Below are 227846 nucleotides of genomic sequence, written 5' to 3' on the forward strand. Positions count from 1 at the left end.
ATCCGGAGGTGCATGGCAGACCACCGCCGACCACCACGATGGCCTTGTCGGCCCGGCTTCCGTTGTTGGTGACGCTGAACCGCACGCGTACCTTCTCGCCGGGTTTCACGTTCTCCGCCGACACGCTCAGGATGCGGACGGTCTCCGGGGCGGCCGTCGCGGGTACCGCCGACACCGCGAGCGTCCCCCCGGCCAGCGTGATCAATGCGGCCGCCACCGTCCAGCGGACACCTGAGCGCGTCACTTTCCACCACCCTCTCCAGGAGCGAGCAACATCGGTCGATGGCGCCGCCGGCCACTATGCCCTGTCCGGTACGGACGGCGCGACCCGCCTGCGCGCCCGGTGAGACACGGGCCAGGGCCCGCCCGGCGGATCGTGCCGGACAGGCCCCGGGTTGTCGACGACGGATCAGTGTTTGAGCGTGAAGGTGAAGTCGCCGGAGAGCGTGCCCCCCAGCAGCCGGGCCATCGACACGATCCTCCCTTCCGTGATCAGCCGCTCGACCTCCCCGCGCGACAGGCCGCACCCGTCGGCGATCAGTCGTACGGGGCGGACCGGGATCCGGGCGGCGAAGCGGACCTCGACGTCGATCCTGTCGTGGTCCAGGTGATCCGGTCCGTCCGTGTCGAGCCGCCAGGCATCGGTCCAGTCCAGCTCGAACCGGTTGTGGCGCCGCACGTCCGGATCCTGGAGCAGTTCGGCGGTCAGACCGGGATCGTTGTCGTGCAGCCGGTCCAGCAGCTCCGGTCGGATGGAACGCACCGTGTCCCGTTCCAGGACCGTGAGCTTCGCCGTCTCCCCGCAGACGGTGCAGAGCGCGAGGATCCAGACGTCGATGAGCTTGCGGTTGGCGTTGACGCGGAATTTGCCGCTTGGCCGAAGGAGCTCGGACGCACACGCGCGGCAACGGCGGCGTACGAGCGGCAGGCAGGTGGGCACGACGGCCCAGGTTGTGAGCACAGAGGTACACCGGTTTCAGTGAGAAGTCCGCAGCAAGAAGGAGCGCGGCGCAGATGCGCGACGCGCGACAGATCAGCGCTCGGGAGGTCTCACAGGGTGTACAACGGCCGGCCCTTTACCTGGACGACGTGGTTGCGCCGCACGGTAGTGGCGCAGAGCGGCGCCACTCCACCGGTTTTTCGGGCAGGCGCCGCTCAGGCGGTCGGGACCGGCAGCACCGCGCCCTCGGCCGCCGACAGGTGGGCCAGTTCGATCAGCTCGACCGTGGCGACCGAGTCGCGTGGGTCAACAGGCATCGGCGTGCCGTCGCGCAGTGCCGCCGCCACCTGCGCGTAGAAGCTCTGGTACGCGCCCGGCTCGGTCGGCACCGGCCGCAGGTCACCGTCCACACCGAACATGCCGTACCGCTCCGGCGGGACCTCGCCCCAGCCCGGCTGGTCCGGTCGGCCGCCGTCGTGCAGCGCCGCCTCCTGCACGTCCAGCCCGTACGTCGTGTAGCCGGCCCGGTCGCCAAGCACCCGCAGCCGGGGGCCGAGCTGCGCGGTCACCGCACCCATCCACAGGTGCGAGTGCACCCCGCCGGCGTGGGTCAACGCCACGAAGGCGTCGTCGTCCACGGCGGCACCCGCGCGCCGCCGGTCCACCTCCGCGTACACGCGGTCCACCCGGCCGAACAACTGCACCGCCTGGTCGACGAGGTGCGCGCCGAGGTCGAACAGGGCGCCGCCGGCCTCCTCGGGACCGGCGAGTTCCCGCCAGCCCGGCTTGATCGTGGGCCGGAAACGCTCGAACCGGGACTCGAAGCGCAGCACCCGCCCCAACTCGCCCTGCTCGACCAGGCGGCGGGCGGTCAGGAAGTCGCCGTCCCAGCGCCGGTTCTGGAACACCGTCAGCGGCACCCCACGCTCGGATGCCTCGTCGACGAGCGCACGGCCCTCGGCAGCCGTGGGGGACAGGGGCTTGTCGACGACGACCGGCAGGCCCGCCGCGAGCGCCGCCCGCGCCATCGGCACGTGCTGCCGGTTCGGCGTCGCGACGACGACCAGGTCCAACGCGTCCGGCGTACGCCACAACTCGTCGGCGTCGTCGACCAGGCGGGCGTCCGGGAAGTGCTGCCGGGCCTGCTCGCGCCGCTGCGGATCGCGGGTCACGATGGCGTCGAGGCGCAGGCCCGGTGTCGCGGCGATCAGCGGCGCGTGGAACACCCGGCCCGCCAGCCCGTACCCCAGCAGGCCAACCCGCAGCGCCTCCGCCATGCCGCACCCCCGTCTCGCCGGTCCGCGGCCCCTGAGCGGCGGCGGTACCGCTGATCGAATCTACGCCCCGCTCCCGGCCCGGCGCTGGTCAGGCCGTCGGGTCGCTGCGCAGGTAGGTGAGCACCGCGAGCACCCGCCGGTTGGTGTCGTCGCTGGGTGGCAGGTCGAGCTTGAGCAGGATGTTGCCAACGTGCTTGCCGACCGCCGCCTCGGTGACGTGCAGCCGGGCCGCGATCGACGCGTTCGACCGGCCCTCGGCCAGCAGCGCCAGCACCTCGCGTTCCCGCGCGGACAGCGCGGCGAGCGGATCACGCGGGCGGTGCAGGAGTTGCCGGACCACGTCCGGGTCGATGGCGGTGCCGCCCGCGGTGACCCGGCGCAGCGTGTCGACGAACTCGGCGACCTCGGCCACGCGGTCCTTGAGCAGGTAGCCCACCCGCTGGCCGTCGCCACTGTCCAGCAGCGCCGCCGCGTACCCGGTCTGCACGTACTGGCTGAGCACCACCACCGGGAGCCCGGGCCGTTCGGCGCGCAGTGCCACGGCCGCGCGCAGCCCGTCGTCCCGTCGACCGGGCGGCATCCGGATGTCGGTAAGCACCAGGTCCGGCTGGTGCTCCCGGGCAGCGTCCAGCAGCTCCGGCGCGGAACCGACGGCGGCGCACACCGCGAAGTCGAAGCGGGTCAACAGCGCGACGAGCCCTTCGCGCAACAGCACCTCGTCCTCGGCGAGCACCACCCGGGTCACCGGCGACATGGCAGCTCCACCCGGACCACTGTAGGCCCGCCCAGCGGGCTGGACAGCAGCAGCCGCCCGTCGACGGCGGCGACCCGGTCGGCGAGACCTGTCAGGCCGGTGCCCCGGGCCGGGGCGGCGCCGCCGCGACCATCGTCGGACACCTCGACCACGAGGTCGCCGCCGGCCCGGGTGAGACGCACGTCGGCGCGTGTCGCCCCGGCATGCCGGGCCACGTTTCCCAGCGCCTCGGACACCACGAAGTACGCGGTGGTCTCGACGATCTCCGGCAGCTCGCCGTCGATGTCGGCATGCACGGTGACCGCGACGGTGGCCGCGTCCGCCAGCTCGCGGACAGCGCCGGCCAGGCCGAGATCGGTGAGGCTCTGCGGCCGGATGCCGTGCACCAACTGCCGCAGCATCACCATCAGGCCGCGCGCCTGGTCGTGCGCCACGGCGAGCGGCCGGGCGGCGGGGGAGTCCTCCGGTACGTCCAGCCGGGCCAGACCCAGCTGGAGGGTGAGGCTGGTCAGCCGGGGCTGCGCACCGTCGTGCAGATCCCGCTCGATGCGGCGCCGTTCGGCCTCGTACGCGCCGACCAGGCGGGTGCGGGACCGGGAGACCTCGCGCAGCGCCGCCGCGTCGACCGGCCAGGCGAGCGCCCACCGGGCCACGGCGGCCTGGACTGCGGCGAGCAGACCGGCCGCGTACCCCAGGACCGGTAGCAGCAGCACACCGACGACCGCGTACGGAACGGCCTCCCCGGTGGTCTCGATCGGCTGCCACACCACCACCGGGTCGGCGTCGCTGACCAGCCAGGGGCTGGTGACCATCCCGAGGTCGAGAAGCACCAGCAGAAGGAACACCCAGTACGCGACAGGAGCTATCCCGCCCAGCCAGAACAGGTACGCCACCTCCCGCCAGCCGGCTGCGGTGCGGTACCGGGCGGCCAGGCCCGGCCACGGGGACGCCGGCAGGGCGCGGCCGTCCACGAGCCCGAGCCGCCACCGCTCCACGGCGCCGACGGGGAAGCTCACGATCGGCGCGAGCGCCAGAAGGGTGAGGCTGCCGACCGCCAGGAACAGCATCAGCGGTATCTCCGGCGGTCGTCCGTGCAGCCGCAGCGCGTTGACCGCGGCGAGCAGGGGCGCGCCGACGACGAGCAACCCGACGGCGAGCACACCCGCGATCGGCACGGTGCTGACCAGGTAGGCCAGCGCCCGCCAGGGCCAGACGGAGACCAGCCAGTCGCGGCGACGCAGCGCTTCGGCCAGGTGGGAGGGACGGGGCGAGGTCATGCCGGAGACGCTAATCGCGGGCGGACGGCCGCCCCAGCCGTCCAGATCCACTTCCCCGGTATGCCCAGCACTACCGGCCGGGCGGGTGTGCGGGGTCCGGAAACGGGAACGATGCGCCATCACGCGACAGGCGTGGGCTGTGCTCGCGACGGTGGGAGGGACATGGGGGCCAGAACCTTCGTGGTGGTCGGCGGTACCAGCGGACTCGGCCTCGCGGTGGCCCGGCTGCTTCTCGACGAGCACCGGGTGGTGGTGTTCGGCGACGTGCCGGCCGAGGTCGCCTCGACGGCCGACGAACTGGGCTGCGACGGGGCGGTCTGTGACGTCTCCTCCCACCAGCAGGTCCGCGACGGGCTCGCCGAGGTGGTAGGACGCTACGGCACGATCGACGGGGTGGCTGCCTGCGCGTCGATGTGGGCCGGCGGCGACCTGATGGACCTTCCGGTGGAGCACATCCGGCGGGCCGTGGAGATCAACGTCCTGGGCGTCACGTACCTGCTGCGGGAGGCGCTGGAGCACCTGCACCGGCAGGGCCACGGGAACGTCGTCTACGTCGGCGCGATGGCGGTGGCCGCCCCCCGCCCGGGCATCCCGGTGTACCGGGCCACCAAGAGCTACGGCAGCAGCCTCGTCGACTCGCTCGCCGAGGCGCAGCACAGCAACCGGGTCAAGGTGATGCAGCTGCATCCCGGGCCGATGCCGACCCGGCTCCAGGAACGGGTGGGTGCCGAGTTCCTCGACGAGGTGTACGCCCTACCGGAGCAGGTCGCCACCGAGGTCGTCCGCCTGCTGCTGCTCGAACCCGACGACCTGTACGTGTCAGGCGAGCGCGTGCTGCGCGCGGACGGGCGGTGGTGACGGCCGGAGCCGGGCCCTCCGACCGTCCGGCCTCGGCGTGGGCGCCGCTGCGGACAGCTGTCTACCGCAACCTGTGGCTGGCCCTGCTCGTCGCCAACATCGGCACCTGGATGCAGACGGTCGGCGCGCAGTGGCTGCTGATCCACCACTCCAACGCCTCCACCCTCGTCGCCCTGGTCCAGACCGCCAGCCTGCTGCCGGTCCTGCTGCTGGCACTGCCCGCCGGAGTGCTCGCGGACAGCTTCGACCGCCGGCACCTGCTGCTCGCCGTGCAGCTGTTCCTGGTCGCGGTGGCGATCGCCCTGACGCTGCTCACCCTTACCGATCGGATGCCGCCGGCCCTGCTGCTGACGCTCACCTTCGCGTTCGGGGTCGGGCAGGCGCTCACCCTGCCGGCCTGGGCGGCGGTGATCCCGGAGCTGGTGCCGCAGGAACAGCTGCGGTCGGCGTCCGCGCTCGGTTCGATAAGCGTGAACGTGGCGCGGGCGGTCGGGCCGGCGCTGGCCGGTGTGCTGATCGCCCGTACCGGTGTCGCCCCGGTCTTCGGGCTCAACGCGGTCGCCTTCGCGATCTTCACGTACGCGCTGTGGCGCTGGCGGCCCGGCAACGCCCGCGCGGTCGAGGTCCCCGAGCGCTTCACCGCCGCCCTGCGCGCCGGCAGCCGGTACGTCCGCCACTCGCCCACCGTCCGTCGGTTGCTGCGTCGGGCGCTGGTCTTCGTGATCCCGGCCAGCGCGCTGTGGGCGTTGTTGCCGTTGGTGGCGAGCCGTCGGCTGGGGCTGGGCTCCGGCGGGTACGGGCTGCTGCTGGCCGCCCTCGGGGTGGGCGCTGTCGTCGGTGGGGTGCTGCTGGCCGTGATCCGTACCCGCCTGTCGGCCAACCAGCTCCTGTTCGGCGCCGGAGCGGTGTTCACCGTGGCGCTGGCGGTGGTCGCCACGGTACGTGTGGTGCCGCTCGTGCTTCTCGCCCTGCTGCCCGCCGGGATGGCCTGGGTGACGGTGCTGGCCAACGTCAACGCCGAGATGCAGCTCTTCCTGCCGGCCTGGGTACGCGCCCGTGGCCTGGCCGTCTACCAGGTGTGCTTCGCGGGCGGGCAGGCGGTGGGCGCCCTGCTGTGGGGGCTGGTGGCCGACATGGGTGGCCTGGTCCTCGCCTATCTCGCGGCGGCGGCGTTGATGCTCGTCGGCACCGTGACGAGCCGGATCTGGCCGCTTCCCGACCTGCGGGCGGTGAACCGGGAACCGGCGGCCTACTGGCCGCAGCTGCACCTGGCGTACGAGCCGGACCCGAGGGTGGGGCCGGTGCTGGTGGAGGTGCGGTACAGCGTCCGGCCGGAGCGGACCCGGCCGTTCCTGGCGGCCATGGACCTGGTGCGCGCCGCACGGCAGCGGACAGGTGCGATGCGCTGGGGGCTGTTCCGTCCGGCCGAGACCACCGACCAGTTCGTCGAGGTGTATCTGGTGCCGTCCTGGGACGAGCACCTGCGTCAGCACGGTGGCCGGCTGACCGGTGAGGACCGCGAGGCCGAGGAGCGGGCCCGGGAGTGCGCCGACGGGGCTCCGGAGGTGCGGCACCTGGTGCCGGCCGCCGCCGGCCGCACCCTGACCGACGACAGCGAGGCCACCTGACCCGCCCGGCCGCGCGGCGTACGTCGTACGCCCGCGTTGTTAGGATGATCGCACCATGGCGAGTAAGCGCAAGGCGACCGCGGACCCGGCCCGCAGCCTGGCCATCCTCTGGCGTACCCGGGAGCCGACCAGCCGCAGCGCCGGGCAGGGGCTCAGCGTCGACCGGATCGTCCGTGCGGCCATCGACATCGCCGACGCCGAGGGCCTCGACGCGCTGACCATGCGCCGCGTCGGCGAGGCGCTGGGGGTGGGCACGATGTCGGTGTACACCTACGTGCCGGGCAAGGCCGAACTCGTCGACGTCATGATCGACACGGCGTACGGCGAGATGCCGCGCCCCGCGGTCGAGGGGGACTGGCGGGTCCGGCTGGAGCGGATCGCCCGGGACAATCTCGCGCTCTACCAGCGGCATCCGTGGATGCTGCGGGCCGAGACGACCCGACCGGTGCTCGGGCCGCACCTGGTGGCCAAGTACGACCACGAACTAGGCACGGTCGCCGACATCGGGCTCACCGACGTCGAGATGGACGCGGTGCTCACCCTCGTGCTCGGGCACGTGAAGAGTTCCGCGCGCTCGGCCTCCGAGGTCGTCGACCTGGAACGGGACACGGGCCTGACCGACGGCCAGTGGTGGCAGTCGCACGCGCCCTGGCTGGAGACGTTCCTGACGCCCGACCGCTATCCGACCGCCTCCCGGGTCGGTACGGCTGCCGGCCAGCAGCACGGCGCCGCGTACGGCCCGGAGTACGCCTTCGAGTTCGGTCTGCAACGGGTCCTCGACGGGATCTCGGTGGTGGTCGCCGAGCGGGCGGCCGACCGGTAGCCCCTTCCCGCTCAGGGGTACGGCCGCACCGGCGTCCCAGGCTCGACGGAACCCGCCCGCGCCCGGTCGCCCGGGTGGTACGACTGGGACGGCGGGCGACGTCCGGGAAGGGGGGCGATGAAGAACGGCCTCCCCGAGCGGCTGCTTCAGCGGCGCGAGAACCCTCGCCGGACGTCGTTCCTGGAGCTCTTCTTCGACCTGGCCTTCATCTTCGCGCTGACCCGGCTGTCCCAGGCGCTGCTGGCCGACCACAGCCTCAACGGCGGGTTCCAGGCACTGGTGATGCTGGCGGCGCTCTGGTGGGTGTGGTTCGTGACCGCCTGGTCGGCGGACTGGTTCGACCCGAGCGCGCCGCTGATCGTCGTACTGCTGCTCTGGGTGATGTTCGGCGGTCTGCTGATGGCCTCCGCCGTGCCCACCGCGTTCGACTCGCACGCCGTGCTGTTCGCCGTCGCCTACGTCGCCATCCATGTGGGCCGTGGGGCGCTGCTGATCCCGGCACTGCGGGGGCACCCACTGCAGCTGCGCAGCCTGCGGGTGGCGATCTGGTTCGCGATCTCCGGTGTGCTCTGGGTGCTCGGTGCGGTCGTCGCACCGGCACGCGAGGCGCTGTGGGCGCTCGCCCTGCTGCTGGAGTACTCCCTGGCCCGGCTGCGCTGGCCGTTCCCGCGGCTCGGGCGCAGTTCCTGGCCGGACCTCCAGGTGAACGGGGAACACCTCTCCGAGCGCTACCAGCAGATCTTCATCATCGCGCTGGGTGAGCTGATCCTGATCGCCGGTTTCACCTACAGCCAGTCGGACCTGGACCACGAGCGCACGGTGGCGTTCGCCCTGGCGTTCGTGACCGCGGTCGCCCTGGCCCGGCTCTACCTGGTGCCCGCCGGCACGCGGCTGGGCGCCGCCATCACGGCGGAGGGCCCGCCCGGCAGCAAGCTGGCGCTCCTGGCCGGCTACCTGCACCTCGTCATGATCGCCGGGGTGCTGGGCACGTCCGTCGCCATGGAGATGACGATCGCCGAACCGGGCGAGCACAGCACGGAGCAGTTTGCGGTGGGCGTCCTCGGCCCGGCACTGTTCCTGACCGCCCGGATCCTGCTCTCGGCCGTGATCGACGCCAGCCTGCCCTGGGCGCGCCTGATCGGTGTGCCGGCCATCGTGGCGGCCGGCCTGACCAGCGAGGGGCGTCCGCAACTCGTCAACAGCGCAGCCGTCGCCGGGGTGTTGCTGCTTATCGTCCTGGTCGACGGGATGCCCGGCATACGGCGGTTCGTGTGGCGCGCCAACGGCGACGGCGCGTCCGAGCTGCGGCGACACGGGTAGCCACCCCGATGCCGGAGAGGTCAGCGCGGCACGGCGACCAACCGCGACGGCACGACGTGGTGCAGTTGCGGGTGCACGGCGTGTCGGGGGCGCAGCCGGCGGTCATTCTCGACCGGGCGCACACCCGCCAGGTCGCCGGCGACGGCAGCGGGGGCTTCCACCGCGCCGACGAGCCGGACGGCACCGACCCGAACGGGGTGACCGTCGAGGCGTACCGGTGGGGTGACCTGCCCTCGGGCACCGTGGCCCGGACCATCTCGATGGTCTTCCTGCTGCCGTTCATGTTGAGCAACGTGGCGGTGTGGATGCGGCCGAGGGGTGGTCGCAGCGCCGGCGGCGTCGCCATGCTGTGCCGCCTCCTCGCTCTCAACCTCACAGCGGTGTACGTGGTGGCCGTCGCCGGTGTCGCCCTCGACCTGGTCGCCTGGCGGTGTCTCGGCGACACCCGGTGCCGGGGACCCTTCGACACGATGGCCGGGCTCGACGACAGGCACGTCGGGCAGCGGCTCGCCGCGCTGGCGCTGGTGCCGATCGCCGCGGTCGTGTTACTCCGGCTGCTCGGCACCCGCCGGCCCCGACCGGCCGACAACCCACTGTGGGCCGTGGAGCCGCTCGTGGGACGACTGCGGGCCATCCACGTCGCCGGCGCGCTCGCCGTCCTCAACCTCGTGCTGCTCGTGGCCCGTCGCGCCGGCGGCGCGACCGTCGCGACGACGCTGCTGCTGGTGCTCAGCGCGGCGGTGCTGCTGGCCTGCGTCGGCCTGCTCGCCGCCCCGGGGCTGATCGACCAGGTGGCTACCGCGCGGGCGGTCACCCACAGCGCCCGCGCGACGGGCGTGGCCGCTGTCGGCCTGAGTGTGGCGACGCTCGTCGCCGTCGCCCGCGATGAGCGGGACTGGCCGCCGTCGGGCGGGCTACCCGGCTACGACGGGGTCGCTGGCACGGTGCTGCTCGGCCAGATGGCACTGCTGGTGCTGCTCAGCGGCCTGGTCCTGTGGCAGCGCGGTCGGGTGGACGGCCGCGTCGTGCTGCGGCACGGACTGGGCGCGGCAGTCATCGCGGCGATCGCGGTCGGTCTGGCCGGTGCGCTCTCCGCCGGCCTGGCCTACCAGACGGGGGAGGTGCTCGGCGGGTACTTCAGTGACGGCGGGCCGCCGCTGCCGTACCGCTGGACACTGCTTGCCTTCTTCCTGCACGTGGGCGCGGCGGTACTGCTGTGTGGCGCGATAGCCCTGCTGTCGCGCTCGCGCCGGCGCCGAGCGGCGGAGGCGATCACCGCCCGCGACTTTCCCGCCGCACCGCCGGAGGCGGCCGGGCGGCTGCGGCAGGCCACCAGGGCCATCGCCCGGGCGCGGTTCACCGAGTGGCTGGGCGTGCTCGCCGCCACGTACGCGGTTCTCACGGCGGTCGGACTGGCCACCAGCCTGCTCGGGCTCACCGGTCGTCAACCGGAGGAGTTGGCGCGGGTTGTCGGGCTGCCCGCCGAAGCCGTCGGGATGGGGCTGACCGCCGGCACCTACCTCGTCGCCGCAGTGGTCCTCACCCTGCTGACGTTCGGTGTGTTCGGGTACCGGACAGCTTGGTTCCGCAGGCACGTCGGGATCCTGTGGGACCTGGGTACCTTCTGGCCCCGGGCCGCCCACCCGTTCGCGCCGGCCAGTTACGCCGACCGGGCGGTGCCGGAGCTGGCCGACCGGATCATCCAGCTTGCCGGGCGGCACACCGGGGTGCTGCTGTGCGGGCACAGCCACGGTTCGGTGTTGCTGGCCCTGGCGGTGCTGCGGCTGCCCCCGCAGGTGCGTCAGCGGGTCGCTCTGCTCACCTACGGATCGCCGCTGGACCGCCTGTACGCCCGGCTCTACCCGGCTTACCTCAACGAGGAGGTGATGCGTGAGGTGGGGGAGCGGGTCGGGTGGAGGTGGCTCAATCTGTGGCGCGACACCGACCCGGTCGGCGGTTGGATCTTCTACCCGAAGCGCCCCGGTGACCCGCCTCCGGATTCCGCCGACCCGGCCGGTGCGGTCGACCGGCGGCTGCGGGACCCCCGGGAGCTGCTGGCCGCGCCGGGGGACCATCGGCCACCACCGGTCCGGGGCCACCATCCGGGCGAGTCCGACCCCGAGTTCCAGGCGGCGGTACGCGACCTCGTCGGGCGACTCCGCGGCTCCGGGTCCGCCGGCCACCGATGAGCCGGAGGTGGCGGGCCGGTCAGCCGCCGTCGGGCAGTCGTTCGGATTCCGCCACCACCGCTCGAACCTTGCGCAGGGTCGCGTCCGGTGCGCGGATCGCGGCCCGCCAGCGGTCCAGCGTCCGGGTGAGCACCCGGACCACGAACTGCAACTGGTTGACCTGCTCGCGCAGCGTCCCCAGCTCCGAGCGGGCGTGCAGGGCCTCGCCCTCCAGCTCGGTGATCCGGGTCTGCAACGGCTGCACCAGGGTGAGGGCGGCCTCGGTGAGGGTGTCGGCGGCGTCGGCCTTGAACTTGCCCCGCTGCACCAGCACGGTGGCGATCGCGGCCAGACCGGTCGAGCCGCCGAGGATGCCGAACACACTGAGCGCCACCTGCACCCAGTGTGGCGCGGCGGGCGTCGGCGAGGCGTTCACGGGACACCCCCCTGTAGTTGCAGGTCGGGCACGCATTCGCACGCGCGGACCAGGCGGCGCAGGTCGACGGCGATCTGGACGGCCCGCCAGATCGAACCGATCGTCACCGCGACGACGAAGGACGCCGTGACCAGGGACTGGTGGTTCCACAGCGACACCAGGGCGACCGCGAACATGCCGGTGATGGTGCCGAGCACCGTGACCGACGCGAGTTCGATGCCGAGCCCGGTGGAGAGCCGGCCGGGCCACAGCATGCCCAGCAACCCGGCCACCCCCACCAGGATCAGGCTGATCTCCCAGGCGGCCTGCACGGGCGCCGGCATGGAGGTCTGGACGGAGGTCGGCCGGACGTCGAGGGTCAACATCAGGATGCCGCAGACCGGTGACGTGGCCAGGACGGCCACTTCGTACGGCTGGTGGCGGGACCGGATACGCAGATATCTCACGGCAACTCCCTGGTCGAGGACCGTCCCATCCGTCATCGGCCGTCGGGCCGGTGCCGTGTGGCGACGGTGATGACCGGGGGTGCGGTCCTGCGGCGGGGCCCGTGGGGGTGGCGGTTTCGTGCGAACGGTCGGTGGCGAGGAGATGGCGACTGGCCGTCGTTGGCTGCCGTTATCTGCCTGTGTATCACCGATGACCGGTTGGCGTCCACCTGGTGTAAGGTCGCGTTTCCGCAGGTCAGAGCCTATAAATGAGCCGGGCGGCCCAGTTTCGCCCGAGCCGCCCGTAGCACTTGGTGTCGGAAATCTTACCGAGGGTTGTGGGTCGGGCGGGCGAGCAGGGCACGCAGCGCTCCGACCACCTCGGCCGGCGCCTCCTCGGCCATGAAGTGCCCGCAGGTGACCGTCTGGTGGGCCAGGTCCGGCGCCCACGCCCGCCACAGCCCGGCCGCGTCATAACCGAGCGCCGCGCCCCAGTCCTGCTGGAGCACGGTCACCGGCATCGACAGCTGGCGGCCGGCGCTCCGGTCGGCGGCGTCGTGGGCGACGTCCACGCCTGCGGACGCGCGGTAGTCGGCGACGATCGAGGTGACAGCGTTGCGGGACGCGCGCAGGTACGAGGCCCGCACCTCCGCCGGCAGGGCCTGCGGATCGCGGGTCCAGACGTCGAGGAAATGACCGAAGAAGGCGTCCGGGTTGGCCCCGATCATCTCCTCGGGCAGACCGGGCGGCTGTGCCATCAGGTAGAGGTGGAAGGCGACCGCAGCGCTGGCGCCGTGCAGCACGTCCCACATGGCGAGGGTGGGCAGCACGTCGAGCAGGGCGAGCTGGCTGATCGCCGCCGGGTGGTCGAGACCGGCGCGGAACGCGACAAGGGCGCCCCGGTCGTGCCCGGCCAGCGCGAACCGTTCGTGACCGAGCGCCCCGGCCAGCGCCACGATGTCAGCGGCCATGGTGCGCTTGGCGTACGCGGTGCCGTCGCTGTCCACGGGCTTGTCGCTGTCGCCGTACCCCCGCAGGTCGGGGCAGACGACCGTGTGGTCGGCGGCCAGGTCGGCCGCGACGTGCCGCCAGATGAGGTGCGTCTGCGGAAAGCCGTGCAGCAGCACGACAGGTGGCCCGGAACCGCCCACGGCGGCGTTGAGCGTCACGCCGTCGGCGACGGTGACGCGCTGGTAGTCGAATCCGTTGATCCTGGGGTCCACGGGTGGAACCTTCCTGGTGGTGAGGGCGGGTCCGGCGCGGTGGCCGGACGCCGTCGTACGTCGTCGAGCCTGCCCCCTGGCCATCAGCGGACGGTGAGCGTCCGATCAGTGCGGCCGGGCGGCAGTGGTCCGCGCCGGCCCGCCTAGATTGGTGCCATGACCAGGCAGCCGGCTGCCGCTCCGACGGTGACCTTCGGTGTGCTCGGGCCGGTGACCGCCGCCACCGAGAGTGGCCCGGTCCCGCTCAGGGGGCACCGGCAGCGCCTCGTGCTGGCCCGGCTGCTGATCGCCCACGGCCGGGTGGTGCCTGTGGAACGGCTCGTCGACGACCTGTGGGACGTCGCGCCGGACGGCGCGGTGGGCGCCATCCGCACCTTCGTGGCCGACCTGCGCCGGGCGCTGGAGCCCGACCGGCCGCCCCGCACGCCGCCCCGGATCCTGCTCACCGAGGCACCGGGGTACGCGCTGCGGGCCGGGCCGGACGCGGTGGACGCCGACCGGTTCGAGGCGGCAGTCGGCGAGAGCGGCCGGCTGTTGGCCGTGGGACGTCCCGCCCCGGCTCTGGAGGCCCTGGATGCGGCACTCGGGTTGTGGCGCGGCCCCGCGTACGCCGACTGCGCGAACGAGGCCTGGGCGGTCGCGGAGGTCAACCGACTGGACGAGCTGCGGATGCTCGCCGTCGAACGGCGGGCCGAGGCGCTGCTGGCGTTGGGGCGGCCGGACGAGGCCGCCGCCGACCTGCCGGCCCACCTCGCCGGCAACCCGCTGCGCGAGGACGCCTGGCGGTTGCTGGCGATGGCCAGGTACCGCGCCGGTCGGCAGGGTGACGCGTTGGCCGCGCTCCGCGAGGCCCGGGCCGCCCTGGTGACCGCGCTGGGTGTGGACCCGGGGCCGGACCTGCGGCGGCTGGAGGCCGACATCCTGGCCCAGGCCCCGCACCTCACCCCGCACCTCGACGCCGCCCCGGACGTCGGGACCGCCGATCGTCCCGTCGTGACCGCGGACCGTCCCGTCGCGGCAGCGCGGGAGCGTCCGTTCGTCGGCCGCGACGCGGAGCTGGCCCGGCTGCGGCTGGCCGCCGACACCGCCGCCGGTCGCCGCCGGCCCGTGCTCGCCCTTCTCAGCGGCGAGCCGGGAGCCGGCAAGACCGCGCTTGCCGAGACGCTCACCCGGCAGATGGCCGCGCACGGATGGGCCACGGCGTGGGGACGCAGCCCGGAGTACGAGGGCGCACCGGCGGCCTGGCCCTGGACGCAGGTCACCGAGGCGCTCGCCGGCTCGACAGGCGTCGACGAACAGGACGACTCCGCCACGGGCGAGGCAAGCGTCACACGGTTCCGCAGGCACCGCGCGGTCGCCTCGCTGGTCTCCGCGGTCGCCGACCGGCAACCGGTGCTGATCGTCCTGGACGACCTGCACCGTGCCGACGGCGACACCCTGGACCTGCTGACCGCGATCCTGGCCGGGCCGCAACCGGCCGGCGGGCCGGTCCTGATCCTCGGCACGTACCGGGCCACCGAGATCAGTCCGGCGCTCACCGCCGCCCTGGCCCGCGCGGCCGGCCTCGAACCGGTGCGCGAGTATCTCGCCGGACTGCCCGCCCCGGCGACAGGCGAACTGGCGAGCGCCGTCGCCGGAGTGGACCTGGACGCGGCCACCGCCCGGCTGATCCACCACCGCAGCGGCGGCAACCCCTTCTTCGTACGGGAGCTGGCCCAGCTGTACGCGGGCGAGGGCGACGCCGCGCTGGCGGCGGTGCCGCCCGGCGTACGCGACGTGATCCGGCACCGGCTGGCGCAGCTGCCCGCGCCCACCCGTACCGTGCTGCGGCAGGCGGCGGTGCTCGGCCGGGACCTCGACCCGCAGGTGCTCAGCGCGTTGGCGGACGACCCCTCGACAGTGCTGGACGCCGTGGACCGCGCCCTTCAGGCGGGCTTCCTCGTCGAGCGGGACACCGACGGACAGCTGCGCTTCGCCCACATCCTGGTCCGCGACACGCTCTACGCCGATCTGTCCGCGCCGCGCCGCGCCGCCTGGCACGGTGCCGCCGCCGAGGTGCTACGACAGCGCGAACCCGTCGAACCCGCCGCGCTCGCCCACCACCTGCTGCGCGCCGGCGGGCCGGTCGCCGCCGGTCGCGCCGCCGCGTACGCCCGCACGGCGGCCGAGCACGCCGAACGGGGCGGCAACCCGCACGAGGCGGCCCGGCTGTGGCGGCAGGCGATCGACGCGTACGACCGGGCCGGCGGGGTCCACCACCGCGAGCGGTTGACGGCGCTTGTGGGTCTGGGGCGTGCGCTCGCCGTCACGGGCCGCCTCGCCGAGGCGCGGCGGGTCAGGGCCGAGGCGATCACGGCGGCCGAGTCCGTCGGCGACCCCCTGCTGATCGAGGAGGTGCTCACCGGCTTCGACGTGCCGGCGATCTGGACGCGCAACGACGACGACCTGCTCTCCGGACGGATCGCGCAGGTCGCCGAGCGTGCCCTGGCGGCCCTCGGCGCGACCGGGTCGGCGCGGCGCAGCCGGCTGCTGAGCACCCTCGCCCTGGAGCTGCGCGGCACCGTCACCGACCGTGGGCGTCGGTCGGCCGACGAGGCCGAGTCGACAGCCCGGACGGTAGGTGACCCCGGGCTGCTGGCGTTCGCGCTGAACGCCCGCTTCATGCACGCCTTCGACCGGGTCGGCCTGGCCGGTGAACGCGCCCGGATCGGCGCCGAGCTGGTCGACCTGGCCGCCCGGCACCAGCTGGTGACCTTCGAGGTGGCGGGTCACCTGATCCTGGTCCAGGCCTCCTGCGCGCTTGGCGACCGGCAGGCCGCCGACGCCCACGCCCGCGCCGCCGACCGCCTCGCCGAACGGTACGAGCTGCCGCTGGTCGGCGTCTTCACCAGGTGGTACGCCGCGCTGCGGCTGGCACTGGACGGCGAGGCGGCCGCGGCTGCGGACGCGTACCGGGCGGCTGCCGACCGGCTGCCAGGTGACGGCATGCCGGGCCTGACCCGCGGTCTGCTCCCGCTCGCGCTGCTCGGCCTGCGGCTGGCCGACGACCGTCCGCTCCCGGGGCCGGGCGACGAGGGTTGGGCGGGTCTGGACTGGGGGCCGCACGAGCCGTGGGTCCGCCCGCTGCTGCTTGTCGCCGCCGGTGACCGGACCGCGGCCGGGGAGGCCCTGCGGGCACTGCCGCCGGGGCCGCACGACCTGCTGCGCGAGGTCCGCCTCTGTCTCGTCGGCCGGGCGGCGCGGCTGCTCGACGACCGGGTCACGATGGACCGCGTCCACGCCGAGCTGCTGCCCGCGGCCGGGGAACTGGCCGCGGGCAGCGGAGTGCTCACCGTCGGTCCGGTGGCCGGGCACCTCGCCGACCTCGCGGCGGCGCTGGGTCGCCACGACGAGGCGGGCCGGCACCGTCGTACCGCCCGAGCGGTGACCGCCCGCGCCCGCGCCGCCTGACCCCACCGCGACTTGCGGACTTTCCGTCGGAACCGGCCGGTGGGTGCGGTCAGATGGAGGCACCGACGCGTCCGCCGTCGGCCCGGGGATCGAGGGGGTACGCCGTGCAGGGGCTCGTCCTGATCGTGGTGCTGGGCGTCACCGTCCTGGTCGGCACCACGCTCGGCGGCCGGTACCGGGTCGCGCCGCCGGTGCTGCTCATCGGGTTCGGGGTGCTGCTCGGGCTGGCGCCGCCGCTGTCCGAGTTGACCCTGGAGCCGGACCTGGTGCTGTTGATCTTCCTGCCGGCGATCCTGTACCGGGAGAGCCTCACCATCAGCCTGCGCGAGATCCGGGCCAACCTGCCCGTGATCGGTCTGCTCGCCGTGGTGCTCGTGGTGCTCACCATGGTCACCGTGTCGTTCACCGCGCAGGCGTTCGGGGTGAATCCCGAGGCCGCCTGGGTGCTCGGCGCCGTCCTCGCGCCGACGGACGCGGCGGCGGTCACAGGTCTGGCCAAACGGTTGCCCCGCAAGCTCCTCACCACCCTGCACGCGGAGAGCCTGATCAACGACGGCACCGCGCTCGTGGTCTTCGCGGTGGCCGTGGGGCTGCTCACCCAGAGCGCGGATCCGGGCGTGCTGGGCATCGGCGAGGAGTTCGTCGGGGCCAGCGTCGGCGGCGTGCTCGCCGGCCTGCTGGTGGGCTTCGCCGTGGTGCTGATCCGCAAGCGGCTCGACGATCCGCTGCGCGAGGGCGCGCTGAGCGTGCTGACCCCGTTCGCCGCGTTCCTGCTCGCCGACTCGGTGCACGCCAGCGGTGTCCTGGCGGTGGTGGTCGCCGGGCTGGTGCTCGCCTACGCCGGTCCACGGGTGATCCGTGCCCGGTCCCGGGTGCTGGCGTACGCGTTCTGGGACCTGTCCACGTTCCTCATCAACGGCGGTCTGTTCGTGCTGCTCGGCACGCAGATCCCCCGGGCGGTGCGGGGCGTCACGAGCACCTCGCCGGCGAGGGCCGTGGTGATCGTGCTGGTGGTCACCGTGGTGGTCCTCTGCACCCGGCTGTTCTTCATCTACCTGACGTCCCAGTCGGCGAGACTGCGACGCCGCCGGATGGTGGAGCAGGGCGCGCAACCGTCGAGCTGGCGGGTGGGGACCGTGGCGGGCTGGGCCGGCTTCCGGGGCGCCGTGTCGCTCGCGGCAGCGCTGGCCGTCCCGACGATGACTGTCGCCGGTCGCCCGGTCGTCGAACGCGACCTGATCATCTTCGTGACGGCGCTGGTGATCGTGTTGATCATGCTCATCCAGGGCACCACCCTGCCGCTCGTGGTGCGCTGGGCGGGGCTGGCCGGCGACCCGGAACGGGTCGACGAGGCCCGGCGGGCCCGGATGCGCGCCACCGAGGTCGGCCTGGCCATGGTGCCCACGGTGGCCGCCGAGGTCGGCGCCGGGGAGGAGGCGGTGCGCCGGTTGCAGGCCGAATACCAGCGGCACCTGGACGACGTCAACGAGAGTGGCGGGGACACCGCCGAGGAACGCCGGCTGGAACGCGACCTGCGCCTGGGCGTCCTCGCCCACAAGCGCCGGGAGGTCACCCGCCTTCGCGACAGCCGGGAGATCGACGACCTCGTGCTGCTGGAGTTGCAGGCCGCGCTTGACAACGAGGAGATCCGGCTGCTGGGACGCGGATCCGGCGAGTGACAGTCGCCGGGCCGGTGAGCGAGGCTTCTCAGAGCACCTGCGCGAGGAAACGGCGCAGCCGGGGATGCTCGGCGCCCTCGAAGATCCCCTCGGGCGGGCCGGCCTCCAGCACCACGCCCCGGTCCATGAAGGCGACGGTGTCGGCGACCTGCCGGGCGAACCCCATCTCGTGGGTCACCACCACCATCGTCATCCCGGCGCCGGACAGGTCTGCCATCACCCCGAGCACGCCCTTGACCAGCTCGGGGTCGAGCGCCGAGGTGGCCTCGTCGAAGAGCATCACCTCGGGTCGCAGGGCCAGAGCCCTGGCGATCGCCACACGCTGCTGCTGACCGCCGGAGAGCTGCGTCGGCCGGGAGTTCGCCTTGCCGGCCAGCCCCACCAGCTCCAGTTGGGCGCGGGCGACCGCGTCCGCCTCGTCCTCGCCGAGCTTGCGCAGGCGGCGCAGGGCCAGGGTGATGTTGCGCAGCACGGTCATGTGCGGGAATAGGTTGAACTGCTGGAACACCATGCCGACCCGTTGGCGCAGCGCGTCCGGGTCGTCGCGCAGCACGCTGCGGCCGTCCAGCAGCACGTCGCCGCGGTCGGGCTCGATCAGCCGGTTGAGGGTCCGCAGCAGAGTGGACTTGCCCGACCCGGACGGCCCGATCACGCAGGCCGTCGCGCCGCGCGCCACGGTGAGGTCGACGCCGCGCAGCACCCGGTTCGGTCCGAAGGCGAGGTGGACGTCGCGCGCCTCCAGGCTCACCGAGGTGGTCATCGCCTGTCTCCTTCCGGGGCCCCGGCGAGCGCCGGGGTGTCGTCCTCGTCCTCGTCGACGGGTGCGGTGGCCGGCCGGCCGTGCCGCAGCCGCCTGTCGATCCAGTTGACGACGTGCGTCAGCGGGACCGTCAGCGCCAGGTAGAAGAGCCCGGCGAGCAGCAGCGCGGACTCGTTGCCGGTGGTGGCCGCGTAGTCCTGCCCGATCCGGAACAGCTCCCGCTGGCTGGCCACCAGCCCGAGGAAGTAGACCAGGCTGGAGTCCTTGATCAACGCGATGAGCTGGTTCACCCAGGCGGGCAGCACCCGCCGGATGCCCTGCGGGATGATCACCAGCCGCATCGCGTCGGCCCAGGAGAAACCCAGGGCGCGGGCGCCCTCCAACTGGGCGGCCTCCACCGACTGGATGCCGGAGCGGAAGATCTCCCCGATGTACGCCGCCGCGATCAACGACAGCGCCAGGATGCCCAGCGGGTACGGGTCCGGCCCCCAGATCTCCATGCCCAGCGGCGCCAGCCCGACCCCGATCAGCAGGATCGTCGCGGCGGCCGGCAGGCCCCGGAACACGTCGGTGTAGACCCGCGCCGGCCAGCGCAGCCACCGGGTACGGGAGATGCCGGCGACGGCCAGCAGCAGGCCCAGCACCGAGCCGAGCAGGGCGGCGGAGACCGCCAGGATCAGCGTGTTCGGCAGCCCGACGGTAAGCATCTCGGGCAGCGCCTCACGCATGGCGTCGGCGTCGAAGAACGTCTCCCACAGGGTGCTCAACGGATCCATCGGTCGCCTCTCCTGCCGCCCCGCTCGCTCGTCACCGGTTACCGCTCAGGACGCGGTCGACGCGGACGCCGACGGCGCCACCGACGCGGACGCCGACGGCGCCACCGACGCGGACGCCGACGGCGCCACCGACGCGGACGGCGCCGCGACCGCGCCGCTGCCCGGCGTGAAGTCCGCCGGGATCGGCCGACCCGGGTAGTACTGCGCCTGCAGACGGCTCCAGGTGCCGTCCGCGATGACCTCGTCGAGGGCCTTGTTCAGCGCCTCGCGCAGCTTGTCGCCGCCCTTGGCCACGGCGTACGCGGTAGGCGCCGGGCTGAGCTGCTTGGCCGCCACGGTGATCTTGCCGTTGCTGTCGGCTGCCGACTTCTCGCCGATCTCCGCCGGGGCGATCCACGCGTCGGCGGTGCCGGCCTTGAGCTGGTTGATCGCGCCGTTGTAGTCCGGCACCCGCACCGGGTCGAGTTGCTTGCCTGTGGCGTAGTCGTCCTGGACGGTGCCCTGCACCACCACGACCCGCTTGCCTGCCAACTGGTCGAAGCTGGTGATCGGCGAGCCGGCCGGGACGTCCAGGCCGAAGTAGCCGAAGTCGTAGCCGTTGCCGAAGTCGACTGTCTTCTTGCGCGCCTCGGTGATGGTGATCGAGGAGCTGCCGACGTCGAACTTGTGGTTGTTGACCTGGCTGAGCAGGGCGGAGAAGTCGGTACCGACGAACTCGACGGTCAGGCCGAGCTTGCCGGCCACCGCGGTCAGCAGGTCGTTGTCGAAGCCGGTGAACTTACCGTCCTTGAGGTAGACGTTCGGCGGGGCGTCGGTGAGCGTGCCGGCGCGCAGGACACCCGGCCGCGCCAGGCCGTACGGGTTGGCGGAAGCGTCGGTCGAGGCGTCGTCGCCGCAGGCGGTGAGCGCGGTCGCGGCCAGGATGGTGGCCGCGCCCAGGGCGGCGACACGGGTCAGGGCAGGAAGGAATCGCACAGGTCTCTCCGATGGGGTGCGCCGCGGCGGGTACGCGCCGCGGACGGTGCGCCCGATGGGCGTACCGCTGGAAAAGTGGTGTGAGAAGAGGGACGCGTCAGAGCGCGGCGCGGCGGCGACAGGCCGCGCTGCACATTCGCATCATGTCCACGTGCCGACGCCTGGTCAGTGCCGCCGAGAGGCGGCCGACGCGGAGATCCGCGAGGTCGGCCGGTGGGATGGAGCTGAGGATGCGCATACGGTCTCCCGGGTCTGTGCTGACCTGGGTGCCAGGCCACGCTTGCACCGACGTCCTGCCGGTGCCTGGTCTTCACCCGGGGCACCCCACCGCGGAGGAGGGTTGCCGGCCAGCGAGCCGGGGCTTCGCGCTGGCGCTCATGACCTGCGCCGAGGCTAGCAGCCGGCACCGGTGGGTCGTCCAGCCGTTATGACCACGCTCACCGTCCGCGAGGGCCGTCGACCGGCAGGTCAACCGGCGTGCACGTGCGGGCGGCGGCAAGGGTCGGGCTCCTGGCGGCGCAGGATCTCCCGGGTGACCGGGGCGATCGCGCCCTGCCCGAACGCCAGGTAGCGCAGCAGGTTGCGAACCGGCCCGCCCTCGGTCCACTCGAAGTAGATGTGGGGGCGACGCCGGCTCCGGTCGCGGATCTCCAGCAGCAGGGCGGCGAGCGCGCTGGGCACCGAGGAACTCGCCAGACTGAGCACCTGGTAGCTGTCGTGCGCCACGCTGCCGCGGACCAGCAGCGCGGTCTCGAAGTCCGACGGGTCGGTGACGTGCACCTCGACGAAGATGACGTCGCCGTCGTCGGGAAAGTCGTTGTCCGCCATGGTCTGGGCCAGCTTGGCGCGGTACTCGGCCGGGTCCCGGCGCTCCGGCTCGTGCGCGACGAGGCGGATCCGGCGGGCCGCCCGCTCGTCGATCATCCGGGCCGCTGCCGGGTCCAGCTCCACGTGGTCGACCCGCAGCTCGTAGGCCCGCATCAGCCGGGACAGCACCGACACCAGGATCATCCCGCCGATGAAACACGCCGCGATCTTGACGCCGTCGGGGCGTTGCACGACGTTCGCCACTGTCGTGTACACGAAGATCACCGCGATGGTCCCGAACGCGAGCGTCAGGCCCCGCTGCCGCCGTCGCCGCGCCGCGAGGGTCACCGCCGTCGCCGCCGAGGTGATCAACACCAGGACCCCTGTGGCGTACGCGCCGCCCTGCGCGTCCACGCTGGCGTCGAAGACCACAGTGATCAGGAACGCCACTGTGGTGAAGACCAGGACCAGCGGGCGTACGGCCCGGGCCCAGGTCGGAGCCATGCCGTAGCGGGGCAGATAGCGGGGTACGAGGTTGAGCAGTCCGGCCATCGCCGAGGCGCCGGCGAACCAGAGGATCCCGATGGTGGACAGGTCGTAGACGGTGCCGAACACCTCGCCGAGGTACTGGTGCGCCAGGTAGGCCAGTGCCCGGCCGTTCGCGGGGCCGCCCGGTTGGAACGCCTCGGGCGGGATCAGCACCGTGGTTGTCACGCTGCTGGTGAGCAGGAAGACGCTCATGATCGTCGCGGCGGTGGTGAGCAGCCGGCGCGCGCCCCGGATCCGCCCCGAGGGCCTGTCCTCGGAGTCCTGCCGGTCCCCCCGGATGTGCGGCATCACGGCCACCCCGGTCTCGAACCCGGACAGACCCAGCGCCAGTTTCGGAAAGACCAGCAGGGACAGTCCGACGACCAGCAGGGGGTCGCCGTGCCCGGTGGTCAGCGCGGTGCCCCAGTCCCCGACCGCGCTCGGGTGCGTCACCACCCGCTCCAACGCGACGGCGATCACCACCGCGTTCAACGTGAGGTAGACCGCCACCAGGGCGACGGCGATCCCGATGGCCTCGCCGAATCCCTTGAGGAACACCGCGCCCAGCAACGCCACCAGCAGCAGCGTGAGTGGCAGCTGGTGCCCCTTGAGCCCGGCGGGCAGGAACGGGTTCTCGTCGATGTGGGCCGTCGCGTCCGCCGCCGAGAGGGTGATGGTGATGATGAAGTCGGTAGCCGCGAACCCCAGCAGCACCAGCACGAGCAGCTTTCCCGGCCAGAAGCTCAGCAGACGGACCAGCATCGCTATCGAACCCTCACCGTGCGGGCTCTCCACCGCCACCCGCCGGTACACGGGCAGCGCGCCCAGCAACGTCACAAGCACCAGCACCAGGGTCGCCACCGGCGACAGCACCCCGGCGGCCAGCGCCGCGATTCCCGGCTGGTAGCCGAGCGTCGAGAAGTAGTCGACACCGGTCAGGCACATCACCCTCCACCAGGGGTGCTGCCGGTCCCGCCGCGGGCGGCCGTGCGGCCCGGGGTGCCGCCCGGCCCGCTCCGTACCGCCGCCGAGCAGCCAGCCGCGCAGCCGCCCGGCGCGCCTGTCGACCCGCACCGGCGCTTCCCCCGTCCTCCGCCCCTGCTCACCGCGAGTATCCGCCTGGTCGTACGCGCCCGTCCGCAGGTACGCCGAACCCGCCCGTGCCCGTCCGGCCGCCCCGGCGGGTCGGACGGGTTTCGGCCCCGGGGCAGGGGGGATCCAGCGCCTCCGGCGCCGCGCACCGATCCGCCCGCTCGGGCCGAGGCCTGCCGGACGCGGATGCCACCGGGGAGGGGAGCGGCTCATGGTCGGCGGCCGTCGCTTCCGCCCGGGTGGTGGCTTCGGCCGCCAGCTCGACGAGCACGCGACAGCCGTCGGCGTGCCGCCACCTCCCGCGCCGGCCCCGCCCACCGGCGGCATGGTGGAGAGTGCCGTCTACCTCAGGGGGCACCGGTTCGCCTCGCCGTCCGGCCTCGCCGAGACGTACCGCTGCCTGCAGGAGCGCGACGGCGCGATGGCCTGGATCGGGCTGTACCGGCCGGACATCGACCAGATCACCTCACTGGCGCGGGAGTTCCGGCTGCACGACCTGGCGGTCGAGGACGCGATCAACGCCCACCAGCGGCCCAAGCTGGAACGGTACGGCGAAACCCTGTTCGTGGTGCTGCGCGCCGCCCGATACGACGACAGGCGCGAGGAGGTCGAGTTCTCCGAGCTGCACCTGTTCATCGGGCCAGGGTTCGTGGTCACCGTCCGGCACGGCGAGGCGCCCGACCTGGCCGCCGTACGCCGTCGACTGGAGACCGACGCGCAGATGCTCGCCCAGGGCCCCGAGGCGGTCCTGTACGCGATCCTCGACCAGGTGGTCGACGGGTACGCGCCGGTGGTGGCCGGACTGGAGAACGACATCGACGAGATCGAGACCCAGGTGTTCGGGGGTGACCCGAACGCCAGCCGGCGCATCTACGGGCTCAGCCGGGAGGTCATCGAGTTCCAGCGGGCCGCCCGTCCGCTGCTCACCATGTTGGACGCGCTCGCGGCCGGCGCGGGCAGCTACGGCACCGACGAGGAACTGCGCAGGTATCTGCGCGACGTCACCGACCACCTCACCCAGGTGGTGGAACGGGTGGACGGGTTCCGGCACCTGTTGCAGAACATCCTCACCGTCAACGCCACACTCGTCTCGCAGCAGCAGAACGAGGAGATGCGCAGCCTCACCGCCGCCAGCTACGCCCAGAACGAGGAGCTGAAGAAGGTCTCGTCCTGGGCCGCGATCCTGTTCGCCCCCACCCTCATCGGCACGGTGTACGGGATGAACTTCGTCCACATGCCGGAGTTGGACTGGCGGTTCGGCTACCTGTTCGCGTTGCTGCTGATGCTGCTCGTGTGCGGCACCCTCTACCTGGTCTTCAAACGGCGCGGTTGGCTCTGAGCCGGTGCGTCGGGGTCACTCGATGCCGCGCAGGATGTGCCGCTCGTCCTCGCTGTCGTCGTCGCCCGCGGCGATCCGGCCGAGCAGCACCGCGGCGGCCCAGATCGTCAGTGGTGTGGCCGCCCCGGTCATCCCGCCGCCGGTCCGGTCGTCCCGGGTATGGCTCCGCTCCGTGCGCGGTGGCCTGCGCTGAGCCTGCATGGGGCCCTGCCTCTCCTCGTCGAAGCCGCCGCGGGCGGCGCGGGCGTAGGCCGCGCCGCCGGGCCGGTCGCCCGAGCGAGCGGGTCGCACCGGTACGGCAGCCATCTCGAACCATCCCACGCCCGGACGCGTCCGCACCGCTTCTTTTCGGTTTCCCGACTGCGGCCCGCCAAACCGGACATTCTCCGCTATCGTCCGCTTTCGGGTCGGCGATCAGGGCAGCGGGTGGGCGATCCCGCGCGCGTGGTCGGTGAGCGCCGCGCCGACCACTGTCGCGGCCACCGGCAGCACCTCCAGGCAGCGACGCACCGCGGCGGCCATCAGCACGTTCGGCACCCGCATGGACAGCGTGCAGTGCGGCACCCAGCGGCCCGGCTGGTAGTGCTCGGTCAGGGGGATGCCGGCGGCGGCCAGCCGGTCGTGCACCAGCCGGTGGTGCGCCAGAAGTTCCGCGGTGGGCGCCGGACCGAGCCAGAGCACCCGGCCGACGAACTGCCCGGCGTGTTGAAATTCGAGCCGCAGTGGGGCGGCCACGACCGTCCCGCGCAGCGCGGCGGCCACCTGTTCCGGGTCGAAGCGGGGCGCCACCGCGAGCGAGACGTGCGGGCGGTGACGCTGCTCCAGCAGCGAGCGCATGCTCTGCACGCCCTCGGCCTCCAGCGCGTCCCACAGCACCCGGATCCGGCGGGTGGCGTCCGGATCCAGGTACAACTCCAACGCCGCGACCACGTGATCACCGTAGCCGGCAGAGGTTTGATCGCCCGTGTCGGCGGTACCTGTTCGGAAACCGACCAGGAGGCGTGCGCCGTGGACGTGAGTGACCTGCTGACCGAGACGTACGACAGGCTGCCCGACCTCGTCCGCGCGGCGGTCGACGGCCTGAGCCCGGAGCAACTGCGCCACGAACCCGGACCGGGCGCCAACTCGATCGGCTGGCTGGTCTGGCACCTCACCCGCATCCAGGACCAGGCCGTCGCCGACCTGCTCGACGCCGAGCAGGTCTGGGTCGGCGGCGACTGGGCGGGCCGTTTCGGCCTCGCCGCCGATCCCGACGACACCGGCTTCGGGCACTCGCCCGCGCAGGTCGCGGCGGTGCGGCCGGAGAGCGCCCAAGCGTTGATCGACTACTACGGCGCGGTGTCGGGGCGTACCCGATCGTTCCTGGCCGGGTTGTCCCCGGCGGACCTGGACCGGGTCGTGGACGAGGCGTGGGACCCACCCGTCACCCTCGGCGTGCGGCTGGTCAGCGTGGTCGAGGACGATCTGCAACACGTCGGGCAGGCCGCCTTCGTCCGTGGCCTGCTCGGGGCCGACTGACCCGACGGGCTCAGGGCACGATCACCGCCCTGCCCTCCAGCGTGCCCTCGCGCATCTGGCGGTACGCGTCCGTGGCCTCGTCCAGCGCGAAGGTGGTGGTCTTCGGCCGGATCAGGCCGCGCGCCCCCAGGTCCAGCACCTCCACCAGTTCCGGTCGGCTGCCCCAGTAGGTGGTCGCGATGCTCACCTCGTACGGCACGGAGAAGAACGACACAGGCAGGGTGCCACCGCCGATTCCCACGATCGTCAGGTCGCCCACGGTACGGGCCACCGCCGCCCCGAGCGTCAGCGTGGCGTCCGCGCCGACGAAGTCCAGCACCACGTCGGCGCCCCGCCCGCCGGTGGCGTCCCGGATCTCCTCGGCCGCGCTCGGGCCGGAGGCCACCGTGCGGTCCGCCCCGCACTCCGTGGCCAGTCGCAACGCCTCGGCGCGGTTGTCCACAGCGATCACGCGGGCGGCGGTGGTGGCCTTGAGGATCTGCACGCCCACGTGCCCCAGCCCGCCGACCCCGATCACCACGGCCGTGCTTCCCGGCGGGAGCTTCGGCCAGGACCGCCGTACGGCGTGGTACGGGGTGAGCCCGGCGTCGGTGAGCGGTGCGGCCTGCACCGGATCCAACCCCTCGGGCAGCGGTACGACGTGTCGCGCGTCGGGTACCAGCTCGTACTCGGCCATGCCGCCGTCCAGGCCCAGGCCGCCACCGCCGCCGGGCACCGGCGCGCCGGCCGGGTTCTCGCAGTACGGGTCCATGCCGACCCGGCAACGGGCGCAGGTGCCGCAGCCCCACGGGCCGTAGACAGCGACCGGCTCCCCGACGCGCAGCCCGGTCACGCCGTCGCCGAGGGCGTGCACCCATCCCGCGTTCTCGTGGCCCAACGTGAACGGTGGGTTCCAGGGCACCGACCCCGACTCGAACTCGTCCATCAGGTGCAGGTCGGAGTGGCAGGCACCGGCGCCGCCGATCCGCACCACCACCTGGCCCGGGCCGGGCGTCGGTTGGGCGACCTCGACCAGTTCCGGTTCCGACTTCCAGTCCATCAACCGCAGTGCCCGCATCCGAACGCCCCCCGTCTCTGAGCCTGCGGGTGGCTGCCCACTTCGTGGCACGGCAAACGGGTTCACGTCCGCGCGGTGTGGCTCACCCGATCGGGGTGAGCCACGCTCACCCCGGCGCCGGTCGGCCGACCTCCCCACGGGGTGTGCGCCGGGCGCTGCGGAAGGCCTGCACAGCGAGACCTTCCCCTGCCAGTTCGGCGGGGCGCGGCGCGGCGCGGACGGCGGACAGCAGCAGCACGAGCGGACGAGGGCCGGCCGACGGGTCGACAGGACCCCCGCCGAGCAGCCGCTCGGCGGTCTCCTGGTCCATCTGATCCGCGTCCATCTCGTGACCCTCAGCGCCGCCCACCTGCGCGGCGTCACATCCGCCAGGTGCGGGACGGGAGGCGACACGCGACCTGGCGCTTCAGCCCCGTCGAACGCTCGTCGGCTCAGCCCATGGTCTTGCTGCCGTCGATCGCCTCCCGCAGGATGTCGGCGTGCCCGGCGTGCTGGGCCGTCTCGGCGATGAGGTGCAGCAGCACCCGGCGGACCGTCCAGCTGGCCCCCGGCTCGAACCAGGGCGCCTGCGGCAGCGGGTGCGCCACGTCCAGGTCGAGGGTGGCGACCAGCTCGTCTGTGTGCGCGGCCACCGCCTGGAAACGTTCGACAAGCCCGGCCAGGGTCTCGCCCGGCGCCATCCGGAACTGACCCACCCAGTCGATCTCGGTGCGCTGCATCGCCTCGGCGCCGCCCACGGCGAAGAGCATCCACCGCTCCTCGGTGCCCGCGACGTGCTTGACCAGACCACCCGGGCAGAGCTCGCTGACGGTGCTGCGGGTGGCGGCCTGCTCGTCGGTCAGCCCTTCGACCGTGTGCAGGAGGAAACCCCGGTGCCGGCGCAGGGTCTGTAGCAGGTCGGCCCGTTCCCCGGTGAGCTGCGCGGTGCTGGTCATGGTCACCCCTTTGTCGAAGTCCGTCGCGCGCCAGACTAGGAAGGGGCACCGACATTCCGGCGTCGACACGACGTCGGCCGGGTCGCCAGCGGTTGCCGATCGGCGCGCGGGACTGTCCACTGAATGACATGGGTGTGATTAAGGTGGGCACGTCGTCCTGGGCCGACCAGTCGCTGCTGCGCTCCGGCTGGTACCCGCGCTCGGCCAACACGCCGGCCGCCCGGCTGGCCTTCTACGCCGGCCGGTTCCCCCTGGTCGAGGTGGACACCTCCTACTACGCCGTTCCGGTGCCGGAGACCACCCAGGGCTGGGTCGACGCGACACCCGACGACTTCACCTTCGACGTCAAGGCGTTCCGCCTCTTCACCGGTCACCCGACGCCTGTCGCCGCGCTGCCCCGCGACCTGCGGCCCGCCTCCGGCCCCAGCCGGGTCCGCCGCCGTGACCTGCCCGAGCCCGTGTACGACGAGCTGTGGGCCCGCTTCCGCGCGGCGCTGGACCCGATCGCCGGCGCCGGCAAGCTGGGCGTGGTGCTGTTGCAGTTCCCGCCGTGGCTGGCGCGTGGCGCGGCGGCCGAGCGTCGCATCGTCGAGCTGGCACAGCGGTGCCGACCGTGGCGGGTGGCGGTGGAGGTGCGGCACGGGTCCTGGTTCGACGGTGCCGCCCAGGCGGCCACTCTGGACCTGCTGCGCGCACACGACCTCTCGATGGTCTGCGTCGACATGCCGCAGGGCCACCAGTCGTCGGTGCCGCCGATCCTCACGCTCACCGCCGAACCGGCGGTCGTCCGGTTCCACGGGCACAGCGACGCGTGGCGTGACGGTGACAAGGAGGACAAGTTCCGCTACGCGTACGCGGAGTCGGAACTACGGGACTGGGCCGGACGGCTCGCCCAACTGGCCGACCGGGTCGACGACCTGCACGTGCTGTTCAACAACTGCTGCGCCGGGCAGGCCCAGCGCGACGCCACACGGCTGGCGCAGGTGCTCGCCGAGACCATGCTCGTCGAGACGCCGGCGGCGCCCCCTCGACCGGTCGACGACCGCAGCGCCCCGGCCCGGGTCGTGTCCGCCCGCTGACGGCCCGCTGCCCGCGTGCCCTGCCGGCCGTACCGGGGGACGCGGGCAGCGCGGTGGTCAGGAGCGCCGACCCCGGCTGCGCAACGCGTCCTGGGACCGCTCGGTGACGTCCGCGTCGTCCGGGAAGGTCCGGCCGCTGGGCGCCGGGTCCGGTGGCGCGCCCGGCCCGGCCATCGTCGTACGGGTGGGCTCGACCGAACCGAAGCCGTGTCGACCGGCCGGAGCGGACCGGCCAGCAGGGGCCCCCGCGCGCCGTTCGCCACGCCGTCCCTCGGGCACCGCCGTCTCCTCGCTGCCCTCGTCCATGGGCGAATCGTCGTCCGCGCCCCACGGCGCGTCGGCGTCGAAACCGTCGCCGGTGCCCCACGGGTTGACCGCCTCCGGTTCCGGCCGGTCACCGCCGCCACTGCTGCGTGCCTCGGTCATGGCCACCCCACTCGTCGGTCCGCCGCTACGGGCGGACGAAGTGCCCGTCCCCGGGCCGGTCCCGCCCGCTCGCCACGGCGTACACCGTGGGCGGGCGCGCAGGGCCGGCCGCTGTCCCGCCGTCGACGGTCCGGCGGGGCACCGGCCGGCCCGACGCTCAGCGTCCGGACATCGCCAGGTGCCGCTTGCCGGCCCCCATGCCCATGCCAATCTTGGCCATGCTCATCGGGGCGCTGCGCATCCCGTTGGTGCGGTTCAGGATGCCCCGCAGCACCTGACCGGGCTTCTGCTGTTCGCTCATGTACGCGGTGACCACGACCAGCGAACCGGTGAGCGCCGGGATCGCCCACTGGAGCAGCTTCATCTGTCGCTGCGAGGAGGCGACCTTCGCCGGTGTCTGCTGGTTGGGCTCGGTCGCGCCGCTCACCGGCGGGCCGCCCGCCTTCTCCAGCCGCATGCCGACCAACCGGCTGTAGCCGGTGACCGCGAGCGCGCCGATGGTCAACGCGGTCTTGATGGCACTGGCCCGGCCGACTCCCCGCTGGGCCGCCACCCGGGGGCTCTCCGTGACCAGTTCGCCTACCGCGCCGGCCAGGTGCGCGCCGATTGCGGCCGCGTTGACGGGTGTCCACTTCGACCATCCGGCCGAGGCGATCGGGAGTCGCTGGGTCGAGTCGTTGATTTTCGCCGCTGCGCCGTTGACGCCGAAGGCACCCATGAGGGAGCCGCCGAACCAGGCCGCCAGACCCAGATCGTGCATCGAGCGCAGTGCGGTGTGTCGTTCGGACATGTGATCCCCTTCCGCCGTGTCGGGCGATGCGGCTTACCCGCCGCCCGGGCGGCTAACCCCGTCACCCCGCCGGCCGATCCCGGCCGCACCGGCACGGTCGGGACATCGGTGCGTCGCGGTGCGGGACCGCCGCCGGCAGGAGTCGTCCGGGCGGTGGCGGGTAGAGCCGGGGGACACCTACCGAGAGGGGAACGGGATGTCGCAGCCGGATGAGGTTCGGGAGAAGACCCCCAAGACCGACGCGGTGCTCATGCACCCGGACAACGACCCGCACCGGAACACGGCGGAGGTCGCGCCGCGCAAGGACCACGCCGAGATCCGCGTGGAGCGCGACGGTGAGTCGACCCCGTTGGACCAGGACGGGTGAGCCGCCCGGCCGGGGCACGTGCCCCGGCCGGTGACGCCTCAGCGCGGCGGCAGGTCGCCGGCGAAACGGGCGATCCGCCCCGCCAGGGGAGTGCTGGCGCGCACCCAGGTGAAGTGGTCGAGCGCCGCGCCGGCCTCCGCCACCGTGTACCGCTGGCGGGTCACCGGCGCCGAGGCGAGCTTCGCGCACAGGTGGTCCATGGTCTCGTGCGGGGTGTACTGGTCGTCGTCGACGCTGACCGCCAGCACGGGTGTGCGTACCGCGCGTACCGCCGCTTCGGTGTCGGTGCCGTCCAGGTGCGGGAAACGGCCGGTCCGGGCGGTGTGCGCCCAGTCCCGGATGACCCCGCGCGCCTGCCGCCCGCCGAAGCCCCAGCCCGGCCAGACCCCGAGCAGCGCCGCGGTGGCGGCGATTCCCTGGGTGTACGGCAGGACGCCGACGCCGCGCCGGCCCGGGTAGACGCGCCAGTAGGGGATGCCGACCGCGACAAGCGCCAGCCCGTCCACGTCGGCGTCCCCGTGCAGGGCGAGGTGCAGCAGGGCGGCCTGCCCGCCGAGTGAGTGGCCGAGCAGCAGTCGGGTGCGCCCGTCCAGCCGTGGCTTGAGGGCGGCCAGGACGGCGCCGACGTCGCTTGCCAGTTCGCTGTAGCCGTGCCGGTCGGCGCGGTTCGGCGCGGGAGTGCTCGTCCCGGTGCCCCGCAGGTCGGCGACGACCACGGCCAGCCCGGCGTCGCGCAGCGCTGCCGCGAACGGGCGGTAGTAGCGGGCGCGCACCCCCATCGCGGGCCAGATGACGACGACCGGCGCGCCCGCCGGTCCGGCCGGCTCGGGGTACACCTGCACACCGAGTCGGGCGCCGTCGACGTCGACGAACTCCTGCGTGTACTCCGCTTCCCCGTTCACCGGGCCAGCTTACGACCCGACGTTACCGGCGGGTAGCCGAGGTGGGGCGCGACGAAGGCCCCGCCGGGTGGCGGGGCCTTCGGTGACGCGGCCGGTCAGGAGACGGAGATCGCCCCGTTGCCGGCCCTGACACACGCCACCGCGCGGGCGGCGGTGGTGGCGGCGCCGGCCAGGCACTGGCCGAGCACCTGGTGCCCTGTGGCGTTCGGGTGCCACGACTCCTGGCAGGTCTGGAAGTAGCTGACGCAGGTGTTCGCGATGCGCTGGATGTCGATCTTGTCCTTGCCGGCGAGGCTCGTGACGAAGGTGCCGTTCGCGCCGTCCTGGAGGCGGATCGGAGTGGCAAGCGCGCCGGTCGGGCTGTTGGTCTGCTCGCAGAGCCGGGCGCCGTCGAAGGCCCGCTGCACGTTCAGGTAGACCAGGTCGGCCGAGGGGAACTCGGCGGCCAGGGTGTCCCGGGTGGACTTCACGATACCGCCGAGGCCCTGGGAGAAGCGGTGCCCGGGCGCGAGGCTGGCGCGGTGGATCGGGCAGCCGGCCGCGTACCGCTCGGCGCCCAGGTCACGGAACTTGTCCCGGGTGTCGTCCCGGCCGTCCTCCTCGTGGAACGTCGCGTTCAGCTCCAGCGGCAGCGGGTTCGTGTAGTCCTGGAACACGACCCGGTGCTGCCCGTCCGCGTCCACCTGGTCGAGGGTGGTCAGGATCTGGCGTACGGCGGCGGTGGTCTCCGCCGTCGCGGCGCTGAGCTGCGCGGCGGTGGCCAGGTCGGCGTCACTGCACGGCTTCTGCTCCACCGGCCCGTTCAGGTACGCCCAGAACTCCCACCAGCCGGTCCACGCGTCGGCGATGAACCGGTTGGCGCACTTCTCCGCGACGCTGCCGAAGGTGAACGAGCTGTTGTTGGAGCCCAGGCCGATCAGCACCAGGTCGATGTCCTGGGTCTGGGCGACGGCGCGGAGCTGGTCGAGCTGCGCGGCCACCGTACGTCCGTTGGCGCGCGCCTGCGAGGCGTTGGCGATGTCGTGCGGCTGACCGCCGGAGCAGGCCAGGTTGAACCGGTTCTGGATGCCCGGCAGGTTCGCCTGGTTCAGTGACGCGTTGGCCGACCGGTGGCAGAAGTACGCGTTGTTGTTCGGCGCCGTCCAGCCGGGGAAGCCCTGGGCCACCCCGTTGACGTCGACCACCGGGGTGTACGCCCCGGCGCCCTCGCCGCTGATGAAGCTGTCGCCGAGGGCCACCGCGGCGGTGGGCAGCGCGGCGGTCGCGGGGGAGGGCAGCGCGACGGCCGTCGAGAGCGCGGCCGTGACGATCGTGAGTGCCGCGGCGAGCGCGGTACGGCGGAATCTGGGCATGGAGCTCCCATCCATCGAAAGATGAAAGATTCTCTGAGAGCGCGATCAGATCACTCCTGCGCGACGGGCGTCAATGGCCCGTAACAGAATCTTTCGATGAATGACATGTCGGCCCGGTAGGGCCGCCGCGTCCGAACGGGACGACCTGGCGGCGTACCGGATCGGGGTGTGCCCGACCGTCCGGGCGACCGCTACGTCCGCGGGGCCTACCGCCCGCGACGCCTCAGCGCGGCCGCGCCCAGGGCGTTCAGACCCACACCCCAGATCAGCAGTACGCACAGCCACTGCGCCCACCGCAGCATGCTCATCTCGCCCGACAGCAGGTGCCGGACGCTGCCGAACGGGGTGAGCCACGGCTGCGCCGGACGGAGGGCGTCCACGGTGCCCAACAGGCCGAACAGCCCCAACGGCAGGACGATGGTCGCGACGAACGCGAGCACCGTCGAGCGCAGCAGCAGACCCAGCCCGGTGCCGACCAGCCCGGCGACGACCTGCACCAGCACGCTGCCCAGCGCGACCGTCCCGGCGTGCCGCCACGGCTCGTCGGCCACGGCGGCCGGGGTGAGAGCCACAGTCGCGGCGCAGATCAGCGCCCCGCCCACGCCGATGACGACTGCCGGCACCAGCACCGCGAGCACCGTGGGAGCGACAGCTGTCCTGTCGGGCGCCCGCCGCAGATCACGCACCAGCAGGATGCCGAACAGGGGCGTCAGCACCGACATCAGGCTCTGTGCCGTGCCCGAGACCGCGGCGAACGTCCGGTCGGCGCGATCCGCCGCCGCGACCAGCGCCACGGCGCTGAGCAGGCCCGCCGCCAGGGTGCCCACGAGCAGCCAGAACCGGCCCCGCGTGCCGATGGACAGTCGCAGGGCACCGCGCGTCGTCTCGTCCACCGTGTCCGCCTTTCGACCACCGGCCGGGTGGGAGAGCTTACCGGCGGCGGTGTCGGTGCGTGGTCCCGTGATCACCCGTAGCTGTTCCCTCGCTCACGTCCGGGCGGTGTCACGCGGCGGGTCGCGTAGGGCCTACGGGAGTTGTCCCAGCCTCCGGCTAGGCTCGCTGCGGCGCGCCACGCCGGCTGATGTCGCCGGTGACCGGCAGCACACCGCCGAGACCGGGGAGTACGACCAGTTGACCGCAGAGCCTGACACCCTGTACGGGGCCGATGACCTCACCCACCTTGAGGGGCTGGACGCCGTCCGCAAGCGGCCCGGCATGTACATCGGCTCCACCGACAGCCGTGGCGTGGGTCACCTCGTCAACGAGATCCTCGACAACTCCACAGACGAGGGCGTCGCCGGTCACGCCAGCCACGTCGAGGTGATCCTGCACGCCGACGGCTCGGTGCAGGTCGACGACGACGGGCGGGGCATCCCCACCGACGTGCACGCCAAGTCCGGCATCTCCGGCGTCGAGCTGGTGCTGACCCGTCTGCACGCCGGCGGCAAGTTCGGCGGCTCCGGCTACAAGACCTCCGGCGGCCTGCACGGCGTCGGCGCCTCCGCGGTCAACGCGCTGTCCCGCCGGTTCGACGTGACGGTCCGCCGCGCCGGCAAGGTCCACGCCATGTCGTTCCGGCACGGCGTCCCCGGGATCTTCGACGGCGACGGCCCGGACGCGCCCTTCACCCCCGGCCCCGGGCTCCAGGTCATCGGCGCCATGAAGCGCGGCCACCGCACCGGCACCTCGATCCGCTGGTGGCACGACGCCCGCTACTTCGAGACCGGCGCGGCGCTCGACGTCGACGCGGTCCGCATGAAGCTGCGCAACACCGCCTTCCTGGTCCCCGGCGTGACGTACCTGCTGCGTGACCTGACCGGCGAGGCGCCCGCCGAGGAGCGGTTCCACTACCCCAACGGGCTCAGCGACATGGTGGAGTTCCTCGCCCCGGCCGGCGACCGGCCCGTCTCCGGCATCCTGCTCGTCAACGGCGAGGGGACGTACCGGGAGAACGCCGCCGACGCCAACGGGGTCATGCAGTCCAATGTGCAGCGCCGCGCCGAGGTCGAGGTGGCGTTCCGCTGGGGCACCGGCTACGAGCGCACCGTCGAGTGCTTCACCAACACCATCCGCAACGCGCACGGCGGCACCCACCGCAAGGGCTTCGAGCGTGCCCTGGTGCGCACCCTCGCCGACGCGGTCCGCAACACCCGTGGCCTGCTCAAGGCCAAGGAGGAGCCGCCCACCCTGGACGACGTCCTGGAGGGCATGACCGCCGTGGTGCACGTGCGGATCCCCGAGCCGCAGTTCACCTCGCAGACCAAGGACGAGCTGTCCACCACGGGCATCACCAAGGTGATCCAGAGTCTGGTGGACGCGCACGTCAAGGCGTGGCTGGAGGACAGGCGCACCAAGGCCGAGGCGCGCACCGTCCTGCAGAAGATCGTCGACGCGGCCCGGGTGCGACTCACCCAGAAGCAGCAGAAGGACGCCGCCCGGCGCAAGACCGCCCTGGAGGGCGCGTCGATGCCGCCGAAGCTTGTCGACTGCCGGGCCACCGGCATCGACCGCAGCGAGCTGTTCATCGTGGAGGGCGACAGCGCCCTCGGCACGAGCCGCATGGCCCGCAGTTCGGAATACCAGGCGTTGCTGCCGATCCGCGGCAAGATCCTGAACGTGCAGAAGGCCAACCTCCAGCAGGTTCTGGACAATGCCGAGTGCGCGGCGATCGTGCAGGTCCTCGGGGCCGGCTCCGGGCGCACGTTCGACCTCTCCGCGCTGCGCTACGGCCGCGTGCTGATCATGGCCGACGCCGACGTGGACGGCGCGCACATCCGTACCCTGCTGATCACCCTCTTCGCCAGGTACATGCGCCCGCTGATCGAGGCCGGTCGGCTCTACGCCGCGATGCCGCCCCTGCACAAGGTCACCACCAAGGGGCGCAACCCGCAGACGGTCTACACGTACACGCAGGCCGAGATGGAGACGACGGTCCGCAAGCTGGAGAAGGCCGGCAAGCAGATCGTCACCCCCATTCCACGGTTCAAGGGTCTGGGTGAGATGGACGCCGACGAGTTGTGGGACACCACGATGAACCCGGCGACCCGCGCGGTGCGTCGCATCACCCTCGACGACGTGGACGCCGCCGAACGCATCCTCGAACTCCTGATGGGCGAGAAGGTCGAGCCCCGGCGCAACTGGCTGATCGACTCCGCCGACCGGGTCGACCGGGAAGCGATCGACGCGTGAGCACCCGTTCCCTTCGAGTGGAGAGCTGAGTCATGGCACGCCGCAAGGAAAACAAGGTCGACCTCTCCTCGTTCGACCAGGCCGGCGCGCGGGTCTTCGACAATCCGCTGGTCACCGAGGTCTCCGACTCCTACCTGGAGTACGCGTTCTCGGTCATCCACTCCCGCGCCCTGCCCGACGCCCGCGACGGTCTCAAGCCGGTGCACAGGCGCATCCTCTGGTCGATGTACGAGCAGGGCTACCGGCCCGACCGTGGGCACGTGAAGTCTGCCCGAATTGTCGGGGATGCGATGGGAAAGTACCATCCGCACGGCGACACGGCGATCTACGACGCGATGGTCCGCCTCGCGCAGGACTTCTCCCTCAACGTGCCACTCATCGACGGGCACGGAAACTTCGGCAGCCCCGACGACGGCCCCGCCGCCTCGCGTTACACCGAGGCGCGGATGTCCCGCGAGGCGATGCTGCTCGTCGGTGAGCTGGGCGAGGACACCGTCGACGTCGAGCCCAACTACGACGGGTCGCTGACCCAGCCGACAGTGCTGCCGGCCGCGTTCCCCAACCTGCTCGTCAACGGCGCGTCCGGGATCGCCGTCGGTATGGCGACCAACATGATCCCGCACAACCTGGCCGAGGTGGTCTCCGCCGCCCGCTGGCTGATCAACCACCCGGACGCCACACTGGACCGGCTCATGGAGTTCGTTCCCGGCCCCGACCTGCCCACCGGTGGTGTGCTGCTCGGCCTGGACGAGGTGCGCCGGGCGTACGAGACCGGGCGCGGCGTGGTGCGGATGCGCGGCAAGGTGGAGATCGGCCCGATCGAGGGCAGCCGGGGCCGTCAGGCGATCACAGTGGTCGAGTTGCCCTACGGGGTCGGCGCGGAGAAGGTCATCGCGGCGATCACCAACGAGGTCACCAAGACCAAGCGGCTGACCGGCATCGCCGACGTCAAGGACCTCACCGACCGGGAGAGCGGCACCCGGCTCGTCATCGAGTGCAAGGTCGGGGTCAACCCGCAGGCGCTGCTCGCCGACCTCTACCGGTTGACCCCGTTGGAGCAGTCGTTCGGCGTCAACAACCTGGTCCTGGTGGACGGGCAGCCGCGCACGCTGGGGCTGAAGGCGCTGCTGGAGGTCTTCCTGGCCCACCGGTACGAGGTGGTCACCCGCCGCACCTCTTTCCGCCGGCGCAAGCGCCAGGAACGACTGCACCTGGTCGACGGCCTGCTCATCGCCCTGCTGGACATCGACGAGGTGGTCCGGCTGATCCGGGGCAGCGACGACGCGCAGGCCGCGAAGGACGGGCTGATGAGCCGCTTCGGCCTCTCCGACATCCAGGCCACCTACATCCTGGACACTCCGCTGCGCCGGTTGACGAAGTTCGACCGGATCGAGCTGGAGGCCGAGCAGGAGCGCCTGCGTGCCGAGATCGCCGAGCTGAGCGCGATCCTCGACGACGAGCGGGTGCTGCGCAAGGTGGTCTCCGACGAGCTGGCGGCGGTGGTCAAGCAGTTCGGCGCCGAACGGCGTACGACACTCGTCGACGGCGACCTGAAGGAGGTGCTGGCCGCGTCCGCGCCGGCCGGCCCGCTGGAGGTGGCCGACGACCCGTGCCAGGTGATCCTCTCCGCGACCGGGCTGGTCGCCCGGACCGCGGCCGAGTCGGAGGAGAGCGCCGAGGGGCGCCGACGCAACGGCCGGGTCAAGCACGACACGGTACGCGCGACAGTGCACTCCACCGCCCGTGGTCGGGTGTTGCTGCTGACAAGCGCCGGTCGGGCGTTCAAGGTCGACGTCCTGCCGTTGCCGGTGCTGCCCGAGCAGGCAGGCACGGTGTCGCTGCGCGGCGGCATGTCGGCGGCCGAGCTGGTGCCGTTGGAGGCGGGGGAGACAGTTGTGGGTCTGGCCCCGCTCGGCGGGCCGGCGGACGGTTCCCCGGGTTTGGCGCTGGGCACCCGCCACGGCGTGGTGAAGGTCTGCGCGCCGGAGTGGCCGGTGCGCTCCGACGAGTTCGAGGTGATCGGTCTGCGTGACGGTGACGAGGTGGTCGGGGCGACCTGGCTGACCGACGGCGCCGAGACGTTGACGTTCGTGTCGTCGGAGGCGTCGCTGCTGCGGTTCCCGGCCGCGCTGGTCCGTCCGCAGGGGCTCAAGGGTGGTGGCATGGCCGGCATCAACCTGCCGGCCGGGGCGCGCGTGGTGTTCTTCGGGGCGGTACGCACCGACGACCCGGGTCACGGGGAACCGATGGTGGTGACCTCGACCGGCGCGACGGTGAAGGTGACGCCGTTCAAGTCGTACCCGGCGAAGGGCCGGGCGACCGGCGGGGTGCGCGCGCACCGCTTCCTCAAGGGGGAGACGGACGTGGCTGTCGCCTGGGTGGGGCCGCGCCCGGTCGGCGCGACAGGCACCGGTGACCCGGTGGAGCTTCCCGCGGCCGACCCGCGCCGCGACGGTTCCGGCTTCGCGGTGATGCTCGGCCCGACGGTGGTCGGCCACCTCATCGAACGCGACTGACCCCTCAGGCTTGATCAAGAGGTTCGCGTCACCGGCTCCGGCCCGTCGTGACGCGGACCTCTTGGTCGATAAGGCAGGTCAGGCGACGTTGACGGGGCGGAACTGGACGCTCACCCGGGGGCCGACCGGCCGGGTGGTCTTCGGGATGGCGTGTTCCCAGGTGCGTTGGCAGGAGCCGCCCATCACGATCAGGTCGCCGTGGCCGACCGGGAAACGCAGGCTGTCGCCGCCGCCGCGTGGGCGTAGCAGCAGGGGCCGGGGCGCCCCGAAGGAGACGATGGCGACGACTGTGTCGGTGTGCGCCGACCGGCCGATGGTGTCGCCGTGCCACGCCACGCTGTCCCGGCCGGAGCGGTAGAGGCACATGCCGGCGGTGACGAACGGTTCGCCCAGCTCGGGAGCGTAGTGCCGGGTCAGCTCCGCCCGCGCTTCGGTGAGCACGGGGTGGGGGAGTTGGCGATCGCCGTCGTACCAGCAGAGCAGGCGGGGCACGTCGACCTCGTTGTCGAACATGGTGCGGCGTTCGGCCCGCCAGGGCACCTCGGTGAGCAGGGTGTCGAGGACCGCGTCGGAGCCGCGCACCCAGCCGGGGAGGTGGTCGACCCAGGCTCCGCGGGTGAGCTGGTGCCGGCGGATCTGGCCGGCCAGCGGCCCCAGGGTCGGCCCGGTGTCGGTCAGGTCGAGCATCGACGGCTGGTAGGCGGCCTGCGTCATACGGTCACCCTAGCAGCAGTTTCGTACACCCGTGCCAATGGATCGGTGGGTTGCGCCCACGGCGTCGAGCACCGCGTCCACGACTCGGGCCCGGCCCTGCCCGTCGACTGTCGACCAGGCCTGTGCGGCGAGCGTCGCGCGCCGCTGGGGCGAGCTGAGCAGCCCGAGCAGGGTCCGCGCCGCCGCCGCGCGGGCGGCCCGTCCGGCGACGCCGGCGGTGGTCAGCTCGGGCAGCTCACCGAGGCCGGCGGCGAGGCCGTGCCGCACCACCCGGTGGTACGACTCGCGTTGGTTGTCGACCACGCAGACGAGGGCGGCGGGTGCGCCGAGGCAGCAGAGTTCCCAGGTGGACGTGCCGGCGGCGCTGACCACCACATCGGCTTCGGTGATCAGGGCCGGTAGCGAGGTGGTGGGCGGCACCGGTCGGATGACCTGCCCACGGCCGGGGGTGACGTCCTCCACCTCCGCCTCGGTCTCCGGTCGGCCGACGATGACGGTCAGGTCCATCGGATGGCCGGTGGCCACCAGTACCCGGGTGAGCACCGGGGCCGCCCCGACGGCGTCCGTTCCACCGAAGAAGGCCAGCACCCGGGGCCGGCTGACCGCCGTGGCGGGCGGGGGGACTGGTGGTCGGGCGGCGATCACCGAGTCGCGCAGCAGTGCGTAATCGCTGCCGGCGAGCAGCCGGCCGGGCAGCTCCGGGTGCCGTGCCCCGAAGTTCTGGTCGAGGTAGAGGTCGGCGACCTGGCCCCGGCTGTCGCCGTCGATCACGGCGACTGTGAACACGCCCGCGGCACGCAGCGCGCCCGCGCCGGCCGGATCCAGCTCGTAGGAGTCGAGGACCATCGCGTCCAGGTCGTGCCGGCGGGCCGCCTCGACCAGCCCGTCCGGCGTGTCCGGGCCGGGGTGCAGTCCGATGCCCCGCGCGGCCAGTTCGGCGACGGCCCAGTCGAGCCGTTCGACGGTGCCGAACACCGTGACGTGTGTCCCGCGGGCCTGGAACTCCTCGGCGAGGGCCAGGCAGCGTACGAGGTGCCCGACACCGCGTCGCGGCCCGGCGTCGCAGCGCAGACCGACCCGGATCGTGTTCAGGACTCCTCCAGGCGCTTCTGGCGGACGTCGGCGTTGAGCGCCCGCAGCCGGGGTTGCCCGTCGAGCCAGTCGGCGAGCTTGGCCAGCGGCACGCTGACGTCGCCGAAGTGGTCGACGACGGCGCTGACCAGGGCCCAGTCCTGTTCGGTGTCGACTGTCAGCCGCAGCCCGGAACGGTCCGGGGCGAGCGTCACCCCGAGCACCCGGAACAGGTCGGGGTGGGTGTACGCGTACGAGGTCACGTGCACCCGGTGGTGCCCGGTGGCGAGCCGGTCGAGGGTACGCAGCGCGTCCGCCCGGATGATCTCGACGTCCAGTCCCCGGGGCAGCGTACGGGCGATCGACGTGCTCGCGTAGTCGAGTCCGGGGACCGCCCGGTACACGGCGGCGACAAGCGCGATGATCTCCGGGTCGAGCAGGGGGCAGTCGGCGGTGAACCGCATGACCGCGTCGCCGGGGTGCGCGGCGAGCGCGCCCACGAAGCGGTCCAGGACGTCGTCGACGGGCCCTCGGTGGTACGGCACGTCCAGCCGCACGCACTCGGCGACGACCGCGTCGTCGACCGGGTCGGTGCTGGTGGCGACCACCAGGTCGGCGAGGACGCCGCTGTCGCTGGCGGCGCGCACCACCCGGCCCAGCACGGACCGTCCGGCGAGCGGGCGGAGCACCTTGCCGGGCAGGCGCGACGATCCCATCCGGGCCTGCACGATCCCGACGATGCCTGGTCCGGTCACTGCTGCTCCTCCCGCCTTGGGGCGATTACGGCGCGGGCGCGGCGCTTGGCGGCGCGGGCGCCGCGCTTGGCGGCGCGGGCGCCGCGCTTGGCGAGCCGGGCCGGTGTGATGGCGAGCCGGCCCACCCGGTAGCTGAGTGAGCCGCTGAGCAGACCGATTGTCGTCTCGGCGCGGCGCAGCGCCCGTTCGCGCGAGGTCAGCAGCTCCTCGGTCCAGGCGGTCAACGCCGCGAGTCGGCTCAGTTCCTCGCGCTGACGCAGCCACGCCTCACGCATCTGCTGGTAGCTGTGCGGGCCGACCGGCGGGTCGGTCGGCGCGACGGCGTGCAGCCGGGTGGCGAGGGTGACCCGGCCGTCGGGGTCGAGCTGGTGCAGGGCCGCCGTGATCTCCGCCTCGGCGTCCACGGCCCGGGTGACTGTCCCGCGGTCCAGGTCGCGTCCGGCGAGCCCGCCGAGCACCACCGTCAGGCCTGCCACGTCGAGGGTGGACGACCACGGGTGCGCGTACCCGCCGGTGAACAGGTCCGCCGCGAAACGCCACAGGCCGCGGGCCAGCACGACGTCCGTGGACAGGGCGTCGGTGGCCCGCCAGCTCGCGTCGAGGACGGCGTACCGCCCGCCGTCGACGACCACGTTGTCGGTGCCGGCCAGCGCGGTCGCGCCGACGACGGACCCGTCGGGGTCGGCCTGGTCGGCGAGCCAGCCCGCGTACCCCCGCAGCAGCACGCGCAGGGCCGCCAGGTCGCGGCGCAGGGCCGCGTCGAGCAGGAGGGTACGCAGCAGCCGGCCGGGCGGCACCGGCCCGCTGGGCGCGGCCGCGTCCCGGTACGCGGCCACGTGGCTGGCGAACGGCTGCGCGACCGGCAGGCCAGCGCCGGTGCCCGGGGTGAGCCCCCAGTGCCAGCCCGACGGGCCGTCGAGCACCTCCAGCACGCCGAACCCGGGCTGCCCGGTCTGCGCGAGGGCCGCCGGCAGGTCTCCGTGGTGTGCCGGCGCGGGTGCCCCGGACCGGCGGGCGAGCATCAGCCAGCCCGGCGCGAGGTCGGCGGCGCGTCCGGCGTGCAGCGCGTCCACCGCCAGCCGGGCCGGGTCCTGCAGGACCGTCGCCCCTGTGAAGCCCGCCGCGCAGGCGCCGTGCAGCACCGCGTCGAACAGGCCGGAGCCGGCGCCCCGGTCGAGCTGGTCGGCGTCGAGCAGCGCGGCGGGGGCACCGGAGTCGGGGTACGCGGCCCAGCAGGCGGCCGGCAGCAGTCCCGCGCCGCGCAGCCGCTCGCGGAGCTGGTCGCGGTTCGCCGGGTGGGCCTGGTCCAGCACCCCACCGATCACCCAGTCGGAGTCGTCCCGGCCGGCGTACCAGGGGGTGGTGTCGACGAGCCGGTGCAGTCCGAGCGGGTTGTCCAGGCGCAGCAGCAGCGCGCCGCCCGGCCGCAGCGCGGCGACGAGTCGCGCCAGCACGCCGTCCCAGCCGAGCCGGGTGCCCTCCACCGACTCCACCGGGTCCAGTCCGGCGGCGGCGATGACCACGTCGTACGTCTCGTCGGTGGGCAGCCCGGCCGGGCCGCCCACCACCACGTGGGCGGCGCGCGGGGCGAGCGCCACCGCGTCCGGGTGGCTGCGCAACAGGCAGGTGACCTCGGCGTGGGTGAGCCGGTCCAGCAGCGCCGGATCGTGCGGGCCGGCCAGCAGGACCCGGGCGCCGGACGGCACGATCCGGGCGGCCAGCGCGGCGAGCGGCCCACCGTCGGCCAGCCGTTCGCGCGGCAGGTCGGACCAGGCCAGCATCTCGCCGCCCGGCAGGGTGATCCGGCCGGCGGGTGCCGTCTCAGTCGTCACGGTCTTCCTCTTCCTCCTGGAGGTTCGCCCAACCGAGCAGCTCGCGCAGTTCGGCAGGCGAGCAGCGGTGGCCGGTGCCGAGTTCGGCGCGGGCGATCCCGGTCGCGGTGGACAGGTCGACCGAGGTGCCGTGCAGCTGCGGCCACTGTCGCCGGATCCGGGCCGTCCCACCGAAGGTGGGATCCTCGTTGGACAGGATCATCGGGTCGCCGTAGACCGCCGGTTCGCAGCCCGCCGAGATGCCGTAGAAGATCGCGCTGGTCAGCCGGTTGGAGGCGACCCGGCGGTGCCGGCGCAGCTCGGTCAACTGCTTGTCGAGGAACTCCGGGTCGGTGTCCTTCCACCAGTGCCCCCGGTAGCCGTGGCAGATCACCCGGAAGCCGGCGCGCTCGTAGAGCCGGCGGACGTTGCGCATGCCGTACTCGTGCCAGTACAGGCAGACAGTGACCGGGCCGGGCTCGGTCTCCCGGATCAGGGCGATCAGTTTGCGGTGGTCGCCCTTGACGTGCTGGCCCTCCCAGCCGTGGAACGGGTACCAGATGGTGCCCTCGCGCTCCTCGGCCGGCGGCTCCTCGGGACGCATGGCCAGCAGGTAGACGAACGGCGCGCCGATGACGACCACGTTGCGCCGGCCCACCGACCAGGCGCGCCGGCGGGTCTGCTCCGACCAGAGCAGGCTCGGCGTTCGGTCGGCGTACGGGTGGCCCGGGGCCAGACCGTCGCCGATGTTCCAGCCGTGCTGCACGTACCCGTTGATCCGGGGTGGGTGCCGGTCACCGAGACCGGCGTAGCGGGCCAGCACGTGCGCGTGGCCGTAGAAGTGGTTCGCGTGGTGCATCAGGTCCCCATCAGGCGGCGGATGGCACCGCGCTGCCCCGCAGGATCGCGGTCAGCGCGTCGACGACGCGGTCCTGGTCGGCGTCACTGAGCCCCGGGTAGAGCGGCAGCGACAGCTGCTGGGAGTAGAACGACTCGGCCACCGGGCAGGATCCGCGCCGGTAGCCCAGGTCGGCGAACGCCGGGTGCCAGTGCACCGGAAGGTAGTTGACCTGCACGCCGATGCCTGCGGCGCGCATCCGGTCGTACACCTCGCGGCGGCGGCCGTCGAGTACCCGGATCGGGTACAGGTGCCACGCCGGGTCGGCCCACGTCCGGCGGGTGGGCGTCACCACGCCGTCCAGGTCGGACAGCGCCTCGTCGTAGCGGGCGACCAGGGCGGCCCGACGCGCCGTGAACCCGGCGAGGCGGCGCAGCTGGCTGCGGCCCAAGGCGCAGAGCACGTCCGGCAGCCGGTAGTTCAACCCGAACTCGTGCACCTCCTGGTGCCAGCCGCCCTCGTCGGCGAGGCGCAGCTCGTCGCGCTCGCGGACCATCCCGACGCCGCGGAACCGGCGTGCCCGCTTCAGGATCGCCGGGTCCAGGGCGGCGACGGCGCCGCCCTCGGCGGTGGTGAGGTTCTTCGTGGGGAAGAACGAGAACGTGGTCAGGTCGGCGAGCGATCCGACCGGCCGGCCGTGGTACGTGCCGCCTATCGAGTGTGCGGCGTCGGCGAGCAGCAGCGCGTCGCTGCCGGCCAGTGACCCGCGCAGGGCGTCGTAGTCGGCCGGGTGGCCGGCGTAGTCGACAGCGGCGACGACCTTCGTGCGCGAGGTGACCGCCGCGGCGGCGGCAGCCGGGTCGAGGCAGAACGTCTCGTCGTCGACGTCGGCGAACACGATCGTCGCACCGAGGGCGACAGCGCTGCTTGCGGTCGCCACGAACGTCATTGGCGGTACGACGACCTCGTCGCCCGGACCCACCCCGGCGGCCGCGTACGCCACGTGCAGCGCGGCCGTGCCGTTGGAGACGGCGGCGACGCCCACCCCGCCGGTCCACCGGGCCAGGTCGGCCTCGAAGGCGTCCACCTGCGGTCCGGTGGTGAGCCAGTCGCCGCGCAGCACGTCGGCGACGGCCGCGATGTCGTCCTCGGTGACCGACTGCCTGCCGTACGGGAGCATCCCCGTCATGCGGTGCGGCCGAGCATGTCGCGCAGCTGCTCGACGCCGAGCCACTCGTCGTTGGTGTCCGACTGGTACGCGAAGCCGTCCGGCACCGGCTCGCAGTCGACGGGCGGCTGGTAGCCCCAGCCGGCGATCGTCGGCTGGACGATGTAGCGGTCCTCGGCGCGCAGTGTCCGGCGACTGTCGTCCGGCGCGATCATCTCCTCGTGCAGCTTCTCGCCGGGCCGGATGCCGATCTCGTGGGTGGTGGCGTCCGGCGCGACGGCCTCGACCAGGTCGAGGATGCGCATGCTCGGGATGCGCGGCACGAACAGCTCGCCGCCCTGCATCTGGTCGAACGAGTCCATGACGAACTGGACGGCCTGCTCCAGGGTGATCCAGAAACGGGTCATCCGCTTGTCGGTGATCGGCAGGCTCCTGCCCTCGGCGGCCAGCCGGCGGAACAGCGGGACCACCGAGCCACGGCTGCCGACCACGTTGCCGTAGCGGACCACCGCGAACCGGGTGGGGTGGTGGGCCGCGTAGTGGTTGGCCGAGACGAACAGCTTGTCGCCGACCAGCTTCGTGGCGCCGTACAGGTTGATCGGGCTGGACGCCTTGTCCGTGGAGAGAGCGATGACCTTCCGGACGCCGGCCTCGATCGCGGCGTCGACCACGTGCTGCGAGCCCGTGATGTTGGTGGCGATGAACTCGGAGGGGTTGTACTCCGCGGTGTCCACCTGCTTCAGAGCGGCGGCGTGTACGACGTGGTCCACGCCGTGCATGGCGCGGGTGAGGCGGTGTCGGTCCCGGATGTCGCCGATGAACCAGCGCAGCCGCGGGTCGTCGCCGAGTTGCTGGCGCAGCTCGTACTGCTTGAGCTCGTCGCGGGAGAACACCACCACCCGGGCGGGGTCGGCCCCGTTGAGGATGTGCCGCAGGAACGTCCTGCCGAAGGAACCCGTTCCCCCGGTGATCAGAATGGACGACCCATTCAACTCACTCAATGTGGTGCTCCCGTGTTCGTGGATGAACGGGCGGCCCTCGGCCGGCCGACCGGGGTGAGACGCTAGCCACGGCGGGTTAACGCCCCGGCGCTCGCGGGTTAACCGCGTCCACTGCTCCCGTGAATGCCGGACACCGCGCAGGCGAACACTTCCGTCGGGGGGCGAAGCGGGCTGACCAGGCCGGATCCGGCCGTTACAGTGGCCGCGCGAGCGACCCGGGCGCCCTCGTGCCGCCGGTTTCCGCGTTCACCCGACAGCCGCGCCACTCGGCGCGAGCGGTCACCCCCCGTGCGTCATCGGCCGGCCGTGGCGCCGTCCGGCCCGCGCACCACCGGTCCGGCCGGCGAACCCAGGAGGCGTTGATGGCATCCGGCAGCGACGTGATGGAACGGCCGGCGGCTGCGGCCGGTACGCCGGGCGCCGCACCCGCGCGGCTCTGGCTCGTGCCGCTGCTGCTGCTCGTCGGGTGGGTGCTCGGCGTCGCGTGGCGGATGTGGCTGTCCCGGCACGTCGTGCTGCCGATCGCGCACACCGACGAGGACAGCTACCTCAACACCGCCCGCGCACTGGCCGGCGGCCCGGGCGGGTTCAGCAGCGAGAACGACCTGCTGCGCCGGGTCGGCTACCCGATGCTGATCTCGCCGGCGTTCCTCGGCGACCGGGACTTCGCCGACAGCTACCGGCTGGTCCAACTGATAAACGCGATGGTGAACGCGACGCTGCTGCCGCTCGCCTACCTGCTGGGTCGGCGGCTGCTCGGGTTGCGGCGCTCGTACGCCCTGGGCGCGGCGGTGGCGGCCGCGACCCTGCCGGCGACCGCCTTCTACGCCGGTGTCGCCATGATCGACGCGGTGATGGCGCCGCTGGTGGTGGCCTGGCTGCTCGCCGTGCACCGGTGGATCGGGCGGCCCGGGCCGCTGGCCGCGGCCACCGTCGGTCTGTTCGTCGGCGCGTTCCACCTGCTGCACTCCCGCGGCCTGGTGATCGTCGGCATCCACGCCGGCCTCGTCCTGCTGCTGCTGGTCCGCCGCCGGATCACCCCCGCCGGGGTGCTCGCGGCGCTGGCGCCGGTGCTGGCCCTGGCGTTTGTCAACGAGGCAGGAATCCGGCTGCTCGGGGACCGGGTCTACCTGCTGGGCAGCACCCCGGGCGGCAGCGTGGTCGACGCGGTCGCCTCCGCGCAGGGTGTGGTCCGGATCGGCGCGGCGGTCACCACCCAACTCTGGTACCTCGTCGTGGTCACCTTCGGGACGGCCGGGGTGGCCTGGGCCGCCGCCGTCCACGAACTGTGGCGGCCCAGGCGCGGCGACGCGACCCGCTGGACGATGGGCGTCGCGCTCGTCACGAGCGCCGGGGTGGCCGGCGGGGCCTCGGTCATCCTGGCCGGCATCACCGGCAAACCGTTGGACGCGATCTACGCGCGCTACGTGCAGATGCTCGCGCCGTTCTGGATGGTCGTCGGGCTCGGGGTGCTGCTCACCGCCGGGCGCCTGGTGGTGCTGCGCCGCGCGGCAGTCGCGGTGGGCCTGCTGGCCGCCGGCGGCGCGGTCGTCGCGGCCCGGCTCGCGTACGTGGCCAGCCGGGGGCACACCCTGCGGTACGGCGGCTTCGGCGCGCCCGACCTGGTGGCGTTGACCGGCGGCTGGCGGGAGATGCGCCCGGTCGTCGGATCGTTGATCGGTGTCGCCGGCTGCCTGCTGCTGGTCGCCGTGGTCCAGGTGCCCCGCCTGCGGCTGCCGATCCTCGGCGCCCTCGTGGTGGTCAACCTCGTCACCATGCAGGTGATCGACGAGCGGCTGGTGCTCCCGACTGTGGCGAGCACCGCGCCCACCCCACGGGTGGCCGACGTCGGGGTACGCCCCGGCGAGCGGGTGTGGGCGTCCACCGGCGTGCACTACATCCTGCGGTTCAACCTCAGCCACCAGGTGACGTGGACCGACGTGCGGTGGTTCCACGAGCAGCCGCCGGCCGCCGCGCAGGTGGTGTTCGCCCGCTGGGCGCCCGGCCAACCCGACGACTGGGACGGCGCCAGGTACGGCTTCGTCCGGCTCGGCGGCAACGAACGCCAGCACTGGGCGGCGTGGCGACGGGCGTGAGCCCGGCCTTTCGTGAACGGCCGATGGCCAACGGGGGCGGCGGCGGTTAATTGTGTCCGACCATTGTGCGAATATGCGCGACAATCAGCGTCGGCGGCGGTCGGCCTGGCTCAGTGAAATGGGGATGACGATGATTTCACGACCGTCGGACACCTCCCGGCGGCCGGTGCCCTCGACAAAACGAAAACGCCTGTTCATCTGCCGTACGACCGTGTTGTGCTCCAACACCTCCCCGTCGAGCCGGTCCAGGTGCAACCCGTCGAAGGCGTACTCCACCGCCTCCCGCATGATGCCCAGCCAGGCGGGCAACGTCTCGTCCCGCCCGGCCAGCCCGTCCGAGTCCAGATAGAAGCCCCAGGCACCCGTCCGAGGGCCGTCGAACCGCAGGTCGAAGAAGGTCACCACGCCGCAGGGGCGGTCGTCGCGGACGTACACCAGCACCCGCCGCGACGGGTCGTCGCGGACCGCCGACCACCACCTGGCGTGCTCCTCCGCGGTGATCTCGTGGCTGTTCCTGCTGACCTGCCGGTTTGCTTTCTGATTACGCCAGGACAACATCAGGTGAACGTCGTCCGCCGTTGCTTCGCGCAGCACATGCCTCTCTCTTTCAATCTGTTCCCGTCCGGTTCGGGCACCTTACCCGGACGCACCGGGAAAGCGGATACGCATTCGTTGGGTTGTAGACTCCGGCGCATGAACGAATTGAGTCGCGCGCAGATCCGCGACCTCATGGCGCAGGTGTTGAAGAACCAGGACAAGGAGCTGCCCGCCGACGACACGGCGCAGCTGCGGGAGATCGGCTTCCGGTCCCTTGACTTCTCCGAGTTGGCCCTGCGGGTGGAGGACGAGACGGGGGAGGAGCTCAACTTCGACGCCCCCGGCCTTCGCCGCATCGCCACAGTCGGCGACGTCCTGGACTTCCTCGTCGAGCTTGCGCACCAGTGACCGTCGCGGCACCCGGCCCCGTGGCGGCCACGCACCCCGAGCCGGCCGGCGCCGACAATCGGGTCGTCGTCGGCGGCGTCGCGCTGACCTGGCGGGAGCTGCCGACGCCGGCGCTGCCCGACCCCGCCGCGGTGCTCGCGCACTCCGCCGCGCACGCCCTGGCCGCCGCGCGGCAGCACGCCGTGCACGGCACCGAGTTGCTGCTCACCACCACGAGCCGGGTGGACGCGGAGATGCGCGCCGACCTGTCGGAGGCCGGCTTCACGGTCACCGTCCTCGACCACGACGGCACCCATCCGAGCGCGCCGGCCCGGCCGCGTGCCGCCGACCCCGGCCGGCTGTGGCTGCTGACGTCCGGCTCGACCGGCCGCCCGAAGCGGGTCGGGCACACCCTCGACACGCTGACCACCGTGCGGGCCGACCAGCCCGAGCGGACCTGGCTCTGCCCCTACGCCCCCGGCACGTACGCCTGGTGGCAGGTGGTCACCCTGTCGCTGACCCAGCCGGGGCAGCACCTGGTGGTGGTCGAGCCGGACGAGCTGGACGACTGGCCCGCGGTCGCCGCCGCACACGGGGTGGACGCCGCCTCCGGCACGCCGACGTTCTGGCGTCGCACCCTCTACCGGGACCCCGTCGCGCTGGCCCGGGTGCCGCTGCGCCAGATCACCCTCGGCGGCGAGCCGGTGGACCAGGCGATCCTCGACCAGCTGCGGGCCGTTTTCCCGACCGCCCGGATCTCCTGGATCTACGCGTCGTCCGAGGTCGGCGCGTCCATCGTCGTGCACGACGGGCGGGCCGGGTTCCCCGTCGACTGGCTGGACCGACAGGCCCCCGGCCGGCCGACCCTCTCCGTCCGCGACGACGAGCTGGTGGTCACCTCCCCGTACCACGGGGCCGGGCTGGCCGGCCCGGTCCGCACCGGTGACCGGGTGCAGGTCGTCGACGGCCGGGTCCTGATCACCGGGCGGCTGGACTCCGACGAGATCAACGTCGGTGGCAGCAAGGTTTCCGCAGGTGTGGTGCGCGGCGTGCTGACCGGGCACCCGAGCGTGGCCTGGGCCCGGATCACCGGCCGCCGCGCCCCGGTGCTCGGCCGGATGGTGGTCGCCGAGGTGGTCCTCACCCCCGCCGATCCGGCCTCCGCCGACGGCGGCGTGGACGAGGCCGCGCTGGTGCGCTGGTGCGCCGACCGGCTGCCCGAGCACGCGGTGCCCCGCCGGATCCGGGTGCTCACCGAGATCCCAGTCAAGGAGACCCTGAAGAGCGATGTCTGACCCCGCCGACACCCAGCTCGTTCCTCCCAGCTCCGTCGTCCTCGTCTCCGGGGGCTCACGGGGGCTGGGCCTGGCCATCGTCACCGACCTGCTCGACGCGGGCGTACGGGTGGCCGCGTTTGCCCGTACCGTCACCCCGGAACTGGAGAAGCTCGCCGCCGAGCGCCCCGACCTGGTACACGTCGGCTCGGTGGACGTCACCGACCTGCGCGCCGCGCAGGCCTTCGTCCGCGAGGTGGAGCAGCGCCTCGGCCCGATCGACGGCATCGTCAACAACGCGGCCGTCGGGCAGGACTCGCTGCACGTGCACACCGCCACCGACGACATCGCCCGGATCATCGAGACCAACCTGACCGCGCCGCTGCAACTGACCCGGCTGGTGATCCGCCGGATGCTCGGCAAGGGCCTGCGCGGGCGGATCGTCAACATCACCTCGATCTGCGCGCAGCGTGGATTCCCGGGCCTGGTCGCGTACTCGGCCACCAAGGGCGGCATGGACGCGGCAACCCGCTCACTCGCCCGGGAGTTGGGCGGCCGGATGCTCGTCAACGCGGTGGCGCCCGGGTTCTTCGCCTCGGAGATGTCCGCGGTGCTCGGCCCGACCCAGCTCGACCAGATCGTGCGCCGCACCCCGAGCGGTCGCCTCACCGAGCCGCTGGAGGTCGTACCCGTGGTGCGGGTGCTGCTGCGCGAGCACACAAACATCAACGGCCAGGTCATCGTGGTGGACGGTGCCGCCTCCGTCTGACCTGGCCCAGCTGGCCGTCGCCGAGCGGCATCTGCGCATCGGCGTACCCGCCGACCTGGCCGACGCGACGACTCGTAGCCATCTCGACGATGGTCGCTGCGTCGGCTGGTATGGGCCGCTGACGCCCGGGTGGCGGGTGGCGATCGACGCCGAACGCGCGGACGCCCCGGTGCCGCCGGCGCTAGCTCGCCGCTTCGGCGTGCCGGACTTCTGGGCGCGGTGGACCCGTACCGAGTGCCACTGCAAGCTGACCGACGTGCCGGTGGCGGTGTGGTGGCGTAGCCACGGTCTGAGCACGCCAGCCGGCGCAACGGTCTGGCGCACCCTCACCGTGGCCGACCTGGTCGTCACTGTCGGCGTCGCCCGCGAGCCTGCGTTGCCACTCAGCTACCAGGACCTGCGGGAAGCCGCCGCCGGCGGTCGGTAGCCCCGGTGTGGTGGGCGCGCTGGCCGGCGCGCGGCCGCCCTGGCGGTCGGTGCGGTGGTTGCCTGTCGAGCTGCCCCAGATGTGGGGCAGACGCTCTCGCCGCTGGTCGGCGCCGTGGTTATCCCTGAGCTGCCCCTCGTCTTGGGCAGGCGCCTCCGCCGCTGGTCCACCTGGACCGCGAGTCTCGGGAGTCCGCAGGGCTGCGCGACGGCTGCCCACGGCCGCGCGACGGCTGTCCACGGCCGCGCGACGGCTGTCCACGGCGCGCGACGGCTGTCCACGGCCGCGCGACGGCTGCCCGCCCCATATCCGGGGCAGTTCGACAGGCTCTCAGCCTCGCTCCACCGGCGCTGCGGGGCGACCGATCAGATCAGGTCCCAGCTCAGGGGGGTGCCTCGGGGGACGTCGGTGGTGAAGGTGCGGCCCCGCACCCGGTCGATCTCCACCGGGGCCAGCCCGCCGGCCGGGCGGATCGAGCGGACGTTGTCCGCAGTCAGGGGGTCGCCGGCCCGCACGTCGGCGACAACGAACAACGAGCGGCGGAACCGCAGCCCCTCCCGCTCGGCCGGGGTCGGGCCGATCGCCGTGCCGCCCAGCGCGGCGTACGCCCGGCCCGACTCGGCGACCAGCGCTGACAGTTCGGCCGGATTCAGGGAGAAGTCCGAGTCCACGCCGCCGTCGGCCCGGTCCAGCGTCACGTGCTTCTCGATGAAGCAGGCGCCCAGTGCCACCGAGGCGACAGCCACCCCGATGCCTGGCGTGTGGTCGGAGAGGCCGACCGGCACGTCGAAGGCGCCGGCCAGCACCGGCAGCCGGCGCAGGTTGCTGTCGGCGGGCGGCGCCGGGTAGGACGCCGTGCAGGCCAGCAGGATGATGCCCGCCGCGCCGCCGTCGCGGGCGGTGCGCACCGCGGCGTCGATCTCGGCGACCGTCGCCATCCCGGTGGAGATCACCATCGGTTTGCCGGTGCCGGCGACCAACCGGATCAGCGGAAGGTCGACGAGCTCCGACGAGGCGATCTTGTACGCCGGTGCGTCAAGTGACTCCAGCAGTTCCACGGCCGTCGCGTCGAACGGCGACGAGAAGACGGTCAGACCGCGCTCGCGGGCCCGCTCGAAGATCGGCGCGTGCCACTCGTACGGGGTGTGCGCCCGCTCGTAGAGGCGGTACAGGTTCTCCCCGCCCCACAGCTCGTGCCCGCTGGAGATGCGGAACGCGGGGGTGTCGACGTCGATCGTGATCGTGTCCGGCCGGTACGTCTGGAGCTTGAGCGCGTGCGCCCCGCTCTCGGCCACCGCGTCGACGATCGCCAGCGCGCGACCCAGGTCGCCGTTGTGGTTGCCGGACATCTCGGCGACCACGAAGGGTCGCTCGCCGGCACCGACCGCGTGCGGTCCGATCTTGGTTGTCGCCGTCATTGGGACCTCTGCTCAGGTACGTCCGCACCGGGGTGCGGTGGTGCTGTCGTCGTCCCCCCGAGGGGTGGACGACCTGGAGAACTCCGGCGCCGGAAGCCGCGCCGGGCGTGGGGTGCGAATCCGACGGTCACGGCAGGCCGCCCCCGGCCAACGCGTCGGACCGCTTGGGCGTCCCGGTGGGCTCCGCGGCCCGCGTCGTGGTGGTGTCCCCTCGGTTCGGGTCCTCGTCGGTCCCGGCGTCCGGACTCGCCGTCGGGCCCGGCCGGCGCAGCCGGCCCGCGACCCGGTGCGCCTGACGCAGCGCCGAGTACGCCAGCCAGTCGCCGCGCCCCACCAGCCGGTGCTTGAGCCCGGCCACGCCGGTTGGCACCGGGTAGCCGCCGGTGGGCAGGTAACGGCGGTAGTGCTCGGCCACCCGGTGGAAGAACGCCCGCCGCAGGTGCGGGTGCAGGCGGTCGTCGTTGCCCACCACCACCAGATAGTGGCTGATCATCAGCTCGAACAGCTCGGCCCGCAACCGCTCGTCCGGGTGTTTGCGGGCGACCCAGTCCATCAGCCGCTCGTACTGGCCGAACGCCTCGAAGTGCCGGCCGCTGCGGGTGGAGGTGATCGCGCCCTGGCGGCCCTGCCGGTACAGGTAGCAGACCCGGTCCAGTACGGAGATCTTCTCCGCGCCGATGAGCAGCGGATGGCTGAACGGGATGTCCTCGTACCAGCCGGGGAAGAACCGCAGCCCCAACTCGTCGAGGAAGGCCCGGCGGACCACCTTGTTCCAGGCGGTGTGCTGCACCCGCAGCAGGTGCGGCTGGTCGGCCAGGCGGACCACACCCGGCACCCCGCGCAGCAGGTGACTGCTCGCGTCCACTTCTCGCCGGCCGTCCTCGTGCACCCGCAGGTGGTCCAGCATCAGCACGTCGGGCTGGTGCTGGCGCAGCCGGTCCAGCACCGCCGCGATGGTGCCCGGGGGCAGCCAGTCGTCGCTGTCGACGAACCAGACGTACCTGCCGGTGGCCACGTCGAGACCGGCGTTGCGGGCCAGCCCCAGACCCACGTTGCTGCTCAGGTGCACGACCCGGACGCCGTCGCGGCCTGCGTACGCGCGCAGCATCGCGCCGCAGCCGTCCGGCGACGCGTCGTCGACGGCGATCAGTTCGACCGCGTCCGCCTCGCCCGCGGGAATGTCCGCCCGGATCGACTCGAGGCACTGGTACAGGTACGCCTCCACGCCGTACACGGGCACGACGATGCTCAGCAGCGGTGCGTGCGTCGGCTCATTGACCACGACGCCACCTTCGACGACCCGGGTGGCCGGCCCCGGAACCTGACGTGGCCGAGGAAGGTGGAGTCCCTGAACTCCCGCCGAGCGGAAGGTTAACGACGCTCGTCCGGTTCACCCGGGAGTGACCCGGTAGGGTGCCCCGGTGCGGCCCTGCCGGGTCGTCGCGGGCGTCGCCGTCGCGCCGTCCGACGCCGCGCCGAGGAGGAGACGTACGTGCTGGTGACCCTGCTGATCGTCAGGCGACCGGCATGACGGGCACCACCGACGTCCCCACGGCCCGCCCCGCCCCGGTCACCCGGCTGCCCTCGCTGACCGGGCTGCGCTGGATCGCCGCGCTGCTGGTCTTCGGTTTCCACGCCGGCACCATGCGGATCATCGCCGAGCCGGACTACAAGGCGGTTGTCGACGCCCTGTTCACCCTCGGCCTGTCCGGGGTGCAGTTCTTCTTCGTTCTCAGTGGGTTCGTGCTCGTCTGGTCGGCCCGCCCGGGCGACTCCCGGCGGACGTTCTGGCGCCGGCGGGTCGCCAAGATCTACCCGAACCACCTGGTGCTGTGGGCGGCGGCGCTGCTTGTCGCCTGGTGGTTCGCCGACCCCGTCCTGCCCGCCGTCGCGCTGGAGAACCTCCTGCTGTTGCAGGCCTGGGACCCCCGGCCGGGCTGGTTCTACAGCATCAACACGGTGAGCTGGTCGCTGTCCTGCGAGTTCTTCTTCTACCTGTGCCTGCCGCTGGTGCTGCCGCTGCTGCGCCGGGCCCGTCCCGCGCTGCTGTGGACGCTCGTCGTCGCCCTGCCGCTGCTGATCCTCGCGCTCTGGCCGGCCCAGCACCTGGTGCCGGAGGACAGCCGCTGGTGGTTCACCCAGATCTTCCCGCCGGCCCGGTCGCTGGAGTTCTGGTTGGGCGCGGTGGCGGCCGAGCTGATGCGCCGGGGCCTCTGGCGCGGTCCCGGCCTGACCGTCGCGAGCGCGATCTTCGTGGCCACCTGGGTGGCAGCGGCACAGTGGATCCGCGCCGAGCTGTGGACCACCCTGCTGGCCGTGGCGTACCTGCTGGTGATCACCGCCGCGGCGGACGCCGACGTGCGGGGCCGACGCTCGCCGTGGCGGTCCCGCCCGCTGGTCTGGCTCGGTGAGGTCTCCTTCGCGTTCTACCTCGTGCACGTGCTGGTGATGACGAGCGTGCTGCGGTGGACCGGGGACTGGGGGACCGGGTTCGGCGGGTGGCGCGGCCCGGCTGTGGTGCTCGGCTTCCTGTCGGTCAACCTCGTCCTCGCCGCACTGCTGCACCGCTTCGTGGAGACACCGATGATGCGCCGGCTCGCCCCGAGCCGCCGGGCCCACACGTCGGCCGTCCCGCGTCCGCGCACACCAGCCACAGGCGCTGACGAAACCACCCACCAGGCCGGGAACGCACCGGCCGTCGGGCCCCGGCCCGAGGACCGATCGACGTACGCCGACTCGCGCTGATCGTCCACGCTGGTCGGCGCGGCGTGACCCGACACGCCCGGCGTCGGTGCGTCCGGCCGGCGACGGCGGTAGCGTGAGGACGTGCTTCCGGTCGCGCTCACCTGTCCCCTGTGGTGGGTGGCGCGCTGGGCCACACGGGTGCTGACCAGCCTCGCCGTCGTCGCCGCCCTCGCGCTCGGCGCGGGCGCGTCGCCCGCCTCCGCCGGTTCCCCGACGTCCGCCGACGCCGCGTCGACGTTCACCACCAGCGGGCCGATCATGCGGCAGGCCAGCGCCACGCCGGGCATCGTCGCCGGCCCGAGAACGCCGTCCGGTCTGGTCGGCGTGGTCGCCATCGGGCACCTGCAGTCGGTCGTCGCCGCCGACGCCGCCGACCGGCACACCTCGACCCGGTCGGTCGACCCGCAGCCCGCCCGGCTGGTCGCCGGGATCCTGCCCGCCGCCACGGGTGTCACCCCGGCGAGCGCTGCCCGGTCCGAGCGACGGCCCCACGCCCACGGCCCGGCCAGCCGGGCACCCCGGGCCCCGCCCTCCCGCTGAACCATCGGGACGAGCGTCCCGCCGCCGCGCCTGTCGATCAACCACCCGCACCCGTCGGCCCGTGGCCACGCCACGACCCGCCCGGCCCGTGCGGCTCACCGTCGCATCGCTGTCGTTCCGAGGTGTCGATCATGGAGACCGTCGTCTTCTACCAGTTCCTGACCGAGGTACCGCAGGCCGCCGCCATCTGGTCGGTGCTGTTCCTGCTGGCGTTGAGCGTGCCCGCCGTTCTCGTCGCCCGCCCGGAGCGGGACGGGCCGACGGGTGAGCCGGGCTCGACCGCGCCCACCGCCCGGGAGGCCGCGGCCGCCGAGGCCGCCGACAGGCGCCGGTACGCCGAGGAGGTGTCTGTCGCCGCCGCCGGCGCCGCGCAGACCGCCCGACGGCGACGGGCTGACTGGCTGGTCACCCAGGAGGAGGCCGAGCGGGCCTGGGCCGGGTACGACGAGGCGGACACCGTGGCCCGTCGGTTCGCCGGCGCCGGGGCGCTGCCCACCCCGCGTACCCCGCACACTCCGGCCGAGTACGCCGCCCGGGAGCGGTACCTGCACCGTGCCGCGATGGCGGCGTACTGGCGCGGGGAGCTGACCATGGGGCAGCTCGGTGACGTGTTCGGGCACCGGCGCGGTTGGGATCCCCGCCGGCACCCCGTCGAGCAGGAGGTGCTGCTCGCCCGGGCGATCAGGGGCGCGAGGCTTGCCGACTACCGGGTCGCCGCCGAGCGGGAACGGTCGGCCTGGCGGGACGCGGAACTGGCCGCCGAGTCGGCCCGCACCCTCGCCGAGGAGGCGTACGCGGCCGCGGCCCGACTGCGGCCCGGCCCGGCGCCGGCCCGCCGGGCGGCGACCGGTGCGGTACGTCAGGCCGCGGTGGCCCGCTGGCGCCCGGCACGCGTCGGGTGAGCCAGCGCGTCGGTTGAGCCCGATCTGTGACGTGAGCCCGGTCACGGGCCCGGGAAATCGGGCGCTCGGCGCGATCGGGCCCGTTGTTCGCGCGAATCCGACGTCGTTGTCGACGGCCTGTCCGGTTGTCGACCACAGGCGTCGCCGTAACCGGTTGTCCCATCGAGTCACGTCATCGGCAATACGCGCAGAAATTGTCGGCCAGAATGATGTTTACGCAGGTGGACGCGGCTTGGCAGGCGTACGCACCGGCCAGTAGTGTCGTCCCGTCCGGTGCGGTTACCGATCGCAAGAGGCGACGCCGCGCCGACCCGCTCAATCGTGATCAACGAACCGGGGACCCACCAGTAAGTCCGGGGTGAATCCGCGAGCCACGGCCCGCGGTAGGGCGATCTTCCCGCCCGAATCCGTCAGCTAACCCGGTAGGCGGTGTCGGAAGGAGTTCCATCCTCGTGCAGCACCTCTCCACCCCTTGCTTGTTCCCACGCCTCCACGGCGCGGCGGTGCCCCCGCTCATCCGTCCGGTGAGCTGACCCCCCGGGTCATCGCCCTTCCCGCCCGGCAGCGCCGGGCGTTCCCTTGAGCGGTTCACCATCCGCGGACCACGGGTTCGCGCGCTGGCGCCTGCCCGGATACCGGCTCGGCCCCGGTGTGCCGCTCTCCCCCCGAACCGTGGAGGACCCCGTGAAGCACACCCTGAAGCGTCAGCTCCGCCGTCTCACCACCGAACGTCCGTACCAGATCGTCGCCGCCTCCGCCGCGGCCCTCGCGCTCGCGGCCACCTCCGGTGTCCTGCTCACCGACACCGACGATGCCCCGGCCGGCCAGCACAGCGCGACCACCGTCGCCGAGATGCGCAGCGACCTGGCCGCCTCCCGTGGCCAGGCGCGCGTCGCGTCCCCCTCGGCCAGCGCCGCGCCGAGCAGCGCCGCCCCGGCCGCCAGCGCTACGTCACCCGTCGCGAAGGCCAGCGGCAACCCGGACCTCACCCGTAAGCCGACACCGCCGAAGCCGCCCGCGACGAAGGTGCTCGACTACGACTACGAGGCGCAGAACACGTACTACAACTGCGGTCCGGCGGCCACCCGCAACGCGCTCAGCGCCAGCGGCATCGACCGCACCCAGAACGAACTCGCCGCCGAACTGGGCACCACCGAGATGGGCACCAACTCGGCCCTCGACACCACCCGCGTGCTCAACGCCGAGGTGAAGGGTTCCCCGTACCGGACCCGGATGTTCGCGGGCGCCCCGAGCCCGGCCCAGATGGACCAGCTCCAGGCCGACGTCGTCAAGGCCATCACCGACGGCCGTGGCGTGGTGGCCAACGTCGCCGGCGACGCCGTCGACACCAACGGCGGCTGGCACTCCTACGGCGGTGGGCACTACATCGCCGTGGTGGGTTACCGGGACAACGGCCGGACCGTGCGGATCGCCGACTCGGCGAACGCGGCCGACGCGTCGTACTGGATCACCACGATCGACCTGGCCAACTGGATCGCCACCCGGGGCTACTCCGCCTGACCCAGGCGGATGGACCGCCGCGGGCGCCGTCCCCCACGAGGGGTCGGCGCCCGCGGCGTCTTCGTGTCGTGGTCAGTAGTCGATGAAGCCGTACAGCGCGAGGTGGTTCGACTTCGTCCCGCTGACCGTGTGCCCGATGCTGGACGGCCGTACGGTGCCCTTCACGAACAGATAGTCGATCTTGCTGGACCCGCTGGTGGCGGCCGAGCCGTAGCCGGTCATGCCGTAGCCGCTCAGCGTGCTGGCCGCGATGCCGGTGCGGTTCGCGTCGATCCCCACGATCCGGATCGTGGAGGCGTTCAACAGGCTCGTCGCGTCCGCGCCCAGGTGGATGCCGCTGTTGGCGATGCCCCGGTCGCCGTCGCCGGCGCACGCGTTCTGCCGGTTCTCCTGCGGCAGGTGCATGGTCGCCGCGAACACGCTGGTGCCGGTCGCCCTGATCGTGAACCGGGCCGCGATGGCGCTGGTCCGCTTCCACTTGTAGTAGTCGGTGCTGTCCGGGTCGCTCTTCGGCGGCTTGTACAGGGTGCACCCGGCGCCGTTGGCGTACGCCGTGCCCGGCTTGAGCCAGCCCGCGCTCCAGTACTTGGAGATGTCGCCGGCGGCGAGGCTGAGCGTCCTGGTGTTCCAGATGATCGCGTTGGTCTGCTTCTTCTTCAGGTCGCCCAGCGACTGGGAACTGCACTTGTGCGTGCTGCCCCACGGCTCCGGGTCGGTCCAGGCCACGATGGCCCCGTACGTGCCAGCCGGGTAGCCGAACTTCGCCGACAGCTGGTCGGCGTACGCCTCGGCCTGGCCGGTGCCGCGCACCTGCTGCACGATCAGCAGGTCGGGCGCCACCACACCGCTGGTGCCTGTGCGTCCGGCGTCGTCGACCAGGATCGAGGTCAGGTGGTCCGGTCCGGAGATCCGGGTGCAGCTCCCGTCGGCGTTGTTCACCACCAGGTTCTCGATGTTGTTGTTGTAGACCCGCAGGACCCGGTCGGCCGCCGCGACAGCCGCGCCGTGCGGCGCTGCGCCCGACGGTGTGCCGAGCGCGGGCGCGCCCGGTGCCACGCCGAGGGCGACGACGGCCACCGCCGTCACCAGTGTTGATCGATGCCTTCTGAGCACGGAGGCTCCCTCCCGCGACGACGATGCCCGTCCAGGCGCCGCACTCTACAGTGGATCTCCGCCGGTCGGGTCCGCGTTCGACTCTCGTTCCGGGCCGCGAACCGTGGGAGACTGCGGCCGTGGCGGATGAATCGGGTGGTCAAGCCAGTCGCGGACCGATCCTGCTGCTGCTGCACGGGATGGGGGCGAGCGGCGACGTGTGGCTGCCCTGGGCGCCGCTGCTGGAGCAGCACTGGCCCGCGCGGTGGCTCGCCCCGGACCTGGCCGGTCACGGCTGGTCGGCGCCGCTGCCGTCGTACTCCTTCACTGGTCTTGCCGACCGGATCGCCCGCGGCCTGGCGGCCGACGACCGGCTCGTCGTGCTCGGGCATTCGCTCGGCGGCGTCGTCGGTCTCGCGTTGGCCGCCCGCGACGCCGGACTGCCTGTCGACGCGGTGGTCGGGCTGGGCATCAAGGCGGTCTGGTCGCCCGCCGAGCTGGACCGCGCCGCCGCGCTGGCCGCCCGCCCGGTCAGCTGGTTCGCCAACCGCACCGAGGCGGCACGCCGCTACCTGCGGGTCTCCGGGCTGGTCGGCCTGCTCCCACCGGACCATCCGGTGGTGGACGCCGGGCTGCGGCAGGTCGACGGCCGGTGGCGCCTCGCCATGGATCCCGGCGCGTTCGCCGTCGGCGAGCCCGACCTGGCCGCCCTGATCGCCGCCACCGACGTGCCTGTGGTGCTGGCCCGCGGCGAGCACGACCCGATGGTCACCGACGCGCAGCTCAAGGAGTACGGCGTCCCGGTCGTCACGCTGCCCGGGCTCGGGCACAACGCACACGTGGAGGACCCGGCGGCGGTGCTGGCCCTGCTCGACGCGTACCGCTGAGGCGTTACACGGCCGCCGGGGCGGTGAGCGTCCGCTGCGGCGCCAGCTCCCGGCGGGCGGCGGTCAGGAACGCCTCGGCGTACGACTCGGCCGGGAAGTCGCCCAGGTAGTGGCGGCGGGTGGCCCACCGGTCCTCGGCGGCGGGATCGGTGTCCAGCAGGTCGGTCAACACCTCGTCGGTGTTCGACATGTCCCGCCGCAGCACGTAACCGGCGGCGGCCAACGGGAAGCGCCGCACGAACCCGTCGCCCTCGTCGCCCATGTCGGTCACCGCGTACGGCTTACCGGAGTAGAGGTAGTCGGAGATCACCCCGGACACGTCGGAGATCAGCGCGTCCGAGCGGTTCACGCACTCGGTCAGGCTCAGCTCGCGGGCCGCCGCGCCGACGACGTGCTGCCGTCCGGTGCGGGCCCGGTCGGCGACCAGCAGCTCGGTCAACCGGCCGAGCTGCCGGGCCGAGGCCGGATTCTGCGCGGTGTACGGGTGCGCCCGCAGGATGACTGTCGCGCCGCGCTCCAGCAGCCGCCGCAGCAGCGTCTCGGCCACCGGCAGGGAGCAGTAGTCGGCGTCGGCGTGGTGCCCCGTCCAGGTGGGGGTGTAGAGCACCGTCGGGTGGGCGAGCCCGCGTACCGGCTCGGGGCGTACCTCGATCGACTCGACCTGCGGGCGGCCCACCACCACGAACTTCTCGGCCGGGATCCGCACGCCGGCGCGGGCGTACCGTTCGATCGCCGCCGGGCCGGCCACGAAGATCCGGTCGAAGATCCCGGACACCGGGTTGGCGCTGGGCGCCTTGTCGCTGTCGCCGTGGTGCAACTGCACGTGGGTGAGCTGGGTGAACCTGATGCAGTGGCTGTTCTTGGCGCCGTGGTTGACGTAGAACGCCGCCCGCAGGCTGGGCACCAGCGCCTCGTCCATCGCCCGCAGGGTGGGGCAGTAGACCACCGGCGCGTCGGTGGCGGCGGCGATCGGCGCGAGGAACTCCGGCTCCCGCACCAGCACCACGAACGGGCGGCCGATCCGTTCCAGGTACGGCAGCCACATGGTGACCTGGTACTCCGAACCGGGGGGTGCGGAGAAGTAGAGCAGGAACTCGGGCTCGTGCCGGCGCAGCGCGCGGGCCACCGCCCCGCCACCGGCGGCCGGCCGGAACCGGCGCCGGGCCAGGTCCAGGGCGACGGCCCCGGCCCCCGCGCCCACCAGCAGGCCGGCGACGAGCGCCACGACGGCGGGCAGGACCAGCGCGGCGGCGAGGGCCACGACGGCGAGCAGCCCGAGCAGTGCGGTGCCGAGCCGGTCGGCGACGAGCGGCGTCCAGGACCGCACCGGCAGGTTGGCCGCCCGGATCTCCAGGTTCCCGGCCGTCCGCAGTGGCCCCACCAGCAGCACCAGCCCCAGCAGGACCAGCGCGGTGGCCACCAGCGCCGGGTCGAGCCCGTCGTCGAGCCGCCGGGAGTAGCCGACCAGCACGGCGGCGGCGATGAGGGCCGTCTCGGCGACCAGGTCGGCGCTGGGCCGGATCCGCTGCTCGACGGCTGCCGCGGCCAAGGCGGCGACGGCCAGCGCCAGCCCCCAGTCGGTGGCCCCGGTGAGCGCCAGCACGACGAAGGCCAGCACAGACAGCCCGGTGCTCAGGCACCGGGCGGCCATCTTCCGGACCAGGTCACCGCGCATGTCGCTCCGCTTTCCGCCCTCGCCGCCGCCGTCAGTTCGCGGACGCCGCCGCCGGCGCCTCGGCCCGGTCCGGTCCGGACTGCGCCGGCACGCTCGGCCCGTCACCGGGCGCCCGGCGTACGTCGATCACCTGGCCGGTCAGGTCGGAGATCAGCACGTCAAGCGACGACTGGGCGACGGCCTCGGCGGCGAGCAGGGTGTGCTCCGGCTCCTCGCCGAACGCCCGGGTGCGCATCGGAGTGGCGGTCCGCTCCGGGTTGATGCAGTTGACCCGGACGCCGACGTCGGCCCACTCGTCGGCGAGCGCCTGGGTGAGGTTGACCAGGGCGGCCTTCGTGGCCGAGTAGAGCGCGTAGCGGGCCCGCCCCCGGGTGTACGAGCTGGAGGTGTAGAGCAGCAGCTGCCCCTTGGTCTGCTGGAGGTACGGAAGGGACTGCCGCGCGATGGTCACCGGGCCGACGAAGTTGACCTGGAGCACCCGGTCCATCGTCTCCTCGTCCATCTCGGCGAGAGCGCCCTTCTCCAGGATCCCGGCGGTGACCACCACGTGGTCGATGCGGCCGGTGGCCTCGAACGCGGTCTTCAGCGCGGCCTCGACGTCCTCGGCGCGCTCGACGTGGGTGCCGGTGGTGGAGCGGCTGAACGGGAAGACCTGCGCGCCGTAGCGGCGGGCCAACTCGGCCAGCTCGTGACCGATGCCGTAGCTGCCGCCGAACACCACTATGGTGCGGCCGGTCAGCTCCTCGGCGTAGCTGCGGTGGTCGGTGAGCCGGGGCGCCTGCGCGGCGGCGAGCTGGAAGAGCTTGTCCGCCAGGTGCACGTCGACCGGGTGGGTGACCTTGATGTTCTCGTCGGAACCGTCGATCACCTTGATCGGGGTGCCGGGCAGGTAGCGCAGCACCACGCCGCAGTCGTCGGTCGCGGCGAAGTCCGGGTCGCCCTCGGCGATCCGGTACGCCTCGCGGATGGTGGGGGAGCGGAACGCCTGCGGGGTCTGACCACGGCGCAGGCGGGAACGCATCGGGATGTCGGTGATGCAGTCGTTGTCGTCGACCTGGATGATCGTGTCCGCGGAGGGGATGGCCACGTCCACTGCGTCGTAGGTCCAGAGCGCGTTCACGCACTCGCGCACGATCCGGCCGCTGAGCAGCGGGCGTACCGCGTCGTGGAAGAGGATGTTGCAGTCGGCCGGGCCGACGGCGTCCAGGGCGATCCGGGTCGTCGCGTTGCGGGTGTCGCCACCCTCGATCACCTTTGTGACCTTGCGCAGGCCGGCCTTCTCGACGATCTGCCGGGCGTCCTCGACGTGGCCGGCGGCCATCAGCACGATGATCTCGTCGATCTCCGGTGCCGCCTCGAAGACCGCCAGGGTGTGCTCGATGATCGGCTTACCGGCGATCTTCAGGAGCTGCTTCGGGATGCCGAGGCCCAGGCGGGTCCCGGTGCCGCCCGCCAGCACCACGGCCACTGTCCGCGAGGGCCGCCACGGTCCCGGGGTCTCCGTTGCGGCGTCCGGGCCAGTGGTCTGGTCCTGCGTCATTGCCGGATCCTCACTCTCGTCGAATGCGTTAACGGAAGGTTCCGCCCGAGCGGCGACGGGATGAACCTTAACGCGCGGACCACGCCACCCCAACGCGGGCGACGCGGTCCATGGCGTCGTGTCGATGCCGGAGGTTCGCCGGCACTTCTACTTGCTGTTCGCGTACGCCTCGTATTCGCGGATGACCTCGTCGGTAGGGCCGTCCATCCGGATGACGCCCGATTCCAGCCAGATCGTCCGCTCACAGGTGTCGCGTACCGAGGAGAGTTGGTGGCTGACCAGGAACACCGTGCCGGCGCCCTCGCGCAGTTCCCGTACCCGCTGCTCACTGCGCTTGCGGAAGCCCTTGTCGCCGGTGGCGAGCGCCTCGTCGATGAGCAGCACGTCGTGCTTCTTCGCGGCGGCGATGGAGAACCGCAGCCGGGCCGCCATGCCCGACGAGTACGTCCGCATCGGCAGGCTGGCGAAGTCGCCCCGGTCGTTGATCCCGGAGAAGTCGATGATCCCCTGGGCCTGCTTGGCCACGTCGTCCGGGTGCATCCCCATGGCCAGGCAGCCGAGCACCACGTTGCGCTCGCCCGACAGGTCGTTGAGCAGTGCCGCGTTCACGCCGAGCAGCGACGGCTGCCCCTGGGTGTGGATCGCGCCCCTGTTGACCGGCAGCAGGCCGGCGATGGCCCGCAGGATCGTGGACTTGCCGGAGCCGTTGCTGCCGATCAGCCCGATCGCCTCGCCCCGGTACGCGGTGAACGAGACGCCCTTGACCGCGTGCACCTCCCGGACGTTCGGCGCGTGGGTGCGCTTGACCAGCCGGCGCAGCGCGGCCACCGGCGTGGTGCCACCGGAGGCGCCCTGGTGCACCCGGTAGATGATGTGCGCGTCGTCGACCACCACGGTCGGGATGCGCTCCTGTGTGGCGGTCAGTGTCGCGGTCGCCTCGGTGGAGGCCCCGATGTGCTCAACCACGGCCGTACTCCTGTTCGCCGCGCCAGAAGTAGATGAAACCGCCGAGCCCGGCCACCAGCGCCCAACCCGCCGCGACCAGCCAGAGCCGGGTCAGCGACTCGTTGAGCAGTGGCGCCTGCTCCAGCAGGGAGTAGCGGGCCAGCTCGATGTAGACAAGCAGCGGGTTGTACTGCACGAGCGTCGTCGCCCAGGCGGGCAGCCGCTCGAAGAGGCTGACGCTGTACAGGACACCGGAGCCGTACATCCAGGTTCGCATGACGAACGGCATGACCTGCTTCAGGTCGCTGGACTTGGAGCCCAGCCGGGCAACCAGCAGCACCACGCCGGCGTTGAACACCGCCTGCAGCAGCAGGGCCGGCACCAGCAGCAACCACTTCAGCGTGATCGGCTCGCCGGTGACCAGCACGATGCCGATCAGCACCACCATCGACGCCAGCAACTGCTGGAACTGGGTGATCGTGGTGGACAGCGGCAGGCTGGCCCGGGGGAAGTGCAACGCCCGGATCAGCCCCAGGTTGCTGCTGATCGACTGGGTGCCCGCCAGCACCGCGCTCTGGGTGAAGTTGAAGATGAACAGCCCGGTGGTCAGGTAGGCGATGAAGTTCGGAATGCTGTTCTGAGCCAGCACCACCCCGAAGATCAGGTAGTAGACCGCCGCGTTGGTCAGCGGTGTGAGCACCTGCCAGAGCTGGCCCAGCTTGGCGTTGCTGTACGAGGCGACCAGCTTGGCGTTGGCGTACGCGGCGATGAAATGCCGGTAGGCCCACAGTCGGCGGCTGTACTCGACGAGGCTCGGTCGCTCACCGGCGACCCGTAGCCCGTGCCGAGCGGCCAGCTGCGCCTGGGTCAGGCCCGTGTCGGGGTCGACCAGCGCGGTGGTGGCCATGGATATGGCGCTCCGATCTTTCGTGCAGACGGGGTTGCTCGCGACGATGGGATCCTAGTGGGAGTTGTGCGCGGGGCGCCGCCTCGTCGCTGCGTGGACAGTAGTCCGAAACACGTCGGGACGCAACCGTATCGTCGTTGCGCTACGCTGGCCGTCGTGACCTGCGAGAAGAGTCTCTGGTGACGTCCGAGAAGAGGCGTGCTCCGGCCGGTGCGGCGGTGCTCCGTGGAGAGATCACCACGGCCATCCGGCGCGCGCTGATGCAGGAGCTCGCCGCGGTCGGCTACGGCCGGCTCTCCATCGAGGCGGTCGCCCGCCGGGCAGGCGTCAGCAAGACGGCGATCTACCGCCGGTGGAGCTCCAAGCTCGACCTGGTCGTGGAGATCGTCGCGGCGGCGGCACACGGCAAGCTCCCGGCGCTTGACACCGGCACCCTGCGCGGCGACCTCACGCTGCTGTTCCAGGCCGTGGCGCACGCGCTGCGCCACCCGCTGGCCTCGCAGATCATCCCCGACCTGCTGGCCGAGGCCGCCCGCAACCCCAGCATCGACGCGACCCTGCGTCAGGTGCTGCAGGCCCGCCAGCAGGACATCGGCGGTCGTCTGGTCGGCCGGGCCGTGCAGCGGGGAGAGCTGCCCGCCGACACCGACCCGGACGCCGCGATCGACCTCATCGTCGGCCCGCTCTACTGGCGGCTCGCCATCGCCCGGCTCCCGCTCACCGACAGTTACCTGGAGCGGCTCGTCGAGTCGGTGGTCGCCGGGCTCGGCGTGGCAGGTGCCGTGCCGCACCCCCGGGCAGCTCCGATGGCCGGCTGACCGGCCTTACGACACCCTCCAAACGGTGGGCCCGGATTCCCCGTCTGCCTCCGCTAGGCTGCCCCCTTGACATCGGGCTGTCACCGAGACCACATCCACTTTTCGCCCCCACACTCGCCGCCGGACGACAAGGACGACCCGTGACGAAAGTCGAAGACGCTGTTGTGGCGCCAGCGCCAGCCGACCGAGAGACCGCCCCGACCGCGGGCCCCGCAGCGGCGGGCACCAGCCGGTCCGGGCGCGGCCGGGGTCTGATCGGTCGACTCAACGCCGGTGTGGCAGCCGCACCCGTCCTGTTCACCGACGCGGCGGTGCTCGGCTTCGCCCTCTGGACGCTGCTCTACCACCTCAACCTCGGTCTCGACCTGCGTCCCTCGGTCGTCTTCATCGGCTGGGTGGTCCTGCTGCCGGTCGTGGCGTACGTGACCTGGAAGCTCCGGCAGCGGGACGAGGTCGTCCGGCCCGCCGACGACGAGCCGGCGAGCGCGCCCGCCGAGCCGCCAGTCGACCGGACGGCGCTGCTGCGCCGGTACGCCCTGCCCCTCGGCTCCGCGCTCGGCGCGGCGCTGTTCGCCTCCCTCGGCACGGGCACGGTGACCTGGTGGCTGGCGATCGGGCTCGGCCTGGTCTCGGTCATCTCGGCGTGGCTGGCCGTGTCCCGCCGCGCCGCAGCGGTCGACGCCGGTGCCGCTCCGGCAAGCCGGGGCACCACCCCGGCGCAGGGCTGGGTGGTCCTCGTCGTCTCGCTGGCCGCCGCCTACTTCGCCACGCTCATCGGCCGGGTCTCCCTCGACGACGTCTTCTACGTCGGCAAGTCCGTCTGGGTGGCCGAGCGGGACGAGATCCCGTTCCGGGACTTCCTGTTCACCGAGGGCGTCCTGCCGGCCGGCTCGGCGAACCCGCCCCTGCCGTCCTTCGAGGTCTTCATCGGGGCGATGGCGCGCGTCCTGCACGTGCACGCCGCGTCCGCGACGTGGTACCTGCTGCTGCCGGTGCTCGCCGTCTTCGCCATCTTCGCGCTGTGGCGGCTCGTGCAGCGGTGGGCGCCGCGGCGTCCGCTCGTCGCGTTCGGCGTGGCGGCGGCCTACATTCTGCTCGTGGCGTACTTCGCCGACTCCTTGAACACGTACCACCTGCCCCGGCTGACCCAGGGCAAGAGCGTCTTCGTGCACGCGCTCATCCCACTGGCCTGGGTGTACTTCACCGACTACCTGGAGCGCCGTTCCCGGCGTTCGCTGATCCTGCTCACCCTGCTCTCCGTGGCGAGCGTCGGCTACACCACCACGGCCGTGATGCTCCTTCCCCTGATCGGCGCCGCGGCGGGTGCCGCGCTGCTGGCCACCAGGCGGCTGCGCGACGCCGTCCTGTGCTTCGCGGCCGTGTCGCTCTACCCGGTGCTGTCCGGTGCGCTCGTGCAGGTCCTGCGCGGCGGGATCGAGACGACGGTCGCCACGTACGCGCCGCTGCTGCCGCTGCGGACCATCTACGAGCTGACCCTGTGGCTCGGCATCCTCGGCGTCATCGCCGGGCTCGCCGTGTGGTGGTCGCCCCTGGTGCTGCGCGCGGGTGCGCCCCGGCAGCTCGCCGCCGGCGCCGTGCTCGCGGTGACGGTCCTGCTGATCCCCGGGATCCTCAAGGTCGCCGGTGACCTCAGCGGTCTGCGGGCGGTGCTCTGGCGCGTGCCGTGGATCCTGCCGGTGCCGGCGCTCGTCGGCATGCTGGCCGTCGTCCGGCTGCCCCGGCTGCCCCAACTGGCCCGGGTCAACCGCGTCCTGGCCTTCGCGCTCCCCGCCGTGCTGGTGTGCATCTTCTACACCCAGGGCAAGCCCATGTGGAAAGACGACATGGTCCAGACCGAGCCGACCTGGCGGATGCCGGTGGCCCGCAAGGCGTCCTCCTTCTGGATCAAGAGGCTGGACAACCGCCCGCCGGGCCTGGTGCTCGCGCCGTCGTCGGTCATGCGGTCACTCCCGGAGGTCACGACCGAGGTCCGGGTGGTGCTTCCCCGCGACCTCTACCTCACCGACTACGGGATCGACACGCAGTTCTCCCGGGACCGGCTGCTGCTGGCGAGACTGGCCGACGCCGACCGGACCGTCTCGATCTACGAGGCGGACGGCGCGATGCGTCGGGTGGGGGTCAGCACGGTCTGTGTCTGGAAGTCCAACACCCTCGTCGCCGACGCCGCGCCGTACCTGGGTCTGGAGCTCATCGCGTCGCGCAACCCACCCGGCGCGATGAACTGCTATCGCACCACCGCGTCCCCGACCCCCGGCGGCTGACCTGCCGGGACACGCCGACACCACGGCCCGGACGCCTCGTCGCGTCCGGGCCGTGGCGTGTCGGTGCCCGGTTGTGACCCGCCGCACAGCAGCGGAACCCGTCAGGTGCCCGGATTGCGGTCCGATACCCGGGTGATCCCTCGGTGTTCCACGGCGTTAAGGTCGCAGTCACGCGCGGACGGCCCTAGGCGCGGTTTCGGGCGGGTCCGCGCGTGGCACACTGCACTTCAGGAGTTCGGACATGGGACGTGGCGTGCGCGGTGGCGGGGCCGACCCGTCGGTGGCGCGCGAGGCTGCGACCTCCGCATCGCCGCGTGGCGCCCGCGTCGTACGCAGGCCGTCCCCATCCGGCGTCGCCATCCAGGGCCACGCGCCCAGACGGTCACCACTCTCGTAGGGAGCTGTACCTTTGTTCGGCACGTTATCGGGACGCCTCGGCGTCGCCGCCCGCAGCGCGCTGCTGGTGCTGTCCTACCTGGTCATGCTCGTCGCCGGCACCTTCGGTTGGATCGCTCTGTTCGCCGTCGCCGGGCTGGTCGCGGTGGTCGGTGAGTTCGTCGTGGCCCGCTGGTCGCCACCGTCGCAGCTGCTGCTGGAGAAGGTCGGTCTGCACTTCTCGTACCGGCAGTTGACCCGGGATCTCGCCGCCGTGCTGCTGGTCGCCGCCGAGGTGTCCCTCAACGGCCATGAGCTGTCCTGGCTGCTCGCCCTGCCGGCAGTCGTGTGGGTCGTGTCGGTCTTCGCCGGCGCCCTGACCACCATGATCGAGCGTCGTAACCCGCTCTCCGCCATGGTGCGCAACATCGAACTGGGTCCGCTGCGCTCGGCCCCCCAGCCGCCGGCCTGGGCCGCGGCCGTGGCCGGCGAGCGGATGCCCCTGCTCAACCTGCTGCTGGTGCCGGCGGCGGTGGCCGCCGCGGTGCAGCACGACGTGGCCCCGTTCTTCGTCGCCGCGGCGGTGGCCGTGGCGGCGACCGGCGTGGTGGGCGCGATCATCGCGCTGACCTGGCTGCGCGGTCGGGGCTCGGGTCCGGGTCCGCTGCTGCCCGCCGTGCAGCGGTGGCTGGACACCTACCGGCCCGAGGTGGCGCTCTACTTCGCCGGTCCGGCGAAGGACGTCTACCAGGCGAACATGTGGCTCGCTCCCACCGAGGCGCTCCAGCAGCGCGCGGTGGTGCTGATGCGCAGCCGCGACGCGTTCCTGGAGTTGGCCGACACCCGGCTGCCGGTGATCTGCGTACCGGCCGGGGTGGACTTCATGAACCTGGAACTCGGCAGCATCCGCGCGGCGCTCTACGCCGCGAACGTCGGCGCGAACATCCACATGCTGCGCGAGCCCACCACGAAGCACGTCTTCGTCGGGCACGGTGACAGCGACAAGCAGGCAAGCGTCAACCCCTACAGCAAGGTGTACGACGAGGTCTGGGTCGCCGGACTGGCCGGCCGGGAGCGGTACGCCCGCGCCGGTGTGGGTGTGCTCGACTCGGACATCGTCGAGATCGGCCGGCCGCAGCTCGCCGGTGTGCACACGTTCGGCGCCGAGTCGGTGGACCGGCCGTTCACGGTGCTGTACGCGCCCACCTGGGAGGGCTGGCTCGACGACGACCCGTACCACACCTCGCTCGTGCTGATGGGTGAGCGGATCGTCAAGGGGCTGCTGGCCACGAACCCTCGGGTGCGTCTGATCTACAAGCCGCACCCGCTCACCGGGTCGCGGTCGACGGCGGCCCGGAGCGTGCACGAGCGGATCGTCGGCGCGATCCGTGCCGCCGGCGGCAACCCGAACGCGTCCTCTCTGGACGGCACCGCGCACCTGGTCATCACGGGCCGCACGCCTGCGTTGTTCGACTGCTTCAACCAGACCGACCTGCTGGTCAGCGACGTGTCCAGTGTGGTCTCCGACTTCGTGCAGAGCCAGCGTCCGTACGTGGTGGCCAACCCGGCAGGCCTCCCGGAGGACGAGTTCCGCAGGGAGTTCCCCACCACGCGGGCCGCGTACCTGCTCTCGAAGGACTGCGGTGAGCTGGAGAAGATCGTGTCGGTGACCCGGGCCGGTGACGACCCGATGACCGAGGCGCGCCGGGAGTTGAAGACCTACCTGCTCGGCCCCGCCGAGGAGAACCCGATGGACCGGTTCCAGGAGGAGATCGCCCGCCTCTGCCGCTGACCCTGCGATCCCGTGCCCGGCCCGACGCCGTCGGACCGGGCGCGGTCGCGTCAGTTCAGGAGCGCGGCGACTGCCTCGGCGACCGGGACGTCCACCGGCAGCGCCCGCGCGTCCACCACGGCGGTGACCGGCAGGGGACCGTACAGGTGCGGAAAGAGCTGCTCGCCGCGCGACGGTTCCCACCGCAGCGCGTCACCCAACCGGTCCTCGCGCACGCTCAGCAGGGTCAGCCCGGTGGCGCCGGCGAAGTGCCGACGGGCCGTCTCCACCACCTGCTCGGCGGCGGACAGGTGGATGAAACCGTCCTGCCGGTCCACCGCCGAGCCGGCCAGGTGCCCGGCCGCCCGGGCGTCGTCCCACTCGACCGTCGGCAGCAGCTTGTAGATCACCTCCGCAGCCTACGTCGGCGGGTACGCGTTTCGGCCGTACCGCCGCCGACGCCGGGCGCGGCCCGGCATGCTCAGGTGCAACGGCCGCGGAGGGGATGGCGATGGAGAGCTACGACGACGACTGGACCGACAGCCAGCGGGCGCTGTACGACGAGTGCTACCGGGCCGGCGGGGAGTGGGCCGCGGATCCGGACACCCCGTCCGACGACGTGCAGCAGGTGATCAATCTGGCCGAGGCGGACGACGACGCCTTCGACGACGCCGAGATCGACTTTCCGCCCCTGGTGGACGCGGTCACCCAGGCCAGCGGCGTGAACGTCACGAGCGTGCCGGCCCGCCACGACGACCCGGGCTTTCGGGGCTTCACCGACGGTGTCCGGGACAGCGTCGCCGACGACGTCTTCGGCCTCTGAGCGTCCGCCCACGGTGGGCGGGCCTCCCGCTCGCCGTCCGCTTCTGCCACCATTCGCAGGACGGCGCTGCGAGGGACGGGGGCACGGGTGCGGATCCTGCTGGTGGAGGACGACCGCCGGGTGGCCGCCGCGCTCTCCTCGGCTCTCGGCCGGCGCGGATACGAGGTCGAGCACGCCGCCACCGTCGCCGCGGCGCTCTCCGCCGCCCCGTGCGACCTGGTCCTGCTCGACCTGACGCTGCCCGACGGGGACGGCACCGACCTGTGCCGGGCGTTGCGCCGACGCAGCAGTCAGCTCGGCATCATCGCGGTGACCGCGCGGGGTGAGGAGCGCGACCGGGTGCTCGGACTGCGCCTGGGCGCCGACGACTACGTGGTCAAACCGTTCTCGATGGTGGAGTTGCAGGCCCGGATCGAGGCGGTGCTGCGCCGGGCCGCGAACGCCGCGCCGGAGCGGCACCTGATCGAGGCCGGGTCGGTGCGCATCGACGTGACGGCCCGGACGGTGACTGTCGACGGCCGGCCTGTCACGTTGACCCGCAAGGAGTTCGACGTGCTGCTGTCGCTGGCCCGCCAGCCCGGGGTGGCGGTGCCCCGGGACCGCATCCTGCTCGACGCCTGGGGCACCACCTGGGCCGACCGGCACACAGTCGAGGTGCACGTGGGGTCGCTGCGCGGCAAGCTGGGCGACGCCCGCCTGGTGGAGACCGTACGCGGGGTCGGCTACCGGCTGCGCGAGGTCTGAGGAGCCGCCGTGCGTCGCCGACTGGTGATCAGCTACCTGCTGCTGATGGTGCTCGTCCTCATCGCCCTGGAGACCCCGCTGGCCGCCACCCTGGCCAATGGTGAGACCGAACGGGTACGCGCCGACCGGCTGGCCGACGCCACCCGGTTCGCCTCGCTGGCCGGGCCGACGTTGCGCGGCGGCGGCCCGGACCCGATCGAGTCGGAGTTGCGCAGCTACGACGAGTTGTACGCGATAGGCGCGGCAGTCGTCGACCGGGACCGGGGGACCCTTGTCGCCTCGCCTCGGTGGCAGCCGACCGCGACCACCACGGCCCTGGACGTCGCGCTGTCCGGGCAGCAGGCAAGCGCCCCCCAGTCGGTGTGGCCGTGGACGACGGGCCCGGTGGTGGTGGCCGTGCCGGTGAGCGACGGTGGTGAGGTCCTCGGCGCGGTGGTGATCGTGACCCCGGCCGGCCCGATCCGCCGGGCCGTCGCCGCCTGGTGGTTGCTGCTCGCGCTTGCGGGTCTGCTCGCCGTGCTGGCCTGCGTGCTCACCGCGTTCGGGCTGGCCGGGTGGGTGCTGCGGCCGGTCACCGAGTTGGACGCGGTCACCCACGAGATCGCCGAGGGCGACCGTGGCGCCCGGGTGCAGCACCGCCTGGGCCCGCCGGAGCTGCGCCGGCTCGCGGCCAGCTTCAACCACATGGCCGACGTGGTCTCCGACGTGATGGACCGGCAGCGCGCCTTCGTGGCGCACGCCAGTCACCAGCTGCGTAACCCGCTGACGGCGCTGCGGCTGCGGGTGGAGGAGCTGGGCCCCAGCCTCACCGACTTGGACGGCCGCTCCGAGCACCGGTTGGCGCTGGAGGAGACCGACCGGCTGGCGCTTGTGCTCGACGCGTTGCTCACCCTGGCCCGTGCCGAACGCGAGGAGAACGAGCGGGTCACCGTCGACGCGGCGGCGGTGGCGGCGTCCCGGGTGGCCGCGTGGGCGCCGCTGGCGCGGCACCGGTCGGTCACGTTGCGGCTGGCCCCGGGCGACACCCCGGCGTACGCCCGCACCGTGCCGACAGCCGTCGACCAGGCCCTCGACGCGTTGATCGACAACGCGGTGAAGTTCAGCGGTCCCGGCGGGACGGTGACGGTGACCGTGGCTCGCCGTGACCACGGGGTGGCCCTGGAGGTGCGCGACTCCGGGCCGGGCATGACCGAGAGTCAGCTCGGCCAGGCCACCGAGCGGTTCTGGCGGGCGCCGGACGCGCAGAACGTCGACGGCGCCGGGCTCGGCCTGACCATCGTCGCCGTGCTCGTGGACGCGTCCGACGGGCGGCTCACGATGCGCGCGGGGGAGCCGCGGGGGCTGATCGCCGGTCTGTGGTTCCCGGGGCCCCCGGCCGACGCCGACCGGCCGGATGCGGACACCGAAACCGCCAGCGACGCGTGCCCCGTCCCGTAGCGGGTGCTCAGGGTTTGGCCGCGCGGTACCACTGGGCGGCGCCCGGGTGCAGCGACAGCGGTGCGGTGACGATCGCCGAGCGGGGGCTCATCCGTCCGGCCGCCGGATGAGCCGCGCCCAGCTCGGCCCGGCGCTCCATCAGCAGCCTGGTCACCTCCCGGACCACCCGCTCCGGCAGGTTGGCCCGCACGATCAGGTAGTTCGGGTCGGCCACCGTGGTCACCGGGTCCATGCCGTACACCGAGCGGGGAATGTCCCGGGAGACGTAGACCGGCCCGTAGCGGGAGCGCAGCGGCTCGGTCAGCGCGCTCAGGTCGACGATCCGGGTGGCGCTGCGCCAGGCCAGCTCCTCGATGCCGCGCACCGGCAGCCCGCCGGAGAAGAAGAACGCGTCGATCTGCCCGGCCCGCAGGGCCGCCACCGAGTCGTCCAGGCCGAGCCGCTGGCGGCGCACCTGGTCGCCGCCGAGCCGCGCCACCTCCAGCAGCCGCGTCGCGGTGATCTCGGTGCCCGATCCGGGGGCACCGACGGACACCCGCCGGCCCCGCAGGTCGGCGACCGTACGCACGGGCCCGCCACCCGTGGTGACCAGGTGCAGCTGGTCGTCGTACACCCGGGCGACGGCGTCGACGGGCGAGTCCTTCGCCGAGGCTCTGGGCAGCACGTCGGCCTGGGTGAAGCCCAGTTCGGCGTCGCCGGAGCCGACAAGTCGCACGTTCTCCGCCGAGGCGGCGGTGACCACCACGCTCGCCCGCACGTCGGGCATCTCCCGGTTGAGGATGGTCGCCAGGGACTGGCCGAAGGCGTAGTAGACGGCTGTGGGGCTCCCGGTGGCGATCCGGATGCGCAGCGGCTCGTTCGCGGTGTCCCGGCAGCCGGCGGCGGTCAGGGTCACGGCCAGCAGCAGCGTCAACAGGGCCGCCAGGTCCGCGCGGCGGTGGCCGGGCCGACTGGACGAGGTACGCCTCACGCGCTGCACTGTGCGCTGTCGGCAGCGCGGGCGCAAGCCCGTTCGCGCCGCCGGCGCGTCAACGGCGTCGACTCAGCAGACCTGACGGCGTGCCGGCTCCAGGGTCGCGCTGCGTAGGATCCGCTCCCGGTCGGGGCCGTCGGCGACGCTGACCAGGAAACAGCCGGTACCCGGGCGGAGCCGGGCCGGCACGTCGAGTACGGCGGCGGCGCGGATCAGCACCGCGGCCAGCTCCCGGTCGGTGATCCGGACGCCGAGGATGTGCCGGCGGACGTGCCGTCCACCGGCCAGCAGCGCCGACCGCCAGGCCGCCGCCGCCAGACGGGACACCCACAGCCGCCGGGCCGGCGACGCGCCGGGCGCCGGCCCGCCGAGCAGTTCCCGACGCCCCTGCCGCCAGCCGGCGTCCAACAACCGGGTGTACGCGCCGTGGTGCTCGCGCGGCACCCAGAGCCTGTGCAGTTCGTAGCGGCGGCGCAGACCACCGACGGCGGTCTCGTGGGTCACCGGGATGTCCAGCCGGCCGAGCAGTTGGCGCATCCGCTGCGCGGCGTCCTCCCGGTTGAACTCCACGCCTGGCGCGTACGGGGTGCCCGGCCGGGCGGCTGTCGGCGGCGGCGTGCACCGCAGCAGGCAGGCGGCCTCGAACGCGTCGCCGAGGGTCATCCAGTCCAGCGGGGGCGGCGTCGCGGGTGCGCGCAGTGCGTCGAGCAGGGCAGGTTCCGAGGTCAACGAAGGCTCCCTTGTCGGAGTCTGGGTTCCCCTACCGTGGCCCCTGTGACGCCGTTGCGGAATGCCTCGCGCCCAGCCTTGAGGAAATCTTGCGGGTATCCGACGTCAGAGGTCGGTGACGACCAGATCCACCTGTCGTACCCGGCCGGGCGCGGTGGTCTGCTCCTCGACCGTGTGCTTCAGCTCGCGAAGCGTGCCGACGAGCTGCGCGGCGGTACGCGGGCGGGCGCCGGCGAGCAGCAGGTCGCGGACCAGCCGGCCCTTGGTGGCCTTGTTGAAGTGGCTCACCACCGAGCGGACCGGCGCCCCGTCGACCTCCCGCTCGTGCAGCACCCGCACGGTGACCGTCCGCTCGGCCAGCTCCCCGCGCGGCGTCCAGGTGGCCGCGTACGCGCCGGAGCGCAGGTCCAGCACCGGGCCGCGACCGGCCGCGCCGTCCAGTGCCGCCGCCAGCTCCCCGCGCCAGTACGCGGACAGCGCCCCCACGCCGGGCAGGCGTGCGCCGATCGGGCAGCGGTACGGCGGGATCCGGTCGGCCAGGCGTACCGCCCCCCACAGCCCCGAGCTGATCAGGATCGACCGGCGGGCCGCCCGCTGTGCCGGGGCCGGCAACGAGGCCAGCCCCAGCGCCTCGTACAGGACCCCGGTGTAGAGCCGCTCGGCGGGCGCGGTGGCCGCCACGCGCAGCCGGGCGTTGCGGCGCAGCTCGTCGCGTTGGCCCTCGCTGAGCCCGAGCGCGACCCGAGCCGCCTCCTCGTCCGTCCCGGCGCAGAGCGTCACCAGCGCGTCGAGCACCCGTTCCCGGGCGGGGTTCAACTCCGGCAGCGAGACCCGGTCGGGGCTGAACCGTCGTCCGGTGCCGGCGTCGGCCTTGCCCTCCGAGGGCGGCAGCAGGATGAGCATGGGACTCCTCGACGGTGCGACGGCGGCGGCCCGGCCAGCGTACGACCCGCCGTTACCGCCAGGGCCGCACCGGTGTGTCGGGGTGGTACACGCGATAGCCGCCGACCTCACGTACCGGTGTGGCGTCGTTCCGGTCGGCGAGCAGCCGGCGCAGCCGCCGGTCCATCGGCGAGTCGATCTCCACGACGTAGCCGGGTCGTTCGGCGCGGCCGACCTGCCGCCAGTACGCCAGGTAGCGGTTCTGCCCGGGGGACAGGTCGCCGTCGAGCACCCCGCAGATCACCGTCTCGTCGGTGTTGAAGATCAGCCGGTTGCAGGTCCAGTAGTCCCCGTACACCTCGTGCGGTCCGTCGGCGCGCAGCGCGGCGGCCAGCTCCCGGGCGGCGCGCTCCTCGGTCCGCGACGCGGCGGTCCCGGTCGTCACGAACAGCACGGTGGTCACCAGCGTGGTGGCGGTCAGCGCGACCAGCACGGCGGTGGCCAGCACGCCGGCGAGCCGCCCGAGCACGCTCGCCGTGCCCCGCCAGCAGGTCACCGCCACCACCCACAGCGGCCACAGCACCGCCGGCAGCGACAGTTGCAGCACCGACAGGTAGCGGGCGTTGTCCAGCGGGCTGGTCGCGGCGAGTGGGCTGCGCACGTACGACAGCAGGGTCAACGCGGCGCCCGCGACAAGCGCGAGCTGCACGACAGGCGCGACCCGCTGCCCGCGCGGCGTCGCGGCCGCCCGACGGTACGCGAGCACGGCGAGCGCCGCGCCGGCCACCAGCAGCAGCGGGTAGATCATGCCGAACCACTGCTGCCAGCGCCCGCAGCCGTCCACCGGGCAGAGCCCGTGCGCCAGCGGCACCCCCTCCAGCAGGCCGCCGGAGATCCGCTCGGACCACGGCGGTTGCGGTCCCGCCTTGGTGCTGACCTCCCGGAACACCGTCAGCGAGTCCTCGCCGGGGCCGGCACGTAGGTTGTCGAGGATCATCGGTGCGATCCCGACCACGACGCCGGCCACCAGCAGCAGGCCGGACCAGCCGAGAATCTCCCGCCGCAGCGCCCACACCAGGGCCAGCCCGGCCACCGCGAGGTACGGCAGGATCAGCCAGTCCGACCAGGCGGCCAAGCCGACGAGCAGCCCGAACAACGCCACGGCGAGCCGCCGGCGGCGCACGGTGCCGGCCGCCAGCCCCACGGTGATCAGCAGCATCAGCAGCACCGCGGGCTTCACCTCGGGCCGTCCGCCGACGACTGTGAGCTGGTCGCGCACCACCCGTTCGCCCCCGAGCGCGAGCAGACCGACGACGAACGTGGCGAACCAGGGCGTGCAGATCCGGCGGGTCAACCTGTGGATCAGATACAGGAACACCGCGTACAGCGCGAGCATCGGCAGCCGCAGCACCGGCCAGCTCGGCCCGGCAAGCGCCACGAGGGGCGCCGCCAGGTACGACTCCAGCATTCCCATGTAGTGCTGGCCGTACAGGAAGACAGGCCGTTCCCGGCCCTGCCCGATGTGCAGCGCCGCGAGGCCGAAGGTGGCCTCGTCGCTGTTCGACACCGGCACTGTGTACAGCGTCAGGACCAGCCGGTAGACGACGCCGACGAGCCCGAGCAGCAGCGCCACGAGCGCCGGCCGGTCGGGTCGTGGGCGCCACCGCCCACGGTGCTGTTCTGGATGCGACACGACCAACGCCCCCGTCGTCGTCCCGACCGGAGTGTTTCACGGCCGACGGGCGGGCCGGGGAGCTTCCGCGCAGTCGGGGTCCGCTCACGTGGCCGTGGGTGTGATCGTGTGGCAGGGTTGTCGCGTGCCACCCACTCCCGCCGGCCAGCTGGCCGTTCCTAGCCTGCACCGCGCAGCGCGGATCGAGGACGCCGTTCACCAGCTCGTGGAGCGCCGCCTGCGCCGCACCGGCTGGCGGGTCAACATCATCGCGTACACCGGCTACGGCTCCCCGGGTTGGGTGCGGGTGATGTGCCGGGTGCTGCTGGGCCGTCCGGACACCCGGCAGCGGGGCCGTCTGGACAAGGTGCGCGGCTGGCGCAGCTTCACCACCCTTCCGGCGAAGCACGTCACGGTGACCATCGAGGCCGGTGGCGTGCGGCACGAGGCGCAGGCCGACCGCAGCGGCTTCGTCGACACGCTCGTCGAGGCCGACCTGCCGCCCGGGTGGGGCACGGTCCGGCTCAGCGTCCCGGACGCCGATCCGGTCGACGCGCCGGTACGCATCCTCGACCCCAACGTCACATTCGGCATCCTCTCCGACATCGACGACACGGTGATGGTGACCGCGCTGCCCCGGCCGCTGCTCGCCGCCTGGAACACGTTCGTGCTCGACGAGCACGCCCGCAACGCCGTGCCCGGCATGGCGGTGCTGTACGAGCGGCTGGTCACCGCGCACCCCGGCTCGCCTGTCTTCTACCTCTCCACAGGCGCGTGGAACGTCGCGCCGACGCTCACCCGGTTCCTGTCCCGGCACCTCTACCCGGCCGGGCCGCTGCTGCTCACCGACTGGGGGCCGACCGCCGACCGCTGGTTCCGCAGCGGCCGGGAGCACAAGCGGGTCACCCTGGCCCGGCTGGCCAGGGAGTTCCCCCACGTGCGGTGGCTGCTGGTCGGCGACGACGGCCAGCACGACCAGGAGATCTACCGGGAGTTCGCCGCCGCCCACCCGGAGAACGTCGCGGGTGTGGCCATCCGCCGGCTCTCCCCGACGCAGTCGGTGCTGGCCGGTAGCCTGCCCGCCCCGGCCGGCCGGGCGTCGTCGGGGCCGGTGGGGCAGAAGTGGCTGTCCGCGCCGGACGGCGCCGGCCTGTGGCAGCTGCTGCGCGACGCCGACCTGGTCTGAGCCTCCGCCGCCGCCGGCTCTGAAGGTTACTTGCACAACACTCGGGCAACGTTGAAAATCCCTTCATGTCCAGAGACTGTTATCGATATTTTCCGGGACTGGCGCTGGTAGCGGCGCTGATGCTCGGCGCAGCAGCCCCCGCCTCCTCCCCGCCGGACACCGTGCCGGTGGCCGCCCAGGCGGCCTGCGTGACCGACCCGGCCACCCCGAAACGGCAGTTCCGGGGCATGTGGATCGCCAGCGTGGCCAACATCGACTGGCCCAGCCGCACCGGGCTCACCGCCGCCGCCCAGCAGGCCGAGTACCGGGGTTGGCTCGACCTGGCCAAGCAGCGTCGGATGAACGCCGTCGTCGTGCAGATCCGCCCCGCCGCCGACGCGTTCTGGCCGTCGACGTACGAGCCGTGGTCGCAGTGGCTCACCGGAACCCAGGGCGGCAACCCCGGCTACGACCCGCTGGCCTTCATGGTGGCCGAGGCGCACGCCCGCGACCTGGAATTCCACGCCTGGTTCAACCCGTACCGGGTCGCCACCCACACCGATCTCACCAGGCTGGCCGCCAGCCATCCGGCCCGCACCAACCCGGGCTGGGCCGTCGCCTACAACGGCCAGCTCTACTACAACCCGGGCATCCCCGCCGTCCGGGCCTTCGTGCAGAACGCGATGATGGACGCCGTCAACCGCTACGACATCGACGCGGTGCACTGGGACGACTACTTCTACCCGTACCCGGGTAGCGGTGGTGGCTTTCCCGACCAGGCCACGTACGCCCAGTACGGCGCCGGCTTCACCACCATCGCCGACTGGCGGCGCGACAACGTCAACCTGTTGGTGCAGGAGATGAGTGCCAGGATCCGTGCGGCGAAGCCGTGGGTGAAGCTCGGCGTGAGCCCGTTCGGCATCTGGCGCAACGCCGGCACCGACCCGCTCGGCTCGCGCACCACGGGCCTCCAGTCGTACGACGCCATCTACGCCGACACCCGACGCTGGGTGAAGCAGGGCTGGATCGACTACATCGCTCCGCAGATCTACTGGCAGATCGGCCACCCCGCGGCCGACTACGCGGAGCTGGTCCGCTGGTGGTCGGAGACCGTTGCCGGCACCAACGTGCAGCTGCTCGTCGGTCAGGCCACCTACCGCGCCGGTGCGTCCGGGCAGGACGCCGCGTGGCAGGACCCGGCGGAGCTGACCGACCACCTCACGCTCAACCGCACCTACCCCCGGATCCTCGGCGACATCCACTTCAGCGCCAAGGACGTCCGCGCCGACCGCATCGGTGCCGTGTCGCGGGTGGCGACCGACCACTACCGCAGGCCCGCGCTCGCGCCGGCCGGCGTCGGCGGCGCGGCGCCCGCCGCGCCGAACCTCACCTCGGCGGTACGCGGCACCGGCGGTGTGACAGTGACCTGGCGCGGCGGCACCGGAAGCACTGCCTCGTACGCCGTGTACCGACTGCCCGGCGACGGCGCCGTCGACCCCTGCGACCTGGCCGACGCCCGCAACCTGCTCGGCACGGTACGCGCGTCCGGCAGCACCGGGACGTTCACCGACACCACCGCCGCGACGGGCTCGACCTACCGGTACCTGGTGACCGCCCAGGACCGGCTGCACCACGAGAGCCCGGCCAGCAACGCGCGGGTCGTCGCCGGCACCGGCGGCACGTTCAGCGTGATCGTGGACAACACCACCGCCGGTGGCTTCACCGCCGCCGCCACCTGGGGCACGTCGTCGTACCTCACCACGCGGTACGGCACGAACTACCGGTTCGCCGAGCCGCAGGCGGTCAGCGACCCGGCCTGGTTCACGGCGACGCTGCCCGCCGCCGGCTCGTACCGGGTCGAGGTGTGGTACCCGGCGGACCCCGGCTACAACAGCGCCACGCCGTACCTGGTGGCAACGGTGAACGGGACCGTGACGGCCTCCGTCGACCAGCGCAGCGGCGGCGGTCAGTGGCGGGTGCTGGGCACCTACGACCTCGCCGCGGGGACGCGCCAGGTCGTCGGGGTCAGCCGCTGGACCAGCACGCAGGGGTACGTCGTCGCCGACGCCGTCCGGATCACCAGGCTCTGAGCCGGACCCGTCCGGGGTGCGCCTCGGCGCCCCCGGACGGGCGGACGGTCATCCCCTGCGCAGCCAGACCCCGCCGAGTGGGGGGACCTGAAGGGCGGCGGAGGCGACCATCCCGTGCCACGGGACGTCCTCGGCGCGTACCTCGCCCATGTTGCCCACCCCGGAGCCGCCGTAGTGGTGGGCGTCGGTGTTGAGGACCTCGGCCCACGTCCCGCCGGCCGGCAGGCCGATCCGGTAGTCGTGCAGCGGCTGGGCGGAGAAGTTCGCCACGCACACCAGGGTCGAGCCGTCGGGGGCGATCCGGACGAACGACACGGTGTTGTTGGCGACGTCGTCGCCGGCGATCCAGCGGAACCCGGCGGGCTCGGTGTCCTGTGCCCAGAGCGCCGGGGTGTCCCGGTAGACCCGGTTCAGGTCGCCGACGAGCCGTTGCACGCCGGCGCGGGCCGGGTCGTGCAGCAGGTACCAGTCGAGGCCGCGTTCCTCGCTCCACTCGCGGTCGTCGGCCAGTTCGGAGCCCATGAAGAGCAGTTGCTTGCCGGGGTGCGCCCACATGTACGCGAGCAGCGCCCGGACGTTCGCGAGTCGCTGCCAGGTGTCGCCGGGCATCTTGCCGGCCAGGGAGCCCTTGCCGTGCACGACCTCGTCGTGGCTGATCGGCAGCACGTAGTTCTCGCTCCAGGCGTACGCCAGGGAGAACGTGAGCTGATGGTGGTGGTGCTGGCGGTAGATCGGGTCCTTCGAGGTGTAGAGCAGGGTGTCGTGCATCCAGCCCATGTTCCACTTGAAGCCGAAGCCCAGCCCGCCGTCGGCGGTGGGGCGGGTGACGCCCGGCCAGGCGGTGGACTCCTCGGCGATCATCACCACGCCGGCGTGGTGCTTGTAGACCGTCGCGTTCACCTCCTGCATGAGCGCGATGGCCTCCAGGTTCTCCCGGCCGCCGTACTGGTTGGGAGCCCACTGCCCGTGCTCGCGGGAGTAGTCGAGGTAGAGCATCGAGGCGACCGCGTCGACACGTAGCCCGTCGACGTGGAACTGGTCGCACCAGTAGAGCGCGTTGGCGACCAGGAAGTTGCGGACCTCGTTGCGGCCGAAGTCGAAGACGTACGTGCCCCAGTCGGGGTGCTCGCCGCGGCGCGGGTCGGGGTGCTCGTAGAGCGGGGTGCCGTCGAAGCGTCCGAGAGCCCACTCGTCCTTGGGAAAGTGCGCGGGCACCCAGTCGAGGATCACCCCGATGCCCGCGGCGTGCAGCCGGTCGACCAGGTAGCGGAAGTCGTCCGGGTCGCCGAACCGGGACGTCGGCGCGTAGTAGCCGGTCACCTGGTAGCCCCAGGAACCGCCGAACGGGTGCTCCATCACGGGCAGGAACTCCACGTGCGTGAAGCCCAGCTCGGTGACGTACGCGGTGAGCTGGTCGGCCAGCTCGCGGTAGCTCAGCCCGGGTCGCCACGAACCGAGGTGCACCTCGTAGACGCTCATCGGTTCCTGGTGCGGCTGCCGCCCGGCCCGCCGGGCCAGCCAGTCCTCGTCGTTCCAGCGGTACGTCGAGTGGTGCACCACCGACGCGGTGGCCGGCGGCACCTCCGCGTACGCGGCCAGGGGGTCGGCCTTGTCCCGCCACTGCCCGTCGGCGCCGAGCACCCGGTACTTGTACCGGGCGCCGACGCGGGCGTTGGGCACGAACAGCTCCCACACGCCGCTGGAGCCGAGCGAGCGCATCGGCCAGCCGTCGTCCGGCCCCCAGCCGGTGAAGTCCCCGACCACCCCCACCCCGCCGGCGTTCGGCGCCCACACGCTGAACGCCACACCCTCGTCGAAGACCCGCGCGCCCAACGCGTCCCACAGCCGCTCGTGCCGGCCCTCGCCGATCAGGTGCAGGTCCAGCTCGCCGAGGGTCGGCGGGTAACGGTACGGGTCGTCGTGCGCGTTGCCGTCGACCTCCACCCGGTAGTCGAGCACGGTGCCCTCGACCTGGGTCTCGAAGACGCCCACGTCGTGCACCCGCTTCATCGGGTGCCGCTCGTCGCCGACGAGCAGCACCACGTCGCCGGCGCCCCGGCGCATCGTGCGGATCGTCGTGGACCCGTCGGCGGGGTGCGCGCCGAGCACGGCGTGCGGGTCGTGTGTCGCGCCGGAGATCAGCTGGTCCATCGGTCGTCCTTCGGTGCGGCATCGGTCGGTGCCGGGGCGGGCCTGCGGGCGGTCGACCCGCGCGGAGGGGTCGGAACGGGGCCCGACCGGCGGGGCGGAGTGGGCACCGGGGTCGTCGGTGCGGTGCCGCCGGAGAGGTCATCCGGCACGTCGGCGACGGTGAGGTCCGCCGGCTCGGCGCCCGCCGGCTGCGGCACCGTCGGCGGGGCCGGACGGCGCACGGTCAGCACGTGCGCCGGTTGCAGGTACGGGTCGAGCCGTACCGCGTTGCGTTGACCCCAGTCGTAGCTGGTGCCGGTCAGCTCGTCGTACACGGTGAAGCGTTCGTGCCAGTCGAAGCCCAGCGCCGGCATGTCGAGTGTCGTGTTGCCCCACTGCACCTCGCGCGAGTCGAACGAGCAGACCACGATTACCGTGTTGCCGGTCTGCGGGTCGTGCTTGGACCAGCACAGCAGCGCCGGGTTGTCGATCTCGTGGAACCGCAGGTTGCGGAGCTGGTGCAACGCCGGGTTGTCGCGGCGTACCCGGTTGAGGGTGGTCAGGAACGGCGCCAGCGAGCGGCCCTGCGCCTCGGCGGCGGCCCAGTCCCGGGGGCGCAGCTCGTACTTCTCGTTGTCCAGGTACTCCTCGGCACCCGGCCGGGCCACGTGCTCGAACAGCTCGTAGCCCGCGTACAGGCCCCAGGAGGGGGAGAGCAGCGCGGCGAGCACCGCCCGGATCTTGAACATCGGCGGGCCGCCGTGCTGCAACGACTCGTGCAGGATGTCTGGCGTGTTCGGCCAGAAGTTCGGCCGCATGTGATCGGCCGACGCGACCAGCTCCTCGCAGTACTCCCGCATCTGCGCGGCCGTCGTGCGCCAGGTGAAATAGGTGTACGACTGCGTGAAGCCGATCTTGCCCAGCCCGTGCATGATCGCGGGCCTGGTGAACGCCTCGGCCAGGAACAGCACGTCCGGGTCGACGGTCTTCACCTCGGCGATCAGCCAGTGCCAGAAGTCGAACGGCTTGGTGTGCGGGTTGTCCACCCGGAAGATCCGGATGCCCTCGCCGACCCAGTGCAGCACCACCCGCAGCACCTCTGCCCGGATGCCCTCGGGGTCGTTGTCGAAGTTGACCGGGTAGATGTCCTGGTACTTCTTCGGCGGATTCTCCGCGTACGCGATGCTGCCGTCGGCCCGGGTGGTGAACCACTCCGGGTGCTCGGTGACCCACGGGTGGTCCGGCGCGCACTGCAACGCCAGGTCCATGGCCACCTCCAGGCCCTGCGCCGCCGCCGCCTCGATGAAGGCCCGGAAGTCCGCGGGCGTACCCAGGTCGGGGTGGATCGTGTCGTGGCCGCCCTCGGCGGCGCCGATCGCCCACGGCGAGCCCACGTCGTCCGGTCCGGCGGTGAGCGCGTTGTTGCGGCCCTTGCGGTTGACCCGGCCGATCGGGTGAATCGGCGGCAGGTAGAGCACGTCGAAGCCCATCGCGGCCACACCCGGCAGCCGCCGCGTGGCGGTCGCGAAGGTGCCGGACCGACCGCCCGCCGCTCCTTCGGAGCGCGGGAAGAACTCGTACCAGGCGGAGAAGAGCGCCCGCTTGCGGTCGACCCAGATCGAGTACGTGTCACCGGCGGTCACCAGCTCCCGCACCGGGTGTTGCCAGAGCAGGTCGGCAAGGGCCAGCGCCGGACCGACGCGCTGCGGCAGGGTCAGGTCGGTGTCCGCGAGCGCGGTGAGGGCGTCGGCGACCCGGGGCCTGTCGGTCGCCGGAACGAGGTCCCGGGCGGCGGCGAGCACACGGGTGCCCTCGGCCAGGTCGTTGGCCAGCTCGGCCGGCCCCTGCCCGGCGGCGATCTTCTTGGTCACCGCGTTCTGCCAGGTCAGGTACGGGTCCTGGAACGCCTCGACGGCGAAGGTCCACTCGCCGACCGCGTCCGGCGCGATGGTGGCGTGCCAGCGGTCCTGGCCGGGCTCGCCGGGACGCATCCGGGTGAACGGCCGGGTCTCGCCGTCTGGGCCGCTCCACACCACGTTGCAGCCCAGCGCGTCGTGCCCCTCCCGGTAGGCGCGCGCCGACACCGGAACCGGTTCGTCGACCACCGCCTTGGCCGGGTATCGCCCGCAGGAGACGACGGGGGAGACGTCTTCGATCGGGAACCGTCCAGTCACCCCGCCAACCTACTGCGCGAGATCCGTTCGCGCGCGGTCAAGCACCCCACCCGAGGTGCACGACCGGCGCCTGCGGTGCGAAAGCTGGTCGCCGTCGTGTGTCGTCCGCCGAAGCGCCCGCCGGCCGGGCCCAGCTCGTCGCCACCCTCGGCCACGCCTGAGAAGCGCCGCAACGGCGGTGGGGTTTCCGGGCCTATCTGCGTCGGTGGTAGTGGTTGCGACGGGGGGACCTGTTCGGGATCGAGCCAGGCCGGTGGGATGAACTCGGGGTGGCCGTCGCCGCCGAGGCGGACGGCCCAGTCGCCGCGGTGGAGGTGTCGGTGGTGGTGCCCGCAGAGCAGCACGGCGTTGTCGAGGCTGGTGTCGCCGCCGTCGGCCCAGTGCCGGATGTGGTGACCGTCGCACCAGCGGGGCGGGCGGTCGCAGCCGGGGAACGCACATCCGCCGTCGCGCAACACCAGGGCCCGTCGCAACGGACCGCTGATGAGGCGTCGTTGTCGACCGACGTCGAGTGCCTGCCCGATGCCCCCGAGGACGGCGGGGAGGATGGCGGCGTCGCAGGCGAGCCGACGCACGGCCTCGGGGGTGAGCTGTAAGCCGGTGTCGAGGGCTCCCGCGCCCAACTGCCGCGCCAACCCGTCGTAGGTGGTGGTGACGACGAGCTGGGCGGGGTCGCCGCCGGTTTCGGGCAGCTCACCGGTCCGAAGGGCGAGCCGGCAGATGTCGGCCAGGGCGTCGTGGCGGCGCTGCGCCGGGGTGCGGGTGTCGTCGGGGCCGGTGGGCGTGGTGAGCGGGTCGATGGCGGCGCGCAACGCGGCGGCGGCCTCGGTGTCGAGGATGCCGGCGAGGCGTAGCCGGCCGTCGGTCTGCTCGCTGATGGTGATGTGCCGGTCCCGGGCGGCCCGCGACTCCTGCGCCCGTAGCGCCGCCTCGTCGGCGGCGGCGACGTCCGGGGCGACGTGGTCGAGGATCCGGGTGCCGAGCCTGCGCAGCAGGGCGGCGTCGAACTGCGCCGCCCAGTCGACGAGGAGACCGACTGCCTTGTCGGCGGCCTCCGCGCCGGCGGCGCTGTGCACGGTCTCAACCGTGTCGGCGATGACCCGGACCTGTTCCACGGTGACCGACCCTCCGGCCAGCGCGTCGCGCACCCCGGCCGGGGCGGCGTCGAGCGTGGCGGCCAGCTCGACCAGGCGCCGGGCGGCGCCGACCCCGAGTCGCAGCCGGTCCCGCAGCCACACCGCCGTCGAGGACGCGCCCTGCGTGGAGGCGGTGCCCCGACCGTCCAGCTCGCGTACGAGGCTCAGCTTGACCGCTGCCAGGCGCTGCTCCAGCCGATGCGCCGCGTCCAGCGCCGCCACGATGTCGCGCTCATCGGCGGCCCAGATGGCCGTGTCGAAGCATGCCGCCACCGCGGCCTCAGCCTGCTCCAACGCATCGAACACGACCAAAGATTAGGACAGGTGTACGACATTTTTCGGCACCGAAAGTGGTCGGGTCGCAGCGGATCAGGGCACCACCGTAGGTCGGAGAGTGACGTAGCCTCCGGCCATGATCGAACGGGTGAAGGTAGCTGTCGTCGGCGTCGGCAACAACACCTCCGCGCTGGTGCAGGGGATCGCTCTGCACCGCCACAGCGGGAGTCTGGTGGGTGTCCGCAGGCCGATCGTCGACGGGCTCGCGGTGGGTGACATCGAGTTCGTCGCGGCCTTCGCTACCTCCCCGGAGAAGGTCGGCAGGGACCTGACCGAGGCGATCTTCCTACCGCCCAACAATTTCCCCCGGCTCGACTGCGACCTGCCCGAGGCAGGTGTCCCCGTCACCGAAGGGCTTGTCGACGCGAGCGGGGTGGACCGGGTGGCGGCGGCGCTGGCCGGGGCGGAGGTGCTGCTCTACTCGGCTCCGAGTGGCCGGCCCCAGACGGCGCGGGCGTACGCCGAAGCCGCGCACCAGGCAGGCCTGGCCTTCGTCAACACCACCTCCGACCCGGTGGCCCGGGATCCGCAGTGGATGGGCAGGTTCGAGGCGGCCGGTCTGCCGTTGATCGGCGATGACCTGGCCAGCCAGTTCGGCACCTCGGTGCTGCACAACGCGCTGTTGCTGCTGCTGCGGGAACGGGGCCTCACTCTGGTCAGCTCCTACCAGGTCAATCTGGGTGGCACCGAAGACTTCCGCAACCTGGTCGAGAACCCCAACACCAAGAAGCAGTCCAAACTCAATGCCCTGTCGGCGGCTGACCGCGTCGAGGTGGCTCCGCTGGGCTACCTGCCGCATCTCGCGTCGCAGAAGGTGGCGCACCTCAACCTTGAGGCGCAGGGCTGGGGTGAAACCTCGGTGAGCCTCGACGTGAAACTGAAGGTGCATGATCCGAGTGGTGCCGCAGGGGTGAACATCGACCTGATCCGCATCGCCGCCAGCGCGCTACGCGATGGGCGTGGTGGTCATGTCGCCGAGGCGACGTCACTGCTCAAGTCCCCGCCGGGAACGGCGATCTGAGCCGGACCGAGCGGGTGATGCCCGCGCAGCCCGCGGCAGCCTCTGCGCCGGCCTCGTGCTGGCCGCGCTCGGCGTCTGGCTCGGCAGTTCGATCTAGCGCGGGCGCGGTCCGACGGCGTTCTCCGTCAGCGCCCCTGCGGCAGCAGCGAGCGGTAGACGTCGAGCGTCTGCCGGGCGATGGCGTCCCAGGAGAAGTGCTCCACCGCGCGCCGCCGCCCGGCCAGGCCGAACCGTTCGGTGCGCGCCGCGTCGGCCAGCAGCGTGTCGATCGCCGCCGCCAGGTCGGCCACGAAACGGGCCGGCGCCAGCGGGGTGCCGGAGCCGTCGGTGGCCTGCTCGATCGGCACCAGCAGGCCGGTCTCGCCGTCGGCCACGACCTCGGGGATGCCGCCGGTGGCGGTCGCCACCACCGCCGTCTCGCAGGCCATCGCCTCCAGGTTGACGATGCCCATCGGCTCGTACACGGACGGGCAGACGAAGACGGTGGCGTGGGTGAGCACCTGGATCACCTCGGGCTTGGGAAGCATCTCGGCCACCCAGACCACGCCTGACCGGTTGGCCCGCAGCTCGGCCACCAGCTCCTCGACCTCGGCAGCGATCTCGGCCGTGTCCGGCGCGCCGGCGAGCAGCACGAGCTGCGTGTCCGCCGGCAGCTCGCGGGCGGCGCGCAGCAGGTACGGCAGCCCCTTCTGCCGAGTGATCCTTCCCACGTAGGCGACGCTGGGCCGGGCCGGGTCGATGCCGAGCCGGTCGAGCACGTCGGTGCCGGCGTCCGGGGCGTACTGGACGGTGTCGATGCCGTTGTAGACCACCCGGACCCGGTCCGGGTCGATCTGCGGGTAGGCGGTGAGCACGTCGTTACGCATCCCCCCGCTGACCGCGACGATCGCGTCGGCCGACTCGTACGCCGTGCGTTCGATCCAGGACGAGAGCGCGTAACCGCCGCCGAGCTGCTCGGCCTTCCACGGACGCAGCGGCTCCAGGCTGTGCGCGGTCACCACGTGCGGCACTCCGTGCAGCAGTTTCGCGGTGTGCCCGGCCAGGTTGGCGTACCAGGTGTGGCTGTGCACCACGTCGGCGCCCGCCGTCCCGGCGGCCATCTCCAGATCGACGCCCATCGTGCGCAGCGCGGCGTTCGCACCGGTCAGGCCGGGCGGCTCGGGGTACGCGGTGACACCCGGCTCGGTGCGCGGCTCACCGAAGCAGTGCACCCGTACGTCGGTGTGGCGGCGCAACTCCCGGGCCAGGTACTCGACGTGCACGCCCGCGCCGCCGTAGACCTCCGGCGGGTATTCGCGGGTGAGCAGGTCGACGCGCAGCGGGGTGGGTTCCGTCATGACCTCGCACCCTAGTGCAGAAGACTCCCCGTACGAGTGGTGAAGTCCGACGCGGGTGGATAGCGTCGGGGCATGGCTGCCAAGGTGCTCGCGATCGTCCTGGCGGGTGGGGAGGGCAAGCGCCTGATGCCACTCACCACGGACCGGGCCAAGCCGGCCGTCCCGTTCGGCGGGATGTACCGCATGGTCGACTTCGTCCTCTCCAACCTGGCCAACGCCGGCTATCTCAAGATCGTCGTGCTGACCCAGTACAAGTCCCACTCCCTCGACCGGCACATCACCAAGACCTGGCGCATGTCCACGCTGCTCGGCAACTACGTCACCCCGGTGCCCGCGCAGCAGCGTCGTGGCCCGTGGTGGTTCGCCGGCTCGGCCGACGCCATCTACCAGAGCTTCAACCTGATCAACGACGAGCAGCCCGACTACGTGATCGTCTTCGGCGCCGACCACATCTACCGGATGGACCCCCGGCAGATGGTGGAGGACCACATCGCCTCCGGCGCGGCGGTGACCGTCGCCGGCATCCGCCAGCCGCTGTCGATGGCCGACCAGTTCGGTGTCATCGAGGTCGGCGAGGACGGCCGGAAGATCCGGGCGTTCCGCGAGAAGCCCACCGACGCGGTGGGCCTGCCCGACGCGCCGGACGAGATCTACGCCTCGATGGGCAACTACGTCTTCACCACCCGCGCGCTGTGCGAGGCGGTCGAACGCGACGCGGAGGACAAGACCAGCAAGCACGACATGGGCGGCAGCATCATCCCGATGCTCGTGGAGCGCGGCGAGGCGAACGTCTACGACTTCCGCGACAACGAGGTGCCGGGCAGCACCGACCGTGACCGCGGCTACTGGCGCGACGTGGGGACGCTCGACTCGTTCTACGACGCGCACATGGATCTGATCAACGTGCACCCCGTGTTCAACCTCTACAACTTCGACTGGCCGATCTACACGGAGCAGCCACCGTGGCCGCCGGCGAAGTTCGTCCACCAGTGGGGTGAGCGGGTCGGCCGCGCGGTCGGCTCGATGGTCTCCCCCGGGGTGGTGATCTCCGGCTCACTCGTGGAGAACTCGATCGTCTCGCCGAAGGTGCGGGTGCACTCCTGGGCGCACGTCGAGGGCTCGGTGCTCATGGAGGGTGTGGAGATCGGCCGACACGCGGTGGTCCGCCGCGCCATCCTGGACAAGAACGTGTTCGTCCCGGAGGGCGCCGAGATCGGCGTCGACCTGGAGAAGGACAGGCAGCGCTACACCGTCTCCGACAACGGCATCGTGGTCATCGGCAAGGGCCAGCGGGTCGAGCCGTGACCGACCCGCACTCTTCGAGGAGGATCCCGCAGTGACCCACCCCCGTGCCGGCCAGCCCGCCGAGCCCGCCGACCTGGTCGACGTGCCGCGCCTGGTGACCGCCTACTACGCCGAGCACCCGGACCCAGCGGACCCGGCGCAGCAGGTCTCCTTCGGCACCTCCGGCCACCGGGGTTCCAGCCTGCGCAACGCGTTCAACTCCGACCACATCCTGGCGGTCACCCAGGCGCTCTGCGACTACCGCCGCGAGCAGGGCCTGGACGGCCCGTTGTTCCTCGCCCGGGACACCCACGCGCTCTCCGCGCCGGCCGCCGTGGACGCCCTGGAGGTCCTCGCCGCCAACGGGGTCACCGTGCTCGTCGACAGCCGCGACGGCTACACCCCGACTCCGGCGCTGTCGCACGCGATCCTCACCCACAACCGGGGGCGCACCAGCGGGCTCGCCGACGGCATCGTCATCACCCCGTCGCACAACCCGCCGGACGACGGCGGCTTCAAGTACAACCCGACGAACGGCGGGCCGGCCGACACCGACGTGACCCGGTGGATCCAGGACCGGGCCAACGCCATCCTGGCCGCCGGGCTCAAGGAGGTCCGCCGGATCACCTACGCGCGGGCCCGGGCCGCCGACACCACAGGGGAGTACGACTTCCTCGCCCACTACGTCGACGACCTGCCGTCGGCTATCGACATCGACGCCATCCGCGACGCCGGGATCCGGATCGGCGCGGACCCGCTGGGCGGGGCGAGCGTGGCGTACTGGGGGGAGATCGCCGAACGGCACCGCCTGGACCTGACGGTGGTCAACCCGATTGTCGACCCGACCTGGCGTTTCATGACCCTGGACGGCGACGGCAAGATCCGGATGGACTGCTCGTCGCCGAACGCGATGGCGTCGCTGATCGCCGCCCGGGCCGCCTACCAGATCTCCACGGGCAACGACGCCGACGCGGACCGGCACGGCATCGTCACGCCGGACGCCGGCCTGATGAACCCCAACCACTTCCTGGCGGTGGCGATCGGGCACCTGTTCCGGACCCGCGCCGAGTGGGGGCCGGCCGCCGCGGTGGGCAAGACCCTTGTGTCGTCCTCGATGATCGACCGGGTGGCCGCCGACCTGGGTCGGCCGCTGCTGGAGGTGCCGGTCGGCTTCAAGTGGTTCGTGCCCGGCCTTCTCGACGGCGCGGTCGGCTTCGGCGGTGAGGAGAGCGCCGGGGCGTCCTTCCTGCGCCGCGACGGCTCGACCTGGACCACCGACAAGGACGGCATCCTGCTCTGCCTGCTCGCCTCCGAGATCCTGGCCACCACCGGGCGCAGCCCGAGCGAGCACTGGGCGGACCTGGCCGAACGGTTCGGCGCGCCCTCGTACGCCCGGATCGACGCGCCGGCCACCCGGGAGCAGAAGGCAGTGCTCGGCAAGCTCTCCCCGGAGCAGGTCGACGCCACCGAGCTGGCCGGCGAGCCGATCACCGCGACGCTGACCACCGCGCCCGGCAACGGGGCCCCGATCGGCGGTCTGAAGGTCAGCACCGAGTCCGGCTGGTTCGCCGCACGGCCCTCCGGCACGGAGGACGTCTACAAGATCTACGCCGAGTCCTTCCAGGGCCCCGACCACCTCAAGCAGATCCAGCAGGAGGCCAAGAGCCTGGTGGACAAGGCCCTGGCCCAGTCCTGACCCCACCCCGAGGGCCCGCCTTCCGGGAGCCGGGGTGGGTCAGCAGGGCGGGGCGATGTCCTCCTGCGGTTTGCGGAGTTCCTGCGGGAGCAGCTCACGGAGCTGTTCCGGCAGGAACGGCAGGTCCAGCAGGCCCATCTTCAGCTGGTTGCGTTCCTGGTAGCGCAGCGGGTCCAAGCGGACCACCAGCCCGGCGTTGCGGCGGTAACCGATGTCCACAGCCCCCTCGGTCGCCGCGTCGCGAAGCACCAGCCCGTCCACCTCCACCACGACCGACGACGAGTGGGGCTCCAACTCCAGGCGGATCTTCTCGTCCGGGGAGAGCACCACCGACCGGGAGATGCCGGCCATCGGCGCCGACGGGGTGACCACCACCGCGTCCGCCGCCGGGGAGATCAGCGGGCCGCCTGCGGCATAGCTGTACGCGGTGGAGCCGATCGGCGTGCTCACCACGACGGCGTCGGCGCGGTAGTAGCCGTACTGCTGGCCGTCCACCGCGAGGGTGGCGGAGACGAAGCCGGAACCGGGCTTGCGGACCAGGGCGATGTCGTTGAACGCCACGACGTCGTCACCGCACACGTCGCAGGCCAGGCAGGCGTGCGACTCGACTGTGAAGTCCTTGGACAGCAACCGGCTCAGCGCGTCGGGCAGCTCCGGCGGTTCGACCTCCACGAGGAAACCGAGCCGACCCAGGTGGACGCCGAGCACCGGCTTCGGGTCGTGTATCGCGGAGCGCAGCGCGCCCAGCATCGTGCCGTCACCACCGATGCTGATCAACGCGTCGGCGCGGGCGGCCACCTCGCCCTCGGGTACGGGTTCGACGCTGGCCGGTACCCGATGCTTGTCCTCGGCACGCACCATGAGCGTCTTGTGGTGGCGCGTCGCCCACCGTTCGATGATCCCGACCACCTCGGTGACATCCCGGGTGGGGTGCAGCACAAGTCCCAGCCCCGACACCCGTACAGCTCACCACATCGGCGTCGGACCCGTCCGGCGTACGTCGAAGGTGCGCCGGGCCGGCTAACGGAGCACCCTGGAGATGATCTCCGCGATGCGTCTGCCTGCCGCGCCGTCCCACATCGGCGGTGTGGGACGCAGGGTCTGCCGTCCCGCCGTCAGGGTGTTCGCCAGGGCGTCGGCGAGCGTCGAGCGGGTGACGAGCCGGTTGGTGCCGTGCGTGATGGTGATCGGGCGCTCGGTGTTGGGTCGCAGGGTCAGACACGGCACGCCGAGCATCGTCGTCTCCTCCTGCACGCCACCGGAGTCGGTGACGACGACCACCGCGCCACGTACCAGGCTCACGAACTCCAGGTAGCCCAGCGGTTCGACCACGCGCAGGGCGCGGTGCGAGAGCAGGCCCGCGTTCTCGAGCTGCCGCCGCCCGCGCGGGTGCAGCGGCAGGATGACGGGCAGGTGGTCGGCCACGGCGTGCATCGCCTTCACCAGATCGACGACGTCCGCCGGGTCGTCGACGTTGCCGGGCCGGTGCAGTGTCGCCACCACGTAACGCTCGGGGAGCGACAGCGCAGCGCGGATGCCGGCGACGTCGAAGCGGTCGAGGTTCGCCAGCAGCGTGTCGATCATGGGGTTGCCGACCAGGTGGATCTTCTCCGCCGCGATGCCCTCGTCGCGCAGGTGGGTCACGGCGTCGGGGCTGGTGGCGAACAGCAGGTCTGCCACGTGGTCGACGACGACGCGGTTGATCTCCTCGGGCATGGACCTGTCGAAGCTGCGCAGGCCCGCCTCCACGTGTGCGACCGGGATGTCCAACTTGGATGCCACGAGAGCCGCCGCGAGTGCCGAGTTGACGTCGCCGTACACGACTGTGAGTGCGGGCCGTTCGGCGACCATCAGCTCCTCCAGGCCGGTCATCACGCGGGCGGTCTGGCTGGCGTGGCTGCCCGACCCGACGCCGAGGTTGATGTCCGGTTCGGGCAGGCGCAGTTGGCGGAAGAAGACCTCGGACATCCGCTCGTCGTAGTGCTGTCCGGTGTGGACGAGGCGTTGCCGGACGCCGTGCCCCTCGAGCGCGCGGACCACGGGCGCCGCCTTGGGGAAGTTGGGACGAGCCCCCGTGACGTGCAGAACGATCCCGGCTGGCATGTGTCTCCTCGTGGCCGACGCGAATCAGGAGCGACGCGGCAATAGTACAAGTTATCCAGTTTGATGCCTGTGCTCTCTATACAATGTCGAATGACGGATGCGTTGCGGTTTGCGCTGCCCGAGGGAGCCCTGCCGCGAGCGATGTTCCTACTCCCTGATGGCAGGCGGTCCCCACGTGAAGCAGATCGTCCAGTCCGTGTCCGCCGGCGAGCTGAAGGTCGTCGAGGTCCCACAGCCGGAGCCCGGCCCGACCGAGGTGCTCGTCGCCACCCGCAGGTCCCTGCTCTCGGCGGGGACCGAGCGGGCCGTACGTGAGCTGGCGTCGGCGAGTCTGCTGCGCAAGGCGCGGGCGCGGCCGGACCTCGTCCGCCAGGTCGTCAACCGGGCGCGTACCGGCGGGGTGCGCTCGACGCTCGCGGCGGTACGCAGCCGGCTCGACGAGGACATGCCACTCGGATACAGCGCCGCCGGTGTCGTGGTCACCGCCGGCGCCGCGACCGACGGGATCCGCCCCGGTATGCGGGTGGCCACCGCGTCCGCCGGGCACGCCGAGTATCAGGCGGTGCCGGGTCTGCTCGCGGTACCCGTACCCGATGCGGTGTCGGACCAGGCGGCCGCGTTCGGCGCGGTGGCGGCGATCGCGTTGCAGGGCCTGCGGCAGGCCGAGGTGGGGCTCGGCGGCTCGGTCGCCGTGGTCGGCCTCGGCCTGGTCGGGCAGCTGACCGTACGCCTGGCGCTCGCCTCGGGCCTCACCGTCATAGGCATCGACCTGCGCCAGTGGACCGCCGACCTGGCCGGAGGCGGCGGCGCGGTCGGTCTCGTCGAGGCAGGTGCGGCGACCACCGAACAGATCCGGGAACTGACCCGTGGTCGGGGCGTCGACGCGGTCCTGATCACTGCGGCGACAGCCTCGTCGGAGCCTGTCGCGCGCAGCGCCGAGATCGCCCGCGACCGTGCCCGGCTGGTCGTGGTCGGCGACGTCGGCCTGGACCTCGACCGTCGGCGGTTCTACGAGCGCGAGCTGGATCTGCGGTTCGCCCGCAGCTACGGCCCCGGCCGCTACGACCGGGCGTACGAGGAGTGGGGCATCGACTACCCGATCGGCCACGTGCGCTGGACGGCGCGACGCAACCTCGAGGCATACCTCGATCTGGTGGCAAGCGGACGGGTCGCGGTCGACGACCTGGTCACCCACGTCTTCGACGTGCAGCGGGCGACGTCGGCGTACGAGGTGCTGGCGTCGGATCCGCGTTCGCTCGCGGTGCAGCTCGACTACTCGGCTCCCGCGCAGCCGTCCCGGCAGACCATCACGATCCGGCCGCGCCGCACCTCCGCGTCGCCCCGGGCGGGCCTCATCGGGGCCGGAAACTACGCCAGGGCGACGTTCCTGCCCGCGCTCAAGGCCGCGGGCTGGGCGGACGACCTCGCCGCCATCACGTCCGCCAAGGGTCTGTCGGCCCGCCACGCCGCCGAGCGCAACGGCATCGGCGTGGTGGCGCCCACCGTCGAGGATCTGCTGGTCCGCGACGACGTCGACGTCGTGTTCATCCTGAGTCGCCACGACTCGCACGCCCGCCTGGTGGTGCAGTCGCTCGACGCCGGCAAGCACGTCTTCGTGGAGAAGCCGCTCGCGTTGACACAGGACGAACTCGACGAGGTCACGGCCGCGTACCAGCGCAACCGCGGGCACCTGTTCGTCGGCTTCAACCGCAGGCACGCGCCGATGGTGCTCGCGGCCAGGACGGCACTGGCCGCCGGCTCCGGGCCGGTGACCGCCGCGTACCGGATCAACGCCGGGCAGCTGCCCGACTCGCACTGGTACCACGACCGGCGTCAGGGCGGTCGCGTCCGTGGCGAGGTGTGCCACTTCCTGGACCTCGCCTCGTGGCTGGTGGGCGAGCAGCCCCGGGTCGTGTCCGCGTACGGCAGTGGTCGTGGTGAGCCGGGGTTGGAGGAGGACGTGAGCGTCCTGCTCGGCTACCCGAACGGGTCCACCGCGACGATCACCTACTCCACCGGTGGGCACCGGCGTACGCCCAAGGAGCGTCTGGAGATCCTCGGCCGGGGGCGCACGATACTGATCGACGACTTCCAGCGCCTGGAGATCGACGGTCGCGAGGTGAAGCGGGTGTCCGGTGGGAAGGGACACCGGGAACTGCTCGCCCACACGCGGGCGGTGATCGCCGGCGACGCGTCCGACGACGGCGAACTCGACGCGTCGTTGGGTACGACCCGCGCGGCGCTGTCCGCCGTCGCCGCCCTGACGGGCGCCGAGGAGCAGCCGTCGCGTCTGCCCACGCAGCTCGACGCGGACAGCAGCGTGAGCACCGGCTTCACCCTCTGACGGCCGAGCGGCTTAGCGTGCCGCCTCGTCCCCGCCGTCGACAAGCGGGCCGAGCAGTCGCGCGAGCGCGAGCGCCATCGCCGAGCGGGACTGGTGTTCCCGGATCCAGCGACGGCCGGCCGCGCCCATCTTCGTCAACTCGTCGGGGCTCGCCTGCACCATCTGGGCGAGGCCGTGGGCGAGGTGACCCGGCGGGGTCACAAACCCGGAGTCGGCGCCCATGACGAGGTCACCGACGATTCCCGGGCTGTTGGTGACGATCGGCAGGCCGGCCGCCATGTAGTCGAACACCTTGTTGGGGCTCACCCCGGCCCGGAACAGCTCGACGTCGGCGAGCACGTGCAGCCCGACGTCCGCCGCGTGCAGCAGGTCGGGGATCTCGGTCTTGGGCACCGGGTCCAGGAACCGCACGGTACGGATGCCGCGCGCCCTGGCTCGCAGGCGCGCCTTCTCCACGCCGGAGCCCACCAGCACGACGTCGATCTCGGGCACCGCCTCGGCGGCGGCCAGCAGCAGGTCGAGCCCGTTGGCCGGGCCGTGCGCCCCCGCGTACACCGCGGTGCGGCGGGTGAAGCCGTACCGGCGGCGCAGCTCGTCGCGGTCGGCGCTGGGGGTGAAGTCCTCGGGGTCGGCCGCGTTGGGGATGAACGCGATCCGGTCCGGTGCCACGCCCGTGCCCTCGATCGCCTCCCGGACGCCCGGAGCCATGATCACCACCCGGTCGGCGCGCCGGTACAGGAACCGCTCCAGGCGCTCCAGCGCGCGGTTCGCCAGCGACGTCTCCGACAACGTGCCCATCTCGACGAGCACGCGCGGCCACAGGTCCCGCACCTCGAGGACGAACGGGGTGCGTCGCAGCGTCGCCACCACGCAGCCGGAGAGGCCGGCCAGCAGGTGCGGCGAGGACGCGTACACCACGTCGGGGCGGGGCTGCCGCAGGCCGGCCACCGTGGCCGTCACCGCGTAGCTCACCCAGTTCATCACCCGACCCAGGCCGTTGCCCCGGTACGGCGTCACGGCCACCGGGTGGAACCCCGGCTCCGGCAGTTGCGGCGCACCGGTGATCATGTTGCGCCGGCCGGCGAGGATCACGTACGTCCAGCCGGGGAGCCGGCTGAACAGCTCGACGTGCCGGGTGCCGCCGGGTTGGCCCGGAGGGACGGCGAAGTGGTTGAGGACGAGGACTCTGCGGTGTGTCATCGCGGCGCTCCCACGTGTCGGACCGTCCCGGACGCGAGGTGCGTGACGGCGAGGGAGGCGCCGCTCTCGCTCCAGGTGACCTCGAAGGCGTAACCGTCGAGGGCGTCAGGTGCGGGCGGTGGCCCGGCCACCGTGCCGAACCCCCACACGGTGGTGTCGGCCCGGCTCTCGGCGGTGATCCAGGTCGCCGGCTCCCAGTGCCCGTACGTCCGGCTGTGCCAGCCCGCGAACGGCGTCGACCGTCCCCGCACCGTCTCGTGGCCGTCCAGCCCGAAGAGGTGGAGCTTGGTGTCACCGGCGACGAGTGTGTCGTTCTCCACCGCCACCTCGGGGTGCAGCGGGACGGTGAGCGACCAGGTCCCGACGGACGCCGGCGGGTCGACGAACTCGACGATCGCCACGTACCGGTCGGCCACCACGACGGCGCGGCCGACACGGATGGGGCGCTCGCCGCGCTCGTACGCGTCGTGCCAACCGAACAGGACGGTGCGGTCCGGCAGGTCGAGCGGCGGCCCGAGGTGCCCACGCGCGGTGTGCCGCCAGCGGAACGCGCGATGGGGGACGAGCTGGTCCCGCCCGTCCGGCCGTCGTACCGGGTGGGCGGCCGAGGTGCGCAACCCGTTGCGCACCTCCAGCGGCCCGTTGTAGGTGCCCGTACCCGGGTCGGCGACCAGCCAGTGCCCGCCGTGCCTGATCCAGACCGAGGTGAGGTCGGCGTGCCCGTGGGACGGCCCGCCGTCCACCTTGAACCACACCCGCCACGGCCCCCTGTCGACCACCGCGATGCCGCCGGAGGTCGTCGACCGTCCCCGGGTGGTCGCCGCGAACCCGTCCCCGGCGGCGTCCCGCGCCGGTGCCGGCGCGTACCACGCCAGTTCGTCGAAGTCGGCGTACCACCGTGCCGGCAGCCGCTCGCCGCACAGCGCGAGCCCGAGCGCGGTCGAGCCGGCCACGTCCAGCGGATCGCCGGAGGAGGCGAGCACCCGGCCCTCGTCCCAGTCGCCGTACTGCGGGACGTCCCCGTCGAACACGCCGATCCGGGCCAGGTGCAGGCTTGCCGCGCGCAGGTCACGAAGGACGCTCGCCGGCGCGCCGCCGAGCAGCGTCCGCACGGTGAGCATTTCGAGGACGAAGCGGTGGTACGACACCGAATCCTCGATCATGCGACCGTCGGGTCCGAAGTGCCGGCGCTGCTGGGCGGCGAACATCCTCTCCCCGGTGCCCGCCCACCACCGTGCGCGCCGGGCGGTGGGGTACATCCGGGAGAGCAGGATCAGCCCGAGCGCGTCGCCGAGCATGTGGTTGTTGCGCATGCTGCTCACCGTGTAGGGCAGCTCGACCATCAGGTGCCGGGCGCTGGCCAGCAGCAGCCGGTCCATGGCGGTCGTCACCTCGCGTGGAAGCCGTTCGCCGGCCAGCGTCAGGATCTGGTTCCAGGCGATGGCGCGCAGGGCGAGTTCGAGGCTCGAGTACCAGTTCACACCCCGCTCCGGTGGCGACTGGTCGCACCAGGACCGCAGCAGCTCGTCGAGGCCGTCCTGCCAGGGGCCGTCCGGGTCGAGACGGGCCGCGCGCGCCAGGACGACCAGGTCACGGTGGCGTGCCGCCTCCCAGATGTGCTTCACGTCGGACAGTCGCGCGTCGGATCGGATGTCGATGCGCCACCACGGGTCGTCGGCCGGCCACCGCTGCCCGGTCAGGGGGTCGGTGCACCACGGTGCCGACACGCCGGTGGCCACCCGGGCGCCGAACACCCGCAGGCCGTCGTGCAGGACACGTCGGGCGTCGTCCAGGCAGCGCTGCCGGGCCTCGTCGCTGCTCGGCAGCGCGTTTGTCAGCGGTACCGGCGCCGGGGGGTGGTGGCGGCGTGCCTGGGCGCGGAACAGGACGGCGTGGAATCCGGAGCGCTTGGAGGTCTCGTACGCGGCGCGCAGCGGCGCGGATCCGCCAAGTGCGCGCAGGTCCGCGGCGATCGCGCGGAGAGGGTTCTTCACCATCAGGTTTCCTTGGGCGCGGCGACGAAGGCGATCGGGTCTGCGGAACTGGCCGCGAATGCCGAGCTCAGGACGCTCGAAGCAGTTCGGCCGACGGTATCAGCTCATTAGCGGTGATTCACGCAATTAGGACAGACTATGACCGCGTGTTCAGGAATTCCCGATTCGAGGCCACACTGATCGTTTCCGCGTTGCCTCGCCCGTCGTGAGGTCGTTGCGCGTGGTGTGTCCGGGCAGTTCTGGTGTGGGGGATCGCGTAGCGCTCAACAGCGTGGCTCGCGGCGGCTCGACGCTGCCCGCTCACCGGGACAACCGGTCGGGAGTGGACTGTGGTGACAGCCGTCGACGGCATCAGCCGGGGGCGGCACCGGTCGTACCGCGATGACGTCGACGACCGCTGGCGCACGGCCTCGCCGCCGCCTGACCGCCGCGCACCGCGGACGGACGCCACCGCCGCAAGACCGACCTCCCGGACGGTGACCTGGCTCCCGCTGTGGCTCGCCCTGGCCTGGATGCTCGGCACGTTCGGCGCGTTCTGGCTGACCGGGCTGGCCCGCGAGGTCACGAACCCGGGCCAGCTCTGCGTCTTCGTGGTCGCGGCGACGGCCCTCTTCGCCGGTGGATACGTGGCGCAGATGTCACGCCGTGCGCCGTCCGCGACCGTCACGACCCATTCCATCGACCGCATCCGGCAGGTGCGACAGCTGGTCCTGGCCAGTTCGGTCTACTACGTCGTGGTGAGCCTGACGCGACTGGCCGAGTTCGGCGCCACCGGCCCGCAGAGCGTGTGGGCGAGCATCAGGGCACCGGCCACCGGCTATCTCAACAAGTTCGAGATCTACCAGGAGGGCATCGGCACCACGAGCCCGTGGATGAACATCCTGTTCCCGCTCGGCGTGCTCAGCGTGGCCCTGGTACCCCTGCTGGTGGTCCACTGGCGCATTCTGCCCACCTGGCTGCGGCTCGCCGGCCTGACCGGGACGGCGCTGCACATGGCGTTCTACCTCTTCATCGGCACCACGAAGGGGCTCGGCGACGTCGCCGTCATGCTGGCGGCGGGGATGCTTGTCGCCCGGGCGTCGGTCCGGCGGCGACGGCGCATCAGCTCGCGACGTCGCGGAACGCTCGTGGTGGTCGGCGCGGCGTTCGCGCTCCTGGCCATCTACATGGTGCACAGTCATGCGACGCGGGCGACCGAGTTCGGCACCACCGGCGCCCTCGTCCAGGTCAACCCCACTGTGGAGCGCGTCGTCGGCACGCCGATCGCCGAGGGGGTCGCGGACGTCATCGGCTACCCGACCCACGGCTACCTGGGGCTCTCCTACAACCTCCAGGTGCCCTTCGAGTGGTCCCGTGGCCTGGGTAGCTCACCGTCCGCGGCGATCTTCGCCGAGCAGAGGTTCGGAGTGGACCTCAGCGACCACCCGCCCTTTCCGGACCGGACGGAGCACGAGAAGGGGTGGCCGGCACGCATGTACTGGGCCACGATCTATCCCTGGCTCGCCTCCGACCTCACGTTCCCCGGTGCGGCGTTGCTCATGGGGCTGGTCGGCTGGCTCTTCGCCGGCTCCTGGCGTGCGGCGGTGTCCTCCCGGCGGGTGATCCCGACGTTGCTGTTCGCCCAGCTCTGCATCCTCGTCGTCTACGTACCGGCGAACAACCAGCTCGGTATGGCGCCGGAATCCATAGTCGGGATGGCCACCCTGCTCGCGCTCTGGGCGATGCAGTCACTCAACGCCGGACGGCGGCGGCTCGCGGCAGCCCAGGATCGTCAGCCCCAGTTCCGGAAGAACGCCCCGATCGGCTCCGCGTAGGCCCGGTAGTCGAACGACTCGAGTGCCTGGCTACGTGCGGCCTGGCGCATCAGGTTGCGCTGCCCGTCGCTCAGACCGGCAGCCGTACGGATCGCCTCGGTGACCTCGGCGAGCGAATGGTCCCGGCAGATCAGCCCCTCACGGTGCGGGCGCAGGTACCTGCTCATGTCGCTGGTGAGGTTGGCGATCACCGGTGTGCCGCTGGCCAGGCTCTCGCAGAACTTCGTCGAGAAGCCCGCGTCGGCGGCCCGTTCCGGCCGACGGATCAGGACCGTGAAATCCGCCTCCTGGAGGGCGGCGGCCACCTCGGCCTGCGGTAGGCGACCCAGGCACCGCACACCGTCGGGCAGCGCCCGGCCGCCGAACAGACGGCGTGCCTCGTCCGGCGTCGGCCCGTAGATGCGCAACTCGACGCGCGCGCCGTCGCGCTGGACCCGGCTGACCGCCTCGATGACGGTGCCCAGGAGGTCCTTCTTGTTCCCGTGCGGATTGCCGGCGTAGGCGAGCGTGAGACCGGACGAGCCCGCCGCCGTCTGCCGGGCGTCGAGCGTCAGGCCCTTGACGTCGAGCGTGGGCGGCACCCGCAGGAGTGGCCTGCCGCTTCGGCGGTAGTGGTCCTCCAGGTACGAACTGATCACGATGAGGCCGTCGCAGCGCGGGTAGTAGTGGTGCAGGGCGAGCTTCATGCTGGCGTGCAGGGGCCCGAGGTACCCGCCGCGTACGTAGCGCCCGTTGAACCAGTCGACGACATCGACGATCAACGGCACGTCGTGACGACGACACCAGCGCTGGAGGTGGTACATGTACTGGGCCTGACCGCCGTGCACCAGGACGTGCGACGGCCTGGTCGGTTGGGCGTCGAGCCAGCGGACCGTCCGTTGGCCCCAACGCACCAGGGTCTGGACCGAACTGGCGAGCGGCCCGGCGCCCGGGGGCGGTTTCTCCGCGAGGCCGACGTACGCCACCGAACCCGGCCCGTCGACACCCGGCAGCGGGGTGACGCCGCGCGGCTCCGCCCCACCGCCGGCGACCACCACGTCGTAGCCGGCGGCGGCCAGCGACGCCACAAGTCCGTGGACGCGTCGCGATCCCGCCTCACCCCACGGGAAGAGGAACGGGCCCACACAGGCGACCCAACCCGACCGTCTCATTCGCACCTCAACGTGCCTCTGCGGTCAGTTGCCTGACGGATTCGACGTCCGTCGCCGCGCGGAGCGTGGCGGCGAACCGCGCGGCGACGCTGTCCCTGGCGTGCTCCTGCCGCGCGAAGTCGACCCCGTTGCGGGCGAGCCGCTGGCGCAGCGCGGCGTCACGGCAGAGCCTCGTGAGGTCGCCGACAAGCGCCGCCGGGTCGTTCGTACCGACGATCACGCCGGCGTCCGCCGCCCGGATGTGGTCCATCGACGCCACCTCGGCGGGGCCGTAGCCGAGGATCGGACGGCCCGAGGCGAGGTACTGGGGGATCTTCGTCGACACCGAGTAGCGGGTGTAGCGCCTGATCTCCTCGTCGAACGACTCGATGTGGACGAGGACGTCCGCGGACCGCAGCGCCTCCGGCACCTCGTCGCTGGCCAGCGACGGCCCGAGCCGCACCCGCTCCAGGTGGGCGAAGTGCCTGCCGTACCGGGCGAGGTCCTTCTCCGGGGCGTGGACGGTCAGCCGGGCCGGGAGGCCGTCCCCGGCCAGCCGGTCGAGCGCGGCGCCGATGTCGCGCAGCGACTCCCACCGGTTGAGGTGCAGCGCGCCGACGTACGCCAGCTCCGTCGTCGCTCGCTTGTGGGTCTCCTCGCGGGGGGCGGCGAAGTAGGTCTCGTCGACGCAGTTCACGAAGGGGCTGAACGGGATGCCGTACCGCCTGGTGTACTCGTGCGCCATCGGCCGGCTGATGACCATGCCGAGCGGAGCCAGCCGGATGAGCCGCGCGATGGCCTCCTGCGTGGACCGGTTGGCCCGCCCGAGGAGTTCGCCGTTGCCGTACAGCGTCGCCGGCCAGTCGTCGGTGAAGTGCGGCACCACGGGAACGCCGCAGGTACGCGCCGCCAGAGCGGTGATCCTCGTCAACCGGACGCTGCCGAGCATGGAGTAGACGACGTCCGGGCGGAAGTCACGCATCCAGTCGGTGAGCGTCCGGGGCACCCGGATGGGGCTGAGGTCGGCGGTCGCGCGCAGCTGCGCGTACGCCCTGGCCATGGCGGGGCGGCTCTCCGCCGCGGCGTGTACGGCCGCGATCGGTCGGCTCTGTTGCAGTGGCGTACGACCGTTCCAGCCCAGCATCCGCATGGAGTAGTACTGGATCGGCAGGTAGTGGTCCCGGGGCGGGAAGTGGAAGAACTTCTCGCACACCTCGGTCGACGGCGTGATGTTGCCTGTGTGCACCTGCCCGAGGCGGTCCTTCGGCCAGCCGGAGAAGAGGTTCGACAGGGTCATGGCGGTGCCGCTGACCCGGCTGAAGGGTGTGTGGCTCACCACCAGCACCCGGGGGTGTTCGTCCTGCGACAACATCGGTGATCCGCCTCTCTCAAGTGGCCCGCACGGTGAGCGCCCGCCGGTAGCCGTAGATGGCAGCCGGGACGACCGTCAGGCTGTAGACGACGACGGCGATGAACGGCGCGGCCGAGAGTCCCAGCCAGTGCACGCCGAACACCTTGCCGACGATGGACAGCGGTAGGTAGAGCAGGTAACCGCAGAGCTGGGGGCGTACGACCCCTGCCGCGTTCTGCACCATGAACCGCGGGGAGATCGCGGCCAGCACGAGCCACCAGCAGGCCAGGCCGACCAGCAGGGAACGGCTTCCGATCGGGATCGGGAGCCACGCGGCGAAGAACTGCTCGCCGTACACCACCAGGAATGTCGACGGCAGCAGCGCCATGAGCGTGGAGACGACTGTCATGCGACGGACGGTCCGGCGTACCCAGTCGAGGTCCCGGCGCGCGAGGGCCTCGCCGTGCATCGGCCACAGCGGCTGGTTCACAAGCGTGACGAGCGCGCCGAGCTGGGTGAAGAGCTTGGCCGGCACCGCGTACGCGGTCACACTTGCCAGGCCCAGGATGTGCGCGATGATCAGCGGGTCGGCGTTGTCGGCGAGCACCATCACCAGCGTCACCAGGAAGAACAGGCCGCCGAGCGCGAACAGGTCGCGGATTCCGCGACGGTCGACGAACCTCGGGCGGGGCGCGAGTTGCGGCAGGCGCCAGCCGAACGTCCACACCGTGTTGGCGACGTTGACCAGCAGCGGGGAGATGGCGATGCTCGCGATGACAGCTATCGGGGGAAGGCCCGCGCGCACCGCGCCGAGCGCGAGCGGGAGCGATAGGGCGCTCGCACCCGCCTGCCAGACGTTGCTGACGGCCACCTGCTGGTACGCGTACTGCACCCGGGCGACAAGCGACAGCGGGATGTTCAGCAGGAAGGCGGTCAGGCAGATCAGGGCGACGAGGTGGGCGTCCCGCGCGGCCGTTCCTGTCGCGTTGAACAGCAGCGGCCACGGTACGAGGCCGCCCGCCAGCCAGAGCAGGCCGCACACCGGCAGCGTGATGCCGCAGACCGCCGCGTAGGCGCTGGAGACGTACCGCCGGGCCGTGTCCGAGTCGCCGTCCACCCGGCACGGCGCGAGCCTGGTCATCAGTCCGAGGCCGACGCCCAGGTCGGCGAAGGCGACCATCCCGGTGACCGCGAGGACAGCGGCCCAGAGGCCGTACAGGTCGGTCCCGAGGTACGACAGCGTCACCGGCAGCAGGAACAGGGGTACGACAGCGCTTACCGCCCGGCTCAGCGCCGCGGTGGCGATCCAGGACAGCAGCCGGCGTCCGCGACCCGGCCGCGGGGCGGCGGGGATCGTCGGCGGGGGCGGCTCGACCGTCTGGACGGCCAGCCCCGGCCCCGCGGTGTCCGGCCGTTCCTGCCGCTCGAACCTGCCGTCGGGGGCCCGCAAAGTGTCGGTCCTATCGATCTCGGGGCGGTGCGAATGCCGCAGGGCGACCTCGCTCTGGGTCCTCCCGACATAACTGTCGGTGAGGGGATTTGGATGCGGACGCACCGGCGGTGCCCGGTCGCGGCCGGTCAGCGCGAGCGCAGGGGTACGCCAAGCGGACCGTGGACCGTCGGGTCGCTCGGCTGGGCGCTGAGCAGGGCGAGGTGATGGATGACCTTCGCCGTGTCGTCGTACGGGTCGAGCCCGCTCACCTCCGCCGGGTCCAGCGGTGGCACGGCCACGTGGGACACCAGGGGATGGAAGGGCCTGTCGTCGATCTCGCCGGTGCCGAGCAGGTCTTCGTGCAGCTTCTCTCCCGGGCGCAGGCCGGTGTAGACGATCGGCACCGTGCTCGACGCCTGCTCGGCCATCTGCCGGGCCAGGTCGGCGATGCGTACCGGCTCGCCCATGTCCAGCACCAACGCCTCCCCGTCGCGGCCGATCTCGGCGGCCTGGAGCACCAGGTGGACGGCCTCCTGCACGGTCATCAGGTAGCGGGTGACCTCGGGGTGGGTGACGGTCAGTGGCTTGCCGTCCTCGATCTGCCGCTGGAAGGCGGTCACCACCGAACCGCGGCTGCTCAGCACGTTGCCGAACCGGACGCTCAGGAAGGTCCCGGGAAAGCGGGACGCGGCGTGCGCGGTCAGCCGCTCGGTGATCCGCTTGGAGTATCCGAGCACACTTATCGGGTTGGCCGCCTTGTCGGTGGAGATGTTGACGAACCGGGCCACGTCCTGGCAGGCGTCGAGCACGGACAGGGTGCCCCACACGTTCGTCTGGACGGCCTCGCCGGGGTGCCGCTGCAACAGCGTCAGGTGCTTGAGCGCCGCCGCGTGCAGGATGACCTCGGGTCGTCGTTCGCGGATGATCCGCCGGATGCCCTCGTCGTCCCGCAGGTCGGCGAGGATCAGCTCGGGACCGTCCAGCAGGGCCCGTCCGGCGAGTGACATCTGGAGGCTGTGCAGAGCCGACTCGTCGCGGTCGAGCATCATCAGCTCGCCCGGGTCGGCCCTCATCACCTGCCGGCAGAGTTCGGAGCCGATCGACCCGCCCGCGCCGGTGACCAGGACCCGCCGCCCGGCCAGGCTGTTCGTACTCAGTGGCAGGTCGCCGACGACCTGGCGCCGCCCGAGCAGGTCACCGATCTGCACGTCGCGGACGTCGGTGACGGTGATCCGGTGGTCGACCAGGTCCCGTACCGGGGGCAGGACCTTGAACACCGCGCCCGCCGCCAGCGTGGCCTCGCGGATCTGACGGATCAGCGCGGCGTCGGCGTTGGCCACCGAGAAGATGACAGCCTTCGCGCCGGTGCGTCGCACGGCCCGGCCGACGTCGTGTCGCCCGCCGAGCACCCGGACGCCCCGGATGCGCAGGTCGCGCTTGTCCGGGTCGTCGTCGAGGGCGCCCACCGGCAGGTACCTGCCGCGCGGGTCGCCGAGCAGCGCGCGTAGCAACTCCTGCCCGGCGTCGCCGATCCCGAACAGCAGCACCGGCGTCGAGGACCGGACGTCGGGTCGCAGGGACAGGTCCCGCCGGTGCCGGTACGCGGACCGGGCGCCGAGCATCAGGAGCAGCGCCAGGGCGCCGCCTACCATCGGGGTGCTCGCCGGCACCGGCCGGTGGCTGCTGGGCAGGAGGCCGAGCAGCACGATGGCTGCCGTGGTGATCGCGGTGCCGGCGACGCCCTGAACCTCCTGGAGGCTGCCCAGGGGGTGACGTCCGGAGTAGAGCCGGCGTACCGCCGCCACCGCCACGTGCACGACGGCGGCGAGGACGCCTATCGCCGCGGTCCGACCCAGCTGGCCCGGCGGGAGGTGGAACTCGAACCGCGTCCAGGCGGCGGCGACGAAACCGCTGATCCAGGCGGTGGTGTCGGTGGCGAGAAAGGCGATGGTGCGCCGGCGTGCCCTGGCCCGCCGGTTCCGGCGCTGCGCGTGGTCCGTGTGCTCGGTGTCCTGCGGCATGTCTGGCTCTCCTGCCTCCTGCCCCGTGTCCCGACTGCTTCCGCCGTACACGGCAGAAGGGCCCGTACTGCGCCCTTTGTCCTTGTTACAGGCACAGTGGGGCGGGCTAACCGTCTTTCAGGTAATGGCGTGACTTATTGCCTGTCTCGGGGGAACCCGGCCAGGCCGGATTGCCTCCCATCGCCACCTGATCGGCCCACGTCCCGTACCACTTCGGGCGCGCCACCGGACCGGACCGGCTAGCCGTCCGCGCGGAGGGCGAGGAACTCCTCGATGGCGGCGAACACCCGGGCGGTCTGCGGCTCGGTCAGGGCGCTCCCGCTGGGCAGGGTGACGCCGTCGGCGAAGAGCCGTTCCGCGGCGCCGGTGAGCAGGCACTCCGCACCGAGGTGCACTGGCTGCAGGTGCATCGGCTTCCACACCGGCCGGGTCTCGATGTCCCGCTCGGCCAGGTGGACCGCCAGGTCGTCGGCCCGCCAACCGCACCGGTCCGGCTCGACGGTGAGGACCGTGAGCCAGCAGTTGGACTCGGTGTCCTCCGCGTTGAGCAGCCGTACGCCGGGGACCGGGGCGAAGAGTTTTGCGTAGCTGTCCCGCAGGTGCCGGCGTCGGGCGATCATCCCGTCCAGCCGGATCAGCTGGGCCCGGCCCAGGGCCGCGAGGAGGTTGCTGAGCCGGTAGTTGTAGCCGGTCTCGCGGTGCTCGTAGTGCCGTGCCGGTTCCCGGGCCTGCGTGGCGAGGTGTCGAGCCCGCGCGAGAAGCGCGGTGTCGTGGGACACCAGCATCCCGCCACCGGACGTCGTCATGATCTTGTTGCCGTTGAAGGAGAGCACGCCTACCTGGCCGAACGATCCGGCGGGCTGCCCCGCGTGGCTGGCGCCGAGCGCCTCGGCGGCGTCCTCCACCAGCGGCACGCCGGCCTCGGCGCAGATCGGGCTCAGGGCGCTGTAGTCGGCGCAGCTGCCGAACATGTCGACGGGGACGATCGCGCCGACGCGCTCACCCCGCGACCGCAGCCCCCGGATCAGGTCGTCGACGAGGTCGACGTCCACGTTGCCGGTGCGCGGGTCGCAGTCGACGAACACCGCACGCGCGCCGACGTACCGGACCGCGTTCGCCGTGGCGACGAAGGTCAGGGTCGGCACGATGACCACGTCGCCCGGCCCGACCCCGACGCCCAGCAGAGCCAGGTGCAGGGCCGCCGTCCCCGAGTTGACGGCCACGGCGCCGGCGGTGCCGACCCGTCCGGCGACCGCCTGCTCGAACGCCTCCAGGTCGGGACCGATCGGCGCCGCCCACCCCGAGCGCAGGGCGGCGATCAGGTACGACTCCTCGAGCGGCCCGACGTCGGGTGGCGACAGGTACACGGTGCCGTTCACGGGGTCGTCCGGTGCCGGCGCGTCCGAACATCAGGAGATACGGGGACAAAAGGCATGTAGGTGTTGTATCAGTGACCCGAGTTCCGACATGTCAATTCGCCACAGTCGGACAAGCGCGTCGCCCCAATCAACAGCGAGATCCTCTGCCGGACACGGGTCGGGTCACCGGCTTTCCTCCCAGGTGGAACGCCGGTGGTGAGCGTGGACCCGAGCGGCGCTCATCTCGTCGTGGGGGATTTACCCATAATTTGGATGATTGTGGCAATCCGCGCAGGTCGCCGAATTTACACTTCGGACCGCGTGATCACCGAACGGCAGCGGAGATGGAGACAGTGGTGCTGAGCATGGTGCGCGGCGTGGCGAACGCCCTGCGGGACCGGCGGGCCGCCGCCCGGGACCCGGAGGGTTTCGCCCGGTCCCTCGGCGTCGACCTGCGCGGCCGGGTCCGCTTCTACGGCATCGACCGGGCGATGTTCGGCTCCGAGCCGTGGCTCGTCTCCCTCGGTGACAACGTCTATGTCACCGCGGGGGTCCAGTTCATCACCCACGACGGCGGCACGCTGATCCTGCGCAGGGAGGTGCCCGATCTGGAGTGGACCGCCCCGATCACCGTCGGGGACGACGTCTACCTCGGCGTACGGACGACGATCCTGCCCGGCGTGACGATCGGCGACCGGTGCATCATCGGCGCGGGCTCGGTGGTGGCCCGCGACATCCCGGCCAACAGTGTCGCGGCAGGCGTGCCGGCCCGGGTGATCCGCAGCGTCGACGACTACCTCGACCGGATGCGCGCCCGGTCGCTGGGGTGCGGGCACCTGCCGGCCGCCGAGAAGGCCGCGGTGATCCGTCAGATCTACGGGGTGCCCGAGCAGGTCGGCGCCGGTCGGGCGGGGTTCTGATGCGGGTGGCGGCGGGTCGGCCGGGTGCCGTCGTCGGGGCGGTGGTCCTGGCGCTGCATCGCCTCGGGGACACCGTCACCCGCGCCCGCCGGGCCGTCAGGGGCCTCGCCCTCGCCAACCGGTTCGCCGCCCGGGGCGACAACTTCACCTTCGACCCGGACGGCGTCTACACCTGCGAGACGATCGAGGTCGGCCACAACGTGGACCTCGGATACCGGCCGATCCTGGTGGCGGCCCGGGCGCGGATCCGGATCGGCGACAACGTCATGTTCGGCCCCGAGGTGACCATCAGGGGCGGCAACCACCGTATCGACCAGGTGGGCGTACCGATGATCGCGGTCGGCAAGGAGCCCGGCGACGAGAGCCACGACCGTGGCGTGACCATCGGCGACGACGTGTGGGTCGGCACCCGCGCGGTGATCCTGCACGGCGTGACCATCGGCCGGGGTGCGGTGATCGGCGCGGGGGCGGTCGTCACCCGGTCGGTGCCGCCGTACGCCGTGGCGGCCGGCAACCCGGCCCGGGTGATCCGACTGCGCTGGCCGGTGGAGACGATCCGGGACCACGAGCGGCGGCTCTACCCGCCTCAGCGGCGGCTGACCTCCGCCGAGCTGGCCGGTCTGGCCGAGCTGCCGACGCCCGAGCCACCCGTGACGAAGTCGCTGACGAGCGCCGTCCAGGCGCGGTAGTCGAAGCAGTACGCCCGCTCGCGGGCCGCCCGGCTCATCGCCCACCAGCCCTGGTCGTCGAGCAGCAACGCCCGCTCCAGCCCGCGCCGCACGTCGTCCGCCCCGGCGCCGTCGAGGACGATCCCCTCCCGGCCGTCCACGATGTACCGCCTCAGGTCGCTTGTGTGGTTGAGCAGCACGGGGCAGCCGGCGGCCAGGCTCTCCGGCACCTTGGACGGAAAGCCCGCCTGCGCGTACCCGGCCGGCGGCCGGACCAGCACCGAGAAGTGCGCCAGGCGCAGCTCGGCGAGCACCCGGTCGCGGGGCACCCGACCGAGGAATGTCACCCGGTCGTCGAGGTCGGCGGGGTCCGCGCCGCCCAGGTCGGAGAGGCTGCCGGCCCGCTCCCGGCTGATCCCGGCGATCACCAGCCGTACCCGGGACCGGTCCTCGGGCGCGAGTGCGCGGATGCCCTCCAGCACCACGGCCAGTTGGTCCTTGGCGCCTGCCGATCCCGCGTAGAGCAGCCGGAGCCCGCCGTCGAGCGAGGTCGGCGCGGGGTCGGCGTAGTCGGCGCAGTCCACCTGGGGCGGTACCACGAGCGTGGGTCGGCCCTGGCCGACGAAGTGCCGCTCCAGTGTCTCGGAGATGGCGATGACCCGGTCGGCGAGCCGGCCGGCCAGGAAGAACGCCCAGCGGTGCCGGACGAAGTACGGCGTCAGCCAGCCCCTGGGGAACTGCGTCCGGTCGTGCCGTTCGAGCACGTCCACGGTGATCGGGCAGCGTACGGCCGTGCGCAGCACCGCCCAGGTGACCAGGTTCCACACGCTGAGCGGCAGGTGCACGCCGGCCAGCGCCGCCGGGCGGACGCCCGCGCCGCGCAGGGCGGCCAGCACCCGCAGCGGACGGGTGTACCTGTGCAGCCAGCGGCCCGCCATCCCGCCGACGACGCGACGGCGGGGCAGCGTGATCAGTCGGACGCCGGGGGGCAGGTCCGGGGATTCCGGCGGACGCGACCCGTCCTGCGGCCAGTCGTTGACCACAAGTGTCGTACCGCCCGGCGGAGTGGCCGAGCGGGCCAGTTGCAGCAGGCGGTTGGACATCGCGTCCCCGTGCGGGAACCGGTACGCGGCCACCGCCAGCACCTGTGGCGTCGCGGTGGCAGGCGCGGCCGGGATCAGGTCCGTCGTCGTGGTGGGCTCGCCCACGGACTGCCCCCTCGGAGGATTCGGGTTGTTCAACCGTTATGGCCGATAAGTCTAGGCAGCCCGGGGCGGCCAGAGACCGCTCGCGCCGCCGTGTCGGAGAGGAAACCGATGTCGGAGGGCAGTCAGTGATGGTGCGACTACGCACAGCAACTACGACGATCGGCGGTCGTTGTACTTGGTGACCTGTCGACGGGGCGTGGAGGCGGCACGGCATGGGACGACCGATCACCGGAGAGGCGCCCGTCGCCGGGCGACCCGGTCTGGTCGTGGCCGAGCGGCCGACACCCGCGAGCCCACCGGTCCCGCCCGACACCGGGAAGACCCGCAGCCGTGTGCTCGCCGGCGGCATCGTGTCCTCGCTGGCCGGCAAGATGGTCGGCCTGGCCGCGCCACTGCTGATCACCCCGCTGGCCTTTCGCAGCCTCGGCGCGGAGCGGTACGGCCTCTGGATGGCCGTCACCTCGCTCACCGGCATGGCGCTCTTCGCCGACTTCGGGCTCGGCAACGGGCTGCTGACCCGGCTGGCGAGGTTGCGCGGCACCGGCGAACGGCAGGCGGCGGCCCGAGAGGTCTCCAGCGCGTACGCGCTGCTGGGCGCGCTGTCCGTACTGCTGATGGTGGTGCTCGTCGCGAGCCTGTGGTGGGTGCCCTGGCCGGCGCTGCTGAACGCCACGGCCCCGGCGGTGGCCGGCGACGCCCGGGCGGTGGTGCTGCTCTGCTTCGGCGCCTTCCTGGTCAACATCCCGCTCGCCCTCATCCAGCGGGTCCAGTACGCCCACCAGCAGGTGGCCCAGAGCAACCTCTGGCAGGCCGGCGGCAGCCTCGTCTCGGTCGCGCTGGTCTACGCCGCTGTCGCCGGCGACGCCGGTCACGTGGCGGTCATCGGCGCCGCGGTGCTCGCGGTGCCGGTGGTCAACCTGGCCAACTCCGTCTGCTACTTCGCCTGGCAGGACCGGGATCTGCGACCCCGGCCGCGGCACGTGCGGGCGGCGGCGGCCCGTGGGCTGCTCCGGCTGGGTGCCCGGTTCTTCCTGCTCTCGGTGCTCTCGTCGGTGGTGCTCAACCTCGACGGCTTCCTGATCGGTCGGGTGCTCGGGCTTCCCGCCGCGGCGACCTACGCGGTGGTGCTGCGGATGTTCGCCCTGCTGACGCTCTTCATCACCCTGGTGAACCTGCCGCTCTGGCCGGCCAACGGCCAGGCGCTGGCCCGCGGTGATTTCACCTGGGTACGGCGCGTCACCCTCCGGATGGTCTGCCTGTCCGCAGGCGTCGTCGTCCTACCCGGACTCGCGCTCGTGCTGATCGGCAACGACGTGCTGCGGCTCTGGGTCCGCGCGGCCGACCTCCCGCCGGTGTCGCCCACGCTCTTCGCCGGGCTCGCCGTCTGGTCGGTGCTCCTGGCCGTCGCGGCTCCACTGTTCATGGTGCAGAACAGCGTCGGTCTGCTCCGACCCCAGTTCGTCGGCTGGACGGGCTGCCTGCTGCTGGCCGTACCCCTGAAGATCGTGCTGGCCGCCCGGGTGGGCCTGCCCGGGGTGGCGCTCGCCTCGGCCGTGACCTACGGGCTCACGGTGCTGCCGGCCGCCGTGGTCGGCTACCGCCGGGTGCTGGCCGGCGGGTCGTCGCGGCCGGAGGGGGCCACCACCGCCGCGACTGTCGTGGGGCCGTGAGCGATCGGGCCCGGCGCGGCGGCGTCACCTCGTCGCGGGTGCCGCAGTTACCACCCGGGGTGCGGCCGGCGCACCCGGACCGGCTCGTCGTCGAGCCTCGTGCGGAACGAGGGGCCATGCAACGTCACACCGTGCGCGACAGCCGACGCCGCCCGGCACCTGTCGGAGTCGCCCCGTGACCCGCCCGGTGGTGGTGCAGCACTCGGCCGGCACGCCGGGGGCCAACGGCCCGCTGACCGCCGTGCAGCGCGTGCTCGACTCGCCGCTGGCCGAGCGCTACGAGTTCGTCCGGATGCACCAGCATGCGGGCAACGGCAGCCTGAACGTGCCACTGCTGCGCGAGTGGGTACGCCTGCTGCGACGCGTCCGCCCCGACCTCGTGCACGTCCGGGGCCTGCAGAACGAGGGCTTCCACGGGGTGCTCGCCGCCCGCCTCGCCGGCTGCCGCCGGATCCTGGTCACCGTGCACGGCACCGTCCGCGACCTGCGGCAGCCCGGCCGGCCCTGGCGTCGCCGGCTGCTCGTGCACGGGGCCGAACCCGCCACCCTGCGGATGGCCAGCCACGTCGGCACCGTCTGCGAGTACGCGGCGCGCCGCGACTTCCTCCGCGACCCGGGCGCGACGTTCGTCGGGGTGATCCCCAACGGGGTGCCGCTGCCGGCACACCCCCGCGCGCACCGGGAGCGGGTCCGCGCCGCGCTGGGCCTGCGCCCCGACGACGTGGCCATGATCGCGGTGTCCCGGCTGACCTGGGAGAAGGGTTACGGCGTCCTCGCCGACGCGCTGCGCCGACTGCCGCCGTCCACGGTCCGCCGGTCCGCCGCCCGCCGGGTGCTGCTCGTCGCCGGCGACGGCCCGGACCGGGAGGGTGTCACCGCGGCCCTCGCCGACACCGGAGACGTCGAGGTACGGCTGCTCGGCAACCGACTCGACGTGCCGGACCTGCTCGGCGCGGCGGACCTTTTCGTTTTCCCGACACTGCACGAGAACCTCTCCAACGCCTTGCTGGAGGCCATGGCGCACGGGCTGCCCGTCGTCGCCTCGGCGGTCGGCGGCAACGTCGAGGTGCTGCGCTCCGGTGGCGGCCGGCTGGTGCCGGCGGGTGATCCCGACGCCCTGGCCGGAGCGCTGTCGCCGCTGCTCGACGACTCCGCCGAGCGGCTGCACGTGGGTGAGCTGGGTCGCAAGGTGGTGGCCGAGGGCTACAGCCTCGACGTCATGCTCGGCTCACTCGACCGGGTCTACCAGCGAGTCATCGGGGAGTGAGCATGGCGCACCGTCGCAGCCCGCGGGTCACCCTGCTGGGCTTCACCGTGCCGGACGACCTGCTCGCCGAGATCATCGCCCGGGACACCATCCTGCCCACCCAGACGCACACCTTCGCCTGGGGGCTGGTCCACAGTCTGCGGGCCGCCGACTGTCAGGTGCACCTGCTGTCGGCCGCCCCGGTGTCCACCTGGCCGGGCAACCGCCAGGTCCGCTTCCACCCCGGACGGTTCCGGCAGGACGGCGTGGACGGTCACCTGCTGGCGTTCGTCAACCTGCTCGGCCTCAAGCACCTCACCCGGTTCGTGGCGGCCTGGCGCACCGGAAGCCGTGAGCTGCGGGAGCAGGCGACCGATGTGCTCCTCGTCCACGGGGTGCACTCGCCGTTCCTGTGGTTCGGCGTGCTGCGGGCCCGGCGGCGCGGCGTCCGGGTGGTGCCGGTGCTCACCGACCCGCCGGGTGTCGCGCTGCCCACCGACGGACGGGTGGTCCGGCTGCTGCGCGGGCTCGACGTGGCGCTGGTCCGGGCCGCGCTGGCCCGCTGCTCCGGGGTGATCGCGCTGACGCCCGCGCTCGCCGACGACTTCGCGCCCGGCCGGCCCCGGCTGGTGATGGAGGGCATCTGCGCCACCGGGCCGGCAAGCGTCGCCGAGGCACCGCCGGTGGCGACCCGGGACGTCGTCTACGCCGGCGGCCTGAGCCGCGCCTACGGCGTCGACCGGCTCGTCGAGGCGTTCCGCGGGCTGCCCGGGGACGACCTGCGGCTGTGCGTGTACGGGCGTGGTGAACTGGAGGGCTGGCTGCGTGACCAGGCCGCCGTGGACCGTCGGATCGCGGCGCCGCGGCTGCTGCCTCGGGCCGAGCTGCTGCCCCGGCTGTCCCGGGCGAGCGTGCTGGTGAACCCCCGGCCGGTGGATCAGGACTTCGTCCGCTGGTCGTTCCCTTCGAAGATCATCGAGTACCTGGCCACCGGCGTGCCTGTGGTGAGCACCCGGCTGCCGGGCATCCCGGCGGACTACACCCCCTGGCTGTCGTTCGCCGAGCCGGACACCGTCGAAGGGCTGCGCGCCGCCCTGGGTCGGGTGGTGAGTCTGCCGCCCGGCGCGGCCCGTGAGCGCGGCGCCGGCGGCGCCCGGTTCGTGCGGGAAACCCGCAACCCGGCGGCCCAGGGGCGCCGGATGCACGACTTCCTCACCGACCTGTGCGGGCTCACCGGCGAGCGGGACACTCCGGCCGACGTGCCGGCGCCCGCCCCGGGCCGGGTCGGCTGACCCGCGGCCACGAGGTCGGCGCGGGCCCGCGCGGCCTGCCGGGCCGGCGCGGCCCGTTCAGCGCACCAGGCCCATCGGTGGCCGTGCCGGGCGGGTGCCCGGCACCACAGGCTTCGTCCCGACGGGCCGGTCGAGCAGCCCCACCGGCAGCCGGGACCACAGGGCCAGCACGAGCCACGCCACAGGCGAGATCTCCCAGTGCCCGCTGAGCCAGATCGGCGTCCACCCGACGATCAGCGCGCCCACCAGCATCCCGTGCCGGCGGCTCAGCCCGGGCGCCGCGTCCCGGATGAGGAAGCCGATCACCGCCGCGAACAGCACGATCCCGATCAGGCCGAGGTCGTTGCCGAGGGTGAGCACCAGCGAGTGGGCGCCCACCCCGTAGTACGGGTTGGTGCTGGGAAACGCGCCGACACCGATGCCGACAAGCGGCGAGTCCCAGAACGACGCCTCGGCGACCGGCCAGATGGCGAGCCGTCCGGAGAGGTCGTCGAGAGGCCTGTCGAACACGTTCGCGAGCCACTGTGGCTGGTAGCGGGTCAGGTGCCCGAACGGCACGAGGGTCAGCAGGACTGACGAGGCGCCGACGGCGACGGCCCAGGTCCGCCCGGCCAGCCGGTCCACGAGCAGGTACGCCGCCACGGCGACAAGCGCCATCTGGCTGGCCCGCGTTCCGGTGAGCATCGTCGCGTACCCGAACAGCGGCAGCAGCAGCCAGAGCGCGGCGCGGGCCGGGCGGGTGCCGACCCGTGCCACCAACAGCAGGACGGTGACCAGGACGGCGGTGACCAGGCAGTACGCGGTGTAGTTGACGCCCACGCCCTCCAGCGAGACGCGCAGCGCGGTCTGGTCCAGGCGACTGGCCCGGATCAGTTCGGCCGCCGTCCATCCCGCGCCGGCGAGGTAGGAACCGGCGACCAGCAGCAGGCGACGCCTGCTGGACAGCACGTGCCGTGCGGCGATCAGCAGCAGGGCGACTGTCCACCAGGCCCGTACGGCGGTCTGGCTGCTCTCGATGTCCCGACTCCACATCAGCGTGGCGCTGGCCCAGCAGCAGATCAGGATCGCCAGGTAGTCCGCCGGTTCGGTGCGGGGGATGCGACCGCTGGTCAGCAGCGCGGCGGCGGCGAGCCAGAGCCCGCCCTGGTAGGCCAGGTTCGGGCTGACCGTGCCCAGGACGGCGGCGAGGCAGATCGGCAGCACGCTGAACCCCGCCAGGTTCCACCGGCTGCCGCCGCTGGCCGCCGGTGCCGGCGCGGCCGTCCGGGGAAGACCGATCGGCGACCGGGCAGGTGTGGCGTCGTCGGGGCGCCGCTGCGGATGCTCCACGATGGACCGCGCTGCGCCGTACCCCTGAGCCACGGGTTCTCCTCCTGCCGAGCGGTGCTCCCGGCCGGGCGGACGCCGGACCGTGCCGCAGACGAGCCTAGGTGGAGATCGAGGGAGGTACCTGTGCTTTAACCAATAAATCGGGCAATTGCCGCCGTATGTCAGCCGCGCCCCCGGGCCGCCGCCTTGCTCAACAGGTCCTCGATCTGGTCGACCCCGACGCGCATCGACATCCGGTCCAGGTAGAGCTGACGACCCCGGCGGCCCATCGCGAGCCGCTGCTCGGCCGGCACCCGTGCCGCCGCGACGAACTGGTCGGCAAGCGCCCGCCAGTCGTCCGGCGGGCAGACCAGCCCGGCCCCGCCGGCCTCGACCAGCCGGGGGGCGTCGCCGTCCGCCGACATCAGCACCGGCACCCCGCAGGCGAGCGCGGCCTGCAACTTCGACGGCACCGTGCCGCGCAGCCACGGCAGGTCCCGCAGCATGACCAGCTGGTAGTCGGCGGCGGCGTACAGCTCGGCCATCTCCGCCGCCGGGCGCCGGCCGAGGAACCGGACGTTCGTCGCGCCCAGGTCGTCGGCGAGTTTGCGCGCCTGCTCGGCACCCAACCCGGTGCCGACGAAGACCAGGTCCACCGCGTCCGGTGCGGCCGCCGCCGCCCTGATCGCCACGTCGACGCCCTGCAACAACCCCAGGTTGCCGGCGAACATCACAGTGGTCCGTCCCCGATGGCCGATCGCCGTACGGGCCGCGTCGGTGCACGGCACCGGCCGGAACAACGCCTCGTCGGTCCAGTTGAAGACGGTACGCACCGAGCCCGGGTCCACGCCGCGCTCCACCACCTGCTCCGCCATTGCGGGAGCGATCACCGCGATGCCGGCACAGGAGTGGTAGATCCGCCGCATCGCCCCGGTGAGGACCGCGTCCAACGCCCTGCCCGCCAGCCCCGCCGGCGCCATCCCCGACTGGGTCACCGACTCCGGCCACAGGTCCTGCACGTGCAGCACCGCCGGCACGCCGCGCAACAGGCGTAGCAGCCCGGCAGCGGCGTACGAGGTGGGCGGCGGGTGGTAGACGTAGAGCGCGTCGACCCCGCGCAGGTGTCGCGGGGCGGCCACGGCGCTGGTCGCCGCGAATGACAGGTAGCTCACCGCCCGGCGCAGGCCGGAACGGTCGTGGCTCGGGTACGCCGGCACCCGCCGTACGGCCACCCCGCCCTCGGTGTTGCGGTGGTTCCACCGCTGTCGCCACCCCGGGTAGGTCCGACCCAGCGGCAGGCTCGGGAACGTGGTCAGCACCCGCACCTCGTGCCCGCGCCGGGCCAACTCGGTGGCCAGCTGACCCGGCACGAACGTGTTCTCCGGCGGGTACCACTGACTGATCAGTCCGATTCGCATCTCCGACGCCCCCGTCCCCACTCGCCCATCAGGGCTGACAACTGACGGAACGGATCGGAGGACACGCGCCACGCCGGTCCCGTACCGCGTGACCTGGGTCCGGAGCGCTCGTTGTCCCACTGGCAGCGGGTGCTGGGCCGCCGCCGGCCGGCCGAAGGGGAGACCTCGTGAAGGTAGTGGTGACCGGGGGAGCCGGATTCATCGGCGCGAACCTCGTGCGGGCGCTCGACGAGACCCCACAGGTGACCGAGATCGTGGTCGTCGACGACCTCTCCACAGGCCTGCTGGACAACCTGCACGGCCAACCGGTCCGGCTATACCAGGGCACCGTGCTCGACCCCGACCTGCTCGACGAGGCGGTCGCCGGCGCGGCAAGCGTGGTGCACCTGGGCGCCCTCGGCTCGGTGCCGCGCTCCATCGACAGGCCGCTGCCCAGCCACCACGCCAACGCCACAGGCACGCTCATGGTGCTGGAGGCCGCCCGCCGGCACGGCGTACCGCAGGTGATCCTCTCGTCGTCCTCGTCGGTGTACGGCGCCAACCCGGTGCTGCCCCGGCAGGAGGGACTCCGCCCGATCCCGGTCTCCCCGTACGCGGTCTCCAAGCTGGCCGCCGAGGCGTACGCGGTCGCCTACGCGTCCTGCTACGACATGGGCGTGCTGCCGTTCCGCTTCTTCAACGTCTTCGGCCCGCGGCAGGCGGCGCACCACGCGTACGCCGCCGTGCTGCCCCGGTTCGTCACCGCGGCCCTCGCCGGCGAGCCGCTGCGGGTGCACGGTGACGGCCGGCAGACCCGCGACTTCACGTTCGTCGGCACCGTGACCTCGGTGCTCGTCGACGCCATCGTCCGGCGGGTGTCCACCACAGACGTGGTGAACCTGGCCTTCGGCGCACGGATCTCCCTGCTCGACCTGATCGCCGAACTGGAGGACATCATGGGCCGGCCGTTGCCCGTGGTGCACGAGCCGCCGCGCCCCGGCGACGTACGGGACTCGCAGGCCGACTGCGTCCGGCTGCGGGAACTGTTCCCCACGGTGCGACCGGTACCGCTGCGCACCGGTCTGGAGCGGACCGTGTCCTGGATGTCCGGTCACGTGCTCAGCGGCCAGTAGGCCGCGCGATGTCGTCCGGGGTCGCCGAACGGACCCGGCGGGCCAGCCCGGCCGGCACGAGCCGCAGCCGCCGGCTGGTGTCGGGTGTCACCACGGCGCTGCTCAGCCGGGCGGCCGGGCTGATCGTTCCGATGGTGCTGGTCCCGGTGACGCTTCCCTACTTCGGCAACGACCTGTACGGCCTGTGGATGGCTGTCGCCTCGCTGGCCGGCATGGCGGCCTTCGCCGACCTGGGGCTGGGCAGCGGACTGATGACGAAGCTGGCCGCCTGCTACGCGAACGGTGACACCGCGCGAGCCCGCCGCTACATCTCCAGCGCGTACCTGACCCTCACGGTGCTGGCGTTCGCGCTCACCGGGGCGCTCTGGCTGGCCGCCGGCGCCGTGCCGTGGTCGGCGCTGTTCAACGTGACCGGGCAGGTCACCACCGAGCAGACCCGGATGATCTCGCTGATCTGCCTCACCGCGTTCGCGCTGAACGTGCCGCTGTCCCTGATCGCCCGCGTCCAGTACGCCTACCAGCAGGTCGGGCGGAGCAACGTCTGGCAGACCGTGGGCAGCCTCGCGGCGCTCGCCGCCGTCCTCGGTGTGGTCTGGGCCGACCTGTCGCCGCTCCTGGTCGTCGCGGTGTCGGTGGCCACGCCGCTGCTGGTCAACCTGCTCAACACGCTCTGGTTCTTCGGTCGGCAGGAGCCGCGGATCCGACCCACGCCGAGAGCTGTCGACGCCCGCGCGGCAGTGGAGCTGGCCCGGCTCAGTGGCTTGTTCTTCGTGCTCACCGTTGTCATCTCGTTCGCCACGAACGCCGACACGCTGATCATCGCGCACGTGCTCGGCCTGTCCGCGGTGGCCGGGTACGTGGTGCCGGCGAAGTTGCTGTCCCAGCTCGGCCAGCTCGTCGTCCTGGTCAACGTGCCGCTCTGGCCGGCCAACGGCGAGGCCCTGGCCCAGGGGCACCTGGACTGGGTACGGCGAACGACCCGACGGATGACAGTGCTGTCGGTGCTCGCCGCCGGCCTGCCCGCCGCCGCGCTCGTGGCGTTCGGCGACCGGCTCTTCGCCGCCTGGCTGCCGGTGCCGATGGGCGACGACCGCGTGCTGCTCGCCGGGCTGGGTGTCTGGTGGGTGCTCCAGGCCGCCCTGTCACCGCGGTTCATGGTGCAGAACGCCGACGGCGTCATCGTCCCGCAACTCGTCGGCTGGGCGGCCTTCCTGCTGCTGTCGGCGCTCGGCAAGTGGTACGCGGCCGACCGCCTCGGCGTCGCCGCCGTGCCCTGGGTCGGGGCGCTCGGCTACGCGCTGACAGTCGCGCCAGCCGCGCTGTACGGATATCACCGGACGTTGCGCCGGCACCACCGCCCGGCCACCGAGATCGAGGGAGTCGTCGCCCATGCCGTCCGTTGAGGAGTTTCCCCGCGTCCTGGTGGTGAGCGCCGCCGTCTTCGACCGCTCCACGGGAACCGGCATCACCTTGTCGAACCTGTTCGCCGGCTGGCCGCCGGACCGCCTCGCCCAGCTGTACACCGAGGACGCCAGCCCGGGTGCGGAGGTGCGCGGCACGTTCGCGCGGTTCGCGCCGCGCAACGCGCCTGTGGAGTACCACCTGTTCCGCCTCCGCCAGCGCACCCGCCGTGCCGACCCGGTCGGCGTGGGGACCGCCGAGGCGGTCGATCCGCTGCCCGGTCCGGTGCGCGCCCGACTGCGCCAGCAGTTGCGGGCCTTCGTCGACCTCAGCCCGGTCCGCGTCCCCGTCGACGTACGCGGCTGGCTGCGCGAGCAGCGACCCGACGTGGTGTACGCGACGCTCGGCAGCATCCGGATGATGCGCCTGGCGGTGACCGCCGCGCAGGAGTGCGACGCGCCGCTGGTGCCGCACTTCATGGACGACTGGCCCAGCACCCTGTACGCCAACGGGCAGGTGCTCGGCGTACCCCGGCTCGCCGTCCTGGCCGGGGTCAGGGAGGTGCTGCGGCACTCGTCGTACGGGATGGGGATCAGCGAGGCGATGGCCCGCGAGTTCGAGCGCCGGTACGGGCTGCCGTTCGCCGCGTTCGGCAACTGTGTGGCCCCGTCCGACTTCGCCGACCCCGACCAGCCGCCGCCGACGCGTCCGGCGGGCGGCCCGGTCGAGCTCGTCTACGTGGGCGGGCTGCACCTGGACCGGTGGCGTTCGCTGCGCCGGATCGGCGAGGTGGTGCAGCGACTGGCGGAGCGGGGCACGCCCGCGCGACTGACCGTGCACGCCCCGGCGCGGGACCTCGGCCCGTACGGGGATGTCTTCGCCGGCCTGCCGGCGGTCCGGATGGGCCGGTCGTTGGCGCCCGGCGAGGTCCCCGGGGTGCTGCGACGGGCCGACGTGCTGGTGCACGTCGAGGCGTTCGCCGAGGAGCACCGCCGGTACACCCGCTACTCGCTGTCCACCAAGATTCCGCAGTACCTCGCGGCGGGCCGGCCGGTGCTCGGGTTCGGTCCCGCCGAGCTGGCCTCGATGGCGCACCTGTCGGAGGCCGACGCGGGCACCGTCGTCGGTGTCGACGACGAGGCGGCCCTGGCCGAGGCGGTCGGCGCGCTCTGCGCCGATGCCGGGCTGCGCGAGCGGCTGGGCCGGCGGGGGCTGGCGTACGCGGTGCGGCACCACCGTACGGACCGGGTGGCCGCCCGGTTCGCCGAGGTGCTGCGGGAGGCGGCACGCCGCCGGGTGGCCCGGCCGCCGGCGCCCCGGTCCGGGTCGGGGACGACGCTCGAGGGCGTGGACGCCGGCTGAGCGGCGCCGCCGACGGTCAGCGGCGCAGGAACCTTCCGGCGCCGGCCATCGGCACGAGTGTCGCCCGGCGCAGGAGGGAGCGGGCGTGCCGGGGCGCGACGCCCCGCGCCCGCGCCGGACCCCAGATCCCGGGAACGACAGTGAGCAGGCCGAGGGCCAGCCAGAAGCCCAGCGCGGTCTCCCACTGGCCGGTCAGCCAGATCGGCAGCATGGCGGCGGTGAACGCGCAGGTCAGCAGCAACGCCCTCCGGCCGGTACGGGCGGCGGTGACAAGAGCCGCGGCCATCGTGCCGAAGTAGAGAAGCACCCCGACCATCCCCAGGTCGTTGCCGACGGTGAGCAGCAGGTTGTGTGGCCCGATCTCGAACGGGTTGGTGGAGATGAACACCCCCGCGCCGGAGCCGGTCAGCGGCGACTCCCACCAGGTCGACAGGGCGTACGGCCAGATGGAGAGCCGCCCGGAGATGTCGCCGGTGGGTCTGCCGTACAGCCCGTCGAGCCAGAGCATCTCGTTCTGCGGGGTCATCCCGAACGGCACCACGAGCACCGCGGCGGCCGCGACCCCGGCGACGGTGAGCCCGGTCAGCCGGGGTAGCAGGTGCGCCGCCAGCGCGGCGAGCAACCCGAGCAGCACGCCGATGGCCGCGCCCCGCGAGCCGGTGAGCAGCACCGCGTACCCGAGCAGGGCCACCAGCGCCAGCGGCGGCAGCCACAGCGACCGCCGGTGGGCGCCGGCCACGGCGAGCGCCAGGGCCAGGGCCACACCGACGGCAAGGGTGTACGCGGTGAGGTTCACCTCCCTGCCGTCGACGCCGTAGCGGTGCGCGAAGAGCAGCACGTCCCCCTGCGACCGGGCGCCGGTGACCACCTCGACGGCGACGACGGCGCAGCCGGCGAGGTACGCCCAGCCGACCAGCAGCAGGTCGCGTCGGGCGCGGACGACGTGCCGGCAGGCCACCAGGAGCAGGCATACCGAGATGTACCGGTAGGCGGCGGGCACCGTGAGGTCGGTGTGGCTGCTCCAGAGGACGCTGGCGGCGGCCCAGCCCGCGAGGAGCAGCGCGAGCGTGTCGACGCCGCGCAGCCGGGGCAGCCGTCCGGTGAGTCCGATCGCCAGCAGGGCCAGCGGTGCGGCGTAGTTGAACGACCACCAGGGTGGGCGCGCGGCCATGAAGGCGATCACGCAGAGGACCAGGACGGCGGGAAGGCTGCCGCTGGGTTGGTGCGGGCGGGGTTGGGGGCCCGCGGCGGTGGCCGGCCGCTGGCCGACGGGCGTCGGGTGCGCCCGGCCGACGAGCTGCGGGGGGCGCCGGGCCGGTCCGGTGCGCGGCGGCGCCGCCGTCACCGGATGAGCCCGGGGTACGCGGTCGGCGCGCGGCCTGGCGGGGGAGGGAGCGGCACGGAACCGTTTCTATCAGGTGAAGAACGGTAAAGTGCCGAATTCCCCCGACAAACATGGACCGTTTCGGCGCGAGTTTGCGCCGGTGGAGGCTTGTTTGGGGTGTTTGCGTTGAACGCGTATCCCGTCTTGTCGGCCTTCGTTGACCCGGGTGCCGCAACCGGTGGGGCTTTCGCCTGGCCACCGGAGATCGGCGCCCGCGCGGCAGCGCGCAGCGCTGCGTCCGGGCTGGCGGGTGACAACCGCCCGTCGGGTGACGAACGGGAGAACCAATGAGCGTGATGACCGCGGGCCGTCGGGTGCTGATCACCGGCGGGACCGGATCCTTTGGACAGACGATGGCCCGACGCCTTCTCGACCGGGACGTCGCGGAAGTGCGGATCCTCAGCCGGGACGAGGCCAAGCAGGAAGCCATGCGACGGTCCCTCGGCGACGAACGGGTGCGGTACCACATCGGCGACGTCCGCGACGTCGACACCGTGCTGCGCGCCACCCGGGGCGTCGACTTCGTCTTCCACGCGGCGGCGCTCAAGCAGGTGCCGTCCTGCGAGTTCTTCCCCCTCGAAGCGGTGCGCACCAACATCCTCGGCAGCGGCAACGTCGTCGAGGCCGCCGCGCACAACGGAGTCAGCTCCGTGGTGGTGCTCAGCACCGACAAGGCCGTCTACCCGGTGAACGCGATGGGCATGAGCAAGGCGCTGATGGAGAAGGTCGCCCAGGCGTACGCCAGGAACAACCCGAACAGCGCCACCACCGTCTCCTGCGTCAGGTACGGCAACGTCATGTACTCGCGCGGCTCGGTGATCCCGCTGTTCATCGAGCAGATCAAGGCAGGTCGCGCGCCCACCGTCACCGACCCCGGCATGACCCGCTTCCTCATGTCGCTCGCCGACTCGGTCGACCTGGTCGAGCACGCCTTCCACCACGCCCGCCCCGGCGACGTGTTCATCCGCAAGGCCGCCGCCTGCACCATCAGCGACCTCGCCGAGGCCGTCTGCCAGCTCTTCGACGTGCCGTTCAAGTTGGACGTGATCGGCGTACGACACAGCGAGAAGTGGCACGAGACCCTCGCCAGTCGGGAGGAGCTGGCCCAGGCCGACGACTTCGGCGACTTCTTCCGGGTGCCGCTTGACGCACGGGACCTCAACTACGCGCTCTACGTCTCCGAGGGCGAGCTGGGCGAGGTGCCGCGGGAGGACTTCAACTCGGCGAACGCCACCCGGCTCGGCGTACCCGAGGTGGTGGAGCTGCTCAGGACGCTGCCGGAGGTCCGGGCGGAGCTGGCGTTGCGCGACCCGGTGCTGGCGTGCTGAGCCTCGCCGTCACCGGCGCGGGCGGCTTCCTCGGCTGGCACGTGCGGGTCCTGCTGCGGGCGCTCGGCTGGCCCGAGCCGACAGTGCTGACCCGCGCGGACCTCGCCGACCCGGCAGTGGTCGCCCACAAGATCGCCGGCGTGGACCGGGTGCTGCACCTGGCCGGGGTCAACCGGGGTGAACCCGCCGACGTGGCCGCCGGCAACGTCCAGCTCGCGGCCCAGCTCGCCAACGGCCTGCGCGCCTGCCCGGACCCGCCCATCGGTGTGGTCTTCGCCAACTCGGTGCAGGCCGGCAACGGCACCCCGTACGGCGACGCCAAGGCCACCGCCGCCAGCATCCTCGCCGACACCGGCGTGCCGCTCGACGACCTGCTGCTTCCCAACCTGTACGGCGAGCACGGCCGGCCCTGGTACAACTCGGCGGTCGCCACCTTCTGCCGGATGCTCGCCGAGGGCGGTCAGCCGGAGGTGCACGCCGACCGGGAGATGGACCTTGTGCACGTCACCGACGCCGCGGCCCGGCTGGCCGGTGTGGCGGCGGGCGGCTCCTGGGACCCGGGAATGCCGGCGCTGCGGACCGGGGTCCGTGACCTCGCCGACCAGCTCGCCTCGTACGCGGACATCTACCGCACCGGCGAGATCCCGCCGCTTGGCGACAGGCACGCCGTACGGCTGTTCAACACCTACCGGTCGCACTGCTTCCCGGCGCACTACCCGCTGGCCCTGCCGACCCGGGCCGACGCCCGGGGAGCGCTCGTCGAGACGGTGAAGACGCACGGGGGAGCGGGGCAGACGTTCTGCTCCACCACCCGGCCCGGCATCACCCGCGGCGAACACTTCCACCTGGCCAAGGTGGAGCGGTTCGTGGTGCTGCGCGGCACCGCCGAGATCAGCCTGCGCCGGATCGGCGACACCGACGTCGTCCGGTTCCCGGTCAGCGGCGACGAACCTGTGGTGATCGACATGCCGACCATGTGGGCGCACAACATCACAAACACCGGCCGGGACGAGCTGCTCACCCTCTTCTGGACCAACGAGCTGTTCGACCCGGAACGGCCCGACACGTGGCCCGAACCGGTCGGGGACGAGCACCGGGTGCCGGCCGGCGTCCGGTGAGTGACATGCGGAGGGAGACCACATGACCCGGGTGATGACAGTCGTCGGCACCCGTCCCGAGATCATCCGACTGTCCCGGGTGCTCAGCCGGCTCGACGACACAGTCGACCACGTGCTTGTGCACACCGGACAGAACTGGGACGCCGCCCTCTCCGACGTGTTCTTCACCGAGTTGCGCCTGCGGCAACCCGACCGGTTCCTGCGTGTCGACACCTCGTCGCTGGGCCGGGTGCTCGGCGGTGTCCTCGTCGGCATGGAGGCGGCGATCGCCGAGGTGCGGCCGGACGCGCTGCTCGTGCTCGGTGACACCAACAGCTGCATCGCCGCGCTGATGGCCCGCCGGATGCGGGTGCCGGTCTACCACATGGAGGCCGGCAACCGCTGCTTCGACCTGAACGTGCCGGAGGAGACGAACCGGCGCCTGGTCGACCACGTGGCCGACTTCAACCTGGTCTACACCGAACACGCCCGACGCAACCTGCTCGCCGAGGGCCTGCATCCGCGCCGGATCCTGCACACCGGCTCGCCGATGCGCGAGGTGCTGGAGCACTACCGGGCGCCGATCGCCAGCTCCACGATCCTGCGCCAGCTGGAACTCGACAAGGGCGGCTACTTCCTGGTCAGCGCGCACCGGGAGGAGAACGTCGACCGGCCCGACCGGCTCCAGCGGCTGCTGGACTGCCTGGTCGCGGTCCGCGACAGGTGGGGTCTGCCGGTGCTCGTCTCCACCCACCCGCGTACCCGCAAGCGGTTGGAGGCGTTGGCGCCGGACGCCACCGCGCTGGACGGCATCGCCTTCCACGAGCCGTTCGGGCTGCTCGACTACGTGCACCTGCAGACCAAGGCGTACTGCACGCTGTCGGACAGCGGGACGATCAGCGAGGAGGCCGCCATCCTCGGCTTCCCGGCGGTGACCCTGCGCGAGTCGATCGAACGCCCCGAGGCGCTCGACGCCGGCGGGATCATCATGACCGGCCTCGACCCGCAGGGCGTGGTCGAGGCCGTCGAGGTGACGGTGGCGCAGGTCGCCGCGCAGGGGGTGCCCTGCCCGGCCGACTACCAGGTGCCGGACACCTCGCGGCGGGTGGTCGACTTCATCCTCTCCACGGTGCGTCGTCACCACGACTGGGCAGGCATCCGGCACTGACGCGCGACGGGCGGTCGGTGGTCCGGCGGGACCGGCCACCGACCGCCCACCGTCGTGGTCACCGCCTGCGGGCCGCCACGTCCTCCACGAGGTCCGCCACCTCGGCCGCCGCCCGCAGGTCGTCGAAGGACGCCAGCACGTGCTGGCGGGCCAGCCTGCCGCGCAGCGTCAGCGTTCCGGCGACCCAGCCCCGGTACGCGGTGTCGAGCGCGTCCACCAGGGCTGTCGGGTCAGCCGGTGGCACCACCCAGCCGGAACGTCCGGTGACCGCCTCGGGTAGCCCGCCGGCCGCGCTGACGATGCTCGGCACGCCCATCGAACCGGCCTCGACCGCCGCCATCGGACTGTCGCAGAGCGACGGCGTGACGCTCACGTCGGCGGCGGCGTAGCAGGGCCGCACGTCCGGCACCGACTCCACCCAGGTCACCCCGGGATCGTCGGCCACGCCGAAGGATTCGCCCAGGTGCCGCCGGTAGCTCTCCCCGGCCGCCGTCCAGCCGCCGCCGACAAGCAGCAGATGCGCGTGCGGGTGCCGGCGGCGGAACGTCCGCCACGCGGCCAGCAGGACGTCGTGCCCCTTCACCCCGCGACCCGAGTGCACCAGGCGCCTGGGCGGGTAGACGTAGGAGACCATCACCGCCAGGAACGCGGTCTGGTCGATGCCCAGCTCGGCGCGCAGCTTCGCCCGCTGGTCCGGGCCTGTGGCCTCCGGGCTGAAGGCGTCGGTGTCCACCCCGTACACCGCCACCGGCCGCCGCTGCGGCGGGCAGCCCAGCTCGCCGTACCGGGCGGAGGCGTACCGGCACCCGCAGACCACCAGGTCGTCCAGCCGCCACATCAACCGCTCCACCGACCGGACGAGCCGGGACTCCAGGTACGCCGGACCGGCCACCATGTGCACCCGGCGCACCGGCGTTCCCAGGGTGGCCAGCCGCACCGCGTACGCCGAGGCGATCAGGTGGTACTGCACCACGTCGGGGCGCAGCCGCCGCAGCAGTGCCCGCAGCCGCAGCAGCCCGACCGGCGCGTGCCTGCCCATCGTGAAGTCGTACGGGGAGTCGATCACCTCGAAGCCCCGACGCTCCAGCTCGTCGGTGAGCCGGCCGGCCCCCGGGGGCAGCACCACCGTCACCTCGTGCCCCCGGTGGCGCAGCTCCTCGACCTGCGGCAGCAGCCACATCCCGCCGGCGTTCGTCTTGACCAGCACCGCGATGCGCAGTCGGCGGACCCCGAGCGGGTGACCCACGCCGGGGCCGCCGGAGGCGCTCACCGGGCCGGGACCCCCTTGACCACCGTGCCGGCCGGTACGTCCCGGACCACGCAGGCTCCCGCGCCGACCGTCGCGCCGGCGCCCACCCGCAGCTTCTGCAACACGACAGCCCCGGCGCCGATCAGCACCCCGTCGCCCAGCCGGCAGTCGCCCGAGACCGCCCCCAGCGGGTTGACCGAGACGTGGTCGCCCAGCTCACAGTCGTGCGCCACCGCGCTGTTCTGGTTGAGGTGCACGTGCCGACCGAGCGTGACGTTCGTGGTGACCCGGGCGCCGGGGAACGCGATCAGACCCTCGCCGTAGACGGCGTCCGGGCCGACTGTGGCGTCCGGGTGCACAAGCACCGCGGCCGGCAGCCCGTACCCGGCCAGCCGTCCGTCCACCGCCCGGCGGGCCGCCGGGTCCCCGATGCCCAACGCCAGGTACGTGCCGGCGGGCTGCTCGGCGAGGCGGGCGGTCGCGCCCAGGTAGGGCACCTCCAGCCGCTGCACCCGCTTCAGGTTGACCTCGCTGGGCCGATCGTCGACGAACCCCCGTACCCGCCATGGTGGCGCGCCAGCGGCTGCGGCGTTGACGGCCCGGACGATGCCGAGCACCTCCCTGCCGTGCCCGCCGCAGCCGACGATGACGAGGTCCACGCTCACCGGTGGGCCTCCGCCGCGCCGGCGCCGGCCAGCTCGGCCGGACCGAGGTATTCGTGCGCGGTGGCCGCGCCGGCCGCGGTGATCCCCTCCCGCCGCAGCACGGTCCGGACCGTGCGCAGCAGGATGCGCAGGTCCAGCCGGAGTGAGCGCTGCCCGACGTAGCGCACGTCGAGGGCGAAACGCTCCTCCCAGCTCAGCGCGTTACGCCCGTACACCTGCTGGAGGCCCGTGATGCCGGGGCGGACGTCGTGGCGGCGGAACTGCTCGGGCGTGTACCGGTCCAGGTACGCCGGCAGCAGCGGGCGCGGCCCCACCAGGCTCATCTCGCCGCGCAGCACGTTCCACAGTTGCGGCAGCTCGTCCAGGCTGGTGGTGCGCAGCCAGCGACCGAACGGGGTCAGTCGCGCGCCGTCGTTCGCCGGCGCGGCGTCCTCGCCCCCGACCGTCATCGAGCGGAACTTGACAAGCTCGAACAGCCGCCCGTGCCGCCCGGGCCGGGCCTGCCGGAACAGCACCGGCCGACCCATCGTGATCAGGACAGCCAGCGCCACGGCGGCGAGCACAGGCGTGGCCAGCAGCAGACCGACGGCGGCGACCAGCACGTCCAGCACCCGCTTCACCGCGTCGTACGGCCGGCTCACCGGTGCCCCCCGAGGAACTCGGCGATCCCGCCGACCACGCGATCGACCTGCTCGTCGGTGAGGGCGGAACCGCTGGGCAGCGAGAGACTTGTGGCGAAGAGCTGGTCGGCGGCGCCGGTGAGGGCGACCTGCCGGTCGGCGTACACCGGTTGGCGGTGCATCGGTTTCCACATCGGCCGGCTCTCCACCCCGAGCCGGGCCAGGTGCGCGGCGAGGTCCCCGGCGTGCCAGCCGGACCGCTCCGGCTCGACCACCACGGAGGTCAGCCAGCAGTTCGAGCCGGGGTCACCGGCGCCGAGGATGCGGGTGCCCGGTACGGCGGCGAAGAGTCGCGCGTACCGGTCCCGTAGCGCCCGCCGTCTGGCGATCATCGGGTCCAGTCTGCTGAGCTGCGCCCGGCCGAGGGCCGCCAGCAGGGTGCTGAGCCGGTAGTTGTAGCCGACGTCGCGGTGCTCGTAGTGCGGCACCGGTTCGCGGGCCTGGGTGGCGAGGTGCCGGGCCCGGGCCACGAGCGCGGCGTCGTCGGAGACGAGCATCCCGCCGGCCGAGGTGGTCATGATCTTGTTGTGGCTGAACGAGTAGATCCCGACCCGGCCGAGCGTGCCGGCACACCGTCCACGGTAGGTGGAGCCGAGGGCCTGCGCGGCGTCCTCCACCACCGGGACGCCGGTGGCCGCGCAGAGCGGCAGCAGCCTGTCGTAGTCGGCGCAGCGGCCGTTGATGTCGACGACAAGGACGGCGGCGACCCGTCGACCGGCGTCGGCGAGGCGACCCAGCAGGTCGGAGAGCAGGTCGACGTCGACGTTGCCGGTGGCCGCGTCGCAGTCCACGAAGACCGGTTCGGCGCCGGTGTAGGTGACCGCGTTCGCGGTGGCGGCGAAGGTGAGCGTGGGCACCACCACGACGCTGTCCGGTCCGACCCCCACCGCGAGCAGCGCCAGGTGCAGGGCGGCGGTGCCGGAGGAGAGCCCCAGCGCGTACCCGACGCCGACCCGCGCGGCGACCTCCCGCTCGAACGCGCCCAGCTCGGGCCCGTCGGGGTCGAATCGTCCGGTACGCACGGCGCGCAGCACGTAGGACTCCTCCAGCTCACCGACGTCCGGTGGCGAGAGGTAGACCGGGTCGGTCACCGCCGGGCCGCCGCTGCGCGGCGCCACGGGCGGACGGTGGTGGATCAGGTCCACGGACGGCGCCTCCGATCGGACGTGACAAAAGACCACAATGGTTGTAGCAGGGCCTATGGCGGTGCATAGGTGGTTTCGCCGATTCTGCGGCGAATCGGGCCGACTGGCCCCGACGTCCGAACCGGTCGTCCGGTCCGGCCCGCTAGAGTGCTGCCGGCCGTGCCCGCGTGCCGCGTACAACAGGGAGAACGAGTGCTGCACCTGAGGGTGATCGCCCCTGCGGACCGATCCGCCGAGGTCGTCGACCTGCTGGCCGCCGAGGCGGGGGTGACCCACCTGGCCGTGCTGCCCGGCGTGGCCCGGCAACCACGGGGCGACCTGATCCTCTGCGACGTGGTCCGGGAGAGCGCCGACGGCGTCCTGCGGGGCCTCCAGCAGCTCGGGGTGGAGGCGAGCGGCGGCATCTCCGCCGACGACGTCGAGCTGACCATCTCCGCGTCGGCGGATCGGGCCGCGGAGAAGGCGCCCGGCAGTGGCGCCGACGCGGTGGTCTGGGACGAGATCGCGGCGAAGACCGGCGAGCAGACCGAACTGTCGGGCACCTACCTGGTGCTGATCGTGGTGGCCACCATGATCGCCGGTATCGGCGTGCTGCTGGACCAGCCGATCCTCATCGTCGGGGCGATGGTCGTCGGCCCGGAGTTCGGCCCGCTCGCCGCGCTCTGCGTGGCGCTGCTGCGTCGCCGGCTCGACGTGATCGGCCGGTCGGTGCAGGCGCTCACCGTGGGCTTCCTGGCGGCCATGGTGGCGACCGTGCTGAGCACCTGGGCGCTGACCGCTGCCGGTCTGGTCACCGAGGAGATGCTGCGCGCCGACCGTCCGCTCACCAGTTTCATCTGGCGGCCCGACGCGCTGTCCTGGGTGGTGGGCCTGCTCGCCGGCGTGGCCGGCATGCTGTCGCTGACCTCGAAGAAGTCGGGAAGCCTGGTCGGGGTGTTGATCTCGGTGACCACGGTGCCGGCCGCGGCGAACGTGGCGGTGGCCGCCGCCTACGGCGTGTGGGACGAGGCGGGCGGTTCGGCACTCCAACTGGTGATCAACGTGTGCGCGATCGTCCTGGCCGGGCTGCTCACGCTCCTGGTCCAGCAGGCCTGGTGGTGGGACGTGGCCCGCCGGAATCGCCTGGCGCGTTCTCCAGCAGCCGGGTGAGCAGGGTCCGCAACGGCATCGACTCGCCGTCGCGGCCACCCGCCCCGACGACGAGCGGCGCCGGGCTGGGCTGCGGGTCGACGCCGAACAGTCGGGCCCGCAGGCCACCCGGCACGGTCAGCAGGTGGAACCGGCCGTCCACGTCCACCGCCCGGGTGCCGGCCCGGTCGACGTACCAGCCGGTCAACCGGGTGCGGTAGCGCCCGTGCCCGTCGTAGCCCCGCGCGACAAGCCGCGTGGTGGGCAACCCCCGCCGGGTCGCCTCGGCCACGAACCAGGCCACCAGCTCCGCCGCCTGCGCCTGCTCGGCCGCCCGCCGCCGGGCGTCCGCGTCGGCGTGCGCCCGGACCGCCTGTCGCTGCCGCTCCCGCCACTGCGGGTCGTCGCCCTCCACCACGAGCCGACGGTACGCGACCCGGGCTCAGTCGAGGACGGCCCGCAGGGTGTGCCGGGCGATGTCGGCCATCACCGGGTTGGTCTCGACGTAGTACGGCAGCGCGTTGATCGCCTGCTCCAGGGCCCAGCCGCGCCCCCGCTCCCACGTCGCGTCGTCCACGCCCAACGCCCGCCGGTACGTCTCGCGCGCCCCCGCGTCGAACAGGTTCCACGCCGGCATCAGGTCCACCGCCGGATCGCCCACACCTACCGCGCCCAGGTCGATGACCGCGGCCAGCCGACCGTCGCGGACCAGCAGGTTGCCAGGCATCAGGTCGGCGTGGATCCACATGTCGACGGGGTCGTCCCGGCGCGCGTCGCGGCACCGGGCCCACACCTCGGCGAGGGCGGCGGTGTCGGTGAGCGCGCCGCTGACGGCGAGGGCGGCCCGCACATCGGCATCCTGGTCGGCAAGCGGCCCGCCCCGACCGGACCCCGACCAGGACCGCCCGCCGGTGTCGATGCCGCGCAGGGCGACCACCACACCGGCGAGGTCGCGGGCGAACACGTCAGGGTCGCCGATCCGGTCGGGCCCGGCCGTCTCACCGGGGATGAACCGGTACGCCGTCCACCACCCGGCGTACCCCTCGCCCGGCTCACCGAGGCCGAGGGGTTCGGGCACCGCCACCGGCAGGTGCGCGGCGAACAGCCGGGCGTGCTCCTGCTCGCGCAGCAGCTCGTCGCGCAGTTCCCCGCCGGTGGAGGGCCGCAGTGGAAAGCGCAGTACGACGTCCGGGCCGATCCGGAACAGGGCGTTCACCGTGCCGGCCGAGGAGAGCGGGCGCACCGGCAGACCCCGCCAGTGGGGGAACTGCTCGGCCACCAAGGCGGCGACCACCTCCACGGTCACGTCCACCTGGTCGGGGTGCATCCTCACCGCGAGATCATCACCCCGACCCCCACCGCCGCGCGAGCAGGTTTCCCCCGGCCACCGCCTGCCACGGCGCCTGTCGGCCACCGTCGGTCACGGGCGCCTGCCGGCCACTGCCTGGTGGGCGCGCTCAGGCCAGTCCGGCGCGGCGCAGCGCCTCCGCCATCGCGTCGTTGACCGGCGCCGGCGCGCCCTGCCGCTGCTGCCCGCCGCGTCCGCCACCGTGCCCACCGCGTCCGCCGCCCTGCCCGTCGCGTCCGCTCTGTCCGCCGCGCCCGGGCTGTCCGCTACGGCCGGGCTGTCCGCCGCGACCGCTCTGCGGGCCGCGCTGCGCGGGGCCGCGCCCCTCCTGCCCGGTCCGCGCACCACCACCGGTGGCGGCGGGCTCGTCCTCCAGGCGCAGGGTCAGCGAGATCCGCTTGCGGGGTACGTCCACGTCGAGCACCCGGACCTTCACCACGTCGCCGGACTTCACCACCTCGCGCGGGTCCTTCACGAAGGTCCGGGACATCGCCGACACGTGCACGAGGCCGTCCTGGTGCACACCGACGTCCACGAACGCCCCGAACGCCGCCACGTTGGTGACCACGCCCTCCAACACCATCCCGGGCGTCAGGTCACCGATCTTCTCCACCCCCTCGACGAAGGTGGCGGTGCGGAACTCCGGTCGCGGGTCGCGGCCCGGCTTCTCCAGCTCGGCGAGGATGTCGGTGACGGTGGGCAGGCCGAACCGGTCGTCGACGAAGTCGGTCGCCCGCAGCCCACGCAGGATCGCGCTCCTGCCGATCACCGAGCGCAGGTCCTGACCCGTGCTGGCGAGGATGCGACGCACCACCGGGTACGCCTCGGGGTGCACGCTCGACGAGTCCAGCGGGTCGTCCCCGTCGGGGATGCGCAGGAAGCCGGCGCACTGTTCGAACGCCTTCGGCCCGAGCCGGGCCACCTTCTTCAGGTCCGTACGCGAGCGGAACGGCCCGTTGGCGTCCCGGTGCAGCACGATGTTCTCCGCCAGGCCGGCGCCGATCCCGGAGACCCGGGTCAGCAGCGGCGCGGAGGCGGTGTTGACGTCCACCCCCACCGCGTTCACGCAGTCCTCCACGACCGCGTCGAGCGACCGGGACAACTTCACCTCGGACAGGTCGTGCTGGTACTGCCCGACCCCGATCGACCGCGGGTCGATCTTGACCAGCTCGGCGAGCGGGTCCTGGAGACGTCGGGCGATGGAGACCGCGCCGCGCAGCGACACGTCCATTCCGGGCAGCTCCTGCGAGGCGTACGCGGAGGCGGAGTAGACCGACGCGCCGGCCTCGGAGACCATCACCTTGGTCAGGTTGAGCTGCGGATGCCGCTTGATCAGGTCGGCGGCCAGCTTGTCGGTCTCCCGGGAGGCGGTGCCGTTGCCGATCGCGATCAGCTCCACCCCGTGCGCGCCGGCCAGCCGGGCGAGGGTCTCCACCGAGGCGTCCCACTGCCGGCGCGGCTCGTGCGGGTAGATCGTGTCGGTGGCGAGCACCTTGCCTGTGGCGTCCACCACCGCCACCTTCACGCCCGTCCGCAGACCCGGGTCCAGACCCATCGTGGGCCGGCTGCCGGCCGGTGCGGCGAGCAGCAGGTCGCGCAGGTTGGTGGCGAAGACCCGGACCGCCTCCTCCTCGGCCGCCTGCCACAGCCGCATCCGCAGGTCCGCGCCGAGGTGGATGAGGATCCGCGTACGCCAGGCCCAGCGGACCGTGTCGGCCAGCCACCTGTCGGCCGGGCGGCCCGCGTCGGACACCCCGAACCGGCCGGCGATGGCCGCCTCGTACCGGCTCGGACCGGTCGGCGCGGCATCCGCCTCGCCGGCCTCCTCCGGTTCCATGGTCAGGTCGAGCACGCCCTCCTTCTCGCCCCGGAACATCGCCAGGATCCGGTGCGAGGGCAGCTTCGGGTACGGCTCGGAGAAGTCGAAGTAGTCGGCGAACTTGGCGCCGGCCGTCTCCTGACCCTCGCGTACCCGGGACACCAGCCGGCCCCGCGACCACATCTGCTCGCGCAGCGTGCCGATCAGGTCGGCGTCCTCGGCGAAGGTCTCGATGAGGATCGCGCGGGCGCCCTCCAGCGCGGCGGCGGCGTCGGCGACGCCCTTTTCCGCGTCGACGAACCCGGCGGCCGTGGCTCTCGGGTCCTGCGTCGGATCGGCAAACAGCGACTCGGCCAGCGGCGACAGCCCGGCCTCGCGGGCGATCTGCGCCCGGGTCCGCCGCTTCGGCTTGTACGGCAGGTAGATGTCCTCCAGCCGGGACTTCGAGTCCGCCGCCATGATCTGCGCTTCCAGGGCCTCGTCGAGCTTGCCCTGACCGCGGATCGACTCCAGGACCGCCGCCCGCCGCTCGTCCAGCTCCCGCAGGTAGCGCAGCCGCTCCTCAAGCGTGCGCAGCTGGGTGTCGTCGAGCAGGCCGGTGGCCTCCTTGCGGTAGCGGGCGATGAACGGCACGGTGGCGCCGCCGTCGAGCAGCTCCACTGCCGCCCGCACCTGACGCTCGGCCACGCCAAGCTCGTCGGCGATCCGCTGATGAACAGACTGGGTCACGATCTCGATCCGCCTTCGACTCGATCCGCCTTCACAGAGCGGGTACCGCCCTGCATTGTGCCGGTCGGTCCCGGCCGCTGTCGCCGCGCCCGGCCGGGGTGACCGTCGGCGGCCGGGGTCGGGCCTGCGCTAGCGTGGCGATCATGGAAACACCTGCGGAGCCGCGCGCCCGGCGGCTCTTCGGCGGCAGCGCCCGGGCCCTCGGCGACCTCGCGGCGAACCCGTTCCGCGCCGACCGGGACCGGATCGTCGGCTCGCCGTTCTTCGCTCGCCTCGGCGGCGTCACCCAGGTCATCAGCCCGGTCGGCTCCGGCCTGCTGGTGCACAACCGGCTCACCCACAGCCTGAAGGTCGCCCAGGTGGCCCGGTCGATCGCCGAACGGCTCACGGCCGACGAGCGGTGGCGTGACCTGCTGGACAAGCTCGGCGGCTGCGACCCGGACGTGGTGGAGGCCGCCGCGCTCGCCCACGACCTCGGCCACCCGCCGTTCGGGCACCTGGGGGAGCGGGTGCTGGACCGGCTGGCCCGCCAACGCCTCGGCCTCCCCGACGGCTTCGAGGGCAACGCCCAGTCGTACCGGATCGTCACCAGCACCGAGATCCGGGGCGCGGCCACCACCGGGCTGGACCTGACCGCCGCGGTCCGCGCGGCGATGCTGAAGTACCCGTGGACGCGGCTGGACTACCCCGACCCGCACCCGCGCCTGCTGGACCCACCGCCCCGGGGCGCGACCCCGCCGCCGGACGACCCGGAGAGCGGCTCGCTGAAGTTCGGCGCGTACCGGACCGAACTGGACGACCTGCGGCAGGCGCGGGAGCCGTTCGCCGGCCGCATCCCGGACTGGCAGCAGACAGTCGAGGCGTCGGTGATGGACACCGCCGACGACATCGCGTACGCCATCCACGACGTGGAGGATTTCTACCGCGTCGGTGTGCTCCAGCAGGGGTCGGTGTCGGCCGAGCTGATGGCCTGGCAGCGCGAGAGCGGGCAGCTCCGGGCGATCACCGACGCGGCGTTGTCCATCGCGGCCCGGCGGCCCGGCGCGGCGATCGAGCGGCTCCGCCGGCAGCTGCACCGCAAGGACGCCTGGATCGCCGACGACGACGCGTTCGCCGCCGCCGTCGAGCACGTCCGCGAGGAACTGGTCGACGGGCTGCTGGCGATGCCGTTCGACGGTTCGATCGAGGCCGAGCAGTACGTGGCCCGGTTCTCCGCCCGCTGGTCCACCCGCTTCGTCGAGGCGATCACCGTGACCGACCAGCCGTCGGTTCGCTCCGGGTACGTGCTGCTCGGCTGCGCGCAGTGGCACGAGGTGCAGGTGCTCAAGTTCGTCCACCACCGGTTCGTGCTGGCGCGCCCCGACCTGGCCCTGCACCAGCGGGGTCAGGCCCGGCTGCTGGGCACCCTGGTGGAGGCGCTGTGGGAGTGGCTGCTCGACCCGGAGGAGGAGTCCCGGCTGCCCCGCCGGCTGCACGACCTGGTGGAGCTGGCCGAGGCGGAGCTGCACCCGCGTACGCCGCACCGGATCGGGCGGGCCCGGGGCCGCGCCATCGTGGACTTCGTCGCGCAGCTCACCGACGGCCAGGCGGTCGCCATGCTGGACGCGCTCTCCGGCCGCTCCGGCGCGCTCTGGACCGACGCGTTCGTGCTCTGAGCCCGACCCGGGCGATGCCCGTTCCGGCCCGGCTCAGGCGATGGCCTGCCACCAGCCGTCGACGGCGGGCGGCTCGTCGACCACCACCCGCTCGCCCGGGCGCGGCACGGCCAGCCGCACGTCGCGGGCCTTCGCCTCGGCCCACAGCCTGTTCACCGGCTCGGACCAGTCGTGCAGGGCCAGGTTGAACGTCGCCCAGTGCACCGGGATGAACAGCCCGCCCCGCAGGTCGAGGTGGGCGTTCACCGCCTCCTCGGGGAACATGTGGATGGCCGGCCAGGCCGTGTCGTACGCGCCGATCTGCATGAGCGTCACGTCGAACGGCCCGTGCTCGGCGCCGATCGCCGCGTACCCGTCGAAGTAGCCGGAGTCGCCGGTGTAGAAGACCCTGCGGCGTGCCCCGGCCACCACCCACGAGCTCCACAGCGTGCCGTCGCGGCGCAGCCCCCGGCCGGAGAAGTGTTGGGCGGCGGTGGCGGTGATCTTTAGGCCGGCGACCCGGTGCGACTCGGACCAGTCCAGCTCGATGATCCGGTCGGCGGGCACGCCCCACCGGTCCAGGTGCGCGCCCACGCCGAGCGGCACCAGGAACGGCGCGGACTGACCGGCAAGCAGCGCCCGCACGGTGGCCATGTCCAGGTGGTCGTAGTGGTCGTGGGAGATCAGGATGGCGTCCAGCGGGGGCAGCTCGTCCAGGCGTACCGGTGGCTCGTGCAGCCGGCGGGGGCCGACCAGGGCGGACGGCGAGCACCTGTCGCTCCACACCGGGTCGAGCAGGACCCGCCCGCCCTCGATCTCGATGAGCGCCGAGGCGTGGCCGTACCAGACGATGTTCAGCTCGTCGGTGGTGTCGGCGGCGGGCGACTCGCTCGGGCGAAGCAGTGGCACGGGCGCGGTGGGACGCCGCTTCTGCTTACCGAAGATCAGCTCGCGGACCAGGTTGCGACCGGGGTCGGCGACCATCGTGCGGGTGCCGGCCCGGTTGTGGAAGGTGCCGTCGCGGAACTGCGGCGAGCGGGCCGCCCGTTCGGCGCGGGCGCCGGCGAGCCGGCCGCCGAGCGCCGCCGGTACGTCCCGGGCCGCCCAGGCCAGTCCGGCCAGCGCGGCGAGTCCGGCCGCGCCCCGCATCCGTCGCCCGAGCGACCGTTCGACGTCAGTGCTCCGTGTTGGTGCCATCGCCGTCCCTTTCGAGGTGTCCGACCTACACGGTAGTCACCTCGGGGCCGGCGTGCCCGGACGGCTTCCCGTGCGGGTCGGCCGCCGCCGCCGGCGGCCGACCCGGGACCGGGTTCAGCCGCCGTTGCTGGGGCGCCGGGTGGCGGTCCGGTACGCGGCGCCGGTGCCGGCGATCCGGTCCACCGCCGTCAGGAACTTCGGACCCATGGCGGCCCGGGCCTGCACCGCCGGGTGGGTGGCGCCGAAGTTGTGCGGGTCGGCCTGCCCGTCGGCGAAGAGCGCGTACGTGAGCACCGCCGCGCCGGACCGGTCGAAGATCACACCGGCCTCGTGGCGGGCGTCGGCGAACCAGCCGGCCTTGGTGGCGATGCGGGCCCGGTCGTCGGAGGACATGGTGCGCCTGATGCCGTCGGTGAACGCCACCGGGGAGCGCAGCAGCCCGAGCAGGTACGCCGTCGAGGTGGGGGAGAGCAGCGTGCCGCCGACCAGGGCCCGCAGCAGGTCGTGCGTCTCCCGGGGAGTGCTGGTGCCGAGGAAGAACCGGTTGGGGTTGGCCACCGGCTCGACCTGGGTGTTCGGGAAACCCTTGCCGACCAGGATCGTGTTGATCTCGGCGGCCGGGGCGACCAGCCCGCACAGCCGCACCGCCGTGTCGTCCGAGACGGTCAGCAGGTTGGCCAGCACGTGCCCGAGGGTCACGCTGCTCGGGTACGCGCCGTCCAGGCTGAAGATGCCGTCACCACCCGGCACGACGATCGCGGCGGTGACGTCGACCCGCTGGTCCAGCGTGAGCAGCCCCCTGTCGACCTTGTCCAGCACCGCCGTGGCGACCGCGATCTTGTTGACGCTGTACGCCTCGATCCGCCGGTCCGCGTCGGCGGCCACCGCGACGACCGGCGCGCCGGCCGGGTCGGCAACGCTGACGTACGCCTGCCAGTTGCCACCGGCCTCGGTGCTGTGCCGGGCGAAGACCGTGGCGACCCGACGGGCGGCCCGGGCGGGGGTGGTCGGCGCGGCCTCGGTGTCGGCGGCGCTCGCAGGTGTGGCGGCGCCGATCACCGTGCCGGCGGTGGCCACCGTCCCGAGTCCGAGTGCTGTCCTGCGGTTCAGCCGGATAGTCAATCTTCTCTCCCGTCGTGGGGCGCCGGAGCGCCTGCCGGCCCACCACCCTAGGCGAGTTGATCGATACATGATGCCCCCGGGACAGCTCAGCCGAACCCTCGGCGCAGCACCGCGCCGAGCGGTCCGGGCACGGCGCGGGCGAGTTGCCGCAGGTCGGGAACGTGACCGCCGCGTACGGCCTCGCCCGCCGGGTTCGGGGTGAAGACCGAGCCGTCGTGCACGGCGATCGCCCGTCCGCTCAGGCCGGCCAGCCTCATCAACGGACCGACCAGGACGTCGTAGACACCCGGGACCAGTGTGAAGCCGGCGCGCATCACCACGTTCAGCCGCCCCACCGACACCTCCCGGCGAGGCCGGTCCACGCAGTCGACGATGGCCCGGGCCACCCGCTGCGGGCCGGCGACCGGCGGCGGGGGCCTGCCGATCCGGCCCAGGTAGTTGGCCGCCTGCTGGTACACCGGAGTGTCCACACTTCCCGGATTGACCAGGCAGAGCCGGATCCGTGGGGTGTCGCGCAACTCCTGCTGCACCGTCCGGGCCAGCCCCTGCAGACCCCACTTGCTGGCCACGTACGCGCTCATGTACGGGGCGGTGATGTGCCCGAGCACCGAACCGGTGAGGATCAGCGTGCCGGCGCCGGTGGCCCGGAAGTGCCGCAGCGCCACCCGCGCCGCACCCGCCGCGGCCAGCAGGTCGGTGCGCACCACCTGCTCGAAGATCCGCTCCGGCAGCTCGTCGAAGCGGCCGTACGCCATCACCGCGGCGGTGTGCACCCACACGTCGATGCGACCGAACCGCTCGATCGCCGCGTCGGCGAGCGCCTCCAACGCGCCCGGCTCGGTGACGTCGGTGGGCACGGTCAACACGTCGGCGTCGGCGCACTCCGCGCGTACCTCGGCGAGGGTCTGTGGGGCGCGGGCGGCGAGGACCAGGCGGTCGCCGCGCTCGGCGAACGCCCGGGCCGTCGCCCGCCCGACCCCACTCGTCGCACCGGCGATCACCACCACCCGACTCACGGGGCCACCGATGTTCGTGACTGCGGGGCTCGCAAGACCGGCTCACTCCTCGCACTCACGGTGCGAGGACCACCTTGATGCAGCCGTCCTCCTTCTTCTGGAACATCTCGTACGCCCGAGGGGCCTCGGTCAGCGGCAGCCGGTGGGTGCGCAGGTCCTCGACGCCCAGCGGGTCGTCGTCGCCGGAGAGCAGCGGCAGGATCTCGTCGGTCCACCGGCGGACGTGGCACTGGCCCATCCGCAGCTGGATGCCCCTGTCGAACATCTCCATCATCGGCATCGGGTCGGCCTCGCCGCCGTAGACGCCGGAGAGCGACACGGTGCCGCCCCGGCGGACCGCCTTCAGGGCGGCGTGCAGGACGGACAGCCGGTCCACGCCGGCCTTGTCGGTCATCGTCTGGGCCAGCTTGTTCGGCAGCAGCCCGGCGGCGGTCTGGGCCAGCTTGCCCGCCGGAGAGCCGTGCGCCTCCATGCCGACGGCGTCGATCACCGCGTCCGGTCCGCGCCCGTCCACCAGGTCGATGAGCGCGCCCGGCACGTCGGTCAGCTCGCTGACGTCGAGCACCTCGATGCCGTGCCGGCGGGCCAGCTCCAGCCGCTCCGGCACCAGGTCCAGCCCGATGACCCGGCCGGCGCCGAGGTGCCGGCCGATGCGGGCGCAGAACTGCCCCACCGGGCCCAGCCCGAACACGGCAAGGGTGCCGCCGGGCGGGGTGTCGGCGAACTTCACCGCCTGCCACGCGGTCGGCAGGATGTCCGAGAGGTAGAGGTAACGCTCGTCGGCGCCGGTGTGCGGGATCTTGATCGGGCCGAAGTGGGCCTGCGGGACGCGCAGGTACTCGGCCTGCCCGCCGGGCACCGAGCCGTACAGCGAGGTGTACCCGAACAGCGACGCGCCCTTGCCCTCGCCGGTGACCTGGGTGGTCTCGCACTGCGCGTAGAGCTGGCGCTCACACATCCAGCAACTGCCGCAGGAGATGTTGAACGGCACCACCACCCGGTCCCCGGGCTTGAGCCGGGTCACCCCCGACCCGACCTCCTCGACGATGCCCATCGGCTCGTGGCCCAGGATGTCTCCGGGCTTCAGGTACGGCCCCAGGACCTCGTACAGGTGCAGGTCCGACCCGCAGATCGCCGTCGAGGTGATCTTCACGATGGCGTCGGTCGGCTCCTCGATCCGGGGGTCCGGCACCTCCTCGACCCGGACGTCCCGCTTGCCCTGCCAGGTCAGTGCCTTCATGTCCCGTCCCCTCTCAGCGTGCTCTCGGCAGACTGCTACCCGGGGAAGGGCAGTTGAACCGGCTGCGGGCTTCGGACCTGCCGCCGACCCGGGGTCGACGGCGACCGTGCCCTGCTTCGGGCGGCCAGGCTGGTCCGTCACGTCGGGGCTCCGACACCACACCGTCGGCGACAACGCCTGACCGCCGCCACCCCGGGACGGGGGCGGCGGCGGTCAGGATGGCGGGAGTCAGGAGCCGGGTGTGTTACCGGCGCCCTTGGTGGTGGCCGCGAGGTAGTCGCGGTTGAGCCGGCCGATGGTGTTCAGCGGGATGCCCTTGGGGCAGACCACAGTGCACTCGCCGGCGTTGGTGCAGCCACCGAAGCCGGCCTCGTCGTGCGCGTCGACCATGCCGATCACCCGGGTGTAGCGCTCCGGCTGGCCCTGCGGCAGCAGCGAGAGCTGGGTGAGCTTGGCGGCGGTGAAGAGCATGCCGGAGCCGTTCGGGCAGGCCGCGACACAGGCGCCGCAGCCGATGCAGGCCGCCGACTCGAAGGCGGCGTCGGCGTTGGCCTTGGCCACCGGGGTGGAGTGCGCCTCGGGCGCGCTGCCGGTCGGCGCGGTGACGTAGCCACCCGCAGCGATGATCTTGTCGAAGGCGCCCCGGTTGACCACCAGGTCCTTGATGACCGGGAAGGCGCTGGCCCGCCACGGCTCGATGTCGATCGTGTCGCCGTCCTTGAACTGCCGCATGTGCAGCTGGCACGCGGTGGTGCCGCGCTGCGGCCCGTGCGCGTCCCCGTTGATCATCAGGCCGCACATGCCGCAGATGCCCTCGCGGCAGTCGTGGTCGAACGCGACCGGGTCCTCGCCGTCGAGGATGAGCCGCTCGTTGAGCACGTCGAGCATCTCCAGGAACGACATGTCCGGGGACACGTCGTCGACCGGGTAGGTCACCATCCGACCCTTGTCCTCAGGGCCCTTCTGGCGCCAGATGCGCAGGGTCAGGTTCACTTGTAGCTCCGCTGCGTGGGGTGGACGTATTCGAACTTGAGGTCTTCCTTGTGCAGCACCGACGGCTCGCCGGTGGCGGTGAACTCCCAGGCCGCCACGTACGCGAACCGGTCGTCGTCACGCTGCGCCTCACCGTCGGGCGTCTGGTGCTCGGCCCGGAAGTGGCCGCCGCAGGACTCCTCGCGGTGCAGGGCGTCGATGCACATCAACTCGGCCAGCTCGAAGAAGTCGGCCACCCGGCCGGCCTTCTCCAGCGACTGGTTGAGCTCCTCGCCGGTGCCGGAGACCTTGACCCGCTGCCAGAACTGCTCGCGCAGGTCGCGGATCTCGCCGATCGCCTTACGCAGGCCGGCCTCACTGCGCTCCATGCCGCAGTGCTCCCACATGATCTGCCCCAGCTCCCGGTGGAACGAGTCCACGGTCCGGTCGCCGTCGACCGCCAGCAGCCGCTGGATCCGGTCCTCGACGTCGGTACGCGCCTCGACCGCCGCCGGGTGGCTGGCGTCGACCTTGTCGAGAGGGCCGGAGGCCAGGTAGTTGGCGATGGTGGTGGGCAGCACGAAGTACCCGTCGGCGAGGCCCTGCATCAGCGCCGAGGCGCCGAGCCGGTTCGCGCCGTGGTCGGAGAAGTTCGCCTCGCCGATCACGAACAGGCCGGGGATGCTCGACTGGAGGTCGTAGTCGACCCAGAGGCCGCCCATCGTGTAGTGCACGGCGGGGTAGATCCGCATCGGCACCTCGTACGGGTCCTCGCCGGTGATCCGCTCGTACATCTCGAAGAGGTTGCCGTACTTGGCCTCGATGGCCTTGCGGCCGAGGCGGTCGATCGCGTCGGCGAAGTCGAGGTAGACGCCGAGCTTGGTCGGCCCGACGCCCCGGCCCTCGTCGCAGACGTTCTTCGCGGCGCGGGAGGCGATGTCACGGGGGACCAGGTTGCCGAAGGACGGGTAGATCCGCTCCAGGTAGTAGTCCCGCTCGTCCTCGGGGATGTCCCGGGGGTTGCGGTCGTCGCCCTTGTTCTTCGGCACCCAGACCCGGCCGTCGTTGCGCAGCGACTCGCTCATCAGGGTCAGCTTCGACTGGTGGTCGCCGGAGACCGGGATGCAGGTCGGGTGGATCTGCGTGTAGCAGGGGTTGGCGAAGTACGCGCCCTTGCGGTGCGCCCGCCAGGTGGCGGTGACGTTGCAGCCCTTGGCGTTGGTGGAGAGGTAGAAGACGTTGCCGTAGCCGCCGGAGGCGAGCACGACGGCGTCGGCCATCTCGGTGCTGATCTCGCCGGTGACCAGGTCCCGCACGACGATGCCGCGGGCCTTGCCGTCGACGATGACCAGCTCCAGCATCTCGTGCCGCGCGTTCATCTCCACGTTGCCGAGGCCGATCTGCCGCTCCAGGGCCTGGTACGCGCCGAGCAGCAGCTGCTGGCCCGTCTGGCCCCTGGCGTAGAAGGTGCGCTGCACCTGGGCGCCGCCGAACGAGCGGGTGTCCAGCAGGCCGCCGTACTCGCGGGCGAACGGCACGCCCTGCGCGACGCACTGGTCGATGATGTTGACCGACACCTCGGCCAGGCGGTGCACGTTCGACTCGCGGGACCGGAAGTCGCCGCCCTTGACTGTGTCGTAGAAGAGCCGGTGCACGGAGTCGCCGTCGTTGCGGTAGTTCTTGGCGGCGTTGATGCCGCCCTGGGCTGCGATGGAGTGCGCGCGGCGCGGGCTGTCCTGGTAGCAGTAGGACTTCACGTGGTAGCCCTGCTCGGCCAGGGTGGCTGCGGCGGAGCCGCCGGCCAGGCCGGTGCCCACCACGATGACAGTCATCTTGCGGCGGTTGGCGGGGTTGACGAGCTTGGCCTCGAAGCGTCGGGTCTCCCAGCGCTTCTCGATCGGGCCGGTGGGAGCCTTCGTGTCGGCGATCGGGTCGCCCTCGGTGAAGAGTTCCATGTCAGGACACCAATCCGGTGAGAACGGCGAACGGGACCACCAGGTATCCGGCGCAGAGCGCCACGGCGAAGACGAGCGCGGCGTTGCGCGCCCGCCGCTCGCCGCGTGGCGTCTGCTGGCCGAGGCTGCGGAACGCGCTGAACGCGCCGTGGCGCAGGTGGAAGCCGAGCGTGACGATCGCCAGGGTGTAGAAGAGCGTGACGTACCATCGTTCCGGCGCGAAGTCGGCGACGACGTTGCCGTACGGGTTGCTGGGGTCGCCGACCGGGTTCAGTGTGCCTGTGGTCAGGTCCAGGAGGTGGTAGATCACGAACAGCAGGATGATCACGCCACCCCAGCGCATGGTGCGGGCGGCGTAGCTGCCCCGGACCTTCTTGCGGTGGGCGTACTTGACCGGGCGGGCGGCGCGGGCCCGCAGGGCGAGCAGTGTCGCGGCCCAGATGTGGCCGACGACCGCCACCACGAGCACGGTACGCAGGATCCACAGGAACCAGACGCCGGGCAGCAGCGGCTTGCCGATATCGCGCAGCCAGTGCGCGTAGTGGTCGAACGAGGTCTCCCCCGTGAACACCTTCAGGTTCCCGAGCATGTGGGCGATCAGGAACAGCACCAGCACAATGCCCGTCACCGCCATGACGGCCTTGAGACCGACGTTCGAGCGGATGGGCGACCGAGTTTTCGTCATTACCACGTGACCGACGCTAGGAGGACTTTGATCAGTCGTCCAATGCATCGAACTCGCAGCGTTGATAGCCATAAGCTATGTAGATGCAGCTCCATCAGCTCAGGTACTTCGTCGCGGTGGCCGAAGTACGACATTTCACCCAAGCAGCCGACCTCGTGGGCATCACTCAGCCTTCTCTCAGTAAGCAAATTCACGCTCTGGAGACCGACCTCGGGGCGCCCCTGTTCGAGCGGGTAAGGGGCAACATCACCCTCACGGCGGCCGGCGAGGTGCTGCTGCCGTTGGCCACCCGGATCCTCGCCGACGTGGAGACCGCCACCCGGGAGGTGCAGGAGCTGGTCGGCCTCCGGCGGGGCCGGGTCCGCCTCGGCGCCACGCCGAGCCTGGCCACCTCGCTCGCCCCGCCGGTCCTGCGCCGCTTCCGCGACGCACACCCGACGGTGGACCTGCGGGTCGAGGAGGGCGGCTCTCAGGACCTGGTGCGCGACCTGCTGCGCGGAGACCTCGACCTGGCCCTGATCATCATGCCGGCGCAGGGCGCCGACCCGGGCCTGCGCGTCGACCCCATCCTGCGCGAGAGCCTCGTGGTGGCGTCGGTGGGGGAGGTGCCGACCGCCTCGGCGACCGGGGAGCTGCACATCACGGACCTGCGCGACCAGCCGATGGTGATGTTCCGCGAGGGCTACGACCTGCGTGACGCCACCATCCAGGCGTGCCGCGAGGCGGGCTTCGAGCCGACCTTCGCGGTGGACGGCGGTGAGATGGACGCCGTGCTCAGCTTCGTCGAGGCCGGCCTCGGCATCGCGCTGGTACCCGGCATCGTGCTGGCCCGGCGACCCGGGGTCCGGATCACCCCCCTGGCCCCGCCGGGGGTGCGCCGGACCATCGCGGTGGCCCGTCGGCGCGACGTCGTGCCGACCCATGCCGGCCGGGAGCTACGACGGATCCTGCTGGACTACGTGCAGTCGGCGATCGAGCGCGACGACCTGCCCCCGGGCGTGGATCCCCGCTGATCGGCCGACAGCGGGCCGCTTGGTTAATTCGTCCTTAAGGGCGCGGTATCACTGTCAGTGTTGATGATCGTCACCTAAAGTGGGTTCTTGCGCGGGGCAAAAGCCCCATTCGTCTCAGCAGAGCTCACCGGTGGACGTTTCTCGCCGGCAGGGAGGCCACACATGAGGATCCTGGTGACCGGCGCCGCTGGCTTCATCGGTTCGCATTTCGCGCGCAGCCTGCTCGCCGGGCGCTATGTCGGCTTCGAACACTGCGACGTGACGGTTATCGACAAGCTGACCTACGCCAGTGATCGGGACAACCTGCCGGCCGCGCACCCCCGTCTGACGTTCATCCGTGGCGACATCTGCGACCGTCAGCTGCTCACCGACGTGGTGCCCGGGCACGACGCGGTGGTGCACTTCGCCGCCGAGTCGCACGTCGACAGGTCCATCGACGACCCGGCGCCGTTCTTCGAGACCAATGTGATGGGCTCACACCACCTGCTGGCCGCCTGCGCGCGCGGTGGGGTCGGCCGCGTCGTGCACGTCTCCACCGACGAGGTGTACGGCTCGATCAGCGAGGGCTCCTGGAACGAGAGCTGCGTCCTGGAACCGAACTCCCCGTACGCGGCCTCGAAGGCGGCGAGCGACCACGTGGTGCGCTCCTACTGGCGCACGTACGACGTGGACGTCTCCATCACCCGCTGCGCCAACAACTACGGGCCGTACCAGAACGTGGAGAAGGTCATCCCCCGATTCGTCACCAGCCTGCTCTCCGGGCAGGACATCACCCTGCACGGCGACGGCGGTGCGGTGCGCGAGTGGCTGCACGTGGACGACCACTGCCGGGCCATCGCGCTGGTCCTGGCCAAGGGCCGGGCCGGCGAGGTCTACAACATCGGGGGCGACATAGAGCTGACCAACCGCGCCCTCGCCGAGCGGATCCTGCGGCTGGCCGGCGCCGGCTGGGAACGGGTCCGGCACGTGCCGGACCGCAAGGTCCAGGACCAGCGCTACTCGCTGGACTACCGCAAGATCTCCGAGGAGCTCGGCTTCGAGCCGCAGATCCGGTTCGAGGACGGCCTGTCCGAGGTCTTCCACTGGTACCGGGAGAACCGCGCCTGGTGGGCGCCCACCGCCGCCGAGCCGCGCAACGCGGCGTTGGCCAGCTCCGTGCGGGGCGTCCCGGCCAGCCGGGCGCTGTCCGTCCCGGCGCACTGACCGGTCCGCGACCCGGCCCGGCCGATCCGCCGGGCCGGGTCAGCGGCCCTCGGCCTCGTCCATCGCCCGGTAGATCCGCTGCTCCGAGACGGGGTACGGGGTGCCAAGCGCCTGCGCGAAGACGTTCACCCGCAACTCCTCGATCATCCAGCGGATCTGACGGACGGCTGTCTCCTGTCGACGCGCCGGCGGCAACGCGGCGAGCAGGTCGGCGTACTCCTTCTGCACCACCGCGATCCGGTCCTGCTGCTGGCGGTCCCGCTGCGGGTTGCCGCCGAGGCGGTCGAGCCGGCGTTCGATGGCGGTCAGGTAGCGCAGCAGGTCGGGCAGGCGGGCGTACCCGGTCTCGGTGATGAATCCGGCGTGCACAAGCCCGGCGAGCTGGCCGCGGATGTCGGCCAACGCGGCCACCACGGCGAGGTTGCGGGTGGCGCCGAGGCGCTGCTCCACCGCGTACGCGGCGGCGAGCACCTTGCGGACCCGGTCCATCACCTCGACCACCGTGTCGACGAGGTCGGCGCGTACCTTCTCGCGCAGCGCCGCGAACCCGTCGGCGTCCCACGCCGGCCCACCGGCCGCGTCGATGAGCCTGTCGATGGCCGCGCCCGCCGCGTCCTCGATCAGCTCCTGCACGCCGCCGTGCGGGTTGCGGCTCAGCGCCAGCTTCGCCTCGTTGCTCAGCCGGCCCTGCAGGAACCGCGCCGGGGACGGCACGGTGAGCCGCAGCAGCCGTCGGGTGCCCGCCCAGTGCGCGGCCTCGGCCTCGGCGGGGGAGTCGAACACCTTGACCCCGACAGTCGCGCCCTCGTCGACAAGCGCCGGGTACGCGGTCACCGCGTAGCCGGCCCGGACCTGCTCGATGGTCCGGGGCAGGGTGCCGATGCTCCACTCGCGCAGGCCCGTCCGGGCGACCTCCGGCGCGGCGGCCGCCACCACCTGGCGTACCTCCTGGCGGAGCTGGCGTTGCAGGGCCGGCAGGTCCTTGCCCTCGGCGACGGGCTTCTCGTCGTCGCCCAGCACCCGGAAGGTGACCCGCAGGTGGGCGGGGAGCTTGGCCGGCTCCCAGGCGTCCCGGGGCACGGTGACGCCTGTCATCCGCCGCAGCTCGCGGGTGAGCGCGTCCAGCAGCGGCTCCCTGCCCGGGGTGATCGCCGCCAGGGCGGCCCGGGCGAAGTCCGGCACGGGCACGAAGTTGCGGCGGACCGCTTTGGGCAGTGAACGGATCAGCGCGATCACTGTCTCCTCGCGCAGCCCCGGCACCTGCCAGTCGAAGCTCTCCGCCGGCACCTGGTTGAGCAGCGGCAGCGGGATGTCGACTGTGACGCCGTCGGTGGGTGTGCCCGGCTCGAACCGGTAGGTCAGCGGCAGGCTCACGCCGTCGGCCTGCCACTCGTCGGGGTAGTCGTCCTCGTCCACCCCGGCCCGGCCGTCGTTGATGAGCAGGTCGCGGGTGAACGTCAGCAGGTCCGGCTGCTCCCGGCGGGTCCTCTTCCACCACGAGTCGAAGTGCCGGCCGGAGACCACGTCGGCGGGGATCCGCTGGTCGTAGAAGCCGAAGATGGTCTCGTCGTCGACCAGGATGTCCCGGCGTCGGGCCCGGCTCTCCAACTCCTCGATGTCGGCGAGCAGCCGCTTGTTGTCGGCCCAGAACTGGTGGTGGGTCTGCCAGTCGCCCTCGACGAGGGCGTGCCTGATGAACAGCTCGCGGCTCAGCGCCGGGTCGATCCGCCCGAAGTTGACCTTCCGGGCGCTGACCAGCGGAACGCCGTAAAGGGTGACCTTCTCGTAGGCCATCACCGCGGCCTGCTTCTTCTCCCAGTGCGGCTCGCTGTAGCTGCGCTTGACCAGGTGCTGCGCGAGCGGTTCGACCCACTCCGGTTCGACCCGGCCGGCGATGCGGCCCCACAGCCGGGACGTCTCCACCAGTTCGGCTGCCATCACCCAGCGCGGCGGCTTCTTGAACAGCGCCGAGCCGGGGAAGAGCGCGAACTTCGCCCCCCGGGCACCCAGGTACTCGTGCTTCTGGGCGTCCTTGAGGCCGATGTGTGACAGCAGGCCGGGCAGGAGGGACTGGTGCACCTTCGGGGTGTCGATCTCCTCGGGCAGGTCCGCGCCGCCGCGGCGGCCCGCACCCCGGCCGGCCTCCGCGCCGTCCGCGGTGTCGCGCGCCGGCCGCCCACCCCGCCTGTCGCTCTCCTGCGGGGTACGCAGCACCTGGCGCAACTGGCTGACGATGTCCTGCCACTCGCGGATCCGCAGGTAGTTCAGGTACTCCGCCTTGCACATCCGGCGGAACGCGCTGGAGGACAACTCTCGCTGCTGCTCGCGCAGGTACCGCCACAGGTTGAGGTACGCGACGAAGTCGGACTCCTTGTCGGCGAACCGGGCGTGCGCCTGGTCGGCCTGGGCCTGCTTCTCCGCCGGCCGCTCTCGCGGGTCCTGAATGGAGAGCGCGGCGGCGATCACCAGCACCTCGGTGGCGCAGCCGTTGCGCTCGCCCTCGACCACCATCCGGGCCAGTCGCGGGTCGACGGGCAGCTGGGCCAGGCGTCGGCCCAGCGCGGTGAGCCGCTTCGCCGGGTCGGCCTCGGTCGGGTCCAGTGCGCCCAGCTCGTGCAGCAGGTTGACGCCGTCGGTGATGTTGCGCCGGTCCGGCGGGTCGATGAACGGGAACGCGGCCAGGTCGCCCAGCCCGATCGCCGTCATCTGGAGGATGACCGACGCCAGGTTGGTGCGCAGGATCTCCGGGTCGGTGAACTCGGGGCGCGAGGCGAAGTCCTGCTCGTCGTAGAGGCGGATGCAGATGCCGTCCGACGTACGGCCGCAGCGGCCCTTGCGCTGGTTGGCCGACGCCTGCGAGACCGGCTCGATCGGCAGTCGCTGCACCTTGAGCCGGCTGGAGTAGCGGGAGATGCGGGCCGTGCCCGGGTCCACCACGTACTTGATGCCGGGCACGGTCAGCGAGGTCTCCGCGACGTTCGTGGCGAGCACCACCCGGCGCGACGAGTGGGCGGCGAACACCCGGTGCTGCTCGGCGCTGGACAGCCGGGCGTACAGCGGCAGGATCTCGGTGCCCAGCAGTGAGCGTTTCTTCTGCACCAGCTTGCCCAGCGCGTCGGCGGTGTCCCGGATCTCCCGTTCGCCGCTGAGGAAGACCAGGATGTCACCCGGGCCCTCGGCGGCCAGTTCCTCGACGGCGTCCCCGATCGCCTGGATCTGGTCGCGGACGTTCTCCTCGTCCCCGTCGCCGTCCTCCTCGCCGTCGGCGACCTCGACCAGCGGCCGGTAGCGCACCTCCACCGGGTACGTCCGCCCGGACACCTCGACCACCGGCGCGGGCACGCCCTGCGGCTCTTCGGCGGTGACCGGGCCCGCGAAGTGCCTGGCGAAGCGGTCGGTCTCGATGGTCGCCGAGGTGATGATCACCTTGAGGTCGGGCCGGCGGGGCAGCAGCTCCCGCAGGTACCCGAGGATGAAGTCGATGTTCAGGCTGCGCTCGTGCGCCTCGTCGATGATCAACGTGTCGTACTGGCGCAGCATCCGGTCGGTCTGCAACTCGGCCAGCAGGATGCCGTCGGTCATCAGCTTCACCAGGCTGCGCTCGCTCACCTGGTCGGTGAAGCGCACCTTGTAGCCGACCACGTCGCCCAGCTCGGTGCCCAGCTCGTCGGCGATCCGGTCGGCCACCGTCCGGGCGGCCAGCCGGCGGGGCTGGGTGTGCCCGATCAGGCCGTTGATGCCGCGCCCCAGCTCCAGACAGATCTTGGGCAGCTGGGTGGTCTTACCGGAGCCGGTCTCGCCGGCCACGATCACCACCTGGTGATCGCGGATGGCGGCGGCGATGTCGTCCTTGCGCTCACTTACCGGCAGCCCCGCCGGGTACGTGATCACGGGTACGGCCGCGCGCCGGGCGGCGATCCGCTGCTCGGCCCGGGTCACGTCGGCGCTGATCTCGGCGAGTGCCGTCTCCCGCCGCTGCGGGTCGCGCAGCTTGCGAGCGCCGTCCAGCCGCCGTTGGAGCCGGCGCTGGTCACGGAACATCAGGGGTGAGAGGCGGCGGTGCAGCTCGCGTACCGGATCGGTCGCGGCGGAGGCGGCTGGATTCTGCATGTCGTGCCCAAGGATAGGCAGCCCGGCGGCGTACCGCCTGTGGGTTACCGCCGGACGGCGGTCGGGGGGCCGCCCGCCGGTGCGGTCTCCGTCGGCGTGGCGCCCGCCGGGTCCGTGCGAGCCTGCTGCGGAGTGCGCAGGCCGCGGATCCGCCGGGTCAGCATGGGTACGGCCGAGACGGCGAACCCGGCGGTGCCGACCGCGACCCCGACCCGGCTGCCCGCCGCGTGTCCCAGCACGCCACCGAGGGCGCTGCCCAGCGGGAGCGCCCCGTAGATCAACACGCGGTAGCCGCCGTTGCTGCGGGCCAGGTTGCCCCGGGGGATGACGACCTGGCGCAGGGTCACCGAGAGGACGTTCGCCACACCGAGGCCGATGCCCGCGGTGAACTGCACCCCGGCCAGTCCGGCGGCGAGCGCGCCACCGGAGCCGGGAAGCGCCGCGATGAGCAGCGGTGTGCCGGTGGACAGCAGCAGCGCGGCGGCGAAGGCCCGACCGTAGCCGAGCCGCTCGGCCAGCCGCGTCGACGCGAGCGTGCCGACAAGCGCGCCGGCCCCGGCGGCGCTCAGTGCCAACCCGAACAGACCGGGGCTCAGGCCCCGATCGGTGACCATGCGCGGATGGGTTGTACCGTCCTCCTCGCCGAGGCCGACGGCACCTGGCCACGGCTGAAGGCGTGCGCCGCGCACGGGTGCCGCTGGGTCTACTACGACCACAGTCCGGCCGGGCGCAGCCGCTGGTGCACTATGAGCATCTGCGGAAGCCGGGCCAAGATGCGGGCGTACCGCGACCGCAGCCGACCCGACCAGGATCGGACCACGACGAGCAACCGGGGCCGACAGTGACCATGCGCGACACCGACCGGGCGCTGGTGCAGGCGGCCACGGCCGTCGCCAAGCTGCGCTGCCGCAGCCCCCGACACACCCGTGCCGCCGCCGCACGCACCGCCGACGGTCGGGTCTTCAGCGGAGTGAACGTCCACCACGACACTGGCGGGGCGTGCGCCGAGATGGTGGCCGTGGGCGCCGCCGCGACACAGGGCGTCACCGAACTGGAGACGATGGTCGTGGTGGGGGATCGTGGCCGCGAGATCGTGGTGCCGTGCGGTCCGTGCCGGCGGGTGCTGCGGGACAGCTTCCCCGGCCTACGGGTGATCGTCGGGCCGGTGGACGCGCCCCGGGTGACGCCGATCGGCGACCTGCCGCCGGAGGTGGCCCTCGGCGGCGTAGGTGCCGTCGACGGCCCGCTGCCGACGCCCCGACCCGCCGAGGGCTGAGACCGCGGATCAGTCGCCGGCAGCCGCCTCCAGCATCGACCGGGGCATCGGCACGCCCTCGAACCGCACGTTGCCCTCGGGGACCAGCCAGCTCGTCACCTGCGCGGTCAACAGCCCGGCGCTGACGGCCGGGTCGTTGGCGAACAGCGCGCGGGCGTCGTCCGGGGCGATGGAGAGCACGACGAAACCGCGCAGCCGGTCGTCGTCGGCGTGCAGGAACGGCCCGGCCGCCAGCACCAGACCCTGCTCCACGAGCCCGGCCTGGTGGGCTCTGTGGGTCTCCTGCAACCTGTCGATCGCGTCCTGCGGCAGCTCCGGCGGGTCCGACGGTCGGACCAGGAGGACGACCGTGTGCCTGTCGAATCGCATGTCGACACCCTATGACGTGACATCCCTCTTACGGGTGTCCTGCGCCATCTGTCCGTCGGAGCACGAGGACAACGAGATGATGCGGCCACTCAACGTGCGTGCTGCCAAGCGGTGGCGGCGGCCGGGGACGGCGGTTCGGCGGGCGTACCCGAGGGGCCCACGACGGCATCGACCGACGCCGGTTAGGCCACTTTCCGCAGCTCGGCTAAGGTTAGGCGAACCTAAGGTCGAACGTGCAGGAGTTCCGTGACCGCCCTCGCCAGCCGGCCGACCCGGAGTCGGGCCAGCACCCGCGCCGGCCGTCGGGTCATCGTCACCGCCGGTGCCGCGCTGGTCCTGCTGCTCGCCGTTCTCGCCAGTTTCGCGCTGGGCAGCAGGCAACTCGGCGTCGACGCGGTCTGGCACGCCCTCGTCGCACCGGACGGCGGCGACGCGAGCACCATCGTCCGCGAACTGCGCATGCCACGTACCGCCCTCGCCCTCGCCGTCGGGCTCGCCCTCGCCGTGGCCGGTGTGCTGTTCCAGGCGCTTACCCGCAACCCCCTGGCCGAGCCCCGCATCCTCGGCATCAGCGCCGGCGCGTCGTTCGGCGTGGTGCTCGCCATCTCCGTCTTCGGCATCGGCACGCTCGCCGGCTACGTCTGGTTCGGCATCGCCGGGGCGCTGATCGCCGGCCTGCTGGTCTTCGCCATCGCCACCCGGGCCCGCGAGGGCGCCAGCCCGGTCACCCTCGCGCTTGTCGGCGCGGCCCTCGACGCCAGCCTGGCCTCCGGGGTGTACGCGCTGCTCAGCATCGACGCCCGCACCTTCGAGGAGTACCGGTTCTGGGTGGTCGGCGGGCTGGCCGGCCGGGACCTGTCGGTCACCGCGCAGGTGCTGCCGTTCGTCCTCGCCGGGCTGCTGCTGGCCGCCCTGGTGGCACGGGGCCTGGACGCGCTGGCCCTCGGTGACGACGTGGCCCGTGGCCTCGGCCACCGCATCGGCCTGATCCGCCTCGGCGGTGGACTCGCCGCGGTGCTGCTGACAGGTGCCGCGGTGGCGGCGGCCGGGCCCGTCGCGTTCGTCGGGTTGGCCGTGCCGCACCTGGCGCGCGCCCTGGTCGGCGCCGACCACCGCTGGACCCTCGCCGTCTCCGCCCTGCTCGGACCGGCGCTGCTGCTCGGCGCCGACGTCGTCGGCCGGCTGGTCGCCCCGCCCGGCGAGATCCCGGCCGGAATCGTCACCGCCCTGATCGGCGCGCCGCTGCTCGCCGTGCTGGTCCGCCGCGCCCGGGTGGTGACCGCGTGACCACGATCCACCGTCCGGCGGGCCCTTCGACAGGCGCACCCGGCGCGCACCCGCCGGGGCGGTCCCTGCTGCGCATCGGCCCGGTCAGCCTGCTGATCCGCCGCCGTGCCGTGCTGGTGGCCGCCGCGCTCACCGTCCTTCTCCTGCTGGCGATGCTGCTCAGCCTCTCCCTGGGCACCCCGTACGTCGCACCGGCTGACGTGCTGCGCGCCCTCTCCGGCGCCGGCACCCCGTACGACCTCGTTGTCTTTGATCTTCGGCTGCCGCGGATCCTGCTGGCCGCGGTGGCCGGCGGGGCCTTCGGCGTCGCCGGCACCCTGATCCAGAGCGTGGCCCGTAACCCCCTCGCCAGCCCGGACGTCATCGGCATCACCCAGGGCGCCGGGCTCGCCGCGACAGTGGCGCTGACCAGTGGCATGGCCGCCGTCCTGGTCGCGCCCACCGCGCTTGTCGGCGGGCTGGTCGCGGCGGCGCTGCTGTTCGCACTCGGCGCCCGGCACGGGCTGGCCGCGCAGCGGTTCGTGCTCGCCGGCGTGGCTGTCGCGTTCGGTTTCCGGGCGCTCACCGAGGTGGTCATGCTCACCGCCGACCCCATCGACGGGCTCCGCGCGCAGATCTGGCTGATCGGCACCCTGGCCGGCAAGGGCTGGACCGAGGCCGCCTGGATCGCCGGCACCCTGCTGGTGCTGCTGCCGGTGCTTGCCTGGGCCGGCTGGGCACTGAACAGCACCGCCCTGGACGACGACACCACCAGGGGCGTCGGCCTGCGCCCGGTGGCCCGGCGCATCGGCCTCGCCGGCACCGGCGTGCTCGTCGCCGCGATGGTCACCGCGCAGGTCGGCGCCGTCGACTTCGTCGCGCTCGTCGCCCCCCAGGTGGCCCGCCGCCTGGTACGCGCCGAACGGCCACCGCTGGTCTGCGCCGCGCTGCTCGGCGCGCTGCTGCTGGTGCTCGCCGACCTCGCCGGCCGGCGGCTGTTCGCACCCACCCAACTGCCCGCCGGCGTGTTGACCGCCGCGATCGGCGGCCCGTACCTGATCTTCCTGCTGCTGCGCGGACGGCGGCGCTCGTCGTGACGCCCCAAGGAGTCGTGTGATGCTGTCCACCCGCGACCTGGTCGCCGGCTACGACGAGCGGACCGTGCTCGACGGCCTCGACCTCGACCTGCCCGCCGACGCGTTCACGGTGATCGTAGGCCCGAACGCGTGCGGCAAATCCACCCTGCTGCGCACCATGGCCCGGCTGCTCACCCCCCGCCGCGGCACCGTGCTGCTGGACGGCACCGCGATCCGCGACCTGCCGACCCGCGAGGTGGCCCGCCGGCTCGGGGTGCTGCCGCAGAGCCCGCTGGTCCCCGAGGGCGTCACCGTGGCCGACCTGGTCGGGCGCGGCCGGCAGCCCTACCAGCGCTGGTGGCGGCAGTGGTCGTCGGAGGACGGCGTCGCGGTGGAGCAGGCCATGACCCTGGCCGACGTGGCAGACCTCGCCGACCGGCCGGTGGACAGCCTCTCCGGCGGTCAGCGGCAGCGCGTCTGGATCGCCATGACGCTCGCCCAGGACACCGACGCCCTGCTGCTTGACGAACCCACCACCTTCCTCGACCTCGCCCACCAGGTGGAGGTCCTCGACCTGCTGCACCGGCTGCGCGTCGAGCGGGGCCGCACCGTCGTCGCCGTACTGCACGACCTCAACCAGGCAGCCCGCTACGCCGACCACCTGGTCGCGATGCGCGCCGGCGCGGTCGTCGCCGCCGGGCCGCCCCGGGAGATCCTCACCGCCGACCTGGTCCACGACGTCTTCGGGCTCGCCTGCGTCGTCGTGCCCTGCCCGGTGACCGGCGCGCCCCTTGTGGTGCCCGCCCACACCGGAGGCCACTCCGCCACCGCCGCGTCCGCTGGCGCGTCGGGCACCCCTGCCGCGTCCGCTGACGCGTCGGGCGCCCCAGCCGCGTCCGCAGGCGCGTCGGGCACCGATCTGTCGGACGCGTCCGTGCCGGGCGCCCGACCCGCAAGCGGCGACGCGGCCGACCCGCTCGCCGACTCGTACCCCTCGAAAGGACTCTGATGCGTCGTCTCGTCGCCGCTCTCGCCGCGGCCGCCGCCCTCGGCGTCGGACTCACCGCCTGCGGTGAGAGCGACCCGGTCGCCGGCACCACCACCGGGGAGACCCGGGAGATCACCCACGCCATGGGCACCACGAAGGTCCCGGCCGAACCCAAGCGCGTCGTCGTGCTCGACACCGACAAGATCGACACCGCGCTCTCGCTGGGTGTCACACCCGTCGGCGCCGCCACCGCCGGCGAGGCGAAGAGCTGGCCCACCTACTTCGGCGCGGACAAGCTCTCCGGCATCAAGGAGGTAGGGGTCCTCACCGAACCCGACCTGGAGGCCATCAACGCCCTCAAGCCGGACCTCATCCTCGGCAGCAAGTTCCGCCAGGAGAAGTTCTACGACGAACTCGCCGCCATCGCGCCGACCGTGTTCACCGACAAGGTGGGCATCACCTGGAAGGAGAACTTCCTCCTCGACGGCAAGGCGCTCGGCCACGAGCAGCAGGCCAAGGACCTCCTCGCCGCGTACGAGAAGCGGGCCAAGGACTTCGGCGCCACCCTCGGCGACCCCGCCGCCCGCAAGGTGTCGATCGTGCGGTTCATCCCCGGCAACATCCGGGTGTACGGCCCCGACTCCTTCTCCGGCATCGTCATCGGCGACACCGGCCTCGGCCGCCCCGAGCGGCAGCTGCTGGCCAACAAGGAGGACAAGCGCTTCGACCTGGTCAGCCCCGAGCGGATCAACGAGGTCGACGGCGACGTCATCTTCGTCACCGCGTACGGCGACAAGGCCGCGGCCGAGCAGACCAAGGTCGCCGGCGGCACCCTGTGGAAGGGCCTCGGCGCGGTCAAGGCCGGCAAGGCGTACCCCGTCTCCGACGAGATCTGGATGACCGGCATCGGCGTCGGCGCCGCCAACAAGATCCTCGACGATCTGGCCAAGTACCTCCCCGCCACCTGACCCGCCCGCGCGTCGCGCCTGTCAAGATCCGCGCGTCGCGCCTGCGTACCTCACGTCGCGCCTGTCAAGATCCGCGCAACTTCGGGGAAAGTGCTGCCTCACCGGCTTGTGAGGCAGCAGGATCCCTGATGTTGCGCGGATCTTGGTGTGTCGGCGTACGTCAACGGGAGCGGGAGCGCAGAGCTCGGCGGAGCTCGTTCAGGAAGCCCTCGAAGTCCTCGCGGAACCGCCTCGAGGTGACGTGCAGGACGATCCAGTCCTCACCGAGCAGGCGGTTGAGGCGGCGACGGTCGCGGTGGAGCTGCTCGGGATCGTGGTGCCACAACCCGTCGTACTCGACCGCGACCTTGAGCTGCGGCCAGGCCAGGTCGAGACGGGCCACGAATCTTCCGTCGCGCTCGACGACGAACTGTGTCACGGGTACCGGCAGCCCGGCGAGCACGATCCCCACCCGAAGCCGGGACTCCGGCGCGGATTCCGCGCCCGCGTCGGCCAGGTCAGCCACCCGCATCATGCGTTTCCAACCCCGTGTGCCGACTCGCGCGAGGGCGTCCGAACGGAGTCGAGGGAGCGACACCAGATGGTGGTGGGCGAGGCGATCCACGAGGGCGACCGCCTCCTCGGTCTGCAACCACTGGGCCAGATCCCAGCAGGTACGTGTCGGCTCGGTTACCGGGATGCCCTGACGTAGGGCGACGTCGGTGGCGGCGATCGTGCCGGCGTGCACGACGAGCCCCGACACCGGTCCGAAGCGGTGAGGGGAGGGCACGAGCACGTCGAGAGGCTCGTGGTCGGCCACCGCACCCGCCCCGTAGAGCGCCGCCGCGCTGCGACCCGCTATCACCGCCCCGGGCGGCAGTACCCACTGTGCCGCGGCGGCACAGCGAGCACGGTGGGTGACGGTCATCTGGGCGTCGGCGTAGACGTCTCGGAACAGCGGACGCCACGCCGCGCTGCGCAGCTCCGCGCGGGTGAGCAGGCCCTGGGCGACCACTCGGGAGCCGCGGAAGACGCGTCCCTGCAGTCTCGCCGGTCGTCGTGGGGAAACAGGCATGACGACACCTTGACCGGCGGGTGTGCCCGCGATCAGCCCCTGTGGATAACCTCGCCCTGCCGCGGAAGGGCAAGACCCGCGCAACTTCGGTGTTCTTGCTGCCTCAGCGAAACGCGAAGCAGCAGGATCCCAGAAACTGCGCGGATCTTGGCCCGAGTGGGTAGGGGCGGGTCAGGCGGCGGTGGACCAGATGGCGCGGAAGGCGGCGGCTTCGCCGGCGAGCCAGCGTTCGATCTGCTCGGGTTTGGCGTCGGCGGGCATCCGGTGGGCCTGGCCCCGCCGGACGTCGACCAGGACCGGCTCGGCGTGCGGCAGCACCGCGTCCATGTGTCGGGCCATCAGGTGCAGGGTGGCGAGCACCGATTCCTCGCTCGGCGGGATCTCGTCGAAGTGCAGGCGGACGGCCTCGGCGCGGCCGTCGGCGTGGCGTACCCCGAACTGGGGGTTGATCTTGACTGGCAGGTCGCCGAGCATGGCCAGGGCGTCGCGGGTGTGGGCCAGGTCGAGGGCGGCCGGATCGCCGAGGGATCGCAGCCAGGCCGTGGCGCCGGGCACCAGCGCCTGGTAGAGCGGGCGCCAGCGGGGCTTGACCACGTCGACCACGCCGGCCAGGTGGGTGCCGCCGGTGTGGAAGGCGATGTCGGCCTTGAGCGCCTTGACGAACTGGCCGTGCGGGTTGAAGCCGGACCGGCTGGCGCGCTGCTTGCGCAGGCCACCCACGAAGGTCGCCTTGGTGGGGCCGGTGCGGTCGACGTAGCGGGTGAAACCGAGCAGTGTGGCGTAGGGGGTGAGGGGCGTGGAGGTGGGCGCGGTCACGGGCGTCCTCCCAGGTCAGGATCTTTATTAGTACATACATTCTAATCGACGGGTCTGACATTGCCCAGCGAAGTTGGGGGCGGGGCCGTGTCCCGTTCGCCGGTAGGTGGCCAGCGGAGACGCTGCCCGCGATAGAGGCAGGTTCGGGCCAACTTCAAGATCGGCCTCGAACCCGAAGGGGTCGCTCATCGAAACGTGATCATGATCCTCGGCTGCATTACGGGTGGGACAGCTCGTCCTCGACGAACGTGGGCTTGGCCAGCGTGAACGCCGGGATGGCCGTCACGAGGGCGACGGCGAGCAGAAACAGCAGCGAAAGGGTCCACCCGCCACTCGCGTCGTGCAGCAGCCCGACGAGCAGCGGACCGAGTGCGCCGAGCGCGTACGCGACCCCCTGGGCAAAGCCGCTCAGCGCGACGGTGCCGCCCTGGGTTCGGGTGCGTACGTTGATGAGCACGAGGTTGACCGGGAACAGGATCGAACCCGAGCCGATGAGCAGCACCCAGAGCAGGGTGAGTGTCGCGGGCGCGAGCAGCAGGCCGAGGTAGCCGAGCGCGAAGCTGGCGATACCGGCGGCGATCAGCCGGCCGACACCCTGTAGCCGCGTGACGAGCAGGGGCGCAACGAGCGCGATGGGCGCACTGATGATGCCGGTGACGGCGAGCAGCGCACCGGCTTCGGTCGGCGTCGAGCCGGCGATGTCGCCGAGGATCTCGGGCAGCCACGCGAAACATGCGTAGGTAAGGATCGTGCTGGTCGAGAACAAGACGGTGATCGACAGGGCCGTGCGGGACCGCCACAGTCGCGTGACGAGGGTGGTGGGCGAGGACTCGATGGCGTCGGCATCCGAGAGTCGGCTGCGGCGCTCCCGCGCGATGGCGACCAGCCACGGAACGAGCGCGACCCCCGAGCTCACCGCCCAGATGCCGAGCGAGAACCGCCACCCGACCTGTTCGGCGACCGGGGCGGCGACCGCGGCGGGCAGTGCCGTGCTCACGCCCAGGATGCAGACGTAGACGGCGGTCAGCAGCGCTACCCGATCGGGGAAGTAGTGCCGCACGATCGGCGGCAGCAGCACATTGCCGATGCCTGTGCCGGCGAGCGCGACGACACTGCCGACGAGCAGCACCGCGTAGCCCGGGGCGGCCGCGCGCACGAGATGGCCGACGGTCATGAGCAGCAGCGCCAGCACGATGCCGCCGTTGAGGCCGACGCCGCGGGCGACGCGTGGCGCGACGAACCCCGATACCGCCAGCAGGATCGGTGGCAACGTACCGAGCAGCCCGGCGCCGATGCTCGATATCGGGATGTCTGCCCGGATGTCGTCGAGGATCGGTGACATCACCGCAACCGTCTGGCGCAGGGTCAGCGCGACGAGCACGATACCCAGCAGCGCGACCGTGCGTCCCGCCCACAAGGTAAGGGGCCGGCCATGTGTCATGCCCTTACTTTAGTGTTCCAGTCGGCATCGTGATCATCACGATTCGGTGAGCGCCTGGAAGGCGGAATGGCTGTTCAGTTCCGCGCCGCGGCGCGGCGAGTTCGCGGCACGGCAGCTCTGGATACGAAACCGTCGGGGTGAGCGTCGCGGGCGAGACGATCGGCTCGTACACCCCACCGGCGGCGCGGTCCTGTTGCTGGTCGTGGGCGTCACCCTGGTGGTCGTGGCTCGTCGCCGTCGGCTCTGGTTCACCGGCTGACATCCGCCGGGGACGGCACCTCAGAGCTGGCCGACGTCGGTGATCCGGACGACCGCCGCTCCGACCTCGTCCGAGGCGACGAGGTCGATCTCCGCGCTGATGCCCCAGTCGTGGTCGCCGTCCGGGTCGTCGAAGATCTGCCGGACGGTCCAGCGCTCCCGACCCTGCTCGATCATCAGCAGCGCCGGCCCGCGGGCGTCCGGCCCGACGCCTATCGAGTCGTACGCCTCGAAGTACGGCGCGAGGGCGTCGGCCCACGCGTCGTAGTCCCAGCCGTCGGCGGCGTCCAATTCGGCGAGCAGGTCCCAGCGGCGCAGCGCGGCCAGCTCGACCCGGCGGAACAGGGCGTTGCGCACCAGCACGCGGAACGCCCGCGCGTTGCGCGTCACCGCCGGTGGCCGGTCGGTGAGGGCGGCGTGCGCCTGGGCCACCTCTGCCACGTCCGACGGGTTGCGCAGCCGCTCCCACTCGTCGATGAGGCTGGAGTCGACCTGGCGGACCAGCTCGCCCAGCCACTCGATGAGGTCGATCAGCTCCTCGGTCTTGGCGTCCTCGGGCACGGTCTGGCGCAGCGTCTTGTACGCGTCGGCCAGGTACCGCAGGACCAGGCCCTCCGAGCGGGTCAGCCCGTAGAACTGCACGTACTCGGTGAAGGTCATGGCCCGCTCGTACATGTCGCGCACGACGGCCTTGGGGGAGAGCTGGTGGTCGGCGACCCAGGGGTGCCCCTGCCGGTACATCTCGTACGCGGCCTCCAGCAGTTCGGCGAGGGGCTTGGGGTGGGTGACCTCGTCGAGCAGTTCGAGGCGAGCCTCGTACTCGATGCCCTCGGCCTTCATCGCGGCCACCGCCTCGCCGCGCGCCTTGAACTGCTGCGCGGAGAGGATCTGCCGGGGGTCGTCGAGGATCGACTCGATCACGCTGAGCACGTCGAGGGCGTACGACGGGGACTCGGCGTCGAGCAGCTCGATGGTGGCCAGGGCCAGGGGCGAGAGAGGCTGGTTGAGGGCGAAGTCGAGCTGGAGGTCGACGGTGAGCCGGATCCTTCGGCCTGTCTCGTCCGGCTCGGGCAGTTCCTCGACGACCCCGCCGGCGCGCAGCGCCCGGTAGATGGCGATCGCCCGACGGATGTGCCGGCGCTTGGCGGCCGGCTCCTCGTGGTTGTCGGTGAGCAGGTGCCGCATCGCGGTGAACGCGTCCCCGGGACGGCCGATGACGTTGAGCAGCATCGAGTGACTGACCTGGAAGCTGGAGGTCAACGGCTCCGGCTCGGCGTCCACGAGGCGGTCGAAGGTGGGCTGGCCCCACCCGATGGAGCCCTCCGGCGGCTTCTTGCGGACCACCTTGCGCCGCTTCTTCGGGTCGTCGCCGGCCTTCGCGAGGGCCTTCTCGTTGTCGATGACGTGCTCGGGGGCCTGCACCACGACCCGGCCGATGGTGTCGTAGCCGGCCCGGCCGGCCCGACCGGCGATCTGGTGGAACTCGCGGTTCTTGAGCAGCCGGGTACGGACCCCGTCGTACTTGGACAGGCCGGTGAACAGCACGGTGCGGATCGGCACGTTGATGCCGACGCCGAGGGTGTCGGTGCCGCAGATGACCTTGAGCAGGCCGGCCTGGGCGAGGGTCTCCACGAGTCGGCGGTACTTGGGCAGCATGCCGGCGTGGTGCACACCGATGCCGTGCCGGACCAGCCGGGACAGCGTCTTGCCGAAGCCGGACGTGAACCGGAAACCGCCGATCGCCTGGGCGATCATGTCCTTCTCCGCGCGGGAGCAGACGTTGACACTCATCAGCGCCTGGGCGCGTTCCAGCGCGGCGGCCTGGGTGAAGTGCACCACGTACACCGGGGCCTGCTTGGTCTCCAGCAGCTCCTCGAGTGTCTCGTGCAGTGGCGTCATCGCGTACGAGAAGATCAGCGGGACGGGCCGTTCGGCCGAGCGGACGACGGCTGTCGGCCGCCCGGTACGCCGGGTCAGGTCGTCGACGAACCGGGTGGTGTCCCCCAGGGTGGCGGACATCAGGACGAACTGGGCCTGCGGCAGCTCGATGATCGGCACCTGCCACGCCCAGCCCCGGTCGGGCTCGGCATAGAAGTGGAATTCGTCCATGATCACCTGGCCGACGTCGGCCTTGGCGCCCTCGCGCAGCGCCAGGTTCGCCAGGATCTCCGCGGTGCAGCAGATGATCGGGGCGTCGGCGTTGACGCTGGCGTCGCCGGTGAGCATGCCGACGTTCTCGGCGCCGAAGACCTCGCACAGGGCGAAGAACTTCTCCGACACCAACGCCTTGATCGGCGCCGTGTAGAAGGTCGTCCGGCTGTCCGCGAGGGCGGCGAAGTGCGCGGCGATAGCCACCAGGCTCTTACCCGAGCCGGTGGGCGTATTCATGATCAGGTTGGCGCCGGAGACGATCTCGATGACCGCCTCCTCCTGATGGGGGTAGAGGTCGAGGCCGCGCTCCTTCGCCCAACCGGCGAACGCGTCGAAGAGGGTGTCGGGGTCGGCGCTTGTCGGCAGCGCGGCGGTGAGCGTCATATCCCGTCCATGGTGCCTGGATCATGCCCCGGTACGCCAACCCGGCCCCCGCAGGACCCCCGTCCGGGCCGGCGCGTCACCGCCGGCGGTAGAGCAGATCGGCTACCGGCCGTCCGGCCGTGATGGCCCGTCGCTCGAACTTCGTCACCGGGCGGTGCGCCGGACGCGGCGCGAAGCCGCCGTACGCGTCCACCAGCTCCGGGTCGGCGTCGAGGGTCTCCCGCATCGCCTCGGCGTACTCCGCCCAGTCGGTGGCGCAGTGCAGCGTGCCGCCGGGGGCCAGTCGGGACCGCAGCAGCGCCACGTGCGCCGGCTGGATGATCCGCCGCTTGTGGTGGCGGGCCTTGGGCCACGGGTCGGGAAAGAAGACGTGCACGGCGGCCAGGACACCCTCGGGCAGGCCGCTGACCAGCTCCAGCGCGTCCCCCTGGGCCACCCGGACGTTGCCCAGCCCAGCCCGGTCCACGAGGTCGAGGAGGTTCGCGATTCCCGGCGTGTGCACCTCCACCGCCAGATAATCTCGATCCGGGTCAGCGGCGGCCATCACGGCGGTGCTGTCGCCCATCCCCGAGCCGATCTCCAGCACCACAGGCGCTCGGCGACCGAACAGCTCGGCCAGGTCGACGGGCTCGTCCGACACGTCCAGGCCGTAGCGGGACCACAGCCGGTCCAGCGCGTCGGTCTGCCGGCCGCTCATCCGGCCCCGGCGGGGGTGGAACGTGCGGATCGTCCGGCTCGCGGGCGGGACGGCGGGGTCATGGTCGGTGGCGGTCACAGGGACCCGAGCGTACGCGACGCCGACGGCGGATCGGATGTGATGTGCGACCGGAAATGAGAGGATCCAACTGGTACGGCAGGCCGGGCGGTCCGCTGCCCGGCACGCCCACCCGGCGTCGAGAGGGGGCATCGTGACAGTGACCCGCGGCGGTGTGACCCTGTCGGTGCTGATCGTCCTGGCCGGCCCCCTGCTGGCCGCCGCGCCCGCGTCCGCCGCGCCCGCCCCGGCGGCGGTTGTGCCGATGGCCGCCGTGGCAGTGGCGCCCGCGGTGGCCGCGCCTCAGCCCGGAGCGCCGAGCGGCCAGCCGCAACCCAACCCGCCTGTGGACATCTTCGTCGAGGTGAGTCCCAGCACCGTGCAGCCCGGCTACCTGGTCGGCATCCGGGCCAGCTGCCGGGACAACTCGGTGGGCGCGACAGTCGTCTCCGACGCGTTCGGCGCGATCGGCGTGCAGCCACAGAACGGCCTGCTCACCGCCGCGCCGATGGTGCGGGACCGCACCCGCCCCGGCAACTACCGGGTCAAGCTGGAGTGCCGCGACGGCGAGACCGCCTCGACAATGCTCCAGGTGGTCAAGAAGGTGCCGGCGTACCCGAGTCGCGGCCCGGCCACCGGCTTCGGCGGCGGCGCCGACGGCATGACCGGCAAGCTGCTGCTGCCCGGCGGAGCGGCGTTGACCGTCGCCGGGCTGATCCTCGCCATCGTGGCGCTGCGCCGGCCACGGACCGTCCGAGCCGCCGCGCGCCGCTGAGCCCGCCATGGAGATCTTCCGCCCCACGCCGCCGCCGGCCGGCCCACGCCCGTCGCCCACCGGTCGTCCCGCGTCGTCGCCGCCCGCTGGCGCGCGTCCGCCGGCCGCGGGCCGCTCCGCGCCGCCCCCGAACGGGGTACGACTGCCCGTGGACGACGGCTGGCCGGAGTCCGACGGCCCGCTGGATCCGGATCGCCCGTCAGGGGCTGCACGTCCGGCGGGGGCCGCACGTGCAGCTGGGGCCGCTCGCCCGGCGGTTGCCGCGCGTCCGCCGACCGCCGTCGCGCCCCGGCGCAGCCGTCCGCCCGGCCGGAGCCCCTGGTCGGTGCCGCTGGCCGTGGTGCTGGTGCTGGTCGGCGTCTTCGCCACCGGGGCGGGGCTGGGCCGCTCGGTCGGGCCGTTCGACCTGGCCCCGGCCGGGGGTGACCGGCCGGCCCGCAGCGAGTCCGTCGGGCTGTCGGCCAGCCGCCCGGTGCGCCTCACCGTCCCGGCGATCAAGGTGGCCGCGCCTGTGGCGCCGGTCGGGCAGGCCCGGGACGGCTCGATCGCCGTACCGCCGCTGGAGCGGCACAACGAGACCGGCTGGTACGACCGCGGGCCCACGCCCGGCGAGCCCGGCCCGGCGGTGATCGTCGGACACGTGGACACCAAGAGCGGCCCGTCGGTCTTCTACGACCTGGGCAAACTGAAGCCCGGCGACCTGATCGAGGTGGCCCGGGCGGACCGGTCGACGGTGGTCTTCAGGGTCGACGCCGTCGAGCACTTCCCGAAGGACCGGCTGCCCGCCGAACGGATCTACGGCCACGACGGGCCACCCGGTCTGCGCCTGATCACCTGTGGCGGCCAGTTCATCGGCGGCCGGACGGGATACGCCGACAACGTGATCGCCTTCGCCAGCCTCCAGTCCTCCCGCGAGCCCTGAGGCGGGCCGGGGCGATGGGGCCGCCCGGTTGTCAGCTCAGGAAGTCCAGGAGGTGGCGGGTGGTGCTGAACGCCCGGTCGGCGCGGTTGTAGACGTCACCGACCGGGACGACGTCCATGACGGCCAGCCGGGAGACGGCGTCCGGTTCGTCGAGCGCGAGGCGGTAGGCGCAGCGGGCCCCGCGATCGTGGCCGACGACGTGGAACCGGTCATGACCGAGGCTCCGCATCACCTCGGCCTGGTCGCGGGCGATGGCCCGCATCCCGTACGGCCCGTGGTCGACGGTGCTCGGCGGTGCGCTGCTGTCACCCCAGCCCCGCAGGTCGGTGGCGACGACTGTGAAGTGCTCGGCGAGCCGCGGCGCCACCCGATGCCACATGAGATGCGTCTCGGGGATGCCGTGCAGGAGCAGGACGGGCGGCCCGTCTCCGCCGCGTCGTCCGTGGATCGTGCCGCCGGACGACGCGGCGATGTCGAACTCGTCGAATCCGTCGAACATGGCCGGAATTCCCCCGCAGCCGACTGACGACCGGCTACCGCCGGGCCCACTGCGACGCTATCAGCCGAAAAGACCGGACTGGACCGATTGTGGTGGGGACGCGGGTGGCGACACCGCCTACGGCTGGGGGACGTGCAGGGCCACCTCGAACTCCAGCAGGCTGGCGCCGCTGGCGACCGGCGGGCGGGGCTTGTCGCCGGGCGCGGTGGCGTGCGCGGCGCGCGCGGGACCGGCGGCCCACGCTTGGTACGCCTCCTCGCTCTCCCACTTCGTGTAGACGAAGTAGCGGGTCTCGCCGGCCACCGGCCGGAGCAGCTCGAAGCCGAGGAAGCCGGGGGAGTTCTCCACCGCGCCGGCCCGGGCGGCGAACCGCTTCTCCAACTCGGTGCCGGCGCCCGGCGGAACGTCGATTGCGTTGATCTTCACGACTGCCATCTGTCCACCCTAGCCAGCTCAGAACGCCTCGACCGCGGGCACCAGGTCCGCATCGACCACGATCGGGGCGTGGTCGGAGGGGCCCTTGCCCTTGCGGGCCTCGCGGTCCACGTACGCCGAGCGGACCGCCCGGGCGAACGGCGCGGAGGCGTACACGAGGTCGATCCTCATGCCCTTGTTCTGGTGGAACATGCCGGCGCGGTAGTCCCAGTAGGTGAAGGGGTGCGGCCCCTTCATCGGGGTGGGCACCACGTCGGCGAGGCCCAGGTCGCGCAGCGCCGCGAGGGCCGCCCGCTCGGCCGGGGTGACGTGCGTGGAGTGGGTGAAGACCGCCGGGTCCCACACGTCGGCGTCGGTGGGCGCGACGTTGAAGTCGCCGCAGACGGTCACCGGCAGCCCGGCGGCCAGTTCCGCCTCCAACGCGTCCCGCAGCGCCGCGAACCAGGCCAGCTTGTACGCGTAGTGCGGGTCGTCGGGTGTGCGCCCGTTGGGCACGTACACCGACCAGACCCGCACCCCGTCGCAGGTGGCGGAGATCGCGCGGGCCTCCGGCTCGGGAAAGCCGGGCTCACCGGCGAACCCGACCCGGACGTCGTCCAACCCGACCCGGGACAGGATGGCCACCCCGTTCCAGCGGCCGTCGCTGTGGCTGGCCACCGTGTAGCCCAGCTCGCCCACCTCGGCCACCGGGAAGGCCCCGTCCGGGCACTTGGTCTCCTGGAGGCAGACCACGTCCGGCCCGGTGCCGGCCAGCCACTCCAGCAGCCGGGGCAGTCGGGCCTTCACCGAGTTCACGTTCCAGGTCGCCAGGCGCATGGCTCCAGCCTGCCGCATCCGCCGCCCCGGCGCCGGGTCAGCTGCCCGGGGTGTCGCCGGGACGGGTCTGTTCGGCCAGGAAGCGTTCCAGCTCCGCGCCGAGTTCGTCGGCGGTGGGCAGCGGTCCGGCGTCCGCGGCGAGCAGGTTCTTCTCGCCCCGGCCCCGGGCGAACGTGTCGTACTGCTCCTCCAGGGCCTGGACCAGTGCGGCGGCGTCCTCGGTCTGGGCCACCTGCCTGTCGATCTCCACCCGGACCACCTCGGCGGCAGAGCGGAGCCCCTCGCCGGGCAGCAGCAGCCCGGTGCTGCGGGACACGGACGTGAGCAGCACCTCGGCGGCGGCCGGGTACTCGGTCTGCGCCACGTAGTGCGGCACGTGGGCGGCGAAGCCGAGCGCGTCGCGGCCCTGCTCGCCGAGGCGGAACTCCAGCAGGTGACCGACGCTGCCGGGCACCTGGACCCGTTGCAGCCAGGGCTCGTACCCGGCGATCAGCTCGGGGCGGGTGGCGTGGGCGGTCACCCCTGTGGGCCGGGTGTGCGGCACCGCCATCGGGATCGAGTTGAGCCCGACGGTGAGCCGGACGTCGAGTCGGGCGGCGAGCCCGGCGACGGCCGCCACGAACCGTTCCCACTGCAGATCCGGCTCGGGGCCGGTGAGCAGCAGGAAGGGGGTCTCGTCGTCGTCGTGCAACAGGTGCAGTTCCAGCTTCGGCGCGTCGACGGACTCCCAGTGGTCCTCCATGAAGGTCATCACCGGCCGTCGCGAGCGGTAGTCGAAGAGCTGGTCCACGTCGAAGGTGGCGATCGGCCGGCCCTCCAGCGAGGTGAGGAGCTGCTCGCGGGCCAGCCGGCTGGCGTTGCCGGCGTCGACGAAGCCGGTGAGGGCCTGGATCAGGACCGGTTGCCCGAGGTCGGGCAGGTCGTCGGTGAGCTGGTAGAGCTCGTGTGGGTCGAGCACCGGTGCGGACCTCCCTGGAATGTGCCTACTCGGATGCCGACGCGACGGACAGCACCCGGTTCGGGCAACGTACCCGCCATCCTGGTGCATTCCTGCTTCGGGCGATCCGTCGCCCGGCGGATGCGCGTGACCGGACCAATCATGCGATTACGCCATCGGGCGGTCCGGGTCGCCTGAACGGTGGAGTGGTGGTTCGGCCCAAAGGCCGAGTTTGTCGATCATGTCAAGGCGCGGGGTCCGATGTCCCGGCCTGTCGCCGGCCGTGTCGACCTGCGTGCCCCGCCGGCTTCATCCGGTACGCGAGGTACGTTCCCCGCGCGGTTCGAGGCACCCCGGTCGTCCACCAGCACACCTCGGATCTGTGGCAATCGCCACGTGATCACCGTGCGTGATCGGTGTGTCCGCCTGCCTAGCCTCGGCTGATGCGTGACGACGGCACCCTCGACGACCCGTACGCCCCGAGCAGCCCCACTGCCGATATGGAGGACAGCACCTCAACCGAACGGACAACCACCGCGAGTCGCCTCCTGGCGTACGGCCGGGACCTGACCGGACGCCGCCGGGCGCAGGTCGCGCTGGCTACCGGCGTGGTGTGCTGCCTCGGCCTGGCCGCGGTCGCGCAGGTCCGTGACGACGGTGCCGGCCCGGCCCGCGGCGACGCCCTCGCCGGCAGTGCGGATCTGGTGCAGCGTGCCGAGCAGCAGACCGCCTCGCGCGGACTCGAGCGCTCCGCCACCCCGTCGACCCCCGCGGCCACCCCGTCGTCGTCCGCCGACCCGGACACCACGTCGCCGGCCCGCAAGGCGGCCTCGGCGCGCCCGACCGACCCGGCGCCCGTCGCCGGCCTGGACGAGGACCAGATGGAGAACGCCGAGGCGATCGTCCGCGCCGGGCGTGACATGGGCGTCCCCCGTCGTGGCCTGGTCATCGCGGTGGCCACCGCCATGCAGGAGAGCAACCTGTACAACGTGGCGAGCGGTGTGCTGCCCGAGTCGCAGAACTACCCGCACCAGGGCGTCGGCTGGGATCACGACTCGGTCGGGCTGTTCCAGCAGCGGTCCAGCAGCGGCTGGGGGCCGGTGGGCCGGCTGATGGACCCGGAGTTCGCCACCCGACAGTTCCTCTCCGCCCTGGAGCAGGTGCCCGGCTGGCAGCGGATGCGGCTCACCGACGCCGCCCAGGCGGTGCAGGTCTCCGCGTACCCCGAGCACTACCAGAAGCACGAGTGGCGGGCCGTGCGGGTCGTCGACGCCATCGTGCCGAGCGGGAGGTAACCTTCCGGCCACTATGGACGGTGGGTGGTTGAACCTGTCGAGTCCCGGGTACATCCGTTGCGGGTTCGGGGTACACATGACTGAGGGATTACCGACAGGAGGACGTTATGTCACTGATGCAGCGGATCAGCGCTTTTCTGAGATCACCCAAGGGGCAGCAGCTGGTCGAGCGCGGTCGGCGCGAGATGGCCAAGCCCGCCAACCAGCAGAAGCTCAAGGGGTTGGCGTCGCGGTTCTCCAACCGTCGCCGCTGACCGCCCCGTCGGCCGTCCTGCCCGCCGTACCCACCCCTGGGGAGCCCCGGTGACCGACACTCCGCCCGTCGGCGGCCAGCCCGCCGCGCCCACCCCCCAGCCGTCCGTCGGCCCGCCGGACGGGCCCACGGAGGTTGTGGAGGGCCCGCCGGCCCGCCTCTGGGACCGGATGCGCGACGATCCGCAGTACGCCCCGGAGCATCTCGCCCTGGAGGCGGTACGCCGGCTCGGCCCGGAGGCCGCGCAGTGGGCCGGTCGCGCCCGCGTCGAGCAGCCAGGCGTCTCGGCCGACGCGCTCGCCGACCAGGCGGCCCGCAAGTTCGTCAACCTGGCGCGCCTCTCCGGTGCGGTGTCCGGCGCGGCCGGGTTGCCCGGGGCCGTCCTCGACGTGGGTGTGCTGGCCTGGACGCAGGCGCGGATGGTGCTGCACATCGCCGCCGCGTACGACGTCGACCCGCTGCACACCGACCGGGCCACCGACCTGCTGGTGCTCCAGCGGGTGCACAAGGTCGCCGAGAGTGCCCGCCTGGCGCTCGGCGTCGCCGCCGGCCGCGAGCGTGCCGACGCGCTCTTCGGGCTGGGCGGGCACCGCCCACTCGGCCGGGTCATGCTGCAACTCAGCGTCCGGCTCGCCCGGATGGCAGGCGTGCGGGCGGCCAAGAGGATGGTCGCCAAGGTCATACCCGGCGCCGCGATCGTGCTGGGCACCTGGGCCAACTCGTCGGCCACCAAGGAACTCGCCGAGCGCTCCCGGGAGCTCTACCGTCCGCGTGGCGCGGCCCTGCCGCCACCTCGCCGTCCCTGACCGGCCCGCCGGGGCTCAGTCGGCGAGGCCGGAGGAGCCCCAGGTCACCTCGGCGAGTCGGCCCTGCCCGTTGACGTTGGGGTGGAACCAGTCCAGCGGATTCAGCATGTCCAGGGTGAAGCGCACCCGGTGCACGGCACCGCCGTCGTGCCGGCAGCGCGAGCCGTACGCCCGGCACGCCGCCACCAACTCGGCGTTGTACGCGTCGATCCGGTCCCGCACGGCGGCCCGGCGGCTCCGGTCGGCGGGCGCTGTCGACGTCGCGTTGGCCAGCAGGGCCGGGCACACTCCACGCCGCCAGGCGCGCGTCGCCCGCGCGTCGCCGTGCCCGACCTCCCAGAGCCGGTACAGGTCGGGGATGCTCACCACCAGCACCCGGGCCTTGGGCCGGCCGGTCCGCAGTGCCCGCAGGCCGCGGTCGACGTCGGCGCGGAACTCGGCCACCGGTGTCATGGCGTCCACCCCGCCCCGGCAGACGTCGTTGGCGCCGACCAGCACCGTGACGTAGTCGGCGCGGTCGCGTACCGCGGCCTTCGCCTGCCCTTCCAGGGCGTCCGCGCGGGCGCCGGGACGGGCGTGATTGTAGGCCCGGCCGCGGATCGACGGGTCCTGGTCGAGCAGTCGCCGGTAGTGGCTGCGCACCCGCAGGCCGTCCCCCGTCGACCAGGAGTTGCGCTCGCAGGAGGTGAGCACCAGGCAGGAGGCGAAGCCGGTGCTGATCGAGTCGCCGAGGGCGGCGATGCCGCCCGGGCCGCCTGGCTGCCCGGCGCTCCTGGTGGGGCGGGGCGCCGCCGAACCGCCTCCCTCGCAGGCCAACGCGACAAGCGCCGCGAGGCAGGCCAGGACGGCGACCCAGCGTCGAGGCATGACGTCTCCCGTTTCCGCAGCGCAGAGCGACAGCACGGTAACTCTATGCGTAGGACGTGGTTTGTGGGGAAGGTGCTGTCGGGTATGCGGCAGACCGCCGCCGCCGGCGTCGCTCGACTGCTATAAGGCCGCCCGGTACGGCCCGGGCCCCGTACCGGTTAACTCCCCCGATCGGGGGTAGGTCGGGAGGTATGACGAGATCGCAGCCCCGGCGTGCCCGCGGCACGGTCGGCCACGCGAACAGCGCGCTGAACCTCCGCCTCGCCCTCGCCACCTTCGGCCTGGTGATCATGGTGATCTTCGCGGTGCTGGCGTTCTGGGCCGGCATCGCCTGGCTCGGCGTGGTCTGCGCGATCCTCGCCGTGGTCGCCGTTGTCGACCTGGTCGTGATCCAGCGCCGCCGCGCCGCCCGCCGCCGCGAGGAGCCGGGCGTACGACACTCGTTGTTCGAGTGACAGGAGGACGAGATGCCCCACATCGCCACCACCAACCCCGCCACCGGTCAGGTGCTCAAGACCTATGAGGCGATGTCCACCGAACAACTCGACGCCGCCATCGAGCGGACCCACCTCGCGTACCAGCAGCTCCGGGCGACCACCGTCGAGCAGCGCGCCGGGTGGATGAGAGCGGCGGCCGACCTGCTCGACGCCGAACGCGACGAGATCGCCCGGATCATGACCACGGAGATGGGCAAGACGTACGCGTCGGCGCAGGCCGAGGTGACCAAGTGCGCCACGGCCGCCCGCTTCTACGCCGACAGGGCGCCGGCGTTCCTCGCCGACCAGCCCGCCGACGCCGACGCGGTCAAGGCGACCCGGGCGTTCATCCGCTATCAGCCGATCGGCGTGGTGCTCGCGGTCATGCCGTGGAACTTCCCGCTCTGGCAGGTGATGCGCTTCGCCGCGCCGGCGCTGATGGCCGGCAACACGGGCCTGCTCAAGCACGCCTCGAACGTGCCACAGACCGCGCTTCTGCTGGAGGACGTGTTCCGGCGGGCCGGGTTCCCCGAGGGGGCGTTCACCACCGTGCTGGTCGGCTCGGACGCCGTCGACCGCATCCTCAGCGACCCCCGGGTACGCGCCGCGACGCTCACCGGCAGCGAACCGGCCGGCCGGTCCATCGCCCAGATCGCCGGCCGGGAGCTGAAGAAGACGGTCCTGGAACTCGGCGGCAGCGACCCGTTCGTGGTGATGCCCTCGGCCGACGTGGACCGGGCCGCCGAGGTGGCCACCACCGCCCGCTGCCAGAACAACGGGCAGTCCTGTATCGCCGCCAAGCGCTTCATCGTGCACACCGACGTCTTCGACGCGTTCGCCGAGAAGTTCGCAGCGAACATGGCCGCGCTACGCGTCGGCGACCCGATGGACCCGGACACCGACGTCGGCCCGCTGGCAAGCGAGCGGGGCCGCGACGAGGTGCACGCCCAGGTGCGGGACGCGGTCGACAACGGCGCGACGGTGCTCTGCGGCGGTGAGCTGCCCGGCGGCGACGGATGGTTCTACCCGCCGACAGTGGTCACCGACCTGACCCCGCAGATGCGGATGTGGTCCGAGGAGGTCTTCGGTCCGGTCGCCGGGCTGTTCCGGGTGTCGTCGTACGAGGAGGCCATCGAGGTCGCCAACGGGACCAACTTCGGGCTCGGCTCGAACGCCTGGACGCGGGACCCGGCCGAGCAGGAACGCTTCGCCACCGACCTGGACGCCGGGAACGTCTTCATCAACGGGATGACCACCTCGTACCCGGAGCTGCCGTTCGGCGGTGTGAAGAACTCCGGCTACGGGCGGGAGCTGTCCGAACTGGGCATGCGGGAGTTCTGCAACACCAAGACGGTCTGGGTGGGTGAGGGCGCCGCCTCGGCCGGCGCGGGGGCGCACGCCGAATAACGCATGCGTCAGGCACCCGAATCATGGGTAGGAAGTGCGCCCATGACGCAGTTCGGGTTCCACGCCTCGCATGAACAGATCGGTCCGCGCGCCCTGCTGGAGGCGGTGATGCACGCCGAGCGGGCCGGCTTCGACGCCGCCATGTGCTCGGACCACTTCTCCCCGTGGAGCGCGCGGCAGGGCGAGTCGGGCTTCGCCTGGTCCTGGCTGGGCTCCGCGTTGCAGGCCACCGGCATGCCGTTCGGCGTGGTCAACGCACCGGGCCAGCGGTACCACCCGGCGATCATCGCGCAGGCCATCGGCACCCTCGGCGCCATGTACCCGGGTCGGTTCTGGGCGGCGTTGGGCACCGGTGAGGCCAGCAACGAGCACATCACCGGCGACGCGTGGCCGCGCAAGGACGTCCGCGCCGCCCGCCTGCGCGAGTGCGTCGACGTGATCCGTGCCCTCCTCGCCGGCGAGGAGGTCAGCCACGACGGCCTGGTCCGGGTGGACCGGGCCCGACTGTGGACCCGCCCCGAGGAGCCACCCGCGCTGGTCGGCGCCGCAGTCAGCGTGGCCACCGCCCGCTGGTGCGCCGAGTGGGCGGACGGCCTGATCACCGTCAACGCACCGGTGGCCCACCTGCGCGAGATGATCGGCGCGTACCGGGACGCCGGCGGCCGTGGGCCCCTGCACCTGCAGGTGCACGTCTCCTGGGCGCCGGAGCAGGAGCAGGCCGAGGCCCTCGCGTACGACCAGTGGCGCAGCAACGTCTTCCCCCCGCCGGTCTGCTGGGACCTGGAGACCGTCGAGCACTTCGACGTGGTCTCCGCCGACGTGCCCGCCCAGCGGGTCGCCGAGGTGGTCAACATCTCCTCCGACCTGGGCCGGCACGTCGGCTGGCTCGAGGAGTACGTGGAGCTCGGCTTCGACCAGATCGCCCTGCACCACGTCGGGCAGGAGCAGCGCGGTTTCATCGACGCGTTCGGCGCCGAGGTGCTGCCGAAGCTGCGCTCGGCCGGCTGATCGGACGCCGCTGGGCGTACCCCTAGGCTCGTACCCCATGGAAAGCCTGTTTCCGGTCGTCGTGTTCCTGGCGATCGCCACCCTGGGCGCCGCGCTGGCCCGCCGGTTCGGCCTTCTCGCGCCGATCGTGCTCGTCGTCCTCGGCCTGGCGCTGTCGTACGTGCCGGGCTTCCCGCAGGTCGAACTCGACCCCGAACTGGTGCTGGTCGGCATCCTGCCGCCGCTGCTCTACGTCGCCGCGTTGGAGACGTCGGTGCCGGCGTTCAAGACCAACATCCGGCCCATCCTGCTGCTCGCGGTGGGCCTGGTCCTGTTCACCGCGTTCGTGGTCGGGTTCGTGCTGCACCTGTTGCTGCCGCAGCTGCCGTTCGCGATCTGCCTGGCCCTCGGCGCGGTGGTCGCCCCGCCCGACGCGGTGGCCGCCACGGCGGTCGCCCGCCGGGTCGGCCTGCCCCGCCGGGTGGTCACCATCCTGGAGGGCGAGAGCCTGGTCAACGACGCCACCGCGCTGGTGCTGCTGCGGGTCGCGACGATGGCCACCATCGGCTCGGCGGTCGGCACCACCGAGGTCGCCGTCGAGGTGCTGCGGGCCACCGGCGGCGGCATCCTGATCGGGGCGCTCGGCGCGCTGGCCTTCGGTTTCCTGCACCGGCGGATCACCGACCCGCTACTGGACAACGCGCTGTCGCTGATCATCCCGTTCGCTGTGGTGTTCACCGCCGAGCACCTGCACGCCTCAGGTGTGGTCGCGGTGGTCGTCACCGGCCTGGTGCTCGGGCACAAACTGCCCCAACTGCTGTCGGCGGCGTCCCGGTTGCAGATCGGCGCGTTCTGGCGGCTGGTCCGGTTCCTGCTGGAGGGCCTGGTCTTCCTGCTGGTCGGGCTCCAACTGCGGGAGGTGCTGCACGACCTGGACGAACCGGTCGGCTCGATCCTCCTGACCACTCTCGCGGTGCTCGCCGCCGTCTTCCTGACCCGGTTCGTCTGGCTCTTCCCGGCCACCTACCTGGCCCGGCTGGTCCCGCGGGTCCGCCGCCGGGACGCCCGACCGTCGCCCAAGGTCCCGATCATCATCGGCTGGGCCGGGATGCGCGGTGTGGTGACCCTGGCCGCCGCCCTCGCGCTGCCGCTGACCCTTGCCGACGGCGAGCCGTACCCGAGGGCTCTGTTCATCTGGTTGGCCTTCGCGGTGATCGTTTTCACCCTCGTCGGTCAGGGCGCCACGCTGCCGCTCGTCGCCCGCCGGTTGAAACTGCCGCAGGACGACCCCGTGCAGGACGCGCTGTCCGCCGCCGGTGTGCAGCAGCAGGCCAGCCGCGCAGCCCGCGAGCGCCTCGACGAACTGGCCGACAGCGCCCCGGAGGCGGTGGTGGACCGGCTGCGCCGGGCGTCGGAGGACCGCACCAACATGGCCTGGGAGCGGCTCGGAGGGGCCGAACGGGAAACCCCGTCGCAGGCGTACGGTCGGTTGCGACAAGAAATGATCGACGCCGAGCGGGAGGTGTTCCGGGCTGCCCGGGACTCCGGTCGGATCCCTGAGGAGGTGCTGGTGCAGGCCTATCGTGACCTGGACCTGGAAGAGTCGTTGCTGCGGGAGGTCGAGAAGTGAGCTGTCAGCACCTGGCCGAGGCCGGCGCCGCCGAGCCGCGCACCCCCGACGAGTGCGCGGAGTGCGTCGCCATCGGCGAGACGTACTGGGTGCACCTGCGCACCTGCCTGACCTGCGGGCAGGTCGGCTGCTGCGACTCGTCGCCCAACCAGCACGCCAGCAAGCACTACGCGTCCACCGGTCACCCGGTGATCCGGTCGGCGCAGCCCGGCGAGGCCTGGCGCTGGTGCTACGTCGACGAGGAGATCGGCTGATCACTGGCCGGGGCTGATCCGGCGCGTTCGGCCAGGGCCCGTCGGTGGTGGGTTTCCTGGTGGCCGCCCGTGACGGGCGGCCACCAGGAGGGGAGTCAGCTCAGCGAGCAGGCCGCTCCGTTGACCGTGACCAGGCCCGGGTCGGGATTGGCGCCACCGGCAGTCGTCGCGTTGAAGCCGAACGTCACTGTGCCACCGGGCGCGATCTTGGCGTTGTGCGACTCGTTGCGCGCGGTCACCGTCGCTCCGGACTGGGTGACCTTCGCCAGCCACGCCTCGCGGACCCGCTGGTCGCCGGTGAACGCGAAGCGCACGCTCCAGCCGTTGACGGCCGTGGTGCCGGTGTTGCGCACGGTCACCTGCGCGGTGAACCCGGTGCCTCCCTGCCAGGCGCCGTAGTTGGCGTAGTCCACCGAGCAGGTGGTGGCCGGCACCGCGCCGGCGTCACCCTGGTCGGCCAGGAACGAGGCGATCCACGCCAGCGCCGAGTTCCAGTTGATCGCCACCTCGTTCGTCGAGTACGAGTTGATGTCGTCGACGTAGCAGAACTGGGGCGCGCAGCCGGTCAGCAACTGCGCCACGAACGGGTCCTGCAGGGCCGCGTTCGCGCCACCGGCGAGGGAACCGTCCGGCGGGCGGGGCATGCTCGGGTCGAGTTGGTGCCCGAAGATGCGGCTGTGCTGGTTCTGCGCCGCGTGCTCGCCCCAGCCGGTGACGTAGGAGATGTTCAGGGCGTTACGGCCGAAGATGTAGTCCATCGCCTGCACCGCCCCGTCCCGGTAGACCGGGTTGCGGGTCAGGTCGAACGCGGTGGCCAGCACCACGGCGTTGTTGATGATGTTGCTGTTGCCACCCCAGAAGTAGCTGTTGGCGTCACCGGGCATCGGCAGCCCGTACGCCTGGCGGCGCAGCTCGGCGAGGTACGCGTCGGCGGCTGTGGTGACCGAGGAGCGGATCCGGGTCAGCTCGGCGGCGGGCAGCCCGTTCGGCACGGTGGCCAGGTCGAGGCGGCCCAGCGCGGCGACGCTCTGCCAGCCGAAGCCGCGGGCGTCGAACACGTCGCCTGTATGGTGCGGCGAGGCGGTCAGGTCGGTCAGGTAGGTCTGCGCCCCGGTGGTGAGGTACAGCTCGGCCGCCGCCCAGTAGAACTCGTCGGTGACGTTCGTGTCGTCGTACGCGCCGCCGCCGGTGCCGTCGGTCGGGCTGGCGTACACGGCGGGGTGGGCCTTGGCCGCGGCGTAGGCCGTCTTCGCGGCGGTGCCGCAACGGGTCGCGAACGCCGCGTCGTACGGCGCGAAGAGTCGCGCGCACTGGGCGGCGGTGGCGGCCAGGTTGAGGGTGGCCGCGGTCGACGGTGGGTGCAGCTCGCGCGGCTGCGGGTCGTCCTGCGGGGCGAGCGGAAGGCCTGTCCAGTTCTGGTCGTGGATCTTGTGGTGGACCATCCCGGCGAGCGGCTTGCCGGCCGGCACCTGCATGCGCAGCAGGAACTCCAGCTCCCAGCGGGCCTCGTCGAGGATGTCCGGCACGGCGTTGCCGCGCTCGGGCACCCGCAGCGTGCCGTCGGCGAGCCGCGCGCCGCCGGCCGCGGTGGCGGCCGTCTTGGTCCGCTCGAAGGTGTTCAACAGCTGGTAGGTGGCGATGCCGCCGTTGACCACGTACTTGCCGTGGTCGCCGGCGTCGTACCAGCCGCCGCGCACGTCGAGCGAGTAGTCGCAGACGCCCGGCTGGCAGGGCACGTTTGTGTCGCCCTTGTTGGGGGCGACGCCGAGGTGGCCGGCGGGGCGGGCGTACTCGTCGCCGATCAGGTCCCCGTCGATGGCGATGCCGCTGCGTTGGGCGTAGAAGAACTGCAACGAGTCCGAGCGCAGCTGGTCGTAGAGCGTGCCGGAGATGTCGAACGGCCTGCTGGTCTCCCCGTCCACGGTGAGCGTCAGCCCGGTGCCGGGGGTGCGGTAGCTGGAGAAGTCGACCGAGTGCACGTTCTGCCCGGAGGCGGCGTCGACACCGCGGGCGGTGGTGGTGCCGCTGGCCACGACGGTGCCAGCGCCCGATCGCAGCTGCCAGGGCAGCGGCTCGGTGGCGTCGGTGACCACTGTTGCGTTCTTCGGCCCGCCGGGCAGGTAGCCGACCTGGTTGACGCGGACTCGCGGCCCGGTGTCCGGCACGTACGGCTCGGGGGGCTCGCCGCCGCGCAGCGAGACGTCGTCCAGGCAGATGGTCTGCGTCTCGGGGGAGCCGCCGACCTGGAAGATCAGTTGGGCGTTCGGGTTGTCGTCCGGGACGGTGAAGGTCTGCTCGACGCGCTGGGCGGTGCCGGTGGCGGTGGCGTCCACGGCGGCGTACGTGGTGTACGGGGCGCTGCCGAGTTGGAGCACGGCCTTGACCGCCGCGCCGGGGGTGGCGGAGACGGCGAAGCCGAGGGTGTACTCAGCCCCGGCGATAAGCGGTACGCCGTCCTGGCCGATGCCGGCGTCCCACGGGTTGGCCAGCCCGCCTGCGACAGTGGTGCAGAGCCGCCCGTCGGTGACCGCGAGCGCGCCGGTGCCGAAGGAGAACCAGGGGCTGACGCCGGCGCTGAAGTCGCCGTTGTCGATCTGTTCGGGGGCGTCCGGTGGGGGGTCGGCGTGGGCCGCGCCGGCGCCCGCGCCGGTGAGGGCGAGGGCGGTCGCCGCGGCCAGCAGGAGGCGGCGTCGGGGTGTCGTCACGGGGAGTCCTTCCGGGGCCGGGGGTGGGACGGAGGTGGCGGTACGACCTGGGAGCGCTCCCAGGTATCGGCTCGATGTTTCCAGTGGGGATCCGCCGTGTCAATTGATCTGACTGGATGGGTTTTGCCGTGCCACAAGGGCGGCCTCGCGGTGACGCGCCGACCCCGAGACGTGAGATTGACCGCGCCACGCGCCGCCGTCGTGATCTCCTAGAGACAACTGCGCCCTTCGCCTGGCAGGCTGCCTCCCATGACCCTGAAGCTGCGTTCCGTGGGAACGAGCGACCGTGGGCTGATCCGTAGCGGAAACCAGGACGCCCTGCACGCCGGGACCTGGCTCGTCGCCGTCGCCGACGGCATGGGCGGGATGGCCGCAGGTGACCTCGCCAGCGCCCTCACCATCGACGCGGTCGCCCCGCTCGACGTGGAGACGCCCGAGGACGCCCTGGTCGCCGCACTTCAGGGCGGCATAGCCCTGGCCACCGCGAGGATCCGGCAGGCGGTCGCCGAGGATCCCGAGCGTCAGGGCATGGGCACCACACTCACCGCCCTGCTCTTCGCCCGTACCGGCAGCTGTCTGGCCCTCGCCCACGTCGGCGACTCGCGGGCGTACCTGTTCCGCGAGGGCGTGCTGAAGCAGGTCACCCGGGACGACACGTTCGTCCAGCTGCTGGTGGACCAGGGCGTGATCACCGCCGACCAGGCCAGCAGTCACCCGCGCCGGGCTGTCGTCACCCAGGCGTTGCAGGGCGAGGAGGTCTCCCCGTCGTACGCCACGATGGTGCCCCGCGCCGGTGACCGGTGGCTGCTGTGCAGTGACGGCCTCTCCAACGTGGTCCGCCCGGACACGCTCGCCGAGGTGCTCGCCGACCACCCGGACCGGGCCGCCTGCGTGGGCAAGCTCATCGACCTGGCGCTGCACGCCGGCGCACCGGACAACGTCACAGTGGTGGTGGCCGACGTGGTGCAGGAGTGACAGGCGCGCTCAGCGCCGGCGCGGCGTGACCCGGCGGGTGGGCGTCGCCGTGCCCGGGTCCTCCGGCCACGGATGCCGGGGGTAGCGGCCGCGCAGCTCCGAGCGCACCTGCGGGTAGCCGGTACGCCAGAACGAGGCCAGGTCGGCGGTGACCGCGACCGGCCGTCCGGCGGGGGAGAGCAGGTGCAGCAGCACCGGCACCCGGCCGTCGGCGATGCGCGGAGCCGCCGGCCAGCCGAACGTCTCCTGGAGTTTCACCGCCAGCACCGGCGCCGCCGGGTCGGTGTAGTCGACCCGGATCCGTGAGCCGCTGGGCACCTCGATCCGCTCGGGGGCCAGCTCGTCCAGCCGGGCCGCCTGCCGCCAGGGCAGCAGCCGGCGCAGCGCCGAGGCCACGTCCACCCGGGCCAGGTCCGCGCGCCGCCGTGCGGCGGCCAGTTCCGGACCGAGCCAGGTGGGGGCGGCGTCGAGCAGTGCCTCGTCGCCGACGTCCGGCCACTCGTCGCCGAGATGGTGCCTGCTGAACGCCAGCCGCTCGCGCAGGGACCGGGCCGCAGGCGTCCAGGACAGCAGCCCCACCCCCTCCTGGCGCAGCCCGGTCAGCAGCGCCCCGGTCACCTCGGCGCGTTCCGGGCGGTCGATCCGGCGCTGGAGCAGCTCGATCGCGCCCAGTCGGGTCACCTCCCGGGCCACCACGTCCCCGTCGGACCAGCCCACCTCCCGCCGGGTGGACAGCAGCGGGCCGGCCGCGTCCCGGGCGGTCGCCTCGTCCACAGGAGTGGCCCGGCGGATCCGTGCCGACGGCGCGCCGGGGGTGCGGTCCGCGACGGCGACCGCCAGCCAGTCGGAGCCGACAAGTGCCGACCCGGCCGCCAGCTCCGCGGCGGTTCCGCCGGTCATGAGGTACGCCGAGCCGCCCGGTCGCCGCGCCCGCGCCAGCCGTTCCGGGTACGCCAGGCCGACCAGCAGCCCCGCGGCGAGATCGTCGGTGAGCCCGGCCCGTCCGCCGGTCTCCGGGCCACGCGCACCGGCCCGGCCCCGGCCCTCAGTCGGGGAGTCGACGGGCAGCGCGGAGCGCAGCCGTCGTACCTCGGTGCGCCAGCGGGCAGTCGCTCCCGCGTCGGCGTCGGCGCCGGCACGCAGGCGGCGCCAGCTGGCGACCAGGTCGTCGCCGGGACCGGCGGCGCTCTCCTCGGCGAGCAGGGCCACCACCTCGGCGGCACGGTCCGCGCCGACCCGGCCCGCGCCGTCGAGCAGCGCCCGCGCCAGCCGTGGGTGCGCGCCCGCCGCGGCGATCGCCCGGCCGCGCGCGGTGATCCGGCCGTCCGCGTCGACCGCGCCCAGGGTGACGAGCGTGTCCCGGGCCACAGTCATCGCCGCCACCGGTGGCGCGTCGGGCAGCGCCAACCCGACGCCGTCCGGCTGGCCCCAGGCGGCCAACTCCAGCGCGAAGCCGGTCAGGTCGGCGGTGGCGATCTCCGGCTCGGCGCGGGCGGGCAGCCGTTCGTGGGTCGCCGCGGACCAGCACCTGTAGACGAACCCGGGGGCCTCCCGGCCGGCCCGGCCGGCGCGCTGGGTGGCGGCGGCCCGGGAGACCGGCACGGTCACCAGCGCGCCCAGCCCCCGGGCCAGGTCGACGCGGGGCACCCGGGACAGCCCGGCGTCCACCACGACCCGCACGCCCGGGACAGTCAGGCTGGTCTCGGCCAGGGCGGTGGACAGCACGACGCGCCGCCGGTCGGCCGGGCGCAGGGCGGCGTCCTGCTCACCGCCGCGCTGACGGCCGTGCAGGGGCAGGAGCGCGACGGCGTCCCGCAGGTCGACGAGCCGGCCGCTGACCGCCGCGATCTCGCCGGCGCCGGGCAGGAAGACCAGCACGTCGCCGTCGTGCTCGCGTAGCGCCCGCCGGACGGTGGCCGCCACGTGGTCGAGCAGGGCCCGGTCGACAGGTCCCGCTCCGGGCGGCGCGACCGGCCGTGGCGGTGGCGCCCAGATCCGCCGCACCGGGTGCAGCGCCGACTCGGCCCGTACCACCGGTGCGGGGACGTCACCGCCGAGCAGCGCGGCGAACCGGTAGGTGTCCGGGGTGGCGGACATGGCCAGCAGCCACAGGTCCGGCCGGAGGGTGGCCCGGGCCTCCACAGTGAACGCCAGCGCCAGGTCGGCGTCGAGGTGCCGCTCGTGGCACTCGTCGAGCAGCACGGCGCCCGTACCGGGCAGCTCCGGGTCCTGGTGCAGGCGGCGGACCAGCAGGCCGGTCGTGACCACCTCCACCCGGGTGGACGGCCCGACGCGGCGCTCGCCGCGGACCGCGTAGCCGACGCGTTCGCCTACCCGCTCGCCGAGCAGCTCGGCCATTCGCCGGGCGGCGGCGCGGGCCGCCACCCGCCGCGGTTGCGCGATCACCACCCGACCGGTGACCCGGTCGGCCACGGCCAGCGGCGCGAGTGTGGTCTTGCCCGTGCCCGGCGGCGCGACGAGCACCCCGGCGCCGGCCGCGTCGAGTGCCGCGACGAGCGCCGGCAGCACCGGACGGACCGGCAGGTCAACTGTTACGTCGGAGAGCACGGCCCAGTCTCGCACCGGCCCGCCGGACTCACCGGCGGTGGACGCCGCCCACGCCGCGCACGAAGCTCCGCCAGGCCGGTGCCGCGAACGCGAGGACCGGGCCGGAGCGGTCCTTGCTGTCCCGGACGGCGACCTGACCGTCGACTGTCGCGACCTCCACGCAGTTGCCGTTGCCACTGCTGCGCGTGCTGGTGCGCCAGTCCGCCCCGGTCCGGTCGTACGCCGTCATCCGCGGTGCCTCTCGTCTGCGTCGGCGTGCCGCAGACGCGGTCACGCAAAGTTACGAGAAGCCTGCTCCAGACGGGTCAACGACGCCGTCGGATCGAGTGCCATCCGGCACAGCTCCTCGTGCAGAAGGCTATACCCGAGCACTTGATCGGCATCCTCCAGAGCCAGTCCCATCGTGAGGTTATCCAGGTAAACCACTGACGCGTCGGCGGTGTCGGCGAAGTTGAGGATCACGTACGGGGTGCTCATCGCCGGGTGCCCGCCGGCAGCGAACGGAAGTACCTGAATTGTGACGTTGGGTAGTTGAGCGATTCGACTCATGTGGGCCACCTGTTCGGCCATCACGGCGGCGCCGCCGACCGGGCGCAGCAGGACCGCCTCGTTGAGCACTACCGACAGGTGGACGGGGTCGTCGCGGCGCAGCACCTCCTGCCGGCGCAGCCGTGCGGCGACCTTGCGTTCCAGGCCGTCCTCGCCGGCGGTGCGCCGGTAGATCTCCCGCGCGTACGCCTCGGTCTGCAGGAGCCCGGGCACCGACTCGGCCTCGTACGTGCGCAGCGCCGCCGCCTCGGCCTCCAGGCCCACGTAGAACTCGAACCACTCGGGCAGCACGTCGCTGTAGTTCTGCCACCAGCCGCGCTGCTGGGCGCCGCGGGCGATCTCGATCAACGCCTCGGCGTCCGCGCCGGTCACCTGGTAGAGGGCCAGGGCCGCGCGCACGTCTCGTGGCTTGATGCCGATCTGCGCGGTCTCGATCCGGGAGAGGTTGCTCTTGGACATGTCGAGCTGCCGGGCCGCCACATCGAGGGTCATCCCCGCGCGTTCCCGTAGCTGGCGGAGCTCCCGAGCGATGCGTCGACGGCGCACTGTCGGGCTGGCGGTGGGTCGGATCGCGGGGGTGGGGGTCACCGTCCGAGTCTGACATGACGAGATCCCCAGGTCGCGCCTGTACGGAGTGCAACTTTCAAATCTGGGAGTTGCATTGCAGTAGCTCTGGGTGCATCCTTTCCCGGTTGCGATCACTGTGGACATGCACCCTTGCGGGAGGACCGTTTGCTCATCGCCGACGAGTTCTTCCTGATCGCCCACAACGACAGTCGTGGCAAGGCCAAACTGCACCCGGCGGCGACCGGCCTCGGGTTGGCCGCAGGCCTTCTCGGTGAGCTGATCCTGTACGGACACATCACCGTCTCCGGCGGGCAGGTAAGCGTCGTCGACAGGCGTCCCCCGTCCGACGCGCTGGCACACACGGTCCTCGACCAGTTGATCGGCGAGGCCCACCACCAGGCGGTGAACACCTGGCTCAGCTTCCTGTCGCAGAGCGCCACGACCTCGGTGGGGGAGCGGCTGGCCCGCGCCGGGGTGCTCCGCCGCCAGGAGAGCCGGCGACTGCTGCGGACGTCGGTCAGCTACCTGCCGATCGACCTCAACGCGGTGGCCTGGCCGGCGACCCGGTTGCGGGCGCTGCTGGACCGACCGGATCCGCCGAGCGTGCCGGACGCGCTGCTGCTCGGGCTGGTCGTGGCGGCCGGGCTGACCCGCGAGGTGCTGTGGAGCGCCGGCCCCCGCGCCCACCACCGGTTGAACGTTCTCATCCCCGCGCTGCCGGCACCCCTGAAGGAACTCGTCGGGCACACCGAGGCGGCCGTCGGCGCCGCGGTGCTGCGCGGCTTCCCCTGACCCACCCGGTAACCCCCTGTCCCTCCCCTCGACAACCGGAGTAGTCGTATGCCCCCGACATCGACAGTCGACCGACCCAGCAACGTCTCCGAAGCCCTCGCCCGGGGTCGCCTCGGCGTCCCCTCGGTCATCTTCTTCGTGCTCTCGGCGGCCGCGCCGCTGACCGTGGTCGCCGGTGTGGTCACCACCGGCTACGGCGTCATCGGTGTGACAGGCATTCCGCTGGCCTTCCTCGTGGTCGCCGCGGTGCTCGGCCTGTTCTCGGTCGGCTACGTGGCGATGTCCCGCCGGGTGGAGAACGCCGGCGCCTTCTACGCCTACATCTCCCGTGGCCTCGGCCGACCGGCAGGTGTGGGTGCCGCCTGGGTGGCGCTCCTGGCGTACAACGCGTTGCAGGTCGGGCTGTACGGCACCATCGGCGTCGCAGCCGAGCCGGTGCTGGACCGGATCTTCGGCGGCCACCCGCACTGGTCGATCGTCGCCCTGGTGGCGTGGGCGCTTGTCGGTCTGCTCGGTCTGCTGCGGGTCGACATCAACGGCCTCGTGCTGGCCGCGCTGCTGGTCGCCGAGATCGTGGTGATCCTCGTCTTCGACCTCGGTCAGCTCGGCAACCCGGCCGACGGTCAGGTCAGCTTCGCCGCCCTGTCGCCGGACAACCTCTTCGTGCCGGGGGTGGGCGCCGTGCTGGTGCTGGCGATCCTCGGGTTCGTGGGCTTCGAGTCCGCTGTGGTCTTCAGCGAGGAGAGCAAGGACCCGAAGCGGACCGTGCCGCTGGCCACCTACCTGTCGGTGGCGATCATCGCCGGGTTGTACGCGCTGTCGTCCTGGACGATGACTGTCGCCGTCGGACCGGACCGGATCGTCGCCGAGGCCGGCGAGCAGAGCGTGGGCCTGATCTTCAACCTGGCTGCCGCGCAGCTCGGTGACACCGCTGTCACCATCGGCCAGGTGCTCTTCCTGACCTCGGTGCTGGCCGCGATGATCTCCTTCCACAACACGACGGCGCGCTACACGTTCGCCCTGGGCCGCGAACGGGTGCTGCCGGCGGTGTTCGGGCAGACCTCGCCGCGCTCCGGCGCCCCCCGGGCCGCCTCCCTGGCGCAGAGCGCCCTCGGCCTGCTGGTCATCCTGCTGTACGCGGCGAACGGCTGGGACCCGGTGGTCCAGCTCTTCTTCTGGGGCGGAACCACGGGCGGCTTCGGCGTGCTGCTGCTGATCGCCACCACCTCGGTGGCGGTGATCGCCTACTTCGCCCGCTCCGGCGGCGCCGGCGAGAACATCTGGCGGCGGGCCATCGCCCCCGCCCTGGCGACGATCGCCCTCCTCGTGATCATCTGGTTGGCCGTGTCGAACTTCGCGAACCTGCTCGGCGTCGAGCCGGACTCCACCCTGCGCTGGGCGCTGCCTGCCGTGTACCCGGTGGCGGCCGCGCTCGGCGTGATCTGGGGGCTGGTGCTGCGCGCCAGCCGCCCCGACACGTACGCCCGGATCGGGCTCGGCGCGGCGAGCGCCGCCGCCGCCGTGACGGCGGACGCGCCGGCCAGCGTGGAGGTGACGCGGTGAGCGTACGCATCGACCGGCTCGGGCCGCCGGACACCGTGCTGGTGGCCGGCCTGATCGCCGAGGCGTTCACCGCCCTGGAGGTGACGTCCTGGCTGGTGCCCGACGCGAGCAAGCGTGAGGCGGTCCTGGCCGGGAACTTCGAGATCCTGGTCGGGCACGCGATGCGCCACGGCACGGTGTACGCCACGGCCGAGCGCACCTCGGTCGCTGTGTGGCTCCCGTCGGTGGGGGAAGAGCTTCCCCCGCCGGAGGACTACGACGCCCGGCTCGCCACCGCGTGCGGCGAGTGGACCGACCGGTTCCGCCACCTCGACGACCTGTTCGCGGCGAACCACCCGCACCCGGACCACCACCACCTGGCATTCCTGGCGACGCGGCCGGATCGGCAGGGGCGCGGGCTGGGCACCGCGCTGCTGGAGCACCACCACGCGTGGCTGGACGCCAACGCGATGCCGGCGTACCTGGAGGCGAGCAGTCCGCGTAGCCGGGACCTGTACGCCAAGCACGGCTACCGGGCCGGTGAGCCGTTCCGGGTGCCCGACGGCACGCCGTTCTGGCCGATGTGGCGCGACCCGATCGGTAGCTGACCGAAGTTGTCACGTCCGCGTGACACCTATCGCGTGTGACGCGAAGCGGGGCCGGGTCCAGCTGGACCCGGCCCCGCTTCGTCAGGCGTTCTAGTACGTGCCGTCGAGCTGGCCGCGCAGCTTGGTCAGCGCCCGGGCCAGCAGCCGGGAGACGTGCATCTGCGAGACGCCGATCTGGTCGGCGATCTGCGACTGGGTCAGGTTGCCGTAGAACCGCAGCGTGAGGATCTTCTGCTCGCGCTCGTCGAGGGTGGCGAGCGCGGGGCCGAGGGCCACTCGCAGCTCGGCCAGCTCGAACTCGTTGTCCTCACCGCCGAGCATGTCGCCCAGCTCGGTGGCCCGGTCGCCGTCGCCGGTCGGGGTGGACAGCGACACCGCGTTGTACGCGCGCGCACCCTCCAGGCCCTCCAGGACCTCTTCCTCGGTGAGCTTGAGGTGGGCGGCGATGTCGGCGACCGTCGGCGAGCGGCCGAGGGTCTGCAGCAGCGAGCTGTTGGCGTCCGAGATGGCCAGCCGCAGCTCCTGGAGGCGGCGGGGCACCCGGATGTCCCAGGTGCGGTCGCGGAAGTGCCGCTTGAGCTCACCGATGATGGTGGGGATGGCGTACCCGGCGAAGTCGACGCCGCGCGTCGGGTCGAACTTGTCGATGGCCTTGATGAGGCCGACGGCGGCGGTCTGGGCCAGGTCGTCGGTCGGCTCGCCCCGCCCGCTGTAGCGGTGGGCGAGGTGGTTCGCCAGGGGAAGCCAGGCTTCGATCGCCCGGTCGCGCAGCGCGGCGCGGGACGGGTGGTTGGCCGGCAGTGCCGCCATGGCGTTGAGCAGGTCGGCGGCGCTGTCGGTGAGCGCGCGCGGGTCCAGCTTGGTGGTGCTCCGAACAGCGGTGCTCGGCTGCTCGGTGATCGTTGGCGCGGTCATGGGTGGTCCTCCCTGCACCTCGTCCGCGGACAAAAGACGTGACGCTTTTTGGTTTAGCTTCGTATGGGCCGTTCGGGACTCACCTTAGCCTGATCGTCTCGCCGAAATCTAGCCGAAAGGCTGATGTACTTATGTGATTTTCAATCACGAAACGCTCAAGTGGGGCGGAAGTCTGGCGGAGTGTGAGGTCTCTTACCTGTCCCGGGCCACCCGGTCGCCCCACAGGTGTCGAACCGATCGGTCAACTCCGGCCACCGGACGGTCAACAGGAAATCCGACAACGGGGCAGGTGTGTCGCCTATCCGTCCTTGTCCCGCCGCTGGGACCGGCCGTAGCGTCGCCTGTACACACCCGGTTCGGAGGCACCATGCTCGATCCAGCCGCTCCCCAGCTCGTCGTGAACAGTCGCACGCTCTACTTCAGCTGGCTGCCGGCGGATCCGGACGCGGTGGCCGCCCTGGTCCCGGCGGGGCTGCGCCCCCGCGCCGACCGTCAGGTGTTCCTCAACCAGTACGTCGTCGACGACGAGACGCAGACCTCCGGTTTCGGCGCGTACTCGCTCACGTACCTCGGTGTGTCGCTGGCCGGCGTGGACGCGCCCGGAGGGCTCAACCCGGGCGGCTGGTGGACCCACTACGTGGCCTCCACCCGAATCGTGCGGGAGTACGCCGCCGCCCGTGGCGCCCCGACGTTCGCCGGTCGCACCCACATCGAGGTCGACGGCGAGGACCTGTGCTCCGAGACCGAGATCGACGGTGTGCCGCTGGTCCGGGCCCGCTGCCGGGTGGGGGAGACCGGGCATGTGATCAGCAGCGGGCACCACCGCTACTTCACCAGGCGCGACGGTCAGCTCCTCAGCTCGGTCTACCCGTTCGTGGCTGAGCCGGTCGCGCCGTTCGAGATCGAGTCGGTGGAGTTCCTCCAGCCCGGGCACCCGCTGTACGCGCTACGACCGGACAACCCGCTGACCATCGGCTTCGGCTACTTCTCCCCGCGCTCCTCGTTCGCGTACCCCGGAGGGCTGACCGTGCATCCCGGCTCGACCGGCATGCCGGAGCTGGCCCGGACGGTTCACCAGGTGCCCGCCAGTCTGGCCCGCAGCGGCCTGCCGTCCGGGTCGTAGACCAACCGGTACGCCGGCAGCGCCCAGGCGCGGGTGTACCACGGCAGCCGCTCGGGTCGGTGCGGGCGCAGCCGCCCGGGTGGGCGTTCACCCACCTGGCCGTCGTCGTACCACTGTTGCAGGGCGTCGGCGGCGGCCGTGATCGCCGCGACGGCGTCGGCGGGGTCGAGCAGGTCGGCGTCGTCCCGGCCGTCCGGGTCGCGGTCCAGGTGCTCGCGCCAGAGCCGCAGTCGCAGGTCCCGGGCGAAGACCCGCGCCCCGTCGCCCCGCCCGGCCGGGTCGGTGGGCTCCCGCTCGTCGCGGGTGTCGTCGAGCACTGCGCAGGACAGCTCACTGTCGTGCGTCCAGGACCGGCGGTTGAAGTTGTCGCTGCCGACGCTGGCCCAGACGTCGTCGATCACGCAGACCTTGGCGTGCACGTAGACCGGGTCGCCGGCGTGGTTCTCCACGTCGAAGACGTGCACCCGGTCCGGTGCGGCCCGCTCGCACAGCGACAGCGCCTGCTCCCGGCCGACCATGTTCGGCGGCAGCGCCAGCCGGCCGTCCACGTCCGGGTGCCGGGGTACGACGGCCACCAGGTGCAGCTCGGGGTTGTCCCGGAGCGCCCGCGCGAACAGGTCCGCGACCTCAGTCGACCAGAGGTACTGGTCCTCCAGGTAGATGAGCCGGCGTGCCCGGTGGACCGCCTTGGTGTAGCCCCGGGCGACGGTCCGTTCGCCGTCCGGCGCGAACGAGTAGCGGGGCCGGACGGCGGGATAGGTCCGCAGCACCTGGATGTGGTGCGGCCCGCAGGCGGGCGGGTCGGCCGGCTGCTCGGGCAGCGGGTCGGGCGTGAGGTCGGCGCCGCGCAGCCGGTCCCGCAGGTACGCCATCGGGTTCTCCGAGTCCAGTGGCATCGGGTCGGTCCAGCGTTCCCGGAACACGGTGTCCAGGGCGCCGACCACCGGGCCGCGTACCGCGAGCTGCAGGTCGTGCCAGGGCGGGTGGGGGCCGTACCGGGGCGACATCTGCACCGGCTGCGGGTCGCCGTGGTGGGCGGCGTCGTCGCGGCGGCTGTGGCACAGGTCGATCCCGCCGGCGAACGCGATGTCCCGCTCCGGGGCGTTCGGGTGCCGCAGCACCACGAGCTTCTGGTGGTGCGAGCCGCCGCGGCGGACCCGCTGGTCGAGCAGCACCTCGCCGCCGGCCGCGGAGACGGCCTCGCTGAGGTTGCGGTTCTCCGCCTCGCTGTAGGCGAGCACGTCGAGGTGGGAGCGCCAGATCAGCCCCTTGACCACCACGCCCCGCTGCGCGGCCTGGGCGAAGAGTTGGGCGACGGTCGGGCCGTCCGGTCGCAGCCGCTGATCCGGGTCGCCCCGCCAGTCCGTGAAGAACAGGTGGTCGCCCGCGGTGAGCGCCTGCACCTCGTCGACCAGCCGGTCGAAGTACGCCGCGCCGTGAATCAACGGCTCGGCGAGGTTTCCGCTGGTCCAGACGGGTAACCCAGAGACCGGGTTGGCCCGTTCCCGCGCGGTGAGGAACCAGTCCTGCAACGGCACCGTCCAGCCCCCCGGAGGTCGACAACGTTCTCACGGTAGGACCCGCGGCGCGGGTTCGCACCCCGGCCGGGCGCACCGGTGACCTGGCCAACGCCATCGACGACGATGTGACACCAACGAGGAGGCCGCACTATGCCCCGCGAGACGACGAATCCCGTGACCGAGTACCGCGAGCCGGCGGTGGAGAGCGAACGGGGTGCGCTGGTAGCGGTGTTGGTGATGGTGATTCTCGGTGTCGCTGGGATATTCGCGGTCTCCTGAGGCGGCGCCGGCGCCCCGGTGACACAGGGGGCGCCGGCGCCGGTCTCAGCCGGTCGCGAGGGTCAGGGCCGGGCGCCCTGGCCGCCGGTGTGCGGCAGCCGCCCGGTCGGGATCACGCCGAGCCGACCGGCCCTGAAGTCCTCGAACGCCTGGAGCAGCTCGTCCCGGGTGTTCATCACGAACGGGCCGTACTGCGCCACGGGTTCCCGGATCGGCTGGCCGCCCATGATGTAGAGGTCCAGCGCCGGGGTGTTGCTGTCCTGCGCGGTGTCCGCGCTGAACCGCAGCGCGTCGCCCGCGCCGTGCACCGCGAGCTGACCGGTCCGCACCGGCCGACGGTCCGTGCCGACGGTGCCACGGCCGCCGAGCACGTAGACCAGGGCGTTGAACTCCGGCTGCCAGGGCAGGTCGACCTGTGCGCCCGGCTGGACGGTGACGTGGGTGATGGTGATCGGGGTGAAGGTCGACCCCGGACCGCGGTGCCCGGCGATCTCACCGGCGATGACCCGGATCAGCGCGCCGCCGTCCCCGGTGGTGAGCAGCGCCGACTCCCGACCCCGGATGTCCTGGTAGCGGGGCGGGTTCATCTTGGCCGAGCGGGGCAGGTTGACCCAGAGCTGGGTGCCGTGGAACAGGCCACCGCTCGTCACCAGGTGCTCCGGCGGGGCCTCGATATGGAGCAGGCCACTGCCGGCCGTCATCCACTGGGTGTCCCCGTCGGTGATAGTGCCGCCGCCGCCCTGCGAGTCCTGGTGGTCGAAGACGCCGTCGATGATGTACGTCACGGTCTCGAAGCCGCGGTGCGGGTGCCACGGGGTGCCCTTGGGCTCGCCCGGCGCGTAGTCCACCTCGCCCATCTGGTCGAGGTGGATGAACGGGTCCAGGTCGGCTGTCGAGACCCCGGCGAAGGCCCGGCGGACGGGGAAGCCCTCGCCCTCGAACCCGGTGGGGGCCGTGGTGACCGTGCGCACCGGGCGGAATCTGGTGGTCTCGTCGAGGCGCGGGAGGCGGGGCAGGACGAGGACGTTGTCGACGGTGATGGCGGGCATCGCGGGGCTCCTAACTGGTGGCGTCTGTGGTCGGCGCGGGGCAGGCCGCCCGCAGGCGGTCGCCGAGCCGGCCGAAGACCCGGGTGAGGCAGGCGACCTCGTCGTCGTCGAGGTCGTCCATCAGGTGGGTACGCACCGACGCCAGATGGTGGGGTGCGGCCTCGGACAGGGTGAGCAGCCCGGCGGCGGTGAGGACCGCCTCGTTGCCGCGTCGGTCGTCCGGGCAGGGCTCCTTGCTGACCAGGCCGCGACGCTGCATGGAGGTGATCTGGTACGTCAGTCGGCTCGGCGAGAAGATCAGTCGGCTGGCCAGCTCGCCCATGCGCAGCCGTTGGCCAGGCGCCTCGGAGAGCACGACAAGCACGTGGTAGTCGGCGAAGCTCAGGCCGCTGTCGACACGTAGGTCCTCTTCCAACTGTGTGTAGAGACGCTGGCTGGCCTCGATGTAGGCGCGCCAGGCCGCCTCTCGGGTGCTGTCCAGGCTCTCTGTCATGCCTCCGACCGTAGCACTCTTTCAAAATTTAAATACCGATTCTGGCCGTCGTCTGGGTCACAGGGAGCGCTCGGCGGGAGAAAGTCGTGCAGGTTTGAAGGACGTGGACGGAAATCGGGCGGCGGGCCGGTCCGGCCATGTGCCAGACTCCGCCCCCGTGGAACACGTGGAACTCGCCGTCGCCGACCTGCTGCTGCGCCCCTGGCGCGACGCGGACGCCCCCGCCGTCCGTGGCGCCCTGCGCGACCCGGCCATCGCCCAGTGGAACCCGCAGTCCGCCGGCCCGGTCGACGACGAGTACGCGCTGCTCTGGGTGCGTCGCCGGGCCGACTGGTCCGCCGGTGACCACGCCTCCCTGGCGGTCACCGCGGCGGACGGCGGTGACCTGCTGGGCTCGGTGTCCCTGCACCACATCCACCACGGCGACGCGTCGATCGGGTACTGGACGATGCCGTCGGCGCGCGGACGCGGGGTGGCGGTCCGCGCCGTCGTCCGGCTCACCGAGTGGGCGTTCACCGACCTGCGGCTGCACCGCGTGGAGTTGTGTCACGCGGTGGCCAACCCGGCGTCCTGCCGGGTCGCCGACCGGGCCGGCTACGCCGCCGAGGGCACGCTGCGCGAGTCGTACCAGTACGGCGACGGGCGCCGCTACGACGAGCACCTGCACGCCCGCCTGGCCACCGACCGCTGATCAGCGAACCGTCACTCGGTGATCCTGCGCAGGAACGCGTTGAGGTGACTCCTCGTCCGCTCGATCTTCTCCGGCACGGTCAGGGTCTCGTAGACGCGGGGCCCGGCGTGCTTCTTGCCCCGCAGATAGAGCGAGCAGGCCAGGTCGGAGCAGATGTACGCGCCCACGGAGTTGCCCTGCCGCCCGTCGGGTCCGGCCCTGCGGGCGGTCATCAGCGAGACGCCGTCACCTGTGTGCGTGGTCAGGCAGAGCGAGCACATGCTGCGCCGGACCCGCCCGGTCTGCTGGGGCGCGACGCGCAACGCCACGCCGACCAGTCCGTTGTCGGCCTCGGTGACGAGGTAGGCCCGCTGCGGTGCGGACAGGTCCCGCCAGCCGAGGAAGTCGAGGTCGTGCCAGGGGCGGAACTCGAGATCGTTGGGTACGGCCAGTCGCTTCGCCTCGCCCTGGGTCGTGTTGACGAAGGAGGCGCGGATGGCAGACTCGGTTGGGACTAACATAGGGTCTAGCCTAGTCGCCCTAGGCAAAAAACTAGAGGAGTGTGGCGGATGGCACGTGCGGGGGTGACCGCCGAGCGGCTGACCCTGGCCGCGGCGGAGCTGGCCGACGAGATCGGCATGGAGAACGTCACTGTCGCCGCGCTCGCCCGCCAGTTCGGCGTCAAGGACGCGAGCCTGTACTTCCACATCCGTAACGCACACGACCTGCGGGTGCGGGTGGCCCTGCTGGCGCTCTCCGAACTGGCCGACCGGGTGGCCTCGGCGCTTGCCGGCCGCGCCGGCAAGGACGCCCTGGTGGCCTTCGCCAACGCGTACCGCGCCTACGCGATGGAACACCCGGGCCGGTACGCCGCCATGCAGATCGACCTCGACCCCGAGACGGCGGCCGCCAGCGCCGGCGTCCGGCACGCGGAGATGACCCGGGCCATCCTGCGCGGGTACCGCCTGGCAGAGCCGGACCAGACCGACGCGGTACGGATGATGCACAGCACCTTCCACGGATTCGTGAGCCTGGAGAAGACCGGGGGATTCCGGCACACCCCGCGCAGCACCGACGACTCCTGGGCGCGGGCCCTGGACGCCCTGGACGCCGTCCTGAGCAACTGGCCGGCATAGGCTCGGGGCGTGGACGATCTGGAACTGGCCGACTGGCGCGAGCGGGTGGCCCGGCTCTACCTCTCCGACGTCGACCTGGCCGGCTTCCGTGCCGGCCGCGACGACCTCTTCGCCACCCACCGGCAGAGCCCGATCCCGGCCGCGGAGCGTCAGGGGTTCTCCGGAGTGCGCTACTACCCGCCCAACCCCGATGCCGTGGTCGAGGCGCCGCTGCGACCGGCCAGCGGAGAGCTGCGGGTCGACACCGGCGGGCCGGACGGCGTCGTCGCGTACCGCCGCATCGCGGTGGCCGAGACACCGTGGGGGCCGCTGACCCTCTGGTGGATCGAGGCGTACGGGGGTGGACTGTTCGTGCCGCTGCGCGACGCCACGTGCGGCCCCGAGACCTACGGCGGTGGGCGCTACCTCACCGACACCGTGAAGGGCACCTTCGGCCGGGGCGTCCAGCTGCTGCCCGGTGACCGGGTCCGCCTCGACGCCAACTACCTCTACAACCCGAGCTGCGCGTACGACGACCGCTGGGCCTGCCCGCTCGCGCCGCCGGAGAACCGCGTCGACGTGCCACTGCGGGCCGGCGAACTGGCGTACCACGGCTGACGGCCGCCCCGGCGTGGAGCCGGGACGGCCGGTCGGACCGTGACCACTCAGGCGTTGGCGGGGCGGTTGCCCATCCCCATCCGACCCAGCAACTGCCGGGCCTGGTCCGCGAGCTGCGCGTCGACGGTCACCGCGTACTGGCCGGCACGTAGCGAACTGGCGGAGGTGAAGTCCCGTCGCCCACCCGTCATCGCATGCGTGACAGCGCCGAACACGGCGCCCCAGATCGCACCGATGACCAGACCGACGAGGATCACCGCCAGCCAGTTGCCGACCGTGAAGATGCCGAACAACAGGCCGATGAACAGCCCGAACCAGGCGCCGGTGCCGGCGCCGAGCAGAGCCGCCCGTCCGGTTGTCATCCGCCCCAGCACCGTCTCCACAAGGGTGAGGTTGGTGCCGATGATGGCACTGTGCTCCACCGGGAAGCGGTTGTCGGCGAGATGGTCCACCACCCGCTGCGCGGACGGATAGTCCGGATACGAGCCGATCGTGACGGTCGGCGGGCCGGTCTGCGGACCGTTCCCGTCACCTGCCGGTGTCGCCAGGCGGCCGGCCGCTCCGGTTGGAAGCAGGTCGCCACCCTGTGCGCCGGGCCGCCAGTTGGCGGCCGGACCCGAAGCTGACGTCATGAGCATCCTCCCTCGGTCAGCGTCCCGGGTTCCCGCCGATGCCGAGCGGTAACGCCCACCGCCCGGCCGACTGCCGTCGCGCCCGGGGAATGCGCGCGGACCACTCGGGTAGGCAGTCGGGTGGAGAGCGGACAGATCAGCGACTACGGGTTCCTCGCCGACGGCCGCAGCGCGGCGCTCGTGGACTCCTCGGGCTCGATCAACTGGTGGTGCCCGGGCCGGTTCGACGCCCCGTCGGTGTTCGGTCGACTGCTCGACGACGGTGCCGGGCACTGGGCGATCCAGCCGGCCGTCGACTTCACCGTGCAGCGCCGCTACCTCGACGACACGCTTGTGCTGCGCACCGTGTTCCGTACCGCGCAGGGGGAGGTCGCGCTCACCGACGCGCTGGCCTTCGAGCCCGGCGCGCGCGGTCACGAGATCGGAGTGCACTCGCCGCAGGTCCTGGTCCGCAGTCTGCGAGGGCTGTCCGGCGCGGTGCCGATGCGGGTGCTCTACCGGCCCCGCTTCGAGTACGGGCGCGCCATCGCGTACCTGGTCGAGCGGGACGACATGCTGGAGGCCATCGCCGGGGCCGCCCGGCTCACGCTGCGCAGCGACGTGCGGTTGAGCAGCGGCGACGGCGAGGCCACCGCGTCGTTCACCGTCCGCGCCGGTGAGACGCGCAACTTCTCCCTCGGGTACGCCCCGACCTACGACTCGCCCCTGCCCGAGGTGCCGGACGCGGACGAGACCATCGCCGACACCGTCGCCGGCTGGCGGTCCTGGGCCGAGCAGCACGACTACCAGGGCCTCTACCCGGAGCAGGTGCGGCGCAGCCGACCCGTGGTGCAGGGCATGACGTACGGGCCGAGCGGGGCGGTGGTGGCCTCGGTGACCACCTCGCTGCCGGAGGAGGTCGGTGGGGAGCGCAACTACGACTACCGCTACGTCTGGGTACGCGACTTCAGTCTCACGCTGCGGGCGCTGTGGCGGTCGGCGTGCGTCGAGGAGGTGCAGCGGCAGTTCGCCTGGTTGGGTCGGGCGATGGGCCGGGTCGACGACGAGCCGGTGCCCATCATGTACGGGGTGCTCGGCGAGCGGGACCTCACCGAGCACCGCCTGGAGCAGCTCGGCGGCTACCGCGACAGCCCGCCGGTGATGATCGGCAACAACGCCTGGCAGCAGCGGCAGACCGACATCTTCGGCGAGGCGATGGACGCCGCCTGGTTGATGCGCGACAAGCTGGAGCCGCTGGACCCGCAGGTGCGGCACGTCCTGCGGGTGCTCGCCGACCAGGCCGTACGGGTCTGGATGCTGCCCGACGCGGGGATGTGGGAGGAGCGCGGCGTGCAACACCACCACGTGTCCTCGAAGGTGCAGTGCTGGGTGGCCCTGGACCGGGCGGTCCGCTTCGGTGACCGGCTCGGCGGGCCGCAGGACGTGGCCCGCTGGGCGGCCGCCCGCGACGAGGTGCGCGCGGAGATCCTAGAGTGGGGGTGGAGCGAGCGGCTCCAGTCGTTCACCGGGAGTTTCGAGTCCGACGAACTGGACGCGTCGGTGCTGGTGATGCCGTTGGTGGGTTTCCTGCGGGCCGACGACCCACGGATGCGTTCGACGATCCGCGTCGTCGAGCAGGGGCTGTCGCACGACGGGCTGCTGCGGCGCTGGGACGGCGACCCGGCCGGGTTCCTCATCTGCTCGTTCTGGCTGGTGTGCTGCCTGGCGCTGGCCGGCGAGCGGGACCGGGCACACGAGCTGTTCGGTGTGTTGGCGGGGCGGGTCAACGACCTCGGCCTGTTCGCCGAGCAGATCGACGTGCTGACCGGGGAGCAGCTGGGCAACTTTCCCCAGGCGTTCTCGCACATCGGTCTGATCAACGCCGCCGGTGTGCTGACCGACGTCGAGCGGGACCCGGTGGCGCGGGGGCTCGGCATGCCCCCGGCGCACTTCAGCCCAGTGCGTCAGTGACCAGTGCCCTCGCGGGATCGCCCGCGTCGCCGGGCGGGCGGCCGGGACGCGGGGGACAATGTCCGCATGCGGCTGGTGCTCACGGCGGACACCCACGTACCCAAGCGGGCCCGGGACCTGCCCGAGCCGCTGTGGACGGCGATCGAGGCGGCGGACGTGGTGGTGCACGCCGGTGACTGGGTCGACGAGGCGCTGCTCGACGCGATGCTCGCGCGGTCCCGGCGGCTGATCGGCGTGTACGGAAACAACGACGGCCCGGCGCTGCGCGCCCGGCTGCCCGAGGTCGCCCGGGTGGACCTCGACGGCCTGCGGGTCGCCGTGGTGCACGAGACCGGGCCCCGGACCGGACGCGAACAGCGGTGCGCGGCGCGTTACCCCGACGTCGACCTGCTCGTGTTCGGGCACTCGCACATCCCCTGGGACACCGAGGCGCCTGGCGGCCTGCGCCTGCTCAACCCCGGCTCACCCACCGACCGCCGCTCCCAGCCGCACGCCACCTACCTGGAAGCCGAGATCACCGACGGCCGCCTGACCGGCGTGCGCCTGCACCGCCTGCCCCGCCCCTGACACACCCCGGCGACCGTGCGCTCGCTGCCGTTCCGTGCCCTGTCGGCCGGTCCGGCGCGACAGTGGGCGCACGATCGCCGGGGTGGGGGAGGAGCTACCGGCCCCGGCCGGTCTCGGCCTGGAGGTCGTCGATCCGCTTGGACGCCTCGGCCTTGGTGAGGTCGTCCGGAAGATCCTCGTCGGCCTCCCGGGCGAGCGTCTTCAGGTAGGACTCCTGCGCCGCGGTCGGCGGCTCGTCGCCGGTCACCCACTCGTCCGGGTCCTTGATCGCGCCGCGCGGGTCGGCCTGTTCGTTGCTGCGGTCCGTCATCGGTCATCACCCTTTCTTCGAACAGGTGTGCCAGTACCCCGATCATCGGTGGTTCATGCCCACCCGCCGCCTACGATCAGCCGATGAGCGTGACGGTCGTGGGAGCGGGCATCGCCGGAGTGGCCTGCGCGGTGGAGCTGACACGTGCGGGCGTGCCGGTGCGGCTGCGCGAGCGGGGGCACGTCTGCGGCGGCCGGATGGCCAGCAAACGCTTCGCCGGGCGCCCCGCCGACATCGGTGCCGCGTACTTCACCGTCAGCGACCCGGACTTCGCAGTCGTCGTCGAGCGGTGGCGCTCCGCCGGTCTGGTCCGGGAGTGGACCGACACCTTCCAGGCGTACGACAGGCAGGGGCGCCACGACGTGCCCGGGCCGATGCGCTTCGCCGCGCCGCGCGGGCTCCGCTCGCTCGTCGAGGACCTGGCCGCCCCGCTGCCGGTGACAGTCGACCGGCTGGTGCTCGGCGTCGATCCCGGGCCGGTCGTGGACGGCGAGCCGTGCGCGGCGGTCGTCCTGGCCATGCCCGGCCCGCAGGCGGCGCTGCTGCTCGCCCCGGCCCTCGCCGACGCCACCCGGGCCGTGCAGGCGCAAAGCTGGTCACCGGCGCTCGCCGCCGTGCTGCGCTTCCCGAGCCGCCGCTGGCCCGACTTCGGCGGCGCGTTCGTCAACGACCACCCGGTGCTCAGCCTCGTCTGCGACGACGGCGACCGGCGCGGCGACGACGCGCCGGTGCTTGTCGCGCACACGGTGCCCGCGTTCGCCAGCGGTCACCTCGCCCAGCCCACCGGGGCCGGGCCGGCGATCGCGCAGGCCGTACGGGACCTGCTGGGGCTGCCCGAGCAGGCCACCGACGTGCACGTGCACAGGTGGACCTACGCGGCCCCGACCGGCGGTACCGGCGGCCAGACCTTCCACCTGGACGCCGACGGGATCGGCCTGGCCGGTGACGCCTTCGGCAAGCCCCGGGTGCAGACCGCCTGGCGCTCCGGACGGGACCTCGGCCGGGCGCTGGCCGCCCGCCTCGCCTGAGGGGGTCGTCGCCCGCTCAGCCGTGTCCGGCGGCAGCGACGGGCTGGGCGGAGGAGTCCCGTTCGGCGGGATCGGACGTCCGTTCGCCCTCGCGGTCCAGCAGCTGCATGACCGGGGTCGCCGCGATGCCGTGCACCACCACCGACACGAGCACCACCAGCCCGACCGTGGCCCACAGCAGTTCCGCCTGCGGAAAGTCGGCCTTCGTGGTGGCGTACGCGAGGTAGTAGAACGAGCCCACCCCGCGGATGCCGAACGACGAGATCACCCAGTGCTCGGCGGGACGTCCCGGAGCCCCGCGCAGCGACAGCCAGCCCGTCAGCGGCCGGATCAGGAACACCAGCGCCAACCCGACCGTGGCCGCCTGCCAGGTCAACGGGGCGAGCAGCCCGCCCACGATCGCGCCGCCGAGCAGGAGCAGCAGCACAAGCGTCAGCAGTCGTTCGATCTGTTCGGCGAAGTCGTGCAGCACCGCGTGGAACTCGTGGGTCCGCTCCGCCGCCCGGATCGCCCGGGCAGCCACGAACACCGCGAGGAAGCCGTACCCGCCGGCCACCTCCACCAGGCCGTACGCCAGGAAGGTGGCGGCCAACGCGAGGAAACCCTCGGCGTGCCGGGCCAGCCGCAGCTTGCTGGGCGCCCGGAAGAAGAGCTTGCCGAGCAGCCAGCCGATGAGCAGGCCGCCGCCGACACCGACGGACACCTTCCACAGCACGTCCACCGTGAACCACTTCGCCAGCCAGTCGCCCGGGGCGAGACTCGTCGAGGCGATGGCGATCGCCGCGTAGACGAACGGGAACGCCAACCCGTCGTTGAGGCCGGCCTCGGAGGTCAGTGCGAAGCGGACCTCGTCCTCGGAGTCCTCGACATCGGTCGGTTCGCCGACCTGCACGTCGGCGGCGAGCACCGGGTCGGTCGGGGCCAGCGCAGCGCCCAGCAGCAGCGCCGCCGCCGGAACCAGGCCCGCCCACCACCAGCCGAGCAACGCGACTGCCGCGATGCACAGTGGCATCGCGATGGCCAGCAGCCGCCAGGTCGACGACCAGCGGGCCCAGCTCAACGGGCGGTCGATCTTGAGCCCGGCGCCCATCAGGGCGACGATCACCCCGATCTCGGTGAGGTGGGTGGCCAGCGCCGGATGGGCCAGCGGGTCCGGTGTGGGCAGACCCACCGGCAGCAGGAAGACAAGCATGCCGAGGCCCAGAAAGGCGATGGGCATGGACAGTGGACGATGCTCCAGCACCCGGGGCAGGATCCCTGCGAGCAGAGCACCCAGGCCCACCAGAGCGAACGCCACGTCTACCGGCTCCACCATGCCACCTTCCGCCCGCGCCCACTGGTTGCGGGCAGGTGGTGACCATGCCCCGGCGGAACTCCGGCTATGCGTACGCGGCCCGACCAACCCGAGTGGACTTCACCTCGCCCGGGTCAGGGGAGAGGTGGACAGCTCGGCGAGCAGGGCAGCCGGGTCGTCGTACACCGCCACCGCCCCGGCGCCGGCCAACTCGCCGCGGCTGGTGCCGCCGCAGGTCAGGCCCACACACGGGATGTCGAGCTTGCCGGCCGCCGCGACGTCCCACACCGAGTCGCCGACGAAGACCACCCGCTCGGCGTCCAGCCCGGACTGCTCCAGCGCGGCCACCAGGATGTCCGGGGCCGGCTTGCTCTGCTCCGCGTCGGCCGAGGAGGTGACGGTGTCCACGACGTCGTCGGCGCCCAGCGCTCGGCGTAGCGCGCCGACCTCGTGCTCCGACGCGCTTGTCGCCAGCACCACCCGCAGGCCCCGCTCGGCGCAGGCGCGCAGCAGGTCAGCCGCCCGGGGCAGCGGGGTGAGGCGTTCCCAGTACTCGGCGTACAGGGTGTCGTGCGCGTCGCGCAGCTTCTGGTCGGCGTCGCGGTCCCGCTCCGGGCCGAGCAGATGGTCGAGGAGCTTGTCCGCGCCCATCCCTATCGACCGGTGCACCGTCGCCATCGGCACCGGCTGGTCGGTCTGGCGCAGAGCCTCCCACCAGGACACGGTGTGCAGGTAGGTGGTGTCGACGAGGGTGCCGTCGACGTCGAAAAGGACGCCCGCGGGTCGGTCAGTGGCCATGCGCATCCCCCTACCCGCTGGGCGGTCGGCTGATTCGTGCGGGCGCCCGCTCCGTCAGCGGCGCTCCACGGCCGGAACGAGGATCTCGAACCACACCGTGGAGCCGCGGACCGTCGGATCGGTGCCCCAGGCGTCGCTGAGCTGCTCGATCAGCCCGAGGCCACGGCCCCGACTGCTCAACGTGTCGGTGCGGGTACGGGTCACGGTGCCCCGGGTACCGGTGTCGGCGACCGAGACCAGCAGCCGCTCCGGGCTGAGGTCGATCTCCACCCGGGCGGCGGTGCCGGCGTGCAGGAGGGCGTTGGTGGTCAACTCGCTCGTGCAGAGCACCGCCGCGCCGATCACCGACTCGGGCACCTGCCACTCGGTGAGCTGGCCGGTCATCCAGTGCCGTACCCGACTCGGCGCGGTCGGCTCCGCCGGCACCTCCATGCTCGCCGAACGGCTCGGCTTGAGCGCGTGCTCGACCGCGAGGACTGCCACGTCGTCCTCGGTGCCACCGGGCACGGCGGCGGTGGCCACCGCGCACAGCGCGCGCGGATCGCTGCTGGCGGCCTTCGCGACGGCGTCGACGAGGGAGTCCAGCCCGGCGGTGAGACTCTGCCGACGGCGCTCCACCACACCGTCGCTGAAGAGCAACAGGGTGTCGCCGGGACGGAGCGGCACGGTGGCGGTGACCGGCCGACCGCCGAGCCCCAGCGGAGGGCCGGCCGGCAGGTCCACGTACTCGGCGCGGGAACGGCCGTCCGGGTCGCTGCGGCGGATCAGCGGGGCCGGATGACCGGCGCTGGCGAGGGTGACCTGCCGGCGGTCCGCGTCGACGACCCCGAACACCACTGTGACGAACAGTTCGTCGGTGCCGGCCTCCGCGCCGAGGCTGGTCACCAGCCGGTCCAGTCCGGCCAGCACCGCGTCCGGGGCCGGGTCGGCCAGGGCCAGCGCCCGCAGGGCCGCGCGGACCTGTCCCATCCGCGCCGCCGCCTGCACGTCGTGCCCGGCCACGTCGCCGAGCACCACGCCGAGGTCGCCGGTGGGCAGCAGGAACGCGTCGTAGAAGTCCCCGCCCGCGGCGTTGCCGTCCACCCCCGGGTCGTAGCGGGCCGCGATCCGCAGCCGGGGCAGGTCCGGCAGGTGCGCCGGCAACATGCTGCGTTGCAGCAACTGGGCGGTGCCGTGCTGGGTCTCGAAGCGACGCGCCCGCTCCGCCGCCTGGCCGATCAGCTCGCAGGACGCGGCGAGCAACGCCCGCTCGGCGGCCGACCAGGCGTGTGTCGCCTGGAAGCCGACCGCCAACCCGCCGCGCACCACCGAGGTGCCCAGCGGCAGGGCCGCCATCGACCGGATCTTCTGATCGTGGCGGTCGACAGCGGTCTCGCGCAGCGGCTGCCCGTCCCGCAGGAACGAGGGGTCACCGGCCCGCGCCACCCGCACCACGGGGGCCGACCAGTCCGCCGGTACGCGCCGCCACAGCGGCGGGAGGCGCTCGTCGGCCTCGTCCATCAGCTCACCGCGCACCCTGCGCACCGTCCGCCAACCACCGCCGCCCTCGTCCACCGCGAACGCCACCTGGTCGGCGTCGAAGGCGTTTATCGTGTGCCGCAACGCCACCCGGGCCACGTCGTCGAGGGTGAGCGTGCCGGCGAGCGCGGCGGCCACCTCGCTGAGGCTCTGCAACTGCTCGGTGACGTGGGTGGTCTCGGCGGCCACCGTCAACATGCCGACGATCCGTCCGGCGCTGTCGCGCACCGGCGAGTAACCCCGGGTGAAGACCGCCTGCTCCGCCACTGCGGCGTGCTCGCGCACCAGGGGGACAGTCGACTCCTTCTCCAGGAACGACACGCCCTGCCGGTAGGTCCGCTCGATCACCTCACCGACGCCGGGCAGCGCCCAGACCTCCGCGTACACCTCGGCGGCCGGGCGGCCCAGGGCGTCGGGGTGTCTGCTGCCCAGCAGCTCGGCGTACCCGGCGTTGTAGAGCAGCACGAGATCGTCGCCGTACGCCAGTGCCATCGGCATCGGCGAGGCGAGGATCAACTCGATCACGGCCCGGACCGACGGGTCCCACGCCTCGGGCGGGCCCAGCGGGGTGCTGGCCCAGTCGTGGGCGAGCACGCCGGCGTCCGCCCCCGCCCCGGTGGATGCGCCGGGGCCCGGAGTTGCTGGCGTGGGGACTCGCCCGACCGTTCCTGGCATGTCCGCAGCCTATCCGGCCCCGCGAAAACGACATCCGATCATGGCGGCGGGTCGTCGTGGGTGCCGCCGTGGTGACTGTTCGGCCAGTTCAGGGCCCTTCTCCGCCGGCTTGTCGGAAAAAACTCCGCGAGCCGCGCGGACTGCCGCACCGCCGGCCGGGTATGCGCCCGGCGCAGTCCATGCGACAGGAGGGACGTCATGCTGAAAACCCTCGCGGTCCGGCAGGCCGACATCGGCGATGCCATCGCCGACACCTGGAGGTCGGTGCTGCTCTTCATCCCGAAGGCAGTGGCCTTCATCGTCATCCTCGTGGTCGGCTGGCTCATCGCCAGAGCCGTCCTCAAGATCGTGGATACGGTGCTAGAACGGGTGCGCTTCGACGAAGCGGTCGAACGCGGAGGCATCAAACGGGCCCTGGAGAGAACGAAGTACGACGCCAGCGACATTCTGGCCAGACTGGCGTACTACGCGGTACTGCTGTTCACGCTGCAGTTCGCGTTCGGAGTCTGGGGTCCCAACGCGATCAGTGACCTGATCAGCGGCGTGGTGGCCTGGCTGCCGCGGGCCTTCATCGCGATCGTCATCGTGGTGGTGGCTGCCGCGATCGCCAACGCCGTCCGGGATCTGGTCGCCGGGGCGCTGGGCGGGCTCTCGTACGGCAAGGTCCTGGCCGACCTGACGGCGATCTTCATCATCGCCCTCGGCGTGATCGCCGCGCTGAACCAGGTGGGCATCGCCACCACGGTTACCACTCCGGTGCTGATCGCGGTGCTCGCCACGGTGGCCGGCATCCTGATCGTCGGTGTCGGCGGTGGTCTGGTGAAGCCGATGCAGAAGCGCTGGGACGGCTGGCTGGACCGGGCCGCGCGGGAGGCGCGGGCGGTGCAGCAGCAGCGTCAGGCCACGGCGGCCGGGCGTAGCGACATGGAGCGGCAGATGGCCGACCGAGGTGGCGACCGCACCCAGGCCATGCCCCGGGTCGACGAGGCCCGGCAGTACCGCCCGTAGCGGCCGGGTCGTACCGGGAAGAGGGTGTTCGCGCGTCCGCGTGGGCACCCTCTTCCGCGCGGCTCAGGCCCCGTCGAGTGAACGGGCCAGCGCGCAGACGGCGAGCAGTCGGGCGAGCGGCCACTCCGGTTCGCTCCAGTCCACCGGGCCGTGTGGCGGGGTCCACCCGTGCTCCAGGGCCGCTTCGCGCAGGCCCTCGGCGTAGCCGGCGAGGGACGCCGCCGTCAGGGGCTGCCGGTCGCCGTCGAGGCTGTCCCGTACGGCCGCGGCGTGCTGGTCGACCAGGGCGAGCAGCCCGGGGCGGGTGGCGGCGGCAGCGAGCCCGACGGTGCCCACGGAGACGGTGAGGGCGGCCAGGGTGGACCGCGCCGAGTCGACGGCGGTACGGGAGGCGACCCGGGTGAACGGCACACGCATGGTGACCGAGGCTAACCGACAGGTGAGCGGCCCGGCCTCGGCCGCTCGGCGGGTGTCGGCACCGCCACCGGACGACCCGGGCTGGCCGCGAGGGTTGATCCGGCACAGACGGGGCAGCAGGAGAACCACGGCACACACCAGAGCACGGAGGCACCGATGGGACAGCGAGCGGACGGGCCGGACGAGCGGCACCGCCGACCGGACGGGGTGAGCGACGAGACGGTCGCCGCCCTGGGCAAGCTCAGCGAGGCGCTTGAGTGCGTGGAGAGGGCCCGGGGGCACCTGTACTCGCTGCACCAGCTGATCGGGCACGCCGACCTGATGCTCGACGACGCGGTGGAGCAGTTCCGCGCGGCCGGGCACCCGCAGCTCGCCGACCGGATCGCCACCGAGCTGGTGGGCCGCAACGTCATCGCCGGGCGGTGGACGTTCCAGATCGTCGAGGACTTCGACGACGGTTACCACGCGCTGTTCCGGGAGCTGGACCGGCGGGCCCGGGACGAGTTGGTGGGTGGGCGGCGGCACCTCTACGAGGCCGAGATGAAGGAGCGCCGCCGCAGCCCGGGCAGGCCGGGGCACGAGGCCCGGCCCGCCAGCGGCGGTTAGTCGCCTGTCGCGCCTGTGGGCCGACGGCGTGCCGCGTCGTCGGCGATGATCACGGTGGCCACCATCAGCGCGACGCAGAGGCTGAACAGCCAGGAGTCGTCGGAGACGAGTCGGGCCGAGACCGGCGCCTGGAGCGCGGCGAGCAGGAAGCCGAGCCAGGCGAGCCGGCGCTGACGCGGGGAGAGGATTCCGGAGCCTTGATGCATTCCGAAATTCTTACGCGAACCAGCCGGCTTGCCGTCCTCCGATCGGCCGATTCTGGATGAGCTGTCCGTTTTCTCGACCGTCCGGACACCACTTCTTGTCGCGGGAGGCCCGTGTCCGGCGATGACGGTAAGGTGCGCCTGCGGCAGGATGCTGTCCCGTGTCCACTCCGCCCGCGCCCCGCGCCTCACTGCTGCTGCTGGCCTACCTCGCGTTCGTCAGTCTCGGCCTGCCCGACGGCCTGCTCGGCGTCGGCTGGCCCTCGATCCGGGCTGACTTCGACGTGCCGACCAAGGCGGTCGGGCTGCTGCTCACCGCCGGCACCGTCGGCTACCTGACCTCCAGCGTGCTGGCCGGGTTCACGCTCGCCCGGGTCGGCGTGGGCGCGCTGCTCGCCGGCAGCACCCTGCTGGCCAGCCTGGCGCTCACCGGCTACACGGTGAGCCCGGGGCTCGCCGTCATCGTCGGCTGCGCGCTGCTGCTCGGGCTGGGCTCCGGCGCGATCGACTCCGGGCTCAACGCGTACGCTGCAGGAGCGTTCGGCCCCCGACACATGAACTGGATGCACGCCTTCTTCGGCCTGGGTGTGGCGATCGGACCGCTGATCATGACCGGTGCCCTGAGCGCCGGGTTGGCGTGGCGCTGGGGGTACGGCATCGTGGCCGCCGCCCAGCTCGCCCTCGCTACCGCGTTCGCGCTCACCGTGCGCGCCTGGCACCGCGCCCCCACCGATCCGGGTGCCGCGCCGGCACCGACCACACCTGCGGTCCTCGTGCCGGTACGCGCCACGCTGCGGCTGCCGGCGGTCTGGTCGGGGACTGTCGGCTTCGCGCTGTACGTGGCGATCGAGGTGTCCGCCGGGCTGTGGGCGTTCCTGCTGCTCACCGAGGGGCGCGGGCTCAGCGCTGCCGTCGCCGGAGGCTGCGTGTCCGCGTACTGGGGGAGTCTCTTCGTGGGCCGGGTGGTGCAGGGCGTGGTGGCCGAGCGGCTCGGCACCCGGCTCGTGCTGCGCGCCAGCCTGGCCGGGATGGTCGTCGGGGCGGCGCTGATCGCCGTACCCGGGTCGGCAGCGCTTGCCGTCGTCGGCCTCGTCGTGGTCGGCTTCGCGGCCGCGCCGGTGTTCCCGCTGCTCACCCTCACCACCGCCGACCGGGTCGGCGCGGCCCACGCGGACCGCGCCATCGGTCTCCAGATCGGCGCCGCCGGGCTCGGTGCGGCGCTCGTACCCGGTGGGCTCGGCGTCCTGATCGACGCCCTGTCGGTGCAGGTCCTCGGGCCGGCCCTGGTGGTGCTCGCGGTGGCGCTGTTCGTGCTGTACGAGCTGGGCGCCCGCCGGCCCCGCCGGCCGGTCGGACGCCCCGGGCCCGAGTCGGCTCAGCCGTTGTCCGGTCCGGTGCGGCCGGTGGTGGAGGGACGGTAGGCGCGCTCCGGGTCGGTCGGCTCCCGGCCGGCGCCCCGGGCCTGCCCGGCGCGGTCCACCGCAGCCGGCCCGTGCCCGAACGCGGCCTCCTCACCGGCGTCGTTGCCTGTCACGTCGTCGGCCTGCCCGTCGAGGCTGGAGCCCGCCACGGCGCGTTCCAACTCCTCCAGTGGGAGCCGTTCCTCGTCCCGCCACACCCTGTTGTCGTCGGTCATGCCCTCAGCCGTACCCGGGCGCGAAGATCGCAAACGGCGCCGCGGGGGCGGGCTCGGACACGGCGATGGCCGCCGGAACTCCGGCGGCCATCGCGTGGGTGGTACTGGAAATCACGGCTGCGGGCGGTCCACCGACCCGCGCCAGGCGCCGGTCTCCTGACCGCGCCGCTCGATGAAGGTCTTGAACCGCTCCAGGTCGCCCTTGGCCCGCCGGTCGACGATGCCGAGCTTGTCGCCGGCCTGCTCGACCACCCCGTGCGGCTCGAACTCGAGCTGGAGGGTGACCCTCGTCTTGTCCTCGTCCAGGCGGTGGAAGGTCACCACACCCGCCTGCTGCGTACCGCCCGTGGAACGCCAGGCCACCCGCTCGTCGGGCAGCTGCTCGGTGATCTCGGCGTCGAACTCCCGCTTCACCCCGGCGATGTCCACAGTCCAGTGGGTAAGCGTGTCGGAGAGCTGACGGACCTCCTGCACACCCTCCATGAACTGGGGGAACTCCTCGAACTGCGTCCACTGGTCGTAGGCGGTACGGACGGGTACGGCAACGTCGACGTGTTCGGTAACGCCACTCATCTGGGAACCTCCTTCGGCCGTCGGTGATGGCCCGGATCGGGGGGCGACCCGGTCACCAACGGGTGGTCTCGTTCTTGTTGCCGAGCGCGGCCCACACCTCGGAGACCGTCTGGTACCGGGTGCCCTCGGGCAGCCGCTCCAGCGCCGCGACGATGTCGTCGGGCGCGTCGTTGTCCCGGGCGTTGGCAACCAGCGTCTCCCGGTCGCCGGGCAGGGCGCTGAGCGTGATGAACCGGCCGAGCCGGCTGCGCTGCTCGACATCCTCGGAACTCATCCCCTTGGGGGCGCCGGTGCGTGTCTCGCCGGCCGGGGCGGTGGTCGCCTCCGGCTGGTCCTCGCCGGCCGGCTCCGGTACCCGGAACTCGTCGACCCGAGAGCCACCGGTCCCCGGCCCCTGTACGAGGCCGCTGACCTCCTGGCTCATCTGCTCGTCGATCCTCGGTCCGTGCTTGCTGTTGCCACGCTCCATGCCTTCTGCGCTACCCGACCCCGGGGCCGGTAAACCGGCACCCGACCACGAACCGGCCCCCGGACCGGACATCCGGGGCCTTGGCGGCTCAGTCGTCGGCGGGCTTGCGGGGCGGCAGCACCGGTTCCTCCGGGTCCGGGTCGCCGGCCTGCAACTGCCGCCCGCGCTGCACCTCGGCGTTGATCTGCACGCCCAGCATCAGCGCCGAGTTCGACAGGTAGAGCCAGACGAGGAACGCGATGGCCGCGCCCAGGCTGCCGTAGGTGGCGTCGTACGAGGCGAAGTTGGCGACGTACAAACCGAAGCCGAAGGAGACGAGCGCCCAGGAGACGAGCGCCACCGCGCCGCCCGGGGTGAGCCAGCGGAACCGGGGCTGGCGTACGTTCGGTGCGATCCAGAACAGCAGCGACAGCAGCACCATCATGATCATGGCGAGGACCGGCCACTTCGCCACGCTCCACATCGTGCGGGCCAGGCCACCGGCGTTGACCAGGTCGCCGACCGCGTCGGTGACCGGGCCGCTGACGATCAGCCCCAGGGCGACCACCGCGAGGAGCACAAGCGTGATCGCGGCCAGGCCGATCTGCAACGGCCGCAGCTTCCACACCGCCCGGCCCTCGGTCACCCCGTAGATGGCGTTGGAGGCCCGGGTGAACGCCCCGATGAAGCCCGACGCCGACCACAGCGCGCCGAGCAGACCGAAACTCAACAGCAGCTTGGGGTTGCTCTGTTCGAGCACCACCGACCGGATCACCCCGACCACGCCACCCTCGTCGTCGGTCAGCACCGACCCGGCGCCCACCTGGTTGGCGAGGTCGACAACCGTGTCCACGGTCTGCTCACCGGAGGACACCAGGCCGACCAGGGCCACCACCACGATGGCGGACGGGAAGAGCGCCAGGACGCCGTAGTACGTCAACGCGGCGGCCCAGTCCGAGCAGTTGTCGGTGACGAAGTTCCGCACGCTGCGGACCAGCACGCCACGCCAGGTCCGCCAGTTCAGCTGACGCACCCGCCGGGGCAGCCGTGCGCCGGAGGTGCCGTCGAGCGCCGTACCCGGCTCAGTGGTCGTCATGCCCGCTCCCATGTGCGCCCCCGGCCGCCGGACGACCGGTCGTCCGGTCGGGCCTGGCCCGGCCGGTACCCGCGCCGGGAAATCGACAAACCCGCCAGGGGGTTTGCCCGCGGGCGCCCCGGGAACGACAGGGGAATCTGACCGACACGGAGGAGGACGAGATGCCCGGGCGCGAGGACATGCCCAGCACGCTGCGACGCTCCCCGGACAAGGCGCAGCGCACCTGGGAGAAGACGCACGACTCGGCGGTGGAGACCTACGGCGAGGGGGAGCGGTCGCACCGCACCGCCTTCGCGGCGGTGAAGCACGAGTTCGAGAAGGTGGGCGACCACTGGGAGCCCAAGGGCCGCAAGGGCCCGAGCGACGCCCAGGCGGCCGGTGGTGGCCCGGAACGCCGCGAGCCCACGGCCGGCGGAGTGGACGCCAACGCCACCAAGGACCACCTGATGTCGGTGGCCCGCAAGCTGGACGTACCCGGCCGGTCGAGCATGACCAAGCCGGAGCTGGTCAAGGCCATCGAGAAGGCGAACGACCGCGCCACCCGCAAGGCCCGCGGCGACTGACCACCCACGACGGTACGCACGGGCGGGCGCGGCGCTGTCGCGTCCGCCCGTGCCTCGTCACCAGTGCCCGCCGGCCGGCGCCTCGATGTGTACCGCCTTCGTCGCGGTGAACTCGTCGAGCAGCTCCGGGCCGTAGCCGAAGCCCTGCCCGCTGGCGCGGCGCGGATGCGCGGCGCCGCCCGGTGCCCCGCCGAACACCGAGTTGACCTTCACCGTCCCCACCGGCAACTCCCGCCACGCCCGCTGCGCGTGGGTCATCGAGGCGGTGAGCACAGTGGCGGTCAGCCCGTACGGGGAGTCCGCCGCACAGCGCAGCGCCTCCTCGTACGAGTCGACGACCACCACAGGGGCGACCGGCCCGAACGTCTCCTCCCGCACCACCGGCATGTCGTGCCGGCAGTCGGTGACCACAGTGGCCGGGTAGAACGCCCCCGGCCCGTCCGGCACCTCACCACCGACGCGGACCCGCGCACCCGCCGCCACGGCCGCCGCGACCTGCCCGTGCACGTGATCCCGGTGCCGCCTGTCGACAAGCGGACCGAGTTCGGTGTCCGGGTCCCGCCCCGGCCCGGTCCGCAGCGCGCCCGCCCGTCGTACCAGCGCCGCCACGAAATCCTCGGCCACGTCCCGGTGCACGTAGATCCGCTCCACGGCGACGCAGATCTGCCCGGCGTTGGCGAACGCGCCGAGCGCCGCCTGCTCCGCCGCCCACTGCGGGTCCACGCCCGCGTCGACGACGAGCGGGTCGCTGCCACCGTTCTCCAGCAGCACCTTCGCGCCGGTGCGGGCCGCCGCCGCGGCGATGGCCCGCCCGGTCGCCGTGGAACCCACATGCGCCACCACGTCGACCTCCTGGGCGGCCAGCGCCGCACCGACCTGCGGCCCGCCGGTGAGCAGCGACAGCACCCCGGCCGGCAGCGCCTCGTCCAGCGCCCGCGCCAGCAGCCAACCCGTCGCCGGCGTCCGCTCGCTGGGCTTGTAGAGCACCACGTTGCCGGTGACCAGGGCCGCGCCGAGCAGCCCGCAGGAGACCGCCACCGGGTCGTTCCACGGGGTGATCGCGGCCACCACGCCGCGCGGCTGCGGGGTCATGAAGTCAAGCGCGTCCTGCGCGCCGTTGAGCGTCCGCCCGCCGCGCAGCGGGGCCAGCTCCGCGTACTGTCGCAGGGTGCCGATGCCCGCCTCGACGCCGCCGCGGGCGTCCGCCAGGGGTTTGCCCATCTCCGCCGTGACCGCCGCCGCCAGCTCGTCGGTGGCCGCCGCCACCGCGTCCGCGGCCCGGTGCAGCGCCGCCGCCCGCGCGGCCGGCGCGGTCGCCGCCCACTGGTCCGCCGCGCCGCGCGCCGCCTGTGCCGCCTTGCCGACCTCGTCGTCGGTGGCCACCGGCGCCGTGCTGACCGGCGAACCGTCCGCCGGGTCGTGCACGACCAGCTCACCGCCGTCGCCGCCCGCACCCCACACCCCGCCCACCAGCTGCGCAACCGTGTACATGCGGCGCTGGATGCCCGGGCCCGGGCGAGGCAAACGCGTTTCGCCCGGTTGCGCGCCGGGTAGCCGGATCGGATGACTACCACCGGCGCGCAGAGCGCGGACGCCGTCGTCGTCGGGGCGGGTCACAACGGTCTGGTCGCGGCCAACCTGCTTGCCGACGCCGGATGGGACGTGGTCGTGTTGGAGGCCACCGCCGTGCCCGGCGGGGCCGTCCGCTCCGGCGAGGTGACCGCGCCCGGCTACCTCAGCGACCTCTACAGCTCCTTCTACCCCCTGGGGTACGCCTCGCCGGTGCTGCGCGGGCTCGATCTGGGCCGGCACGGCCTGTCCTGGCGGCACGCCCCGGACGTGCTGGCGCACCTGCTGCCCGACGGGCGGGCCGCGGTGATCAACCGGGATCCGGACGTCACAGCCGCCTCGCTCGAGCAGTTCGCCCCCGGTGACGGCAAGCGCTGGCTCAACGCGTACACCGACTGGCTCGACGTGGCCGAGCCGATGCTGGACACCATCACCACGCCGTTCCCGCCGGTACGCGGCGGGCTGGGTCTGCTGCGCCGGCTGCGGATCGCCGGCGCGCTACGGCTGGCCCGGCGGCTCGTGGTGCCGGTGCGCAAGCTCGGCGACGAACTCTTCGACGGCCCCGGCGGGCCGGCGCTGCTGGCCGGCTGCGCCCTGCACACCGACCTGTCCCCGGAGGAGGCCGGCTCCGGGGTGTACGGGTGGCTGCTGGCCATGCTCGGTCAGCAGGTCGGCTGGCCGGTCCCGGACGGCGGCGCGCAGCAGATCACCAACGCGCTCGTCGACCGCCTCCAGGAGCGCGGCGGGACGATCATCTACGGCGCCGCCGTCGACCGGGTGCTCACCGCCCGCGGCCGGGCGATGGGCGTCCGCACCGTCGGCGGGGCGCTGTGGCGGGCCCGCCGGGCCGTGCTCGCCGACGTGCCGGCCCCCGCGCTCTACCTCGACCTGGTCGGCGCTGCGGCGCTGCCGTCCCGGCTGGTCGAGGACCTGGCGCACTTCCGCTGGGACGGGTCGACGCTCAAGGTGGACTGGGCGCTCTCCGCGCCGGTGCCGTGGACGAACCGGCAGGTGGCCGGCTCGGGCACCGTGCACCTCGGCGCGGACCTGAACGGGCTCACCCACTACGCCGGCGAGCTGGCCCGGGGCGAGCTGCCCCGCGACCCGTTCCTGCTGGTGGGGCAGATGTCGGTGGCCGACCCGAGCCACTCCCCGCCGGGCACCGAGTCGTTGTGGGCGTACACCCACCTGCCGTTCCGGCGGGACTGGCGGGCCGACGACGTCGTCGGGCACGTGCAGCGGATGGAGGACGTGCTGGAGGCGGCGGCTCCGGGCTTCCGGCAACTGATCGTGGGCCGGCACGTGGCCGGGCCGGCCGACCTGGAGAAGGAGAACCCGAGCCTGGTCGGCGGGGCGCTCGGCGGTGGCACGGCTGCCGCTTACCAGCAGCTGTTCCTGCGTCCGATCCCCGGCCTGGGCCGGGCGGACACCCCGGTGGACCGGCTCTTCCTGGCCAGTTCGTCGGCGCACCCCGGCGGCGGGGTGCACGGCGCGCCAGGCGCGAACGCGGCCCGCGCTGCGCTGGCCCGCGACCGCGCGCTCACCGGCCGCGCCTACGCCGCCGCCATCGCCCAGGCACACAGAGCCGTCTACCCCACCTGAGCCCACCGGCCCCCAGACCCGGTTGATCAAGAGGTTTGCGTCGGTGTCCGGCCCGGATCTGACGCAAACCTCTTGATCAACCCGGATGGGTGCGGGTCGGGGGAGGGGTCAGCGGGTGATGTTGCGGTGCTTGTTGCGGAGGCGGAAGGGCATCAACGCACTCTCGATCTTGGTGGCGGTGGTCATCTTCGACTCGCCGTCGCGCCGCTCCTCGAAGCGGATCGGCACCTCCAGGATCGTGTGCCCCAGCTTGGTGGCCAGGTAGTGCATCTCCACCTGGAAGCTGTAGCCGTTGGACTGCACCCGGTCCAGGCCGATGTCCCGCAGGGCGTCCGCCCGCCAGATCTTGAAGCCGGCCGTCAGGTCCCGGATCCGCACCCGCAGCAGGGTGTGCACGTACAGGTTCGCCCAGCCGCTGAGCGCCCGGCGGTAGAGCGGCCAGTTCTCGTCCAGCTCGCCACCGGGCACGTACCGGGAACCGATCACCACGCCGGCCTGGGTGGAGAGCAGGGCACCGAGCATCCCCGGCAGCGCCTCCGGCGGATGCGACAGGTCGGCGTCCATCTGGGCCACGTACTCGGCGCCACCGTCGAGGGCACGCCCGATCCCGTCCACGTAGGCCCGGCCCAGGCCCTCCTTGCCGGCCCGGTGCACCACCTCGATCCGATCCGGGTGCTCGATGGCCAACTTGTCGGCCACCTCGCCGGTGCCGTCGGGGGAGTTGTCGTCGGCGACGAGGATCCGCAGCCCCGGCAGCGGCAGCGCGAGCAGCCGCTCGACCAGCGCCGGGAGGTTGCCCGCCTCGTTGTAGGTGGGCACCACGACGGTCAGGCGTGCGTCCCGCCACGGCGACGGCAGCTGCACGGGCTCGATCATGTCGGACATCCTCGGTTTGCGGACAGGGCTACCTGAGAGGGTATCCAGTTGTCGCGTCCGAGTGGAAAACGCTCCCCTTCCGGGCGTTGCGGGCGAGGTCACCCCAATGGCGGCGAGGGCCCACAGCGCGGGTCACCGCAGTCGCCGGGCCACCGCGGTGAGGGCCAGCGCCACACCGGCGAGCGCGACTCCGGACAGCGCCGGCTTGTGGGTGCCCACCCACAGCGCCGCCGAGCGGTCATGCGCCCGGTCGGCGAACACGCCCGCCGCACCCCGGTCCCGGTCCTCGTCGCCCGGGTGGTCCAGGTTGTCCCGCCAGGTGCCGGGGTCGATCCTCTCGCCGGTCTGCTGGCTGTCGTACCCGTCGCGGGCCAACTTCCGGTCGAGCAGCCCGGGGATCAGGATGTCGCCCAGCCGGGCACGCCAGGTCGGACCGCCGACGTTTAGTTCCCGGGGACCGTGGTCGGCGGCCCACACGATCGCGCGGGCGGCCACCTCCGGCGCGAAGATCGGCGGCACCGGCTGCGGATGCCGGGGCAACCGGGTACGCACCCAGGAGAACTGCGGCGTGTTCAGCGCGGGCAGCTGCACCATCGACAGCTTCACCCCCGGGCAGTCGTGCAGCAGCTCCGCCCGTAGGGAGTCGTTGAATCCCTGCACGGCGTGCTTGCTCGCGCAGTACGCCGACTGCAACGGGATCCCCCGGTACGCCAGCGCGGAGCCCACCTGCACGATCGCGCCCCGACCGTGCGCGCGCATGTGCCGCAGCGCCGCGAGGGTGCCGTGCACCGTACCCAGGTAGGTGACCTCGGTGACCCGCCGGAACTCGCGGGCCGGGATCTCCCACGCCGGCGCGAACACCGACACCATGGCGTTGTTGACCCACACGTCGATGCCGCCCCAGCGGTGCACGACGTCGTCGGCGGCCTGCTGCACCGCGCCCGCGTCCGCCACGTCGACCCGGTGGACGCGGACGTCGGCGGCGCCGCGCAGCCGGCAGTCCCGCTCGGCGGCGGCCAGGCCGGCCTCGCCCCGGGCCAGCAACGCCAACCGGGCGCCCCGGGCCGCGTACGCCTGCGCCACCGCCCGGCCCACGCCGGCGCTCGCGCCGGTCACCACAACGGTCTGCGTCACTGTCACCCCTTCTGACGGGTGGCGATGTCCGAGAGCCGGTTCAGGGTCTCCCGGTTACGCATGTGCAGCACCAGGTCGTTGAGCTTGTTACGGACCCAGCGCAGCGGGCCGGCGGCGAAGTCCTCGCCGATCCGTACCCGGGTCGCGCCGTCGCCCACCGGTTCCAGGGTGAACGACACGATCGCCTCGCCGGCCGGCCACAGACCGGCCCGCAGCACGAGCCGGCGCGGTGGTTCGCAGACCAGCACCGTGGACGCGTCCTGCAACGAGAACGGCCACGGGCCGGCCCGGTGGTGCAGCTGACTGCCCACCCGGGGCCACGCGCCGTCGACGTCCCGCACGTGTGCCGTGCCGACCACCCAGTCGCTGTACGTCCACCCGTCGGCCAGCACGTCGAACACCTGCTGCGGGGGAGCTTCGATCACTTTCTCCACAATCGCCACTGAACTCCCATACCCGCGCGGCGGTGGTGCTAACGACCTGCGGGTTAGCTTCTCCGGGGCGGCGGGTAAGGCCGACGCGGGGCACCGGTGGCGGCGCTGGCCCACCGCGTCCACGACGACGTTTACTCCTCGGGGCGCAGGGAACCCGCCGCCTGTGCGACAGGACCAGGAGGATCCGGATCAGCGCAGGTCAGCCCGGGTGTACGCCCGCGCTGGCCAGGCCTGGTCCGGGCCCGTCGGGAGCCCCCGGGGGGTCCTGTACGACGCCGTGCTGCTCGACCGGGACGGCACCCTGATCGAGGACGTGCCGTACAACGGTGATCCGGAGAAGGTGCGGCCGATGCCGGGCGCAAGGGCGGCGCTGGACCGGTTGCGGGCCGCCGGCCTGCGACTGGCGGTGGTGACCAACCAGTCGGGTCTGGCGCGTGGCTACTTCACCGAGGAGCAGATGCGGGCGGTGCACTCCCGCGTCGAGGAGCTGCTGGGCCGCTTCGACGCGTGGTTGGTCTGCCCGCACGACGACGCCGACGGGTGCGACTGCCGCAAACCGGCGCCCGGCCTGGTGCACGCCGCCGCCCGACAGCTGGGCACGAGCGCGTCGCGGTGCGTCATGGTCGGCGACATCGGCCGGGACGTCGCCGCCGCGCTTGCCGCCGGCGCGGCGGGAGTTCTGGTGCCCACACCGGTGACCCGGCCGGAGGAGGTCGCCGCCGCCGGATGGGTGGCCGCGGACCTGCCCTCGGCGGTGCGGGAGATCCTGCGCCGCCAGGAGGCGGTACGCCCCGAGCCGGCCGGTGAGCGGATCGGGACGGCGTTGGTGGTGCGGTCGGACTCGGCCGGGGACGTGCTGGTCACCGGGCCGGCGATCCGCGCGGTGGCGGCGGGCGCGCGGCGTGTGGTGCTGCTGTGCGGGCCGCGTGGACGAGCCGCCGCCGAGCTGCTGCCCGGCGTCGACGAGATCATCGAACACCCGCTGCCGTGGATCGACCCCACTCCGGCGCCCGTCGACCCGGCGGCCGTGCGCGACCTGACCGCGCGCCTCGCCGCCGTCGACGCGGACCAGGCGGTGGTGTTCACCTCCTTCCACCAGTCGGCCCTGCCCCTGGCGCTGCTGCTGCGGATGGCCGGGATCGGCCGGATCGCGGCGATCAGCGACGACTACCCGGGCTCCCTGCTGGACGTACGCCACCGGGTGCCGGTGGGCGTCCCCGAGCCCGAACGCGCGCTCTCCCTCGCCGCCGCCGCCGGCCACCGGCTGCCCGACGGCGACGAGCCGGTGCTCCGGCTCCGGCCGGATGCCCTGCCCCCGCGCCCGGCCGGTCTCGGTGACCCCGGGTACGTGGTGCTGCACCCCGGCTCGGCCGCGTCGAGCCGGGCCTGCCCGCCCGAGCTGGCGACCCGGATCGCCGGCGCGCTGAGCGCCGCCGGGCACCGGGTGCTGGTCACCGGCGGTCCCGAAGAGCGGGCGGTCACCGCCCGCGTCGCGGCGGCCGGCGGCATCGACCTGGGCGGCCGGACCGACCTGGCCGGCCTGGCCGCGATCGTGGCGGACGCCGCAGCGGTGGTGGTCGGCAACACCGGCCCCGCGCACCTCGCCGCAGCCGCCAGAGTGCCGGTGGTGAGCCTGTTCGCGCCGACCGTCCCGTTCGGACAGTGGGGGCCGTACCGGGTGCCGACCGTCCGACTCGGGGACGCCGCCGCGCCCTGCCGGGACACCCGGGCCGCCAGCTGCCCCGTCCCCGGGCACCCGTGCCTGAGCGACGTCGAGCCGGCCGAGGTGGTCGAGGCGCTGCGGGTGCTCGCCGTTGCCGGTGGTGGCGGCCGATGAACGTCCTGCTCTGGCACGTGCACGGCTCCTGGACCACGTCGTTCGTGCACGGCCGTCACCGCTACCTGATCCCCACCACACCCGACCGGGGTCCGTACGGCCTCGGCCGGGCCCGCACCTACCCGTGGCCGGACACCGCCGTCGAGGTCAGCCCGGACGAGCTGCCCGACGCGGACGTCGACCTGGTCATCCTGCAACGGCCCGAGGAGATCGACCTGGCCGAACAGTGGCTGCGCCGACGTCCCGGCCGGGACGTCCCCGCCATCTACGTCGAGCACAACACCCCCAAGGGCGACGTGCCGAACACGCGCCACCCGATGGCCGACCGGGACGACCTGCTGATCGCCCACGTCACAGGCTTCAACCAGATCTTCTGGGACACCGGTGCCACCCGCACCACTGTCGTCGACCACGGCATCGTCGCCCCCGCCGTGTCCTACACGGGCGAGCTGGACCGGCTCGCCGTGGTGATCAACGAACCGGTGCGCCGGGGGCGGGTCACCGGCACCGACCTGCTGCCCCGCTTCGCCGAGATCGCCCCCCTGGACGTGTTCGGCATGGGCGTCGCCGGCCTCGCCGACCACCTGGGCCTGCCCGCCGACCGGCTCACCAGCCACGACGACGTGCCCCAGGACCGGATGCACGCCGAGCTGGCACGGCGACGCGCGTACCTGCACCTGTGCCGCTGGACCTCGCTCGGGCTCAGCCTCATCGAGGCCATGGCGATCGGCATGCCTGTCGTCGCGCTCGCCACCACCGAGGCGGTGACTGCCGTACCCCCGGAGGCGGGGGCCCTCGCCACCCGGACGGACACCCTGCTCGACGCCGCCCGCCGGTTCATCGCCGAACCGGAGGCCGCGCGTCAGGCCGGCGCGGTGGCACGGACCGCCGCACGGGACAGATACGGCCTCGACCGTTTCCTCGCTGACTGGGACCGGCTGCTGGAGGAGGAGATATGCGGATCGCGATGATCTCGGAGCACGCCAGCCCGCTCGCCATCCTCGGAGGCGAGGACGCCGGCGGCCAGAACACGCACGTCGCGGAGCTGTCCGCGGCGCTCGCCGCCGCCGGCCACGAGGTACGGGTCTACACCCGCCGCGACGCGCTCGACCTGCCGGTGACGGTCCGCAGCCCGGACGGGTACGACGTGGTGCACGTACCCGCCGGGCCGGCCGAGCCGGTGGCCAAGGACGCGTTGCTTCCGCACATGCGGGAGTTCAGCCGCTGGCTGGTCGAGCGGTGGCGGGGCGGCGACTGGACACCCGAGGTGATCCACGCGCACTTCTGGATGAGCGGTCTCGCCGCGTTGAACGCCGGGCGGCAGACCGGGGTGCCGGTGGTGCAGACGTACCACGCGTTGGGCACCGTGAAGCGCCGCTACCAGGGCGTGCAGGACACCAGCCCGGCACGCCGGATCGCGTACGAGCGGGAGTTGGGCCGCTCGGTGGACCGGGTGGTCGCGCAGTGCCGCGACGAGGTCGGCGAGCTGGTCCGGATGGGAGTGCCCCGGTCCCGGATGACTGTGGTGCCCTCCGGCGTCAACCTCTCCACGTTCGCCCCCCTCGGGCCGGCCGCCGACCGGGAGCCCGGGCGGGCCCGGATCCTGACCGTGGGCCGGCTGGTCGAGCGCAAGGGCTTCCAGACTGTCGTGCGCGCGATGGCGCTGGTCCCCGACGCCGAGTGCGTGGTGGTCGGCGGCCCGCCCGAGGGGCTGCTGGAGACCGACCCGTACGCCCGGCGGCTACGGGCGCTCGCCGAGACGTGCGGGGTGGCCGACCGGGTGCACCTGGTCGGCGCCGTGGCCCGGGAGGAGATGGGCCGCTGGTACCGCTCGGCGGACCTGCTCGTCGCCGCACCCTGGTACGAGCCGTTCGGCCTGACCCCGCTGGAGGCGATGGCCTGCGGGGTGCCGGTCGTGGGCACCGCCGTGGGTGGCATCCGGGACACGGTGGTCGACGGGACGACCGGGGATCTCGTACCGGCGCGGGACCCGAGGGCGCTGGCCACCGCGATCCAGGGACTGCTCGACGACCGGATCCGGCGCTTCGCGTACGCCACGGCGGCGCGTGAGCGGGCCCGGTCCCGGTACTCGTGGGCGGCGACCGCGGAGCGGCTGGCGGAGGTCTACGGCGAGGTGGCCGCGGTGCGCCGGCCGACCCGGGTGGTGGCCTGATGCCGGCGGGCAACCTTCTGGAGACCCACCTGACGAACCTGGCGGCGGCGCTGGTGCCGTACCGGCTCTGCGAGCCGCAGGTGGCGCGCTGGGGTGCCGAGCTGGCCCACCGGCTGACGGCCGGCGGCCGGTTGCTGGTCGCCGGCAACGGCGGGAGCGCCGCCGAGGCCCAGCACCTGACCGCCGAGCTGGTGGGCAAGCTGCACCACGACCGGCAGCCGTTGTCGGCGATCGCCCTGCACGCCGAGACGAGTGCGGTCACCGCCATCGCCAACGACTACGGCTACACCGACGTGTACGCCCGGCAGGTCCGCGCGCACGGGCGGCCCGGCGACGTCCTGCTGTTGCTGAGCACCAGCGGCGCCAGCGAGAACCTGCTCACCGCCGCGAGGGCCGGCCGCGACGCCGGCCTCACCACGTGGGCGCTCACCGGTCCGACTCCCAACGCCCTCGCCGAGGCGTGCGACGAGGTGCTCGCCGTGTCGTCGACCGACACCCAGGTCGTCCAGGAGTTGCACCTCGTCACGAGTCATCTGATCTGCGAGTACCTCGAAAAGGAACTGCCCCCGTCGGCCGTCGCCGCGTCGTCGTCTCCGGTTCGGACCGGGGTCGAGGTGGTGCTCGACGGCGGGGCCGGGCAGCAGGTCGACGCGTGAGGATGAGGAGGAAAGCGTGAGGGGACCCGTGGTGGTGGTCGGGGACACCCTGCTCGACCGGGACGTGGAAGGGGTGGTGAACCGCCTCTGCCCGGACTCGCCGGTGCCGGTGCTCGACGAGACGGTGGCCACCGACCGGCCCGGTGGGGCCGGTCTGGCGGCGGTGTTCGCCGCCGCGCAGGGCGCCGAGGTGGTGCTGGTGACCGCCCTCGCCGACGACGCCGGTGGTGCCCGCCTGAGTGCCCTGCTCGCCGCAGCCGGCGTGCGGGTGTACCCGCTGCCCCTGTCCGGGGCGACGCCGGAGAAGATCCGGCTGCGGGCCCGGGGCCGGGTGCTGCTGCGCCATGACCGCGGCGGTGTGCCCGGCGAGCCGGGCCAGCCCTCCGAGGAGGTGTTGCGCGTGATCGGCGCGGCGTCGGCGGTGCTGGTCAGCGACTACGGTCGGGGGGTGGCCCGGCAGCCGGCGCTGCGCGACGCCCTCGCCGCCACCCGCGCGCCCGTGGTGTGGGACCCGCATCCGCGTGGCCCGGCCGCCGTGCCCGGCGTGCACCTGGCCACCCCGAACGAGTCAGAGGTGCGCGAGCTGGTCCCGGCTCTGCCCGGGACGTCCCGGCTGGCCGCCGCGTCCCGGGGCGCGCAGGGGCTGCGCCGGCGCTGGCGGGCCGGGGCGGTCGCGGTGACCCTGGGCGGGGACGGCGCGCTGCTCTGCCACGCCGGGTCGACGCCGCTTGTGGTGCCCACCCCGGGCAGCGCCGAGGGGGACACCTGCGGCGCGGGCGACCGGTTCGCGGCAGCCGCCAGCCTCGCCCTGGCCCAGGGCGCGTTGGTCTCCGAGGCGGTGCAGGCGGCCGTCGCGGAGGCGTCCGCGTACGTGGCCGGTGGGGGTGTCGCCGCGGCCCTGCCGTCACCGGCTGGCACCCGCAACCATCCGGTACGTGCCGCCGTGCCCGGCCCCGGCGGTGACCGGGTGGGCGTCGCTCCCGTCGCCGCGCTGCTGGCCGAGGTCCGTGCCGCGGGCGGCACGGTGGTGGCGACCGGGGGCTGCTTCGACCTGCTGCACGCCGGGCACGTGGCGACCCTCCAGGCCGCCCGGCAGCTCGGCGACTGCCTGATCGTGTGCCTCAACTCCGACGCCAGCGTGGCCGGGTTGAAGGGGCCGGACCGGCCGGTCATGTCCGAGGGGGACCGGGCGCGGCTGCTCGCGGCGCTGAGCTGCGTCGACGCGGTAATGGTCTTCGACGAGTCGACCCCGGAAGCGGCGTTGTCGTGGCTGCGGCCGGACATCTGGGTCAAGGGCGGCGACTACGCCACCGGGGGAGGGGACGCCGCGAGTCTGCCGGAGGCGGAGGTCCTGCGCCGGTGGGGCGGCAACACGGTGGTGGTGCCCTACCTGGACGGTCGGTCCACAACCGACATGATCGCCCGTTCGGTCGCGCCGGTGTCGACGCCGGAGCGGGTCCGATGACCGCCACCGGCCCGAGCGTCCTGGTCACCGGCGGCTCCAGCGGGCTCGGCGCGGCGGTGGTGGCCGCGGTCGCCGCCGCCGGCGGCCGGCCGCTCGTACTGGACCGGCAGCCGCCTGTCGACGGAGTCTCCTGGACCGAGTGCGACCTGGCCGACACCCGGGCCGCCGAGGCCGCGACGCGGCACCTCGCCGAGCAGGCCGGCGGCCTGGACGCGGTGGTCACGGCCGCCGGCATGGACGTGCCGGGCCGGCTCGCCGACGTACCGGGCGAGACGTGGGACCGGATCGTGGCCGTCGACCTGCTCGCGACGGCCGCCGTGATCCGGGCCGCGCTGCCGTTCCTGTTGACCTCCCGGGGCCGCGTCGTCACTGTCGCCTCCACCCTGGGCGTCAAGGCGGTAAGCGACGCCACCGCGTACTGCGCCGCGAAGTTCGGCGTGGTGGGTTTCACCCGGGCGCTGGCCGCCGAACTCGCCGGCCAGGTCGGCGTGACCCTGCTCATTCCGGGCGGGATGCGGACGGCGTTCTTCGACGAGCGGGACCCGCAGTACAAGCCGGGGCCGGACGCCATCCTCAACGACCCCGCCGACACCGCCGCGGCGATCATGTTCGCGCTCAACCAGCCGGCCGGGTGCGCGGTACGGGAACTTGTCGTCTGCGCCGAGCAGGAGACCTCGTACCCGTGATCCTGGTCCTGCGGGCCCTGGGCGTCGGCGACCTGGTCACCGCCGTGCCCGCGCTGCGGGCGTTGCGGGCCGCGTACCCCGGTCGGGAGCTGGCGCTCGCCGCGCCGGCCTGGCTGGCCCCGCTTGTCGACCTGGTCGGCGGCGTCGACCGGCTGGTGGACACCGACGGTCTCGACCGGCCGGTGCGGGTCGGGTCGGCGCCGCGCGTCGCCGTCAACCTGCACGGGCGCGGCCCCGGATCGCACAGTTTGCTGGCCGCGACCCGGCCCGGGCGGCTGCTCGCCTTCGCCAACCAGGAGGCTGGCTTTCCCGCCGGACCGGAGTGGGTCGAGCGGGAACACGAGGTGGACCGCTGGTGCCGGCTGCTGTCCTGGTACGGCATCCCGGCCGACCGCGCCGACCTCGGCCTGCGCCGGCCCGAGCCGGCGGGACTGCCCACCCGGGCCACCCTGCTGCATCCGGGCAGCAAGATCCCCGCGAAGCGCTGGCCCGCGGACCGGTTCGCGGCACTGGCCCGCGCCCTCACCGACCAGGGGCACCGGGTGCTGCTCACCGGCTCGGCCGACGAACGGGCTATCGCCGTACGGGTGGCCGACGACGCCGGACTGCCGGCCGAGGCCGTGCTCGCCGGGCGGACCGACCTCGGCGCGCTCGCCACGCTGGTGGCCGACGCCCGCTTGGTGGTCAGCGGAGACACCGGGGTGGCGCACCTCGCCACCGCGTACGGCACCCCGTCGGTGGTGCTGTTCGGGCCGGTGCCGCCGGCGCTCTGGGGGCCGCCACCGGACCGTCCCCGGCATCGCGTGCTCTGGGCCGGCGAGATGGATTGGCCCAGCTGGGACGGGGTAGGAAGCCACCCGATGCTGGCGGCCCTGGGCCTCGACGAGGTGCTGGCCGCCGTGGCCGAGGTGGAACGGGTGGTGCGGGTTTCCGGTGCGATTGCGGCGTAGCGATCCGGGCCGGCCGGGATACCGGCGTCGCCGGCGCGGCAAGGGCTGGCTCTTTCTCGACCCGGCCGGCGACGCGGTCAGGGACCCCGACGTCCTGGCCCGGCTGCGGGACCTCGTCATCCCGCCGGCCTGGCAGGACGTGTGGATCTCGCCGTACCCGAATGGGCACATCCAGGCGACAGGCATCGACGCGGCCGGCCGCAAGCAGTACCTCTACCACCCGGTGTGGCGGGAGAAGCAGGACGAGGCGAAGTTCGACCACATGCTGGAGGTGGCGCGGCGGCTTCCGGCGCTGCGCGAACGGGTGGGCCGGGACCTCGACGGACGGGGCCTGGGCCGGGACCGGGTGCTCGCCACGGTGGCCCGGCTGCTGGACATGGGGATGTTCCGAGTAGGCAACGAGCAGTACGCGGCCGGCGACGACCCGACGTTCGGGGTGTCCACCCTGCGCCCCGAACACGCCCGGACCCGGGGCGGCTGCGTGGTCTTCGAGTTCCCCGCCAAGGGCGGCATCGAGCAGGTACGCCGGATCGAGGACCCGGAGCTGTGCGGGGTGCTCGTCGACCTGCGTCGGCGCCGGCGGCGTGCCGAGCGGCTGTTCGGTTACTGGGACGGCCGGGAGTGGCGCGACGTGCGCAGCGACGAGGTCAACGGCTACCTGCGCGACGCCAGCGGCGGGGAGATGACGGCCAAGGACTTCCGGACCTGGCACGCCACGGTGCTCGCCGCGACCGAGTTGGCGACTGTCGGCCTGGCCCGTTCGGTGACCGCGCGCCGCAGGGCGGTGGCGGCCGTGATGCGTGAGGTGGCGGACCTGCTGGGCAACACGCCAACAGTGGCCCGTACGTCCTACGTGGACCCTCGGATCGTCGACCTCTACCACGACGGGGTGGTGGTGCCTGTCGACCCGGACGCGCCGCGCGAGGAGGCCGAACGGGTCGTGTTGGCGGCGCTGGAGAAGGCCTGAGCAGCCCGTCGACAATTGCCGGGACCACCGGGCGGCCGCCCGCCGCGAGTGGCGGCGGGCGCCTCGCCACGGCCCCCGTTGGCGGCCCGCCGGGCGACGGCCGGCCGCTGCGCTGTCAGTCTGCCGCAGGCGAGTTGACCACGGATGCCGGGTGGTTGACGATCCGTGCCGGATCCGAGGTGGACTCCCGGTACGTCTGTGGGCTGATGCCGTACGCCGCCCGGAACACCCGGCTGAAGTGGGCCTTGTCGGGAAAACCCCAGCGCGCGGCGATGACCTGGACGGGCTGGGTGCGCAGGGCCGGGTCGGCCAGGTCGCGTCGACACCTGGTCAACCGCAGGTCGCGGATGTACGACGCCACTGTCGTCTCCTCGGCCTCGAACAGCCGGTGCAGCGAGCGCAACGAGATGTGGTGGGCGTCCGCGACGACCCGGGGGCTGAGCGCCGGGTCGCCGACGTGGCGGTGGACGTACGCCTGCACCTGGGTGACCAGCGCCCGGCGGCGTACCTCGGTCGGCACCTCGTCCTCGGCGACCAGGTGGCGGCCGAGCATTGTGGTGGTCAGGTCGAGTCCGATCGCGCCGAGGCGGCCGGCGTCGGCGGCATGGTACTGCTCGGGATGCCCGGTGACCTGGACCAGGAACTGCGCCAGCAGCGCCCCGATGCCCTCGCTGCCGGACATCCGGCCGCCGTAGAGCGCGGCCATCCGGTGCGGCGGCAGCGGCAGCGCGGCGTGCGGGATCAGCGTGATGATCGAGGTCGCCCGGGTGCGTTCCGGCTCGATCGCGTGGTGGCAGACGTCGTGTGGCCGGGAGGCGTCGTAGAAGGTGAACTCACCGGCCCGGATCTCACTGTGGCGACCGTCCTGGCTGGACGTACCGACACCGCCGGTGGTGAGGGCGAGGACGTACAGCTCCGGGTCCGACTGCCGGACCAGTTTGCGGGTGCGGGTGGCGTCCAGTGACGGGTACTGGTACTCGACCAGTCGGATGGGGCCGAGGTCGACGAAGTCGGCGCGGGCGGCGAAGTCGTCGACGTGCGCGGAGGTGATCCGCAGTGGCGCCGAGGTGCGCGCGACCAGGTCGAGCCACATGCCGAACCGCTCGCCCGGGGGCAGGACTGTGGTGTCGACGGTCTGCCGGTGCAGCATCCGCGCCCCTCAGGACGCTCGTCGGTCGACGAGTGCCTCGATGCCGTCGAGGATCCGGTCGAGACCGAAGGTGAACTCGTCGTCGGGGTCGTCGTCCTGGTTGAGGACGCCGGAGGTCAGCACCCGGTGCAGTGCGGGGAAGCGCGCGGGATCGATGAGTCGGGCCACGGTACGACCGTACGCGGGCATCATCTCGCCGGGCTTGACGCCGGCCGCCCGGCTGCCCTCGGCGATCTGGGCGGTAAGCGTGGCCTCGTTGCGGACGTAGCCGGTGACCAGCAGGATCACCGACATCTTCTCGCCCGCGGCCAGGTGGGTGTCGTCGAGGCAGCGCAGCCCGTCCTCCAGCCAGCCGAGCTGCTGGGGGGTGATCGGCGGGCCGGTGATCGGCACGTGCAGCAGCCAGGTGCGGTGCCGCAGCACGTCGCGTTCGGCCCGGGCCCAGCGGGTCAGGCCGGCTCGCCAGCCGTCGCCGGGTGCCGCCGGGCCGGGCGGTGGGCCGTAGCCCGCGTCGACCATGAGCAGGAGCAGGTCGTCCTTCGAGCCGATGTGGCGGTAGAGGGCCATCGTGGCGGCGCCCAGTTCCTTGGCTACCCGGCTCATCGAGACGGCGGCCAGCCCGTCGGCGTCCGCCACCCGTACGGCGGCGTCCACGATGCCGGGCACGCTCAGCCCGGGGCGGGGCCCCTTGGGCGGCCGCTCGCGTAGCCCCCAGGCGCTCTCGATGGCCGGGGGGAGCGCCGGCCCGCTGTCGTCTTTCTTCGCCGCCACATGTCCTCCTTGCCTCGCCATCCTAGTTCTGCGTATGGTCTACGCATAACAGCGTACGGCATACGCAGAAAGGATCTGATCATGACGACGACGATCACACAGGCACCGAGGGCGGGCCGGCGGGAGTGGATCGGGTTCACGGTGCTGATGCTGCCGCTGCTCCTGGTGTCGATGGACGTGTCGGTGCTGTACTTCGCCGTCCCGTT

205 protein-coding genes, 1 pseudogene and 2 riboswitches (2 of these 208 only partly in view) are annotated in these 227846 nt (G+C 72.7%); of the genes and pseudogenes, 94 read left to right on the forward strand and 112 right to left on the reverse strand.

Annotated elements, in window-relative coordinates:
- The 5 genes from ACFY1S_RS07285 to ACFY1S_RS07305 all read right to left on the reverse strand — a co-directional run.
- Positions 1-244 carry the start of a carboxypeptidase-like regulatory domain-containing protein gene (locus ACFY1S_RS07285; RefSeq protein ID WP_387113695.1) on the reverse strand. Its footprint begins 896 nt before the window's first position, so the window shows 244 of its 1140 coding nt (coding positions 1-244); its start codon is at positions 242-244; its stop codon lies off the left edge, out of view.
- Positions 245-409: 165 nt separating this feature from the next.
- Entirely contained in the window at positions 410-961 is a 552-nt protein-coding gene (locus ACFY1S_RS07290) for a DUF1062 domain-containing protein (protein WP_387113697.1), read from the reverse strand.
- Positions 962-1155: 194 nt separating this feature from the next.
- Positions 1156-2217 (reverse strand): Gfo/Idh/MocA family oxidoreductase, encoded by a 1062-nt coding sequence (locus ACFY1S_RS07295; RefSeq protein ID WP_387113699.1) that lies wholly within the window; start codon positions 2215-2217, stop codon positions 1156-1158.
- 88 nt (positions 2218-2305) lie between these two features.
- Positions 2306-2971, reverse strand: a complete 666-nt coding sequence (locus ACFY1S_RS07300) for a response regulator (RefSeq protein WP_387113701.1) — start codon at positions 2969-2971, stop codon at positions 2306-2308.
- Complete coding sequence (locus ACFY1S_RS07305; RefSeq protein WP_387113703.1) at positions 2959-4248, reverse strand: histidine kinase; 1290 nt, start codon at positions 4246-4248, stop codon at positions 2959-2961. The genes ACFY1S_RS07300 and ACFY1S_RS07305 overlap by 13 nt, the downstream gene beginning before the upstream one ends.
- A gap of 162 nt (positions 4249-4410) precedes the next feature.
- Here ACFY1S_RS07305 and ACFY1S_RS07310 point away from each other — a divergent pair, with 162 nt between their 5' ends.
- The 5 genes from ACFY1S_RS07310 (at position 4411) to ACFY1S_RS07330 (ending at position 11066) form a co-directional block, all read left to right on the forward strand.
- Entirely contained in the window at positions 4411-5106 is a 696-nt protein-coding gene (locus ACFY1S_RS07310; protein WP_387113705.1) for an SDR family NAD(P)-dependent oxidoreductase, read from the forward strand.
- Positions 5100-6734: an MFS transporter gene (locus ACFY1S_RS07315; RefSeq protein WP_387113707.1), complete on the forward strand. Its 1635-nt coding sequence runs from the start codon at positions 5100-5102 to the stop codon at positions 6732-6734. Before ACFY1S_RS07310 ends, ACFY1S_RS07315 begins: the two co-directional genes overlap by 7 nt.
- 55 nt (positions 6735-6789) lie before the next feature.
- Positions 6790-7557, forward strand: a complete 768-nt coding sequence (locus ACFY1S_RS07320; protein WP_387113709.1) for a TetR/AcrR family transcriptional regulator — start codon at positions 6790-6792, stop codon at positions 7555-7557.
- A 117-nt stretch (positions 7558-7674) separates the two neighbouring features.
- Positions 7675-8877, forward strand: coding sequence for a low temperature requirement protein A (locus ACFY1S_RS07325; RefSeq protein ID WP_387113711.1), 1203 nt, complete (start codon positions 7675-7677; stop codon positions 8875-8877).
- Between the two features lie 8 nt (positions 8878-8885).
- Positions 8886-11066 carry a hypothetical protein gene (locus tag ACFY1S_RS07330; RefSeq protein ID WP_387113713.1) on the forward strand — a complete coding sequence of 727 codons (2181 nt, stop codon included), beginning with the start codon at positions 8886-8888 and terminating at the stop codon, positions 11064-11066.
- Positions 11067-11085: 19 nt separating this feature from the next.
- On the opposite strand, the gene ACFY1S_RS07335 is transcribed toward ACFY1S_RS07330, so the two are convergent.
- The 3 genes from ACFY1S_RS07335 to ACFY1S_RS07345 all read right to left on the reverse strand — a co-directional run bounded on the left by ACFY1S_RS07335 (position 11086) and on the right by ACFY1S_RS07345 (position 13129).
- The gene (locus ACFY1S_RS07335) at positions 11086-11481 is read right to left on the reverse strand and encodes a hypothetical protein (RefSeq protein WP_387113715.1); all 396 of its coding nucleotides are present in this window, start codon (positions 11479-11481) and stop codon (positions 11086-11088) included.
- Positions 11478-11927 carry a hypothetical protein gene (locus tag ACFY1S_RS07340; protein ID WP_387113717.1) on the reverse strand — a complete coding sequence of 150 codons (450 nt, stop codon included), beginning with the start codon at positions 11925-11927 and terminating at the stop codon, positions 11478-11480. Before ACFY1S_RS07340 ends, ACFY1S_RS07335 begins: the two co-directional genes overlap by 4 nt.
- A 305-nt stretch (positions 11928-12232) precedes the next feature.
- Positions 12233-13129 (reverse strand): alpha/beta fold hydrolase, encoded by an 897-nt coding sequence (locus ACFY1S_RS07345; RefSeq protein WP_387113719.1) that lies wholly within the window; start codon positions 13127-13129, stop codon positions 12233-12235.
- A 156-nt stretch (positions 13130-13285) separates the two neighbouring features.
- Between ACFY1S_RS07345 and ACFY1S_RS07350 the strand changes: the two genes are divergently transcribed.
- Positions 13286-16579 carry a BTAD domain-containing putative transcriptional regulator gene (locus tag ACFY1S_RS07350; RefSeq protein WP_387113721.1) on the forward strand — a complete coding sequence of 1098 codons (3294 nt, stop codon included), beginning with the start codon at positions 13286-13288 and terminating at the stop codon, positions 16577-16579.
- 104 nt (positions 16580-16683) lie between these two features.
- Positions 16684-18258: a Na+/H+ antiporter gene (locus tag ACFY1S_RS07355; protein ID WP_387113723.1), complete on the forward strand. Its 1575-nt coding sequence runs from the start codon at positions 16684-16686 to the stop codon at positions 18256-18258.
- Positions 18259-18286: 28 nt separating this feature from the next.
- Here the strand turns inward: ACFY1S_RS07355 and ACFY1S_RS07360 are convergent, their stop codons facing one another.
- The 4 genes from ACFY1S_RS07360 to ACFY1S_RS07375 form a co-directional block, all read right to left on the reverse strand.
- A complete protein-coding gene (locus ACFY1S_RS07360; RefSeq protein WP_387113725.1) occupies positions 18287-19018 on the reverse strand; it encodes an amino acid ABC transporter ATP-binding protein in 732 nt (243 codons plus the stop codon).
- Positions 19015-19794, reverse strand: a complete 780-nt coding sequence (locus ACFY1S_RS07365) for an amino acid ABC transporter permease (protein WP_387113727.1) — start codon at positions 19792-19794, stop codon at positions 19015-19017. The genes ACFY1S_RS07360 and ACFY1S_RS07365 overlap by 4 nt, the downstream gene beginning before the upstream one ends.
- 45 nt (positions 19795-19839) lie before the next feature.
- The gene (locus ACFY1S_RS07370; protein ID WP_387113729.1) at positions 19840-20769 is read right to left on the reverse strand and encodes an ABC transporter substrate-binding protein; all 930 of its coding nucleotides are present in this window, start codon (positions 20767-20769) and stop codon (positions 19840-19842) included.
- A gap of 271 nt (positions 20770-21040) precedes the next feature.
- Positions 21041-21152: riboswitch (SAM riboswitch) on the reverse strand.
- Positions 21153-21237: 85 nt separating this feature from the next.
- Complete coding sequence (locus tag ACFY1S_RS07375; RefSeq protein WP_387113731.1) at positions 21238-23178, reverse strand: amino acid transporter; 1941 nt, start codon at positions 23176-23178, stop codon at positions 21238-21240.
- A gap of 229 nt (positions 23179-23407) precedes the next feature.
- On the opposite strand from ACFY1S_RS07375, the gene corA reads away from it, so the two are divergent.
- The gene (corA, locus tag ACFY1S_RS07380) at positions 23408-24535 is read left to right on the forward strand and encodes a magnesium/cobalt transporter CorA (RefSeq protein WP_364371903.1); all 1128 of its coding nucleotides are present in this window, start codon (positions 23408-23410) and stop codon (positions 24533-24535) included.
- A gap of 15 nt (positions 24536-24550) precedes the next feature.
- Here the strand turns inward: corA and ACFY1S_RS07385 are convergent, their stop codons facing one another.
- Positions 24551-24841 carry a hypothetical protein gene (locus tag ACFY1S_RS07385; RefSeq protein ID WP_387113733.1) on the reverse strand — a complete coding sequence of 97 codons (291 nt, stop codon included), beginning with the start codon at positions 24839-24841 and terminating at the stop codon, positions 24551-24553.
- Between the two features lie 108 nt (positions 24842-24949).
- Entirely contained in the window at positions 24950-25465 is a 516-nt protein-coding gene (locus ACFY1S_RS07390; protein ID WP_387113735.1) for a 2'-5' RNA ligase family protein, read from the reverse strand.
- Between the two features lie 78 nt (positions 25466-25543).
- Between ACFY1S_RS07390 and ACFY1S_RS07395 the strand changes: the two genes are divergently transcribed.
- Positions 25544-26053, forward strand: coding sequence for a DinB family protein (locus ACFY1S_RS07395; protein ID WP_387113737.1), 510 nt, complete (start codon positions 25544-25546; stop codon positions 26051-26053).
- Positions 26054-26063: 10 nt separating this feature from the next.
- Here ACFY1S_RS07395 and ACFY1S_RS07400 read toward each other — a convergent pair whose 3' ends face one another.
- The 3 genes from ACFY1S_RS07400 to ACFY1S_RS07410 all read right to left on the reverse strand — a co-directional run bounded on the left by ACFY1S_RS07400 (position 26064) and on the right by ACFY1S_RS07410 (position 28045).
- A complete protein-coding gene (locus ACFY1S_RS07400; protein WP_387113739.1) occupies positions 26064-27110 on the reverse strand; it encodes an NAD(P)-dependent alcohol dehydrogenase in 1047 nt (348 codons plus the stop codon).
- A gap of 106 nt (positions 27111-27216) precedes the next feature.
- Entirely contained in the window at positions 27217-27435 is a 219-nt protein-coding gene (locus ACFY1S_RS07405) for a hypothetical protein (protein WP_387113741.1), read from the reverse strand.
- A 106-nt stretch (positions 27436-27541) separates the two neighbouring features.
- A complete protein-coding gene (locus ACFY1S_RS07410; RefSeq protein ID WP_364371887.1) occupies positions 27542-28045 on the reverse strand; it encodes a DinB family protein in 504 nt (167 codons plus the stop codon).
- A 128-nt stretch (positions 28046-28173) separates the two neighbouring features.
- Here ACFY1S_RS07410 and ACFY1S_RS07415 point away from each other — a divergent pair, with 128 nt between their 5' ends.
- The gene (locus ACFY1S_RS07415; protein ID WP_387113743.1) at positions 28174-29124 is read left to right on the forward strand and encodes a DUF72 domain-containing protein; all 951 of its coding nucleotides are present in this window, start codon (positions 28174-28176) and stop codon (positions 29122-29124) included.
- A 57-nt stretch (positions 29125-29181) separates the two neighbouring features.
- Here the strand turns inward: ACFY1S_RS07415 and ACFY1S_RS07420 are convergent, their stop codons facing one another.
- Both ACFY1S_RS07420 and ACFY1S_RS07425 read right to left on the reverse strand, forming a co-directional pair.
- The gene (locus ACFY1S_RS07420) at positions 29182-29550 is read right to left on the reverse strand and encodes a hypothetical protein (protein ID WP_364371881.1); all 369 of its coding nucleotides are present in this window, start codon (positions 29548-29550) and stop codon (positions 29182-29184) included.
- 157 nt (positions 29551-29707) lie between these two features.
- Entirely contained in the window at positions 29708-30340 is a 633-nt protein-coding gene (locus ACFY1S_RS07425) for a hypothetical protein (protein WP_387113744.1), read from the reverse strand.
- A gap of 196 nt (positions 30341-30536) precedes the next feature.
- Here ACFY1S_RS07425 and ACFY1S_RS07430 point away from each other — a divergent pair, with 196 nt between their 5' ends.
- Positions 30537-30707: a hypothetical protein gene (locus ACFY1S_RS07430; RefSeq protein WP_364371874.1), complete on the forward strand. Its 171-nt coding sequence runs from the start codon at positions 30537-30539 to the stop codon at positions 30705-30707.
- Between the two features lie 38 nt (positions 30708-30745).
- On the opposite strand, the gene ACFY1S_RS07435 is transcribed toward ACFY1S_RS07430, so the two are convergent.
- The 3 genes from ACFY1S_RS07435 to ACFY1S_RS07445 form a co-directional block, all read right to left on the reverse strand.
- Positions 30746-31609: an alpha/beta fold hydrolase gene (locus tag ACFY1S_RS07435; RefSeq protein WP_387113746.1), complete on the reverse strand. Its 864-nt coding sequence runs from the start codon at positions 31607-31609 to the stop codon at positions 30746-30748.
- A 95-nt stretch (positions 31610-31704) separates the two neighbouring features.
- Positions 31705-32961, reverse strand: coding sequence for a hypothetical protein (locus ACFY1S_RS07440; protein ID WP_387113748.1), 1257 nt, complete (start codon positions 32959-32961; stop codon positions 31705-31707).
- A 206-nt stretch (positions 32962-33167) separates the two neighbouring features.
- Entirely contained in the window at positions 33168-33929 is a 762-nt protein-coding gene (locus tag ACFY1S_RS07445) for a hypothetical protein (RefSeq protein ID WP_387113750.1), read from the reverse strand.
- Between the two features lie 163 nt (positions 33930-34092).
- Between ACFY1S_RS07445 and ACFY1S_RS07450 the strand changes: the two genes are divergently transcribed.
- Both ACFY1S_RS07450 and ACFY1S_RS07455 read left to right on the forward strand, forming a co-directional pair.
- A complete protein-coding gene (locus ACFY1S_RS07450; protein ID WP_387113752.1) occupies positions 34093-36150 on the forward strand; it encodes a type IIA DNA topoisomerase subunit B in 2058 nt (685 codons plus the stop codon).
- A gap of 32 nt (positions 36151-36182) precedes the next feature.
- Positions 36183-38666: a DNA topoisomerase (ATP-hydrolyzing) subunit A gene (locus ACFY1S_RS07455; RefSeq protein WP_387113754.1), complete on the forward strand. Its 2484-nt coding sequence runs from the start codon at positions 36183-36185 to the stop codon at positions 38664-38666.
- A 78-nt stretch (positions 38667-38744) separates the two neighbouring features.
- Here the strand turns inward: ACFY1S_RS07455 and ACFY1S_RS07460 are convergent, their stop codons facing one another.
- From ACFY1S_RS07460 to pseB, 7 genes are read right to left on the reverse strand one after another with little or no spacing between them, the layout of a single operon-like run.
- Entirely contained in the window at positions 38745-39380 is a 636-nt protein-coding gene (locus ACFY1S_RS07460; RefSeq protein ID WP_387113756.1) for an alpha-ketoglutarate-dependent dioxygenase AlkB, read from the reverse strand.
- A 9-nt stretch (positions 39381-39389) separates the two neighbouring features.
- Positions 39390-40472, reverse strand: a complete 1083-nt coding sequence (locus ACFY1S_RS07465; RefSeq protein ID WP_387114368.1) for a PseG/SpsG family protein — start codon at positions 40470-40472, stop codon at positions 39390-39392.
- On the reverse strand, positions 40469-41206 hold the full coding sequence (locus ACFY1S_RS07470) for a cytidylyltransferase domain-containing protein (protein WP_387113758.1): 738 nt from the start codon (positions 41204-41206) through the stop codon (positions 40469-40471). The genes ACFY1S_RS07465 and ACFY1S_RS07470 overlap by 4 nt, the downstream gene beginning before the upstream one ends.
- The gene (locus tag ACFY1S_RS07475; RefSeq protein WP_387113760.1) at positions 41203-43038 is read right to left on the reverse strand and encodes a class I SAM-dependent methyltransferase; all 1836 of its coding nucleotides are present in this window, start codon (positions 43036-43038) and stop codon (positions 41203-41205) included. The genes ACFY1S_RS07470 and ACFY1S_RS07475 overlap by 4 nt, the downstream gene beginning before the upstream one ends.
- Complete coding sequence (locus ACFY1S_RS07480; protein WP_387113762.1) at positions 43028-43876, reverse strand: hypothetical protein; 849 nt, start codon at positions 43874-43876, stop codon at positions 43028-43030. Before ACFY1S_RS07480 ends, ACFY1S_RS07475 begins: the two co-directional genes overlap by 11 nt.
- Positions 43877-43886: 10 nt before the next feature.
- Positions 43887-45044 carry a DegT/DnrJ/EryC1/StrS family aminotransferase gene (locus ACFY1S_RS07485; protein WP_387113764.1) on the reverse strand — a complete coding sequence of 386 codons (1158 nt, stop codon included), beginning with the start codon at positions 45042-45044 and terminating at the stop codon, positions 43887-43889.
- A complete protein-coding gene (gene pseB / locus ACFY1S_RS07490) occupies positions 45041-46024 on the reverse strand; it encodes a UDP-N-acetylglucosamine 4,6-dehydratase (inverting) (RefSeq protein WP_387113766.1) in 984 nt (327 codons plus the stop codon). The genes ACFY1S_RS07485 and pseB overlap by 4 nt, the downstream gene beginning before the upstream one ends.
- A 362-nt stretch (positions 46025-46386) precedes the next feature.
- On the opposite strand from pseB, the gene ACFY1S_RS07495 reads away from it, so the two are divergent.
- Positions 46387-48120 carry a hypothetical protein gene (locus tag ACFY1S_RS07495; protein WP_387113768.1) on the forward strand — a complete coding sequence of 578 codons (1734 nt, stop codon included), beginning with the start codon at positions 46387-46389 and terminating at the stop codon, positions 48118-48120.
- A gap of 84 nt (positions 48121-48204) precedes the next feature.
- Here ACFY1S_RS07495 and ACFY1S_RS07500 read toward each other — a convergent pair whose 3' ends face one another.
- The gene (locus tag ACFY1S_RS07500; RefSeq protein WP_387113770.1) at positions 48205-48714 is read right to left on the reverse strand and encodes a GNAT family N-acetyltransferase; all 510 of its coding nucleotides are present in this window, start codon (positions 48712-48714) and stop codon (positions 48205-48207) included.
- A gap of 99 nt (positions 48715-48813) precedes the next feature.
- Here ACFY1S_RS07500 and ACFY1S_RS07505 point away from each other — a divergent pair, with 99 nt between their 5' ends.
- The 4 genes from ACFY1S_RS07505 to ACFY1S_RS07520 are packed head-to-tail and all read left to right on the forward strand — an operon-like array spanning position 48814 to position 51514.
- Positions 48814-49065, forward strand: coding sequence for an acyl carrier protein (locus tag ACFY1S_RS07505; RefSeq protein ID WP_364371836.1), 252 nt, complete (start codon positions 48814-48816; stop codon positions 49063-49065).
- Positions 49062-50339, forward strand: a complete 1278-nt coding sequence (locus ACFY1S_RS07510; protein ID WP_387113772.1) for an AMP-binding protein — start codon at positions 49062-49064, stop codon at positions 50337-50339. The genes ACFY1S_RS07505 and ACFY1S_RS07510 overlap by 4 nt, the downstream gene beginning before the upstream one ends.
- Positions 50332-51087 (forward strand): SDR family NAD(P)-dependent oxidoreductase, encoded by a 756-nt coding sequence (locus ACFY1S_RS07515; protein ID WP_387113774.1) that lies wholly within the window; start codon positions 50332-50334, stop codon positions 51085-51087. Before ACFY1S_RS07510 ends, ACFY1S_RS07515 begins: the two co-directional genes overlap by 8 nt.
- Positions 51071-51514 (forward strand): hypothetical protein, encoded by a 444-nt coding sequence (locus ACFY1S_RS07520; RefSeq protein ID WP_387113776.1) that lies wholly within the window; start codon positions 51071-51073, stop codon positions 51512-51514. The genes ACFY1S_RS07515 and ACFY1S_RS07520 overlap by 17 nt, the downstream gene beginning before the upstream one ends.
- Positions 51515-51879: 365 nt before the next feature.
- Here the strand turns inward: ACFY1S_RS07520 and pseI are convergent, their stop codons facing one another.
- Together pseI and ACFY1S_RS07530 are read right to left on the reverse strand one after the other, a co-directional pair.
- Positions 51880-52932 (reverse strand): pseudaminic acid synthase, encoded by a 1053-nt coding sequence (gene pseI, locus ACFY1S_RS07525; RefSeq protein WP_387113778.1) that lies wholly within the window; start codon positions 52930-52932, stop codon positions 51880-51882.
- A 127-nt stretch (positions 52933-53059) separates the two neighbouring features.
- A complete protein-coding gene (locus ACFY1S_RS07530) occupies positions 53060-54214 on the reverse strand; it encodes a glycosyltransferase family 2 protein (RefSeq protein ID WP_387113780.1) in 1155 nt (384 codons plus the stop codon).
- A gap of 245 nt (positions 54215-54459) precedes the next feature.
- On the opposite strand from ACFY1S_RS07530, the gene ACFY1S_RS07535 reads away from it, so the two are divergent.
- From ACFY1S_RS07535 to ACFY1S_RS07550, 4 genes are all read left to right on the forward strand, one after another.
- On the forward strand, positions 54460-55677 hold the full coding sequence (locus ACFY1S_RS07535) for an acyltransferase family protein (RefSeq protein ID WP_387113782.1): 1218 nt from the start codon (positions 54460-54462) through the stop codon (positions 55675-55677).
- 81 nt (positions 55678-55758) lie between these two features.
- Positions 55759-56217 carry a hypothetical protein gene (locus ACFY1S_RS07540; RefSeq protein ID WP_387113784.1) on the forward strand — a complete coding sequence of 153 codons (459 nt, stop codon included), beginning with the start codon at positions 55759-55761 and terminating at the stop codon, positions 56215-56217.
- 131 nt (positions 56218-56348) lie between these two features.
- Complete coding sequence (locus ACFY1S_RS07545) at positions 56349-57119, forward strand: hypothetical protein (protein WP_387113786.1); 771 nt, start codon at positions 56349-56351, stop codon at positions 57117-57119.
- 302 nt (positions 57120-57421) lie between these two features.
- Positions 57422-57563, forward strand: a riboswitch (cyclic di-AMP (ydaO/yuaA leader).
- A gap of 228 nt (positions 57564-57791) precedes the next feature.
- Positions 57792-58640, forward strand: coding sequence for a C39 family peptidase (locus tag ACFY1S_RS07550; protein WP_387113788.1), 849 nt, complete (start codon positions 57792-57794; stop codon positions 58638-58640).
- A gap of 72 nt (positions 58641-58712) precedes the next feature.
- Here the strand turns inward: ACFY1S_RS07550 and ACFY1S_RS07555 are convergent, their stop codons facing one another.
- Positions 58713-59753 carry a hypothetical protein gene (locus ACFY1S_RS07555; RefSeq protein WP_387113790.1) on the reverse strand — a complete coding sequence of 347 codons (1041 nt, stop codon included), beginning with the start codon at positions 59751-59753 and terminating at the stop codon, positions 58713-58715.
- A gap of 119 nt (positions 59754-59872) precedes the next feature.
- Between ACFY1S_RS07555 and ACFY1S_RS07560 the strand changes: the two genes are divergently transcribed.
- Positions 59873-60619: an alpha/beta fold hydrolase gene (locus ACFY1S_RS07560; RefSeq protein WP_387113792.1), complete on the forward strand. Its 747-nt coding sequence runs from the start codon at positions 59873-59875 to the stop codon at positions 60617-60619.
- Positions 60620-60623: 4 nt separating this feature from the next.
- On the opposite strand, the gene ACFY1S_RS07565 is transcribed toward ACFY1S_RS07560, so the two are convergent.
- From ACFY1S_RS07565 to ACFY1S_RS07580, 4 genes are all read right to left on the reverse strand, one after another.
- Positions 60624-62294, reverse strand: coding sequence for a CDP-glycerol glycerophosphotransferase family protein (locus ACFY1S_RS07565; RefSeq protein ID WP_387113794.1), 1671 nt, complete (start codon positions 62292-62294; stop codon positions 60624-60626).
- A gap of 31 nt (positions 62295-62325) precedes the next feature.
- Positions 62326-63834 carry a D-ribitol-5-phosphate cytidylyltransferase gene (locus ACFY1S_RS07570; RefSeq protein WP_387113796.1) on the reverse strand — a complete coding sequence of 503 codons (1509 nt, stop codon included), beginning with the start codon at positions 63832-63834 and terminating at the stop codon, positions 62326-62328.
- Between the two features lie 147 nt (positions 63835-63981).
- Positions 63982-64800: an ABC transporter ATP-binding protein gene (locus ACFY1S_RS07575; RefSeq protein ID WP_364371797.1), complete on the reverse strand. Its 819-nt coding sequence runs from the start codon at positions 64798-64800 to the stop codon at positions 63982-63984.
- Positions 64793-65686 carry an ABC transporter permease gene (locus ACFY1S_RS07580; protein WP_364371794.1) on the reverse strand — a complete coding sequence of 298 codons (894 nt, stop codon included), beginning with the start codon at positions 65684-65686 and terminating at the stop codon, positions 64793-64795. The genes ACFY1S_RS07575 and ACFY1S_RS07580 overlap by 8 nt, the downstream gene beginning before the upstream one ends.
- A 218-nt stretch (positions 65687-65904) precedes the next feature.
- Between ACFY1S_RS07580 and ACFY1S_RS07585 the strand changes: the two genes are divergently transcribed.
- The 3 genes from ACFY1S_RS07585 (at position 65905) to ACFY1S_RS07595 (ending at position 70953) form a co-directional block, all read left to right on the forward strand.
- Positions 65905-66504 (forward strand): TetR/AcrR family transcriptional regulator, encoded by a 600-nt coding sequence (locus ACFY1S_RS07585; RefSeq protein ID WP_387114370.1) that lies wholly within the window; start codon positions 65905-65907, stop codon positions 66502-66504.
- Between the two features lie 140 nt (positions 66505-66644).
- Entirely contained in the window at positions 66645-68786 is a 2142-nt protein-coding gene (locus ACFY1S_RS07590; protein ID WP_387113799.1) for a DUF6077 domain-containing protein, read from the forward strand.
- A 409-nt stretch (positions 68787-69195) separates the two neighbouring features.
- A complete protein-coding gene (locus ACFY1S_RS07595) occupies positions 69196-70953 on the forward strand; it encodes a CDP-glycerol glycerophosphotransferase family protein (protein ID WP_387113801.1) in 1758 nt (585 codons plus the stop codon).
- Between the two features lie 50 nt (positions 70954-71003).
- Here ACFY1S_RS07595 and ACFY1S_RS07600 read toward each other — a convergent pair whose 3' ends face one another.
- The gene (locus ACFY1S_RS07600; RefSeq protein ID WP_387113803.1) at positions 71004-71342 is read right to left on the reverse strand and encodes a DUF952 domain-containing protein; all 339 of its coding nucleotides are present in this window, start codon (positions 71340-71342) and stop codon (positions 71004-71006) included.
- Between the two features lie 101 nt (positions 71343-71443).
- Between ACFY1S_RS07600 and ACFY1S_RS07605 the strand changes: the two genes are divergently transcribed.
- From ACFY1S_RS07605 to ACFY1S_RS07615, 3 genes are all read left to right on the forward strand, one after another.
- The gene (locus tag ACFY1S_RS07605) at positions 71444-71755 is read left to right on the forward strand and encodes a hypothetical protein (protein ID WP_139583969.1); all 312 of its coding nucleotides are present in this window, start codon (positions 71444-71446) and stop codon (positions 71753-71755) included.
- 87 nt (positions 71756-71842) lie between these two features.
- Positions 71843-72499: a response regulator transcription factor gene (locus ACFY1S_RS07610; protein WP_387113805.1), complete on the forward strand. Its 657-nt coding sequence runs from the start codon at positions 71843-71845 to the stop codon at positions 72497-72499.
- A gap of 9 nt (positions 72500-72508) precedes the next feature.
- Positions 72509-73936, forward strand: coding sequence for an ATP-binding protein (locus tag ACFY1S_RS07615; protein WP_387113807.1), 1428 nt, complete (start codon positions 72509-72511; stop codon positions 73934-73936).
- A 7-nt stretch (positions 73937-73943) separates the two neighbouring features.
- On the opposite strand, the gene ACFY1S_RS07620 is transcribed toward ACFY1S_RS07615, so the two are convergent.
- The 4 genes from ACFY1S_RS07620 to ACFY1S_RS07635 form a co-directional block, all read right to left on the reverse strand.
- Positions 73944-74915, reverse strand: coding sequence for a TAXI family TRAP transporter solute-binding subunit (locus tag ACFY1S_RS07620; RefSeq protein WP_387113809.1), 972 nt, complete (start codon positions 74913-74915; stop codon positions 73944-73946).
- Positions 74916-74978: 63 nt separating this feature from the next.
- Positions 74979-75572, reverse strand: coding sequence for a hypothetical protein (locus ACFY1S_RS07625; RefSeq protein ID WP_387114373.1), 594 nt, complete (start codon positions 75570-75572; stop codon positions 74979-74981).
- Positions 75573-75743: 171 nt separating this feature from the next.
- A complete protein-coding gene (yaaA, locus tag ACFY1S_RS07630) occupies positions 75744-76541 on the reverse strand; it encodes a peroxide stress protein YaaA (protein ID WP_387113811.1) in 798 nt (265 codons plus the stop codon).
- A gap of 52 nt (positions 76542-76593) precedes the next feature.
- On the reverse strand, positions 76594-78213 hold the full coding sequence (locus tag ACFY1S_RS07635; RefSeq protein ID WP_387113813.1) for an ArnT family glycosyltransferase: 1620 nt from the start codon (positions 78211-78213) through the stop codon (positions 76594-76596).
- Positions 78214-78337: 124 nt separating this feature from the next.
- On the opposite strand from ACFY1S_RS07635, the gene ACFY1S_RS07640 reads away from it, so the two are divergent.
- Positions 78338-79378: an App1 family protein gene (locus ACFY1S_RS07640; protein WP_387113815.1), complete on the forward strand. Its 1041-nt coding sequence runs from the start codon at positions 78338-78340 to the stop codon at positions 79376-79378.
- A gap of 65 nt (positions 79379-79443) precedes the next feature.
- A complete protein-coding gene (locus ACFY1S_RS07645) occupies positions 79444-81447 on the forward strand; it encodes a family 10 glycosylhydrolase (protein WP_387113817.1) in 2004 nt (667 codons plus the stop codon).
- Between the two features lie 48 nt (positions 81448-81495).
- Here ACFY1S_RS07645 and glgB read toward each other — a convergent pair whose 3' ends face one another.
- The 3 genes and pseudogenes from glgB to ACFY1S_RS07660 form a co-directional block, all read right to left on the reverse strand.
- Positions 81496-83598, reverse strand: coding sequence for a 1,4-alpha-glucan branching protein GlgB (gene glgB / locus ACFY1S_RS07650; protein WP_387113819.1), 2103 nt, complete (start codon positions 83596-83598; stop codon positions 81496-81498).
- A complete protein-coding gene (locus tag ACFY1S_RS07655; RefSeq protein WP_387113821.1) occupies positions 83586-85751 on the reverse strand; it encodes a maltotransferase domain-containing protein in 2166 nt (721 codons plus the stop codon). Before ACFY1S_RS07655 ends, glgB begins: the two co-directional genes overlap by 13 nt.
- A 193-nt stretch (positions 85752-85944) precedes the next feature.
- Positions 85945-87193: pseudogene (locus tag ACFY1S_RS07660) on the reverse strand (DUF222 domain-containing protein).
- A gap of 106 nt (positions 87194-87299) precedes the next feature.
- Between ACFY1S_RS07660 and ACFY1S_RS07665 the strand changes: the two are divergent.
- Positions 87300-88244 carry an inositol-3-phosphate synthase gene (locus ACFY1S_RS07665; protein WP_387113823.1) on the forward strand — a complete coding sequence of 315 codons (945 nt, stop codon included), beginning with the start codon at positions 87300-87302 and terminating at the stop codon, positions 88242-88244.
- A gap of 125 nt (positions 88245-88369) precedes the next feature.
- On the opposite strand, the gene glgA is transcribed toward ACFY1S_RS07665, so the two are convergent.
- Positions 88370-89581, reverse strand: a complete 1212-nt coding sequence (gene glgA / locus ACFY1S_RS07670; RefSeq protein ID WP_387113825.1) for a glycogen synthase — start codon at positions 89579-89581, stop codon at positions 88370-88372.
- Positions 89582-89653: 72 nt separating this feature from the next.
- Here glgA and glgC point away from each other — a divergent pair, with 72 nt between their 5' ends.
- Complete coding sequence (glgC, locus tag ACFY1S_RS07675; RefSeq protein ID WP_387113827.1) at positions 89654-90886, forward strand: glucose-1-phosphate adenylyltransferase; 1233 nt, start codon at positions 89654-89656, stop codon at positions 90884-90886.
- 31 nt (positions 90887-90917) lie between these two features.
- The gene (pgm, locus tag ACFY1S_RS07680; RefSeq protein ID WP_387113829.1) at positions 90918-92561 is read left to right on the forward strand and encodes a phosphoglucomutase (alpha-D-glucose-1,6-bisphosphate-dependent); all 1644 of its coding nucleotides are present in this window, start codon (positions 90918-90920) and stop codon (positions 92559-92561) included.
- Between the two features lie 39 nt (positions 92562-92600).
- Here pgm and ACFY1S_RS07685 read toward each other — a convergent pair whose 3' ends face one another.
- Together ACFY1S_RS07685 and wecB (ACFY1S_RS07690) are read right to left on the reverse strand one after the other, a co-directional pair.
- Positions 92601-93509, reverse strand: coding sequence for an NAD(+)/NADH kinase (locus ACFY1S_RS07685; protein ID WP_387114376.1), 909 nt, complete (start codon positions 93507-93509; stop codon positions 92601-92603).
- A gap of 72 nt (positions 93510-93581) precedes the next feature.
- A complete protein-coding gene (gene wecB, locus ACFY1S_RS07690) occupies positions 93582-94664 on the reverse strand; it encodes a non-hydrolyzing UDP-N-acetylglucosamine 2-epimerase (protein WP_387113831.1) in 1083 nt (360 codons plus the stop codon).
- Positions 94665-94839: 175 nt separating this feature from the next.
- On the opposite strand from wecB (ACFY1S_RS07690), the gene ACFY1S_RS07695 reads away from it, so the two are divergent.
- Positions 94840-97008 (forward strand): Gfo/Idh/MocA family oxidoreductase, encoded by a 2169-nt coding sequence (locus ACFY1S_RS07695; RefSeq protein ID WP_387113833.1) that lies wholly within the window; start codon positions 94840-94842, stop codon positions 97006-97008.
- Positions 97009-97020: 12 nt separating this feature from the next.
- On the opposite strand, the gene ACFY1S_RS07700 is transcribed toward ACFY1S_RS07695, so the two are convergent.
- Both ACFY1S_RS07700 and ACFY1S_RS07705 read right to left on the reverse strand, forming a co-directional pair.
- Entirely contained in the window at positions 97021-98208 is a 1188-nt protein-coding gene (locus ACFY1S_RS07700) for a glycosyltransferase family 4 protein (RefSeq protein ID WP_387113835.1), read from the reverse strand.
- Positions 98205-100205: a heparinase II/III family protein gene (locus ACFY1S_RS07705; protein ID WP_387113837.1), complete on the reverse strand. Its 2001-nt coding sequence runs from the start codon at positions 100203-100205 to the stop codon at positions 98205-98207. The genes ACFY1S_RS07700 and ACFY1S_RS07705 overlap by 4 nt, the downstream gene beginning before the upstream one ends.
- A 473-nt stretch (positions 100206-100678) precedes the next feature.
- Between ACFY1S_RS07705 and ACFY1S_RS07710 the strand changes: the two genes are divergently transcribed.
- Complete coding sequence (locus ACFY1S_RS07710) at positions 100679-102016, forward strand: hypothetical protein (RefSeq protein ID WP_387113839.1); 1338 nt, start codon at positions 100679-100681, stop codon at positions 102014-102016.
- On the opposite strand, the gene ACFY1S_RS07715 is transcribed toward ACFY1S_RS07710, so the two are convergent.
- The 5 genes from ACFY1S_RS07715 to ACFY1S_RS07735 all read right to left on the reverse strand — a co-directional run bounded on the left by ACFY1S_RS07715 (position 101974) and on the right by ACFY1S_RS07735 (position 109329).
- Positions 101974-103167, reverse strand: coding sequence for a glycosyltransferase (locus ACFY1S_RS07715; RefSeq protein ID WP_387113841.1), 1194 nt, complete (start codon positions 103165-103167; stop codon positions 101974-101976). The genes ACFY1S_RS07710 and ACFY1S_RS07715 overlap by 43 nt on opposite strands.
- Positions 103168-103174: 7 nt before the next feature.
- A complete protein-coding gene (locus ACFY1S_RS07720) occupies positions 103175-104518 on the reverse strand; it encodes a glycosyl transferase family 1 (RefSeq protein ID WP_387113843.1) in 1344 nt (447 codons plus the stop codon).
- A gap of 16 nt (positions 104519-104534) precedes the next feature.
- Positions 104535-105947, reverse strand: coding sequence for a lipopolysaccharide biosynthesis protein (locus ACFY1S_RS07725; RefSeq protein WP_387113845.1), 1413 nt, complete (start codon positions 105945-105947; stop codon positions 104535-104537).
- A gap of 128 nt (positions 105948-106075) precedes the next feature.
- Positions 106076-107950, reverse strand: coding sequence for a polysaccharide biosynthesis protein (locus ACFY1S_RS07730; protein ID WP_387113847.1), 1875 nt, complete (start codon positions 107948-107950; stop codon positions 106076-106078).
- Positions 107951-108189: 239 nt separating this feature from the next.
- Complete coding sequence (locus ACFY1S_RS07735; protein ID WP_387113849.1) at positions 108190-109329, reverse strand: DegT/DnrJ/EryC1/StrS family aminotransferase; 1140 nt, start codon at positions 109327-109329, stop codon at positions 108190-108192.
- 323 nt (positions 109330-109652) lie between these two features.
- Here ACFY1S_RS07735 and ACFY1S_RS07740 point away from each other — a divergent pair, with 323 nt between their 5' ends.
- Entirely contained in the window at positions 109653-110228 is a 576-nt protein-coding gene (locus ACFY1S_RS07740; RefSeq protein WP_387113851.1) for a DapH/DapD/GlmU-related protein, read from the forward strand.
- The gene (locus tag ACFY1S_RS07745; protein WP_387113853.1) at positions 110228-110917 is read left to right on the forward strand and encodes an acyltransferase; all 690 of its coding nucleotides are present in this window, start codon (positions 110228-110230) and stop codon (positions 110915-110917) included. The genes ACFY1S_RS07740 and ACFY1S_RS07745 overlap by 1 nt, the downstream gene beginning before the upstream one ends.
- Here the strand turns inward: ACFY1S_RS07745 and ACFY1S_RS07750 are convergent.
- Entirely contained in the window at positions 110815-112104 is a 1290-nt protein-coding gene (locus tag ACFY1S_RS07750) for a glycosyltransferase (protein ID WP_387113855.1), read from the reverse strand. The two genes, ACFY1S_RS07745 and ACFY1S_RS07750, sit on opposite strands and share 103 nt — an antisense overlap.
- Positions 112105-112316: 212 nt before the next feature.
- Here ACFY1S_RS07750 and ACFY1S_RS07755 point away from each other — a divergent pair, with 212 nt between their 5' ends.
- The 3 genes from ACFY1S_RS07755 to ACFY1S_RS07765 all read left to right on the forward strand — a co-directional run bounded on the left by ACFY1S_RS07755 (position 112317) and on the right by ACFY1S_RS07765 (position 116312).
- Entirely contained in the window at positions 112317-113774 is a 1458-nt protein-coding gene (locus ACFY1S_RS07755) for a lipopolysaccharide biosynthesis protein (protein WP_387113857.1), read from the forward strand.
- A 175-nt stretch (positions 113775-113949) separates the two neighbouring features.
- Entirely contained in the window at positions 113950-115041 is a 1092-nt protein-coding gene (locus ACFY1S_RS07760) for a glycosyltransferase family 4 protein (RefSeq protein ID WP_387113859.1), read from the forward strand.
- Between the two features lie 2 nt (positions 115042-115043).
- Positions 115044-116312 carry a glycosyltransferase gene (locus ACFY1S_RS07765; protein WP_387113861.1) on the forward strand — a complete coding sequence of 423 codons (1269 nt, stop codon included), beginning with the start codon at positions 115044-115046 and terminating at the stop codon, positions 116310-116312.
- Positions 116313-116369: 57 nt separating this feature from the next.
- On the opposite strand, the gene ACFY1S_RS07770 is transcribed toward ACFY1S_RS07765, so the two are convergent.
- Positions 116370-117674, reverse strand: coding sequence for an O-antigen ligase family protein (locus ACFY1S_RS07770; RefSeq protein ID WP_387113863.1), 1305 nt, complete (start codon positions 117672-117674; stop codon positions 116370-116372).
- Between the two features lie 128 nt (positions 117675-117802).
- A complete protein-coding gene (locus tag ACFY1S_RS07775) occupies positions 117803-119038 on the reverse strand; it encodes a glycosyltransferase family 4 protein (RefSeq protein WP_387113865.1) in 1236 nt (411 codons plus the stop codon).
- A 167-nt stretch (positions 119039-119205) separates the two neighbouring features.
- On the opposite strand from ACFY1S_RS07775, the gene ACFY1S_RS07780 reads away from it, so the two are divergent.
- Genes ACFY1S_RS07780 through ACFY1S_RS07790 form a run of 3 tightly spaced genes read left to right on the forward strand, consistent with a single transcriptional unit; the run spans position 119206 to position 122913 of the window.
- Positions 119206-120150: an NAD-dependent epimerase/dehydratase family protein gene (locus ACFY1S_RS07780; protein ID WP_387113867.1), complete on the forward strand. Its 945-nt coding sequence runs from the start codon at positions 119206-119208 to the stop codon at positions 120148-120150.
- A gap of 8 nt (positions 120151-120158) precedes the next feature.
- Positions 120159-121553 carry a lipopolysaccharide biosynthesis protein gene (locus tag ACFY1S_RS07785; RefSeq protein WP_387113869.1) on the forward strand — a complete coding sequence of 465 codons (1395 nt, stop codon included), beginning with the start codon at positions 120159-120161 and terminating at the stop codon, positions 121551-121553.
- The gene (locus ACFY1S_RS07790) at positions 121540-122913 is read left to right on the forward strand and encodes a glycosyl transferase family 1 (protein ID WP_387113871.1); all 1374 of its coding nucleotides are present in this window, start codon (positions 121540-121542) and stop codon (positions 122911-122913) included. Before ACFY1S_RS07785 ends, ACFY1S_RS07790 begins: the two co-directional genes overlap by 14 nt.
- Positions 122914-122929: 16 nt before the next feature.
- Here ACFY1S_RS07790 and ACFY1S_RS07795 read toward each other — a convergent pair whose 3' ends face one another.
- A complete protein-coding gene (locus ACFY1S_RS07795; protein WP_387113873.1) occupies positions 122930-124258 on the reverse strand; it encodes an O-antigen ligase family protein in 1329 nt (442 codons plus the stop codon).
- Positions 124259-124584: 326 nt separating this feature from the next.
- Between ACFY1S_RS07795 and ACFY1S_RS07800 the strand changes: the two genes are divergently transcribed.
- From ACFY1S_RS07800 to wecB (ACFY1S_RS07810), 3 genes are read left to right on the forward strand one after another with little or no spacing between them, the layout of a single operon-like run.
- On the forward strand, positions 124585-125625 hold the full coding sequence (locus ACFY1S_RS07800; protein ID WP_387113875.1) for a polysaccharide biosynthesis protein: 1041 nt from the start codon (positions 124585-124587) through the stop codon (positions 125623-125625).
- The gene (locus ACFY1S_RS07805; RefSeq protein WP_387113877.1) at positions 125619-126743 is read left to right on the forward strand and encodes an NAD-dependent epimerase/dehydratase family protein; all 1125 of its coding nucleotides are present in this window, start codon (positions 125619-125621) and stop codon (positions 126741-126743) included. Before ACFY1S_RS07800 ends, ACFY1S_RS07805 begins: the two co-directional genes overlap by 7 nt.
- Before the next feature lie 22 nt (positions 126744-126765).
- The gene (gene wecB / locus ACFY1S_RS07810) at positions 126766-127890 is read left to right on the forward strand and encodes a non-hydrolyzing UDP-N-acetylglucosamine 2-epimerase (RefSeq protein WP_387113879.1); all 1125 of its coding nucleotides are present in this window, start codon (positions 126766-126768) and stop codon (positions 127888-127890) included.
- Positions 127891-127948: 58 nt separating this feature from the next.
- Here the strand turns inward: wecB (ACFY1S_RS07810) and ACFY1S_RS07815 are convergent, their stop codons facing one another.
- Genes ACFY1S_RS07815 through ACFY1S_RS07830 form a run of 4 tightly spaced genes read right to left on the reverse strand, consistent with a single transcriptional unit; the run spans position 127949 to position 131602 of the window.
- Complete coding sequence (locus ACFY1S_RS07815) at positions 127949-129160, reverse strand: glycosyltransferase family 4 protein (RefSeq protein WP_387113881.1); 1212 nt, start codon at positions 129158-129160, stop codon at positions 127949-127951.
- Complete coding sequence (locus ACFY1S_RS07820) at positions 129157-129804, reverse strand: NeuD/PglB/VioB family sugar acetyltransferase (protein ID WP_387113883.1); 648 nt, start codon at positions 129802-129804, stop codon at positions 129157-129159. Before ACFY1S_RS07820 ends, ACFY1S_RS07815 begins: the two co-directional genes overlap by 4 nt.
- Positions 129801-130445, reverse strand: coding sequence for a sugar transferase (locus ACFY1S_RS07825; protein WP_364371654.1), 645 nt, complete (start codon positions 130443-130445; stop codon positions 129801-129803). Before ACFY1S_RS07825 ends, ACFY1S_RS07820 begins: the two co-directional genes overlap by 4 nt.
- Complete coding sequence (locus tag ACFY1S_RS07830; protein WP_387113886.1) at positions 130442-131602, reverse strand: DegT/DnrJ/EryC1/StrS family aminotransferase; 1161 nt, start codon at positions 131600-131602, stop codon at positions 130442-130444. Before ACFY1S_RS07830 ends, ACFY1S_RS07825 begins: the two co-directional genes overlap by 4 nt.
- A 219-nt stretch (positions 131603-131821) precedes the next feature.
- Here ACFY1S_RS07830 and ACFY1S_RS07835 point away from each other — a divergent pair, with 219 nt between their 5' ends.
- Positions 131822-132778: a DUF389 domain-containing protein gene (locus tag ACFY1S_RS07835; RefSeq protein WP_387113888.1), complete on the forward strand. Its 957-nt coding sequence runs from the start codon at positions 131822-131824 to the stop codon at positions 132776-132778.
- Here ACFY1S_RS07835 and ACFY1S_RS07840 read toward each other — a convergent pair.
- The 3 genes from ACFY1S_RS07840 to ACFY1S_RS07850 all read right to left on the reverse strand — a co-directional run bounded on the left by ACFY1S_RS07840 (position 132699) and on the right by ACFY1S_RS07850 (position 136653).
- Positions 132699-133175: a hypothetical protein gene (locus ACFY1S_RS07840; RefSeq protein WP_387113890.1), complete on the reverse strand. Its 477-nt coding sequence runs from the start codon at positions 133173-133175 to the stop codon at positions 132699-132701. The two genes, ACFY1S_RS07835 and ACFY1S_RS07840, sit on opposite strands and share 80 nt — an antisense overlap.
- Before the next feature lie 24 nt (positions 133176-133199).
- Positions 133200-134084: an aminoglycoside phosphotransferase family protein gene (locus ACFY1S_RS07845; RefSeq protein ID WP_387114379.1), complete on the reverse strand. Its 885-nt coding sequence runs from the start codon at positions 134082-134084 to the stop codon at positions 133200-133202.
- Positions 134085-134214: 130 nt separating this feature from the next.
- On the reverse strand, positions 134215-136653 hold the full coding sequence (locus ACFY1S_RS07850) for a Tex family protein (RefSeq protein WP_387113892.1): 2439 nt from the start codon (positions 136651-136653) through the stop codon (positions 134215-134217).
- Between the two features lie 143 nt (positions 136654-136796).
- Between ACFY1S_RS07850 and ACFY1S_RS07855 the strand changes: the two genes are divergently transcribed.
- Entirely contained in the window at positions 136797-138308 is a 1512-nt protein-coding gene (locus ACFY1S_RS07855) for a deoxyguanosinetriphosphate triphosphohydrolase family protein (protein WP_387113894.1), read from the forward strand.
- 33 nt (positions 138309-138341) lie between these two features.
- Here the strand turns inward: ACFY1S_RS07855 and ACFY1S_RS07860 are convergent, their stop codons facing one another.
- From ACFY1S_RS07860 to ACFY1S_RS07890, 7 genes are all read right to left on the reverse strand, one after another.
- Positions 138342-139484, reverse strand: a complete 1143-nt coding sequence (locus ACFY1S_RS07860) for an MBL fold metallo-hydrolase (RefSeq protein WP_387113896.1) — start codon at positions 139482-139484, stop codon at positions 138342-138344.
- Between the two features lie 114 nt (positions 139485-139598).
- Positions 139599-140561: a serine hydrolase gene (locus ACFY1S_RS07865; RefSeq protein WP_387113898.1), complete on the reverse strand. Its 963-nt coding sequence runs from the start codon at positions 140559-140561 to the stop codon at positions 139599-139601.
- A 131-nt stretch (positions 140562-140692) separates the two neighbouring features.
- A complete protein-coding gene (locus tag ACFY1S_RS07870; protein WP_387113900.1) occupies positions 140693-141622 on the reverse strand; it encodes an SDR family NAD(P)-dependent oxidoreductase in 930 nt (309 codons plus the stop codon).
- Between the two features lie 55 nt (positions 141623-141677).
- Positions 141678-142862: a zinc-dependent alcohol dehydrogenase gene (locus ACFY1S_RS07875; protein ID WP_387113902.1), complete on the reverse strand. Its 1185-nt coding sequence runs from the start codon at positions 142860-142862 to the stop codon at positions 141678-141680.
- Positions 142863-143090: 228 nt separating this feature from the next.
- The gene (locus tag ACFY1S_RS07880) at positions 143091-143855 is read right to left on the reverse strand and encodes a succinate dehydrogenase/fumarate reductase iron-sulfur subunit (RefSeq protein ID WP_364371625.1); all 765 of its coding nucleotides are present in this window, start codon (positions 143853-143855) and stop codon (positions 143091-143093) included.
- On the reverse strand, positions 143852-145789 hold the full coding sequence (locus ACFY1S_RS07885; protein ID WP_387113904.1) for a fumarate reductase/succinate dehydrogenase flavoprotein subunit: 1938 nt from the start codon (positions 145787-145789) through the stop codon (positions 143852-143854). The genes ACFY1S_RS07880 and ACFY1S_RS07885 overlap by 4 nt, the downstream gene beginning before the upstream one ends.
- Position 145790: 1 nt before the next feature.
- Positions 145791-146474, reverse strand: a complete 684-nt coding sequence (locus tag ACFY1S_RS07890; protein WP_387113906.1) for a succinate dehydrogenase cytochrome b subunit — start codon at positions 146472-146474, stop codon at positions 145791-145793.
- Between the two features lie 83 nt (positions 146475-146557).
- Between ACFY1S_RS07890 and ACFY1S_RS07895 the strand changes: the two genes are divergently transcribed.
- Positions 146558-147487 carry a LysR family transcriptional regulator gene (locus ACFY1S_RS07895; protein WP_357985482.1) on the forward strand — a complete coding sequence of 310 codons (930 nt, stop codon included), beginning with the start codon at positions 146558-146560 and terminating at the stop codon, positions 147485-147487.
- 162 nt (positions 147488-147649) lie between these two features.
- Entirely contained in the window at positions 147650-148690 is a 1041-nt protein-coding gene (gene rfbB / locus ACFY1S_RS07900; protein WP_387113908.1) for a dTDP-glucose 4,6-dehydratase, read from the forward strand.
- A 39-nt stretch (positions 148691-148729) separates the two neighbouring features.
- On the opposite strand, the gene hrpA is transcribed toward rfbB, so the two are convergent.
- Both hrpA and ACFY1S_RS07910 read right to left on the reverse strand, forming a co-directional pair.
- The gene (gene hrpA / locus ACFY1S_RS07905; protein WP_387113910.1) at positions 148730-152800 is read right to left on the reverse strand and encodes an ATP-dependent RNA helicase HrpA; all 4071 of its coding nucleotides are present in this window, start codon (positions 152798-152800) and stop codon (positions 148730-148732) included.
- A 44-nt stretch (positions 152801-152844) separates the two neighbouring features.
- Positions 152845-153414, reverse strand: a complete 570-nt coding sequence (locus ACFY1S_RS07910; protein ID WP_387113912.1) for an MFS transporter — start codon at positions 153412-153414, stop codon at positions 152845-152847.
- 6 nt (positions 153415-153420) lie between these two features.
- Between ACFY1S_RS07910 and ACFY1S_RS07915 the strand changes: the two genes are divergently transcribed.
- Positions 153421-153645: a CGNR zinc finger domain-containing protein gene (locus ACFY1S_RS07915; RefSeq protein WP_387113914.1), complete on the forward strand. Its 225-nt coding sequence runs from the start codon at positions 153421-153423 to the stop codon at positions 153643-153645.
- A 2-nt stretch (positions 153646-153647) separates the two neighbouring features.
- A complete protein-coding gene (locus ACFY1S_RS07920; protein ID WP_387114382.1) occupies positions 153648-154076 on the forward strand; it encodes a cytidine deaminase in 429 nt (142 codons plus the stop codon).
- 9 nt (positions 154077-154085) lie between these two features.
- Here ACFY1S_RS07920 and ACFY1S_RS07925 read toward each other — a convergent pair whose 3' ends face one another.
- Entirely contained in the window at positions 154086-154445 is a 360-nt protein-coding gene (locus ACFY1S_RS07925) for a YciI family protein (protein ID WP_387113916.1), read from the reverse strand.
- 246 nt (positions 154446-154691) lie between these two features.
- On the opposite strand from ACFY1S_RS07925, the gene ACFY1S_RS07930 reads away from it, so the two are divergent.
- The 4 genes from ACFY1S_RS07930 to ACFY1S_RS07945 are packed head-to-tail and all read left to right on the forward strand — an operon-like array spanning position 154692 to position 158743.
- Complete coding sequence (locus ACFY1S_RS07930) at positions 154692-155732, forward strand: FecCD family ABC transporter permease (RefSeq protein ID WP_387113918.1); 1041 nt, start codon at positions 154692-154694, stop codon at positions 155730-155732.
- Positions 155729-156808, forward strand: coding sequence for a FecCD family ABC transporter permease (locus ACFY1S_RS07935; RefSeq protein ID WP_387113920.1), 1080 nt, complete (start codon positions 155729-155731; stop codon positions 156806-156808). The genes ACFY1S_RS07930 and ACFY1S_RS07935 overlap by 4 nt, the downstream gene beginning before the upstream one ends.
- 19 nt (positions 156809-156827) lie before the next feature.
- The gene (locus ACFY1S_RS07940) at positions 156828-157796 is read left to right on the forward strand and encodes an ABC transporter ATP-binding protein (RefSeq protein ID WP_387113922.1); all 969 of its coding nucleotides are present in this window, start codon (positions 156828-156830) and stop codon (positions 157794-157796) included.
- Entirely contained in the window at positions 157796-158743 is a 948-nt protein-coding gene (locus ACFY1S_RS07945; RefSeq protein ID WP_387113924.1) for an ABC transporter substrate-binding protein, read from the forward strand. Before ACFY1S_RS07940 ends, ACFY1S_RS07945 begins: the two co-directional genes overlap by 1 nt.
- 160 nt (positions 158744-158903) lie before the next feature.
- On the opposite strand, the gene ACFY1S_RS07950 is transcribed toward ACFY1S_RS07945, so the two are convergent.
- From ACFY1S_RS07950 to ACFY1S_RS07960, 3 genes are all read right to left on the reverse strand, one after another.
- Positions 158904-159797: a hypothetical protein gene (locus ACFY1S_RS07950; protein WP_387113926.1), complete on the reverse strand. Its 894-nt coding sequence runs from the start codon at positions 159795-159797 to the stop codon at positions 158904-158906.
- Between the two features lie 171 nt (positions 159798-159968).
- The gene (locus tag ACFY1S_RS07955) at positions 159969-160613 is read right to left on the reverse strand and encodes a hypothetical protein (RefSeq protein WP_387113928.1); all 645 of its coding nucleotides are present in this window, start codon (positions 160611-160613) and stop codon (positions 159969-159971) included.
- Positions 160614-160830: 217 nt separating this feature from the next.
- Positions 160831-162054 (reverse strand): CynX/NimT family MFS transporter, encoded by a 1224-nt coding sequence (locus ACFY1S_RS07960; protein WP_387113930.1) that lies wholly within the window; start codon positions 162052-162054, stop codon positions 160831-160833.
- A 46-nt stretch (positions 162055-162100) separates the two neighbouring features.
- Here ACFY1S_RS07960 and ACFY1S_RS07965 point away from each other — a divergent pair, with 46 nt between their 5' ends.
- Complete coding sequence (locus ACFY1S_RS07965) at positions 162101-162313, forward strand: hypothetical protein (RefSeq protein WP_387113932.1); 213 nt, start codon at positions 162101-162103, stop codon at positions 162311-162313.
- Positions 162314-162333: 20 nt separating this feature from the next.
- Here ACFY1S_RS07965 and ACFY1S_RS07970 read toward each other — a convergent pair whose 3' ends face one another.
- Together ACFY1S_RS07970 and trmB are read right to left on the reverse strand one after the other, a co-directional pair.
- Positions 162334-164847, reverse strand: a complete 2514-nt coding sequence (locus tag ACFY1S_RS07970) for a DEAD/DEAH box helicase (protein WP_387113934.1) — start codon at positions 164845-164847, stop codon at positions 162334-162336.
- Positions 164848-164923: 76 nt separating this feature from the next.
- On the reverse strand, positions 164924-165622 hold the full coding sequence (gene trmB / locus ACFY1S_RS07975) for a tRNA (guanosine(46)-N7)-methyltransferase TrmB (RefSeq protein ID WP_387113936.1): 699 nt from the start codon (positions 165620-165622) through the stop codon (positions 164924-164926).
- Positions 165623-165752: 130 nt separating this feature from the next.
- On the opposite strand from trmB, the gene ACFY1S_RS07980 reads away from it, so the two are divergent.
- Together ACFY1S_RS07980 and ACFY1S_RS07985 are read left to right on the forward strand one after the other, a co-directional pair.
- A complete protein-coding gene (locus tag ACFY1S_RS07980) occupies positions 165753-166376 on the forward strand; it encodes a hypothetical protein (RefSeq protein ID WP_387114385.1) in 624 nt (207 codons plus the stop codon).
- A gap of 325 nt (positions 166377-166701) precedes the next feature.
- Complete coding sequence (locus tag ACFY1S_RS07985) at positions 166702-167298, forward strand: class F sortase (protein WP_387113938.1); 597 nt, start codon at positions 166702-166704, stop codon at positions 167296-167298.
- Positions 167299-167329: 31 nt separating this feature from the next.
- Here the strand turns inward: ACFY1S_RS07985 and ACFY1S_RS07990 are convergent, their stop codons facing one another.
- The 4 genes from ACFY1S_RS07990 to ACFY1S_RS08005 form a co-directional block, all read right to left on the reverse strand.
- The gene (locus tag ACFY1S_RS07990; protein ID WP_387113940.1) at positions 167330-167797 is read right to left on the reverse strand and encodes an alpha/beta fold hydrolase; all 468 of its coding nucleotides are present in this window, start codon (positions 167795-167797) and stop codon (positions 167330-167332) included.
- Positions 167798-167914: 117 nt separating this feature from the next.
- Positions 167915-168232: an antibiotic biosynthesis monooxygenase family protein gene (locus ACFY1S_RS07995; RefSeq protein WP_387113942.1), complete on the reverse strand. Its 318-nt coding sequence runs from the start codon at positions 168230-168232 to the stop codon at positions 167915-167917.
- A gap of 18 nt (positions 168233-168250) precedes the next feature.
- A complete protein-coding gene (locus ACFY1S_RS08000) occupies positions 168251-169048 on the reverse strand; it encodes an exodeoxyribonuclease III (RefSeq protein ID WP_387113944.1) in 798 nt (265 codons plus the stop codon).
- 37 nt (positions 169049-169085) lie between these two features.
- Complete coding sequence (locus ACFY1S_RS08005) at positions 169086-170006, reverse strand: proteasome assembly chaperone family protein (protein WP_387113946.1); 921 nt, start codon at positions 170004-170006, stop codon at positions 169086-169088.
- A gap of 422 nt (positions 170007-170428) precedes the next feature.
- On the opposite strand from ACFY1S_RS08005, the gene ACFY1S_RS08010 reads away from it, so the two are divergent.
- The 3 genes from ACFY1S_RS08010 (at position 170429) to ACFY1S_RS08020 (ending at position 172339) form a co-directional block, all read left to right on the forward strand.
- Positions 170429-171280 carry a peptidase M23 gene (locus tag ACFY1S_RS08010; protein ID WP_387113948.1) on the forward strand — a complete coding sequence of 284 codons (852 nt, stop codon included), beginning with the start codon at positions 170429-170431 and terminating at the stop codon, positions 171278-171280.
- Between the two features lie 107 nt (positions 171281-171387).
- Positions 171388-171534, forward strand: coding sequence for a hypothetical protein (locus tag ACFY1S_RS08015; protein WP_364371549.1), 147 nt, complete (start codon positions 171388-171390; stop codon positions 171532-171534).
- 49 nt (positions 171535-171583) lie between these two features.
- On the forward strand, positions 171584-172339 hold the full coding sequence (locus ACFY1S_RS08020) for an EcsC family protein (RefSeq protein WP_387113950.1): 756 nt from the start codon (positions 171584-171586) through the stop codon (positions 172337-172339).
- A 15-nt stretch (positions 172340-172354) separates the two neighbouring features.
- Here the strand turns inward: ACFY1S_RS08020 and ACFY1S_RS08025 are convergent, their stop codons facing one another.
- A complete protein-coding gene (locus ACFY1S_RS08025) occupies positions 172355-173206 on the reverse strand; it encodes a GDSL-type esterase/lipase family protein (RefSeq protein ID WP_387113952.1) in 852 nt (283 codons plus the stop codon).
- A 191-nt stretch (positions 173207-173397) separates the two neighbouring features.
- Here ACFY1S_RS08025 and ACFY1S_RS08030 point away from each other — a divergent pair, with 191 nt between their 5' ends.
- Genes ACFY1S_RS08030 through ACFY1S_RS08050 form a run of 5 tightly spaced genes read left to right on the forward strand, consistent with a single transcriptional unit; the run spans position 173398 to position 177960 of the window.
- Positions 173398-173661, forward strand: a complete 264-nt coding sequence (locus ACFY1S_RS08030) for a DUF6343 family protein (protein WP_364371540.1) — start codon at positions 173398-173400, stop codon at positions 173659-173661.
- A gap of 12 nt (positions 173662-173673) precedes the next feature.
- A complete protein-coding gene (locus ACFY1S_RS08035) occupies positions 173674-175089 on the forward strand; it encodes an NADP-dependent succinic semialdehyde dehydrogenase (RefSeq protein ID WP_387113954.1) in 1416 nt (471 codons plus the stop codon).
- Between the two features lie 42 nt (positions 175090-175131).
- Complete coding sequence (locus ACFY1S_RS08040; protein WP_387113956.1) at positions 175132-176097, forward strand: TIGR03885 family FMN-dependent LLM class oxidoreductase; 966 nt, start codon at positions 175132-175134, stop codon at positions 176095-176097.
- A 37-nt stretch (positions 176098-176134) separates the two neighbouring features.
- Complete coding sequence (locus tag ACFY1S_RS08045; RefSeq protein ID WP_387113958.1) at positions 176135-177706, forward strand: Na+/H+ antiporter; 1572 nt, start codon at positions 176135-176137, stop codon at positions 177704-177706.
- On the forward strand, positions 177703-177960 hold the full coding sequence (locus tag ACFY1S_RS08050; RefSeq protein ID WP_387113960.1) for a UBP-type zinc finger domain-containing protein: 258 nt from the start codon (positions 177703-177705) through the stop codon (positions 177958-177960). Before ACFY1S_RS08045 ends, ACFY1S_RS08050 begins: the two co-directional genes overlap by 4 nt.
- A 95-nt stretch (positions 177961-178055) precedes the next feature.
- Here ACFY1S_RS08050 and ACFY1S_RS08055 read toward each other — a convergent pair whose 3' ends face one another.
- Entirely contained in the window at positions 178056-180665 is a 2610-nt protein-coding gene (locus ACFY1S_RS08055) for a glycoside hydrolase family 9 protein (RefSeq protein WP_387113962.1), read from the reverse strand.
- Positions 180666-180914: 249 nt separating this feature from the next.
- Here ACFY1S_RS08055 and ACFY1S_RS08060 point away from each other — a divergent pair, with 249 nt between their 5' ends.
- Complete coding sequence (locus tag ACFY1S_RS08060; protein WP_387113964.1) at positions 180915-181640, forward strand: PP2C family protein-serine/threonine phosphatase; 726 nt, start codon at positions 180915-180917, stop codon at positions 181638-181640.
- 9 nt (positions 181641-181649) lie between these two features.
- Here ACFY1S_RS08060 and hrpB read toward each other — a convergent pair whose 3' ends face one another.
- From hrpB to ACFY1S_RS08075, 3 genes are read right to left on the reverse strand one after another with little or no spacing between them, the layout of a single operon-like run.
- Complete coding sequence (gene hrpB / locus ACFY1S_RS08065; RefSeq protein WP_387113966.1) at positions 181650-184208, reverse strand: ATP-dependent helicase HrpB; 2559 nt, start codon at positions 184206-184208, stop codon at positions 181650-181652.
- 28 nt (positions 184209-184236) lie between these two features.
- The gene (locus ACFY1S_RS08070) at positions 184237-184437 is read right to left on the reverse strand and encodes a DUF397 domain-containing protein (RefSeq protein WP_364371508.1); all 201 of its coding nucleotides are present in this window, start codon (positions 184435-184437) and stop codon (positions 184237-184239) included.
- A gap of 41 nt (positions 184438-184478) precedes the next feature.
- Complete coding sequence (locus ACFY1S_RS08075) at positions 184479-185303, reverse strand: helix-turn-helix domain-containing protein (RefSeq protein ID WP_387114388.1); 825 nt, start codon at positions 185301-185303, stop codon at positions 184479-184481.
- Between the two features lie 171 nt (positions 185304-185474).
- On the opposite strand from ACFY1S_RS08075, the gene ACFY1S_RS08080 reads away from it, so the two are divergent.
- From ACFY1S_RS08080 to ACFY1S_RS08090, 3 genes are read left to right on the forward strand one after another with little or no spacing between them, the layout of a single operon-like run.
- Positions 185475-186116: a GPP34 family phosphoprotein gene (locus tag ACFY1S_RS08080; RefSeq protein WP_364371506.1), complete on the forward strand. Its 642-nt coding sequence runs from the start codon at positions 185475-185477 to the stop codon at positions 186114-186116.
- Positions 186117-186164: 48 nt separating this feature from the next.
- Positions 186165-187679, forward strand: a complete 1515-nt coding sequence (locus ACFY1S_RS08085; protein ID WP_364371503.1) for an APC family permease — start codon at positions 186165-186167, stop codon at positions 187677-187679.
- Positions 187676-188266 (forward strand): GNAT family N-acetyltransferase, encoded by a 591-nt coding sequence (locus ACFY1S_RS08090; protein WP_387113970.1) that lies wholly within the window; start codon positions 187676-187678, stop codon positions 188264-188266. The genes ACFY1S_RS08085 and ACFY1S_RS08090 overlap by 4 nt, the downstream gene beginning before the upstream one ends.
- Positions 188267-188356: 90 nt before the next feature.
- Here the strand turns inward: ACFY1S_RS08090 and ACFY1S_RS08095 are convergent, their stop codons facing one another.
- Positions 188357-189181 carry a SigB/SigF/SigG family RNA polymerase sigma factor gene (locus tag ACFY1S_RS08095; protein WP_139586245.1) on the reverse strand — a complete coding sequence of 275 codons (825 nt, stop codon included), beginning with the start codon at positions 189179-189181 and terminating at the stop codon, positions 188357-188359.
- Positions 189182-189548: 367 nt separating this feature from the next.
- On the opposite strand from ACFY1S_RS08095, the gene ACFY1S_RS08100 reads away from it, so the two are divergent.
- Entirely contained in the window at positions 189549-190304 is a 756-nt protein-coding gene (locus ACFY1S_RS08100) for a hypothetical protein (RefSeq protein WP_387113972.1), read from the forward strand.
- Here ACFY1S_RS08100 and ACFY1S_RS08105 read toward each other — a convergent pair.
- Positions 190253-191842, reverse strand: a complete 1590-nt coding sequence (locus tag ACFY1S_RS08105) for a phospholipase D family protein (protein ID WP_387113974.1) — start codon at positions 191840-191842, stop codon at positions 190253-190255. The genes ACFY1S_RS08100 and ACFY1S_RS08105 overlap by 52 nt on opposite strands.
- A 132-nt stretch (positions 191843-191974) precedes the next feature.
- On the opposite strand from ACFY1S_RS08105, the gene ACFY1S_RS08110 reads away from it, so the two are divergent.
- Positions 191975-192103 carry a hypothetical protein gene (locus tag ACFY1S_RS08110; protein ID WP_255421212.1) on the forward strand — a complete coding sequence of 43 codons (129 nt, stop codon included), beginning with the start codon at positions 191975-191977 and terminating at the stop codon, positions 192101-192103.
- Between the two features lie 62 nt (positions 192104-192165).
- Here ACFY1S_RS08110 and ACFY1S_RS08115 read toward each other — a convergent pair whose 3' ends face one another.
- Positions 192166-193152 carry a pirin family protein gene (locus tag ACFY1S_RS08115; RefSeq protein ID WP_387113976.1) on the reverse strand — a complete coding sequence of 329 codons (987 nt, stop codon included), beginning with the start codon at positions 193150-193152 and terminating at the stop codon, positions 192166-192168.
- Between the two features lie 10 nt (positions 193153-193162).
- Positions 193163-193645, reverse strand: a complete 483-nt coding sequence (locus ACFY1S_RS08120; RefSeq protein WP_387113978.1) for a MarR family winged helix-turn-helix transcriptional regulator — start codon at positions 193643-193645, stop codon at positions 193163-193165.
- Positions 193646-193802: 157 nt separating this feature from the next.
- Here ACFY1S_RS08120 and ACFY1S_RS08125 point away from each other — a divergent pair, with 157 nt between their 5' ends.
- Entirely contained in the window at positions 193803-194336 is a 534-nt protein-coding gene (locus ACFY1S_RS08125) for a GNAT family N-acetyltransferase (RefSeq protein WP_387113980.1), read from the forward strand.
- Between the two features lie 11 nt (positions 194337-194347).
- Here ACFY1S_RS08125 and ACFY1S_RS08130 read toward each other — a convergent pair whose 3' ends face one another.
- Complete coding sequence (locus ACFY1S_RS08130; protein WP_387113982.1) at positions 194348-194836, reverse strand: FBP domain-containing protein; 489 nt, start codon at positions 194834-194836, stop codon at positions 194348-194350.
- Positions 194837-194884: 48 nt separating this feature from the next.
- Here ACFY1S_RS08130 and ACFY1S_RS08135 point away from each other — a divergent pair, with 48 nt between their 5' ends.
- Both ACFY1S_RS08135 and ACFY1S_RS08140 read left to right on the forward strand, forming a co-directional pair.
- Complete coding sequence (locus tag ACFY1S_RS08135) at positions 194885-195451, forward strand: TetR/AcrR family transcriptional regulator (RefSeq protein ID WP_387113984.1); 567 nt, start codon at positions 194885-194887, stop codon at positions 195449-195451.
- 9 nt (positions 195452-195460) lie between these two features.
- On the forward strand, positions 195461-196048 hold the full coding sequence (locus tag ACFY1S_RS08140) for a DUF1684 domain-containing protein (RefSeq protein ID WP_387113986.1): 588 nt from the start codon (positions 195461-195463) through the stop codon (positions 196046-196048).
- Between the two features lie 47 nt (positions 196049-196095).
- Here the strand turns inward: ACFY1S_RS08140 and ACFY1S_RS08145 are convergent, their stop codons facing one another.
- Positions 196096-196680: a general stress protein gene (locus ACFY1S_RS08145; RefSeq protein WP_387113988.1), complete on the reverse strand. Its 585-nt coding sequence runs from the start codon at positions 196678-196680 to the stop codon at positions 196096-196098.
- 120 nt (positions 196681-196800) lie between these two features.
- Between ACFY1S_RS08145 and ACFY1S_RS08150 the strand changes: the two genes are divergently transcribed.
- Both ACFY1S_RS08150 and ACFY1S_RS08155 read left to right on the forward strand, forming a co-directional pair.
- Complete coding sequence (locus ACFY1S_RS08150) at positions 196801-198630, forward strand: glycoside hydrolase family 15 protein (protein ID WP_387113990.1); 1830 nt, start codon at positions 196801-196803, stop codon at positions 198628-198630.
- 66 nt (positions 198631-198696) lie between these two features.
- Positions 198697-199197, forward strand: coding sequence for a metallophosphoesterase family protein (locus tag ACFY1S_RS08155; protein ID WP_387113992.1), 501 nt, complete (start codon positions 198697-198699; stop codon positions 199195-199197).
- A 94-nt stretch (positions 199198-199291) separates the two neighbouring features.
- On the opposite strand, the gene ACFY1S_RS08160 is transcribed toward ACFY1S_RS08155, so the two are convergent.
- Complete coding sequence (locus ACFY1S_RS08160) at positions 199292-199507, reverse strand: DUF3072 domain-containing protein (RefSeq protein WP_387113994.1); 216 nt, start codon at positions 199505-199507, stop codon at positions 199292-199294.
- Between the two features lie 89 nt (positions 199508-199596).
- Between ACFY1S_RS08160 and ACFY1S_RS08165 the strand changes: the two genes are divergently transcribed.
- Positions 199597-200535, forward strand: a complete 939-nt coding sequence (locus tag ACFY1S_RS08165; RefSeq protein ID WP_387114391.1) for an NAD(P)/FAD-dependent oxidoreductase — start codon at positions 199597-199599, stop codon at positions 200533-200535.
- Between the two features lie 16 nt (positions 200536-200551).
- Here ACFY1S_RS08165 and ACFY1S_RS08170 read toward each other — a convergent pair whose 3' ends face one another.
- From ACFY1S_RS08170 to ACFY1S_RS08180, 3 genes are all read right to left on the reverse strand, one after another.
- On the reverse strand, positions 200552-201847 hold the full coding sequence (locus tag ACFY1S_RS08170) for a cation:proton antiporter (protein ID WP_387114394.1): 1296 nt from the start codon (positions 201845-201847) through the stop codon (positions 200552-200554).
- A gap of 102 nt (positions 201848-201949) precedes the next feature.
- Positions 201950-202627 (reverse strand): HAD family hydrolase, encoded by a 678-nt coding sequence (locus ACFY1S_RS08175; protein ID WP_387113996.1) that lies wholly within the window; start codon positions 202625-202627, stop codon positions 201950-201952.
- Between the two features lie 54 nt (positions 202628-202681).
- Positions 202682-204820, reverse strand: coding sequence for a SpoIIE family protein phosphatase (locus ACFY1S_RS08180; protein ID WP_387113998.1), 2139 nt, complete (start codon positions 204818-204820; stop codon positions 202682-202684).
- A 198-nt stretch (positions 204821-205018) separates the two neighbouring features.
- On the opposite strand from ACFY1S_RS08180, the gene ACFY1S_RS08185 reads away from it, so the two are divergent.
- On the forward strand, positions 205019-205828 hold the full coding sequence (locus ACFY1S_RS08185) for a hypothetical protein (protein ID WP_387114000.1): 810 nt from the start codon (positions 205019-205021) through the stop codon (positions 205826-205828).
- Between the two features lie 63 nt (positions 205829-205891).
- Here the strand turns inward: ACFY1S_RS08185 and ACFY1S_RS08190 are convergent, their stop codons facing one another.
- Positions 205892-206245: a DUF6401 family natural product biosynthesis protein gene (locus ACFY1S_RS08190; RefSeq protein ID WP_364371450.1), complete on the reverse strand. Its 354-nt coding sequence runs from the start codon at positions 206243-206245 to the stop codon at positions 205892-205894.
- A gap of 156 nt (positions 206246-206401) precedes the next feature.
- On the opposite strand from ACFY1S_RS08190, the gene ACFY1S_RS08195 reads away from it, so the two are divergent.
- Positions 206402-206851 carry a hypothetical protein gene (locus ACFY1S_RS08195; RefSeq protein ID WP_387114002.1) on the forward strand — a complete coding sequence of 150 codons (450 nt, stop codon included), beginning with the start codon at positions 206402-206404 and terminating at the stop codon, positions 206849-206851.
- On the opposite strand, the gene ACFY1S_RS08200 is transcribed toward ACFY1S_RS08195, so the two are convergent.
- Complete coding sequence (locus tag ACFY1S_RS08200; RefSeq protein WP_387114004.1) at positions 206848-207057, reverse strand: hypothetical protein; 210 nt, start codon at positions 207055-207057, stop codon at positions 206848-206850. The two genes, ACFY1S_RS08195 and ACFY1S_RS08200, sit on opposite strands and share 4 nt — an antisense overlap.
- A 158-nt stretch (positions 207058-207215) precedes the next feature.
- Between ACFY1S_RS08200 and ACFY1S_RS08205 the strand changes: the two genes are divergently transcribed.
- Positions 207216-208475 (forward strand): MFS transporter, encoded by a 1260-nt coding sequence (locus ACFY1S_RS08205; protein ID WP_387114006.1) that lies wholly within the window; start codon positions 207216-207218, stop codon positions 208473-208475.
- Here ACFY1S_RS08205 and ACFY1S_RS08210 read toward each other — a convergent pair.
- From ACFY1S_RS08210 to ACFY1S_RS08225, 4 genes are all read right to left on the reverse strand, one after another.
- Complete coding sequence (locus tag ACFY1S_RS08210) at positions 208430-208690, reverse strand: hypothetical protein (RefSeq protein ID WP_387114008.1); 261 nt, start codon at positions 208688-208690, stop codon at positions 208430-208432. The genes ACFY1S_RS08205 and ACFY1S_RS08210 overlap by 46 nt on opposite strands.
- Positions 208691-208801: 111 nt before the next feature.
- Positions 208802-209263: an SRPBCC family protein gene (locus tag ACFY1S_RS08215; RefSeq protein WP_179783145.1), complete on the reverse strand. Its 462-nt coding sequence runs from the start codon at positions 209261-209263 to the stop codon at positions 208802-208804.
- Positions 209264-209315: 52 nt separating this feature from the next.
- Positions 209316-209732 carry a DUF2795 domain-containing protein gene (locus ACFY1S_RS08220; RefSeq protein ID WP_387114010.1) on the reverse strand — a complete coding sequence of 139 codons (417 nt, stop codon included), beginning with the start codon at positions 209730-209732 and terminating at the stop codon, positions 209316-209318.
- An 88-nt stretch (positions 209733-209820) separates the two neighbouring features.
- The gene (locus tag ACFY1S_RS08225) at positions 209821-210807 is read right to left on the reverse strand and encodes a YihY/virulence factor BrkB family protein (RefSeq protein ID WP_387114012.1); all 987 of its coding nucleotides are present in this window, start codon (positions 210805-210807) and stop codon (positions 209821-209823) included.
- A 161-nt stretch (positions 210808-210968) separates the two neighbouring features.
- Here ACFY1S_RS08225 and ACFY1S_RS08230 point away from each other — a divergent pair, with 161 nt between their 5' ends.
- Positions 210969-211370, forward strand: a complete 402-nt coding sequence (locus tag ACFY1S_RS08230) for a ChaB family protein (RefSeq protein ID WP_387114014.1) — start codon at positions 210969-210971, stop codon at positions 211368-211370.
- 57 nt (positions 211371-211427) lie between these two features.
- Here the strand turns inward: ACFY1S_RS08230 and ACFY1S_RS08235 are convergent, their stop codons facing one another.
- Entirely contained in the window at positions 211428-212861 is a 1434-nt protein-coding gene (locus ACFY1S_RS08235) for an aldehyde dehydrogenase family protein (protein ID WP_387114016.1), read from the reverse strand.
- A 72-nt stretch (positions 212862-212933) separates the two neighbouring features.
- Here ACFY1S_RS08235 and ACFY1S_RS08240 point away from each other — a divergent pair, with 72 nt between their 5' ends.
- Positions 212934-214541: a phytoene desaturase family protein gene (locus ACFY1S_RS08240; protein WP_387114018.1), complete on the forward strand. Its 1608-nt coding sequence runs from the start codon at positions 212934-212936 to the stop codon at positions 214539-214541.
- Positions 214542-214649: 108 nt separating this feature from the next.
- On the opposite strand, the gene ACFY1S_RS08245 is transcribed toward ACFY1S_RS08240, so the two are convergent.
- The 3 genes from ACFY1S_RS08245 to ACFY1S_RS08255 all read right to left on the reverse strand — a co-directional run bounded on the left by ACFY1S_RS08245 (position 214650) and on the right by ACFY1S_RS08255 (position 216994).
- A complete protein-coding gene (locus ACFY1S_RS08245; RefSeq protein WP_139586273.1) occupies positions 214650-215417 on the reverse strand; it encodes a polyprenol monophosphomannose synthase in 768 nt (255 codons plus the stop codon).
- Between the two features lie 132 nt (positions 215418-215549).
- On the reverse strand, positions 215550-216551 hold the full coding sequence (locus ACFY1S_RS08250) for an SDR family oxidoreductase (RefSeq protein WP_387114020.1): 1002 nt from the start codon (positions 216549-216551) through the stop codon (positions 215550-215552).
- Between the two features lie 2 nt (positions 216552-216553).
- Positions 216554-216994, reverse strand: a complete 441-nt coding sequence (locus tag ACFY1S_RS08255) for an SRPBCC family protein (protein WP_387114022.1) — start codon at positions 216992-216994, stop codon at positions 216554-216556.
- A gap of 154 nt (positions 216995-217148) precedes the next feature.
- On the opposite strand from ACFY1S_RS08255, the gene ACFY1S_RS08260 reads away from it, so the two are divergent.
- From ACFY1S_RS08260 to ACFY1S_RS08295, 8 genes are read left to right on the forward strand one after another with little or no spacing between them, the layout of a single operon-like run.
- Positions 217149-218822 carry an HAD-IIIA family hydrolase gene (locus ACFY1S_RS08260; RefSeq protein WP_387114024.1) on the forward strand — a complete coding sequence of 558 codons (1674 nt, stop codon included), beginning with the start codon at positions 217149-217151 and terminating at the stop codon, positions 218820-218822.
- A complete protein-coding gene (locus ACFY1S_RS08265; RefSeq protein WP_387114026.1) occupies positions 218819-219793 on the forward strand; it encodes a glycosyltransferase in 975 nt (324 codons plus the stop codon). The genes ACFY1S_RS08260 and ACFY1S_RS08265 overlap by 4 nt, the downstream gene beginning before the upstream one ends.
- A complete protein-coding gene (locus ACFY1S_RS08270) occupies positions 219778-220995 on the forward strand; it encodes a glycosyltransferase (protein WP_387114028.1) in 1218 nt (405 codons plus the stop codon). Before ACFY1S_RS08265 ends, ACFY1S_RS08270 begins: the two co-directional genes overlap by 16 nt.
- Positions 220992-221651: an SIS domain-containing protein gene (locus ACFY1S_RS08275; RefSeq protein WP_387114397.1), complete on the forward strand. Its 660-nt coding sequence runs from the start codon at positions 220992-220994 to the stop codon at positions 221649-221651. The genes ACFY1S_RS08270 and ACFY1S_RS08275 overlap by 4 nt, the downstream gene beginning before the upstream one ends.
- Positions 221652-221667: 16 nt before the next feature.
- Positions 221668-223116, forward strand: a complete 1449-nt coding sequence (locus ACFY1S_RS08280) for a PfkB family carbohydrate kinase (protein WP_387114030.1) — start codon at positions 221668-221670, stop codon at positions 223114-223116.
- Positions 223113-223802 (forward strand): SDR family oxidoreductase, encoded by a 690-nt coding sequence (locus tag ACFY1S_RS08285; RefSeq protein ID WP_387114032.1) that lies wholly within the window; start codon positions 223113-223115, stop codon positions 223800-223802. The genes ACFY1S_RS08280 and ACFY1S_RS08285 overlap by 4 nt, the downstream gene beginning before the upstream one ends.
- Complete coding sequence (locus tag ACFY1S_RS08290) at positions 223799-224752, forward strand: glycosyltransferase family 9 protein (RefSeq protein WP_387114034.1); 954 nt, start codon at positions 223799-223801, stop codon at positions 224750-224752. The genes ACFY1S_RS08285 and ACFY1S_RS08290 overlap by 4 nt, the downstream gene beginning before the upstream one ends.
- Positions 224736-225719 carry a DNA topoisomerase IB gene (locus ACFY1S_RS08295; protein WP_387114036.1) on the forward strand — a complete coding sequence of 328 codons (984 nt, stop codon included), beginning with the start codon at positions 224736-224738 and terminating at the stop codon, positions 225717-225719. Before ACFY1S_RS08290 ends, ACFY1S_RS08295 begins: the two co-directional genes overlap by 17 nt.
- Before the next feature lie 115 nt (positions 225720-225834).
- Here ACFY1S_RS08295 and ACFY1S_RS08300 read toward each other — a convergent pair whose 3' ends face one another.
- Both ACFY1S_RS08300 and ACFY1S_RS08305 read right to left on the reverse strand, forming a co-directional pair.
- Complete coding sequence (locus tag ACFY1S_RS08300; RefSeq protein ID WP_387114038.1) at positions 225835-226869, reverse strand: helix-turn-helix domain-containing protein; 1035 nt, start codon at positions 226867-226869, stop codon at positions 225835-225837.
- 9 nt (positions 226870-226878) lie between these two features.
- Positions 226879-227640, reverse strand: a complete 762-nt coding sequence (locus ACFY1S_RS08305) for a TetR/AcrR family transcriptional regulator (RefSeq protein WP_364371392.1) — start codon at positions 227638-227640, stop codon at positions 226879-226881.
- A gap of 81 nt (positions 227641-227721) precedes the next feature.
- Between ACFY1S_RS08305 and ACFY1S_RS08310 the strand changes: the two genes are divergently transcribed.
- A protein-coding gene (locus ACFY1S_RS08310) for an MFS transporter (protein WP_387114040.1) crosses the window boundary here: on the forward strand, positions 227722-227846 show its beginning. The gene runs 1459 nt beyond the window's last position; the window shows 125 of its 1584 coding nt (coding positions 1-125); it begins with the start codon at positions 227722-227724; the stop codon falls past the right edge of the window.

The organism is Micromonospora sp. NPDC000663, assembly GCF_042898105.1.
In the GTDB taxonomy this organism is placed as follows: domain Bacteria; phylum Actinomycetota; class Actinomycetes; order Mycobacteriales; family Micromonosporaceae; genus Micromonospora.

Coding starts and splice junctions, on each gene's coding strand:
- ACFY1S_RS07295 (WP_387113699.1), bottom strand. CDS start 2,217: ATGGCGGAGGCGCTGCGGGTTGGCCTGCTGGGGTACGGGCTGGCGGGC.
- ACFY1S_RS07300 (WP_387113701.1), bottom strand. CDS start 2,971: ATGTCGCCGGTGACCCGGGTGGTGCTCGCCGAGGACGAGGTGCTGTTG.
- ACFY1S_RS07305 (WP_387113703.1), bottom strand. CDS start 4,248: ATGACCTCGCCCCGTCCCTCCCACCTGGCCGAAGCGCTGCGTCGCCGC.
- ACFY1S_RS07310 (WP_387113705.1), top strand. CDS start 4,411: ATGGGGGCCAGAACCTTCGTGGTGGTCGGCGGTACCAGCGGACTCGGC.
- ACFY1S_RS07320 (WP_387113709.1), top strand. CDS start 6,790: ATGGCGAGTAAGCGCAAGGCGACCGCGGACCCGGCCCGCAGCCTGGCC.
- ACFY1S_RS07325 (WP_387113711.1), top strand. CDS start 7,675: ATGAAGAACGGCCTCCCCGAGCGGCTGCTTCAGCGGCGCGAGAACCCT.
- ACFY1S_RS07330 (WP_387113713.1), top strand. CDS start 8,886: ATGCCGGAGAGGTCAGCGCGGCACGGCGACCAACCGCGACGGCACGAC.
- ACFY1S_RS07350 (WP_387113721.1), top strand. CDS start 13,286: ATGACCAGGCAGCCGGCTGCCGCTCCGACGGTGACCTTCGGTGTGCTC.
- ACFY1S_RS07360 (WP_387113725.1), bottom strand. CDS start 19,018: ATGACCACCTCGGTGAGCCTGGAGGCGCGCGACGTCCACCTCGCCTTC.
- ACFY1S_RS07365 (WP_387113727.1), bottom strand. CDS start 19,794: ATGGATCCGTTGAGCACCCTGTGGGAGACGTTCTTCGACGCCGACGCC.
- corA (WP_364371903.1), top strand. CDS start 23,408: ATGGTCGGCGGCCGTCGCTTCCGCCCGGGTGGTGGCTTCGGCCGCCAG.
- ACFY1S_RS07385 (WP_387113733.1), bottom strand. CDS start 24,841: ATGGCTGCCGTACCGGTGCGACCCGCTCGCTCGGGCGACCGGCCCGGC.
- ACFY1S_RS07400 (WP_387113739.1), bottom strand. CDS start 27,110: ATGCGGGCACTGCGGTTGATGGACTGGAAGTCGGAACCGGAACTGGTC.
- ACFY1S_RS07405 (WP_387113741.1), bottom strand. CDS start 27,435: ATGGACGCGGATCAGATGGACCAGGAGACCGCCGAGCGGCTGCTCGGC.
- ACFY1S_RS07410 (WP_364371887.1), bottom strand. CDS start 28,045: ATGACCAGCACCGCGCAGCTCACCGGGGAACGGGCCGACCTGCTACAG.
- ACFY1S_RS07415 (WP_387113743.1), top strand. CDS start 28,174: ATGGGTGTGATTAAGGTGGGCACGTCGTCCTGGGCCGACCAGTCGCTG.
- ACFY1S_RS07420 (WP_364371881.1), bottom strand. CDS start 29,550: ATGACCGAGGCACGCAGCAGTGGCGGCGGTGACCGGCCGGAACCGGAG.
- ACFY1S_RS07425 (WP_387113744.1), bottom strand. CDS start 30,340: ATGTCCGAACGACACACCGCACTGCGCTCGATGCACGATCTGGGTCTG.
- ACFY1S_RS07430 (WP_364371874.1), top strand. CDS start 30,537: ATGTCGCAGCCGGATGAGGTTCGGGAGAAGACCCCCAAGACCGACGCG.
- ACFY1S_RS07440 (WP_387113748.1), bottom strand. CDS start 32,961: ATGCCCAGATTCCGCCGTACCGCGCTCGCCGCGGCACTCACGATCGTC.
- ACFY1S_RS07455 (WP_387113754.1), top strand. CDS start 36,183: ATGGCACGCCGCAAGGAAAACAAGGTCGACCTCTCCTCGTTCGACCAG.
- ACFY1S_RS07460 (WP_387113756.1), bottom strand. CDS start 39,380: ATGACGCAGGCCGCCTACCAGCCGTCGATGCTCGACCTGACCGACACC.
- ACFY1S_RS07480 (WP_387113762.1), bottom strand. CDS start 43,876: ATGCACCACGCGAACCACTTCTACGGCCACGCGCACGTGCTGGCCCGC.
- ACFY1S_RS07485 (WP_387113764.1), bottom strand. CDS start 45,044: ATGACGGGGATGCTCCCGTACGGCAGGCAGTCGGTCACCGAGGACGAC.
- ACFY1S_RS07495 (WP_387113768.1), top strand. CDS start 46,387: ATGGCATCCGGCAGCGACGTGATGGAACGGCCGGCGGCTGCGGCCGGT.
- ACFY1S_RS07505 (WP_364371836.1), top strand. CDS start 48,814: ATGAACGAATTGAGTCGCGCGCAGATCCGCGACCTCATGGCGCAGGTG.
- ACFY1S_RS07515 (WP_387113774.1), top strand. CDS start 50,332: ATGTCTGACCCCGCCGACACCCAGCTCGTTCCTCCCAGCTCCGTCGTC.
- pseI (WP_387113778.1), bottom strand. CDS start 52,932: ATGACGGCGACAACCAAGATCGGACCGCACGCGGTCGGTGCCGGCGAG.
- ACFY1S_RS07535 (WP_387113782.1), top strand. CDS start 54,460: ATGACGGGCACCACCGACGTCCCCACGGCCCGCCCCGCCCCGGTCACC.
- ACFY1S_RS07545 (WP_387113786.1), top strand. CDS start 56,349: ATGGAGACCGTCGTCTTCTACCAGTTCCTGACCGAGGTACCGCAGGCC.
- ACFY1S_RS07565 (WP_387113794.1), bottom strand. CDS start 62,294: ATGCGCGGTGACCTGGTCCGGAAGATGGCCGCCCGGTGCCTGAGCACC.
- ACFY1S_RS07570 (WP_387113796.1), bottom strand. CDS start 63,834: ATGACGCAGGACCAGACCACTGGCCCGGACGCCGCAACGGAGACCCCG.
- ACFY1S_RS07580 (WP_364371794.1), bottom strand. CDS start 65,686: ATGGCCACCACCGCGCTGGTCGACCCCGACACGGGCCTGACCCAGGCG.
- ACFY1S_RS07605 (WP_139583969.1), top strand. CDS start 71,444: ATGGAGAGCTACGACGACGACTGGACCGACAGCCAGCGGGCGCTGTAC.
- ACFY1S_RS07625 (WP_387114373.1), bottom strand. CDS start 75,572: ATGACCCTCGGCGACGCGTTCGAGGCCGCCTGCCTGCTGCGGTGCACG.
- yaaA (WP_387113811.1), bottom strand. CDS start 76,541: ATGCTCATCCTGCTGCCGCCCTCGGAGGGCAAGGCCGACGCCGGCACC.
- ACFY1S_RS07645 (WP_387113817.1), top strand. CDS start 79,444: ATGTCCAGAGACTGTTATCGATATTTTCCGGGACTGGCGCTGGTAGCG.
- glgB (WP_387113819.1), bottom strand. CDS start 83,598: ATGGACCAGCTGATCTCCGGCGCGACACACGACCCGCACGCCGTGCTC.
- ACFY1S_RS07665 (WP_387113823.1), top strand. CDS start 87,300: ATGATCGAACGGGTGAAGGTAGCTGTCGTCGGCGTCGGCAACAACACC.
- glgA (WP_387113825.1), bottom strand. CDS start 89,581: ATGACGGAACCCACCCCGCTGCGCGTCGACCTGCTCACCCGCGAATAC.
- glgC (WP_387113827.1), top strand. CDS start 89,654: ATGGCTGCCAAGGTGCTCGCGATCGTCCTGGCGGGTGGGGAGGGCAAG.
- wecB (WP_387113831.1), bottom strand. CDS start 94,664: ATGCCAGCCGGGATCGTTCTGCACGTCACGGGGGCTCGTCCCAACTTC.
- ACFY1S_RS07700 (WP_387113835.1), bottom strand. CDS start 98,208: ATGACACACCGCAGAGTCCTCGTCCTCAACCACTTCGCCGTCCCTCCG.
- ACFY1S_RS07705 (WP_387113837.1), bottom strand. CDS start 100,205: ATGGTGAAGAACCCTCTCCGCGCGATCGCCGCGGACCTGCGCGCACTT.
- ACFY1S_RS07715 (WP_387113841.1), bottom strand. CDS start 103,167: ATGAGACGGTCGGGTTGGGTCGCCTGTGTGGGCCCGTTCCTCTTCCCG.
- ACFY1S_RS07720 (WP_387113843.1), bottom strand. CDS start 104,518: ATGTTGTCGCAGGACGAACACCCCCGGGTGCTGGTGGTGAGCCACACA.
- ACFY1S_RS07730 (WP_387113847.1), bottom strand. CDS start 107,950: ATGCCGCAGGACACCGAGCACACGGACCACGCGCAGCGCCGGAACCGG.
- ACFY1S_RS07740 (WP_387113851.1), top strand. CDS start 109,653: ATGGAGACAGTGGTGCTGAGCATGGTGCGCGGCGTGGCGAACGCCCTG.
- ACFY1S_RS07745 (WP_387113853.1), top strand. CDS start 110,228: ATGCGGGTGGCGGCGGGTCGGCCGGGTGCCGTCGTCGGGGCGGTGGTC.
- ACFY1S_RS07755 (WP_387113857.1), top strand. CDS start 112,317: ATGGGACGACCGATCACCGGAGAGGCGCCCGTCGCCGGGCGACCCGGT.
- ACFY1S_RS07765 (WP_387113861.1), top strand. CDS start 115,044: ATGGCGCACCGTCGCAGCCCGCGGGTCACCCTGCTGGGCTTCACCGTG.
- ACFY1S_RS07775 (WP_387113865.1), bottom strand. CDS start 119,038: ATGCGAATCGGACTGATCAGTCAGTGGTACCCGCCGGAGAACACGTTC.
- ACFY1S_RS07785 (WP_387113869.1), top strand. CDS start 120,159: ATGTCGTCCGGGGTCGCCGAACGGACCCGGCGGGCCAGCCCGGCCGGC.
- ACFY1S_RS07790 (WP_387113871.1), top strand. CDS start 121,540: ATGCCGTCCGTTGAGGAGTTTCCCCGCGTCCTGGTGGTGAGCGCCGCC.
- ACFY1S_RS07800 (WP_387113875.1), top strand. CDS start 124,585: ATGAGCGTGATGACCGCGGGCCGTCGGGTGCTGATCACCGGCGGGACC.
- wecB (WP_387113879.1), top strand. CDS start 126,766: ATGACCCGGGTGATGACAGTCGTCGGCACCCGTCCCGAGATCATCCGA.
- ACFY1S_RS07845 (WP_387114379.1), bottom strand. CDS start 134,084: ATGCACCCCGACCAGGTGGACGTGACCGTGGAGGTGGTCGCCGCCTTG.
- ACFY1S_RS07855 (WP_387113894.1), top strand. CDS start 136,797: ATGGAAACACCTGCGGAGCCGCGCGCCCGGCGGCTCTTCGGCGGCAGC.
- ACFY1S_RS07860 (WP_387113896.1), bottom strand. CDS start 139,484: ATGGCACCAACACGGAGCACTGACGTCGAACGGTCGCTCGGGCGACGG.
- ACFY1S_RS07875 (WP_387113902.1), bottom strand. CDS start 142,862: ATGAAGGCACTGACCTGGCAGGGCAAGCGGGACGTCCGGGTCGAGGAG.
- ACFY1S_RS07885 (WP_387113904.1), bottom strand. CDS start 145,789: ATGGAACTCTTCACCGAGGGCGACCCGATCGCCGACACGAAGGCTCCC.
- ACFY1S_RS07890 (WP_387113906.1), bottom strand. CDS start 146,474: ATGACGAAAACTCGGTCGCCCATCCGCTCGAACGTCGGTCTCAAGGCC.
- ACFY1S_RS07895 (WP_357985482.1), top strand. CDS start 146,558: ATGCAGCTCCATCAGCTCAGGTACTTCGTCGCGGTGGCCGAAGTACGA.
- rfbB (WP_387113908.1), top strand. CDS start 147,650: ATGAGGATCCTGGTGACCGGCGCCGCTGGCTTCATCGGTTCGCATTTC.
- hrpA (WP_387113910.1), bottom strand. CDS start 152,800: ATGCAGAATCCAGCCGCCTCCGCCGCGACCGATCCGGTACGCGAGCTG.
- ACFY1S_RS07910 (WP_387113912.1), bottom strand. CDS start 153,414: ATGGTCACCGATCGGGGCCTGAGCCCCGGTCTGTTCGGGTTGGCACTG.
- ACFY1S_RS07915 (WP_387113914.1), top strand. CDS start 153,421: ATGGGTTGTACCGTCCTCCTCGCCGAGGCCGACGGCACCTGGCCACGG.
- ACFY1S_RS07920 (WP_387114382.1), top strand. CDS start 153,648: ATGCGCGACACCGACCGGGCGCTGGTGCAGGCGGCCACGGCCGTCGCC.
- ACFY1S_RS07925 (WP_387113916.1), bottom strand. CDS start 154,445: ATGCGATTCGACAGGCACACGGTCGTCCTCCTGGTCCGACCGTCGGAC.
- ACFY1S_RS07940 (WP_387113922.1), top strand. CDS start 156,828: ATGCTGTCCACCCGCGACCTGGTCGCCGGCTACGACGAGCGGACCGTG.
- ACFY1S_RS07945 (WP_387113924.1), top strand. CDS start 157,796: ATGCGTCGTCTCGTCGCCGCTCTCGCCGCGGCCGCCGCCCTCGGCGTC.
- ACFY1S_RS07950 (WP_387113926.1), bottom strand. CDS start 159,797: ATGCCTGTTTCCCCACGACGACCGGCGAGACTGCAGGGACGCGTCTTC.
- ACFY1S_RS07960 (WP_387113930.1), bottom strand. CDS start 162,054: ATGACACATGGCCGGCCCCTTACCTTGTGGGCGGGACGCACGGTCGCG.
- ACFY1S_RS07970 (WP_387113934.1), bottom strand. CDS start 164,847: ATGACGCTCACCGCCGCGCTGCCGACAAGCGCCGACCCCGACACCCTC.
- ACFY1S_RS07990 (WP_387113940.1), bottom strand. CDS start 167,797: ATGTTCGACGGATTCGACGAGTTCGACATCGCCGCGTCGTCCGGCGGC.
- ACFY1S_RS07995 (WP_387113942.1), bottom strand. CDS start 168,232: ATGGCAGTCGTGAAGATCAACGCAATCGACGTTCCGCCGGGCGCCGGC.
- ACFY1S_RS08000 (WP_387113944.1), bottom strand. CDS start 169,048: ATGCGCCTGGCGACCTGGAACGTGAACTCGGTGAAGGCCCGACTGCCC.
- ACFY1S_RS08010 (WP_387113948.1), top strand. CDS start 170,429: ATGCGTGACGACGGCACCCTCGACGACCCGTACGCCCCGAGCAGCCCC.
- ACFY1S_RS08015 (WP_364371549.1), top strand. CDS start 171,388: ATGTCACTGATGCAGCGGATCAGCGCTTTTCTGAGATCACCCAAGGGG.
- ACFY1S_RS08025 (WP_387113952.1), bottom strand. CDS start 173,206: ATGCCTCGACGCTGGGTCGCCGTCCTGGCCTGCCTCGCGGCGCTTGTC.
- ACFY1S_RS08030 (WP_364371540.1), top strand. CDS start 173,398: ATGACGAGATCGCAGCCCCGGCGTGCCCGCGGCACGGTCGGCCACGCG.
- ACFY1S_RS08035 (WP_387113954.1), top strand. CDS start 173,674: ATGCCCCACATCGCCACCACCAACCCCGCCACCGGTCAGGTGCTCAAG.
- ACFY1S_RS08040 (WP_387113956.1), top strand. CDS start 175,132: ATGACGCAGTTCGGGTTCCACGCCTCGCATGAACAGATCGGTCCGCGC.
- ACFY1S_RS08045 (WP_387113958.1), top strand. CDS start 176,135: ATGGAAAGCCTGTTTCCGGTCGTCGTGTTCCTGGCGATCGCCACCCTG.
- ACFY1S_RS08060 (WP_387113964.1), top strand. CDS start 180,915: ATGACCCTGAAGCTGCGTTCCGTGGGAACGAGCGACCGTGGGCTGATC.
- ACFY1S_RS08070 (WP_364371508.1), bottom strand. CDS start 184,437: ATGACGGCGTACGACCGGACCGGGGCGGACTGGCGCACCAGCACGCGC.
- ACFY1S_RS08085 (WP_364371503.1), top strand. CDS start 186,165: ATGCCCCCGACATCGACAGTCGACCGACCCAGCAACGTCTCCGAAGCC.
- ACFY1S_RS08095 (WP_139586245.1), bottom strand. CDS start 189,181: ATGACCGCGCCAACGATCACCGAGCAGCCGAGCACCGCTGTTCGGAGC.
- ACFY1S_RS08100 (WP_387113972.1), top strand. CDS start 189,549: ATGCTCGATCCAGCCGCTCCCCAGCTCGTCGTGAACAGTCGCACGCTC.
- ACFY1S_RS08110 (WP_255421212.1), top strand. CDS start 191,975: ATGCCCCGCGAGACGACGAATCCCGTGACCGAGTACCGCGAGCCGGCG.
- ACFY1S_RS08115 (WP_387113976.1), bottom strand. CDS start 193,152: ATGCCCGCCATCACCGTCGACAACGTCCTCGTCCTGCCCCGCCTCCCG.
- ACFY1S_RS08120 (WP_387113978.1), bottom strand. CDS start 193,645: ATGACAGAGAGCCTGGACAGCACCCGAGAGGCGGCCTGGCGCGCCTAC.
- ACFY1S_RS08130 (WP_387113982.1), bottom strand. CDS start 194,836: ATGTTAGTCCCAACCGAGTCTGCCATCCGCGCCTCCTTCGTCAACACG.
- ACFY1S_RS08135 (WP_387113984.1), top strand. CDS start 194,885: ATGGCACGTGCGGGGGTGACCGCCGAGCGGCTGACCCTGGCCGCGGCG.
- ACFY1S_RS08145 (WP_387113988.1), bottom strand. CDS start 196,680: ATGACGTCAGCTTCGGGTCCGGCCGCCAACTGGCGGCCCGGCGCACAG.
- ACFY1S_RS08155 (WP_387113992.1), top strand. CDS start 198,697: ATGCGGCTGGTGCTCACGGCGGACACCCACGTACCCAAGCGGGCCCGG.
- ACFY1S_RS08160 (WP_387113994.1), bottom strand. CDS start 199,507: ATGACGGACCGCAGCAACGAACAGGCCGACCCGCGCGGCGCGATCAAG.
- ACFY1S_RS08175 (WP_387113996.1), bottom strand. CDS start 202,627: ATGGCCACTGACCGACCCGCGGGCGTCCTTTTCGACGTCGACGGCACC.
- ACFY1S_RS08180 (WP_387113998.1), bottom strand. CDS start 204,820: ATGCCAGGAACGGTCGGGCGAGTCCCCACGCCAGCAACTCCGGGCCCC.
- ACFY1S_RS08185 (WP_387114000.1), top strand. CDS start 205,019: ATGCTGAAAACCCTCGCGGTCCGGCAGGCCGACATCGGCGATGCCATC.
- ACFY1S_RS08190 (WP_364371450.1), bottom strand. CDS start 206,245: ATGCGTGTGCCGTTCACCCGGGTCGCCTCCCGTACCGCCGTCGACTCG.
- ACFY1S_RS08195 (WP_387114002.1), top strand. CDS start 206,402: ATGGGACAGCGAGCGGACGGGCCGGACGAGCGGCACCGCCGACCGGAC.
- ACFY1S_RS08200 (WP_387114004.1), bottom strand. CDS start 207,057: ATGCATCAAGGCTCCGGAATCCTCTCCCCGCGTCAGCGCCGGCTCGCC.
- ACFY1S_RS08210 (WP_387114008.1), bottom strand. CDS start 208,690: ATGACCGACGACAACAGGGTGTGGCGGGACGAGGAACGGCTCCCACTG.
- ACFY1S_RS08215 (WP_179783145.1), bottom strand. CDS start 209,263: ATGAGTGGCGTTACCGAACACGTCGACGTTGCCGTACCCGTCCGTACC.
- ACFY1S_RS08220 (WP_387114010.1), bottom strand. CDS start 209,732: ATGGAGCGTGGCAACAGCAAGCACGGACCGAGGATCGACGAGCAGATG.
- ACFY1S_RS08225 (WP_387114012.1), bottom strand. CDS start 210,807: ATGACGACCACTGAGCCGGGTACGGCGCTCGACGGCACCTCCGGCGCA.
- ACFY1S_RS08230 (WP_387114014.1), top strand. CDS start 210,969: ATGCCCGGGCGCGAGGACATGCCCAGCACGCTGCGACGCTCCCCGGAC.
- ACFY1S_RS08235 (WP_387114016.1), bottom strand. CDS start 212,861: ATGTACACGGTTGCGCAGCTGGTGGGCGGGGTGTGGGGTGCGGGCGGC.
- ACFY1S_RS08240 (WP_387114018.1), top strand. CDS start 212,934: ATGACTACCACCGGCGCGCAGAGCGCGGACGCCGTCGTCGTCGGGGCG.
- ACFY1S_RS08245 (WP_139586273.1), bottom strand. CDS start 215,417: ATGATCGAGCCCGTGCAGCTGCCGTCGCCGTGGCGGGACGCACGCCTG.
- ACFY1S_RS08265 (WP_387114026.1), top strand. CDS start 218,819: ATGAACGTCCTGCTCTGGCACGTGCACGGCTCCTGGACCACGTCGTTC.
- ACFY1S_RS08270 (WP_387114028.1), top strand. CDS start 219,778: ATGCGGATCGCGATGATCTCGGAGCACGCCAGCCCGCTCGCCATCCTC.
- ACFY1S_RS08285 (WP_387114032.1), top strand. CDS start 223,113: ATGACCGCCACCGGCCCGAGCGTCCTGGTCACCGGCGGCTCCAGCGGG.
- ACFY1S_RS08300 (WP_387114038.1), bottom strand. CDS start 226,869: ATGCTGCACCGGCAGACCGTCGACACCACAGTCCTGCCCCCGGGCGAG.